Below are 230686 nucleotides of genomic sequence, written 5' to 3' on the forward strand. Positions count from 1 at the left end.
GTAACAATGCCGTTTAAAACCATTGAGGCGGAGAACGGCACACTTGGCGGCGGGGCTGCTTTGAATGAGGATGCTGCAGTGAAAGTCGTCTCCTCCAACAAGAGTTATGTCAACTTGAATACAACTGGGGAGTATGTGCAGTTAACGAGCCCAATGTCCGCGAATAGATTGTTGCTTAGATACAGTATACCGCAGAGCAGTAATGGAACAATCGGTCTTTATGTGAATGGAAGTCGGGTGCAGTCAATTAATTTATCTTCGCAATTTAATTACGATTCCCAAGCTAACTCCGATTACCCGGCTGCCTATGGGGTAAGGAGATACGATGAGAAAGATGTTGTCGTCACCATTAATGCAGGCGATACCATCAAAATACAGAAAGATTCAGGTGACACAGCTGCTTGGTATGCAATTGACTCAATCGATCTTGAAATGGCGCCTGCAGCACTAACTATGCCTGCCAATTACTTATCCGTATCCACTTACGGCGCAGTTGGCAACGGCATTGCGGATGACACTACGGCAATAATCAACACGGTCAATGCGGCTAACGCTCAAGGAAAAGGTGTTTGGTTCCCCGTAGGCACATTTAATCAGAGTGCTAAGATTACAATTCCTTCGGGGGTAAATGTATCTGGGGCCGGGATCTGGTACTCTCACTTACATTCCACAATTAATGATGGGACGTATGGCGGTAAAGTTGGCTTCTTGCTCAATAACAATTCAACGATTTCGGATTTGAGACTTAGCGGTGTGGTAACATGGCGTGACAACTCAAGTATTGCTATTCTTACAAATCCGGGAACAGGAAGTAATAACATTATACAGAACATTTGGGTGGAGCACGTTGGCGCTTTCATGGGATGGACAGATTGGAACAATTCAACCATTCAAAATTGCCGTGTTCGGGATATTTATTTTGACGGGATTCACTGGGGTGATGCGGGCAGTTCCAATAATATGGCGATTAACAATCATTTCCGAGGTATCGGAGATGATGCAATTGCTCAAGTAAATCGGGAAGATTATTCACTTGCACATAATAACACGGCACAATTCAACACAGTAATCGCCAGCTATTGGGGAAGAGGAATGTCGGATGTCGGCGGTGATAGTTTGGTATTGAAAGATAACATTATTGACAGTACTTACTTTGCGGGGATGATTATTACAACGGAATGCTGTCTTGGACCCGCAAATGCACGGGCAATTAATGGCTTGAAGTTCCAGCGGAATACGGTTAACAAAGCAGGCCATACAGGACATAATCATGCTGGGATTCATTTCTGGCTAAGTGTCAATCCAATGCAGAATGTACGTATCGAGTTGAACAATATCACAAATGGTGAAACACAAGGTATACAAATAGATCAGACCAGCTACGGAGATAGCCTTGGACGAACACAATTCAATTATAATACGGCATCTGGCAATGCTCTTGCGAATTACAATAACGACAGTACAATAATTGTTCCTGTTTTAACAGGAAATACGGGCTTCTAAACTAATAAGAAACCAGTCAGGTGGAAATGGTCTCCACCTGACTATTTTCAGCACTTGGAGGTAACACGATGTTTTATACAGAGTCAAAGTTGCAAGCACGAATAGCAGAATTATCCGAATATCGGTACAGAGATACGATTCCAATTCCGGAGCTTGATTTTATGCTGGATGAGACGGGGGAAATTGGCATGTATCCTCCTGCCGAACAAGCGGGTTCGGCGATTAAAGTCGGCGATGTATGGAAAGGCAGAGATCTATATGCGTGGTTGTCGGCGAATGTAACAGTACCCAGATCTTGGGAAGGCCGTAAAGTACTAGGGAGATTTGACTTCGGTTATACGGACGGGTGGAATAACTCCGGTTTTGAGTCGTTGTTGTTTTTGAATGGCAATCCCTATCAGGGAGTTGATGCCAATCATAAGGAAGTGTTTCTTCCCGATGATACGATAGGTCAGAATTTATATCTGGTGTTTCGGTTATGGTCTGGATTGGAAGGTGGCGGGAAGAGGAGAGACCAGGAGCATAAGATTAAACAGGCAGAAATCGTGTGGCTTGATGAAGAAACCGATGATCTGTTTTTTACAACTTGGGCGATGCTCGATACGGTTAAAGTGATGGATGCCAATCAGCCTGAACGGGCATTGCTGCTTCGAGCACTTGACAAAGTATTTATACAAATAGATTGGTCCCGTCCGGGTTCAGAAATCTTCTACGCGTCTATTCGTTCGGCAAGAGACTTGCTAACTAACGAGTTAGCCAAAATAGACAAACACTCTCCAGTGACCATTACATGCATCGGCCATACGCATATCGACGTAGCATGGCTATGGCAGCTTAAGCATACGCGTGAGAAATGTGCTCGTTCATTCTCTACGGTGCTCCGGTTGATGGAGATGTATCCCGAATACATTTTCATGCAAACACAACCGCAACTCTATGCCTATATGAAAGAAGATTACCCAGAAATATATGAGAAGATTTGTGAAAAAATTAAAGAGGGCAGATGGGAAGCAGCCGGTGGCATGTGGCTAGAAGCAGACTGCAATTTAACGTCTGGAGAATCGCTCGTTCGTCAGCTGCTCATAGGAACGCGTTTCCTGCGCAATGAATTTGGAGTCGAATGCAATTATCTTTGGCTACCTGATGTGTTTGGGTATAGTTGGGCGCTTCCGCAAATATTGCAAAAATCAGGAATATCCACTTTCATGACGACAAAGATCAGTTGGAATCAATATAACAGAATGCCGTATGATACGTTTCAATGGCGCGGTATTGACGGTACGGAAGTACTAACGCACTTTATTACGACACCAGAGCCAGGTTCCAAACCGGATACATGGTTTTACACCTATAATGGCAAACTTGTTGCTGAGACGGTCAAAGGCACATGGGATGCATATAGAAACAAATCCGTTAATCAAGAACTTCTGCTTTCATATGGTTATGGGGATGGTGGCGGAGGCGTCAATAGAGAAATGCTCGAACTCCGTCGCCGACTCGATCGTATGCCAGGGCTGCCGTCTGTGAAAATGGGTACGGCAGACGCATTTTTTGCGCGACTACAAAAAACGGTTTCAGAAACGACCGAATATGTACATACATGGGATGGCGAACTCTACCTGGAATACCACCGGGGTACCTATACAAGTCAAGCATACAACAAGCGAATGAATCGAAAGCTTGAGCTGCTATATCGTGAAACTGAATGGTTGTCAGTTTTGGCCAGTGTTAATGATAGCTGGTCCACCTATAAACAATCCGAGCTGAACGAAGGATGGAAAATTATTCTACGTAATCAATTTCATGATATCATTCCAGGGTCCTCGATTCGTGAAGTGTATGAAGATAGCTTGGTGGAATATACCGAGGCGGCGCATATCGGTACAAATGTTTGGCGTGATGCCGTGAACATTCTCATGGATTCAGACGATTCTTCATCAGCTGATAAGCAGGAAGCAGTCGAGAAGACTTTCACTGTTTTAAATTCCGGTACATGGCCAAGTAACGACCTTGTCGAAATTAAAGAGACATTCAATATGGAAAAGGGAATATGGAGGGACTCTAAGGGTGGACGCCTGAATGCTCAACATACCGGAAGTAGCTGGATCGTTGAGATGAACAAGGTACCGTCACTCGGTTATTCCACAATTACTTTTACTCCGGAAAGTAATGCATTATCAGAAGATGTGGGGTCTTTTAAAGTATATCCGAATGGGATAATAACGCCGTTCTATGAGATTCAGTGGAATGCACTAGGGCAGCTAATAAGTGTGTATGATCGGGAGCATAAGCGCGAGGTGCTTGCTAGCGGAGCACGAGGCAACGTATTCCAAGTGTTTGAAGACAAACCGCTTAATCATGAGGCATGGGATATCGATTTATTTTATCAGGAGAAAATGAAAGAGGTCATGGATCTTGTTTCTGTGTGTGTAGTGGAGAAAGGTGTCCTGCGAGCAGTCGTTCGGCTAGAGTGGGCATTTATGGATTCGGTTATTCGGCAAGATATGGTTGTATATGCAAATTGCAGACGTATTGATTTCCAGACCGAGATAGATTGGCATGAGAGGCAGCAATTGTTGAAAGTCGCTTTCCCTGTCGACATCAGAGCAACAGAAGCGACTTATGATATTCAGTTCGGAAACGTTAAACGTCCTACACATTGGAATACAAGCTGGGATTATGCGCGTTTTGAAACGGTTGGTCATCAATGGGCAGATCTTTCCGATAGGGGATATGGCGTTAGCTTGCTCAATGATTGCAAATACGGTTATGACATTAAGGATAATCTGATTCGACTGTCGCTCATCAAATCAGCGATTTATCCAGATACGGAAGCGGATCAAGGTCTTCATGTGTTTACTTATTCCTTGTTGCCACATCTCGGTGATTGGCTGCAGGGTGACACGGCTCGTGAAGCATGGTCACTGAATAATCCACTCAGTTACCGTAAGGGTAAAACTAGTAAACCGGAGCTTTCCCTGTTCCGTGTTTCCTCCAAGAATGTGATCGTAGATGCCGTCAAGAAAGCAGAAGACGATGACAAAATTATTGTCAGAGTTCACGATTATTCTGGAAGCCGCAGTCAGGTGGATCTGTCAAGCGATCTGCCCATCACTTCATGGCAAGAATGTGATCTGATGGAAAGACCAATTGGCGTAGCATTGTATGAAAGTATTGTCACATTTGTCACTCAGCCTTATGAAATCCGCACATTCATCATAGCTTTGGAGGGATAGAAAATGGATAGTTTTTTTCGGATGGAAGGAAATCGTCTAATTCGTGAATATGATGCTGAACAACTTTGGATTGAAGCTTGGGGAGAAAACAGCTTCCGTGTACGTGCAACCCAAATGTCATCCATGCAAAGTGAAGATTGGGCGCTGCTGCCGCAAGAAGCTTGCAGCGTTCAAATGTCAATCGATGGTCAAACTGCAACGATAATAAACGGTAAGATACGTGCTATTATTTCAGCGGGGGGAAAGATCACTTTTTATAATCAAAAAGGCGAAATCTTGTTGCAGGAATATGTGAGAAATCGGAATAATATTCATGACTTCTGTAGTGCACTTAATGTGGATGCTCGTCAATTTAAGCCCATTCTTGGTGGTGATTATGAGTTGACGTTACGGTTTGAATCTATGCCAGATGAGAAAATATTCGGTATGGGGCAATATCAACAGCCATATTTGAATATGAAAAATTGTACATTGGAGCTTGCGCATCGAAATTCACAAGCTAGTGTGCCATTTGCGTTGTCCAATTTGGGCTATGGCTTTCTTTGGAACAATCCAGCGATCGGACAAGTAACTTTTGGAAAAAATATAACTGAATGGACTTCGAAATCTACCAAGCAATTCGACTTTTGGATTACTGCAGGAGATACGCCAGCTGAGATTGAAGAAGCTTATGCTAAATCTACTGGTACTGTACCGATGATGCCAGAATATGGGATGGGGTTCTGGCAATGCAAATTGCGATACCAGACGCAGGAGGAGCTTCTTACTGTTGCACGAGAATATAAGCGTAGAGGACTTCCTATCTCTGTTATTGTTATCGACTTTTTTCACTGGCCCAAGCAGGGGGATTGGCGATTTGATCCCGATTATTGGCCAGATCCAGTCGGTATGACGCGTGAATTGAAGGAGATGGGCATCGAACTGATGGTTTCCATCTGGCCTACGGTTGACAAAACAAGTGAAAATTACACGGAGATGCTGCAGAAAGGTTATTTAGTAAGAACCGATCGCGGCATTCGCACTACCTTGGATTGTCTAGGGGATACGGTCTTTTACGATGCTACCAATCCGAAGGCACGAGAATACGTATGGCAGAAAGCAAAGGCGAATTATTATGACAAGGGAGTCCGAATATTCTGGTTGGACGAGGCTGAACCAGAATATTCCGTATACGATTTTGATAACTACCGTTACCACTTGGGACCTAATGTGCAAATTGGGAACATCTATCCTGTCATGTATGCCAAAACCTTCTATGATGGGATGACTGAAGCTGGGCAGGAAAACATTATTAATCTGCTTCGCTGTGCTTGGGCAGGGAGTCAGCGCTATGGCGCGCTTGTCTGGTCAGGAGATATTGATTCCAGCTTCGCTTCATTGCGAAATCAGTTTAAAGCGGGATTAAACATGGGCATAGCTGGGATCCCTTGGTTTACAACCGATATCGGCGGATTTCATGGAGGGAATCCAGATGATCCTGCTTTCCGTGAGTGTATTGTCCGCTGGTTCCAGTATGGTGCATTCTGCCCCGTTTTCCGACTTCATGGTGACCGTGAACCGCATTCTAAACCTTTGGGAACAAGCGGTGGAGGATTGTGCGCAAGTGGCGCTGATAATGAAGTATGGAGTTACGGTGAGGAAGCTTATGAAATTTTTAAGAAATATATGGAAATTCGGGAGTTGCTGCGCCCCTACTTAACGGAGCTAATGCAAGCAGCACATGAAAAGGGAACTCCTCCTATGCGTCCTTTGTTCTATGACTTCCCGGAGGATTCAACAGCATGGAATGTGGAGGAGGAGTTCATGTTTGGTCCTGATCTTCTAGTAGCTCCCATCTTATACGAAGGTGAGAGAGCTAGAAAGGTTTATTTACCCAAAGGGGCAGATTGGAAAGAAATTAGTACAGGTCATACGCATGAGGGCGGGCAGTGGATTGCGTGTGAAGCGCCGCTGGATGTTATCCCGTTGTTCTTGAGAGATGGTGCGGAATTACCTATTCAAATGTAAAGTAATAAATACTGATTTAAATTAAAAAATTCACAAATAGCGTCTACTTGAATGATGGAATTTAAGGGTGTTTACCCTTAGTATTCTTACATCATGCAGAGACGCTTTTTTTATGTTGCTTCGTGTTCACAACCTCAAAAAATTCGATAACACAGGGAAGATTTGGAAGATTTGATCTCAATCGGAACGATTGGCCTGATCAAAGCTATCGAATCTTTCTCGCCGAATAAGGGCACGAAGCTGGCGACTTTTGCAGCACGTTGCATTGAGAACGAGATCTTGATGCATCTGCGCTCCTTGAAGAAAACACGGAAAGACGTATCCTTGGATGATCCCATTGGAACAGATAAAGAGGGGAACGAGATTACGCTCATGGACATTCTCGGCAGCGAGGCGGACGATGTGGTGGATGCGGTACAGTTAAAGATCGAGAAGTCGAAGATATATAAGAATTTAGAGATTTTGGATGACCGCGAGAAGGAAGTTGTTGTAGGTCGGTTTGGATTGGAACTTGGCGGCGAGGAACGGACGCAGCGGGAGATCGCGAAGGAGCTGGGGATTTCGCGTTCGTATGTGTCGCGGATTGAGAAGCGGGCGCTCATGAAGCTATATCATAAGTTTTATAAGGCGAAGCGGTAAGAGAATTGAATTCATTTGAATTATTATCAAACATTGAAATTGAATCGCAATCTTCATTCATTTGGCATCAAATAATGGAGGCGAAGACAATGACAGCCTTAATCCAAATTGAGCACGTGAGCAAATTTTATCACATGGGCGGCGAGACGATTCGAGCGCTGGATGACATTTCGATGGATATCGCGCAAGGCGAATTTGTCGCTATTATGGGGCCTTCGGGCTCAGGAAAGTCCACGCTGATGAACATCATCGGCTGTTTGGACGTTTCGGACGAAGGTCTGTATGTGCTCGATGGGAAGCAGATTCACTCGCTTAAGGATTCACAATTGGCCGAGATTCGGAATCGGAAGATTGGGTTTGTTTTTCAGAATTTTAACCTGCTGCCTAGACTAAGTGCTTATGAGAATGTGGAGTTACCGTTGATCTATCGAGGATTATCAAGGAAGCAGCGGGAGCCGCTGGTACTCCAGGCGCTGGAAGCGGTTGATTTGCTCGATCGCCGGAAGCACTTTCCGTCGGAGCTTTCCGGTGGACAGCAGCAGCGCATCGCGATTGCGCGCACATTGGCTGGCGATCCGCCGATCATCTTGGCGGATGAGCCAACAGGAGCATTGGATTCGAAGACAGGCGTTGAGATTATGGACATTTTCCGGCGATTGAATGAGCAGGGGAGGACGATTATTGTAATTACCCATGATCGGCAGGTTGCGGAGCAGGCGAAGCGGGTTGTGCGGTTTCGGGATGGTAAATTAGGTTTTTAGTTCAGATGTAGATAAACAAATTAATGTAACCCTACGATAATCCGTAGGGTTTTTCTGTTTTAATATATGGCCTTACTTTGTTTTATAGAATTGACTCATAATTAAGAATAAGGAGACTTCCGAGCATATCTACTAGGACACATATTTTTTGAATCATGTATTGATTTGATGAACAAATGGAGTTAAAGTATAAATACAAACGGAAATGGTTTATCCTAAGCTAAGGATTGTCAAACAAATGACCGTGATATTGGAAATTATCTTAAGGATGTGATTCTTCACACTTAGGAAACCATAGATATCACTATTGTAAGCGGAAACAAAACTACTTCTAACAGTTAGTAAATCGGTGTTATTGTGATAGTTTAGAATTTCCGCTCCCTACCTTAGGAACAAACCAAGCATTCATTATTTTTGATGGCGCTGAAAAGAGTTGGCGCTTAGGCCCTCTACCTTTTGCATCTATACCTCAATTTTCTCCTTTTGCAGCTAATGCAATGTAACCTAATATCCCTCAGATATATCTTCTTACCCTATTTAAGCTAAATAGTTATAAACCCACTCCTTCCATTGCAGTGTAATATACCTTTTGTTACATGATCCCGCAGGATTCAGCTATGTTCTTCGTAGGAGATGGATAACATGAGAATTAAACAGTTGTCAAAAACTCTTCTTATCTATAATTCAATTTATGGCACTGAAAGGCTGGAGATTGTGTATGCGCATGTGGCAACCCTTTGCCACAGACTTTATTTCGAACTTTACTCAGGACTAGATGAAGACTACAACCCCCCCAGCATACTTCTAGTTTATGGACTTGGAAATAACTGCACGCGTGGGCCGCCTGAAAGTATTGCCTACAAACGAGTTTTAGTTCAGTAGACGATTGTATAGTGGGAGGATGAATTGATGAGAAGAAGTGTTATCAACAATCACTATCTATTAGTGTCCGTATTGGTTTTACTGGTGGCAATTACGTTTACCATCTCCCCCAAGACTTCTTTTGCAACTAGCACAACAATGGACGAAAAATATCGTAATCAATTTCATTTCAGTCCGCTTTCCGGTTGGTTGGGGGATGTGGACGGAACGATGTATTACCAAGGGAAGTATCATATGTTTTGGTGGGGAAAGGCAACCTCAACAGACTTGGTTCATTATGATCAAGTTACTTTTGGAGATTCCTTTGCCTTAATAGGTGATCCGGCAAATGGAGACTATTGGACGGGAGGTGCCGTGGTTGACGCGAACAATACAGCTGGCTTCGGCGCAAATAAGATGGTAGCCGTGTATACGATTCCTGGGTCACCGCAGAAACAGTCGATCTCGTATAGTGTTGATAGCTCTTATAATTCATTTCAATATTACAGCGGGAACCCGGTCCTGGATATTGGAAACAATGACTTTCGTGACCCCAATGTATTCTGGGATGCTCCGAGATCAAGATGGGTGATGGCTATTGCGAAGTCGGCGGAGAAAAAGGTAGCATTTTACTCCTCTACAAACTTGAAATCCTGGCAGTATTTAAGTGATTTCGGCCCCATGGGTGCGCGGGAAGGCGCTTGGGAGTGTCCGGATTTCTTTCAACTGCCGGTAGATGGAAACCAGGGGAATAAAAAGTGGGTTCTTGTCATAAGTGTAGGTCCCAATAAAGAGCAGTACTTTATGGGAGATTTTAATGGTACCACTTTTACGCCGGATTCTCAGACGACAAATTACTTAACACAGGGCACAGGTTTGGACGGAACCGTATTTATGGGGTTTGAAGGTGCCAACTACGGATCCTGGAGTACAACCGGCAATGCGTTTGGCAGTGGTCCATTGCTTGGGTCAGGGCAGGCGCACCTCGGTGCAGGAGTTGCAACTTCCAATATGTCCGGAGATGCGAATACAGGTACTTTGACTTCTAACTCCTTCACGATCACCAGTAAGGCCATTAATTTTCTGATTAGCGGTGGCAACTACCCTGGGCAAACAAGTATCAACTTAATCAAAAATGGAGTGGTTGTCAGATCAGCTACCGGTGATAATACGGGCAACTTTAAATGGAACGGATGGGATGTAAGCGACCTTGTGGGAAGTACGGCAACCATTCAAATTGTAGATAGCCATGCAGGAAACTGGGGTCATATTGATGTTGATCAGATTATGTTCTCGGATGTCTTACATGCAGAAAATCGCGAACATGCGTTGTGGGTCGATTACGGACCTGATTTCTATGCATCAAGAAGCTTCAGAGATTATGATGGCAGCCTAAACGGCGCAGTAAAATGGCTTGGATGGATGGGGAACTGGGATTACAGCGGTTCAAGTGTTCCAACGATCCCCGTAGCTGGTTTCAATTCCCAACAAGGTACATGGTCCGTTGCAAGAGATCTAAGCTTGGTTACCTATCCCGAGGGTGTACGATTAGTGCAGCAACCGGTTCAGCAACTGCAAACCCTGCGTCAAACACCTGCAACCATTACAGGAAGGAGCCTTGCAGCAGGGACAAATACAATTCCAGAGTTCATTCCAGGCAAAAATACGTATGAGATTAATGCTACTTTCACAACAACCAACCCCAATAAATTCGGGTTCAACTTGTTGGTCGGAGGAGGCAGGAAACTAGTCGTTGGCTATGATTCAAAGACTTCAAGGCTTTATATCGACAGGACGAACACAACGGATGCGACGATATCAAATTTCAATAAGTTATACAGTGCACCCGTTACCTCACAGAATAATCAGATTTCATTAAAAATCCTTGTCGACAAATCAAGTATCGAAGTGTTTGCCAATAACGGGAAGACGGTGTTAACGGCCCTAACCTATCCGAGTGAAACTCAGACAGGAGTTCAGGTCTTTTCTGATAACGCCAATGCAACGACAATGGATTTCTCAGCCTGGATGCTGGATTCCATATGGCCTGGACATACGCAAAATCTACCCATCAAGGTAAATGATAACGCGGTGGGTTCAGGACTGACTTATACAGGAAGCTGGACGTATTTCCAGAATGACAGTGTGTACTACGGCAATGACTGTCATGTAACAAATTCAGGAAATGTAGAGTTTACCTTTACCGGGACTTCGGTAGATTGGTATGGTTTAGTTAACAATGATCTCGGGCTTGCTAATGTATATATTGACGGGGTACTGGACCGATCTGGCATTGATACGTACAGTCCGAAAAGAGCTGTTCAGAAATTATACAGTAAAACCGGTCTGTCAAATGGTGTCCATACGATAAAAGTAGTGGCAACAAATACGAAAAATCCTGCATCCGCAGGAACAGCGATCGTGCATGATTACTTCAGTTATTTACCTATTGAAACGGTCAAGGTAAATGATAACGATGTGGGCACAGGTTTAACCTATACAGGAAGCTGGACGCATTTTCAAAATGACAATATCTACTATAACAATGATTGTCATGCAACAAATACGGGAAGTGTAGAATTGACCTTTGCTGGGACATCCGTAGATTGGTATGGTCTAGTCAACAATGATCTGGGTCGTGCCAATATATACATCGACGGGGTATTGGACCAAGCAGGGATTGATCTGTACAGTCCGACCAGAGTCGCGCAGAAATTGTACAGTAAAACGGGTCTGTCTACCGGCGTTCATACAATAAAGGTAGTGGCAACAAATACGAAGAATTCATCTTCTGCAGGGACTGCTGTCGTGCACGATTACTTTAGTTACTCGCATTAAACTTAGGTGTCATGAAAGGTATTAACTAACCTCGAATGGAAAATAATGGTTATTTGTATGGAAGACACTTCTTCTGCAGGGGAGTAAATGGCTCGTCCATTCCCAGACAAAGAAGTGTTTTTTCTCATTCCACGAATCCCATTATCATTAAATTAGGCATATAAATATTCATTGTGTATATTTATATTTAATTGTATAATTTCATTAAATCAATTAATTAAAATGATATATGATTTATGGGAGTGATTGAATTGACAACGGCAAAAGTTAAACAAGGAACGAATTTGGAAGATGTTATGGATATGAATCGCTCGCTAATTATAAAACTTATGCGCAAGAGAGGTATTTGCTCTAGAGCTGAATTAGCCCACGAATCAGGACTCAATCAATCAACCATTACAAATATTATTAATGAAATGATAGGTTGGGGACTTGTTGTTGAAACTGGGGTAATTGATGGAAAAAAAGGGCGACGCTCCATCGGCATTAAGTTGAATAGTGAACTCTATAAAGTAATCGGCATTCGATTAGCTCGTAAAATGATCTGTGTCGGTTTATATGATGTAGAAGGTAATGTTTTTGGTTTTAAACAATTGCCCATTAATCGAGGAGATGGCCCGGAAGCAGCGTTTAATAAAATGAAAGAATTGGTTGCTGAAACGATAAAAAATAATGCAATTGGCAAGGTAATTGCAATTGGGGTCGCTACGCCTGGACCGTTATTTCGTAATGAAGGAAGAATTGTTTTAATGAGTCATTTTCCTGGATGGGAAAAAATTAATATTCAAGAAGAATTAATGAGCATGTATGGCATTCCTGTCTATGTAGAACATGATGCCAAAGCAGGTGGGCTGGCAGAATGGTGGTTTGGAGAACGGAATAAAGATCAAGGCACCTTAATCTATGTTGCAGCAGGAGAAGGTGTAGGGGCTGGTATCGTCGTTGACGGTACGTTATTCAGAGGTTCCCTGGGTATGGCTGGTGAAATCGGTCATATGAGCATTAATTTTAATGGGCCGAAGTGCGAATGTGGCCATAAAGGCTGCCTCGAACTATACGGGTCAACTTCGGCGATTCTCAAAGAATTGAGTGGGCAACATTCTTCCTTGCCATCCATTTGGTCAGCTTTGAACGAAGGGAATCCTGCCGTTCAAGAAGTGGTCAAACAAGCGGCGTGGTATCTTGCCTTTGGTCTCGTTAATATTGTTAATTGTTTTAACCCAAATCGCATCATTTTGGGGGATGAATTTTCTGGCGCTGGAGAGCTATTGTTAGATACCGTTAGAAAAGTTATTGATGAATATGCCTTACCAGATGTTTCAAGTAAAATTATCATTGAACTGGAAGCTCAGAATGAGGACTTCATGTTAATGGGCGCTGCAGCTATCGCAATTGAAAACATCTTGATTAAACCATCCCTTTATTTATCATGTTCATAAGTAGGTACTCAAACCGAAGCTCTCCATACACAGGGCTTCGGTTTTTAGCATAATTTTGACTAGCATACATATATTTTTAAATATATGTATTGATTTGTTGAATTAATGGAGTTAAAATATAAATATAAACAAAGAATTAAATTAACTTGATTGAAAAGAGGTATCCAAATGACTGTGTTATTGGGAATTGATATTGGGACCTCAAGCATCAAATCCATGATTATGGATCCTCTGGGTTCAGTTCTTGGTTTCTCGCAAGTCGAATACAACATTGAGATCCCGCATACAGGTTATGCGGAACAACATCCTTATGTTTGGTGGGATCTCGTTTGTCGAACAATTGAAGAAGCTATGAAACAAGCGAATGTAAGCGGTAACAACATTGCTGGTGTTGGATTGTCTGGACAAATGCATGGTCTGGTAGCTTTGGATAAAGATGCAAATGTCTTACATCCTGCGATCATTTGGTGCGATCAACGCAGTATTCGGCAAAAAGAATGGCTCGAGACGCAGTTTTCGCAAGAGCAGCTCGGTAGACTGATTCAAAATTCAGTAGCGACTGGGTTTCAGCTATCATCTCTTCAGTGGTTAAAAGAGCACAAGATGGATATATACAATAAGATATCGAAGGTTATCTCACCCAAAGACTACATACGTTTTCGCTTAACTGGTGTGATAGAGGGGGATTCGACAGACGCTTCTGGCACATCGTTCTATCATGTAGCCGCGAAGCACTGGTCGGAGCAACTGCTTGCGCAAATCGGAATTGACATCTCGTTATTTCCAGCGATTGGCGAGCCGTGGGAAGTTAGCGGCGAAGTTAACGCCAAAGCCTCATTGGAAACCAAGTTGAAAAAAGGCACCCCGGTAGCGTATGGGGGGGGCGATCAAGCCATGCAAGCGATAGGAAACGGCATTATTCATCCCGGTTTGGTTTCATGTACGTTAGGAACCGGGGGGCAGTTACTCACTCCACTTACAAAACCGATATACGATCCGAAACTGCGAACGCATACCTTTGTTCACGCCGTCCCAGATCGGTGGTATTTAATGGGAGCCTCCATGAGCGCCGGATTATCGCTGAAATGGCTAGCGACCAAGATATTGAAAAAGCAAGATTATCACGAGTTAGATGAGATGGCGAGCAAGGTTAATCCCGGTAGTGATGGCATATTGTTTCTCCCATATTTGGCTGGAGATCGAACTCCACATATGGATCCGTCGGCCAAAGCCATGTTTTTTGGCTTAACGCTCCAGCATCAAGATGCTCATTTAATAAGAGCTGTACTTGAAGGAGTGGCCTTCTCTTTAAGAGACAGCCTCGAGATCTTTAAAGAATTAGGCGTTGAAACAAAGAAACTTATTCTTAGCGGCGGTGGGGCGAAAAGCAAGCTTTGGAATCAAATCATCACGGACATCTTGGGGCAAGACGCTTATAGCAGCATGATGCAGGAACAAGCTTGTGTTGGTGCGGCCTTGGTAGCGGGGGTAGCAGCGAATATTTATGAAAGCGTAGAACACGCCTGCACCAAGGTAGTAAAGATTTGCGAAACACCAATTACTCCTAATGATCAAAACAAAGATATCTATTCGCACTATTACGCGCTTTACAGAAAGCTTTATGAACATAATAAGGATTTATTTCCTGGAGCAAATTATCAAGACTAAGGGTGGATTGTTGGGAGGATTGCATCGTGACGGAAGAAAAACTGGCCAGACAGAAACTTTATCTTCACGAAGGCATACAGGGTGTAAATTGGGGTCCCGTAAAGGAAGCAACGCTATGCTTGAAGATTCCAGGGAAGCTTGAAGGCGACTTGTTCAGCGTTATAAACGACAGCGAGCAAACGATCATTCGAATCTCCTCGGGAAATCTTCTTGGTTCGCAGGATCAGACGCTGGCAGTAGAAATTCTTATGGATGCAAAAGAAATTCCTTTGGTTCTTTCCGTTGGCTGGGACATTCTAAAAAATATTGAACATCGGATGATTATTCGATATGACAGCGCTTGCATTGAGCTGTGGGTCGATGGTGCTCTCATTGATGAAGAGTGGCCGATGGGGAAATTACAAGTATCTCAAACGAAGGTTCATGTCAGGGGCGAAAGAACAGAAGCAATATTTTGGGATTATGCGGTCTCGGATACCGAAATGAAAGAAATATTCGAGCTTGAATACGATGTTGAGAAGAAGAAACATGAATTTTTAGGAAAAGCACCTTCTTCCATTCAATACTGGAAGCCACCAGGTCTCAATACAAGTGTCGGTGACTGTATGCCATACTATGACGGAGAACGTTTTCATATTTACTATTTATTTGATCGCAGAGGACATCGTAGCAAATGGGGGCTAGGGGCTCATCAGTGGGCGCATATCTCCACAAGAAACTTCAAAGAATGGGAGTTTCACCCGCTGGCCATTAAGATTACCGAGGATTGGGAAGGATCGATCTGTACAGGTTCAGTCATTCAGGCGAATCATCGCTATTATGCCTATTATGCCGTACGGGCGGTTGACGGTTCTCCGGCAAGGATGACCTGGTCCGAAAGTACGGACGGAATACACTTTGAAAAAACCGGAATGTATATTGAACTCTCAGATGCGTATCACCTTCCATCGGTTCGCGATCCGCATGTGTTCAGAGATCAAGACGGCCTATATCGCATGCTAATCACGACGAGCATCAAGTCCGGAACTACAATGCACGGATGCCTGGCACAGCTCGTTTCCCATGACCTCAAGAATTGGAGCGAAGAATCGCCTTTCATTGTTCCAGGCTATCACGACCAGCCGGAATGCGCTGATTATTTTGAATGGAACGGATGGTACTACCTGTTATTTAGTAACGATGGTAACGCTCGTTACCGGTATTCGCGAAGCCCGCAGGGACCATGGCTGCGTCCAGCAGCGGATTTGATCGACGGAATCCAGCTCAGGGTTCCCAAGTCGGCTGGTTATACAGACGGAAGGAGAATGGCTGTGGGATTCTTGTCGACTCCCGACCAATATGGCGGCGAATTAATTATTCGCGAACTCGTCCAGCATGCAGATGGACTGCTAGGCACGAAGTTTGTGGAGGAATTGACGGAACGAACCAATTCGTCTTTGCATCTTGCGTCTTCACGAACTGAGCAAACGGAGCAATCTTCTATTTCTCTGGAAAATGTAAACGGATTCAGTGAAGTTGTGATGGGCAATATTAAGGGGGAATACGAGCTTTCGTTTGAAGTGATTCCGCAAGATGCCACTATGTATTATGGCATTTCTGTCGCGGATTCGGAAGACTTTGAGAAAGGCTTTGACATCCGATTTGAACCATCGGCACACAAAGTGGGGATTCATGAGATTCAAGGCGTCAGTTTTAAAGAGGACGAGGTTACTTCTATATATCAGGTAACGGGGCTACATGACAACGTCGTTAGAGTTAAAGTGGTCATGAAGAAGGGGTTTGTTGATCTATGCATCAACGAGGAAAGAACCATGATCTCACGCTTGAATCATCATTCCTGGCTCCGTTTCTTTTGCCAATTTGGTGCTGCGACATTTAAAGGGATTTGCATTCGAGCTCTAACTGAATAGGTAAAAAGGAGGATCGAAGCCCCTATGGCAACGAAAGGTTTAGTCGGTAAGGCGTTGAAGGGTTGGCAGCTTTATGTACTTTTGACACCTGCTCTGTTGTATTTGATAATCTTCCAGTATGTACCCATGTATGGTGTATTAATTGCCTTCAAACAATTTAATCCGGTAAGTGGTATTTTAGGAAGTCCTTGGGTTGGACTGAAACACTTTCATACCTTTTTTGACTCCTACCTGTTTAAAAGTACGTTAACCAATACGTTGAAGCTCAGCATTTTTTCATTACTCATTGCCTTCCCAATTCCAATTATTTTTGCACTCCTTCTAAATCAAATCCGGCAACAATTTGTAAAACGATTTGTCCAGACCGTGACCTACGCTCCTTACTTTATTTCAACTGTTGTACTTGTCTCGATGTTAAATGTGTTTTTGGCCCCGAAGACGGGATTTGTAAATAACCTCATTACCATGTTTGGCGGAACGTCAGTTAACTTTATGGTGCGGCCGGAATGGTTTCGGACGGTTTATATCGTATCCGGTATCTGGCAAGGCATGGGCTTTAGCGCCATTATTTATCTGGCAGCATTAAGTGGTGTCAATCCAGAACTGCACGAGGCAGCAACCGTCGACGGCGCATCGAAGTTAAGAAGAATCTGGAGTATTGATGTTCCATCGATCATGCCTACGATTACGATAATGTTTATCTTGGGCATAGGCAGCATTATGTCCGTCGGTTGGGAAAAAGCCTTCCTAATGCAACAAGGAATGAATTTGACGGTTTCCGAAATTATATCAACTTATGTGTATAAGGTCGGGTTACTGAATGCCCAATTCAGTTTGGCAACCTCTATCGGTCTCTTTAACTCGGCAATCAATTTCTCCTTGCTGATTATCGCCAATTATTCAGCAAAAAAAATGTCCGGCAATAGTCTGTGGTGAGGTGAAGAGCGATGAATACGTTGACTTTAGGCGATCGAATATTCACGGCATTTAATTATTTGTTAATGGCCCTTATTTCAATCACAATCTTGTATCCGCTTTATTTTATAGTTGTAGCCTCTTTTTCCAATCCAGATACAGTAAATAGTGGTGGAATCCTACTTCTCCCTCATCAAGCATATTTGGACGGTTATAAAAAAATATTCGAGTACACCCCGATATGGGTCGGTTATCGCAATTCAATTATATATACAGTTTGCGGAACCCTTGTAAATTTAGCGGTTACAATCCCTTGTGCCTATGCGCTATCCAGGAAAGATTTAGTGGGGAGAAACCCCATCATGTTCCTATTCGTTTTTACCATGTTTTTTAGCGGCGGCCTGATTCCTACTTACTTGCTTGTTTCTAAACTCGGACTGCTGGACACGATGTGGGCACTGATTCTCCCTTCGGCCGCATCCGTTTGGAATATCATTATTACCCGCACTTACTTTCAAAGCACGATTCCGGATGAATTAATGGAAGCCGCCATTATGGACGGATGTTCGGATTTTCGATTTTTCTTTTCGGTTGCATTGCCCTTATCGAAGGTTATTATTACCGTTATGGCCCTGTTTTATGGGATTGCTCAGTGGAACTCTTTCTTTGATCCACTGATTTATTTGAAAACGGAAAGCAAGCTTCCCTTACAATTAATTCTTCGCAATTTATTGATTATGAACGAAACAGCAAACCGTATGGTCAATGATCCAGTTTCTTTAGCCCAAAAGCAGAGAATTGCGGAACAGATAAAATACGGAGTCATCATTGCTTCCTGTCTGCCGTTAATGATAGCGTATCCTTTTTTACAAAAGTATTTCACCAAAGGTGTCATGATCGGATCGATTAAGGGCTAATCTGCTTGATCGATTTGCATGAATATAAAAACAAATCAATGAGGGGTGAGTGGATTACACAAATGATGAGGTCTGAATCATGAAGTTACTTAGGAACACCAAATCTGTGAAAATCGAAGGGATGGTTGGTATGAAAAAATTAAAAACAATAAGTACTCTCTTAGTTGCTGGGTTAATGACCACTGTATTTGCCGGTTGTACAGACAGCGGAAATAAGGGTACTGAGCCAACTAAAGCAGCGAATGAATCGACAGAAGCTTCCAAGGATACAAAATCGAGCGGGCCTATCAAGATTGTACGATCCAAAGATCCCCGTAATCTACCAGTGAAAGATATGATCTGGTACAAGGAGTACACCAAGGTATCCGGCATTAATGTCGATTGGACGGAGATCCCAGGCGAAGGTGCTAATGAGAAAGTGAACTTGATGCTATCAACAGGGGATCTTCCTGATGCATTCTTAGGAACCTTGAATACCAGTATGGTCATGAACTATGTAGACAGCAAATTGTTCTTACCGATTGACGATTATATCAAAGACATGCCGAACTTTTCGAAAGTACTTGCACAAAGACCGGATTATAAATCAATGATTACTGCACCCGACGGCCACATTTATGGTCTCCCTTACATTGAAGAGATGAATGGTCTGGTTGCAAACCACGGAATCCTAACTATCTATAAGCCATGGCTTGATAAATTGGGGCTTCCTATCCCAAAAACGATTGACGAATATCGCGACGATTTAAAAAAATTCGTAACTAACGATATGAATGGAAACGGGAAAAAAGATGAGCTAGGTTTGGTACTGGCTAATAAGAACGCCAAATCGGGGATTGGGAGCTGGCGGAATGCGGATGACTTCGGTCAATTCTTCGGATTATGGGGCCAGGCGGATCGCAGTGATAGTATGGCGATTGATAAAAGCGGGAAAATTTTCAACTCGGCAGCAACAGATGCCTATAAACAAGGAATTCAATACTTGCACAGCATGTATCAAGACGGTCTGATTGATCCAGAGTTTTCTATCACAGATTCCCCTAAACTGCAGGCTAAACTGAGGAATTCAGATGTGATTGCGGGTTCTGTGATCAACTTCTCGATTGTTGACGTTGTCGGCAAGGATCGTGCGAAAGATTATGTGCCAATTCCTTATTTGAAAGGACCAGGCGGGGAGTATGGAGATCGAGATAATTTTACCGAAATGCATAACCCTGTTGCCTTTGTTGTAACAAAGAATGCCAAAGATCCGAAGACTGTTCTGAAATGGGCAGATGGACTCTATGCACCGGAATGGTCAGTACAGACGAACTGGGGACCGCTCGGATATCAATATAAAAAGAACGACAAAGGCGTAATGGTGTTTGATACGTTAAAGGATGGTCTCGAAACTTATAACGATATGCGCGCAAGAAACACCATACAGGGCAACTCGCCCATAGCCATTCTCAGGGAGTACTACGATAAAGTCGTGGAATATCCGCAAGATGCGCAAAATCTATACGATGCAATGAAAACGGTAGGTTTTGTTGATAAGCACCTGAACGATCCCTATATCTCGCAAAATCTTTTCTATGATACCAAGACTACTCAGCGCATGTCGCAGCTTTCTCCACAAATCTATGGCTTAATCGATAACAATAAGACCAAATGGATCATGGATGGCGGTGTTGAGAAAGATTGGGACGGCTACACGAAAGAGCTGGAAAAAGCAGGTATGAGCGAATTCATTGGCTATGTGCAAAAGGCTTATGATCGTTTTAAACAAAATGCGAAGTAAGCAACACTGATTGACTTCGATCGGCAATCCTTGTAATGGATGGTGGGTTGCCGATATTTCCTCAATAGATGATAAGAAGGAGAGATGGAGATGCCAACAGTAAGGCAGATTGTATCCGAAGAATTAGCGAGGAATAAAGGCGTGCTTCGTCTAGCACCAACTTGGGTGCCAAGACCTCTTCTTCAGCCTGGCGGCAGGATGAAGCTTAATCCAAAGGATTTATATGTACTCGGAGCTGAACGCGGGGGAATCGATGAACGATGGCTCGCTTCAACAACGAATGCAGACAATGGCCCATTAACGCCTATGGATGAAGGTTTAAGCTATATTGTTACAGGAGAAGATGGCCAAGGACAGAAAGTACTTTTAAAGGAAGCAATCGATAATCTAGGTAACGAAATGGTGGGGTCGGACGTCGTGGCCAAATTTGGCGGGTGGGCTGTACTTACCAAATTGTTTGATAACATGGGGCCAATTCCTTTTCATATGCATCAAATGGAAGAACATGCGCAAAAGGTGAACTGTCAGAGTAAACCTGAAGCTTATTATTTCCCAGTTCAATTAAATACGACCGTTAACAATTTTCCGTATACCTTTTTTGGACTGGAACCAGGAACAACAAAAGAAGATATCTATGGTTGCTTGAATAGATGGGAAGAAGGGGACAATGGCATCCTTGACCTTTCCAAAGCGTACCGCACAATCCCCGGAACTGGTTGGGATGTTCCGGCAGGAATCCTACATGCACCGGGTTCCTTAGTAACGTATGAACTTCAAGGGCCAAGTGATGTATCAGGTATGTTTCAATCCATCGTTGAAGGAAGAATTATACCTTGGGAGAATCTGGTGCGATTTGTTCCCGAAGAGCAACACCGCGATCTGGATTATATTGTTGGCATGCTGGATTGGGAAAAGAATGTGGAACCCAATTTCAAACAGGAACGTTTTCGTGAGCCCAAACCGGCCCACCCCAATCAGGATTCGGCTGAAGCGGGTTATTTTGAAAATTGGGTCGTGTATGGAAATGAGAAGTTTTCCTCCAAAGAATTGACCGTGCTTCCTGGTCGTAAAGTTGTGATTGGGGACGAAGCTGCTTATGGTCTTCTACTTCTCCAAGGTTACGGTTCCCTGCAAGGAAGCCAACTTGCAACACCGACCATGATTCGTTATGGCGAGCTGACGTATGATGAATATTTCGTAACCGTAAGCGCAGCACGCGAAGGTGTCGTTATTGAGAACCAGAGTCAAACCGAGCCATTGGTGATGCTGAAGCATTTCGGGCCTCTCGTATAAATTGATAAGTGGAAGGAACGGTTAGTCTATGTCCATACAAAGAAAAATATCTTTGAATCATACTTATCTGCATATCCCGGTTAGAAAAGATGCACAAGGTAATTATGTAAAGTTAATTGTGGGTGGCGAATGCCGTCACGAATTTAGGATCGAATTGGATGATCAGGCAAGTGACTTCTATGCGTTTATAGATGTAAGCAAATACAAAGGCAATGAGTTGGTCGTACGCGTTGAAAATCCTCAAGGAATCACCGAAGCGGCTTTGGACCGATTCATGGTTAGTGATGAAAATTGCAATAAAGACAATGAACTTTATCAAGGTTTGTATTCCGAAAAATTCCGGCCGCAATACCATTTTACATCCCGCAGGGGTTGGCTAAATGATCCGAATGGCTTGGTTTATCAAAATGGCCTATTCCATATGTTTTATCAACATAACCCGTTTGGCATCCGGCACGGCGGTGTGAATATCAGCTGGGGACACACGGTATCCGAAGATTTAATCCATTGGCGCGAACAGTCGGATGCCCTGCATCCAGTCTCCAAACAAGCGCATATTGCCTCAGGCGGCGCGGTTGTAGATCATGACAATACAGCGGGTTTCGGCAAGGAAGCAATGATTCTCTCCTATACGAGTCTAGCCTCAGCCAATTTCACTGAACCAGGAGCGTCCAAATTCCCAACTGAAGGACAGTTTCTGGCGTATAGCCTGGACAATGGGGTAACCTTTCAAACCTATGAAGGCAATCCGATTCTTCCAGGCGTCGAAGAATGGCGCGACCCCCGTATTGTCTGGTATGAACCACAGAAGAAATGGGTGCTGACCGTTTACGAGGAGCATTATCATGAGCACTGTGTTGCTTTTTATGAGTCTACGGATTTGAAACAATGGAAATTGCTCAGTATTCTAGCTGGACTATACGAGTGCCCCGACTTCTTTGAATTGAATGTCAAGAATGAACCGGGCCATTCAAAGTGGGTGCTTTATGGCGCGGAAGGTCGTTACATGATCGGGGACTTTGATGGAAAAGTGTTTAAAGCTATCGAAGAATCTGATGATTATCTAGATTATGGCGATATTTTTTACGCTGCGCAAACGTGGAGCAACACCGAAAATGCCATGGAGTATGCTCTGAATATCGCATGGATCCGAAGTGAGAATATCGGCCATGCTTCCGAAGTTTTCCCAGAGATGCCGTTCAATCAACAAATGACGATCACGACAAAACTGGACTTGGTTAACACAGAGAATGGTTATCGGATATTACGTTATCCGATTGAGGGAATCAAGACATTGAGAGACCAAGAAACGATTGAAACAACACCGCTAAATCCGGGAACAGCGTGGAAGCAGGCTCTTGGCGGATCAAGTGATATGGAAATATCGTTTGCCATTCAGAATGATACGATTATCGAATTTTCAATCGCGAATTCTAATCTAATTTACGATAGTTCGACCGGGCATTTAGACTTTGGCAATGGCAAAAAGGCTTATGTAACTCCATCACATCTTGAACTGCGTGTTCTTATGGATGTTGTATCGGTTGAATTGTTCTTTAATGAAGGCGAGGCATCATCCACCTACCATTTACTTGATAACCAAACTGATCTTGCGATTAGCATCCGCGAAGGATCGGCAGAAGTAACTGTCAAGAAATGGTTGATGAAATCGATTTGGTAGCCCTCCGGATGTTGCCCTTGAGATGTCCTTATAGATCTCAGGGGCTTTTTAATTTCCAACTTTGCATAAATGAAAGGGAGGATTTATATGATTCGGATTAAAGCCGTAGTATTTGACTTCGACGGAACAATCTCAACACTCCGCGCAGGATGGGAAGACATCATGATACCGCTCATGAAAGATTCCATCACAGGAGGCGTTCAGCTGAGCAAAGAGCAAGAGGCTCAATTACATCAACAAATTCTTACCTATATTGATCAATCAACCGGTATTCAGACCATTTATCAGATGAGATGGCTTGCGGAGACCGTTCAGAACGCCGGCTGGAATCAAGAGATTTTAGATGAATGGGAATATAAAGCGGAATACAACCGCAGATTGTTAGAACGAGTAAAAGAAAGAGTAGATCGGTTGGAAATAGGAGATCTTCGAGCCGAGAATTTCCTCATCCAAGGTGCTGCTGAATTTGTAAAGACGCTTCATGAAATAGGATTTGAATTATATATGGCTAGCGGTACCGACCACCCAGATGTTGTACGAGAGGCGGAAGTTCTTGGAGTTAAGCAGTATTTCAAAGAGATTGTTGGTGCTCCGGTAGGCAAGGCTGAATGTTCCAAGGAAAAAGTTTTACGTGATTTAATGGAAGAAAAGGGGCTCGCAGGGAATGAAGTCGCGGTAATTGGGGATGGCAAAGTCGAAATTCTATTAGGTAAAGAAGTCGGAGGTTTGGCCTTGGGGCTTGCCAGTGATGAGGAGAAGCGAACAGGAATTAATCCGGTTAAGGAACGGCGTTTGCAAGCAGCGGGGGCTGATTGGATTTCGGGAGATTTCTTAAACCTTAATGAATGGCTCGAAAAACTGGGCGTGTAGAGCACCTCTAAAAAAAAGATGGGGAGGGTCTCCAATGGAATCATCCAAGCAATTATCGTTTGATGCTATTAAAACCAATTCTGTTCACACGCGAACAAATTTGGTTACCATACGGAATATGGCTAGGCCCTATGACGAGCTGTCCGAGGATTGGCCGCATGCACCTCATGAACAAGAACATTTTCAGCAATTGGTAGACGAGATTGTGAAGACGAGAGCTGCAGGTAAACCGGTCATTTGGTCGATGGGAGCACACGTTATTAAAAACGGTTTGTCTCGCTACATTATAGAAATGGTTCGTCACGGTATTTTAACCCATGTTTCGGGTAATGGCGCCACAAGCATTCATGATTTTGAACTAGCGTTACTTGGAGAAACCTCAGAAGATGTTGCACGGTCGATTGAGGATGGGTCGTTTGGCATGTGGGAAGAGACAGGGCGTTATATGAACGAAGCGATTCAGCAGGGTTCATCTTCGGGCATTGGTTATGGCGAAAGTCTATTTCGTTACCTCGATCAGCATCCAGAGCGCTTCCCCCATTACGACGATTGCGTGTTCGTTCAATGTCAGCGTTCAGGCATCCCTTATACATGCCACATTTCCATCGGAACGGATATTATTCATCAACATCCTATTGTGGATTTTGAAGCTCTTGGCCGAACGAGCGGCAAAGACTTTGAGAAGATGACCCAGTCTATTGCTGAGATGAAAGATGGCGGTGTGTTTCTGAACTTCGGTTCGGCAATTTCGGGGCCTGAGATTTTTTTGAAAGCACTCAGTATCTGTCGGAACCAGGGACTGAAGATGTCGCCAATCGTTGCAGCGAATTTTGATATCGTACCCGTATTTGAAAATCCAGTTCCTCCAGTTACGGATCCAGAATATTACTATCGGCCACGCCGCAATTTCATAGAACGACTCACGCAAGTGGGGGGGCAAGGGTATCTGTTTCACGGATTGCATCAAATAACCATTCCCCAGCTTTTTGAGCAGGTATTAAGAAAGAAGCAAGAGTTGGGCATCGATTTTCCACCTTATGTTCATAAAGAAAATTTGTCGCAAGAGCAAGTGAATTTGTTCCCAGTTGCTTCGCGAAGCGCTTCATTCAGCGTTGAGCATCTCGTGTCTGACAAGTCGAAACCGAAGATGGATTGGCCTAAGGCAGTGGATTCGGACTTCTGCAATTTTGTGATTCGAATCAAAGAAGCTCGGAAAAACGGTCACGAGGTTCTGGTTAACCTTGGCGGGAATGTGATTGGCAGCGGTGTTTCTTTAGAAATTTGCGATTTAATCGAACAAGGGTTCATCACACACCTGGCTTTAAATGGAGCCGGCGCATTCCAAGATTTGGAGTTGGCAGCCTTCGGTCAAACGGAAGAGCGAGATGATCATTCGCTGAAAGATGGGAAACTTGGCATGTGGCGGGAGCCGGGTGAGTTGCTGCATACCGCGCTTCGCGAGGGTTATGCTACAGGTTTGGGTTATGGCCAAAGCTTGATGAACCATATGGAGGCCAACCCGGATCTTTATACGTATCGCCGGTACAGCTTGATTCACGCTTGCAGCCAAAAGGGTATTCCATGCACGGTGCATGTCACACTTGGAACCGATGCGATTCAGCAGCATCCGGATGTTGACTTCGCCATTCAAGGCGGAGCAAGCGGCAGAGACTTCAAGATTTACGCCAATACGGTTACCCGTTTGGATGGTGGCGTATTCATTAATTTCGGCTCGAGTGTTACGGGCCCTGAGGTATTCCTCAAAGCGTTATCCATCGCGAGAAATCTGGGGTTTGCCGTGCACCGCATCACGACGGCCAATTTTGACATCGTGCAACTCGGCGATTATCACCGCAAAGTCAGTTATGGAGATTGGGATTATTATTATCGTCCTCGGAAAAATATTGTTCACCGACCTACAAGCCTTGGTGGGGAAGGGTTTCACTTCGAAGGGCTTCACCAACAGACGATACCCGCTTTAAGCAACATACTATTGAATACCATGGAAGAGGGGAGTCGGGAAGAATGACAGTACAACGTTATGAGGGGCTCTCTAGAGAGAGAGTCGAAGAAATCCTTGCAAAAATCGGAACACTCCGGGCAGGAGTGATTGGGGACGCTTGCCTTGATGTTTACTGGGAAGCAGATATGACAAAAAGCGTATTGTCGCGCGAAACGCCTCACTACACACTTCCTATCGTCGTTGAACGATATTCACCTGGAGCAGCTGGCAATGTGGCGGCGAATTTGAAAGCTCTAGGATGTCGGGAAGTATTCATTTGCTCGGTCATCGGCCATGATTGGCGAGGGGAGTTATTAAAGCAGCAGTTCAGAAACCGGGAAATCGACACATCATTTATTCTAGAAGAGGACGCTTGGTGCACACCGGCTTATTGTAAACCTATCCGTGTTGGACTACAGCAATCAAGGCAGGAAGATCCCCGCCTTGACTTTCAAAACTTCCGTGAACTTCCGGAGAACATTGCTAGTAAGCTGGCCAATAGGTTAGATGACATGGCGGAACATTGCGATGTGATTGCAGTCACGGATCAATTAACAATTGGCGTGGTCGGTGCAATCATTCGCGACAGACTATCCTATTGGGCGGAAAAAGGGAAACTCATTCTTGTCGACAGCCGAGATCGCATCGGATTGTACCGCAACGTCATCGTAAAACCGAATGAAATTGAAGCAGCTCATTGGGTAAAATCCGACTTCATTGGGACGGAACGTACAATATCCGAGTGGTCGGATGTCGCTATACGTTTGTCACAGGAGGTCAAAGGGAATTGCTGCGTTACGCTAGGTTCGGAAGGCGCATTGTGGGTCGAATCTGGCATGTGCACGCTGGTTGCAACTCGTCCATTGGAGCCGCCGATTGATATCGTCGGTGCGGGAGACGGATTTGCCTCAGCTTTAGTATGCGCCTTAGGAGCGGGCAGTGAAGGACAAGAGGCAACGGCGTTTGCCCATCTGGCTGCTTCCATCGTCATTAAGAAAATCGGTACGACCGGCACAGCTTCTCCAGAAGAGATTCGGTCGAGCCAATTCTAATTTGAAAAGAAAGGACTGATTCTGTTGACCTCGGCAGAACATGTTCAGTTTGCGATAAAAGAGCTTCTTCATAAATATCCGGATTTATCGATATGCTGTGCAGATTTTGAAAAAGCGTTTTATAGGGTGGCAGATACTTACCGTTCCGGCGGAAAGTTGCTTGTCTGCGGCAATGGCGGCAGCGCTTCTGATAGCGAGCATATTGTCGGTGAATTAATGAAGGGGTTTATGTCTAGAAGGCCGCTGCCGGAAGAGCAACGGCATACATTCACCTCCCTCTTCCCAGAAGAGGGAGCTTATTTGGCCGATCAACTGCAAGGAGCCTTGCCAGCCATCTCCCTAGTCAGCCATTCTGCCTTGATGACGGCTTATGCTAACGATGTTGCCCCCGATATGATCTTTGCTCAACAAGTATTTGGTTTTGCAAAGCCAGGCGATGCGCTACTCGCAATAAGCACGTCCGGCAATTCGGGGAATGTAGTTCGAGCTGCGCAAGTAGCCAAAGCCTTGGGTGTTACGACGATTGGTTTGACTGGAGAAGGTGGAGGACGACTGGCGGAGCTATGTGATGTAACGATCTGCGTTCCATGGCGGCAGACACCGGATATTCAAGAGCGTCATCTCCCGATTTATCATACACTTTGTGTTTTATTGGAAAAGGAATTTTTTGCATAGTGGTCCCTTGTGTTTTTGTTCTCATTCAGGAGGTAAGCTAATATGTCGTTTCGTTTCGGTTTCCAGACCTATACGTGGCAAATAGCCTATGATAAATATGCAGATAAACTGCCGCATATCCTACACATTATTAAAGCAGCCGGCGGAAAAGGTGTAGAACCAGAAGTATGTATGATGGGGCCATACGTCACAGACCCTGCATTGCTACATGCAGATTTAGAACAAAAGCAATTGCAATTAGGGGCTATTTGTCTTGCTTTAGAATGGAAGCATGAGCAAGAAACACCGGAGGAACAAGCTGAAGCGGATCGTGTGATTGCTTATTTGCGTCACTTTCCTGGAACCCTATTAATTCTAGGTCAGCGACCAGGAATGAATCGTAGCCACTTGGCTGAGAGACAAGCGAACGCTTTACTGAATATTAATGCTGTTGCTAAGCGTTCTTATGAGCAAGGTGTAAGATGTGCCTTTCATCCGAATTCGCCTGCAGGCTCCATATTTCGAACAGAAAAAGATTATCAGATTTTGCTTGGAGGCTTAAATCCAGCTTATTGTGGTTATGCTCCGGATACAGGACATATTGCCAAAGGTGGCATGGATGTCATACAAACATTTCGGAAGTATCGGTCATTTATTGACCATGTCCATTTTAAAGATATGACATCTGAAGGCCAATGGTGCGCCATGGGGCAAGGAAGTATTGATCATTTAGAGATCGTTCGATTGCTACATGAAACTAATTACAACGGCTGGATTATGGTAGAGGAAGAATCGATAGAGGCTGAAGCATCACCCGATCAGGTTACATTAGCCAATGGGAAATATATACAGGAAATTTTAAGAGGCGATAGGATCTAAAGTAATGTTAACTAGCATACCAATTGTTCAAATTAACAAGAGCTGCCGCGAGGTGGCTCTTGTTTATGCATGCGTAAATTAAAATGAGAAATTTACGTTGCTTCGTGTTCACAACCTCAAAAAATTCGATAACACTGGAGAAGATTTGGAAGATTTGATCTCCATCGGAACGATTGGCCTGATCAAAGCTATCGAATCATTCTCGCCGAATAAGGGCACGAAGCTAGCGACTTTTGCAGCACGTTGCATTGAGAACGAGATCTTGATGCATCTGTGCTCCTTGAAGAAAACACGGAAAGACGTATCCTTGCATGACCCGATCGGAACGGACAAAGAGGGGAATGAGATTACGCTCATCGATATCCTCGGCAGCGAGGCGGACGATGTGGTGGATGCGGTGCAGTTAAAGATCGAGAAGTCGATGATATATAATAATTTAGAGATTTTGGATGACCGCGAGAAGGAAGTTGTTGTCGGTCGGTTTGGTTTAGAACTTGGCGGCGAGGAACGGACGCAGCGGGAAATCGCGAGGGAGCTGGGGATTTCGCGTTCATATGTGTCGCGAATTGAGAAGCGGGCGCTCATGAAGCTCTATCATGAATTTTATAAGGCGAAGAGGTAAAAGAGTGGAATTCATTTGATTGGCATCGCAATCTTCATTCATTTGGCATCAAATAATGGAGGCGAAGACAATGACAGCCTTAATTCAAATTGAGCACGTGAGCAAATTTTATCACATGGGCGGCGAGACCATTCGAGCGCTGGATGACATTTCGATGGATATCGTGCAAGGCGAATTTGTCACTAATATGGGGCCTTCGGGCTCAGGAAAGTCCACGCTGATGAACATCATCGGCTGTTTGGACGTTTCGGACGAAGGTCTGTATGTGCTCGATGGGAAGCAGATTCACTCGCTTAAGGATTCACAATTGGCCGAGATCCGGAATCGGAAGATCGGATTTGTTTTTCAGAACTTTAATTTGCTGCCGAGATTAAATGCTTACGAGAATGTGGAGTTACCGTTAATTTATCGCGGGCTGACGAGGAAACAGCGGGAGCCGCTGGTTTTGGAAGCGCTAGAAGCAGTCGATCTGCTGGATCGCCGGAAGCATTTTCCGTCAGAGCTGTCCGGTGGACAGCAGCAACGTGTGGCGATAGCTAGGACGCTGGCGGGAGATCCGCCGATCATCTTGACGGATGAGCCGACGGGGGCTTTGGATTCGAAGACCGGCGTTGAGATTATGGATATATTTAGGCGTTTGAATGAGCAGGGGCGGACGATTATTTTGATCACGCATGATCGGCAAGTAGCGGAGCAGGCGAAGCGGGTTGTGCGGTTTCGGGATGGGCGGTTGGTTCATTAGAATAAGATTAAGTAAAGAAAAAATGATACAGGGCCTTACGAGAAATCGTAGGGCTATTTGAGCTCTCAAACGGATTAGTATGAACCCGTGTTCAGCTATATTCAGAAGCAAATTTTCCGAGCAGCAGGAGGCGGTGAGGCATGACAATCAGCTCCAAGTTAAAACCGCTGTATTACATCGTTTTTGTGTGTATCACAGTCATTGTTCTCTTACCGTTATTCTTCGTCCTATTTGCATCTTTGAAGCCTGCTTCAGAGCTTGCAGCTACGTCTCCATTAGCTATTCCAAATAACTTCTAATTGAGAAAATTAAAGACTGCTTGTATTAAAGGCAATATTCTAAATGGGTTTAAAAATAGGTTCATCTTAATCTTTGTCAGTGTTGTTTTTAACATGATTTTAGGCACGATGACAGCTTATATAATTGAATCGATTCGATTTTCGATAAAAAAAAGTGATCTTCGTACTATTCACGGTTGTGATGGTTGTTCCATTTTACACCACAGAAGTAGCGAGGTTCCAAATACTTAAAGCGCCCAGCAAAGAAGTTACATACGTTGTATACGGCCCTTATGTCTTTCGTCGGGGAGCGCGCTTCCTACTGGAATGAATTCTCGGCAGCCATTCTCATCATCATGCACCCTACCGTACTCATCTACCTATTAGTTCAGCAATATGTATTTGCTGAACTAATAGACGGAGCAGTAAAATGATAAAAGGAATCTGCCAGTTCAATATTTCAAACAATTTCAATTAAGTCCTTAATAAGAATTAATCTTTTTTTGAGGTTATCCCAGTGTAAGAACTATGGGATAACCTTTTTGCCGTATAAGCGTAAATAAGTAATTAATTGTGCCTACCTATTTTGGAAAATGAGTATGCATTCAATAGTGTGAATCGCAATTACTATTAGAGAACACGTTAACTTGTATAGCCCAGTTGTTTATCAGTCCGGTGATATTCTGGATACCCTCTTATATAGAATTGGTCTGGTTGAAAATAATTACTCGGTTGCCGCTGCTGTTGGATTTATTAAGTCGGTTGTCTCTTTCGTATTAATTGGTACCGGATATTGGTTGGCATTTCGGTTTGCCAAATACCGCATTTTTTGCTTATGGGTTAAGTTACTTGGGGTGATGTATAAGCATAAGTTTTCAAAGGATTTCGTAACTTTAGCAACGATACAAGGTATATTATTCACTCTATAATGGATGAATAGTGATTTAGGAGGAAGACTCATATGTCAGACATTTGTTTGAAAGATCAACTGTATGAAGGCTATCTTTTTGTTTATTTCATAGGTGAGTCCGAAGAAGGAGAGCAAGTTTATTTCTCTTTAAGTCAAGATGGTTTGCACTGGAAGGACTTAAATAATGGTAAGCCGGTGCTAAAATCCAGCATTGGTGAAATGGGTGTACGTGACCCTTTTATCCTTCGATCTCCGTTGGACGGAAAGTTCAACATCATAGCAACAGATTTGCGCATTGCGAGCGACAAAGGTTGGGATGTCGCGCAATATAGCGGGAGCCGTTCGATCATCATTTGGGAATCGATAGATCTAGTTCACTGGTCGGAGGAGAGCAGCTTTGAGATCGACATCCCAGACGCAGGGTGTGTTTGGGCTCCTGAATCTATTTATGATGAGCAATCAGAGGAACATTTACTGTTCTGGGCTTCCATGACGAAAAGGGAGAGCACGGAGTCTAAACAAATCATTTACAGTTCCAGAACCAAGGATTTTAAGCACTTTTCGAAACCAGAGTGCTATATAGAACGGAAGAATCACGTCATTGATACTTCAATTATTAAGGAGGGCGATGTTTATTATCGCTTTTCTAAAGATGAAACGAAGAAGTGTATTATCCTTGAGCAAAGTCGTTCTTTGTCCAGCCAATCGTTCTACGATCTAGAATCTCCTGTTTTGGATAGCATGCTCGGGGTTGAAGGACCTATCGTATTCAAATTCAATGACCGCAACGAATGGTGTCTGATGGTTGATCAATTTGCTGCCAATAAGGGATATTTACCCTTGGTCACAGATGATTTATCAAGTGGTCATTTCCGTGTGTTGAATTCAGAGGAATATTTCCTTGGTGATACGAAAAAAAGGCACGGATCGATTTTGAATCTAACTAGAGCCGAATATGATACCTTACTGGGGACAATGGGATAGGAGGAGCTTTAGACAATGACTACATACACTATAGATGCACGCGATGATCGTAAGCGAATTTTTTCAGGACATATTCGACAAGGGGGCTCGAACCCGCAAGGGGAATTGCTTAGCTTTACAAATTATTATATGGAACGCGATGGCAAACCGTTTTTTGCGGTTTGTGGTGAGTTCCATTTTTCCCGATATGATGAGCGTTTGTGGGAAGATGAGATTGTTAAAATGAAAATGGGCGGCATTAATGTTATTGCGACCTACGTATTTTGGAATATGCATGAAGAAATTCAGGGCGTATTCGATTGGAGCGGTAATAAGAATGTACATCACTTCATAGAGCTGTGCGGTAAGCACGGGCTGTATGTTATCGTTAGAATTGGTCCATTTTGTCACGGAGAGGTACGAAATGGGGGTATGCCGGATTGGTTATTCGGCCGACCGTTCAATGTACGATCCAATGATGAAGGATATTTGGTATTCGTAAAAGCGCTTTATCAAGAGATTAGCGTTCAGTTGCAGGGCCTTCTCTACGCCCAAGGCGGACCCATCATTGGTACGCAAATTGAAAATGAGCATAATCATTCCGCAGCGCAATGGGCGCTCACGACGGGCATCAGTAATCTATGGCTAAGTCAAGGGAGTGATGGCAATGATCATATGATCAAGCTGAAGCAACTCGCCGTTGAAGCGGGGATTGTGACGCCTATCTATACCTGTACAGCTTGGGGCGGCGCTACGACGCCTACAGACGAGATGTTGCCATTATGGGGGGGCTATGCCTATTGGCCATGGATATATTATGAGCATGATCGCTTCGGTGATATCAAGGAGCATCCGCCTACACCTGAGTATGTGTTCCGAGATAAGCACAATAATGAGATACCGAAGAGCTATAATTTTGAACCGCTATACACGCCGGAAGATTACCCTTATATGTGTTGTGAGATGGGCGGGGGTATGACACCATTTTATAAATATCGGTTCCAATTCGACTATCCAAGCGTACCCGCAATGACAGGGATGAAAGTCGCTGAAGGTTGTAATATGATTGGCTACTATATGTATCACGGGGGTTCGAATCCGAAAGGGAAGCGGGATGTATACCTGAACGATTTAGCAACGCCGAAGATTTCGTATGATTTCAATGCAATGATTGGCGAGTTCGGTCAAGTTCGGGAGTCCTACCGAAGAACGAAGCTTCAGCATTATTTCTATACGCAATACGAGGAATGGCTGTGTCGGACGAAGACACTTCTTCCGATGGGTGCCTCCGAAATAGAACCAACTGACGTGAATACGCTTCGTTATGCAGTCCGAGCAGGTGAGGGTTCAGGATTGCTGTTCTTGAACAATTACCAGGATCATGTGGAGAACATAAATATGGTCGATTTTCAGGTAGCCATTGAACTGCAAAATGAGACCGTTCGGTTCCCGGCAGAAGGCAGCCTGCGGTTGAACAAAGACAGCTATTGCATGCTACCCTATCAATTCGATCTTAAAGGCATCAAGCTACATTATGCAACAGCACAGCTGATTACGCATCTCGAGGTAGATGGCGCGACCTACTACTTTTTCACCATTCCAGATGGTATGCGGGGTCAATTTGCTTTAAAGACTACCTCCATACAAGGTGAAATCAAGCTCGAACAAGGTACCGTACAAAATACGGATGACATAACCATTGTCACATTAGAAGAAGCGGATATGGCGATGTTCAGCATGCAAGCGGAAGTGTCAGCCGAGATCGTACATGTTGTTGCCATGTCAGATGCACTGAGCCTAGATTTCTGGAAAGCTGAGTTGCAGGGGCGTGAACGTGTATTCTTGACGCGTGCCAATTTACTCGTGATGGACGGTCAAATTAAGCTTGAATCGACAGATGAAACGGAGGTAACGCTCCGCGTATTCCCTGATTTAGATGCGTTTCACGTCATAAGCGGGGCAGAGCTTGTAGACCAAGGCACGCAAGAACTGTTCACAACATACAAGTTTCACATTCCACATAAAGAAATCACATTCGAATGCATCAAGGTGAACGCAGATAAAGTGGAGCTTCGATTCACACCAAATACCTTCGGACAGGTGAAGCAAGTGCTGTTAAGTATCGCTTATACAGGAGATATTGGCTATGCTTTCATTGATGGTGATCTCATTAATGACAACTTTAGCAATGGTTTACCATGGGAGATTGGCTTGAAGCAGCTAGAAGAGAGGCTAATTGACCAGGGGATGTATATCTATATTTCACCTATTCGAAAAGGATCATTTGTCAATAGTGCCACAACGATGGCAGGCTGGAGTGAACAGGCGATGGAACGTATCGCTGAAATACACTCGGTTCGTGCAGTGCCCGTATATGAAATTATATTCGGTGTTTGAAAGGGATTTTCTGTTATATAATAAGAAATAGTCATAAGAAGAACTAATGCAGCAGTCCGCACAAGCGGTCTGCTTTCTCTCTTTTATAACAAGGAGGACGCTACATGAGACTATTAATTATAGATGATGAGGAACGCACACGTGAGCTGCTTCGCAAACATATAGCTTGGGAAGAAATCGGTATCACGGAAGTGCAAACTGCACGCAATGGGCAGGATGCGCTGAACGTATTTGGGCAGTGGCGTGCAGATATTGTGCTATGTGATGTAAGAATGCCTAAGATGGATGGTATTGAATTTGCTAAAAGACTGCGTTGGACAGATGCGACGTGCAAAATCATTTTTCTAAGCGGTTATTCGGATAAAGAGTATTTGTTGTCTGCGATTCAATTAAAAGCAGCTAATTATATTGAGAAGCCTATTCATTTGGAAACTGTTCGATCTGCTGTCGAGAAGGCAGTCGTGCAGCGCCAAGAGGAAGAAGACCGAATCATGACCGAGAAGCGGCTCCATGCAGGCTACGAGCGCAGCTTACCATTCCTCAAGCAGGACATCGTCCGAAGATTGATCTCAGAAGGAACCTCAAGTGAAATCGCGATGTTGCTGAGTTCGCAGCATAGCTTGCCTTATCAGGCAGACGGCTGGTTTACGGTGATGGCGGTTTCCTTGTATTGGACTCCTGCGCAATTACCTGAAGATCCAGCATTTCTCCAAGAATCGTTATTGCATCAATTGAATGAGCTCCCGCTCATGATGTCGTTAGGTGCCTTATGTGGATTCGACGCCATTAATTGGTTAATCGTGGTTTTACCTGAATCGTATGGAAGCAGTTATCGCAATAGTCGTCAAGTATTGGATCAACTCTATTCGGAACTGAAACAAATGGTGAATAGTCAAATTAAGCTCTATGTCGGTGTCGGTGAGCCAGTGAAAGGGCTTCAGCACATTCATCGAGCTTATCGAACAGCCTATGAGGCCGGTAATTTGAATTTTTATAATGATAGCCAGAACATGATTTTTGTAGATGCCTTAGGACAGCATCAAGCATTTGAGAGTGATAGGGAACAGTTGAAGGGGTATCGGGAACTCCTAAGAAGAGGCGAGGTCGATGAAGCCTACACGGTCATTGAGGATTGGGCTTCACGTGCGCTTCTATGCAAAGATTTAGATATCATTCGAGTGAAAGATGTGTTCTTCCAATTATTGCTCGTTACGCTGGAAGTAGCCGCAATTGAAGGCATAGCGGAGCAAGCAGAGGATGAAGAGCGACGATATATATGGAAGGAAATTGATCGGATTCCGACGCTTCTTAGTTTAAAGAGGTATGTGGCATCGTTTCTGGAGTCATTCCGTAAGGTAGCTTCGCATGAAAATGGCCATGCCACAGGAAAAATGCGGGAAGTGATTCGCTATATTCACACGCATTTTCATGAAAAAGGCTTTACGATTGGCGCTATTGCGGAACACGTTACTTTAAGTGAGACCTATCTGTGCTTTTATTTTAAAAAGCAAAAAGGTCAAACGGTGAAAGAGTATATTTCTGAAGTTAGAGTGGAAAAGGCGAAGGAATTGCTGCGAGAGCAGGATCTGAAATTGTATGATATTGCAACTCGTCTTGGTTTAGCGGATGCTAACTATTTCACAACTTTCTTTAAGAAGTACACGGGCATAACCCCATCTGAATACCGGGAGAAGCATACCAAATGAGACAAATCAGCTTTCGCCGATTCTCGAATCTAAGTATTCGGAACAAGCTCTTCGCCACCTACTTATTAGTTGTTTCCGTACCGTTCATTCTCCTCTTCTTCATCCATTTGAACATTACGACGAAGGAGAGCGAGGACCAGACCTTATTTACGGCCAAGAAGGTATTAGAGGAAACCAGATCCTACTTGGAATATAAAGCGGCATCGATTGCAGAAGTCTTGAATTTCATTGCTTTGAACGATCAAGTGCAATCACTGGTTATTGCAGATCCTGAGCAGTACGAGGATGTGAATGTGTGGGGCTTCGATGCGAGTAAGCTGTCCAAGATCTTATATCAATCTCGCTATAATGAGGATATCAGCGCTATCCGTTTGTATATGAAAGAAGGATTAGCTGAGGCTACGGAAAATACGGATTACTTGCGACTTGGTAAGCTAGAGACCACGGAATGGTACAAGAAATTCAGTGCATCTAACGAGTCTTTTGCTTGGCTGCCTGCTTCAGAATTCCCATCCTCAAGCAGCTCCAACATGCTGTCAATTGTGAGGAAAATCCCCAATTCACACAATGTACGGCAATTTAATGGTATTGTAAGAGCGGATATTTCTCAAAAGGCCATGTACACGGTGTTAGACCATGCTTCGTTTACACCAGCGGCAGAAGCGGTTCTTTTTAATGATCGCGGGGATATATTAAGTGTCTCGAGTAATTTCCATGATAATCAATCTGTGCTGAATGTCATTAGTCAGAATGGTCTATCTTCCAATAAGAGCAATTATTGGAACGAAGATTTCATTATCGGTGGTAAAAGAATGCTGCTAGGTATCCAGGAAATCGCTTCTACGGATCTCCATGTGGCATTAGTCGTTCCTTATTCGGATATTCTAAACTCGAGTAACAAAGCAAGGAATCGATTGATCTCAATTTTCCTGATGATTATACCATTTATGTTACCGCTTTCTTTCTTTGTTGCGGGATCCGCAACGAAACGAATTCGTAATCTCATTTTACATACGCGTAAATTGAAGAATGGGGATTTTGAGGTTGCTCCTCTACCGGTTAATGCCGACGAAATTGGGGAACTCACGCATAATTTCAACAAAATGGTTCTCAACATTTCCGAATTAATGGATGAAACCTATTCGCTCGGAAGAGAGGTCAAGAACAAAGAGCTGAAGGCGCTTCAGGCTCAGATCAATCCTCATTTTTTATATAATACGCTTGATTTAATTAATATTATGGCCATTGAATCAGGTGCGAAGGAAATTTCGACCGTGGTGGATGAGCTTGCGGTTTTCTATAAACTCAGCCTATCCAATGGGAAAGAGATGGTCACCTTACATAACGAAATTAAACATGTGGAGGCTTATGTTCATATTCAGAATATGCGTTTCGGGAATGGGATTGGGTTCCATGTGGATATTCCTTCAGAACTTTATGAGATCCAAGTACCTAAGATCATCCTGCAGCCGCTGATTGAGAATGCGATACTTCATGGCATATTGGAGAAGGATTCAGAAGAAGGAAGCATCACGGTGCGAGCTGAAGTCGTGGATGAGGATGTCTATATCACCGTTGAAGATGACGGGATTGGATTGACCGAAATGCAGATCAAGAAGGTGATGGAAGGTCACAGTTCGAAGCGAACAGGCGGATTCGGTGTGCGCAATATTATGGAACGAATCCAGTTAACCTATGGGAATAGGTATGGCATTCGGTATGAAAGTGTACCTGGCAGCGGTACGAAAGCAATCCTGCATATCCCGAATCAACCGATTTAGAGGGAATGGAAGTAACACAATTTATCAAAGAGTTTCGTAACTTTACCCTGTATATGGCTTTCGCTAAATTCCTTAGAATAAGGAGAAGAGACAAGAAGGGGTGAAGACATTGCGTGCAAAAGCACCTACTGTAAGGCAAGTTCAGACAGAAGTAACGAGCAGAAAGAAAGTAACGGCCGGGCCGTTCTTGCAAGAGTTGAAGAAACATTGGGTTCTCTACACGATGTTCCTTCCTGTGGCGATTTATTTTATTATTTTTGCCTACTTACCGATGTCAGGAATTGTTATGGCATTTAAGGATTTCAATTACCGGCAAGGTATTTTTATGAGCCCGTGGAACGGATTGGCCAATTTTCATTATTTTTTCGTATCGGGTAAAGCATGGCTCGTCACAAGGAATACGATTATTTATAACACGATTTTTCTCAGTGCATATACGTTGTTTTCTATTCTTGCAGCTGTCTTCCTATCGGAGATTTATTCGAAATGGTTTAAACGTATCTCTCAAACGTTTATGTTCCTGCCGTATTTTATATCCTGGGTAACGGTGTCTGCCTTTGTTTATAACTTTCTGAACTATGAATATGGCATAGTGAATGTGATCTTGCGTCATTTGGGTTTTGAAGCACTCAATATTTACTCGAATCCTTCCTATTGGTATTTCCTTCTTCCATTCCTCTATGTATGGAAATGGGTCGGGTACGGTTGTGTTTTGTATTTAGCAGCTATTGTTGGGATCGATCAGGAAATCTATGAAGCAGCAACCATCGATGGGGCTTCGCGCGTCCAGCGCATTACTCGCATTACGCTTCCATTGCTGAAGCCAACGATGATCATTCTCTTGCTGCTCGGGCTTGGTCGCATTATGCGCGGCGAGTTTGATATGTTCTACCAATTAATTGGAAACAATGGTGCGCTTATGGATGCGACTGATATTATAGATACACTCGTGTTTCGATCGCTTGTTGGCACACAAGATTTCGGGATGGCATCTTCTGTGGGCTTATATCAATCTGTCCTAACCCTCGTCATTATTTTGCTTGCGAATTGGGCGGTTCGACGTTATGACAAAGAGCAAGCTTTGTTCTAAACTAAAATAATGAAGGAGGAGACGAACAAGCTATGCAACCCAATAAACTGAACGCCGCTCCTATGTTTCAGGCGCTATCTTTTCTAGCGATCACCGTGATCGCACTCGTGTGTGTAGTCCCATTTATTGTAATGATTTCGGGGTCCATTTCATCGGAAAGCGCGATCCTGAAGTCAGGTTATTCCCTTTTTCCGAGAGATATCTCTTTTGATGCCTATGCCTTTATATTCCGTTATCCGGGTGACATCCTTTCAGCCTATCGTGTGTCTATAACGGTGACGGTAATTGGGACGGTAGTGTCGTTGTTCTTATCGTCGATGGCAGCGTACGTGCTGTTTCGTAAAGAAGTGAAGTACCGCAACGCACTTTCATTCTTCCTCTTCTTTACAACGTTGTTTAATGGCGGACTTGCTCCTTATTACATTATGATTACGAAATATATGCATCTCAAAAATACAATGCTGGTACTCATCTTAGTGCCGCTCTTTAATGTTCTCTATATTTTAATCTTGCGAAGCTTTATTCGCAGTTCAATCCCTGAGGCTTTAATTGAGTCAGCCAAAATTGATGGCGCCGGTGATTTTCGAATTTTTATCGGTATGGTGCTGCCCCTGTGTAAACCAGCTTTGGCTTCGATCGGTCTGTTCACGGCACTTGGCTATTGGAACGACTGGTGGACAGCACTCATGTTCATTGATCAGGATCATTTAGTACCTTTGCAATTCCTGCTATACAAAATGTTATCCTCGATTAATCTCTCAGCTGCGATGTCAACGCACGTGGCGAATCTGGACCAGCCGAAAGAAACGTTCAAGTTAGCGCTGACTGTTATCGCTACAGGTCCTATTGTCATCTTGTTCCCGTTTGTCCAGAAATATTTCGTGAGCGGCGTGACGATTGGTGCTGTTAAGGGGTAAAGGATGGTTCCATGGTTTAAAAGGAAGATGGACAGAGCGAAGAAAACTGCCGCTTTGTCCTTTTTTTAAAGTAGATGAACATGTATGTTTCACGATATACAAAATGGCTAAGATCATGACTTTTCGAAGGAAATCGTAGGTTTACAGGCTAAGCATTGTAATGAAAGCGCTATATAATCGGGTTGTCATACATGCTCTAATTTTTCTGGGAAGGAGTGTATCATGCGTATCGCCATTAACCTGGAATAGTAGAAAACGAAAGGATGTTGTCCATGACAAATCGGATTAGAACTTTCACTGTGTTTCAATGCTTTCTATTGTTGCTAACAATTGCCTTCTCCTTCGGTATAACGAGCGCAAGTGCTTCAAGCCAAAAGCTAACGAATGATGTATTCTGGAAGGATACCTCGAACAATCCGATTTACTCCCAAGGAGGTGGCGTGCTGAAGGTCGGTAGTACCTATTACTGGTATGGGGTGAAGTATAATGGTGCGGTTACGTATTACAACAACCCTACCTCTAAGAATAGCGATACAAGCTTCGCTGCAGTGACCTGTTACTCTTCCACGGATCTTGTTAACTGGACATTCCAAGGCAATGTGATCACGGGGACAACGGACGGAACGACATGGGATGCAGACTGGTTAGGAAGACTAGGTGTTGTGTACAATAGCACCACGCATAAATACGTGCTGATCACGCAATATAGCGGGCCTGCTGGTAGTGGAATTGCATTTGCGACAAGCAGTACGCCAACAGGGACCTTTACCTTCGACCATGTACAGACCACAATTACGAATGTCGTCAATAATATGTCAGGAGATCAATCGATCTTCATCGATGATAATGGGACACCCTACTTGGTGTTTAGCAACACGAATGGACGCTCTCACCTCTATGTGTCTCCACTGCGTACCTCGGATTATTTGAACGTGGAGCCAGCTACGAACGTCTATAATAGCTCAGCAGGGGGCCGTGAAGGTAACGCGATGTTTAAATATAATGGCGTTTACTACCTAGCCTCCTCCGATTTGCATGGGTGGAACGCGTCACATTCGTATTATATTACCGCAACGAACATACTGGGACCTTATTCTACGGAGTCTATCATGGGCAATACGGATGCGGACTTCTCACATGTTACGCAGACTGGGTTGTTCGTTAATGTACAGGGTACATCGGGTACGACCATTTTGTTCGGCGGTGATCGTTGGAGTGATTTCGCTGGCAACGGTATCGGGTACAATCAATGGATGCCGATTTCTTTTAGTGGCACGACACCGACGCTCAATTCCTTGAGTGAGTTCAATCTGGATGCTGCAGCGGGGACTTGGACAGTAGGAAGTGGAAACAACTACGCGATGAATCCAAGCTATGAGGCGGATCGAGTTGCTCAGAATGATTTGGCAGGCTGGACAACGTGGAAGAATGTGACTACAGATCCGAATAGCAACGTAGCCGGTGGGCATTCGGGCAGATGGGCGGCTCAACAGAGTGGAACGGCAGCTTACAGTGCGAGCCGTTATCAGAATCTAACGGTGCCTAACGGCACCTACACTTTGAAAGCTTGGGTACAAAGCAGCGGCGGGCAGACGACAGCCCAAATATATGTGAAGAACTATGGCGGCACCGAGAAGGATTATACCATCAACACGGCTATTGGCAGCTGGACACAGATCTCGATTCCCAATATCGTAGTAACGAATGGCACTGCTCAGATTGGTATCTATTCCGTTGCGAACGCGAATAATTGGGTGAAGGTAGACGATTGGACGATGATTAAAAACTAGCGGAAGTAGTGTGAGATGAGCTTGTTTCTATGAACAGGTTCATCTCGTACTTAAAATCTTGACAAAACGCATTTTCTAAGATACTTGGTATACAAACTAAACTTTTCAAAGTAAAACGTAACTTTATCCGATATGACATTGCATGGAAACGATTTACAATAGGTAATATAATCGACACGACGTTGGATATAGGTTCCCTCGGGCCCTGGGGATGTATATATACAGATTTAAATAAGGTAATAGAAATTAACACATTTATGGGAGGGTTTGATTTGAAAATACGTACAAAGAGAATGCTGCCGATATTGAGTTCCATGCTATTAGCTTCAGTGATGTTGACAGCCTGTAGTACCAGCGATAATAAGGTGAGCAGTTCAAGCACACCTGCCGCAAGCGAGAGTGTCAAGACGACAGCAACACCCGTTGCAAATGATAAGCCAGACAATTCCAAAGAAGTGAAATTAGTAGGCTATTTACTAGGCCAAGAACCGAAAGGCATGCCTGAAGTTATGGATGCGCTTAACAAAAAATTGAAAGCTGATATTAACGCGACACTCAAAATTAACTATATTGGTTGGGGTGACGTTGCTTCCAAATATCCGTTAATTCTGGCTTCGGGTGAAGATGTTGATTTCGTATTCGCAGCGGATTGGAACTATTATGTATCCGAAGCAACGAAAGGTGCGTTCCTCCCGATCACATCTGCCATGATGAGCAAGTATATGCCGAAACACAACGGTAAACTTCCGCCAGAAGCGATGGCGGCCGCAATTGTTAATGGGAAATCGTATATGATTCCTACATCAACACCGGATCGCAAAGTGAACGTGGCGGTTGTCCGTAAAGATATTTTAGCCAAAGCTGGTATGTCTAAAGTGACGAAATTTTCGGAATTGGAGCCCTACTTCGCAGAAATCAAGAAAGATTATCCAGACATGATTCCGCTGAACTTGGATTCTACGTACGATTTGCCAACTCCTTTTGGCTATCTTCTCGGAGAGAAAATCGCCTACCCAGGTGCTCCGATCGATTCAGGTGACCCGAGTGCGGTTGGTGTAACGACAGATAACGAAGATGCATCGGGCAAAATCGTCAGCATGCTGGATGAACCGTTCCTTAGCGCTGAGAAATATGCAACAGGCATTATGAAGAAATGGTACGATGCTGGCTATGTGAATAAAAACCCATATGCGAATAAGGTTCGCTCAAAGGATAATTTCTGTGAAGGTCAATCCGGTGTGGCATTCGGAAACTCCGTTGACATTCAAGCTACACTTAGCGCTTGCGCAGCGAAAGGCATCGATGTTCAGTTGATCCCAGCATTGTCCCCAACAGGTCACGCTGCTGCAAATAGCTGGCTCAACAACGGAATTGCGATTTCTGCAAATTCCAAGAATCCAGAGCGGGCGATGCAAGCATTGGATCTGATTATGGAAGATCAAGCCTATGTGAACCTTGTCTACTTCGGTATCGAAGGCAAGAACTATGCATTTACAGCTGATGGAAAGCTAACACTTCCGAAAGGCACAACAGCAGACAACAACACATATCCGCCAGATGCAGCTGGTTTCTGGTTCGTGAATAAGGACTTCTTCAAACCATGGGATACATGGACAGAATCTTATATCGATTTGAATAGTAAAGTAAAAAGCTATCTTATGGCACCGAAATATCTTGGTTTTAGCTTCAATTCAGAAAATGTCAAAACACAAATTGCTAATATGAAAGATGTTTCATCCCAGTATGCAAAACCACTATTTATCGGGGTTGTGAAGGACGTCGATGCCGGATATGCAACACTTATTTCGAAAGTGAAAGCAGCTGGTATTGATAAAGTTCAGGCGGAAGTTGAGACGCAAGCAGCTGCGTTTTTGGCGGCTAAGGGGAAATAATTGTTGGTTTTAGGTAAGAATAAGCCGGAGATTTGTCTCGGGCTTATTTTTATTCCATTACTTGCTGTGTTGAAATACTAAGTGCATCCTAAAGAGGACACTCTAAGTGAAAATGAAAAGCTGTTCATGATGTTTTCGGATATCAATAGTTGCAAATATCAATTAATGTGGATTATAATATGTTCAGGTGATGTCAAATGTCTATTATTTCTCCATATATAAACACGCGGGAAACTTTTCAACGTCTAGTGAGGCTGTTCGGGCTATTGCAGAAAGATGGCGCCCAAGACTGCGGTATCTCGCTCATACAAAGTCATATTCTATACGAGCTAGGTAAGCGTCCGAACTTATCGCTTAACGATCTTGCACAACTGCTTGTTATGGACACAAGCTCGCTCAGTAGGCAAGTGCAACAGCTGGTAGAGCTTGATCTCGTCATAAGATTGCCCGATATGAATGATCGACGTTACGTAGTATTGTCGTTGACCTCGAATGGTGAACAGAAACGACTGCATATCGCGGAGTCAATGGAACTTTTCTTGAGCAACGTATTTGAGAACATTCCGAAAGAGAAACATGAACAAGTTTTCGACTCACTAGACCTCCTGAATACTGCTTTGAGCAAGACCCCGTTTACGAAATAGCCTTTTCATAGTGAAAAGGCTGCGTTTTTCTCTAATAGTTGCAAAAGTCAATTATGTCATTTATCAATATTTGCGAATAGTCGTAAATAATTAAATGGATTAGAAGGAGAGATATCATTGGAATCGAATCAAGCTTTTGTCGAAGTACTTGTTAAATCCTTAGTTGGAGAACGTGGACATATCCCTATTGCTCGAGCTCTAAAGGATATCTCTGTAGAGTTGGCGGGAAAACGTATAGAGGGAGTACCCTACTCCATCTATCAGCTCTTGAGTCATATGAGCTACTGGCAGAACTTTTTGTTGGCTTACCTGGAAGGCCGCAAGCCGCAAATGCCCTCAAGCGTTGCCGAGAGCTGGCCCGAAAGAGCTACACCGGAAAATGTTGACGAATGGCTAATGATGATCGAGCAATTCTTGCAAGGAATCGACAGATCTATTGAATATGCTCGTAGCGTGCAGCTAGATGATACCTTGGAGCATTTCCCAACAGAAACGAATGCTGGTATTTTGCGCAATATCGCTTCTCATAATTCATATCACCTTGGAGAAATTGTCGTGCTACGCCGATTGTTTGGCTCCTGGCCGCCTCCTGGTGGTGGCTATCCAGCCTGAAAAGCAGCATGGCATGAAACCGATACTAAGAATTAAATTAGGAGGATAACAATGGACAATCTAAATCAATATTTTGATTTATTCGATCAATCACGTACGGATGCAAACGCAATGGAGCGTTTGTTACAATTATTTACACCTGATGCTGAAATCGTTTTGAATGGTGCGACAAGATTTGGGTTTGACGATTTTATCAAAGCGTTCTATACGAATAATGCGGACGTCAAGCATATTTGGGAGAGCTGGGAACCTCGTCAAGATGGAAGTTATGTGTCAAATTGGGCTGTTTGTGGAAAAACGGTTGCAGGCAAGGTATATGCTTTGACGGGCATTGATATTGCGAAACTTGATGATGATGGGAAGATCAAATACCTCGAAAACGTTCCAAACGATAAGAATGCGTTGAAAAATTATGCATGATTAGAGTGGATTCATGTCAAAATATGAATCTGGTCATTCCCGATATTCCCCGCTTCAACCAGAAAATCAATTCGCCAGATAAAAGTCATGCATAGGAATAAAGAAAGAACAGGTCAAATGCAAGCAAGCATTCGATCTGTTCTTTCTTAGTTTTTGGTGATCGCTAGTTACTAGTAAATCTCTATTTCCGCTAACTGCATTCGATACGCATTATTGTCATTTGGATTTGATCTTAAATTTGTACCTGTTATTTTTACGTATCGAGCAGATTGTGAAGTAAAGCTAAAACTCTGCACACTATTGCCAGGTAAGGCATAAGCAGATCTTGTCACAACCGTTGTCCAATTTACATTGTCCGAAGAGACTTTGATTGTGAAGTCAATTGGGAATCCATATCCTAATTGGGTAGCACTGTCATTTCGAGGGTACAAGTCTACTTTGCTAATAGATTGAACAGCCCCAGTGTCAATAGCAATGGATTCAGTATGATTTGTAGTTAAACTACTGTTACTTGACCAACCTTTTGAACCGTAGACTGCGTTTTTTTGACCGTCATTGACTCTGTGCGTAAACCAGTCCGAACCTTCATAGGAGCTGCTAGCTGTAACAGGCTTAAGCACAGCCAAGTTACCTGAGTTCATACCAGAGGTTTCGATTTCAGCGAATTGCATGCGATAAGCATTTTGGTCATTCGGATTGGTTCTCAAATTAGTACCATTGATTTTAACATATCTAGCTGTAGTTGCTGAGAAATTATAGACCTGTGCTCCACTAGGTAGAGGAGTTGCTGTTTTTGTCGTGACAGTTGTCCAATTCGTACCATCTGTAGATAATTGAATGGTAAAGTCAATTGGGAATCCATAACCTTTATTTGCCCCATCAGTTCGAGGAAATAACTTCACTTGACTGAAGCTCTTGTTCGTACCCATGTCCAATTGTACCCACTCGGTGTGATTGGTCGTCAAACTGTTGCTGCTGCTCCAACCCATCGCACCGCTGACTGAGCTTTCTTGCCCATCATTGACAGTTGATTTGAGCCAACCGAAATTCTCGATGCTACTACTTACTGTTACAGTTCCACCAGTAATAGGTGTATAGATTGGTGCGCTGACATTAATCCAATCTGCCGCACCGGTTCTCGCAGAATTTCCAAAGAATAACGTTCGGACATTGAGTGTCTCACTACCAGCATTATTAGCATCATAGTAATGATAAGCTAACCGTTTGACTGAACCATCATCAAAAATATCAGCACCACCACCTGCAACTTCTGGACCAGCTCCTGTTAGTATGGTAGTCCCGCCACCGCTATTCAAATCAACACCATTTTCATCGAGGTAAGGTCCTGTAATGCTTGTGGAACGGCCAACAACTGTATAATATGTACTATTTACTCCTGAGCAACAATTCCCTCTAGAACCGAGTAAATAATAATAGCCATTGTTACTGGTAATCGTTGAATTTTCAAGACCATTTCCAATATGCCATAAATTATTGTCTGTTGTAGAGAGCTTGCCAGTTGCAGCATCGAGAACATGCATATTGATGCCATTACCAGTCCATGACCCCCAAGTAATATAAGGAATATTGTTAGGGCCCCATACGACATTAGGATCAATCGGGTAGTTAACATTGGTTACTTCCCCTTGATCTGTCCAAGGTCCTTCGATATTCGTTGCTGTTGCTAAACCCATCGTTGCTGTATTGGTTCCCCAAATCGAAGCTCCGTAGTAAAGATAATATTGACCATTAAAGTAATTGATATCAGGAGCCCAGATGTTAGGTGGTGTGCTTCCTAGTCGGGTCGTAATCCAAGCAGGAACTGAATTCCAAATCGTGCCAACATATGTCCATCCAGTCGTGATTGTTGTATCACATGTTTTTCGAATGGTAATGGATCCATTACCTGGACCGCCTTCAAATCCAGTAGAAAAGCCGTAATAGCAGCTGCCTACTTTAATAAGACTTGGATCGTGCATTCGAATTTCTCCCGAGAGAGCATGGGCAGGTGGGGTAGCATAACTTAATAGCCCAATACAAATAGCGATAATACTTAGAACCTGCAGGAGAATTGTGCGTTTACCCATGTGAACTGGTCTTTTGAAAAAATGCTGAAATCGATAATTACTCATAATTCAACTCCCATTCATTGTGGTTTGTTTGATGACCAATCCTTTGCAAAGTTGGCCACTGTTTTTAGTATATACGTGAAGGGATGACTTGTAAGCGCATTCGTTTTACAGTTTAGGTAGATATATTTTCTGATTGGGCTTGTATTTGTATGCCAGCTTGACTAAAATGAGTTTGCATAAGGGTCAATGAAAACTGTTAAGATGGCAGGGGTTCCTATGAATATATGGAAATCATGGAAATTACAAACCAAACTTGTATTTAGTTTTTCTTTTTTATTTGCTTGTTCGATCATTTTGAGTGGAATCTTTTACTATTACAGTAGTGTTGGTGAACTTAAGAAACAAAATTTACAGTTATTAGATACAAACAGCACCCAAATATCACGTTCGTTGGAGCTGTATATCGAGGATATGGAGAAGGTATCGCTTTCAGTATTTAACGATTCGCTTGTTCAGCGAATATTAAGTGAAAATGGGACAAATAGTGATGTAGAACAAGCTAATCTGAATCAACAAGTTACTTCCCATTTGTTAAACCTATCTATCTCGTGGCCTTCCGTACAAGGGATCTATTTGTACCCTAAAGAGAATCCAGAGATGACCTATTTCTGGTCAAAACGAAGCCCATACGTAGGCTATAATATTACTCAGGAGCCTTGGTTTCCAAATGTACAGAAGAATTTGAGCTCATCCTTTTTTCTATGGCCAACGGTAACTGAAAACACAATTACTAATTTTCTTGGGGAAAAAGTATTCTCTTTAATTAGGCCAATTAACCAAATTCCAACCGGTAAAAGAATTGGTTATATGAAGATGGATATGGAAGCAAACGTTATGAAGGAGCTCGTTTCCTACAAGGAATACGGAGGGAAGCAAGATTCAAGTTTATTCATTGTTACTGATGAAGGAAATGTCGTTTATGATAATCAGAATGTGTGGACGGGAAAAGTAATTGCCGATCTTCATGTAAACGAGATCATTAAGAATCGTTCAATTGGAATCCTTGAATGGCAAGGAAATTCTTATCTATATGGGGCATTTCGATCAGAGGAAACGAAGTGGACCACCTTAATATTAAAGCCAATGAATTCAATTACTCAGAAATTAAAAGTAATACGTAATACAGTTATGGGAATTGAGACTGGTATTTTAATTTTAGTTATTTTGATAGCGTGGTTTATTGCTACTGGAATTACACGCCCATTAAGAAAAATGGTTGTAACGATGCGCCATGTTGAAAGAGGAGATTTCTCCATACGTACGACGCAATCAGACAGTAGGAACGAGATTGGACAATTGGGTAAAGTCTTTAATCAGATGTTGGATAGCATGGAAGAAATGATCTCTCAGGTCTATGTAGCAGAGCTCCGTGAAAAAGATGCTCGTTTAATTGCTCTGCAAGCTCAAATTAACCCACATTTTTTATTTAACACACTCAATATTCTGAAGATTCTTGGAAGAAGAGGAGCAACAACTGATGTTGTTGAAGTTGCGGAGTCATTAGCTCATTTATTTCGGTACTCTCTCTATGATTGGGACCGAACGGTGATATTGGGAGAAGAGTTAAATCTAATACAGAGTTATATCAAAATTCAAACCTATCGATTCAGAGATAGGTTTGTTTATGAACAACATGTTCCTGAGGACCTTCTCGATGCACGTATTCTTCGATTAATGATTCAGCCACTAGTTGAAAACGCTGTCGTGCATGGCCTTGAACAATTGGATTCTGGGGGAATTATTTCTATTACTGTTCAAACCAATGGAGACAATCTGGAAATATTCGTGTCTGACAATGGTGTTGGCATGGATCGGCAAATACAAGATCGGTTGAATTTGAATTTATCAGAAGTTAATTTGCATCTAGAGCATGAGTCTGAACACATGGGGATTGCCTTAATAAATATTCAAAAACGGCTTCAACTCATCTATGGTCAGTCATATGGTTTATCTTTTAAGGAGAAACCAGACGGAGGAACAACAGTAGTGCTCGTTTTACCACTTCGTTTTGAATAGAAAGGAAGAAACGGATGATTATTTTTCTGATTGAAGATGAAATCCTCGCATTAGAAGAGCTTGAACACCTCTTAGTGCCATACTCGGAACATCATACAATCCGATGTTTTGCAAGTGGAGAAAAAGCCGTTTTACATACTCAGAAAGAAGTTCCAGACATCGTAATTTCGGATATTCGAATGCCAAGGTTAAGTGGACTAGAGACCTTGCAAAAACTCTTGGTAGTCAACCCTCAGCTGCAGGCCATTATGCTAAGTGGTTACACCGATTTCGAATATGCTCGAACAGCACTGAAACTTGGGGCTAAGGAATATTTATTAAAGCCGGTGAGTACAAAAGAATTATACAATCTTCTTGATCGACTAATTGAAACGGTAAAATTGGAAGAGCAGAAAAACCAGATGGCGATGGATTGGTCTTTTAACCGAATGATCCGAGGCATAAATAAGAAAGATAATAAGAATAATTTGGATAAATTGGATGGGGATTGGATCATGGTTGCTACTCTACTTGAAAATTGGAATAGTGACAGTACTTGGTCAGGGATAGGACTTTATGAGAGTGAAGTTATGGATTGGGTTCAATTGCGATTCCAACAGCAGTCTAAATGCTTTGATGTAGATGGTCATCTCCGAATTTTCCTACTGCCTATGTTGGCTATAGAGAAGGAAAGTATCACGCGGCAGAAAATACAGCAAATTCATGAGTATTTATTAGCTTCCAATAAGGTGATTCACACTGTTTACCACTTGAAAAAAGGAAATGAATCATTAGAGAGTGTGTATCATTCCAATATTCATCTTCTTGAAAAGCAGGTTAAAATCGGGATTCCTACCTTCATGACAGAGGAGCAAGCTTCCAATTTAACTTTAGTTTGGGATAGCGCTAGGTTAATTGAAAAACATATACTGGAATCCGAGTATGCCAAACTGAACATTGAGTTGCGCCGAATGCTTGATAATCTAAAAAGGACTGGGGTGCCAATGAAGCAATCTTCTATATTTCTTACTGATTTTGTTTATGCCATTAAATTTAATCTTTCTAAGAACAAATCAGACTTAGATCCTGTAAGTATGGAATCTGTGTATGATTTACTAAAAACGTGCGAAGATTATTCCAAACTTCATGATTGGTTACTAGCTAAATTGTCAGGAATGATGAAGGAAGTAGCGTCTGATTTGAATCAACCCAAGCAGGTGATTCCTTCTCTATTGGATTATGTGCAACAGCATTATAGTGATACGATTTATTTACAGGATTTTGCTGCTAAACATCATATGAGTGTGAGTCATTTATCCAAGATGTTTAAAGCGGAAACAGGTTCTAATTTCTCTGATTATATTTTGCAAGTAAGGATGATGAAGGCTCAAGAACTTTTAGATGGTGGGTACAAAAAGATATCAGAAATTAGTAAATTAGTGGGTTACGAGGATCCAAAATTTTTTAGTCAAATTTTTAAGCGGTGGTCGGGGGTAACGCCTAATGAATATAAAAAGAAAGATAATTAATTGTTGCTTGTTAATCGTCTTACTTCTTTCGGGCTGTGAACAAAGACCAAGTGTTTCAGAGACCCAATTGAATCCTGACGAAAAACCGATTGTTTTAACAATGTACCACTGGATGGGGACTGAAGCTGGAACTGCAGTCACGCGTATTAATGAACTCTTTCATAAAGAATATCCAAATATCAGTATTCAGTATGAGAATGCCCCTGTGGATCAATATCAAGGTGTGATAAAAACCCGATTTGTATCTGGGGATGCCCCCGATCTGATAGGTGTCTTTCCAGGCACGTGGAAAGATCCCTTTGTTAAATCAGGTTATTTAATGGACTTAACGGATAGTACATGGTCAGCGAAATTGGAAGATAAAGCCAGATCAACGATGATGACTGGTGGTAAATTGTATGCAATGCCTGTCGATCAAAATGCTATAGGCGTTATCTATAATAAAAAAGTGTTCAAGGATTTAAAGTTGACGATCCCGAAATCTTGGGATGAATTTCTAGAGATGTGTGAAGCGATAAAGGTTTCCGGTTTGACGCCGCTTGCATTAGGTACCAAAGACATGTGGGTAACACAAATTATTCCTTTAGCGATGGCGCCTTCTGCTATCTATCATGATCAACCTGATTTTGATAGAAGTATGTATCAGGGCAAAAGTTCTTTCTCTCGGTCGGCTTGGTCGAAAATGCTTAAAGATTATGGAGAACTTAATAAACGTGGTTTTTTTAACAAAGGCACATTGGGAGTTACCTATGATCAGATGATACATTTATTCGCAACGGAAAAAACGGCAATGATGATCATGGGCACCTGGGCATTAAAACCCATTCAGCTTGAGAATCCGGATCTTGAGGTCGGTATGTTTCCGCTTCCTTACACAGACAAAGGTAAAGATGCTTGGGTCTCCTCAGGCGTGAGCATTGGTATTGGTGCTTCAAGTACAACAAAGTATCCGGATGCTGTGAAGAAATATTTGGAATTTTGGGCTAAGCCTGAGATTAATGCTATGTTTCTAAAAGAAGCGAATGCCTTCACCACGTTTAAAGATGTGGATGTAGAATTAAATCCAGCTCAGAAAGAAATCGCCTCCTATCTAAGTAATGGAACTTATAGTTTCTTGGATCAAAAATGGCCCCCAGGTGTACAAGATACCCTGTTTCAAGGTATCCAAAATTTACTTATTAACAGTGAAAATTCACCAATTCAAGAGATTTTAAAGAACTTAGACGAAGTATTTAATAAGAATAAGTCCTCTATAGAGGTTATCCCAGAGTAAGAGTGATGGGGTAACCTTTTTTTTGCCTAACACCCCTAAATAAATAATATGAGCCTACCTGTTTTGGAAAATGTGTGTGCATTCAACAGTGTGAATCTCAATTACTATTAGAGATGTAAGAGATATAAACAAGGAGGTCATTATATGACAACAGCAAAAAAGATTGGGATTACAACTTTCGCTACGGTTGCCTCATTATCCATGGTGTTAGCTGGATGTGGGAACAATTCAACTTCCACGTCATCAACAACACCTAAAGCAACTGAGACGGCGACAAGCACTACGAAAGCTGTAAGCGATGCAAAACCGGTAACGCTGAAGATGCTTCATTTCTTGGAAGCAGAGGCGGGGCCAACGCTTAAGGATATCAATAAACGGTTTCATGAGAAATATCCAAATATTACAATTGAATATGAAAACGCTCCCGTTGATCAGTATCAAACACTTATCAGAACCCGTTTAGCATCAGGCGACGCTCCGGATATCATTGGGGTATTTCCTGGGACTTGGAAGGATCCATTTGTTAAAGCAGGTTATCTAATGGATCTCTCAGACAGACCTTGGGTATCCAGGTTGCAAGATGGTGCGAAGAATATGGAAAGTAAAGATGGCAAAGTGTATGGACTTCCTTTGGATCAGAATGCGATTGGGGTTATTTACAATAAAAAAATCTTCAAGGATCTAGGACTTTCGATTCCAAAGAATTGGGATGAGTTCTTGCAAGTAAGTGACAAAATTAAAGCAGCCAATATTATACCACTTGCACTAGGAAACAAAGATCTTTGGGTCACGCAATTAATACCATATGCAATGGCGCCATCTGCAATCTATCGTGATAATCCTAATTTCGACAAAGATATGTATGACGGTAAGTCCACTTTTGCAAATTCACCATGGAAGAAAATGATGGATGATTATGCCATGCTGGATCAGAAGGGGTATTTCAACAAAGGCTCATTGGGTACCAATTATGATCAAATGGTTCAGCTCATGGCGACTGGCAAAGCAGCGATGGAGGTTATGGGGAATTGGGGATTGCCTCCAATCTTGGCAGCAAATCCGCAGGCGGATCTAGGGATGTTCCCATTGCCTTATGCTGAAGCTGGTAAAAAGGTATATGTATCCTCAGCGATTGCACTTGGATTAGGAGGATCAGCCGCAACGAAGCATCCAGATGAGGTCAAGATGTATCTTGATTTCTGGGCTGAAGCGGGTAACAATGCTCAGCTTCTAACGCAAGCTAAATCATTCCCTGTATTTAAAGATGTAAATCCGGATCTGGATGCTACATTGAAAGAATTAGTTCCTTATCTGAATGTTGGCACCTATAACTTCCTTGATCAGAATTGGCCGCAAGGTGTGCAAGATACCATGTTCAAAGATATTCAGAACGTAATGGTTGATGGGGGTAAAACGTTCACCATTGATAGCATGTTAAAGGATATGGATAAAGTATTTACCGATAAAAAAGGACAATAATAAAATTAAAATGGAGGTCAGGGGAGGGAGTTCATTCCCCTGGCCTTCATCAAGATAAGAGGAGATCCGGATGGAGAAACGTTGGGTACAGATGCTGTTTATATTGCCGGCCTTCGTGATATTTAGTGTGTTTATTGTTATTCCTATGTTGAGCAGCTTTTATTATAGTTTAACGGATTGGAATGGGTTAGATCCTGATGTTCATATCGTTGGATTCAAAAATTATAAGACGTTGCTTCATGACTCGGAAGTATGGATCAGCTTAAAGAACACGCTTTACTTTGCTATTTTAGTAACGATATTTCAAAATGTCATTTCGCTAGTTTTGGCGATGTTAGTAGATGGTACCAACTGGATCTTTAGATTTTTAAGAGTGCTATATCTAATTCCTGCTCTACTGAGTGCGTTGGCAATCGGTTACATTTGGAGTTATTTATATAATCCGATTTTTGGTATTATTAATACGGTTCTTACGGATATGGGATTAAGTAACTTGACACAGGATTGGTTAGGTGATCCCAAATGGTCGATGTTTAGTGTTGTATTTACAAATATATGGCAATGGACGGGGTTGTCTTTGGTTATTTATTTAGCTGGTTTACAAGCCATTCCCGCTGATATGTATGAGGCCGCTGATATCGATGGAGCTAGCAAATGGAAGAGATTTGTCCATATTACTTTCCCATTAATTGCACCATCTTTTACGATTAACATTCTTATCTCCATTATTGGAAGCTTTAAAGTGTTTGACATTATTTACGTTATGACAAAAGGTGGACCAGGTACAACTACCGAATCGCTTGCCATTCTTTTGTATAAAAAAGCATTTAATTTTAATGAAATGGGTTACGGAACTGCAATTGCTGTCGTTATGTTTCTTATTATACTTGTCATCTCTATCATTCAATTGACAATCCTTCGAAGACGGGAGGTAGAAGCATAATGATAGTAGCATGGGCAAGCAAAATGTTAGGACGATTTTTACTGTTAGTGTGGGGACTTATCGTTATTATCCCCCTTGCGATTCTTGTTACAGTTACAGTGAAATCGCCTCAAGATTTATTGGAAACGACACTCGGGTTACCTAAAGTACTCATGTGGAGTAATTTCTCAGATGCTTGGAAGGCAGCAAACCTTGGTTTGGCTTTTGGAAATAGTTTGTTGATTACAGGAGTATCCATTGCAGGTGTGGTGTTTGTAAGTTCCTTTGCAGCTTATCCGTTGTCAAGAGTAAAGTCTAGGTTAACGAATTCATTTTACATGTATTTTATTGCAGGTATCATGATTCCGTTTCAATTAAGTATGATTCCATTGTACAAATTATTGAAGTTCCTACACTTAATTAATACACATCAAGGTGTCATTATGATTTTTATTGCAATGACAATTCCACTCTCGATTTTCTTATACACAGGTTTCTTAAAAGGTGTGCCTAAAGAACTGGAAGATGCAGCACTAATAGATGGATGTGGTCCTTTTGGAACGTTTATTAGGATTATTTTCCCACTAATGAAACCTGTGACCTCGTCGGTTATTATTACGAACAGTCTTTCGATATGGAATGACTTTTTAGTTCCGCTTCTCTTTTTGCAAGCAAGAACAAGTCGTACAATTCCGATGGCTATTTTCACCTTCACGGGACAATACAATAATAATTGGAACATGATTTTTGCAGCGATCTTACTGGGAACATTACCGTTAATTATTACTTTTTTAATCTTACAGAAGCATTTTATTAAAGGTATTGTGGGTGGCGCAGTTAAGGGATAGCTCAAAAGGTCGATTCATGATCGGTTAAATGACGCGATAACTGCACATTTAATATATTGTTGAGAGGTAGGCATCCACAAATGAATATTACGAATATGTTAGTGCAATATTTGGAAAATCCTTTAGGGATTGATACAAAAAATCCGCTATTAAGCTATACGCTTGAGTCAGCGGAGCAGAATCAGTGTCAAACTGCGTATTATATGTTGGTATCTTCTACGAAAGAATTATTGCACAAAAACATTGGCGATATGTGGGATTCCGGGAAAGTAACTCATGAAAATAACTTTGCTATAGCGTATGGGGGAGCTCGACTTTTATCAAGGCAGGAACTGTTTTGGAAGGTTAAAGTTTGGGATAAGAACGATATGGAGTCAGAATGGAGCCAGACGGCTTCCTGGGAGATGGGGCTCTTAGAGCAGGAAGATTGGAAAGCACGCTGGATCGGACAAGGGGATACCGCTGACTGTAATAAATCTGCAGCTCCTCAAGTAGCAAGTGATTTTCTGGTATCTAATCCGAGCAGTGTAGCCAAAGCTCGAGCTTATGTGAGCGGACTGGGCTTATTTCAGGCGAGCATAAATGGCATCCAATTAGATGATACTTTTTTTAATCCAGGAGAGAGCGATTATTCTAAAACTATCTATTATGTCACATATGATATAACCCAGCAGTTGAAGAGCGGCACGAATGCGTTCGGGATCATAATTGGAAATGGGCAGTATGTTAATTTTAGAATTAACCCTACGATGATGTTGGATGAAATAACGGAGTCTCCTGAACATCGCTACCAAAAAAATGATTCTAAATACGTAAGACAAGGACTTTACGGTGAGAAGAAAGTCCTCGCTCAAATCGAAGTTACCTATGAGGATGGAAGCGTAGAAATTGTTGCTGCAACAGATCAGGCTTGGCAATTAACGGACAGTCCGATCACCTTTAACAACTGGTACGGTGGAGAAGATTACGATGCGAGAGCGGAGATACGTGACTGGGACAAGCCTCTTGCAGATCGCACTAACTGGCAGCGGCCCGTCATTATGGAACCACCGATGGGAAATTTGAAAGCGAGAGAGTTTAAGGCCGTTCGAATCATAGAGAAATTACCTGCGGCTTCCGTCACAAGACTAGCGAATGGGAATTTACTTGTGGATATGGGTATAAATATCGCGGGATTCCCTGAAATCGTACTTAAAGGTATGACAGAGACGGATAGAGGAACAGTCATTGAGATGTATCCAGCGGAGATATTGAATGAGGAGAAATCGTCTGTCGATCAGTCCTCTTGTACACAAAGCTGGAGCAAGAAATATCATTGCAGCATCAAGAACAGTTACACGGTAAAAGGAGATGGAGATGAAAGATGGCATCCTTCATTTTGCTATCAGGGATTCCGGTATGTCGAAGTTTCCGGTTTTATATGGGAAGCAACTGTTGATCATTTTAATTGCTGTATCTTACGAGTTGCGAATGAGAAAACGGGGATGTTTGAAACCTCGGATCCAGTATTGAATCAAATTGATGAGATTACCAATCGTGCTATTGAAAGCAATATGTTTTTCTCATTTACGGATTGTCCACAAATTGAAAAAATAGGTTGGTTAGAAACCACTCACTTGATGTTTCGGTCCATATCAGCGGGATACGACATCCGTTCATGGATCCCCAAAATTGTTCAAGATATGATCGATGCGCAGACGAACGATACAGATATCGAGAATGGGGATACCGAAGGGCTCGGATATATGCCTGCCATTGCACCAGAATATTTTCGTATCGACGGTTTAAATCGTGATCCGAACTGGGGCGGAGCCTGCATCTTGACACCTTGGGAATATTATCAGATGTATGGGGACAGTTCCATATTACAAAAGGCATACTCAACGATGAACGGTTATATCTCATATTTAGAAAATCAAACCCAAAATGGTCTGTTAGCGGGCTACGCCCAAATGGGCGACTGGGGACAGTTACATGAAAATACCCCAGTAACACTGGTGGAAAATTGTGCTTACTATTACCTCTTGAGCACGATGGCTAAGATTGCAACATTGACAGGGCATTTTACAGATGAAACGAAATTCTCCCAAAAGGCTGAAGAAGTAAAGGGGCAATTTCATCTGAATGCGGTGTGCTACCAACCCGAAAACCGGACGTATGGAAACGGCAGCCAAGCAAGCTATGGATGTGTTCTATTCAGCGGTATTGTTTTAGAAGAAAATCATAAGCTTGCGGTTAATCGACTTGTAGAAGCCGTCCAAATCCGTGATTATCACCTTTCGTCAGGCGAAGTAGGTTTAAAACAAGTGTTTGCTTCGCTCGGGCAGTATGGGAAAAACGATGTTGTGTATAAAATGGTCATGAATGATACCCAGCCAAGCTATAAATTCTTTGTTGATAATCATTTAACAACATTGCCAGAATACTGGAACTATGAGGAGTTATGGATGGGGATGGAAAGATCCAGAAATCATGCCATGATGGGGCATGTGAAAGAATGGCTTACATCCTATGTATTAGGAATACGTATGGCAGCACCGGGGTATCGCAGAATCATTATCGAACCAACATTAACCCAGACAATTAACAAGGTAAAGGGTTGCGTAGTGAGCCAGTACGGTAAGATAAGTGCCGAGTATGACCGAAATGGTGAGGAAATCGTTTTAGAAGTAAAGATACCAATTGGAGCTACCGCAGATATTGGATTACCAAATATAGGTTCTGGGAAGTTAACTACGAATTGCACCAAATATATTACTCGAAAAATTGGGCAAACGTATTGGATTCACGCTGTGGGATCAGGGAGTTACACATTTTCATTGAAGTAAAAATAATAGAGAAGAAGAAATGCCTGTGTTCATTCCAAACAGGCATTTTTAATTGTATTCATATTCCTTAGTTAATGGAAACGCCTACAAAGTGCTTAGGTGTGATTAATTGTTCTTGTGAGAGGGAAGGACTGATTCTACATGATTTTTGCAAGGCTTGTTTCCATATTTCTCGCTGTCTTGTTTCCGCTTCTCGCCATAGGATACAGTGTTTATAATTGGGGGTTGCAAGCGGTCAAGAACGAAATTACCTCATCTTATCAAGCGCAAGTAGATTTTTATCGGGAAAATTTAGAACAAGAATTACAACGGATTAGACTGTTGCAATTCAATATGTTAAACGATTCAACTGTCAATATACTTGAGGTTGCAAACACACAACTAACTAATTATGAACAAGACATGGATTTAATCCATGTGCAAGAGCGGGTAGAATCCATTAAATATAGCAGCAGGTATATCAGTCATGTTACAGTGCTAATGCCTGCATTAAATAAAAGTGTGAGCGATCTGAACATTCATGAGATGAGGCCATCAGATAACACGCTTATTCATTCGGTTATGACCAATCCTAAAGATCAGATACACGAGATTGATGGTAGTTTGTGGTTATTAGTATCCTCTTTTCAGGACGTAGCAAAGGACAGTTCATCAAGATTTACAATCATTGGTGTCGAGTTATCTAAGGACTACTTGCAGCAGATGCTGCAAGAGCTTCAAATACAGCAAGGGAGCAATGCCTATCTCTTCAGCTGGAATCCACCCTTTTCCATAGTTGCAGATCAAGCCCACACGCAAGCTGATCAGATTGCCGCTATTCTTCAGTCCCACCCCTTAAAGAATTCCCCAGAAGGCTACGAATCTTTTTCCGTTGATAAAGAACCGTACGTCATGACCTATGCGTCCAGTAGCCAGCAGGGTCTGACCTTGGTGAAATCGGTTAAAACCAGCCAAATGTATAAGAAAATCAACCACTATCGTAATATGTTCGTGATCTATTCGATTACGGCCTTGTTTGTCATAAGTATTTTCACTTTACTACTGTACAGACTTATTCATAAGCCGTTAAAGAAACTAGTTAAGGCATTCCGCCAAGTTGAAAATGGCAATATGGAAGTCGAAATAAAGCATCATAGCAAAGATGAATTTCGCCATATATTCACCCGATTTAACGCCATGATCAGTAACCTTAGAGATTTAATCGATCAAGTGTATAAGCAGAATCTTTTGATTAAACAGGCTGAGTTGAAACAGTTGCAAACACAAATCAACCCGCATTTTTTATATAACAGCTTCTTTGTTCTTCATCGATGGATTAGGTATGGATTTATCGAGGAAGCGGAATTGTTCTCGAGACATTTAGGAAACTACTTTCAATTCGTGACACGCAGTTCGGCGGAAGAGATTCAATTAGAGCGAGAAGTTGAGCATGCCCGAACGTATACTGAAATCCAGTCTATGCGTTTCTCTCGAAGAATTCAAGTGCGGTTTGAAGAGCTTCCGAGCGGACTTGGCAACATTCTAGTACCCAGACTTATTCTGCAACCCATTATCGAGAACGCCTTTGAACATGGACTGGAAGATAAACGGCAAAACGGGTTGTTGGTTGTTCATTTTCTAAGTGAATCGAACCGATTGCACATGATATTCGAAGACAATGGGGACCAATTGGCCGATACTAAACTAGTAGTTATGAAGAGAGAGTTAATTGATTCGGAGACAATTACTGAAATTACCGGACTTACTAACATTCACAAAAGGTTGCAGATCCGATTCGGCGAGCATAGTGGAATAAGTCATGAACGCAGCGAGCTTGGGGGATTAAAGGTTACATTAACCATCCCAATTGAGACGTAGTGAGGGGGAATACATATGTACAAACTGTTGATTGTTGATGATGAAGAAATGATAGCAAGTATGCTTACTGACACGTTTCGAGAGATGATGGTTGGAGAAATTGAAGTATATAAGGCTTATTCCGTAGAAGAAGCGCAAGATTGGTTGGATCAGGTCAGAATGGACGTGGTTCTTTCAGACATCAAGATGCCTGGCGCTTCAGGATTAGAATTAATGGAACAAATTAAAGCGAATTGGCCATCATGTCGGATTATATTTCTCACAGGATATAAAGAATTTGATTATGTATATACCGCCATTCAGCATGAGGGAATTCGATTTTTACTGAAAACGGTGGATGATGAACAAATTGTTGAGACCGTGCGTGAAGTATTAAAAGAAATCAAGGATAGTCATCACAAGTTGAATTTGTTGGAGCAGGCCAAAACACAGGTGGAGAGCGCGCGGCCTTTGCTTCAGAATGAATTTTTACAAGGTTTCATTCATGGCCTTCAAGAAGTATCAGAAGATACGGACCTGTATTTGGAGAATCTTGAAATTCCACTTCGAATCGAAAATCCTACACTAATGGTCATCGGTCGAATTGATCCGTTGCCTCCTGGTAAAGTTACGGCTATCAGAAACGAACATATTTTTGCTGTTCGGGCTATACCCGAATCCAATTTCCCACAATTACTTACCTATTTCGGTTTTATTCTGGAACAATCGACGATAGTTTGGTTGTTTCAGGCGAATGCACGTATGGACAAGTCGGAATTGAAGAAGCAGGTCACATTAATTACCGGATCTTTGGAATATTCGCAGGCCGTTGTAAGAAATTCCATTGGGATTACCGTTTCTTTTGCCTTGCAAGGGAACTTTTTTCGATTTGAAGAAATTGCCGATGTGTACAGGTCATTAAAGCAAATATTAAATAACCGATTCGGTTTAGGCATTGAAATGATATTATCCGATCAGCCGCTTTACCTAACAGATAACAAACAATCCACAGTAAATAAAACCGTATTAAAGCAGTTAGCGAAATTCAAGATTCTCGAGGAACATCTGGAACTTCATAGGCAACAAGAATTTGTTGAGATATTTCAACCACTGGTGGATTGTTTGAGGGGTGCGGAGAGCCGTGATGATTTAATTGCATTGGAGATCTATTATCGTTCGGCGTCTTTACTTGCCGATTATATGAATCGTTTCGATCTCACTCAACAAATGGAACTAACCATTGACCTTCATCGATTATTTCGCTCGGATGAACATTCCGCTTGGGATGCAGCTGTAGATTATCTGTTGCGATTCGCAGATACATTGTTCTCTATTCAGACACAACAGATTAATAGTAATACGGAAAATACCATTACACGCTTAAAGTTGTATATCGAAACGCACCTGCACGAGGATTTGTCGTTGACCAGATTGGCTAATCTACTCTATCTGAATTCGACTTATCTATCAAAGCTCTTTAAACAAGTGACAGATCAGAATTTATCTGAATACATAACGGAAAAGAAAATTGATAAAGCCAAGGAACTTTTGCAAGGCAGCTCAAAAAAAATTAATGAAATTTCATTGCAAGTAGGATATGATTCGCAGCAATCGTTTACCCGATTTTTCAAAAAAACGGTCGGGCAATCCCCGAATGAATTCAGAGGATCGCTTTTATAAAGTATTCAATACATATAACAAGTTGAGAAATGTTAAAAAAGTTAAAACGTGCAAAAAGAAATGATTGCGTTTTCATTGTATGCTTAATTATGTAAAAAAAAATAAAGAAGGGTGATCACATGAAACGTAAACGATTAAATCAGTACATGATTGTTACATGTTGTCTAATGCTTTCCGTATTGAGCGCATGCAGCAGTAGCACATCATCAGAGAATTCCGCTTCGCCGTCAGCATCTTCGAAGGCGGAAAATACTACAACACCATCGAAACCCACAGCTATCGATCCATTAGGCAAGTACAGTACGCCAATTACGATTACGGCAGTTAGACGCACCGTACAAGGCCAAAAGTATGCAGATGGTCAATCCATGGACAACAATTCATGGATCAACTATTACAAAGACATGGGGGTTAATGTCAAATATTCTTGGTCAGTGGATGCCACGCAATTCGAGAATAAAATGAACGTGGCCGTTAGTACATCGGATCTTCCGGATCTAATGCCGCAAATCACAGGTTCTCAGGCTAGCAAATTGATCAAAGGCGATCAACTCATGGACATGAAACCGTACCTGGATAAGTACCTTTCTCCATTGGCAAAACAAATTTTGTATAGCGACGGTGGCTCTATCATGAACGCTACCGTGACTTCAGACGGCAAACAATATTTATTGCCCTTGACGGCTGCTGACATGAGGGCAGATATTAAATCATTGTGGATTCGTAAAGATTGGTTGGATAAGCTCAACCTACAGGTGCCGAAAACGACGCAAGATTTCGAAAATATCGCCAAAGCATTCACAGAAGGTGATCCGGATGGAGACGGTAAAGCAGATACATACGGGTTCGGCATTGCCGGCAAGAACAATCTGATTCTGGACTGGGGCGGCACTGACGGAGTATTTGAAATGTTCCATGCCCAACCCGGACCATGGTGGGATGAGTCCTTGTTCTATGAGAAGGACAGCTCAGGTAAAATCGATTGGTCTGGCAACAAGCCAGGTGTGAAACAAGCGTTGAGCTTGCTTCAGGATATGTATAAAAAAGGGTATTTGGCAAAAGACTTTGGCACCGCTGATTTACCGCAAGATTTTGCTGCAGGTAAAGTAGGCATGTACATTGGTCGTTGGTGGCAAGCCGGATGGCCGCTGCCAGATCTGAAAAAGAAGGATCCGAAATCCGACTGGATCGTAGTTGGCATGCCTTCGAGTGATGCACAACCAACAAAGCCTTATGGATACCGTCCAGGCAACGTTTACACCGCCGTGTCGAAGAATAGTAAAAATCCGGAAGCCATTGTAAAAATGATCAACTGGTATGTGGAGAAAGTATATGGTCCAAATGCGGATTTCCAGCATTTCAACAATAGCGATATTACCAACAATATGGGTGATACTGCGTTGGCTGCGCCGTTCCAGGTAATCGATCCTTATCAACAAGCGAAAGATTATGCGGCAGTTTCAGCAGCGGTAAAAAGCAAGGATCCTTCGAAGCTGAATCCATCGCAAAAACCACATTATGACGAAATTCAAAAGTATCAACAGGATCCAACTTATGTAGTAGGGTGGACAGATTGGATGAATTACAGCGGTGTTGATGGAACACCAGGTAAATATCATTTTGAGACTGTTCAGGAAAGTAACATATTGAAGAATGCCTTCTTTAATGTTCCAGATGACTTAATGGTTTCGAAAGTACCTGCTTATAAGAAAATGGCTGAGGAAATTATGACAAAAATCATTTATAACCAGGCGCCAGTGGATGATTGGGATAAAACAGTGAATAGCTGGAACCAGTTAGGTGGAGCCGAGATTCTTCAGGATGTCCAAAAGTATGTGAAGTAAGGGTTTTAAAAACAGGAAGTTGTAAATTTCGATGCAACTTCCTGTTTTAAATTGAAAGAGGTGGATTCATGAAGTGGCGTTCGCAGATGAAAAAAGAGTTTTCCCTATATGCCATGATTTTGATGCCAGCTTTAGTTGTGCTTGTCTTCGGTTATATCCCAATGCTCGGAATCGTGATGGCGTTTGAAGATTTCGTGCCAACCAGCCACGGATTCATCTATTCTCTTATCCATTCCAAGTTTGTAGGGCTTGATGTATTTCGTACAATATGGATATCTCCAGACGCAAAGAGTGTTATTGCCAACACGTTTTTCATTGCAGGTATGAAAATTATCGTTAAACTCGCTGTCCCGCTTGTTTTTGCGCTTCTATTGAACGAGGTCTCAAAGGGGTGGTTCAGAAAATTGGGAACGACAATCACCTACTTGCCTTTTTTTCTTTCTTGGGTAGTAGTGGGAGGCGTCCTGCTTGACTTTTTCTCGCCGCAAGATGGTGCATTCAATCATTTATTGGCCATGTTCGGTCTTCCGCATGACACATTTTTCTTTGGCACGGCGACGCAGTTCCCATTTGCCATCGTCATTTCGGACTTATGGAAAGAAGTTGGTTTTAATACAATCATTTTCCTGGCTGCTCTAACATCGGTAGACCTCACCATGTATGAAGCAGCCATGATTGATGGAGCGGGAAGATGGAAACAAACCATTTATTTAACGATTCCCACCATTACGCCCATGATTATTTTGGTCGGGATTCTAAGCCTAGGGAACATATTGAATGCGGGGCAAGATCAGATTCTGAATTTATATAGCCCAGGGGTTTATTCATCGGGAGATATTATTGATACCTATGCTTTCAGGCAAGGCATACAGCAAGGCGAATTTAGTATTGCAACAGCGGTTGGCTTATTTAAATCAGTCGTCTCATTCTTAATGATATCTACATCCTATTGGCTGGCAAATAAATTTACCGATTATCGTGTTTTCTAAGACCGAATCGACCGATTGCGAGGAAGAGTAGATGAGTTATCCAAACGGATTCCACAGTTTTGAGAACAAATCTGTTAGTCGAAAGCTTTTTGTGATCTGCAATTATTTCCTGTTGAGTTTAGGTATATTTGTTAGTTTTATTCCCTTATGGAACATATTTTGCATGTCCTTTAGTTCCAATAGCTATGTTTCGGCTGGAGAAGTTTTTCTGTGGCCCAAAGGTTTTACCATTCAACCCTACAGTTATATATTAAACAATCCCAATTTTTATCGGGCTTTATGGGTGTCCGTTGAAAGATCGGCACTTGGCATCCTAATCATGATGGCATTTACTATTCTTGCCGCATACCCCTTGTCTAGGGAAAGGAAAGATTTCAGAAGCCGAACTTTTTTTATCTGGTACTTTATCTTTACGATGTTGTTCAGCGGCGGGTTAATTCCGTGGTTTATGGTTGTGAAATGGGCAGGCATGTACAACAATCTGGGCTCGTTGGTGATCGTTCCGTCTGTTCAAGTATTTAATGTGCTAATCCTAATGAACTTTATTCGAAATCTCCCGAAGGAGATTGAGGAATCAGTCTTTATGGATGGCGCTGGCCATTTCCGGGCACTTGTCAGCATACATCTGCCGTTATGCAAGCCTGCTTTGGCTACACTAGTTCTGTTTTCTTTTGTATTTCATTGGAACAACTGGTTTGACGGATTTCTGTTCATGAGCCGGAGTGAGAACTATCCACTGCAAACATATCTCTATACGGTGCTCACTACGCCGGATACTTCAAATATGACAGCGGATCAACTGAGGTTATTCACGAATTTGAGTGCAAGATCGATTAAAGCAGCAGAAATATTTGTAAGCACGCTGCCCATTTTCATCATTTATCCATTCCTACAGAAGTCTTTTACAAAGGGAATGGTGCTTGGAAGCGTCAAATCGTAGCAAGGATTTCCTATCGCGCGAAATATCTATAAAAAGGAGCTGAATTAATTGATGATGAAACGATTTAAGGTTTTGAGCTTTTTCCTAAGCATCTTGATTTTATTACCAATGTTTTATGTGGCAGGCCCTGCAACCCACGCAAAAGCTGCAACAATGAGAAAAGTAGTGGACAGCAACCATCCGTTATTGGTATTGCAATTGAAAATCGGTCCGAACGTTAGCGTCAATGATCCTGATTTTGCACGGGATAATAATGCACATTGGTCGATTAAAAGAGCTTGGGCGTCGATCCCTGACGATATCAAACCTTATGTTGTTTTTGTTTTACACCCGGGACATGTGTCCCCAGTCACCACAGCGCAATCCCGAAAATGGATGGAAGATAATTTGGCAGAAGGCGTAGACGAGAACATTCCAATGATGATTCTGTATGGCGAGCAGCCAACTAGCGGTGCCGACGGGAATGCCTGGATCGAAAGCCTTTATCAAAATTACCCGAATATGATCGGTACAGCGGTTTCAGAATTGACGAACACTGTTAACAGCGTTCCTGCGCTATTGGCCCTTGCCAGCACGTATGGCGGATACCATATCCAATCTAATCAGGAACAGAACGATGTTTTTGAAAGTAAAATGGAGAACACCTCGTACTATAACTCGGTTAAACAAAATAGTGCTAATTTTATCTTTGCTCCCAAGACTGTCCATAATAACTTTCAATACAACAGTTCCGAAGCTTTGGGATCCTGGCTTGCCGGAGTAGCAGGCAATTGGGGAGCCTATTGGGATATTTTCGAATATTTCCAATCTGTCGGATCTCCTTTCGCCGAAGGACCTCCTGCATTTTTTAGTGCGCCAGAGAACCTTTGGGCAATGAACATGCTGGATACCTATATGCAAGGCGCAACTGTCTTTTGTCCGGAAAATGACATTTTTCCGACCATTCACGGGGATTTAACGCCAGTCTTCTATAATTCCATTCTCCCTGCCTTTCGGTATGTCATCCAACACCCCATCTCCAAATCTACGGTCATGAGCAAAATTAAGGTCGCTTACTCGGCATCCGAAGGAACCATGACCTCACTTCCGGATGCGGAAGGGACGAGAGTATCAGCATTTGACGGTTTGTATGCCAGCCAGCCTGACCCATTGGCCAGAAATACCTTGTACTTTCAGCCAAGAACAACTGGGAGATATTACGTCGTACCGCAAATCCCGATGCTAGCGGATCCATCGGTTGCGGCGCAATTTCCAAATGTATTGACTAAAAGTTCTTATACAAGTAATTTTAAAACCCGAAACGATAAATTGAATTACTTTAATAATTTGTATCCGCAGACTTATTCGGGCGATGCATTTGCGCAAAATGTGGGCAACCAATGGCTGGTCTACAATAGCAGTTATGCAGCGAATTTTAATCAGGATGCCTTCATACCATTAAGCGCCGGCAGCAATTTTAGCGAAATTGATTTACCTGAAATGCCGTTCGGAACGTTGGCGATGATTGATGATGGAGCAAATACCCTGAGTGTTATCTTAAATAACTACAAGACAGATCATACGCAGGATGGTTTATACCTTGGAGGGGCAACTGGGGCCGAGTTCCAGAACGCTTTCGATGAATATTCCCATAATTATAATCCTCAGGATGCAGGGCTTAAGACCACTACGATGAGAGTGACGTCATTAGTCAAGCCGTCACTGACCATATCAGGCTTTGACAAGCATTATAATTACTCGGAAAATTGGAATCCAGCAACTCACGTGTATACCCTTACCGTTAATCACAACGGAGCTGTGAATATCCGGCTTGATAAGTCCGATAATGATGCAAGTGTTTGGACGAGAGCCGATGATGCAAGCAGTAGCGTCATATATAGCGGAACGTGGAGTCACACGACCGGCTCGACCTACTCTAGCTCAGCCACCGCTGGTTCCTCCGTCAGCCTTGATTTTTTCGGAACATCAATTGAATGGATTGGCAACTTTGGGCCGAACGAAGGAACGGCGGATGTTTATATCGATAATGTATTGTGGGCCCCAGACTTGAGTACAATCAGCCCTACCGCGAGATTGGGTCAGGTCATTTTTAAGAAGACAGGATTAACAAACGCAAGCCATACCATTAAAGTGGTGAACAAAAGTGGTACGATCGGAATGGACCGCTTCTCTTATATACCGGCGCAAATTCAAGGACTTTCTGACATAACCTACAATGATTTTAGCTATGCAACAGCTGCTGCGGATCAAGGGTTGTTCAGTGGAACCGACAACTGGACCATAGCTAACGGAAATATGAAGCTTCTACCGCTTACAGGACCGTTCAATGGACCGATAACGGTCTATTATACCAATGCAAGTTATCAAGACTTTACCTATTCGGTGGATGTGAATTCAACGAAAGGAGATTCGGCTGCTATCCTGTTCCGCAGTGATCCGATAAACACGACAATACTCAACGGTTACAGTTTGGTGCTCGACCCCTTGCAGCTGAATAAAAATAATGATGCAACCAATGAAACAGTAAAGCTTTATAAAAATAATACACTAATCGGGAAATATGCACTTCCGCTATCAACAAACACCTGGTATACAGTGAAAATCGTTGCTACTGGCAGCACCATTCAGTGTTATATCAATGGCAGCTTGTATATAACCGCCACAGATTCATCCTATACGTCTGGTAAAGTGGCTGTTTCCACCGTTTCAGCATCGCAAATGGGCGGGGAGGTACTGGTCGACAATGTCTCCGTCTCAACAGGAGGAAATGTCGCCTATTCAACTACTTTCAGCAATTGGAGCCAAGCATCCGGATGGAAGACGGACGGTTCCATTACTTTGCCCAACTGGCCTGTTAAAACCAGCTTCAATTATCCGTACCAATGGACGACAAGCAATGGCACATGGTCGGTAGTCAATGACAATACCATTCTGACAACCGGCGTGAATGGCGTATATTCAGGGGTAGCCAATGCCAATCAGACCAGTATGGCATATGCCGGATCTGGAACCTGGAGCGATTTTATTTACAACGGACAGTTAAAATTTAAGACAGGAACTCATTATGACGCAGGCCTTGCTTTCCGAGTGCAGGATAACAATAATTACTTCTTGTTCTCGATGAATGGTAACGATAATAAAGTCTATTTAACGAAGGTAATTGGAGGTGTAAGCACCATACTGGCCTCGGCCAATTATGCCATAACGCCGAATAAATGGTACTCGGTTGGGGTGCAAGCTGTAGGACAATTCTTAACCGTTTCGGTGAATGGCCAGTCTGTTTTATCCTCGCAGAGCAGCGCGTTTACCCAAGGTAAGGTGGGATTCAGCGCAAACAATGGGACATCAGCGTTGTTTGACGATGCCTGGATCGCCCAGCCTCACGTTGATACGCCGTCACAGACGCCGGTCAGTTCCATAGCCGTAACGGGAGCTGGTGGAGCGACGACGATAATAACGAATAACGCTGCACTTCAAATGACTGCTGCTGTTCAACCAAGCGCAGCGGAACGCAAAGATGTGACCTGGTATGTTTATGAATCGGATGGAGTAACACCGACGACTAAGGCTACTATCGACGCAACAGGCGTGTTGAATGCTTTACAGAACGGCACGGTAAAAGTAACAGCAGTGGCTAATGATAGATCCTATGTATTGGGAAGTGTAGCCATCACCATTTCCGGTCAAACGTCTAATGCGGGGATAGCGGGGGTAGAGCCTATTTATGTAGACAACGAGAAAGATCATGTTGATTTGCCAAGTCAGGTTAAGGTGACGTTTACGAATGGCAGTACAGGAAACGCAAATGTCGTTTGGGATGCCGTAAGTACAGCCCAGTCCGGCACGGCAGTTACTCCTTTTATTGATGGTCAGACTCGGGGCAAATATATCGTAGGCGGAACCGTAACTGGAACAAGCTTGAGAGCCTACGCTCATGTGACGGTTGTTCCCAAAATAACCGGTGGCATTGCCATTTCTGCCAGCGTTCCTTATGGAACGAAGTATAACTACCCGTTATACATGGATCGCATTACGTTTGATGCGGGCGGAGGCACTACGTATAAGAAACAAAGCAATGTGTTATGGAATTCATATGTCGATACCTCTCAGATGGCACCTGGTAGTATGACAACCGTATATGGCACCATACAAGGTTATCCGTACCAACAAGCTTCCGTTGTCATCACGATCCAAGGCACCGGTACCAACGATGTGTCAGCTTGGTATAAATTCGACGAGTCGAGCGGCACAACGGCTTCGGATTCCTCCGGCAATGGGAAAAACGCGACGTTGAGCGGCACACCATCATTCATCGCGGGGAAGAGCGGCAACGCAGTCAATTTGAACGGAAGCACCGATTATGCGAGCTTGCCGACGGGAATAGTCAGTAATCTCAATGATTTTACCATTGCGGCGTGGGTAAAGCCTAACAGCGTTAGCAAATGGAGTAGGGTTTTCGACTTCGGCACAGGTACGAGTAAATATATGTTTCTGACCGTGAACGCTGGCTCTGCGCCTAGGTTTGCCATCACGACGAGCGGCAGCAGTGCCGAGCAACAGCTAAATGCTCCATCTGCCTTGCCAACAGGCACTTGGACACATCTTGCCATTACATGGTCCGGAAACACGGGAACACTATACGTCAACGGTGTCGCTGTCGCAACCAACACCAATATGACCTTTAAACCTTCTGACTTGGGAGCGACGAATCAGAATTATTTCGGAAAATCACAGTATAATGATCCGTATCTGAACGGACTTGTAGATCAATTCAAAATCTATAACAGGGCTTTGAGCGCTTCAGAAGTTAGTACGCTTGCAAGCTAGTAAATGAGTTTGTAGAATTGAGGAGTCATTTAACCTCCTCAATTCTTTTTTAATATCTTATGAAATGGGGAATCTAGATGCATGGAGCAGAGGCATTGTCAAAGGCTGGTTTATGGGGGGATCAAGGGAATGGTACTTATATCAATCCTATTCTGCCAGGAGATTATAGTGATCCTGATGTTATTGGTGTTGGTAGTGATTATTACTGCATTTCCTCTACCTTTCATTTATCGCCAGGGATGATTGTTATGCATTCCAAAGACCTTGTGAATTGGGCAAGTATCGGGCATGTTGTGGATGATATTACTCAGATTAGCCCTAAGCTGAATTATGATCGTATGAACCACCACGGCAGGGGGATTTGGGCAGGGGCAATTCGTTTCCACAATGGTAAGTTTTGGGTGTATTTCTGTACACCCGATGAGGTTTTTTTTATGAGTAGGGCATCTAATCCAGAAGGTCCATGGGAACCTTTACATCACATATGGGAAGTAGCTGGATGGGATGATTGTTGCCCATTCTGGGATGATGATGGACAAGGTTACTTAGTTGCCACTCATTTCGAAGATAACTATAAGATGCACCTATTTAAAATGAGTAACGATGGCAAAAATCTTCTGATGGACAGCGATGTGATCTTTCATCAATATAAAGGCAGTGAAGCGAGTAAACTTTATAAAATAGACGGGCTTTATTACTTTTTCCATAGTGAAGTTAGGGTGGAATCAGGTAATGAGGTGAGGGTTGTAATGATGCTGCGGGCTTCTAGCCTATATGGTCCCTATGAAGAAAAGGAGATTCTGCATACGCATGGAGTGGAAATGGATCGGGAGCCCAATCAAGGGGGATTGGTTCAAGCTCCAACAGGCGAATGGTTGTTTATTACCCACCACGGATCTTGCGGTTATTCGGAAGGAAGAACCTTGAGTTTATTACCGGTAAATTGGGTAGATGGTTGGCCTATTATTGGAGAAGACGTAGATGGAGATGGCATTGGGGAAATGGTTTGGGGGGGAACTAAACCGATTACAGGATACCCGATTGTACATCCTAATCAAAGTGATGACTTTAATCAACCGAAGCTGGAACATCACTGGGAGTGGAGCCATCAGCCAAGATCAAATAAATGGTCATTAACGGAAAGACCAGGCTTTTTGAGATTACATGCTTGTATTCCTCTTGAGATTGGGGATTTTTTTACGGTGTGTAATGTACTGACTCAAAGAGGAATGAAAACCGCTAATAGTCAAGTCATTGTCAAAATTGATATATCCGGCATGGAGGACGGACAGGAAGCTGGTATTTGCCATATGGGCACCCAATATTGCACGTTAGGAGTTATCCAAGAAGGGAACGTAAAGCGACTTAAATATAATGATACAGGAGAATTTACATTTGGACCATCAATAAAGGATTCTATCTTATGGTTAAAGTCTACTTGGAATCTTACTGGATGGAATAACTATTCGTATAGCTTGAATGGCGAGGATTTTCAAAATTTTGGCGGACAATATAAGCTGAATTGGGGTTTTTATAGAGGAGATAGAGTAGGCGTATATTGCTATAATGAAAGAATGGAAACAGGTTATATGGATGTAGATTGGTTTCAATATCATTATGCGGATAACCAAGAGTTGCAACAGTTATAAATAAAGTGATCGGTTGAAAAACGCTATTAAAACTAAAAAAACTTTTAAAAAAGCTAATAGACTGTTGATAAACTTAAATGTTAAGATTTTAATTGTCGGTTATCCTAAAGAAATTTAAGATCGTCCGCTTTAGTTTTTCAAGAGTCTTTTATTCATGTATACCAGACACTGTACTCCGTCCATTCTGCCGATTGTGTTTAAACAAGTCGGTAAAATGTACTGGAACAATGTTTTGAGCTTAACTAGGTATTAAATGAGCGAAAAATTCTAAGAGAATATCAGCAAAAATTTCCTGCTACATTTACATGAAATAATAATTTAATGAAGAAAGAGCTGCCGAGTAGCAGTTCTTTCTTCTGTTTGACGGCTTTATGTGAATTGATTTACGTTGCTTCGTGTTCACAACCTCAAAAAATTCGACAATACCGGAGAAGATTTGGAAGATTTGATCTCCATCGGAACGATTGGCCTGATCAAAGCTATCGAATCTTTTTCGCCGAATAAGGGCACGAAGCTAGCGACGTTTGCAGCACGTTGCATTGAGAACGAAATCTTGATGCATCTGCGCTCCTTGAAGAAAACACGGAAAGACGTATCTCTGCATGACCCGATTGGAACGGACAAAGAGGGGAACGAGATTACGCTCATCGACATCCTCGGCAGCGAGGCGGACGATGTGGTGGATGCGGTACAGTTAAAGATCGAGAAGTCGAAGATATATAAAAATTTAGAGATTTTGGACGACCGCGAGAAGGAAGTTGTTGTCGGTCGTGGGCGTCTAATCTAGACGAATAAAAAACAAGTCGGTATTTCCTTAGCGAAGGAATATCGACTTTTTTGAGTTGATAAGAAAACTTTCGGTTTCAATTACTATTAATTTAGGCATTAATTACGGAGATTCTATGCAGTGTAATGCTTCTGTATAATTAGTTAAAATGTAATAGATAATAGATTTATCTTTAATATGAATATATTAAATATTCATGGATTCTATATGTACTGTTTAATGAATGTCATATTTTCAATTATTAATTTCTGGAGAGGTTAGGATGAGAAAGATGAGATCTTTAAAAAGGTTTATTTCTTCTGTTTGCGTTGTAACCGTATTGCTATCGAGTAGTTTAAATGAATCAGGCAAAGGATGTTTCTTCAAGTCTCACTGATTATAATACACCGGCGCATCAAGAAGTTGTTCTACAAGCGGCTAGGGAATCAGTAGTCTTGCTGAAGAACAATGACGGAGCGCTACCGCTTTCCAAAAATAAGAAAGCAGCGATTGCAGGTGTTTATGCCGATTTGCGGATGAAAGCTCAGTTGAGGTATCAGTCTGCAAATGAGAAGGTAGATGAAAGATGGAAATTTAATTGTATCTTCCATATAGTTGATTTATGATGATGGCATAGCTTTTATTATACTCATCATCAGGAGGAGTTCATCGTGTATAAAGTATTGATCGTCGACGATGATATATTAATATGGAAACACATGATATCTGTATTGAATTGGGAATCCCTCGGATTTGAATTAGTTGGTGAGGCAAATAATGGTGCTGAGGCACTGTTGTTTTTGAATGAGATGAAGATTGATCTGGTCATAACGGACATTTCTATGCCGATTATGGACGGGGTAGAATTAATTAAATTAGGTAAAAGTAAATACCCTCAAATCGAATTCTTGGTACTTAGTAATTATAATGAATTTATTAGTGTGAAAAGTGCCATGAAGTATGGTGCATTAGATTATTTAATGAAATACGAAATGGATAAGGAATGTTTGGAGGCTGCTTTAGCTGCTGCCAAAACAACAATAGAAGAACAGAAAATGAATCGATCTCAGAATAGATTAGTTACGCTTGATACGAAATGGAGGGAACAGCTTGTACAACAATTTTGGAAAAGTATAGTTGTACAGCCACAAAATAAAGAAGCTTTGCAACTAGAAGCATTGAATTTGGAGATTGAACTTTCCAATGGTCTATACGTACTCTTAATGGTAGGCATTGAGGCTGATAACCGGGAAGATGTCAAATGGAATGGAAATGTTCAGCACATATGTGACATGGTTAAACGAGTAGCGGAGTTATGTAAATATAGTTATACATTTGCTCTCAGTGAGACAAGTTTATTAATCGTACTTAAATATAGAGAGAAAAGCAGTTTATTTATCAAAAATACGACCTATGAAATTGCTAGAAACCTAAAAAGAGAAGTAAGTGATTTCATGAACCAACCATTGACCATGGCAATAAGTGAAGCCATCTACAAGTTAGATGATTTTCCCGTCCAATTTGAGAAATTAGTAAATGGCATTCGTGGGAAATTTTATTGGAATATTGGAAAAATTATGGATGTTTCCTTTTTTAATGGATTCAACCAAAGCTTTAATCGACAACTGATGTACGATTTAGAGAAAAGGTTTGCAGATTACTTACAAAAGTCTGAAGCTCCTGATGCGATGGAAGTAATAGAAACCATATTTCAAGAAATCAACAAACAGAAGTATGAACCTGAGCTCGTTTACGATTACTTCACAGAAATGATCATATCGATTAGAGCTATTTTCGAGAAAAAGGGCCTTTCATTTTCAGAAAACGATGGAATCTCCTTCTTGTCTGGTAAAGATTTAAGAAATTTCCCTGATTTGGAGTCTCTTCAAGTAGGGTTCTCCCGTTTCGTGCAAACTTTGCAAAAAGTAATACGTAATTCCTCCACACCAGGCAATCGAAAAGATATCAAGAGTGTGATCAAGCTCGTCAAAGAGAATTATAAGAATAACATGACATTGGATTACGTGGCGGATTACGTTGGGATGAGTAAAAATTATTTCTGCACGGTGTTTAAAGACCAAACAGGATGTGGCTTTGTCGAATATTTAAACAAGATCCGTATTGAAAATGCTGAACATCTCATTGTGAATACGGAGAAAAGTATGAATGAGATTGCTGAAGAAGTTGGCATGACGTATGGGAATTTCTGTAAGGTATTTAAAGAGATGAAGGGTGTAAAGCCAAATCAATTGCGAAAATATATTGTGAATAGCGAAGGGTGATCGCATGCGTAGTAAATTCCTCGATAAGATTTTTACGACACCTAGTGCCATCTATCAGTCGATTAACATGAGCTTGAAATATAAATTGATTATGTATTTTATGCTCTTATCAGCGATTCCTATCATTATTACGATTATTATTGTTTATAATATGACTGCTGTAACATTTGAAAAGCGAGCCGTTCAAAGTTCGACAGACAAGATTGTGGACAAAATCAGTTATTTTGATAATTATATCAGAGAGATTAATAGTATCTTATCCGAGGAGACGTATTCGGCAGATACATTAAACTATTTGAGGCTTCTAAACTCTAATGATGCTTCCATTGAAGATCATTCAGAGATCTTAGATCGTATGGCTGCGCAGTTAGATTATATCATCAGTTTTAAAAGCAATCTCGTAAACTCGATCATGATTCTGCCTGCGGATCATAACAAATACCCCATCTCAAGGGGCAAATACAACTACATAACAGCATTTAGCGGTGACTATCGGGATTCACCTATGTATAAACAAACGATTGGCATTAAAGGTCATGAAGTATGGGATTTTTCTGTAAATGAGAATTCAAACAACTATTTTGCAACCGCTTCCTCGGTCTTAATTAATCAATCTGAGAATCAAGTGCTTGGCATTGCTGTTATTTTTCTAAATGTAGATATGATAAAGGAAATTTTTGATAATGCAAATTCTTCAAACGGTGGCGTATATGTTGTCATGGATCAGAAAAATCAAATTATATATGATTCAGATAATTCCCAAATCGGACAACGCTATTCGGACACGGCACTCCTTAATCGAATAGGAAACCTTTCTAGTGGAAGTTTTAAAGCTGATCTGGGTGGCGTGAAAAATGTAGTTACTGTCTACACATCAGCCAACAGTGGTTGGAAAATTATTAATGCTGTTCCCTATAAAAATATTGTAAAAGATGTGAATCAGATAGCAAAAATCACTTTATGGGTGGCAAGTCTATGTCTTTTAGTTGTTTTTCTTATTGCCATAAAGATTTATTTTAGCTTATATAATCCAATCAAGAAACTTAGCAGCTCAATGAATAAATTGGGTAAAACGAATTTAAATATCCAAGTACAGACGAATCGAACAGATGAAATTGGATTGCTTACAAATCGTTTTAATTACATGACGGATCGAATTACCATGCTTATTGATGATGTTGAGAAAGAGCAAATCCAGAAAAAAGAGAATGAGATCAAGGCACTGCAATCTCAAATCACACCTCATTTTATATATAACACGCTAAATGCCGTGAAGGCTGTAGTCCTTATGGGGCGCAATGATAACGCGAATGAGATGATTACGGATTTGATTAGTTTACTAAAGGCCGCAGCTAAAAACACGAGCGAATTTATCGAGCTGGAAGAGGAGTTAGATTACGTTAAAAGTTATATTTCAATTATGCAGTATAGATATGATAAGCAGTTTATCGTTTCGTATAACGTCGACTACAGTCTGCTTGACTCTAAGGTGCTGAAGTTTATTCTGCAACCCGTAGTTGAAAACTGTATGATACATGCATTTGAAAAGCTGGATTCAAATAATCAGATTGCACTTCAGGTTTATGGCAACAAAGATTATATCGAGATTGAGATTCAAGACAATGGTGTTGGCATGAGTCCGGAGCAAATTGAGGGATATATGGAAAATAACAAGCAAAATTCAGAGAATAAATTTAGCCGAATTGGTCTGAAAAATATTGATGAAAGGATTAAATTGAATTGCGGCGAGCAGTTCGGTATTACTTTGCATAGTAACCTTGGCGAAGGAACGATCGTCCGAATTAAATTGCCGTTACTTAAATAAACGCTTAGAGCAAAGGCGTCACTTTATGTGAGGTCTTTTTTTGTATCGTAATATTGGTTATAAAGTCATAATATTGTTTATATTTCATGCTGAAGATGATTGGTAATATGAATGTACAAGATAAATGTGCTGGAAGGAGAGCAATGAATGATTACTACTAGAAAAAAAGGAAGCGCTCGCTTTAATGATAAGCTTACACCGTATTTATTTGTAGCTCCACAACTTATCGGTTATATCGTCTTCATGATAATCCCAATTACCTTTTCGCTTTACTTGTGCTTCCACAGCTGGAATTTCACCTCAGCAGCACAATTCACGGGTTTCGATAATTTTAACTTTGTATTTCATGATTCCATATTTCTGAAAACAATCGGCAACACTTTCTTGATTGCAGCGCTAGTCACGCCTTTGACAATCGTTGTTGCACTCATACTAGCCTTATTATGCAGTGCACCCATGAAAGGATTAAGTTTCTACAAAAGTGCTTTCTTTCTTCCAATGGTCACATCTTCTGTATCCATAGCCATGGTGTTTTATTGGATTTACGCTCCTGACGTAGGCTTAATGCAATTTTTACTGAATGGCTTAAGCATGAGCAATCCCCATTGGTTTACAGATAGCTTGTGGGCAAGACTCGCTTTAACCATCATGTGCTCATGGCTTCAAATCGGTTATTATTTTATTATTTTTCTAGCAGGTATCAAATCGATTTCACCAAGCTACTACGAAGCGGCAAGCATCGATGGAGCTAACTCTTTTCAAAAGTTTTGGTATATTACCCGCTCAATGCTTTCACCGGTTATATTTTTCTCTTTCGTCACATTAATGATTTACTCATTTAATATGTTTAACGAGCCTTATATATTAACGAAGGGAGGTCCCGACTTCTCCACGTATACACTCAGTATGTATATTTACCAATATGCTTTTCAAAGTTTTAAACTAGGACCTGCCTCTGTGGCTAGTTGGGTACTGTTTATACTAATCGGAATAGTGACCTTAATTCAATTCAGCTTTCAAAGGAAGATGGTAAATTATGATACTTAAGAAAACAAGGGCAATTAGCAAACATACAATCATGCTTCTGTTTACCTTTATTACGATTGGTCCTTTTTATTGGATGATTTCAACCTCATTGAAACAAACAGATCACTTGATCAAAATGCCACCTGACCTTTTACCTATACCCATTAACTTTCATTATTATGTAGACGTTTTCACGATGGTACCGATGGCTAAAGCCATTGTAAATAGTTTCATGCTTACATTCGCTATCGTAATTGGAACGCTTTTCTTCTCATCTCTTGCAGCTTTTGCTTTCTCTAAATACAAATTTAAATATAGTGGCTTGCTATTTGCGATCATACTGAGTTCGCTCATTATACCTCAACAGGCTTCTCTCATACCGATGTATGTTGCTTTTAGTAAAATTCACTGGATAGATACGTACTGGCCGTTAATTGTGCCAGCAACATTATTAAATGGCTATGCTGTTTTTCTAATAAGGCAATTTATGATTGGAATCCCTGATGATTATATGGAAGCAGCTAAATTAGATGGAAGTTCGGCTTTCAAAATTTATTATTCCATTATGCTGCCACTGTGCAAACCCGTTCTTGCCTCTCTTGCACTATTTACGTTTATATTCCATTGGAATAATTACTTAAGCCAATTGATTTATATTAACTCTGAGAATAAATTTACAGTGCCATTATTAATTGCTACGTTCAGGGACTCTTATAAGCTGGATTGGGGACGCTTAATGGCAGGTGCCACCGTATCTATTCTGCCTTCGACACTGTTTTACTTTTTATCTCAGAAGTTTTTCCTAGAAGGAATTACGTTCTCTGGTGTAAAAGGTTAAGTGAAGAAGAATTGATATAGAAAAAAATATAACAATGGGGAGATAGTTAAATGAAACCTTTATCTAAGAAGATGACTAGTATTGCAATGATCATGGCGTTATTTGTAGCTGCAGGCTGCAGTAGTACAAAAGAAAGCAATTCAGCACAAAGTACAAACACAGCTTCAAGTCAACCAACGGCATCGGCAGCAGCAACCGCTAAACCGAAAGAAAAAGTAATTGTGAATTTCGCCTACCCATCGTTTGCATCAGCAGCTAGTGCTTGGGATAGTGCTGTTGGCATTGCCAATAAGCAATTGGAAAGCAAAAATATTGAAATCAAGATAAATAAAATTCCGCTGGATTCTTGGTCGGTCTATTATCAAAAAGTCATTAGTCAGATTGCAGCAGGGGACTCCCCGGATATTGGAAGAGTTGCAGAAGGCTTATTTCCAAAACTCATTGAAAATGGGCAGGTTGTTGATATCTCTGATGTTGTTGCCAAGTTGGACAAAACGAAATACTTTGAAAATGCTTTACACGGTTCAGCTGTGAAGGATGGAAAAACCTATGGAGTTCCATCAGGAATCTATAATACGTTTGTCTATATCAATAAAGATCTTTTTGATAAAGCAAAGATCGAATACCCTTCAATCGATTGGAACAACCCGATTACAATGACAAAGCTAGTTGAAGAAGCGAAAGCGTTAACAAGTGGTGATGGTGCTAACAAATCGTGGGGGTTCTGGACGAGTCTTGAATCAGGTCACCTTGATGAATTTCTAAAAGGGGGAGGAAAAGGATTATATGATGACAAAGGTATTAGTGAGCTGTCAGACCCCGCGAATAAAAAAGTATTGAGCTATTTCGATCAAATGATGCGGGTGGATAAATCAATGCCGCAAGCTACGGACACCAAAGTTATGGGCGCTACAGATTTATTTAAAGCTGGTAAACTAGCCATTCTGGTAAATGGATCTTGGTTCTTTAATGAAGCGAAGGCTGTTAAATTTAAAGTGGGTCTTGCTGCTATGCCAAGTGAAGCAGGAAAAGGATCAAGTATGGGATTCCTTGATGGATGGGCGGTTTTCAAAGGAGCGAAACATGAAGCAGAGGCCAAAGAAGCGATCCTTGCTTTATCAAGTAAAGAGGTGAATGACTTCTTATCAACAACTGGTGAGGCCGGAGGCCCAGTAGTTAAGTCTTCGCTAGAAGATAACAAAAGCAAAATATTGGGAGCTCCATTTATTGACTCGGATATAAGCACCTATTTAGGCTCATTAGGTAATCTAGTTAAATCGCCGTATACAACAAATCAGGACGACTGGACTCCTAAATATAATTCTGCAGTTGAACAATTTTCTTTAGGGAAGCTAAGTGTAGATCAATTTACCGCACAGGCAGATGATATTATCAATAAAGGAAATGCCGCAAAATAAACAATTTTAAGTAGATTCAGGCAAAAGCGTACACTTGCTTTTGCCTGTTCTGAGTTATTGCCGAATTTCGCTACGCAAAGTTTAAGTGCGATATCAAAATGATTGAGGAGAGAAAGCATCTATGAGAGAGAAGACAAGTTTACAGAGTTGGCAGAGCACCTCTTTTACGCAAGTCAGCATGGAGGATCACTTTTGGCAACCTCGTTTAGAAGTCTTGAAGCAAGTTACGCTGCCTGCCTGCCTTCATAAGTGTGAAGAAACAGGTCGTATTACGAACTTTGCCAAAGCTGCTGGTCTACAAGAGGGCAAGCATGAAGGGATATATTTTAATGACTCGGATGTCTACAAAGTGCTTGAAGGTGCTGCGTATTCGCTCATGAATCATCCTGATCCGGTGTTGGAGGCTGAAATAGATCGTATTATCGATTTCATCGCAGCAGCACAAGATGAAGATGGCTATCTCTCTACTTACTATACGTTGGAAGCACCTGAGAGCAAATGGTCCGACATGGAAAAACACGAAATGTACTGTGGTGGACATTTGATTGAAGCAGCTGTTGCCTATTATGAGGCGACTGGTAAGCGTAAGCTGCTGGATACGGCTTGCAAATTGGCAGATCATTATGACAGCCTGTTCGGTGTGGGCAAACGACACTGGGTAGAAGGTCACCAAGAAATCGAATTGGCATTAATGAAACTATACAAGGTAACGGCTGAACCGCGCTACTGGAAATTAGCCTTATGGTTGCTTGAAGAGCGTGGTCATGGGTATGGTATTGGCATGATCTGGGATAAAGAAGAATGGGGGCCGCCCTACTGTCAGGACGATGTTCCCGTTAAGGACATTCAAAAGGTAACAGGACATGCCGTTCGCGCCATGTACCTGTATTCGGCAATGGCGGATGCCGTTCACGTTTCTAGCGATCCCGATTATGTGGAGGCTTTGCATCGCGTTTGGAATCATACGGTTGATCGGAATATGTATATTACAGGCGGTATTGGTCCGTCGCAACATAATGAAGGATTTACGCATGATTACGATCTGCCCAATGAAACGGCCTATTGTGAAACATGTGCTGCTATCGCAATGGCGTTCTGGAATCATCGGATGAATTTGCTATTTGGTGATGCCAAATATGCCGATTTGGTGGAAAGAGAAATGTATAATGGCGCTTTAGCCGGTATCTCGCTGTCTGGCGACAAGTTTTTCTATGTGAATCCGTTGGCTTCTAAAGGTGATCATCACCGTGTGCCTTGGTATGATACCTCTTGTTGTCCGACCAGCTTAGTGCGCTTCCTGCCCTCGATTGGTCAGTATATGTATGCCACATCGGGTAATGGCATTGTCGTTAATCAATTCATTAACAGTGAGGGAACATTGGTAATGGCGGAGGGGTTGAAGGTTAACCTAAAGCAAACGACCGTTTATCCATGGCATGGTAGGATTGAGCTTTCGGTAAATCCAGATCGGGAGGCTAACTTTACCATTCGTGTGCGTATTCCTGATTGGTGCAGAAGCTACAAGCTATTGATCGGGGGCGAGAGTGTCCTTGATGCCAATAGGTTGATTGATCGTGGTTACATCGTTCTAGAGCGATCGTGGTCGCCAGGCGACTTGATCGTATTGGAGATGGATATGCCCGCCCAAGCCATGCGTGCAAGATCTGAGGTAGAAGCGAATCGTGGTCGGATTGCCATTCAGCGTGGACCTCTTGTTTATTGTGTGGAGCAAGCAGATAATCCGGGTTTAACCTATGACACCTTTACCATCTCTGACCGAGAGCCACTCCAAATTAGCCACCAACCGGAATTACTCGGGGGTGTAACGGTATTGAAGGGTCAAGCAACAAACGGGTTACCGATTGTAATGATTCCCTACTACGCTTGGGATAATCGAGAGGAAGGCTTTATGCAGATTTGGATAAAGGAGGTGAGAAATCAACGACTATATAGCTAGAAAAAACAACGCCAGAATCGACAGAAGCTTTAGTCTATTAAAAAATGGAGGGATGTATATGATTCTATCAAAAATCAAAATGGTCTTTAGTGTACTAATGATTATTTCTCTATTTGTAATGGCACTACCAGCTTACGCTTATAATGTAGTAGGAACATGGAGTTCCGCTACAACAGTGAAGAACGATTCTACGCATAACGTCGAATACGGCAGGATGCTAAAGTTAGCCAATGGTGATTGGTTATCCGTTTATTCTGTATATTTGACCAATGTTCAGCTTGAAATTGCGAAAAGCACAGATAATGGCCGAACTTGGACTCCGATCGGGAGTATCGCGGATGCGGGTCGCGATGTAGATAATGGCATGCTGATTCAAAAGGCTAATGGCGATGTGCTTGTAGCTTCGCGATCCGTAATTTGGAGTACATCCTACCAGCTTAAGGTTTTTAAAAGTACGGATATGGGCGTTAATTGGAGCTATTTAAGCACGATTGACCAGAACAACGGCACTTCCGGCAGTCTGGGCAATCCGGATAAAGGGATGTATGAACCCCATTTTTATTTCCTTAATAACGGAAATTTAGCTGTTATGTATGCGAATGAGAAGCATGTAACCGAAAGTCCATCGTATAGTCAAGTTATTTCGGAGCGAGTATCTACGGACAACGGAGCCACTTGGGGTAGTGAAATTTATGTGGCTTGGGACCCTTCTAATTCTGCATCTAGACCGGGAATGCCGGTATGGACCAAAATGAATAATGGACAGTATATGGTCGTTTTTGAATTGTGCGGCTCTAGCAACTGTAGCATTCATTATAAAACATCCGCGGATGGAACGACCTGGTCTAGCGGAATTGGTACGCTTATTCCTGATCAATTTGGGGCTCCTTTCTTGCTTTCGTTGCCTGACGGACAGCTTGCCGTTATAGCCAATAATGGGAACTTTTCCTTCAGTGATGACTATGGCACTTCTTGGTATTTAAACGGAACTGCACCTTTTGCGGATTTCGTTAAGGCTTGGAGAAGTATGTACGTGACAGGTTCGAACGAGATAGCTGTCATGGCGAGTGTGGATCAGGGAAGCAGTCGAAGCAATGTGCAGTTGAAATTTGGTACATTCGTCAATAAAGGTTTTGTGAAAAATGCCGGATTTGAAGACGGCACGAACGGTTGGACGGTTTCCGGTCCTAACCCTTCAGCTAACTTTGTTGAGACCTCTGGTGTGCCTGGTGGTAGTAAAAATGGTTCCTATCATGACGCAATGTGGGCTGCAACGGCCTATGATACATCGATTTGCCAAACCATCGATAATGTATCGAACGGTAGCTATAACGTTAGTGCTTGGACGGAATCAACGGGGGGATTGCTTACTGCCCAGATGGAAGTAAGCAACTATGGAAGTTCCACCAATGTAGCCATTCCAACAGGTACTTCGAGCTATCAGCAAATCAACTCAGGGAACATTAATGTAACAACCGGAACATTGAATGTCTGCTTTCACGCCAAATCGACAACAGGCAATCAGTGGATCCGAGTTGATGATGTGAGTCTGCAGAAAAATCCAGGTTTTGAATCGAACGACTACAGTGGCTGGTACGTGGCAGGTGCCAATCCTGCGTTTGTTTTCCCTGAATCGTATGGAGGCAGCCATAGCGGGTCTTACCACGTCGGCATATGGAACGGATCAGCTTATGAAACTTGGATTTACAAGGATTTTGATAATGTGCCAAATGGTACGCATACCCTAACGGCTTGGACGGAGTCTACGGGAGGCTTGGCGATTAACCAGATGGAAGTAAGCAACTACGGAAGTTCTGTTAATGTAGCCGTTCCAACAGGCGAGACCAGCTATCAGCAAATTAGCAGCGGGTCCATTAACGTAACAACAGGTAAGGTACGAGTTGCCTTCCATGTTAAATCTGCGACTGGAAATCAATGGACTAGGCTTGATGATGTTGTCTTGAATTGATAGAGGCTTCTTAATACAGTTGGATCATTTCGCAAGCCGCTCCATATACGCGTGTGAGGTTAGATAAAGAGGGTACGAAAAAAATTGCACAAAACGAGAACCGTTTACGCAGGAGCTTGCCTGAAGGCAGCTCTTCTTTTTCTTTGAATGAAGTAATTGATCAAGGAAAATAAAGATCGTTAGTGGATGTTTACTTTTGTGAACACCAACTTTTTTATTTTTTGAGGATATAATTAGTAGTTAATGATAAAGGCTGTTGCTGGTGGCGGGCATTAAGTTAAAGGGCAGATATCTTCAAGAAATTGTGTTTAAATATGGACTAAGGACTTGTTGACAGCGAAAAAATCGGACAGAAAAAACAAGACACATTCTCGGAAATGAGATTGTGTCTTGTTTTTATTTTCCCAAAATTGCTCTGCCAAGATTGTTTTGTGAATATCATTCCAACACAAGTGATTCTTTCGTATCGAGAATTGATAATTCAAGTCCACGTGTCATCGCGCTTGATTGAAGCCTATCAATTAAATCTGGTGTTTGGCGATAGATAGGAGGATAATGAATCGCTTTATAATGAATCGGTATGAGAGTCTTTGCTTCCAATACAAATGCTGCTGAAACGGCTTGTTCCGGACTTAGTGAAATGGGTTGACCACTTGGAGGATCGCCTCTAAACTCCACGATTGCTGCATTCACTGGCAGACATGCGATGTCAAATGGGCCGTAAGTACTTTTGATATTCCACCAATGACCATGCCATAATGTATCTCCGCAGTGAATGACTTGATGACCGTTGCCTCTAACGATCCAACTTACCTGTGGATCTCCAAAGCCATCCATTGAAAAAGCAGGGATGACCTCAGCACTTCCTATTTTGATGAGTTGTCCAAGCTCGACGCCATGTATTTGTTTTAGAGATGAGGAGTTTATGAATTTCAAAGATTCGGAAGGTAAATAAACAGGGATCTCTTCACCATAAAATTGGGCAATAGCTGGCTGATCGAAGTGATCCGGATGGTGATGAGTGATAAGAACGGCATCTATCCGTCCAAAATCGTTTAATGGGAAAAACTCCTCATGGGGTTGACCAAATTTCGAAGGGAAATGATAAAGTGGGTCAATGACAATGCTTGTGTCGTTAATTTCTATTCTGATGCCTGCCCAGGGTAGTTTGGTAACTTTCATTTTCCACAATCCTTTCTTTGTTTAATACTTGTATTGTATAGGGTCAGATTGGTTTTGTATAATTGAATTAACTGAATATAAAGTTTAATAAAATTGAACATAGGTCGTGGGGTAATTATGGACTTTAAAACCTTAAAATCATTTCAATTCATTGTGAAACATGGAAGTTTTGTTCAGGCTGCGGAAGAACTGAACTATGCGCAATCTACTGTGACCATCCAAATCCAAAAACTCGAAACGGAGTTAGGCGTTCAGTTGATTGAGCGAGGAAAAAAATGCAATCTAACGGAAGCAGGAAAGTTATTCTTCGAGCAAAGTACAGCTATTATTGAACGCGTAGAACAACTTCAGGCGGATTTTTTAGACTTGTATAAAGGTGAAGTGGGGACGATCCGTGTTGGATTGACGGAACCGACTGCAAGTTTTCGTTTTCCCCTGCTGTTGAAAAAATTCACGACTCAATATCCGAAGATTCGGGTTGCTCTGGAAATAGCAGGTACACCTGTTTTACTGGAGTCTTTATCGAAAGGGAGTATCGATATTGCAATATGTTCTTCGCCTAACGTAGGCTCAGAGCTTTACTTTCAACCGCTTTTTCACGAGAAGTTTGTAGCCTTATTACCCGAAGATCATCAACTAACCCATTATGAAGTCATTCACCCCGAGCAGCTAAAGGGTCAGAGATTATTGGTTACTTCCGAGAATTGTCCCTACCGAAAAAAACTTGAAATGATCCTTCGAGAAACGGGGAGTATTGAAGTAGAAACCATGGAGATTGGAAGTATGACAGCGATGAAACCTTATGTACAACACGGTTTCGGAATTGCTTTAGTACCGGAGATTGCATTGGACTCTTTGCCCTCGGGCCTAACAACGCGCCACATAACCGGTTCATCTATCGATATGCTTATTGGTCTGGTCTGTAAAACCTCTTCATTTCCATCTAATTCGGCCAGCGCGAAATTATTCAAATTTCTTAAGGAAGAGCTTATACGTTTATCGACGACCGTGGGTAATTAAGCTAGCGGATACTATAGCACAATCTAAACCAGGCTGCCGGCATGCTGGCAGCCTATTCAAGTAAGGGGCAGGTTACTGAGGTTTAATTTTTTCCCAATTAGTGAGATAATTATTTAGAGTGCATATAAATAAATTCATCTTTACAGGGAGTGACTTCAAAATGGATTGCTGTGTACCATCTAATCATATAGAAACTATAACAACGGAGTGCTCTTCCTGCGGTGAAAAGGGCAAAAACGTGCAACTCATAACGGTTAAATCCTTGCTTAAAGCATCAGCATTAGAAACCATTGAACCCGAGAATTCTTACGTGTTTTGCTCTAACCCTGCTTGCGCTATCGTCTACTTCAGTGGGAACCATTCGCAAAAGTTTGTGGAGAATGACCTAAAAGTCCCTGTATACCAAAAAAACCAGAGCGTAGATGTGCCTGTATGTTACTGCTTTGATTGGACGAGAGAACGTCTACTTGAAGCCGTTGGAACTGAGAACACACCTGCTGACCAAATTAAAGCTCATGTTCAAGCGGGGCGATGTGGGTGTGAGGTAAACAACCCTCAAGGGGCTTGCTGTTTAGGCAATGTTAACAATTTCATTCGGGATTTCAAAAAGGCATAAGCTATAACCCATAGAACATCATGATGTGATTCAACTAACGTAAGAACGATAGCACAAAAACAAACAGGGAGCAGCTTGATGTAGCAGCTTCCTGTTTTCGTTCAAAGAATAGTTCGAACAAAAAGGGTATTGTTAGAGTGAGTTTAATAGTTAAATAATAAAGAAGAAATGGTAATTTAATGATTCGGAGAACACGGCAGTATTATCAATAAGAGAAGTTGGTATTTAATAAAAATCCATTATTAGTTGTTCATTTTTGATTCCATATTGAAAAATCACACCGAATTTTAACAGGGTTTTAAGAAAGTTGTTCGATGGCGCTCCATGTCTTCGGCACCACGGATGCCACATAGACGTTTCCAGCCAAGGCATATTTCTGCGCTACCCGCAGTACCTCATCTGCAGTCACCGACTCTACTTTGGCTACGAAAGCATCAACATCAAACTCCAGTCCATACAGTGTGCTATAACTCAGAGAATCATTTTGAGCGAGCACATCATCCATACCGATTACCAGTTGTCCGGTCAAACAGGCAATGGCGCGGCGGAGCTCAGCAGCACTGACGAGACTTGTCTCCAGATCCCCCAGGTGCTTAAACAGAATTTCTCTTGCCCCGTTTACGTACGTTGCCGGCAGTCCCATATATCCCAAAAGGTAGCCGCGGTCATGAAAAGACTCGTAATCCACATCGACCGCATACGCGAGTCCCTTTTCTTCACGAATCTCATCATACAAACGAGAAGACGCATTTCCATGAGCTCCTAAAATCGTGGCAATAACTTCAAGCGCCGGCTCATCGCCGCTCCCGTAACCTGCTACCGGAATTGCCCATGATATATGCGCCTGTTTGACGCTGCGTTTGACAACCGCCTCTTTTTGCTGCAGATCATATTCACGTCTCTCCTGCTCGGCACGATCCTTCGGCTGATGAACTTTTAGGCGTTCCAAATAGGAGAGCACCGCAAATTCATCAAAATTGCCCGTCGCTACAAAGATCACAGCGCCTGTGTGATAGTGTGCATTATAAAACTGAAGGAGATGTGAGCGCTGGATCTTTCGCACGCTTTTCTTAGTACCCAGAAGCGAGCTTCGCTTCAACAGACCTTCGAGCACCTCGCCGGAAACCGAAGACGGCTGATCGGCATACATATGAATTTCTTCGATGATGACCTGTTTTTCTTTTTCGATTTCTTCTTCCGGGAGCGCCGGCTGCCAAAAAAAGTCCGATAGAAGGTCCAGCGCCTCCATGCCGTACTTGCTTTGCACCTGGATGTAGTACTTGGTTTCATCCTCTGCGGTATAGGCATTGGGAAGCGTGCCGAGGTCCGCTGCGTCCTGGTTAATCTTTTTTGCCGTTTTCGTGGCGCTGCCTTTAAAGAGCATATGTTCGAGAAAATGAGCAGTCCCGGCAGGGAAGCCTACTTCCATGTTGCATCCTGCTTTAATCGCGTAGGCAAAGACCGCACTGCGCGAAGACGAATCTGGCTTCAGCACGACTTGTAAATGATTTTTTAATGTCATGATCTCCATGCGCAGATCCCCCTTTACTTTTTGCATTATGAATTTTCAGGAGGGAACCTTCGTATCTGGCTTCCGTGCTAATATATATCTATATTACACTATTTTGGTTCATACCTGTAGGAGGGTTGGTATGTTATTCTCTGGGACAGGTAGCTTTGATGTTGATGATTTAATACTAAATTCTCTTGGGTCTTTACTTGGCGTAATTATTATAAATGTTATAACCAAGGTAGTTACTTTAGTAACTACGTTACGCTAACCGGGAACGTTAGTTGAATAGAGGAGCTGCGTCTTAATCCCGCTGATCATTTCTCTCTGGTTGTTTACCTGAAAACGAACAAAAAAAGACGCTTTGTTAACAGCGCCTTTTTTTGTTCAATATTTCTGTAAGGAATTTATAATTTCGACAAGAGTATTGAAACAAGTATTCCTAAAATTGATATCCATACGAAAACTGATTTAAATATACTTTTGATAATCGAGTCCTGACTTTTTAAATCATTTCCATGGTTTTCATGCATGGCCAAATCGATGTTTCCCAAAGAATTAGAAGAACCTTTAGATCCTACGCCTTTAAAAAGTAAGGTTAATATAAGCAGAATTATTGAACCTATGAAAAGATAATCAGAGATTTGTTGCATTTTATTAACCACCGCCTTATTAACAATATTAGCATATTTTAACAATTTTGTTAAGCAATTTGTAACTTTATTGGATATCAGCCGTAAAAATATCGATAAATCAGGAGATGCATTGAAGCAGTTCCCTTTTGGATTCATTGAAGTAACGGGCAGGATTGTTCCAATATTAATGGAGAAACCACCTCGGAAACCAGAGGCATACAAGCATTTAGGGAATTGGCAGAACAGTCGTCAACGATGTTCTCCAGCCGTCGCCAGATAATCACAGAGTACAATGTCATAAATGACAAAGTAGAGGTTGGAATAGATTATGAAGGTATTCTTGCCGTGGATTTTCCTAACGGATTGAAAATAGGGGGAAAGCTGCAACATCTACTGCAAATTTGCTATGATGGAAATCTTTAAATCATGGATGTAGGATGGTAATTATTCCTGTCCAACCATTTTTGTTATTAAAAGTAGGATATACGGTGATTACCTTGCTTCGTGTTCATAAATTCAAAAACCTTCTGCGGTTTTCTTATTCTCGATCAGCCCTATTCTCCATGTTCAAGAAGACGTTTGATCAGACCTCGATAGCCAGCATTTAAGCAGGGAGTTTGTGAATCAATTTCGAATCACGCAGCTTAGGGCGGGCAAGGATCAGCAAAGGAACCGTCAAGTTTAATGAATTTAATTAATATGTCTGACCCGGCCGCATCACAGGTCGGGTTTATTGCTTTTTTGCGACTATTTTATTAGAGAATACCGGACATCGGAGAATTCGATTAGGGCTCTATTAGGTGCTTACGCTTAATCTTAAGATATTAGAGGAACTCGTTAAAATATTGGAAGTGGGTAGTTAATTTCTACTTTATGATAATCATGTACCATTCAAAGTTTCCATTCTGAAATTCTAACTTATCTAAGGGAGCGCAAAATGAATGAAAAATACTGCCATTATATATGTTGAAGATTTCATAGAAGACAATTCGCCAGATGATGCTTCAGGAATTCGAGCCGCTATTCAAAAAGCCATTGACATACAAGCGAAAATTGTATTTTTTGAACCTCGCTCATATATTCTTCGTACCTCGGTAGATATACAGACTGAGGCGATTGCTCATGATGCAGGGAGTTCGGTTGAAACACATAAAGCATGCCATATTCCTATCCATGGAGCCCAAAACTTAACCTTGCAGGGAGCAACGAATGACAAGGGTGAGCCTGCAACGATATTTATTGGGTATAACGATCTTCAAATACATAATTACTTGCCAGCAATTCTTTGGTGTGAAGATTCGGACGATCTGCAAGTAAACAATATTGCTTTCACGAGAGGGCCAGAATTCACTTCAGCAGGTGTTGTAATAGCAAATGAAGACGACCAAATTACAGTTGAAGTATTCCCAGGGAATCCATGCTACGACGGGATGGGATCGTATTGTATGAACCGGTTTCACCCGATAACTGGGGCTCTCGTGGGGGAGAGCGTTACTTATGGTGATGGAGCAGGCGACGTATGGAGATTACAAGGAGAGCGCCTGGTCAGTCTTACTAGTTCAAGAGTCGCATCCAAGGTTCAGACTGGGGAACATGTATCATGGCACCAAGGAGCTCGTACAGACTTTCAAACCTATTTTGCCAATTGTAATCAGTTAACACTGAAAAATCTTAGAATTTATAACGCCAATGGATTCGCTATCTTGACGGAAAGCTGTCACGATATTACCGCAGATCACATTGTTTTTAAACCAGCTGGCAATCAGCTGTTCACGGCTCCGCGTGATGCGTGGAAAATTTTTAAATGCAGCGGCAACATCGAAGTGAGTCGGATGTATATAGAGGGAGTACGAATGGACGGTCAAAACATGCACAGCAATTGGCTAGTGCTTGTACAACATACTAGTGCTAACGAAGCACTTTTCTTCTGTAAATACACATTCGCTCCTCTCCAAACAGGCAGTTTAGTAGAGCTTTATCATGAAGATACAGCAATGGCCTTTCATATAACGGATTGGAGTCATGTCAGTAAAGGCGATAACGGGAATTATTACCGAATTTCCTTTGACCGTGAACTTCCCATTGAATTAAAGGAAGGAGCGCTAGGGTCAGCTTTCTGTTGGAAAGCTAGCCGCTATATATGTAAGGATTCAGAATTCGTCAATATCGCAGGTGCAGGTCACTTAGTTCGATATGATCATCTCTATATTTTGAATTGTACATATAGAAATACCATGAATCCAGGGATCTTGCTGGGGGCAGAGCTACCTGTTCATTCCGAAGGTGGTCATGCTAGTGATATTGTCATCAAGGGATGTGAATTTGATAATTGTGGATTTTTCCCTAGATACGGGGCAAGTGGCTGCATCGGGATCAAGTCATACGGCTTTAGCGGCAAATTTAATCGAAGTATTATTATTGCAAATAATCGGATGAAAAACGCTCCAATCGGTATCCATGCCGTAGATGTGGATGATGTTTACCTCATAGGCAATGTCTTTGAAGGTATCGAGGTGCCGATAAAGCAAGATGATCAAAGTTCGGGGAAAGTATGGACTTATGGAGATGACATATAATCTTTAAATATTGGAGGAATTCAATGAAATATTGGAGGTTGACGCTACTTGAATGATTTATGATACAAGTATGAACAAGACGACCCAGACGAATCCAAGGAATCAGGTGATGGCAAATGATGAAACAAACAGTCCCTAAAGGCATGGAGCTCACTACAAAATCCTCATTCAACAAATCAATGTTTTGGAGGCGTATACGGAATTATCGCATTTTATACTTATTGTTGCTGCCAGAATTAATCTACTTTGTCATATTTAAATATATACCGATGTTTGGGATATTGATTGCATTCAAAAACTACAATATTGGATTGGGCTTCTGGGATAGCCCGTGGGTGGGTTTTAGAAACTTCAGTAATTTTATTCATGGTGTCTACTTCTGGGACATTATGAGCAATACGATTTCAATCTCTTTATATAAGTTGTTTTTTGGATTTTGGGCTCCGATCATATTGGCGCTGCTTCTAAATGAAGTAACCGTAGGCTGGTTCAAGCGAAGTGTGCAAACCATCACTTATCTGCCACACTTTATCTCATGGGTGATCGTCTACGGATTATTGGTAGCCTTATTGGCTCCAGGAAATGGCTTTATTAATTTATTAATGAAGGAATACGGCAATAATCCAATCTCATTTTTAACAGAATCATCTTGGATTCGACCTATCATCGTTTCTTCTGATATATGGAAAGAGGTTGGCTTTGGAGCGATTCTTTATCTGGCGGCTTTAGCAGGTGTGGAACCAAGTTTATATGAGGCAGCGCGTATGGATGGGGCGGGGAAATGGCGGCAGCTCTGGCATATCACCTTACCTGGAATTAGAAATGTGATCATTATTTTGTTGATTATTCGATTGAGTACAGTCTTGGATGCGGGTTTTGATCAAATCTTCATTCTCTCTAATTCTTTTAATGCAGAAAAATCCGATATTATTGATACTTGGGTGTATCGTCAAGGGCTTGAACAAATGCAATTTGGCTTGGCTACGGCAGTTGGACTATTTAAATCAGTAATCGCTTTCATACTGGTTATATCCGCGAATCAAATTGCCAAAAAATTTGACGGACAAATCTTTTAGAAGGGGGACATGCAGCCGATGCATCAAATGTCATTTAGTGAAAAATTAGGTCAGGTCGTTATTTACCTTCTGCTCATCATGATTGCGGTGGTTACGTTATTCCCCTTCCTATATGTTATCAGTATTTCTATGACTACCGAAGCGGAAGTGATTCGTCGAGGTATTGTCATTATCCCTCAGCACATAACGATGAAAGCCTATCAAACGGTTTTCTCAGGTAATATGGGGATTGGGCATGCGTATGAAATTACTTTGTTTCGTACAATTGTTGGGGGCTTGCTCAATTTATTATTCACGGTCATTGCAGCATATGTACTTTCGAAGAAAGCACTCCCTGCTAGATCAGCCATCCTGCTTTTCATTATTTTCACAATGCTGTTCAGCGGTGGACTTATTCCTACCTATATAGTCATTCGCTCTCTGCACATTACGAATACGATTTGGGCTCTTATCGTTCCAGGGTTAATTAGTGTGTTTAATCTTGTAGTCATCAAAGGATTTTTCGAACAGCTCCCGATGGAATTGGAAGAGTCGGCTAAGGTAGACGGTGCTGGAGATTTAAAGATATTGTTTGGCATTATTATTCCGCTCTCTCTTCCAGCTATAGCGACAGTTGGATTATTTTATGCTGTAGGACATTGGAACAGCTATTTTGATGCTATTATTTACATAAATAACAATGCTTTAATGCCATTGCAGGTCGTATTACGGAATATTCTCTTAAGCTCTCAGAATCAACAAGCAAATGGTGAAGTCAGTGATGGTTCTGTCAGTACACTAGGCATTCAAATGGCTGCCGTTATTGTATCCACGGTTCCCATAGTCTGCGTATATCCGTTCATTCAGAAGTATTTTACACAAGGCGTTATGATTGGCGCAGTCAAAGGTTAGCAAATAGCTGTATCACACTAATTTTAACTCAGATTATTCCGGGTAGTCTGATTAAATAGATAGACCCATTATTATGCTTATAAGGAGAGGTCAAAAATAATATGAAAAAAACAACCGTTTCTATGCTAGCAGTTACGATGATGCTCAGTATTGTGCTTTCAGCTTGCTCCAAATCAAGTACGACAGATGGTACAGCGAATCCTACTAGCCCAGCTGCCTCTACAGGAACTAGTACTACTGCACCCGTGGATACCAATAAATTTGCTAAAAAAATGACAATTACAGCTTATAATGCAGGGGGATTTACGCCGACATTCCAACCACCTACAAATCGAGATGAAGATTATATCCGAGTGATGCTTGAAAAAGCTGTGAACATTGATCTTCAGATGACCGTACCTACGCCAGATCAAATCAAGCCCAAATTGAACACCATGATTGCGGGCGGGGATGTTCCAGACATGATATTCATGACGGATTATGCGACGGCTGTCCAGTATTATGATCAAGGAATTACCGCTGATCTGGATACAGCACTAAAAGACTTTCCCAATTATGTAAAAGCATTTTCCCAAGATAATTGGGATGCCAAGAAATATAAAGGTAAGACAATTGGTGTGCCAGGATACGAATTAGTCAATGGGATTAATGGCTGGTGGATTCGCAACGATTGGTTAACGAAGCTGAATCTTAAAGCACCAACGACACCGGATGAATTGCTTGAGGTGATGAAGGCATTTACCTTTAACGATCCAGATGGGAATGGCAAGCAAGATACGTATGGTTTTACGACGGGTATTCTGAAAGATGGCAATTTTAATTATCCAGGAAATTCAGGGTTTGGTTGGGACGCGATCATGATGATGTTCGGTGTGGTTCCCAATATGGTAGATAGTATTGATGGGAAAATTACGTTTGACAATACCGATCCACGGATGAAAGAAGCTTTGACTTTTATGAATAAAATGATTGAAGCTAAAGTTGTTGATCCAGATTGGGTCTCGCAAAATGATGCCACCGCTTTGCAAAATAAAATGTATAGCGGAAAAGTAGGGATTGTTTTTCAGGATTGGCGACAAATGGAGCTAAACATTCAAAAGAAAATGCAGGATGCTGGAGGTTCGGTACCTGATTGGAACGTGATACCAGCGATGAAAGGACCCCATGGTGATCAACTCATTGGATTTGCTCAATTTCAAGGGAATGCTTGGGCCATTTCTAAAAATGCAGCAAAAGACCCTGAAAAAGTGAAGCGCATCCTTTCGCTTTTACAATATTGGTACACAGATCCAGAAGCTTATAATGTTTCCACGTTAAAAGGTCCGAAGGGAATTACATGGGATTTGGTAGATGGTAAAGTTGTGATCAATAAAGAAAACTTGGCCAAAGATGATATTGTAAACAAATATAATTGGTCCAAGAACTACGCCTTGCCGCGTAAGGGCAATGATGCTAATTATTTTAACTATACGTTCCCTAAAACTGCGGATTTTCTTGCTGTGAATGCGGCGCATGTAAAATCTAATAAAGTGAATCCATTCGTTGTTCCAGATCCGAATGATACACTTTATAACGACCGCATTAAATTTGTGAATGAATCATTCTTAAAGTTCATACTGGGTAAAGATCCTATCAGCAACTGGGACAATTTTGTAAAAACGATGGATACAAAATTTGACTATGCCAATTATAAGAAAAATGTCATATCGAAATTAAAAGAAGCAGGCATTGAGTAGGATCATTGGAAGAAGAGCATGGAAGAGCTAACGCTCTTTCATGTTTTTTCATTCAGGCATACTTTCCTAAGCTGCAAGAAATACTCTGTGCTAGAATAGAATCAAGTTGGCATGGCAGGGGGACACACATGAGATTTCGGATTAGCAGTCTTACTTTTAAGTTGTTTATTATTTGCTTTGTGTTCGTGTTTGGCTCAGTACTATTGTTGAGTCAGCTTTCCTACCGATTTGTACAAAATGAAGTCAGAGCGAATAATGATTTCTTTATAAAACAAATGTTAACTAAAGTAGATCAATACATCAACTTAAGCTTCTCTTCGCTGCAAACGATCTTATTTGCCATCGATTCTTCCTATGAGCCTGGAGCAGAGCAGTTGGAATCGTTAAAGCCAGAGCTGCAGCAGCTTTTTGAATTGAATTTAAATTTGGTCAGGAATATCTACGTCATCAAACAGGATACTTCTATTATCGGGGGAAGTCCGCTAACACCGGCTTTCGATGAACCCAATGAACAACGAATTGGCCTTCAGCAGGAAGCGATATCGAATAAATTTAGTACCCTAACGAGCCAACCTTACTTTTCCAAGCAGTCTGGCTGGACAGTGACAATGGAAAAATATTTACATAACTCGAATCCCGCAGCGGTCATCGCACTGGATATGGATTTGAATTCAATTAATAATACACTGCTTCAAATCAATCGAGATGATTTAATTAATTTAGTGATTGTCGATGCCAAGGGTACTGTGATTGCAGGAAACTTAGGCGAAGCTGGGATTTTAAACAGGGTGGATCATACCTTTGAGCTGGGCGGAATTTCATCGAAAGAATTAGTGAGGTTAAATCGGACATTTCAGTTTAAATCGGCAGATAATGAAAATTGGACAGCAACCCAATTACTCGGATCAAAATTCGGTTGGACCATCCTGTCATTAAATAGTGAATCGTTTACACAGAGATCCCTGCATAATCTGGAGAAGTATTTTATCCTGTTAGTAGCGATTGGGCTGCTGTTAAGTGCTATTGTTGCCGCTTTTGTTACCCGTTTAGTCCGAAAACCACTAGGATATCTCATGACGAAAATGAATTTAATCAAGCAAGGTTATTTGGATGTTCCTATTATAATGAATCGCAAGGATGAATTCGGTGAACTGTCGCGGACGTTTGATATGATGATTAAGCAAATTAAAGAGCTACTTACAAATTTGCGCAGCAACAGGGAATTAAAACGAGAGTTGGAAATGCAGGTTCTGCAATCGCAGATAAATCCTCATTTTTTATACAATACATTAGGTTCTATAGGGAATGTTGTCAGGCTAGGGATGCATGATCAGGTGGATCCGATAATTGGCTCGCTAATTAAAATTCTTGAATATGGGATCGAGGATGTAACAGAGAAAGTAACGCTTCGCGAAGAATTATTGAATGTGCGTGATTATATTTTCATTCAGAACATTAGATATAACCATACGTTTGAAGTGAAAGAAGAAATCGAAGAGGGACTGCTCGAATTTCCAGTATTCCGCATGTTACTGCAGCCGATTGTGGAGAATAGTTTGTTTCATGGCTATAGCGGTGGTCGTCTGCAAGGAGAAATTTGGATAACAGCTTATAGGGAAGATGAACAAATTCGAATAGAAGTCAGAGATTACGGTCAAGGGATAGACAATGATCAACGAAGTCAGCTTCTTCAACCAGGTACCCAAAAACGGCCAAATAAACGTAAACGGATTGGTTTGTATAATATCCATCAAAGAATACAGCTGAATTATGGTGAGAAATATGGCTTGGACATAGAAAGTGAAATCGGTAAGGGGACACTTATTCGAGCAACCTTTCCAAGTAAACAACCAGAAGGTGGGATATTGGAATGAGTATATATCGCTGTATGATTGTGGATGATGAAGATTTAATTATTCGGAGTCTGGAGCAATTTTTTCAACCTCATGCGGATCGGTATGTGCTTGTTGGAAAGGCATATTCAGGCAAGGAGGGGGTTGAATTGGCTCTCCAACTTAAACCGGATATTATTCTTACGGATATTGTTATGCCGGGCATGGATGGTATTGCCATGATTGAGACATTAAAAGCACAATTGCCAGCAACGGTTTTTATTATTTTGACGGCTTACTCTGATTTTGATTATGCGAAGCAAGCGATTCGGATGAATGTGAAGGATTACATTGTAAAAGTCCCGTTGTCGGAGCATGATATTTTTCAGGCTATGGATCGTGCAGCAGAAACGATTTGTGAGCTAAGGATTAAGGATGCTGAACTGCGTAAACTGAACACGTCACGCTTGGAAAATATCCATCGCTTCCGCAGGCAAATCTTCAATGAGCTCTTTCAAGGGGAGCTGCAGCCATCTCAACTGCATCGTTATAGTGATGATCTAAATATTAAACCGGACTTAGAAGGCTATAGCTGTTTCGTGATGGTATTTAATGATTATCAAGGATTTAAGCGACAATATTCACAAGCGGATCAAGGAATAATTCGATATGGTATGCTGAATATTGCGGAAGAAACCATTAAGATGAAAGCTCAGGGGTTTGTTGTGGAAATGAAGGACAATCAGCTGTTAGGGGTTGTGAAAATCTCTTCAAAATTACATGCAAGCCAATTGGATTTACAATGCATGGAGCTAGGGCAGGAATTGATTGCGAATATCCAGAAATTTATGAAGCAAACCGTCAACGTTGGCGTGAGTGGCTTTTTCGAAGGATGGAGTACGTTGCAAAAGGCTTATTCAGATGCAACTGCCATGCTGCGGGATGTTTATTATTATGGTGGAGAGGGGTATGTGTTTACTGCGGCACAGCATTTGGCAAATAAACCTGGCAATGAAATTCAGGTGAGGGAATGGTTCAATGAAATTTTGCTTAAGCTTACCCCTGAAGCAAAGCTTGAAGATTTCCAAGGAGCATTTCGTCGCATCTCATCCTTTGCTTTTAATGGCCGTATACCCAAAGAAATCATGACCTTGTTGATGGACGAATTTCTAGATAATGTGAAACGAACGGTGCAGGTGTGGAAGGTCGCTATACCTCAAACTGCTACTCAACATGTAGAGTCAATGAAATTCAATGAGCAGTGGGAAGCTATGAAGCTGTATATTGAGACGTGTTTGCTGCAGCGCCATGCTTCTGCCAAGCCTGAGATCACCAAAGCGAAACAATATATAGAGAAACATATTGCAGAGAGACTGACGTTAGATGATGTTGCGGAATACGTGAATTTAGCACCCCATTACTTCAGTACCTTATTTAAAAAAGTAGAAAATGAAAACTTTATTGATTACGTCAATCGTCGCAAAATTGAAAAGGCAGTTGCCTTACTCAAGGAGAAAGACTACTCAAATCTACAGCTCAGTAGTTTGGTAGGAATTCAGAATGAAAGGTATTTTTGTACACTGTTCAAACATTACTTCGGATTGCCGCCGCAGAAGTTTCGCAAAACTTTTTTGTGAAATAGCGTGGGTTTACAATGCTGTTGTTTATATATTAGAGAAAGTCCTTAATATATTGAAATTTGGGTTCAAATATTCATGATACACTCTTTAAGGTAAGCGCTTGCAATTAAAATGAAGCAAAAGGGAGAGTGTATGATGAGATTGGGAAAAGTATTAGGATTCTTTGGGTTCGGTGCTTTGCTGGTTACTGCGTTGACACTGACTGCAGGAAACCGTGCAGATGCGTCAGCGCCAGCAGGCTATAGTCTGGTATGGCAGGAGGACTTTAATGGAAGCAGTTTAAATGAAGATGAGTGGAACTATAGGCAAAACTCATTAACCGACGAGGGAAATGTATCTGTATCTGGAGGTGTTTTACAGCTAGATATGACACGCACGGCCACTGGATTCAGAGGTGCCGGTATCACGTCTAAGCGGACTTTTGGCTATGGGTATTATGAGATCAATGCCAAATGGGATTTTGTCGAAGGTTTCCATCCCTCTGCATGGACACAGATCTGGGATGGTCAGCTGCCTAAGCCTAATAATGATGCCGATGCTACCGAAATAGATTTATTCGAGCAGCAGGCTGATGGTAACATTAACGCGGGCTATTTCAATTGGCATTCGAATGCCGGTGCAGACACGTTTTCATACGCTTCCCCGAGAGTAGGTTACACCGGAGATTACTCGCTGAATTATCATACATATGGAGTTGACTATACATCAACTTACATGGCTTTTTATAAAGATGGTGTGAAAGCCGGTCAAATCGATTATTCAGGTACCACTGCAAATAAAAATTCACCCATGGTATTCTATTTGTCTACGATCGTTTATGGTTCTCCTGATCCATCTCAACCAACAGGATATGTATACGGCAAATATTACGTAGATAATTTTAAATACTACAGTACAACTGGGACTGTGCCGGTAACTAGCCCGGCAGCACCTGCAGTACATAATCCGCTACGCAGTGATAACTTCGAGATCGGTGCATACAAATGGAATCTGCTTTCGGGCTCATGGAGTACAATTATAGACGGAAGCAAAGTATTGAATACGTCTACTACCAGCGGGGAGTCTGTCGCGCTCTATAGTGACTATCCAGTGTCATCGTCAACTTGGTCCGATAGTTCTGTGCAAGCTAAGTTAAAACTGTTAGGAACTACAGGGAGTGCTGGCGTTATTGGTCGTTACCAGAACGGGGATTATTATTACTTAAGACTCAATCCAACAAACAATAGCGTGGAGCTGCTGAAGGTGAAAAGCAGTGTAAGTACGATCTTATCCAGCGTTGCCTTCCCGGTTTCTACTGGAACGTATTATGGGTTGAAACTGTACATGAACGGCTCAACACTGAAAGGCTACGTGAATGGCGTGGAGCTGGTATCAGGATTCGACGAAGATTTTACCTTGGGTTCTTCTGGTGTCAAATCGTATAATGTAAGCTTCAGTGCGGATGACTTTCTAGCCACGAGGGTCATGTATAGTGATGATTTGAACGCTGGTAATGCGGACAAATGGTCACCCATCAACGGGTCTTGGTCAGTTATTAGCGATGGGACATCGGTGTTAAAGAATGCGGTTGCCACTGGGGAAGCGCTTGCTTACGCGAACAGTGCGAAATATGCGAACGCATGGGTATCGGCCAACATCAAGTTGCATACGACAGGTGGCTACGCGAGTGTGATAGGGCGGTATACAGACATTAATAATTTCTATATGTTGCGACTTGATAAAGCCGCGGGCAAACTGTTCATTAGTAAGAAAGGTGGCGGATCCGTAACGGATTTGGCATCTGTAACGTTGAGCATCAATACGAATCAATGGTATCGACTAGAGCTTTCGATGGTTGGTGGTGTGTTGAAGGGTTACCTGGATGGGGAAGAGAAATTAAGCTATTCGGATGCAAGCCCACTTCCAGCAGGACGGGTGGGTGTTCGAGGTTATGGGGAAAGCTTCTCTGTAGACAATCTGTATGTGGAAGCAAGATAATTGATTTCTTCTAATAGTGTATAAGAAGCCCTGCTGGAAAAAATCCGAGTAGGGCTTTTCCCTTATAGACAGTGTGATTACAATCCGTGACTATTCCACTTCGATTACTTTTACAGTCTCACCCTCAATTAATACGGGCTGGTAGTAGGTGTTGGTAGGCAAGTCTTTTTTGCCTTGCAAATTCTTAATGACCCAGTCCGCAGCGTCACGTCCCATTTGTTCTTGAGGGTGGGTTAGCGTCGTTAGTTTGATATTAGCGTTCTTGGCGATATAGGAATTGTCCTGGCCAATGATGGATAGCTCATCTGGAATGGAGATACCCAGTTTTCTGCAAACATGTACGACTTCTAACCCTACCTCGTCGTTATAACAGACAAGTGCAGTCAGGTCATCTCGGTTATCGTTCAAATACATTTCTAAGTTAGCGGACAAGTTAGACTTCGTCGCCGTATCGAAAGAAAGCACATGCTCTTGCTGGAACCGTAATTTAGCTTCCCCAAGTGCCTTAATAAATCCTTTCAGTCTGAACTTCCCTTGCAAATCATCCATTTTCGCGATGATACCGATATGAGTATGACCTTTGGAAATCAGTTCTCGAGTTGCTAGATAACTGGACTGTACGTCATCCAGACAGAAGAAGGGAACTTCCAATTCTTCATAATAGGCATTAATCATCGTGAAAGGAACCTCCTGCTCTTTAAAAGACAGGTAGTAAGCGATATTGGGGTTGTAAACATTGCTTCTGGTAGGTTCTATAATCAGTCCATCCACGCCATAGGAAAGCATCATTTCTAATGCTTTTTTTTCCTGCGAGATATCGTTATTTGTACTGGCTAACAGCAAGGAATAGTTATCTTCATTTAATCGGCTTTCAATACCCCGAATAATGGAGGGGAAAATGTAATCCGAGATATAGGTCGTGATGACGCCAATTGTTCTATTCGTGGTTTTCCCACTCGTTCTGGACCGGTATTGAGTGCTGACGTACGTGCCGGATCCTTTCTCGCTTCTTAGGAAACCCTCGTTCGATAAATCCAGAATAGCCTTCCTAATCGTCTGCCGGCTAACATTATACTCCTCCTGCAAAGCGAATTCCGAAGGGATTTTCTCTCCTGCTTTGTATGTTCCCGACAGGATATGGCTTTTGAGATCATCTAAGATGATTTGGTACTTTGGCTTCATGAAATCCACTTCTTTCATCATTTTTCATTAAGATGTACGTACATATTCTAACATAATTTGCTTGGAATGCAAATGAAGTCATAACTATTTATGATCTTAATGGTACAACTTCTATAAATAAAGTGATGAATGAGGAGTGACGTGGTGATAGGGAGTGGGATTGTAGATTATGTCAGTATAACTAACGGATATTATTGACAAATGTACGTACAGAAAATATACTGAGATTATCAATTTAAGTAAGCGCCTTCTTATGATCGACATCTTAAGCTTGTTCTTGAGTAACCGGTTCGATCGGAATTTGCAATTATAGGAACCAATATCGGTTGGGTTTAACAGAAAGGGGAAATTTGTGCTTATGAAGCAGTTAGACTTGAAAGAAGCAATTACCAAGGGTGAAACCTCGTTAGGTATTGAATTCGGATCTACGCGGATTAAAGCGGTGTTAATCGATCGTCGTTTCGAGACCATCGCATCAGGAAGCTATGAGTGGGAAAATCAGTTAAAAGACGGATATTGGACATACAACCAGGAAGATATTCTTAAAGGGCTCCAAGCCGCTTATCGTGAAATGAAACAAGAGGTGGAAAGGAATTACGGGGCAACCCTCAGGACCGTGGGTTCGATCGGGTTTTCCGCAATGATGCACGGTTATTTGGCATTCGACAGTACGGGTAAGCTGCTAGTGCCGTTTCGGACTTGGCGCAACGCAACAACCGGCGCGGCTGCTAGGGAATTAACGGATTTGTTCCAATTTAATATCCCCGAGCGCTGGAGTATCGCTCATTTGTACCAAGCGATATTAAATCAAGAGGAACATGTGCCGCACATTAATTTCGTAACGACGCTGGCTGGATATATTCATTGGCTGCTGACTGGCAAAAAAGTGATCGGCATCGGAGATGCTTCCGGCATCTTTCCTATTGATGAAGCAAGCCGTAATTACCATCCATCGATGGTTAAGCAGTTCAATGAACTTATCGCAACCAATGGCTATACATGGAAGTTAGAAGATATTCTTCCTAAGGTATTTCTCTCCGGTGACCAAGCGGGTGAACTAACGGAGTTGGGAGCTGGCATTCTAGACCTGGACGAGGATCTACAGCCAGGGATTCTATTATGTCCCCCAGAGGGTGATGCCGGCACTGGTATGGTTGCGACGAATAGCGTCAGGAAGCGTACGGGTAACATTTCCGTGGGCACTTCCATTTTTGCGATGATAGTACTTGAGAAAGAATTATCCAAGGTTTATCCAGAGATCGATATGGTCACGACACCGAACGGGAGTCCGGTCGGCATGGTACATGCCAACAACTGTTCCAGCGATCTCAATGCCTGGATGGGATTGTTCCGAGAATTCTCTGAAGCCATGGGTTACGGCGTAGATGCAGGCGAATTATTTAGCGTGTTGTTGAATAAGGCATTGCAAGCCGACCCAGACGGCGGAGGTTTGCTTAGCTATGGTTATCTCTCGGGCGAGAATATTACGGGAATCGACAAAGGCCGGCCGTTGTTCGTTCGATCGCCTGAAAGCAACTTTAATTTGGCTAATTTCATGCGAACGCACCTATTCACTGCTTTCGGAGCATTGAAGCTTGGAATGGACATTTTGACCGAAAGTGAACAAGTTGCTATTGATAGCATTTTGGCTCATGGCGGACTATTTAAGACTCCTATCGTCGGGCAAAAAATTCTAGCGGGTGCACTGAACGTACCGATCTCGGTTATGTCTACGGCCGGCGAAGGCGGAGCATGGGGCATGGCGCTTCTAGCTTCATATATGATCAATAAGGATCAAGAAGAGAGCTTGGATAACTTCCTTGAGCAGAAGGTCTTTAAAGAGGTCGAAGGACAGGAGATTGCACCGGATAGGGCGGATGTAAAAGGGTTCCAAGCTTTTATCCAACGATATCAAGCGGGGTTGGCCATCGAACAGGCCGCAGTAGACCATCTCGTAGAGAATGGGAGGGAATAACGTTGTTAGAACAATTTAAAGAAGAGGTATATCATGCGAATCTGGATTTGCCGAAGCACGGACTCGTGAAATTCACTTGGGGCAATGCTAGCGCCATCGATCGAGCAAGCGGCCTATTCGTAATCAAACCGAGCGGAGTTAGCTATGAAAAGATGAAACCGAGCGACATGGTTGTCGTGGATCTCGACGGTAATGTGGTCGAGGGCGAGATGAGACCCTCCTCCGATACCGCGACTCACGCCGTGTTGTATAAACACTATCGGCAAATCGGCGGTATCGTGCATACCCATTCAACCTGGGCAACCATTTGGGCGCAAGCGGGACTGGATGTACCCGTTATGGGAACGACGCATGCGGATACCTTCTACGGCGCCGTGCCATGTGCACGTTTCTTGAATCAAGCGGAGATTGACCGAGGGTACGAAGCGGAGACAGGCCGTGTCATCATCGAAACGTTCGAGGAGCGCGGTCTGGATGTCATGGCAATTCCGGGGGTCCTGCTTCAGGGACACGCACCATTCACTTGGGGGAAAGACGTGAAATCGGCAGTCGTGAACAGCGTCGTGCTGGAGGAGGTTTGCAAGATGAATTTATATGCAAGGCAATTAAATCATTTTGCAAAAGAACTACCTCAAGGCATTCTGGATAAACACTATCTTCGGAAACACGGGAAAGATGCCTACTACGGGCAGAAGTAATAGCCTGACTCAATATTAATGATAGAAAAGAGGATGATTTAGATGTCAACAATAGCAGCTAAACAATTTTGGTTCGTGGTAGGTTCGCAGCATCTGTATGGGGAAGAAGCGTTGGCAGAAGTAAAAGCTCACGCACAGACAATGACTGATGCCTTGAATAATAGCGGTGTGCTCCCATACCCGCTTGTCTTGCAGGAGTTGGCAGTAACCGCTGATAAAATTACAAACCTCATGAAGGAGGTCAACTATCGCGATGAAGTGGCTGGTGTCATCACATGGATGCATACCTTCTCGCCGGCAAAAATGTGGATTCGCGGTACAAAAATGCTGCAAAAGCCTCTGCTTCACTTAGCAACACAGTTCAATGAAAGCATTCCTTGGGCTACGATTGACATGGACTTCATGAACCTGAATCAAGCCGCTCACGGCGATCGTGAATACGGCTTTATTAATGCCCGTCTGAAGAAACAAAATAAAGTAGTTGTAGGCTACTGGGGACGTCCGGAAGTGAAGCAGCAGATTGCGGATTGGATGGACGTTGCCGTTGCTTATAATGAAAGCTTCAATATCAAAGTGGCTCGTTTTGGCGACAACATGCGTAATGTTGGTGTAACGGAAGGGGATAAAGTCGAAGCCCAAATTCAATTCGGATGGACCGTGGACTACTACGGCATCGGAGACCTGGTACAATATGTGAATGCCGTTACAGAGCAAGAAATTGATGATCTTCTTGGCCAGTATGCGGAACTTTACGAATTCGATTTCGGCACGAACAGTAAAGAAGCGTGGGAAGCGAGCGTCAGAATCCAAGCAAGCTATGAAATTGCTATCAAGCGTTTCTTGGATGAGAAAGGTTATAATGCCTTCACGACGAACTTCGAAGATTTGCATGGGATGAAGCAGCTTCCTGGTCTTGCTGTTCAACGTCTGATGGCGCAGGGCTACGGCTTTGCTGGCGAAGGCGACTGGAAGACGGCTGCGCTTGCTCGCTTGCTGAAAGTGATGAGCCACAATCAAACGACAGGCTTCATGGAGGATTACACGTACGAGATGGCGGCTGGTCAGGAAGCGATCCTGCAATCCCATATGCTCGAAGTAGATCCTACCTTTGCTAGCAACAAGCCTAAAATCATTGTTTCCCCACTTGGAATCGGCGGTAAAGAAGATCCGGCGCGTCTGGTATTCGATGGTAAAGCCGGAGACGGCGTCGTCGTATCCATGGTGGACTTCGGCACTCATTATAAATTGCTAATCAACGAAGTTTCCGCTTTCGAGCCGAAGGAACCGGCTCCTAAGCTTCCCGTAGCTCGTGTACTTTGGAGCGTGAAGCCGAACTTCCAGGATGGGGTGAGAGCCTGGATAGAGAATGGCGGCGGCCACCATACAGTTGCTTCCTTGAACTTAACGACAGATCAAATCGTAACTTACGCCAAGCTGGTTAACTTGGAATACGTCGTTATTAAATAGTCTGTAAGGCAGATGACGGCGAAAACACCTTGGCAATTTCGTGAGACTTTTGTATAGATCAATATATTAAATATGATCTCAAGTAGGAGACTGTTCAAAGAGTGGTCAACAAAATAAAGGCTGCATACACTGTTCCTTAAGTGATTGCAGTCTTTATTTTATATGGGACTTATGTCGAACATCAGTTTGTTCTAGTGGAGCTATGGCAGATATTAACTAGGAAGATATTACTAAAGTAATGAAGGACTATTTTAATCGGTAAATTATAAACAGGTAATGTAACCATGAAACGAAACCTTGTTAATTCAAGGTTTTTTTATTAGGGATTTTTTTTGTCGTTTTTTGCTGCAGGAATAACCTGCAAAACATACGAACGACATGAAAGTTACTCGAAAATGTACACCCCATTGACTCCAGAGATGGATGACCATACTTTATGTACTGAGAACCGGTATTCTTGGAGCAAGTATGTCCGCCAGAGGTATTCTTGCGCTGTATGCGATTCCATCCCGTGGGGAGTGAGTCAGAAGTCTTGAAAAGCTAGATGGTGGTTATTGATATTTAACGGTGGATGTCGTAAGTGAGCCGCGGTCCCATGTTGGAATTGTTTCAAAATGCCGAATGAAGGATCATGGATATCCTTCATTCTCCATGGTGTAGGTGGGCTGGAGACAGTTCTCGCCATTTCATTCGTATGTTAGGCATGTTGAACGGCATCCTATTTTTTGAGATCTGTTTCAGAAGATTAAGAAATGATGTTCATGATTTGCCCATCATAAGGAGCTGCTCTTTTCTATACCGCTTAGGTGGAATACCCTTCATGCGTTTGAATTGCTTAATGAAATAGCTGGAATGATTAAAGCCTGCTTCAAGCGTAATTTGCGTTATACTTTTCAAAGGGTCGAGCAGCAATTGCTCGGCTCTTCTTATTTTGATAATCATCACGTATTGCGTAAAGGATGTGTGCATAACACTTTTGAAAAAACGTGCGAATTGACTGTAGCTCATCATACATTTCATGGCCGCTTCCTCCGCTGATATGGTTTGGTGCACGTTCTCATTAATAGAAGCAAGAAGCTGACGAAACGAGGACATGCTAAGTGTCTCATCACCTTCCATCTTCAGCTGATCGGGAGACAGAAGCGCTCGTTGATCGCGAAACAACCAGAGAATAAGTTTGAAAATGGAAGAGGAAACAGCCAGTTCGAAGCCAAAATCTTTCTCATTATACTCGCGGTACATGTCTTCGACGAGGTCGTGAAGGGCAGGCATGTCTTTGACATCTGGTAGAATCCACTTGTTCAAACCGGCAAGAGGAGAGATATAAGGCAAATAGTATTGTAATTCAAAAGCCAGCTGAGGCATGGGTTTTAATAATTCCGGATCAAAACCAATCACATAATGCTTGGAAGGTTGATTTAATGCGATTGATACATTATGTACTTCACAAGGATGAATTAATACGAAAGTGCCTTCAGCTGCTTCAAACCGATGGCTTCCTACCGTAATTGTGGCATTTCCAGAAGCAATATAAATAATTTCCATATGATAATGCCAATGGGATCCAATCTGGTAACCCTCGTTCACTGTTGTTTGTACACCAACATAAAAAAGACGATCGACATCTGACTGGCGGCTTTGGTTTTTATTTTGCTCAAAATAGGGAGGGAGGATCTGATTCATAGAAATGACTCCTTGGTTCGAAAAAGTAGAATCGTTATATTTTTGGATAGTTTTATTATAGTGCAAGCGTATCTTTTTTTGTACGCTTAAAATACGTTATATTCAACCACAGGAGGCATAATCCATGAATAACTTATTAAATTTGCCTAGCACATTTTTTGTAGGCTGTAATTACTGGGCTTCACACGCTGGGACAGCAATGTGGTCAGATTGGCAACCGGAACAGGTTGATCTCGACTTGAGAAGATTATCAGAAGCAGGGATTGAAGTAATACGCGTATTCCCGCTATGGCCAGATTTTCAACCGATTGAGAATATGTATTCAAGTGAAGGTGAACATTTTGGCTATCGCTTCGGGGAAGAAAGATTGCCGAATACAGAGGCAGGCAAAGCTGGGATGTCCGTAGAAATGATGATGCGCTTCCAAGCTTTCACAGAAATCGCGGCTAAATACAACATAAAACTCATCGTTGGACTAATCACAGGATGGATGAGTGGACGGTTATTTGTACCTCCAGCACTCAGAGGGAAAGCCATATTGACAGACCCAGATGCGATTCGTTGGCAGGTTCGATTTGTACAATATTTTGTGAAACAGATGAAACATAACGATGCCATTATTGCATGGGATCTCGGGAACGAATGCAACGTCATGGGAAAAGTTACTTCCCAGCAAGAAGCTTATGTTTGGACAGCTTCTATAGCAAATGCGATAAAGGCACAGGATACGACACGGCCATTAATTTCGGGCATGCACAGTCTGTTTCCGACGGGCAATTGGACGATGCAGGATCAAGGGGAGCTAACGGATATTCTCACAACGCATCCGTATCCTTTTTGGACGAAATACATGGATTTTGATCCGTTAACATCGATTCGTCCTACGATTCATGCGACGATGGAAAGCTTATTATACGCACAAATTGGCGAGAAGCCTTGCTTTGCGGAAGAAATGGGAACGATGGGTCCGATGGTGTGCAGTGAGGAAGTGGCTGCAGCATTTGCACGCACTAGCATGCTTTCACAATGGTCCCATGGTTTTCCGGGCTTACTGTGGTGGTGCGCCAATGATCAAACGAAGCTGAATCATGCCCCCTACGATTGGGTAGCGTGCGAAGGTGAGCTGGGTCTCATGACGGAGGAAGGGCGTGTGAAGCCAGCGCTCCAAGAGATGGGGCGGCTCAAGAAAGTGATTCAAGAACTGCCATTTGGGAAGCTACCTAATCGCACTGTTGATGCCGTGTGCATTTTGAACAGCACGCAGGATCATTGGGCAACAGCCGTTGGAGCTTTTTTACTCGCGAAGCAGTCCGGGTTTGAAATTGAATTCCGCTTTGAAGATCAGCCGCTGCCTGACGCAAATTTCTATATGCTTCCTTGTGTTACTGGCGTGTATGGAGTTGCGAAGCAGCGCTGGGAACAGTTGCTCACTAAAGTACGCGAAGGCGCAACGTTATATTTGTCTTCGAACGACGGCTACATGTTGAATTTTGCTGAGCTGACTGGATTAACTGTACAGAATCGCAGCCGACGGGTAAACGATGCCATCGCGTTCTTACAAACGGAAGAGGGGGAAATACCATTAACGTTGCCCAGTGCATTTAAACTGGATTTACGTAACGATCGGGCAGAAGTATTGGCCGCAGAAGCGGATGGAAATCCCGTTCTGACCAAGGCATTCTACGGAAAAGGTGCTGTGTATTTCTGTGCTCTGCCAGTAGAGCTAGCCATGTCGCAGCAAGCTGGTGTCAGTTACATGCCGGAACAGTTCCCTTATTGGAAAATGTATGAATTGATTTCGCAAGAGGCACGAAGTACGCGTGTTGTACAAATCAGTGATCCTCAAATTGGAATTACTGAGCATATCACAGACACGCATTCACAGATTGCGGTGGTGATTAACTACTCGCCAGAGTTAAGAGAGGTTCCATTGATTTTGAAAGAGGGATGGCAGGTTGAAGCGAGCTTGTACGGAGGCAGACAGAAGGACTGTGAAGGGAGTACGTTCGTGAATGTAGGTGCGAACGATGCAGTTATTTTAACGTTGCGGAAAGTCAAAGCGTAATTATATTGTAAAGAACCTGCCGACTGGGCAGGTTCTTAGTTGTATTTATAATACTTAACTCATCGAATGTTTGCTTTAAACCTATTCAGCATCCAAGTATTGATCTCCCAAGTATCCGCGACCGGCATGTTCGTATAAGGCAGTGTATGTAGATAAGGAGGGGGACCAAATTCCGGAGTAAAAGTTATCTGCGGATGGCCTGCTTCACGGCGTTCTTGTGCAATCAGGGTCCACCAGTGCAGATGTTGTTTCACATAGGGCTCATAGTAGGGATCCCGCGGGTCTGGAACCTGCGGCCCTTCCGAGTAGCCAATTCTTCCGTGAATATGAATGGCTCGAGAGATCGCCAGGTTCATGTCTTCATTGGGTTCAAGAGGCATCCCTTCACATGCCACCATCCAATGGCTGAAGTCCGCGTTTATCCGTAATTCAGGGAATTTTCGCAGCAAGGCGGCAGTCGCCCAAGGCACAAACATGGCTCTTCCGCGGTGCGTTTCATGGGCTACAGGAATTTGAAGGGCCTGTTCAATCGCAAGCGCTTCCTCGAAAAAAACGCACTGTTGGTCAAACGACATCGAATCCTTCGCACTGTGAGAGACAATAAGGACGGGATTCAGGTCACGGAGCCGAGCTGTTTTTTCTCGAAAAGAGCCTGCATGGTCTGCTTCTTGCGTGCCGACTTGGCCGATAAATTTCAAGCCCAACCTTTGAAGCCTTTTAACAAATACGGTATCATCCTTGGGATTGTGAGGTGGGATGAATTCAATGCCGTCAAATCCGGCTTCCGCAATTTTCTCGATGATCGCTTCCGTTTCTTTATTCATTTGCCATTCAATGGGGAGCAGATCCCAGAATGACCGGAAACCAAGCACATTCATTCAATATGCCTCCAATTAGCGACTAGGTGTTGATACATTCACAAAGGAATTTCCGGCAATATCTTTACCGCGTGCCAGCCAAATTTTGTGACCAGGATTTTTTTCTGGAAGCACTTTCGCTTCGGTGGAAAAATAGCGCATGGTGTATCCGCAGCGGCGATATTCACTTTGGTTGGCTGCAGCGCCGTGCATGATACGTGAATCATGCAGGGAGCATTCGCCGGGTTCGAGTTCAAAATAAACGGCCTTGGATTCATCAACATTTTTAATTTGTGTGTTAAATGTATTAGAGGTACCATCGACATTCTCGTATTCGGAGAAACCGTTCTCATGCGTCCCAGGAATGACGCGCATACAGCCATTTTCTTTCCAGCTGCGATCAATAGCCAACCACACCGTCACAATACTGTCGAATCGATCCAGGCGTCCATTCCAGTACGCAGAATCTTCATGCCATGGCGTGGCGCGCCCTACGAACGGATCCTTACAAATAAAGTGCGAGGACCATAGGCCAATATTGGGTCCAATGATGGGCTCAACAAGATCCAAGACATCATCACTTAACAAAAACTCTAGCAATCTTTCGTCGCGGAAATGCGGAGTGTCCAATTCATCAGAAAGCTTACTGCCCTTTAGCGCCAACTGTTCTTCAAAAATCGCGGTTAATTCGGCTTGCTTCTCAGCGCTAAATAGCGGCTTTCTGTAGAGTGAGTAGCCTTGTTCCTGATAGAACTGTATTTCTTGGTCATTTAACTTTAATTGCCCCATGTGTTTCACCCTCCATAAATGTATTGCATTGATTTCTTCTTCTTCATAATATGATAATATACAGATATCATCTTGTTTCGAAATGATTCTTATTGTTCTGTATTGATATATATATATTAGAGAGAGGTAGATGTGGAGTGCGCATTTACGCCAAGAATGTATTTCAAGATGGGCTTGAATTTCATTATGCAGCTTACCGTTCGATTAAGGATATGACGGGGTTGCATGATCATGATTTCTACGAGGTCTTTCTAACCTTTGGAGGCGATGTTTACCATCTTGTGAACAATCAGAAGATCATGATGCCTAGTAACACGTTAGTATTCATACGACCGAATGATTACCATGCCTATGAACGAATTGAGCAAGGGGACTGTCAGATTATGAATGTTGCCTTCCCTGCACAACTCATGGCATCACTGCAAACGTACTTAGGCCATAGCCGGGTTATCGATCAATTATTGCACGCGCCATTACCTCCCAGCACAACGCTCACGCTTTCTGAGACCCATCAATTGTTGGATCGTTTTCAGCAGTTGACGTGGTCAGCTCTTATGAATGAACGTAGTCACGAAGCTGGAATCCTATTCAAAATGATGATTACGGAGGTGTTGCTAAAGTTCATCCCTTTTATGGAAGGGGGGAGAGAAGAGAATCTCCCAGCGTGGTTAGAACATTTAAAAAATCAAATGAGTAAGAAGGAACATTTTACAGTAGGCATAGCAGACATGTATCTCCTCACCGATAAAAGCCCGGAGCATATCAGCAGAAGCATTAAGAAATATTTTGGCTGCACGCCGACAGATTGGATCAATCATTTTCGGTTGCGTCATGGGGCGAACTTGTTGGTGTCAACGGATATGCAGATTATTGAAGTTGCGATGGAGTCCGGGTTTGAGAATTTAAGCCATTTCTATCATCGATTCAAAAAGATGTTCTATCTTTCACCTGCGCGTTACAGGAAAGCCAATCGACGTGATGTGATACCAAGTTTACCGGCAAAATAAAAAAAGCCAGCCTAGGGCTAGCTGGCTATTCAAGCAGCCTTAAAAAATCTTCATGTCTACCCGCATTTTCCCTATATGAACTAGGCGACATGCCCATCATTTTATGAAACACCTTACCGAAATAACCGACTTCGTGATAGCCACTGCGAGAAGCGATTTCCTTGATGGAGAGATGAGGATTTTGCAGCAACTCGGCCGCTTTCTCTATTCTTCGATTACGGAGATAATCCATGGTGCTGACATGATAATAGAGGGGAAACATTTTACATAAATAGTACTTGTTAAGTCCGGCAACTTCGGCCAAATGATCTAATGATAGGTCGGAAGCATAATGATGATCGATATGACTTGCAACTTTACGGTAAGAAGCCGGTATCTCGTGCTGAGAGACGGCTTCTTTGCTTTGAAGAAAACGCTGAAGAGCGAGCAACCATTCATAAATGCGCAGGGATAGATCAAAACGGTCACCTATCTGTTTATGATTTACATCTTCATAAAGTTTCCATAGCAGAGTAATCGGTAGCGCTTCGGGAGGCAAGGTGATGACGTTGCTGTGCAAACCTATTAGTTCTTTACGCAGACCTTCTCCCCGAATCCCCTCGAAACGAATCCAAATGAATTCCCATGGCTCCACGGCATCCGGAGGATACCAGTAGGCGTGATCGCTTGGAATTTGCACCCACAGAGCCTGATGCTTGCCCATCTCCATCTGTTCCTCTCCGATGCGGAGTCTGCCTGTTCCTTTCAGGGTAAATTGAAAAATAACGCCGGATCCCTCGCGTTTCATCCCGTCCCAGTGGTAGCGGGCATCACGCCTTATTTCATGGCCAATGGACACAAGTTTAAATAGGTGATGATCTTCGTTGGTATATCGGAATCCAAAGGAATTTACCACAATTTTTTACCACTCCGTTTCAAAATCTTCCTATTTTTCTTCCATTATAAAGAAGATATACTCAATTTATTGGATAATATATTACCACAAAGGAGTATGTTTCTCTATGCTAAAATCGAAATGGTTGAAGGATTGCTACGTCCAAATTGAGGGTTCGCAATTCAAGGTTGGCAACGCTGCAATTGAACGCACATGGACTTTGGAAGAAAGAGGACCGGTTAGCAGGTCGATCTATGATAAAAGGAATCAGGTTGAATGGTTATCTTCGTATGGCGAAATAACGATGTTTCAGTTTCCTTGGCTCTCACCGTCTGCAAAACTTATAAACGCTTCCGTTACTGCTAGTGAAGATGACGATTACGGCATTTCCAAACCGTATTTGAAAACGGATGTGGATATGACCTACGACCATGGCGGAGATCGATTAAGTATCCGTTTGACGCTGAAAGTGTATCCGGGATCTCCTTTTATCCGTCATGACTATTCGGTCTTGGCTGGAGACGTGGACGCTAGAAATGAAATTGAAGCAGCTTCGTCCTTTGTAGCATGGATTCAACCTGATCTCAAGCGAGAGATCTCTGATACTGAAGATAAGCTGCAATTGGATGATAATAATAGGGAACGCGGACATGTCGGAGGAGACTACTGCGATATGCTCTCCATCCAGCATTTACATTGCCGTTGGGCGTGTATCGGCTTTCGTGATCAGACAGACACGCATAATAATCTTATAACCGAAGAAAGCGGCTTATTGTACGTGAATGAGTTATTGCATCTGCGGGGCAACCTGCTTACGCTCAAATCGACGCTTGGCGCTGGTGGGCTTCTGGTTATGAAGGAGGGGCCGACCCCCCTTGGGGATTTGCAGCCAGGGAGTAAAGATTTTCATTTTCATGGGAAACGCCTTTCTGTTCAAGGCGCAGGGATCACGCAAGCGGATCTTGCTGCCGGGGAAACTATAACGTCTTACGGAACGATGGTTGGGGTTTATGATGGAGAAATCTTCAGCGAACATCGGCTGATCTATGACTACCACAGAAATCTGCGACACTACAAGCAGGACAGAGACAGCTTTCTGATGAGTAATACATGGGGTGACCGTTCCAAAGATGGTGCCCTGCATGAGGAATTCTTGCTGGATGAATTGCAGGCTGCTTTGAACTTAGGGCTGACCCTGCTGCAAATTGATGACGGATGGCAAAAAGGCGTTACTTGCAATTCTGTCAATGCCGCACCTGGAGGTGGGCTTTGGAGCCATTATTATAGTGGAGACGGTCAATTCTGGCATGTTCATCCAGAACGTTTTCCTAATGGCTTGTCTCCTATAGTGGAGTCAGCTGAGGTTAAGGGCATTCAGCTGGGACTGTGGTTTTCGCCGGATTCCTCTGATGACTATGTCAATTGGGAGAAGGACGTTGCCACGTTGCTCGAATTGCACGAGGAGCATCGTATCGTGGCTTTTAAACTAGATGGCATAGACATTCGATCCAAGCTTGGAGAAACTAGACTAATCATGATGATGCGTCAAGTTGTCAAAGCCACGCGAGGTAAAGTGGTATTCAATATTGATACGACGGCTCAGACACGGTTAGGGTATTTGGGCCAAACGCAATACGGTACGATTTTCTTGGAAAATCGCTATACAGATTGGGGGAATTATTATCCCCATTGGACTTTGCGTAACTTGTGGTTGCTGCTTCCTTATGTCCCCGCAGATAGATTGCAAATGGAATATTTGAATGTGGAGCGGAATCAAGCCAAGTATGCTGATGATCCTTTGGCGCCATTTCATAGTGGACAGGTATACGCGTTTGTGGTTGTCGCTTTTACAAATCCATTGGCATGGATGGAGACAACAGGGCTAACCGCATCGCAGTCGGTTGCTTTAAACAGAGTGATTGAAGCAATTAAACCTCATCATCCTGCCATACTTGGGGGACATGTATTGCCGCTTGGCGATGAACCTTCAGGGGCTTCCTGGACGGGGCTTCAAAGTATAGTCGATGAGCATAACGGTTATTTATTGATCATTCGGGAAAAGCATATGCAATCCGAGTATGCCATGCAGCTTTGGGGAGATGAACCTGCTTCCACGCTTAGTTTAACGGAAATTATTCGCATGGAGGAGAAGGATGTCGTGATTACGAACCATGGTCAAGAAAGGGTTCAGGTAGAACCGGATGCCCACGGCAATTTCACATTTAAGCTTGCGGCACCCTTCTCATTTGTGCTTTATCGGTATCAACATTCCTCAGATATGAAGTGGAAATAGGTGATGATATGATTTATATGCTTATATCATTTAGTAAGCATGAAAGAAGTTTCTCCGTCCAAGGACTGAGAAACTTCTTTCATGTTGCTACAAATAGATCTTTTTTAGGAAGCGGGGATTCAGGGCAGTGTGGTTACGCATAAAAGCATCTATTTCTCCTTCGGTCGGTACACTGCTTTGTGCCCCGAATCGAGTTACGGCAATGGCAGCAGCAGCAGATGCGAATTTTATGCCTTCAGGATAAGAAAGACCTCTTAACCATGCGGATGCAAACGCACCTATAAACGTATCGCCTGCTGCGGTCGTATCAACTGGAAGAACAGGATAAGCAGGAAAATGAAGGAGCTGTCCGGTCTCTTTACCATACAGCAACCCTTTGCTTCCCAGCGTTAAGATGACACGATGAGTGCCATTACGCAGAAGTTGTGAAGCTGCTAGTACCGCATCAGCTTCATTAGAAATCGATTGCATGGTCAATTGTTCGGCCTCGGTTTCATTCAGAATTAATGTGTGAATTGAAGCATATAACTCGGCTGGTAGGACAAGTGCAGGCGCTGGATTCATCCAGACGGGGATGCCGTGTTGGTTTGCAGATTGGATAATGGTCTCGGTCAGATCCCAGGGGATCTCGTTTTGAAGTAAAATTAAGGCAGCTTCTTGCCAGAGTTGAGAGGGGAGATCTTGAAGCGTCAATTGATTATTTGCTCCAGGGGAAAGGATGATGGTATTCTCACCCTCACGGTTTACAGTAATAAAGGCTAGTCCTGATCCGCACTCTTTTGGTAATACGTACGTAGTTCCTACCCCGTTATTCTGCAGAGAGGCAAGAAGAGGCGCCTTAAAAGCATCATAGCCGATAGCGCCTACCATGTGGACCTGTGAGCCAGCTTTAGCTGCAGCAACTGCTTGATTAGCTCCTTTTCCACCTGGCTGATAATGTGTCTGCAATCCCTCAACAGTCTGACCTGGGAGGGGAAACTGCTCTAACTCGTTTATAATATCCATATTAATACTACCGATCACATAAATTGATTTCATATGTATTCGTTCCTTTCTTGTATCCTCTTTGTAGTGATTATAAGGGGGTACCTTCTCTAGTGGTATGCCCGATTCTAAATTCGCAAGAAATGAGAATGAGTTGCATAATTTGGGAAGTACAGTGAGTGAAACTCGAGTAGACTTTGAATTGAAGAGTTTACTATGGTGGAGGTATGCAGATGGCTGGATGGGTTGGATTAAAGGATTTGTTGATTGCAGAAGTACAGCAGCGCAGAGATGAAGCATGCCTGGTGGAAGGATTTCTGGAACGAATTGAAGCATCAGGGGATGATCAAACGGCATTAATGGCGATTTATGCAGAGCTGAGTGCCTTGAAACCCAAGCAGCCGAATCTAAACGAACCGAATGAATTAGCGGACATTCGCCGCCTTCGCCCTCCAGGTCCGCGTAAGATGGACAAGGAACTGAGTCCTGAGCAATGGTCGGATAAGTTTTACGGCGCTTGGTTGGGGAGAGCCATTGGCTGCGCGTTAGGCAAACCGCTAGAATGGCCGAACTTTATGGCAGGTTCGCATGGACGAGCAGGTTGGGAGAATGTACGTCTCTGGTTTCAAGGTGCAAATGCTTGGCCCATCAATGACTACACACCTGGCCATTCTACCGCTAAGGAACAATATGGCATTGACTTGGCATCCTGGGGTACGGAAAGCACACGAGAACGTATTGCCTATATGCAAACCGATGACGATATCCGATATACGGTACTCGGGCTAATGATGCTTGAACGTAAAGGACAGGACTGGGATTCCTGGGATATCGGCAAGTTATGGCATGAGGTGCTCAGCTATCAACAAGTTTGTACGGCGGAAACGCAATCCTATTTGAATTTTTCACAAGTTACCTATCATTATGGCGAACAAACGCGTCCTGCGGATTGGGAGCAAAAGAAAGACTGGGTACGCACGCACTTGAACCCGTATCGTGAATTTATCGGTGCGCAAATTCGCGCAGACGGATTCGCTTACGGAGCGGCGGGCCAGCCGGAGTTGGCAGCCGATTTCGCATGGCGAGATGCTTCCTTCTCGCATGTTCGTAACGGCATTTATGGCGAGATGTTCGTCGCCGCCATGATCGCAGCTGCCTTCGTCGAGTCCGATCCACTTAAAATCGTGGAAATTGGACTTAGTGAAATTCCAGCAAACTGCCGCCTGGCACGAGACATCCATAAAGCGGTAGAAATTGCTACGCAGACAAATGACCAACTCACCTTAGTTGAGAACATTTGGGATGCCTTTAAACACTATGATCCTGTTCATACCAATAATAATGCCGCTTTAGTTGCGGCTTCTCTGGTATTTGCTAAAGGTGATTTTACGAAAGCGATCAGCACCTCCGTCCTAGGCGGATGGGATACGGATTGTAATGGAGCCACTGTAGGTTCCATCATGGGCGCTTCACTTGGAGCCAAATCTCTGCCGAGCCATTGGGTGGAACCGCTCCATGATACGTTATATTCGGCCGTTATCGGATTTCACCCTATCGCGATTTCCGAATGTGCACGGAGAAGCCATGACGTCTTTTTGAAACTGAAGCAGAAAAAGTAAGTTCATATTGCCAATGAGCCGCCCTCGGCGCTCGGTTCAGGATAATTTATTCCTTTACCGAGCGCTTGCTTGGTATAATGTTTAGTAAACTTAAACAAAGGAAGGACCATCTCGATGATTTTGCCTATCACGTATGATGATAAAGAGCTTCCAATTGATATCTTTAAATGGACCCCAAGCGCTAGTCTGGAATCTCAGCATCATCACCATAGTTTTGAGATGGGCTTATGTCTTTCAGGCCGAGGCAGCTTTTATTTTGGTCAGACCGTTTACACGGTTGCTCCTGGAGATATTTTCATCGTGAATGTCTTGGAAAGTCATATTGCTCAGTCGGATCCCGATGATCCGTGCGAGTTTGTGTTTCTTAACTTTGATTCGGAGTTGCTTGCGAAAGAAGAGCCGGAACTCATGGTCCCTTTTCGCTATTATCCGTTTCATTTTCGTAATCGATTGCAAGGTGATGCACGACTAATAGAGCAGTTGCGATGCAAGCTCGAATACATGTATGCAGAGAAATTAGAAAAGGCACCAAGCTATAAAACCGCGCTCAAAAGTTTGCTATTGTCAATTTGTGTTGACCTGTTTCGTATGTCCAAAGAAGAAGTTAGCCGTTCATCCTGGTTGGACGGTATGCGTAATTATGAACATATTCGTCCCATCTTACACTACATTGAGCAGCATTATCAGAGAGACCTTGACCTAACTCAGCTGGCTCAGTTATTTCATATTAGCCAGTCTCATCTATCCAGATTAATTTTAGAAGCTACGGGGCGTAAATTTAAAAGTCATCTCATTACACTTCGAATTCAGCATGCGAAGCGGTTATTAGCATTAACGGCCAGCAGTGTCACCGAAATTTCGTATGAGTGCGGTTTCCAAAGTATGGCAACCTTTTATCGGAATTTTAAGGAGTACGTTATGATGACACCTGAGAATTATCGACGCTTAGTGTTCGTTACATAACCATTCATATAGAACTCCCACTTCTTCTAATTAAACAAGAGTGGGAGTTTTGCTTTTTTAGAACCGTCTTCTTTGAATGGACTAGATCGTGGTTTTCTCATTTTCTTAAAATATTAAAAGGAATCTGAATTTTCTTTATTCCCATCCAAATATTAATAGGTAAAATATAACGGTGAGGGAGGTGCATTGACGAACTTGCAAGGTGAATAATGGCAGTGGTATTTTGTTGTCCTAAATTCGATAATTCAAGGAGGATGTAAATGTGATGATGAGAAGAATTGACCTCGCCTTGTTCAAATGGCTTTTACTTGCAGTCGGTGTGTGGGCTTTATGGATGTGTATACCTGTTAATGCGCATGCGGCAGCGCCTGTTACTTACTATGTAAGCGTTAACGGAAATGATGGAAATGATGGACTCGGCCCTGAGTCTACACATGCGCTTCGGTACATTCAAACAGCTGCCAACAAGACAAATCCCGGAGATACGGTTTATGTGATGAACGGTACCTATTGGGATAACGGAAATCCGATCTTAACGATTACACGCTCAGGAACAGCGAATGCTTATATTACGTATAAGGCCTATCCGGGACATACGCCAGTGCTTCGTGTCAGCCAGGGTGCATGGCACCATATTTTAGTCAAGGGTGCATCTTACATTAACATCGAAGGCTTTGAAATCTATGGATGGAGTCAAAATTTATCAAATACGGAAGCGCAGTCCTACGAAAATACGAATACCCTGGGCAACATCGGCAAATTCAATACAAATGGCATTAGCATCATAAAGAATACAGATGTAAGTCCTACCGTGTATGCGACGCATATCAATGTTAGTAAAAACAATGTGCATCATACACCAGGCCAAGGTATAGGGGCTGAAGAAGCAGATTATATTACCTATACAGGAAATACAGTCTATAACAATTGCTGGTTCACGGCATGGGCGCAAAGTGGACTGAACATCTTTCATTCACGAAATACGGACAGCGGTACGGGCTATAAAAATTTTGTGTCCGGCAATCTGGTCTATGGCAATCAGACGAATTATAAATGGCAGGGTCACGGTGTGTATTCCGATGGGAATGGCATCATTATCGATGATAATATAAACGATCAAATTGGTGGAACGCCTTATACGGGGAAGACGATCGTGGACAATAATATTTCCTATTCGAATGGGGGCGCAGGCATTAATATTTTCAGCTCGCAGAATGTGTATGTGAATAACAATACGACCTATGCGAATTCGCAGAGCCCGAATTTGAATTATGGTGAGATTATTGGCAACTATTCTAATAATGTTTATGTCATCAACAATATTATGTATGCAGGTGGCGAGACGGTAAGTAAAGCGGATGATGCCAGTGGCAATTCGATCCCATCGGTGTACTATAACTACAATATTTTCTACAACGGAACCATTTTGAAAACTGGAACAGGAAATTTAACGACAGATCCGTTATTTAGCAATCTTTCCCTTCGTGATTTTCATTTAAAGAGCACGTCACCAGCCATTAACAGTGGCGATAATTCGTTTACAGCTACGCTAGATTTTGACGGTATTAGCCGTCCTGTCGGTGGAACGGTAGATCGTGGCGCTTATGAATATCACTAAGAAGTAGATTTTGCCTATAAAAAGATAAAAGGATAAGGAAGAGGGAGAAACACATGCTGAATATATGGATACTGGAAGACCATCAGCTCGAAATCAAGTTCAATGCGCAGGAGAAGCGAATAACGGTTACGGATAAAAGGGTGAATAAAAGCTGGGAGCAGCTGCCGTTTGATCGTGACTGGTACATTACTGAGATATCGCAAAGCGGTAACACACTGCAAGTAGACCTGCAAGGCATAATTACCATGACGGTGACGATTGCTCTAACGGAGCAATCGGAAGTCACTTTCAAGCTATCGGCTGATTCGCATGCGGCACTTGAGAAAATCAGCTTTCCGCCTGCTTTTATGGCACCGAATCCCGATCATTACGTGCTTCAGACAGATAGTCAGGGCTTGCTGCTTCCCGTTACGGATAACGTGTATCCACTGGAGGAGCAGCCCCTCTACTTTTGCGGTGGTGGAGCGGCGATGGCATGGCTGGGGGTTACGGATTCAGCTTTTGAGACTGGTTATATGGCGATTGTTGAATCGCCGTTTGATGCAGGTTTCGATCTAAAGCGCGAGCAAGGGCTGATCACTTTTACACCGACGTGGTTCAATACGATGGGAACATTCGGTTATGAGCGCAAAGTACGTTATATTTTCTTCCATCAAGGCGGGTATGTAGCCCAATGTAAACGATACCGAGCTTATGCTTGGCCCCAAAATAAGGTGATCTCGTTAAAAGAAAATGAGAAGCGTTTCCCGGCTATTGCGAAAATTCTTGGAGCGGTACATATCTATACATGGGATAAGGCGCGTGAAGTTGACTTTGCCAGAAAGTTAAAGAGAGCCGGTATCGAGAAAGCAATGCTGCTGTGGGACGCCAATCACTTGCCTTACCCCGAGGAAGATTATGACACCCGATTGAAGGAGTTGGGCTATGCGACAGGTGCCTATGAGCTATTTACCGATATCCACCCCGAAGGCTATACAGGCAATGCTGAAATCGAGTGGATTCCTTTGAAGCGCAACGTATATCCTGGTTTGTTTGAGAAGATCACCTCCAGAAAATCGGATGGCTCGACCTATTCGAACCAATACGGCACATATGTATGCCCGGAAGCTGTACTTCCAGAAATGGTGAAGCGTGTGGAGAAGGAGCTGCAAATCTATCCGCACGAAACGTATTTTGTGGACGTTTACCAGGCAAATGGACTCTACGAATGTCATCACGAGGACCATCCATTAACTCGTCAACAGTATGCGGAAGCTATTGTGCGTAATTATAAGTACCTGGAAGATCACTACAACACATTTTTGGGTGCAGAATTTGGAGCAGACTTTGCAGGTTCACATGCTGTTTATGCGCATGGCATGATGACACTACAACGAACGTGGTTTAATTCAGACATCCAAAAGGAAGGATCCATTTATCATTTAGGGGATTGGAAAAACAATGAGCGCCCTTCCGTCATGCTGGGAACAAGAACGGCGACGGATACTTATTTGACCTATTCCATCAACGAATATACAAGAGTTCCGCTATATGAACTGGTGTATCACGATGCGATTGTGACTTCCTGGCGTTGGGAAGATGCCAATCATCATAGTCCTGAAATCTGGTGGAAGAAGGATCTATTTAATATCTTGTACGGCTCAGCGCCGTTATGGTCCATTGATCAAGATCGTTGGGAGAGCTTTGAATCTACCTTTGTGGAAAGCTATCAACGGGTCTGCCCTTGGCTGCAGCAAATCTGCTATGATGAGTTACTTTCACATCGCTTTGTAAGTGAGGATCGACACGTGCAGGAAACGCTTTTTTCTTCTGGCAAACGGGCAATCGTTAACTTTGGTGACAAGCATTATCGGTATGAAGAGGAGATCATCGAGCCACGTGGATTTGTAATTCACGAATGATCAGGTGGACTTCTTATGAGAGTTACGAATCTTCCCACATTTCTGATTGATCAACTTTTGTAATTCATGTATGCTTGGTCTGAGAAAAGTGATAAATGTTCGTTAAACGGGGGACGAGTTGAATGCGTTTAGGTCGCAGGTCGGGGCTGTATCTGCTTGTCATATTCATTCTTATTATTTGTGCATTTCTAATCAGGTTACCCAATAAAGCCAATAATGATAAACCATCTCCGATAAACCCATCTGAATTATCATCGAATAGCCATTCGGAAACGGTTATTACCTTTGCCTACCTTACATCTGGCAACGGAAGTGATATGCAACAGTTGGTCGACTCGTATAACAAAACCCATTCCGATGTACGCGTCGAAATGCTGTCCCTCTCTTCAGACAGATATAGTGAGATGGTGAATATGATGATGGCATCGGGTAAGGGACCAGATATCATGTCCATTCATCATGATTGGATTATTACTTATATGAACAAAAATTGGTTGCTTGATATGACTCCTTATATAGACTCCCAGTTTCTTGCGGAATATCCAGAATGGGCGAAGCAATATGGAAAAATCAACGGTAAATACTACACATTTCCAACTCGAATGGTTACAACTCGATTGATATACAATAAGGACATGTTCCTACAAGCGGGACTTGACCCCGATAAGCCACCAAAAACGTTGGAAGAATTGGTTTACGATTCAGATGTGATCACAAAGTCGCAGTTAGGTACAGCAAAGCGTGGATTTGCAATTGCAGGTGGTGAGGATTGGAAGGGGTTCGTCCAGTCGATGGAGATAGCGAATACCTACAGCGGCTCTTATTTATATAACTATTTAAAGGGTAATTACGACATCACCATTTATAAACCTTGGCTATCCAGTATGATTGCCATGAGAAAACAAGAATCTCTGTATCCAGGTGAAGTATCTTTAAAATACGATACAGCTTTTACCCAATTTACAGAGGGTAACATTGCTATGTTGATCGCTAACAGCGGCGATCTTTCAGTCCTTGCGCAAAGCGAGCCTTTATCCTTCGAATGGGGAGTAAGTTTTCCTCCGGCGACCGATGTGGCGCATAGTGGTCAAGGAGCACTTATGATGTTTCCTGAGCCAACCATTGGGATTAACAGCTCAACACCATATAAGAAGGAAGTAACAGAATTTTGGGAGTATCTGCATGATAAGCAGCAATTGAGTGAGTTATTCCATAGAAGCTGTATTCCTTCCATTGTGAAGGGAATTAACGATAATGACATCTACAAACCTTCTATTCCCAACTGCGACAAGTTTATGCCTAGTTCCCTTGATTCCTTCTATCCGAGAGAACCAATCTGGTTAGAGGATTATGGTACGGTCCGTGCTTATGATGATCCCAATGCGGGTTGGACACCTAGGATGCAAGTGTATCGGGATATCCTGTCAGGCAAGGTAGACATTGATATTGCTTTGCAAAACGAGACTGCGAGACTGAACAATCAACTTCAGCGAGCTATCACGGAATCAAGACTAAATCTTGCTCCCTATGTCATACTGAATTTTAATCCTCTGAAGCCATTAGAGAATCAATCGGGTAGTTTGAAATAAAATAAATAAAAGCCGCTCTACAGCTTATACAAGCGAGAGCGGCTTTTATTGCGGTTTATTCGATTGAATTTTCAATAAGTGCTCGGTATTTTCCTGGATGCATGCCGGTATATTTTTTAAATAAAGTGCTAAAGTATTGTGGATTCTCGATTCCAACCATTTCTGAAACCTCAAGAACCTTTAAGTCGGGGGATTTGAGCAATTCCTTGGCTACTTCAATCCGATGCTTGTTAATGTATTCCGTTATCGTATCTCCGGTTTCCTGTTTAAAAATTTGGCTGATATAATTGGGAGTTAGAAAAACTTCCTCAGATAAGATTTTTGTATTGATATCCTCCATATAACGTCGGTTAATAACCTCCTTGATTTTCTGGGTGACACGGCTATTCTTGCTTGTATGTCTCTTCTCGAAGTGTATCGTAGCTTTCAGGAAAATATTTTCCAAAAGCACTTGCATCTCATCGATATTCCTAGCTTGTTCTATGCTCTTCAACACCTCTAGCTTGCTGCTAATGAGTTCGTCGAAGACTTCCTCCATCTCGTACATCATGCGAGACAAGCTGAATAACAGCTCTGCAGCAATATGTCGCACATAATCAACCGAATATTGGGTTTGCTGTTTGAAAGGGGCAAAAAGTTGTTCTAAAGCCACAGTAATCCCTTCAGCGAATCCTAGCTTCACATTAGATAGAAGTTTGTATTCGAAAGTATAGATGTGATTAGGCGGTGAATCACTACCCTCTGCGGCTAGATCCTGAATGCTTAGAATGGAGTTCTTTCCTGTGTAGAAGGTATATTGCAGGGCATATTTGGCTTCCATATAAGAAGATTGGAGGGACACGAGTTCCTTGACTGGGTTTCCGATTCCGATGGAGACAGGAATTTTGAGAAATTTATTTATACAGTTGACGATTTCTTCACAATATTCAATGATTGCCCCATTGGCTTCTTCTGGAAAGTGAAGCAACATAATAAACTCATTATCGTTGATGTTGGTAAAGCAAAGACCAGATTTATGCGAGTTGATGAGCTCTTCCACGACATTATGAATGGCGAAGAACAGTAGCTGCTTATTTTCTTCCGTGAATTTTTCCACAGCTAGCTTATAGTCGTCCATCTGAATAACCGCTATACAGATGGAGTCATCCCTCTTAAAGGGGATTTGGTAATACGTGGCTTTATCCCATAAACTTTGCTCATTATCCGAGAAGCCAGCAATGACTTGGTTAAGGAATTTTTCACGTAGCGCTGGCAGGCTTTGGGCCAATTGAAGCTTTAACTTTTCCTCAGTCATCAGTCTTTTTCGTTCCGACTGGATACTATCCACCACCTTACTTACTACGGCCTGAAGCTCCTCCAGCTTGACGGGCTTCAACACATAACCATCCGCATTTAACTGCAGGGCGGACTTTACATAATCGAAATCCTGAATTCCACTTATGAATATGACCCGTGCCCTGCAACCTTCCTCTTTCAACTTAGAGGTGAGCTGTAAACCGTCAATAAAGGGCATCCGAATATCGGACAGTAAGATCTCTGGCTGGTACTGCCTGCACATCTCCAATGCCTCTTCGCCATCCTCCGCTTCACCAACGATTTCTATCCCCAAGGATTCCCAGGATAGAACCTTGGCGAGACCTCTCCGAACGTTGTATTCGTCATCCGCTATGATCATCTTGAGCATGGTTAATCTCCTCCATTTGGTGAACAATTGGGAGTTCTATCACAGCCAGAACACCAGGACCTTCGTGTTTTATATAGTACAAGCCATAAGCATCACCGAACCACATTTGTATCCTTTCCTTCACATTACGGGTTCCAAAGGAATGTGCTGGCTCACTTTCGCCTTGTTTAACAGCGATCTGTTCGTTCAGCTTGTCTGCATCAGCTCCTGCCCCGTTATCGAGGACCTGGAATTGGAGCTTCCCAGGCTCAAGCGACGTTACCTTAATGTTGATCATGCCAGGACCACGCCGCTTTTCGATTCCATGATGGATCGCGTTTTCAATTAATGGTTGAAGGATGAGCTTAACTGTCAGACAGGGGAGAAGCTCCTCTTCGACCTCTATCTGGTATTGAATACGGTTATTGGAGCGAACTTGTTGGATGATCAAGTAGCTTTCCGCTTGTTTGAGTTCTTCTTGCAAAGTGATAATATTCTTCCCCTTACTTAAGGAATGTCGGAAAAAATCGGATAAAGCCGTAACCATCTTGACGATATCAGGGGCTTGATGATCGATGGCAAGCCAGTTGATGGAATCAAGTGTGTTGTATAGGAAATGGGGGTTGATTTGGGCTTGGAGGGCATCCAACTCCGCTTTTTTCTTCCGGTTTTCCGTTACATACAGTTTTTGGATCATTTCGTCTAATTGTAGGATCATCGCGTTGTAAGAATTGAACATTATCGAAAATTCGTCTTTTCGTTTATACATGATAGGCATCGTAAGATTCCCTGTTTTGGTGTAGGACATGGATTTTACAAATTGGCGAATTGGCGATGAAATGTCATTAGTCATTAAGAAAGAAAGTATTACAGCAATTAGGAGACATAATCCCAGTACGAAGAGAATGATTTTACGAAAGGCCATCAATTTGCCATTCAGATCTTGCATGGGAGAAACGGAAATGACTTTCCAGCCTGTTAAGGGAATCGTACGGTAAGAAACCAAATGCGCTGTGCCGCCGATGCTGGAGGAAAAACTCAACTGACTCTTCCATTCGGGAGCCTTCTGCTGGATATAACTCCATATTTTCCGTGTTTGGTCAGTATCCTTCGTAGGACCTGAAAGGATACGGTTGTTGTCATCGAGCAGATAAATGGTGCTGTTGACAGAGGGTTTTAGAGAGTTCAGATTGCGAGCTATGTCATCTAGATCCAGATCAATCGTTAACAATGCCGAAAATGGAATTTGGATATGCCGGAGAGCATACACGCGTTTGATAAACCGAAGTGAAGACACTCTGGTTAATGGATCCTTGTCCTTGTAAATCCCTATGACCGTATAGTCGCTTCGAAATGGAATCGTTTGAAACCACTCGGTTGTCTCAATGCTTTCCATGTTGGCAATGTTGTCCGTAAAGTTCTTCTGAAAATATTCGGGCCTATCTTGCATGTAGAGCTTCGGTTGAATCCTAGGACTTGAAGTATTTGGAACATAGTAGTCCTGCAAGATTTTGTCCAGATTGGATAATTCATTGATGACGGCAGCTTCGTTGGCAGGCCGACCAGATGACAGAATGTTCTGGAGTTTTGGATTCAAGTAGATAAAGGAAGCGATGGTGTTTATATCCCCTATCTTTTGATCGATGCTGCCAACAACTAGAGACAGATTATTTTGAATAGATGTGGTGATATTTTCGGAAATCGTCTCGGCTGATCGATTATAAATAATGTAGGTCAAGAGGAAAATAGGAAGAATGACCAGGATCAGAAAGTACATCATTAAGCGGTATCGTATGCTATACCTAAAGAATGAAAGGGTATTTAGAATTTTGTTCCACGTCATACTATTCGAAAACATTCTCCACATCCTCATTAGAAGCATCATTTATTCTCAATTATAGTATATCAAGATTGCCATAGAAATCACACGGTACTAGACTTCAAGTTTGTTGAATTTCAAACGAAATTGGAATTTAGTTTATTTCAACATCAAAGAATTAAGGATAACATTGAACTATAAAGAAAAAGAAATACTCGGAAGGAGTGAGAGACTTGGCTCAATCGAATACCATCGAAAGCGTCCAAGTAATGAAAGTGCGAAAGATTGGATTCTGGAGGGATTTCATCAAGTACCGTGTTTTCTTAACCTTGATGCTTCCCGCCCTGCTTATTGTAATTTTTAATAATTACATCCCTATGTTCGGAGTCATCGTAGCATTCAAGAACTACAACTACATTGGCGGAATCCTGCATAGTCCATGGTCGGGATGGGAGAATTTTAAGTATCTGGTCCAAACGGACGAAGCATGGCTGGCAACCAGAAATACCCTCACGTACAACAGCTTATTCATTGTAATCAATACGGCAACAGCGGTAACGGTAGCAATTGCGTTGAATGAAATTCGAAATCGCAAGCTCGCTAAGTTTTTCCAGAGTGCCATGTTGTTTCCTTATTTCTTATCTTTCGTAGCCATCAGCTATTTGGCTTATGCCCTACTAGGAGAGAATGGATTTATTAACACGGGGATTTTGAAAATGTTTGGCGTAGATGCTATCAGTTGGTATTCCAATCCATTTTATTGGAAATTCATCTTGCCGATGACTAACTTATGGAAAAATATAGGATACATTGTCGTCGTATATCTCGCCTCGATCACAAGTATTGATGGTGAGTATTATGAATCGGCCGTTATTGACGGCGCATCGAAGTGGAAGCAAATCCGATTCATTACGATCCCGTTAATGAGACCGGTCATCATTACAATGGTATTGTTGCAAGTTAGCCGGATATTCAATGCCGATTTCGGTCTTTTCTATCAGCTTCCTTTGAACACGGGGACTCTGCACAATTCAACTGAGGTTATTGATACCTTTGTTTTCCGAAATTTCTTGGTAAGCGGTAACGTCGGGATGTCAGCTGCAGCAGGCTTGTATCAAGCTGTGGTGGGGTTTGTAGTTATCCTTATTACGAATTCTGTTGTACGCAAGGTCAATAAAGAGGAAGCGCTATTCTAGTGAGGTGATACGAGATGGATGATCATAACCAAGCACAATCCAAATTTAATAATATATCCTTGTCAGCAAACTTTCTGTTGACTTTGGGCTTCTGGTTGATTGCGATAGCCAGTCTAGTTCCCATGTTGCTGGTGCTCTCCGTATCCTTGTCGGATGAGAATGCTGTGGTTCAACATGGATACAGCCTGTGGCCAAGAGAATTCACTACTTATGCTTATGAATACTTATTCAAAGATTACGCCAAGATTTTCAAAGGATATGGGGTCTCCATATTAGTAACCATAGTTGGAACGATGCTTAGTTTACTTTTTACAGCCATGGTAGCCTATCCTTTATCGAGAAAAGATTTTAAATGGAGAAATACCTTTTCCTTCTTCATCTTCTTTACCATGTTGTTTAACGGTGGATTAGTGCCCTTCTACATGACGTATTCCGCAGCAGGGTTGAAAAATACATTATTAGCGCTTATACTGCCGCTTTTAATTGCACCATTCAACGTCATTGTTATGAGAGTGTTTTTTACGAACACAATACCACCGGCTTTGATTGAATCGTCGATTATTGATGGGGCAGGCGAATTCCGGATATTTAGAAGCATAATCCTGCCGTTATCACTTCCTGTATTGGCTACTATTGGACTCTTTCAAACTTTTGCCTACTGGAATGATTGGTTTTTGAGCCTCATCTTTATCAGTAATGACAATCTAGTCAATCTTCAGTATCTGATGTACAAGGTCATGCGGGAAGTGGAATATCTCAACTCCGGCGTGGTGGATGCAAGTCGTCTTGGAGAACTTCAGAAAAATTTGCCCTCCCAGACAGTTCGGATGGCCATGGCTATTGTAGGAATTGGTCCAATCATCTTCGTTTACCCGTTTCTGCAAAAATACTTTATCAAAGGACTTACAGTTGGATCTGTAAAGGGCTAGTCCCGGTTAGCCGGTTAACATAGCAATCATTATCAAACATTCTTGAGGAGGATTTGTAAATGAAAAAGGGGATTACATTAGTAAAAAGTGCGTTTCTTATGCCGCTTGCGTTGTCGCTTGTTCTGGCAGGTTGCAGTAGCAACAAATCAACGGATACAGGATCATCTGCATCACCGAAGAACACTGACGCTGTATCTACCCAAGCGCCTAAATTGAAACCAGCTGAAGTGTCAATTTATTATCCAGGATCTCCGCAGAAAGATGTTGCGCTTGTTGAAGGGGAAATGAACAAAATCCTGAAAGAGAAAATAAACGCTACCGTTAAGATCAATGCTGTGGACTGGTCGAACTGGACGCAGAAGATCAACCTGATGTCTGCCTCTAATGAACCATTCGATCTCGTGTTTACAGCTTCCTGGGATAACTTCAGCGGCAACATTGCCAAAGGCGCATTCGTTGACATGCTTCCGCTAATGGATAAATATGGACAAGATATTAAGAAGAGTATAAATCCGCTGTTTATTTCTGGGAATACGCTGAACGGTAAGCTATATGCCCTTCCAACCCAGAAAGAATTCGCAAGCCAACAAGGCATGTTTCTGCTCAAAGATCTAGTAGACAAATACAATATTGACATCAAGTCCATCAATAAGCTGTCTGATCTGGAGCCCATTCTTCAAACAATTAAAGATAAAGAGCCAGATGTCATCCCGATGTGGGGAACCAGCAACTGGAAACAGGTGCTTCCTTATGAAAGCATCGGCAATGCAAAGGTGCCAGGAGCTCTAGTAAAGGGCGGCGATCTAAAGGTTGTCAATCAATATGAGCAAGCGGACATTAAGCAATACTACGAATTGATGTACAGCTGGAACAAAAAGGGCTTTTTCCAGAAGGATGCTGCTACAAATACCGACGGGACCCCTTCTGCTAAAGCAGGTAAAGTATTCGCACAATGGAGTCAATTGAAGCCTGGAGCCGACGGAGAATATAATACCACACATGACCGCAAAGTGGTTCAGGTTGAACTGGAGAAGACACCTTTTACGACAACTGGTGACTTGAATAACTCGATGCTTGCGATTTCCAGAACCTCCAATGATCCAGAGCGTGCCATGATGGTGCTCAATCTGCTTCATAGTGATGCCAAGCTTCTGAACCTGTTGGTTAACGGTGTGGAAGGTAAGCAATATGTGAAAGTAGCTGGTAAAGATAATGTGATCAAGCTGCCAGATGGAGTCAAAGCAGGTGATACGGGTTATACGCCAGGAGCAAACTGGATGTTTGGTAATCAATTCTTGAATTACCTATGGGATAATGAAGATCCGCAAAAATGGCAAAAGTATGATACTTTCAATAAAGCTGCTACAGCGACGAAAGCCCTAGGTTTCACTTTCGACAGCTCCAATACGAAAAATGAAGAAGCTGCCATTGTTTCAATCTACGATTCTTATAGAGAGGGTTTAGGTGCTGGTGTGCTTGATCCAGCCAAAGCTCTGCCTGAAATGAATGATAAGCTGAAAAAGGCAGGCGTGGATAAAGTAATCGCAGAGATGCAGAAGCAATTGGATGAGTTCATGAAGAACAAAAAATAAGATTTGAATTGAATATAAGACTGCCATTAGCGGCAGTCTTATATTTAAAAAAATATGTAAACGAATACAATTCTTGCAGAGCTGGAGCAATCCTCGCATGTTATCATTTGAGAATTCCAAACGAAATCATAGCTTAGTTCATGCTCAAAAAAAAGGAGGAATTACAGTAATGAGGAGATATATGAAAGCGATATCAGGTTTAATGGTTTGTGTAATGATGCTAAGCCTGTTCTCTGCCATCGGATTCGATTGGCCGAAGGCTTATGCGACAGGTGAAACGAGTTATTTGAAGATGACGTACGAAACAAATGATCCGAATTTCGGGAGTTTATCGGTCGGTGCTTCAACAACTGTCAGCCTGATTGATGCAAATACGTCTAAATCATCCATGACACTTGCACAAGTCACCAATGGTGTTACAGTAGGCACCAACGGAATTACAAGTGTCACCGGTGTCACGTACGGAATTACAGGAGTCACGACAGGTGAAAGATGGTTAAGTGTTGCAACGCCATCTGGACAGAAAGGCTCTATGACCATCCCGTTTAACTGGAGCAAGGGGGCTGTTACTGACAAGAACAATATTAATCTTGATACCAGTTTCATCTTTGCAGATACAAATCGGGAATATCAGATATTGGCTAGACCTGCTGATTGGAGCGGCTCCAATGTTATTGTGAAGTTTCAAACCGATGGCCATATTGTTTCCAAAGATGCAGGAAGCAGCTATGCAGATCGTGGAACATGGAACATAAATAATAAGATGTCCCTTAAGCTGTCCATGTACAAGGATTCTGGCACATATGATCTATTTTTAACGCAAAACGGCGTTACGACAAAGATTGCTGATCAAGCTCCACTAAGCGCAAGTCAATTTAACGGTGGCGGACTTGTCATATTCACGCTGGAAGCACCGACAGCTGCCACAACTTCAACTGTGTGGGTTGATAATGTTGAGACTAGCGGTTCAGACAACAGTGCGCCTGTGGCATCACCATCTCCAAGTCCAACACCATCACCATCTCCAACACCATCACCATCACCATCACCAATACCAAGTACAACACCATCACCATCAGCTTCACCAAGTCCAAGTCCAAGCGCGACACCTTCGCCGACAGGGGATGTGGTCTTCAGAACGACCACCTTTGAAACGAACGATGCGGACGCAACCATTGCAAATACTGCAACGGATTCAGTCATTAAATACTCGTTACTGGACGACAAATCACCTTCGACAATGAAGATTGTTAATTCTAACAGCAGTCGCATGCTAGAGGTGACCAATCTCAAAGATAATTTAGGAGATTTAGGCATTCCTTTCTCTGCTGCTTGGGCAACCCCTTCCAGTAAGAAGAGTTACACCTTAGAAGCCACCTTTGTGATGAAAGATCACAATGGAGATGCGAGAATACAATGGATCAATGGTAACTGGTCCTTCAAATCGTATTTATTGTATATTGCAAAAGATGGAAAAATATATGCTAGATCCAATACCTCCGCAGACGGCGGCATGGCCGCTAGAGGAAATTGGCAGGTCGATGTTCCTTTCACTATTAAGTTGGTTACGCACTTGGATACCAAGAGCTATGAGCTGTATTTGGATGGCAACAAGGTTGTAGACAACGAACCTATGGAAGTGCCGACATGGGATGCTTATACGCCAGGAATGGCTGCATTCATGGTCAACACGCCTGGGGGAATACATGACCAGTCGGTATATCTGGTTGATAACATTAAACTCTCCGGTTCCGATACAGCAGGCACACCGTATACGGTGAACTCTAATCCTGGACCAATCTATGCCGAACAAGTGGAAATCAAAGCACCTGTTACTTATTATGTGAGTCCAAGTGGATCTGACGCAAGCGATGGCAAATCCATCAACACGCCATTTCTGACACCACAGCATGCTGCTGATCTATCTGCGCCTGGGGATACGATATATTTTAGGGGCGGGGAATACACGTATAATGGAACAGGTCGGTATTTAATGATTAAACGTCCAGGGGCCAAGGATCCGGTAACTGGTCAAGAACACTATATTACTTACCAAGCATACCCTGGCGAAAAGCCGGTCTTTAAAGTAACGAATGGCTGGGGAGCTATCGACATTTATGCCAGCTATATCAAGGTAGATGGATTTACGGTCATCGGCAATAACGATAACCTAACAGTGGCAGATGGCGAAGCAACTTATGATTACGTGGCCAGTTTGACGGATGCGGGGCAAGACAGCCAGATCGATTGGGCTCAAGTGTCCAGAACGAATACCAATGGGATTAGCATAGACGGCAGGACTGCAATGAAGGATGGAATGCCAGAGCCTACTCATATTATTATCTCCAATAATGATGTAAGCAAAATGAGTGCAGGCGGTATTAGCGGTATGCAAGCCGACTATGTGACCATCGAGAATAACATTGCGCACAGTAATAGCTGGTTCACAATTTACGCAACAAGCGGATTCAGTATGCTTAACCCCATTGACTCCGACACAAACAGGGGCTATAAAATTATTTTCCGGAATAACATTTCTTATGACAATCAAACTAAAGTCAAATGGTTAGAACCCCGCAGATATTCGGACGGAAACGGGATCATTATAGACACTACTAAAAATACGGATATTGGCAAACCTCCCTTTGCCGGTAAAACACTGGTAGAGAACAATATTTCGTATAATAACGGAGGTTCCGGTATTCATGCGTTCGCCAGTGCGAATATAGACATCATCAACAACACGGTCTTCAACAACGGGCAAAGTCCGCATATCAATTATGCCCAATTGTTCGCCTCCGATTCCGAAAATGTAAACATATTCAACAATATCGTATATGGAAATGGCAAGGTACTTAACTCGAATACTGGCAGTGACAAGATTATCTTTGCAAATAATATGTACTACAATGGTACGGCAACCGTACAAGGTCCCAATGACGTGATTGCTGATCCTAAATTTGTGTCCCTTGATCCTAACAATTTGGATTTCCATCTGCGGTCAGATTCACCTGCCGTTGACCACGGTACACAGACGTTGGCGCCTACCTTTGACAATTCGGGAGCTAGTCGTCCGCAGGGGGCCAAGTATGACATCGGTGCTTACGAATCCAGCTATACCAGTGCGAATCCGATTGGGAATGACGTTATCGATATTGCGGCTATCTATGCGGCAACGGCATTTAAACCGAAACAAGCCCAAGCTATGAAGGGAACGCCTACGATTGATGGAAACATCGACCAGATCTGGAATTCAGCGATGCAAATTAGCGCTAACAATTTCCAAGGAGGCGTAGCGGGGGCAACGGCGACGGTACGTACACTATGGGATAATAACAACCTTTATGTATTAGCAGAAGTAACAGATCCGCTCTTGAGTAAAGCAGCCGTAAATCCTTGGGAGGAAGATTCAGTAGAATTTTTCCTGGATGAGAATAACGGCAAAACAACCAGTTATGAAGAGGACGATGGTCAATATCGAATCAACTTTGATAATGAACAGTCCAAAGGCGGAAGGAATAAGACTATTACAAGTGCAACAAAGCGCACAAGTACAGGCTATATTGTTGAGGCGAAGCTGCCGATCGAGACGGTTACCGTTGCGGAAGGCATGAAAGTAGGCTTTGATGTCCAGGTGAACGACGATCAAACGGGTACAGGTACCCGTGCATCAACAGCGATTTGGAGCGATCCGGCCTTCAAAGGATATAATAACACGAGTCAGTTCGGAGAAGTGAAGCTGGTCACGACACTGGAGCAGGCTTTGAGCCCGGCAATCATTACACCGACAACCGCGACCTTTAACAAAAATGCACCGGCGGATATCGCGTTCCAGGTGGACTCAAACGGTAATATTTTGGCTGCGCTCAAGAACGGCAATAATGTTCTTGTCCAAGGTCAGGATTACACAGTTTCAGGCAGTGTCTACAGTATCACTACATCGTATCTCAACAGCTTATCGAATGGTGTGGCGGAAATTACTTTCCATTATTCGAATACTGTTGATCAGAAAGTGACGATTTCCATAACTGGTGATACTGAAAGGCCAACAGCGCCAACTGGTTTGGGTGTAAGCAACATAACGGCCAATTCCCTTGATCTGACATGGACAGCGTCCACAGACAATGTGGAAGTGATTGGCTACGATGTCTATAAGGGTACGGATAAAGTTGCAACCGTGACGGCTGCGACGTACAGCTTCACTGGACTAACAGCAGATACCACATACAGCTTCAAGGTAGTTGCCGTAGATGCAGCGGGCAACCGTACGGAAAGTGTAGTTTACACGGCTAAAACGGCAACGGCTTCAACAGGTAGCGGTTCAATTACACCGACACCAACAACTGGACCTTTGACTACGGTAGTAGGGTCCCGAATTGTAGCTCAGCCCTCGTTAATCAACGGGCGTGCAGATGTAGTTTTGAGTATAGACAATTTGAACCAAGCCATTGCAAATGCAACTCAAGCGAAAGATAAATCTTTAACGATCGACCTGTCTTCTGCTAAAGGTGCAACTTCAGTGGGAGTAGAACTCCCGGCTGATTCCTTACTGAAAGCGAAGCAAGAAGGCATCAAATCGGTAGAAATCAAATCTTCTCTGGTCACACTCAATGTAGCGACAGATGCGATTAAGGATGTGAAAGCAGGCGATAAAGTAGCCATCACGGTTGAAACCGTAGATCCTGCAACTTTGCCTGACTCGGTGACAAATCAACTCAAAGGAATGCCGGTATTTGATTTCAACTTAAGCGTTAATGGTCAGAAGGTTAGTACCTTTAAAGACGGCAATTCCGTTGAAGTCCAAATCCCGTATACGATGCAAGCAGGTGACATAGCAAATGCTCTTATAGCAGCATATGTGAATGACAAGGGTGAACTGGAAATCATCAAGAACGCAAAATACGATGAAAAGACAGGATTCTTGGTATTCAATGTTAAGCACTTTAGTAAATATGCCGTCGTATCTTTCAAATCGTCTTTTGCGGATATGGGCTCCTACCAGTGGGCACAGTCTAGCGTAACTGCCCTTGCAGCACGTCAGATCCTAGGTGGTCTAGGCGATGATCAGTTCGCACCGCAACAAGCAGTGACCCGTGCCGAGTTTTTGAAGATCCTGATGGAAGGTTATGATCTGGTTAAAACCGGGAATAAGTCGACCTTTACGGATGTGAAAGCAGGCGAGTGGTACTATGATGTGGTAGCAACTGCTCAAGCCATGAACATTGTTTCAGGGTATGAGGACGGAAGCTTTGGATCGGACAACAAGATTACTCGTGAGGAAATGGCTGTTATTACCGAGCGTGTCTTGAAGGCCGCTGGAATGGAGATCGTCAAGATGAGATCAGCCGTACCTTTCACAGATGAAGCCAACATTTCAAATTATGCTACACAAGCAGTAACAGTCATGAATGAAGCAGGTTGGTTCGAAGGGCAAGAGGAAGGGCGATTCGCTCCTCAAGCACAGGCAACTCGTGCTGAAGCAGCTGTTCTACTTGCAAGAATGTTAGGAGTTAACTAAATATACACTATTGGAAAAGCTGCATCTTTTGAATGAAGAGGCAGCTTTTCTATGTTCATTTAATAAATATGGGATTTATTGTGATTCGTTAATTGTTTCCTAGATTCGAAGAATACGTTATTATCAAATTATCACCCGTTGAGCTTTATTTTCAACCAGAATAAGGAGGGTTATGATTTGTATTCACAGCTTAGAACTTTCAAGGGTTACGTGTTCCTTGCGCTCATTTTATTAGTATGTATGACAGGTTGTAATGGAGATAAGAACGGAAATGAAAGCGCTTCAAAAACGCCAGCTATAAGCAATCAACCGAACGCTATATCCCAAGTCCAGAAGCTGGATCCGCGTGAAGTATCGATTTATTATCCAGGACCTCCGCAAAGGGATGTAGCAATTGTTGAAGACGAAATGAATAAAATCCTAAAGGAGAAGATCAATGCCACGATCAAGATCAATGCGGTAGACTGGGCCAACTGGACGCAGAAAATGAATCTGATGCTCTCCTCTAATGAACCCTTCGATCTTGTGTTTACCGCAGCGTGGGACAATCTGAACGGTAATGTGGCAAAGAAAGCATTTATAGATTTACTGCCTCTAATGAACGTATATGGGCAAGATATAAAGAAAAATATGGATGACATATTTATTTCAGGTAATACTGCAAACGGCAAGCTATATGCGCTTCCAACCCAGAAGGAATATGCTAGTCAGCAAGGGATGTTCTTGAGCAAAGAAATGGTGGACAAATACAAGATCGACATCAAATCAATAAAGAAATTGGCCGATCTAGAACCGATTTTGCAAATAATAAAAGACAATGAACCGGATATGATCCCGATGTGGGCAAATCGAAACTGGCTAAATGTGCTGCCTTATGAGTACTTAGGTACCTTGAAGATCGTGGGTGCCCTTGTGAAAGATGGAGATTTGCAGGTTGTCAATCCATTTGAAAGAGCAGACACGAAGCAATTTTTCGAATTGATGTATAACTGGAACCGGAAGGGCTTCTTCCAGAAGGATCCTGGATTGAATACCGATCCTTCCGTCCCTATTAAAGCCGGTAAAGTATTCGCTCAATGGAGTCAACTAAAGCCTGGAGCGGACGGGGAGAAGAATTTTGTACTCAATCATAAAGTTGTACAGGTTGAATTAGAGCAAACGCCGTATACAACAACCAATGACTTAAATAATTCTATGCTGGCGATTTCCAGAACCTCCAGAGATCCGGAGCGGGCAATGATGGTGATGAATTTACTGCATAGCGATGCCAAGCTTCTGAACCTGTTGGTTAACGGAGTGGAAGGCAAACATTATGTGAAAGTGGATGGTAATGATCATGTAATTAAACTACCTGATGGAGCTACAGCAGGCGAAACCGGCTATTCCCCAGGGAACAATTGGATGTTTGGCAATCAATTTTTGAACTATCTTTGGGATAATGAGGATCAGCAGAAATGGCAGAAATATGATGCTTTCAATAAAGCAGCTAAATCGACAAAAGCTTTGGGATTCTTCTTCGATAGCACCAATACGAGGAATGAGGAAGCGGCCATTATTAGTATTTGGGATAGCTATATGGATGGTCTAACAACTGGTGTTCTTGACCCGAAGCAAAATCTTCCTGAATTTATCCTAAAGCTGAAAAAAGTGGGTTCAGGTAAAGTCATTGCAGAAATGCAGAAGCAACTGGATGAGTTTTTGAAGAACAAGCCTTGAGTCGATGTATCGCTTGGCTCACCTTTACTTAGCGGAATTTTCTTACGCTCGCCGCATCGTTTTCCCCAGCCTCGCTGACGTTGTTTCGTGTTCACAACCTCAATAAAATCTGCGGTCCGTCTTTCAACTTCGAAATACAACCGATCGTTCCGATTACTATGTCGACCATTGCATCATGTCTCGCATATAGAGCTTTTATAAAGCCATTTTGGAGGGGATTCCGATCTCTACCAAGATGGCTTTTTCGTTCAGGAGGACATTTGACTGATAGGGGTACGAAAATAGACTGAATGCTTCCAAGCTGACCTGCTGTATGGATGCTATTTAGGTACCAAGTGCGTGTAATTCTCTCTCTCGGGCTTGGATGGGAATGGCATACAATCAATACGTATCTAGGTGAAAGGGGAATTGCTATTCCCTTCTTTCATGTAAGCGTATGCAAAAATATTCTCAAGGGAGGCAATCATGGGGAGAATGCATGTGAGGCGAATGGCTATATTTCTCGCGTTGGCTTTAGTAATGACGTCATTATTAACCGCCAGTCCTGTTGTGCGAGCGGATTCAGATGAGGGTAATTTATTGCTGAATGGAGGATTTGAGCAAGATGTAGACAATTGGCAAGCTTGGGGCAGCGGGTTTCAGGTGGTAACGGATGCCGTCTATACGCATAGCGGAAATAAAGCGGTGGAAGTTGCGAATGCGAATGGCGGGGGGCAATTCATTCACCTCAAAGCCGCAACGACCTACAAGCTAAGCGGGTACGGCAAAACAACAGGCGGTACAGGTGGTGGCATTACGGTCTGGTATACACTACCGGGGGATTCCGACATGCAAGATCGGCAGATTGGCCTTCGTTTTGATGGAAACGATACGAATTACACGTACAAAGAAACCACCTTCACGACATCGGATGATCTGGTTGAAGAGGACTACAAGTCTCGCATAGGGATTTGGAATGATGGTTCCCCGTTGCTGTATCTCGATGATTTCTCACTGGTTGAGGTAACGAGTCCTGCTGCGGATTCACTTATCACGAATGCCAGCTTTGAAAGCGATCTCGCGAGCTGGAACAAATGGGCAGGGACCTTCGCTGTGACATCCGATGCCGTACATAGCGGGAATCATGCGTTGCAAATTGATCAAAATAGTGGAGGCAACCAGTGGTTGCAGCTCATGCCCGGTAAAACGTACAAGTTAGGCGTATATGGCAAAACGACGGGAAGCGGTTCGACCGGATCGGTGGTGGTGAAGTACATGCAGCCGGGAGATACCGAACCGACGGATAAGAACGTAGTGATCCCGTTTGATCTCTCGAATAGTTCCTTTACTTATAAAGAACTGACGTTTACGACGCCACTAGATATGGTAACTGGTGATTATAAGACTTATGTGGGAATTTGGAATGAAGGCGTGACCACACTGTATCTTGATGATTTCTCACTTAGAGAGGTGGGCAGCTCAACTGGTGGTTCAAGCGGCGGCTCCAATGGCGGATCGAGCAGCACACGGCTTCCGAAGTTGACCTCCCTGCAAGTTGGGGGATCCACGGTGGCTGGCTTTGACCCGAACCTTAACAGTTACGATGTCAATCTGCCCTACGGAACGACGGTTGTACCGCAAGTTTCTGCTTCAGCATCGACTGAGCAAGTTGTCATCACGCAGGCAGAACAAGTGCCAGGCACAGCGGTGGTACAGGTCATAGAAAACGGGCAAACGAACCGTTATTTTGTTCGATTTGTATGGACGGCCTCAGCAGCATTGGATGAGAATTTCAATGGGGCTCCGATGGGCACACTCCCTGCCGGCTTCGAAGTTAGGCAGAATGGAGCGGGAACCTATCAGACCGTGGCATTGGACGGTGATCAGGTTCTTAAGCTGAAGCATACGACAGATCAATCGACCAATGGCGTGACGCACAGCTTTGATCCACAGACGGGGAGCTTTACTTTCGAGTACCGCATGAAAAATACAGATCAAGGTACAGTTCCAATTATACGTCTTGGCAATAAGGCTGCAGGAACCACGGCACTTTCACTTGTGGAAGGCTGGGGGCCGAAGTTCAATATCATTGGGCAGGATTTTTCTTCGGCTGACAAGCCAGAGAACAAGATTGTAGATGCAAATCTGGATTTGAATGCATGGCGTCATTACAAGCTGATCGTGAATGTACCTAAGCAGACCTTCGATATTTATCTCGACGATGTATTGCGTGTGCAAGGAGCCCATTTTCTCGCAAACATCTCTTCCATAGATACACTCTCTATTGAACATATCGCATGGGCGCAAAGCGGAGAAACATATGTGGATGATATGAAAATAAATCAACTTCGGACGACACCTAGCTATGCGTTTAATGGTGATTTCTCACAGGGATTGACCCATTGGTCACTTGCTGGCGACCAAGCTACCTTGGAAGATGATCACGGCAGAGGGAAGCTGTCGCTCCCAGGTAACAGCGGTGATGTCAACGTAACCTTATCGAAAGCCTATTTGGCTCAAGGTCAGTCATATGCACTGTCCTTCTCTGTAAGAGGCTCGTTCGAGCAATCCGTGACAGTCAGTGTCTACAGCAATGGTGAATCCGATAGCCAATTACTTCATTCCGAAACGATACAAGCCGGGACTGCACCTCACCTGTCTACCCTATATTTTCAGACAAATGAGACGGATCTGAATTTGCAGAATGTGAAGCTGGTATTCACCTTCCATCAAGCAAGCGCTCAGGCATGGACCGGATATCTCGATAACATCCAATTGCTGCCCTCGGACGCGGTGCTTCCGCTACTGAAGTCAGTGGAATATTTCACGATTGATACGATTCAGGCAGCAGATGTCGTTACAGCTGAGGGAACGCCGTATGCAGGTGTTCCAGTTAAACGAGTAACAGCGACGTTCATGAACGAGTCTCTGGCGGGCCAGCATGCGCAATTCTTCCTTGCTGTGGTGGATGCCAGTGGAGCCTTTGTATCTAGCAGCGCATGGGAAAGTGATGTGGATGCCAATGGAGAGACATCGCTCACGGCCTCATTCCTACTGCCAGGGGATGCGACCGGTTACCGTATTCAAGCCTATGTAAGAAATCCGGAACAGAAGCAAGCATATTCGCCTATCGCCGAGAGGGCGCTTGAACGATGACAATGAGAGGCTGTGAATAAATGTTGGGGATGAAACGTTGGTTAATGAGCTTCATGGTGTGCACGCTTGCTTTACTTCCTGCTGCTGTGCTCCCAGTTTCCCATTCTGCTGTTGCCGAGCAAGCCGTCACGGGGCAACAACCATGGGAATGGCATAATGTGAATTTGCAGGGGATGGGCTGGGTCACTGGTTTAGTCACTCAGAAGACAGCACCTTACCTGATGTATGCGAAGACAGATGTCGGCGGGGCTTATCGCTATGACCGGGATAAGGACGAATGGATCCCTCTCACAGATGGATTTGGGTTAGATCAACGATATGCCTATTCGGTAGAAAGTATCAACATTGATCCAGGGCATCCGGATGATGTGTATATGGCTTCCAATGGGGCTGCGGAGGTAGGTGGGGAGATTTATAAATCCACGGATCGAGGGGCAACTTGGACCCCAACAGGGATGGCTTCGCATCACGTATACATGGGTGGCAATGATGATTTTCGTACGGAAACAGGTGAGCGGCTAGTCATTGATCCGCTGCAATCTGAGCATATGTATTTCGCTTCACGTGGAGACGGTTTATGGGAAAAAATAGGGAGTCTAGATTGGAAACAAGTCGAAGGCGGGCTGCCAACCGTTTCTAGCTGCGTGGTCAAAGCAGGGTGTGCTGGTGCAACCTTCGTAGCTTTCGACGCGGCTTCAGGTACTTCTCCGACAGGCGGAACGAAGATATTCTATGTCGGGGTGTATGGCACTGGTATTTATAAAACGATGGATGGTGGACAAAGCTTTGCCCTGATGGGTTACCCAAGCGGAGGCGAAAAGAAGTTTAATCGTGCTGTCGTGAATGAAAACGGTAATCTCTTCGTCAGCGATGGCAATACCGTGTTGCGAGCAGGTCGCTCCGATAGTTCGGCATCAAAAGTACTGGATTCGGCCAATTTCTCTAATGTGAATTTCAAAGGTATTGTCGGTATTGATGTGAAACCAGATGAGCCTGCTACACTTTATGCACAAGCAAGTGATTCTGATGCTGGTAACGCTTGGATGTATGAGAGCGTAGATGAAGGTGCCACATGGCAGGCTAAGCAGCAAATGAAAGTACAAGAACCGGCTTATTATCCGAGTTGGTGGTCCAACCACGAGCGGGCTGGGCTAGTTGTGGATCCGATTGATCCGACTGTCGGATGGACGACAACAGGCTTTGGTATTTTGAAGCTAACAGGCATTAACACGAATACGCCTAAGGCCGCAGCGAATATGAAAGGTGTTGAGGAGCTGGTAGGGTATAATGCCAAGGTTCCCCCGCTTGCTGGAGGATTTGACGTACATGTTGGGGCAGCAGATTCCGCAGGCTTCTCCGTACGTGATCGGGATACCGTGCCGGCTACGCGCCTCATGAGTCAACGGTATGACGGCCCGCCAATGTATGGCATCAATCTAACACAGATGTCAGGGTTGGATTACAGCTATCAGAAGCCGAATTACATGGCTTACACGGGCTATCATCAGTTCTCCTTATGGAACGGCGAACCGTATCATTTCTTCGGCACGACATCCGATGGTGGACGAACGTGGAACGAAACGGCTAAGAAAGCAACGCTGGACACAATTGGCGGAATGATCGCGATGTCATCAACGAATCCTGCGAATCTTGTATGGTCGCCGTATAACGGTTATCTCAAATATAGTACCGATAGCGGTCAAACTTGGCAGGATGCCAGCGGCTCCTATTCGGAAAATAACACGCATGGTCATTTGTATGAGCGATCAAGCACATGGTGGAGTGCTACGCAGAATGTTGTTTCTGACAAAGTGAATGGGCAGAAGTTCTATATGTTCACAGAACGCAATGCGCTTACAGCGGAGTTCTATATGAGCACGGATGGAGGCAAAACGTGGAACTTAACGTACACAGGCTTCCAAGCCAAAGAAGGGGAGGATTTCAGTTCACCGAATCCCCAGCATCTAGTGAATTTTGCAGCACTTCCGTTTACAAATGTGAAAGTCAATCCTACCAAGGAAGGCGATGTTTTTCTAGTCTCCAAACCAGGTGATTTCCCTGATGACCGGGCTACAGTCTATCCGAAGCTGTATCGTTCCACGGACGTGAGTGTTTCACAATTTGTTGAGGTGCCGAACGTACAAGGAGCTGTGGATGTAGCCTTCGGGAAAGGGGATTTGCCGGACCAACCCTATATTTATTTATATGGCAAAGCGAATGGAGACACGGAATCTGGTGTGTATGTGTCCAAGGATAATGGAGCCACGTGGACGTGTATCACGAATCCACAACAGACGTTTGGTCGCATTAATCAACTAGAAGCGGATATGCGCTATCCCAATCGTGTGTATATGGCGCTTTCTGGACGCGGATTCGTGTATGGGCAGTTAGCTGACCAACCAGATGTGAACGTAACTAGTGTAACTGGTGATCAAGCGTTAGTGAACCCGATTCAAGATGCTCGTGTTTATCATGCGGGCACGAACGTTACGATTCAAGCAGCAGCAACAGCTAAGCAAGGGGCGACAATTCGCAAAGTAGAGTTTTTCGCTGGAGATCGTAAGCTGGGCGAAGATACGACAGCTCCTTATTCCCTGACGTTGAATCAGTTGGCTGTTGGCAACTACAATATCGTAGCCAAAGCGACGGATAGCAACGGTTTGGAGCAGTTTTCCTCTCCTCAGGATTTCTATGTGCGTCAATATTCAGAGCTAGGTGAAATCACGTATAAGAATGAATTGGGCGAACGTGTGTCTGATTTACAAGCAGGCCAAACCGTTGAAGTTAACGCGTCACTAAGCAGTACATCCAAGGACGACCATGGGGTTCGTTTGATTGCAGGGCTGGAAGATCGGAGTGGCCAGTTGGTTCAGTTGGCACAGACGGAAGCCAAGCTGCAAGGCAGCGGTAAAGCCGTGTATTCCGTAAAAATCAAGCTGCCTGCGCAGATTGATGGTCTGCAGTTAAAGGTTTATGTTTCGGACGATGGGTATCATGGTGCGGTCACACCTGTCTCGACATTGCCTGATACAATGGCTCCTACATGGCCGGATACGGCGAAGCTCTATTATTCAGAACGAACATCCCATAGCGTAAAGCTATATTGGCCAGATGCTGAAGATGGTTTCGGAGTGGCGAGCTATGCCGTTTATCAGGAAGGGCGTGTTGAGCCTGTTGCCGTGCTAACTGAACCAGCGCAAGCGCATCAAGTGATTATTAACGGTTTATTACCAGCTACATCGTATCATTTCAAGGTAGTGGCACAAGATGCAGCAGGCAATGCTTCTGCTCCTTTGGCGGCCGCAGATCTGACAACCAAGGCAAGTGCTTCAGGTGGGGATAGCACAGTTCCGAATCAAGGAAATCCAACAGGCAATGCTGCGAATAATTCAGGACCATCGGTTGTTGTGAAACAGAAGCCAGCGCTCTCGAATGGTCAAGCTCAGGTTGAGTTTACCTTGCAAGCGATTCAGGATTCGCTCAACAATCGCAAAGATGCACAGCTAATCCTTGAAGCGTCGCAAGTGGATGGAGCGAAAGACATCGAGGTTACATTCCCGAGTGAGTTGTTCCTTCCAGCTAACGGTCATGAGAAAGCGATTATCATTCAGACACAGTTTGCAAGCTTTACGCTGCCTACAAGCTTCTTAGGGGATAAGCTGGCGAATGGTCAGAAGATCGAACTGACGATTCGCCCATCGGATCTCACACAATGGTCTGGGCAGATAGCGAATAAAGTAGACGGTAGACCGATGGTTGATTTGAGTCTAAGGGTAAATGGCGACGACGTTAGTCACTTCCAGCTGCCGATTCAAATTGCTATTCCTTACTCGCTAAGAGCGAATGAGCATGCAAACACGGTCGTTGGGAACTATTTGACACAAGATGGTAAAGACGAAATCATAAAGGACTCTTATTACAATGAGGCTGCTGGTCAGCTCATCATCCATGTGAATCATTTCAGCTCCTATGCGGTCGTCGTGCCAGAGGTGACATTCGCGGATGTGAAGGATGTCCCTTGGGCGACTGAAGCGATAGATGGATTAGCCGTGCGAGGAATCATAGAAGGTATAGGTGATCACCAGTTTGATCCTGACCGAAATGTGACACGAGCCGAGTACGTGCAAATGCTCGTACATGCACTTGATTTCAGGACAGACACGACCGTAAAATCTTCATTCCTAGATACTCAGCCAGAGGATTGGTATTATCAGGCTGTCGCTGCCGCTGAGAAGTTAGGCATCCTGACAGGGTATGAAGATGGAAGCTTTGGTGCTAACCAAGTGGTGACGAGAGAGGACATGGCGGTCATGACAGCAAGAGCCTTACGAGTAGCCAAGTTAGAGCCTCCTATGTCCAAGGACAACGTTGAGTTCAAAGATCAGAATCAAGTGGCCGATTACGCGAAGTCAGATGTGGTATGGCTGGCAGCCGCAGGCCTCATTCATGGTATTGGGGAGAATTCATATGCCCCAAGGTACAACACAACAAGAGCACAAGCAGCAGTGCTTATGTATGAAGTATGGAAGAACAAAGTTAGAGATTCATCCGTAAGTAAATAAAGGGTTAGACAGACCAAGCAGATGAACCGAGTGGTTCTTATGCTTGGTCTGACATGATTTGAGGAGGATACGATGGAGCGATTGGTGGTACGTCACACGAGAAGAGATTTAGCAGAAATCGGTGGAAAGCCGTTCTTCTGGATGGGGGACACGGCGTGGGAGCTATTTCAACGGTTAACGTTGGAAGAGGTGGAGTACTATTTCAGACGACGCAGTGAGCAAGGGTTTAACGTCATTCAAGCCGTACTATTAGCTGAAATGGATGGTCTGCGTGCAGGGAATGTTTATGGCGAAATCCCCCTGCATAATCTTGATTCGGATAGCCCGAATGAAGCCTATTTCAGACATATCGACCATGTAATTGCATTAGCTGAGCAATATGGCTTATACATGGCGATTCTTCCCTGTTGGGGGGATAAGCTCATGGAACCAGGTGTAGGTCCTCGGATCTTTGATCCCGGTTATCAGGATCAAGGCGTGGAGTCGGCCAAAGCAAAGGCTTTCCGATATGGGAAATATGTAGGAGAGCGTTATCGCGACCGTCCCAATCTGATTTGGGTATTGGGCGGAGATCGCGATTACACGGAACAAAATGACCCGCAGAGTCATCTAAAGGATGTTATTCGAGCGATGTCTAGCGGGCTTGCGGCTGGTGACAACCGAACGCATTTACAAACCTATCATGTGTGCAGAAGTTCTTCACTCTATTTTCCAAATGAGGATTGGCTGGATTTCAATATGACGGGCAGCTACCATTTCGCGGTGGATTTACTTGATTCCTATATGTTTACAGACAGAGATTACAAGTTGGAACCCGTTAAGCCTACATTGGACGCTGAACCGCGATATGAGAATCACCCGATCAATTGGGAGCCTGTGAACGGGGTATTTGAAGCTTACGACAGCCGCCAAGCCGCTTACTGGTCTGTGTTTGCCGGCGCTTGTGGACATACGTATGGTTGCCACGATGTGTGGCAATTTCACTCGGAGAGATTCGAAGGGGTGTGGTATCCTACGCTTCATTGGAAAGATGCGCTTGAGCTTCCGGGAGCTTCGCAAATGGGTTGGCTTCGTTCTCTGATGGAACGCGGACAAATGGGAAGTTGGGTACCGGATCAGGCGATATTGGTCGATCCCCTTGAAGGCGGAGATCATACCTGTGTACTTAGAGGCTCAGAGGAGACGCTCATTTATAGCCCTAAAGGGCGTGAGTTTACTATCCAATTAAACAAGCTTCCCGCACAGATTCATCATCTATGCTGGTTTGATCCAAGGCATGGAACCTACACGCCAGTGAAAGTCTGGAAACAGGCGTATGCAGAGAAAATGACATTTCAGCCTCCAACTTCAGGCAGAGGTTGTGATTGGATACTTGTTCTAACCTATTCATAAGGAGAAGGCGATTCCAAAATAGGAATCGCCTTCCGTATAAATAAGGCTATTGCTGAATAATTTGGATATCGTCCGCGTAAAATTCAGCGGAAGCATCGCCTTTCCATATGAACACTGTACCATCTGAGAAATCCGATGGTGTCGTGAAGGTAATTTCATTCCAAGACCAGTAGGAACCACCTGTGTACGAAAGGATCTGCTGTGTCACCGAACCAGATAGCGTTGTATACTTAACGCCTAGATCGGCTTTGCCATATCCCCAAGCCATGAGCTTATAGGTTGTATTCGGTCTTAGGCCGATATTTTGCCCGGCACCGCCCGCTGCACCTGCACTAATCTTGATGGCTTTCGCTCCGTTCTTAACAATCGACGTGCTCACAGACGCTTGCCCCCAATTGTTCCAGAAAGACAAATTGTCTTCGAAAAAACCATTATTCATGATGGGGAAATTATGTTGGGGTACTGGCGTGCTTAGTGAGCTTCGATTATCATCCCAGATCAAGCTGCCCATCCAGGTCAGGTTGGAAGGTTTGACGCCATCCGTACGATTGATTTCGTAACCGCCACCGCTAGTTGAACCCGTGGTCAAATTGAAATTATCATCGCCCTCACTTACCCAATGCCAGGCAACTCTGCCGATATGATTCGGAATGGCTACATTAAGCACAGCCTCCATGGCTAGGGCTGTAGAAGCGTTTGATCCGCCATATTCACCAATAATGACAGCCAAATTCTGATTATGTGCTTGTGTCATATAATTGCTCAATCGTGTTGCGCCGTTACTCCAATTATCGTAGGGATGCAGGGAGAAAATAATATTTGCGTATTTGTTCTTCAGATAGGCGCCTTGTGAAATAATGGCACTATCTGAATTCCCGCCTAGATAGCCGTTTGCTTGTCCCCAATTGTGTTCATCGACAACGATAATATTTTGAGCACCAGTAGCACGAATGGCTCCAATGATGTCATCGTGGAAGTTTTTCCATTTGGTGATCGAATCGGCATTTGAATAACTACCTAGTCCGGGTTCATTGGCAATATTAAACCAAACATAGGGATTATTTTTGTACGTATTCGCAATATTGACCCACCAATCTTTCATTTCCTGTACAGAAGGGATTCGATTTCCACTCCCATCATAGGTCACGCTGCTCTCGGCCCAAGTCCCGTAGATATCGTGGTTTTCAATCATGGAAACGACGCCTTTGGCTGTAAATGCATTAACAATCGCATTCATATCCAAATTGTTGGCTACACCATGTTGAGCCATCCGTGGAAATGTGTTGATACGCACCGTATTGAACTGCCATACATTGGAGATTAACGTAGCATCTTGTGTTGTTTCACGCGAATAGGGCCAACGAGGACCGTTTACATTCACGCCTTTGACGATAAATTCATTACCGTTGGGATCGTTGATCGTGGTGCCATTTACTTCAAATTTGCCAGTGCCCGCTGCATGGGCTGGCGTACTTGAAATCGGCGTGAACGGTACAATCAATAGGGCAGCCATGGTCACCAGGATCGTTTTTGCATACGCTTTCAAACCTAAGTTCAATTGAATTGCCTCCTTTAAAATGAAGTTCAAATACCAATAAGTTGACGGTAACAGGTACCTCCTTCCGTTGAGTTGATAACCAGCAACAGTAGATATGAAGGTTATACCTTTAAAGTAACATAATGGAAGTTATTTCGTGGTGAGACAATGTGATGTCACTGGTAGGGGAAATGTCTACATTTGAAGTTTGGTTTTGAAGATGAGGGAATCGTGGCTTATCGCTCATAGCTGACTTCCACTCGAATGTCTTACCTTCAGCAATCTGATGTCTCTCTCGGACATGCGAAGCCTCCACCTATAATGGTTGTCAGATCATCTTGTGAAAAGAGGGAATACCATGAGTAAAATGTTCGTCAATGTGATTCATCGCGCCGATCGGGGTGCTGCGATGTTGGAAGGGCTTCGTTTTCAACAGGATGAAGCTCATCGTGCTGGAATCCGAACTACGATTCTGATGTCTTACGAAGGTCTATGTGATCCAGACATGATCGCTTATGTACAGTCCCAACATGCCTTAGGGGATGAGGTGGGCATACATTTTCATAATATGATGTGTGAGGAAATGCTTCCTTATGCGGAGAGTGATGAACAAGCCATCTACTTACATGCGACCAGCTCGAAACAAAAAATCATTGATCGTATCTTCGAGGTGTTTCAAGATCAGTTCGGTTTCGTTCCAACTGCGGTTGGCGGATACATTTTAGATACGGAAATTGTGCTGTATATCAAAGAGAAATACCCGCAGGTAAAGACAGCGATCACGAATTGCTTCGAGGAAGGCGTCAAGATGTTCGAAGGAAATAACGGTTCCTGGTATTTATTCAGTGACGGCGGTCCTTGGGGAGCTTTCCAACCTTCGAAATATCATCACCTAGCACCAGGTCGTAACGAGCAGCATGCTATTGATTTGGTCGCATTGCCACATTTAAATCGGGATATGGTTCTCGCCTTAACGAGTCGTGATGATTACTTTGCTTCGCATCCTGCGAATGTGATGAGAGCCAAGGCCAACGATGGACCGAATAGTCCGTATATGCGCCGCTTTATTGATCAATGGATTGAACAGAAGAACTACAATGGCTTCGCCTACTACAGTGTTTTTGTTAGCACGCCGTGGGTCGTGCCTGGCAATATCTTCGTCGATGATGTGAATCACTCGCGTGCGCTGTATATCGATTCCTTGCAATATTTAAAAGAAAAGAAAGAACGGGGTGAAGTCGACTTCGTGACGATGACCGAGTTTGCTGAAGTCTACAAGGAGCTAGTTCCCGTAGGGACGCCGGAAGTAAACCTGTGGAAAGATATTCTATGCGGAACGAAACGGCAGACCTACTGGTATGTGGATGCGTATTTTCGCGCAGCCATTGATTTGAATATTGGTGGTGTCATCTGTGACTTCCGACCGTATGTAGGGGAAGTTGCGGGTGATATGGGCCCTGATACCGACATTCTGTGGGACGGTAATTATCCCTATGTCATTGCGAGAGAGCACCGTGGGCATTCCGGTCACCGTTGTCGGATCCAGTATGGTGAGCTATCAGCCAGTATTGAAGGTGTGCGTGCCAAAGGCCGCGTTGCGAAGTCGCCTGAAGGGAAGCAGCAATTGATCGTGGAGCCGATTCGCGTGCAGGTCGGCGAACTTGAGGTGACGCTGGAATCGATTTTCACCTTCGTTGGGGAAGGCCGGATTGGGATTGAACGACGTGTACTGGAACTCTCTGTTCCTAATGCGTCTATAACAATTTCTGAAGTGTTCGATGGATGTTACGGCACGACGGACTATCCAGAAAATATGCGTGGAATTGAATTAACAGCAGCATCTAGCGTGACGGATGAAGTAAGCACATTGCCTTATACGTACCGCTCCAAAGAAGTGAGTGTAGAGGCACCAAGCTTCGTTGCAGCGACGATTCCGCAAATTTCCACGCGCATCTCCCTCATCCCTTTCGATTCAGCCGATCGTGGTTCTATCAAAGAAGGCGTGTTATTTAAGCCATATTTCAAGCTAATGCTGGAACAACAAGTCCAACAAGGAGGTGCCATGCGCACATGGTTGACGGTGGAAAAACAATGAAGTTACTGTTATGTCCTTCATGTTTCGCTAGGGAAATAGACTATTTGCTGGCGTATGATCAAGAGGATGATGAGTATTATTGCCAGAGATGCTGCTACGCGGGTAAGGAAGAGAACGTTCAAGCTTTCTATATCGCATTCCGAAATGAAAAGTACAAGCTCTACAATAAATAAAACGAAGAGGGGTGGCAACGTTGATTTATCACAATATGGCATTTCATAATGTGGCTGAACTTACCCCGATCGGTGAAGGTACGGCGGTGCAGTTGTGCCGGATCCCGACGGAATTGCGTCTGCAACTACATGCATTCGCACATGACTCGGGTCTGAAGACCGGAGGTATGGAAATTCGGTTTCATATGATAACCGATCGCGTGACCTTATTTCTGGAAGTAGTAAATGCCGCTCAATTGACAAGCGGGCATACGGTTGCTCAGGTGTATCATGGTATCTTTCAGGAAACATCGCCGCGAATTCTTGGTACACATGTGACAGAAATCGTGATTGAACGCCCAAGTGAACTCGCTTTGATGAAGCAAATCGCGGACAAGGAAGGACTTGCGTTTGCGCCGGATCTGGTTCGTGTCATTCTGCCCTATGAAAGTCAGATAGCCTTCGTGCGCGTTGAGGGGGAAACTGAGCCGCCAAGAGCAGACAGTTTTCCAGACAAGCGATTGCTAGTCTATGGTTCTTCCATCTCTAATGGTGCTTCGGCGGTTCGTCCGACCGGCTCATATGCGATGCGAACGGCTGCTGGCATGGGAATGGATTTGTTGAATGTATCGTTTGCGGGGGGCGCGATGGTAGATAGGGTCATGGCTGATTATTTGGCTGCACTATCCAATTGGGATACGGCTTTCATAGAGCTTGGGATTAATATGATTTGGGATGTTCAAAAGGGAAGACCAGGCTCTCCGGATGAATTCCGGGAGCGGGTAGATTATTTCATATCACGGATTGCTGACGCTCATCCAGACCAATGGATTTTCTGCACCGATATGTTCACCTTCAAAGGAGATGTGAGTCAAGGGGAAGATCGACTAGCATTTCGTTCGGCCGTAGCCGATAAAGTGAAGCAAATGAATAAACCCAAGCTTGTCTATATTCCGGGAACTGACCTATTAACCAGTGCGTCGCTGCTGACATCCGATCTCATCCATCCTTCGGAAGAGGGTTTAATGGAGATTTCTAATCGATTAGTGGACATCATTCAGTCCTATTGGTCCGGTAAGTAAGCTTGCGTTCCGGGAGACATTGCACACACTGGGAGGGAGAGTAAGAGCATGGTAATGAACGAGCTTCAGATCATTCTTCGTGGGGATGATTTCGGAGGAAGTCAGTCAGCGAATGAGGCGATTCGAGAAGCCTGTGATGGGGGTCTTCTGAAGAATGTAAGCGTGATGGCCGTAGGCCCGTTTGTTGAACAAGCAGCTGAATTGCTCGCTCACCGAGCGGATATTTGCTTTGGCCTTCATATCACTATGAATGCCGAGTGGGATGATGTGAAATGGGGGCCTGAACTCCCAATTGCACAGGTTCCTAGTCTGGTGGATGCGAATGGTCATTTCTGGCCACATCCGATGCAAATGAAGGAACATGGGGTTGAACTCGCGCACGCCATTCAAGAAACGATCGCCCAATACGAGAAACTCTGCAGGCTCGGATTCTGTATCGCTTATGTAGATGAGCATATGTTCTTTCATTATGCGATTGAAGGCTACCGTGAATGGTTGGATGCGTGGTGTAAGCAGGAAGGTCTTATTAACTTTCATCATAGCTTTAGGGGGCTGCCAGAAGTTGAAATTACACCTAAGCAGATGATCTATCAAGCAGAAACTTTAGCCCAACGCTATTTAAATAAGCATATTTGCGCGTTGGAAACAGCACAGAGTGGGATCTATACCGTGATTGTGCACCCTGGAATGAACAGCGATGAGATGAGGCAATTTGGGAACGCTGAGCTCAGCGGCGAGCGGATCGCTATCGAACGGGATGCGGAGCGCCTGTTGGTAATCGATCCAAGGCTAAAAGCTTTTTATAAGCAATCAGGGATTTGCTCGATTCGGTATGATGAATTGTCTTTACAAGAAAGGAAGAATGTTACATGAGTTTCAACCAAGCTTACCCCAAATCAGTACCTAAATCACAAGAAGTGACCGTAAAGGTCAATGGTGAACAACTGGACGTTCTTCAGACAGCGGTTGCTTATTATACGTCAGCAGCTTATTCCGGTGAGATCGAGGTGGAAATTCAAACGGTCCGCGATATTCGCTCCGTTGTTATCAGTCCGTTAAACCTAAATATCACGTCCGAAATGACTGGTAATACACTCACATTTAAGTTAACGCAACCTACTTATCTGCATATCAAAATGGATGGTATCGCGCTGCCGCTGTTTTTCTACGGGAACGCAGAGTCCCCGTATGATGGCGCGGCGACCTATTATTACCCAGGCGGGCAAATCTACGAAGTGGGCGAAATCGAACTCCACGATGGGGAGTCGCTCTATATTGAGGCAGGGGCTGTAGTTAAAGGCAGCATTCGTGCACATGGCGCCTCCGGTATTAAAATTTACGGAAATGGTGTTCTGGATGGGTCGTATTTTCACGGTGTGCGAGATTATCGGACGATACTTCTCTATGATTGTACGGATGTCACCATCCAAGACATCATTATGGTAGAGCCTCCCTGCTGGATGATTATGCTTGCGAATTGCAGACAAGTTCATATTCATCACTTGAAACAGATTGGTGAAGTAGTGAGCTCGGATGGTATTGATCTTGTAGGGTGTCAAGATGTCCTTATTGAGCACTGTATTTTACGAAATAATGATGATTGTGTGGTTATTAAAGGCTTTGATTGGGCTGAGAATGAGCAGAAGCCGATGCTCTATGCAGCCAAGGATGTGCACGGGATTGCAGTGCGTTCGTGTGTCTTTGTGAATGGGCCATCAGGAAATGCAATTGAGATCGGACATGAGTTAATGATGGACGAGGTTCGACATGTCATTTTCCATGATATCGATATCGTATCCGTTCAGGGCTATGGCGCCGCTTTAAGCATTCATGTTGGGGATCATGCGACGGTTCGTGATATTGTATTTGAGCAGATTCGAATCGAGCATTATTACGATAAATTAATTGATTTTCGCATCATGCGCTCCATGTATAATCAGGACCCCGAACGAGGGCATATCCAAGATATTTTATTAAAAGATATCAGCGTCCGCAAATCACAATATAACGCCGGCTATTCAATTTCACTTATTGGCGGCTACGATGCGACGCATCGCGTTCAGCGGGTAACCTTCGATAACTTCCAGCTCGGTGGATCCAAAGTGATGAGTGGGAACGAACTCGATCTCTTCGTCAAAGAAGCGGATGAGATCATTTTTAAATAAAACACAGCGAATTTCCTGCACGAAGTACGAAAATCGAACGATTTTCCACTAAATTCGTTCGATTTTGCTACGTTTCAGATGAGGGTTCCTTCTATACTAAATGTAACTATGTCATGCACGTTCAGAATTGATAAAAGAAGGAGGCATCACCATGAAAGTGGATGTGTCCAGAATCGCGTGGAGTTATCCGGGTTCTTACTATACGTTATCGCAAATGACCGCCTATCAGGACGAGCCTGAGGGCCTATATATAAGAACGCTTCATAAAGATGTGCATCGTTCACGTATTGCCAGATTGGTTGTGCTTCATGAAGGACAGGCGATTCCCTATCGCGAGGAAGCTACAGCGACGAGTTTATCCCTGATCTCTGATTTCGGAAGCGTGAAGCTGATTTTCGAAGGTACGAATACGATTCAGTTTTACGGCGAGAATGTAGGGCTGGGTATTGAATTTATTCGGGCTTCACATGCTGTTCCTGTTAGAGAGGGTCAGTGTGATGTGAACTGTGACGGGCAGCGTGAGCGCGTGAGAATGACCATGCTGCACGGAAAGATGGCTATCGAATCACCTTGGAACGGAGATAATGCCGACTATGTGCATGTTCGATGCGAGGCACAGCCGACCGATTCCAGCTTTGAAGGTGTGTTCGAACTGTATCGTGACAGCATGGTTTGGCCGGAGAGAACGTATGCATCTTTTGCCGAGAGTCTAGCTAACGTGGAAGCGTCATTCGCGCATTATCTTGACGCGGCGCCGAAGCTGCCAGCGCACTATAGCGAAACCAGAGAATTAGCGGCCTATGTCAATTGGATGAGTCTGGTGAAGCCTTATGGACATATGCTAAGACCAACGATGTATGCTTCTAAAAATGGGATGAGCGGGATATGGAGCTGGGATCACTGCTTTCATGCGATGGCTGTAGCGGAGCAAGATCCTGATCTGGCATGGCATCAATGGATGACATTATTCGATCATCAAGATGCATTTGGCACGCTGCCGGATACGATTTCAGACGGATATATCATTCGAAGCTATGTGAAACCGCCGATCCATGGGTTTGCCTTACAATGGATGATGACCCACACGGATGGGATTACGAAGGACATGCTGGCAGAAGCCTATTCGCCTCTAAGCAAATGGACGAATTTCTGGTTGAAGCATCGTGACAGTGATGGCGATGGTATTCCGGAATATCACAATGGCAATGATAGCGGCTGGGATAACAGTACGATTTTCTACGAAGGCATTCCACTCGAAAGTCCGGATTTAGCGACCTATTTAATTATCCAAATGGAGACTTTAGCGACTATAGCCCATAAGCTAGGAAAAGTTGAAGATGCCAGGCAATGGACGAAACAAGCCGATTACTTACTCGCTAACATGTTAGAACACTTCATCGTCGACGATGTGCTTTGTGCCAAACGTTCAGGTAGTCATGAGATCGTCGACAGCAAATCACTTATCATGTTCATTCCGCTCCTGTTAGGAGAACGATTGCCGAAATCAGTTCGGGATCGTATGATAGAAGAATTGAAAATAGAAGGCGCATTCCTAACGAAATACGGTCTATCTAGCGAACGATTGGATAGTGACAAATACGAGGAAGATGGGTACTGGCGAGGGCCGATTTGGGCACCGCCGATGTTCATCCTCTCGCATGCGCTTCGCGAGCTCGGCGAGATCTCTTTTTCGCAAGAGCTGGCCCGAAGATTCTGCGATCTTGTGGCGCTAAGCGGGATGGCGGAGAATTTCCATGCAGAGACAGGGAAGCCTCTTCGTGATCCAGGCATCGTATGGACGTCGAGCGTATTTTTATTACTTGGCAGTAAATACTTGTGAGATAAGTAGGGAAATCATTTAGGGGATGTCATCTGGATATGTGAACCTTGTTAAGGGGTTCATGTAGCTGTGAGGCGTCCTTTTGATATTAGGCATGGATTCCGATTTATGCGAGAGACTGGGGAAGATAGCGATGATAACGAAGTTAGGCAAATTGGTTCATACGAATACCCTGCGGTTCAAATTAGTGGTTATTATGATAGCCAATGTTTTGATTCCTATCTTGCTCCTTGGGAGTATTTCTTTCTATTCGATCTATTCAATCCTACAGAACAATATTGAGAAAGGTGTTCAAAGTCGAATGAAGGAGATTGTGCATACCATGCAATCTTCCTTGGATAATTTGGGGTATGCTTCCCGCCAGCTTACGCTAGATGGGGATATTGGTGGACGATTGGAGCAGTACATGAATCCTACCATTCCGAACAATTTGAAATCGGACATCCAGAGTGATATCGAATCGCGACTTACGCTGATCAGTTATGCGAATCAAGGGCTTGGCGCGATGTACTATTTCATTCCCGAACAGAAGCTGAATCTCTTCGAGACGATGCTGATCAAAAAAAACGTGAATCCGATGGATTTTCCTGTGCTGCGCTCGGAACCCGTTACCTTATATCAAGGGCCACATCCTAGTATTTATTTATACAGTGATAATATGGTTTTCTCCATTATTCAAGAAATGACAGGCAATAAAAATTTGCCGAAAACGTATGTCTATATTGAAACGAATTTTAAAGTGTTTCGTGACTTATTCCCGAAGGATGCCTTCGGGTTTCATGTGAATTACTTAATCACGGATGGTTCACAACATATTCTTTATAGCGATTTGGCAAAGACCTATCCGGTAAATTCGCAGTTGACACTAGCCGATAATAAAGCAAGCCAAATTGTTTCCAAACACGGTCAAAAGCTTTTCGCCGAGCGTGGAGAAGGGGATTGGTCCATTGTAGCGGTTGTGGATAAAAATGATTTATCCAATGAAATCATTTCATGGTCAACCAGGTATACGTTGATTGCCATAGGCTCACTAGCCATCAGCTTATTATTAGCTTGGATGACGTGGCGCATTATACATCAGAAGCTTCATCTATTGAAAAATGAAATTAAAATGACGGCGGATTTACAATTTGATCGCCCCTATGTGCCTATGAACATTGTGGAATTCGACGAAGTCATCGATCGATTCTACCTGATGCGAACCAAAATTCGAGATCTCATCATTGAAGTTGAAGAGAAAGAGAAAAATAAACGCAAGCTGGAAGTTCAGAAGCTCAAATATCAAATTAACCCGCATTTCATTCACAATACATTAAATACGATTCAGTGGATTGCTAGAATGCATAAGCAGGAGGAGATCGTCAATCTAGTATCCGTATTCTCTCGTATTTTGCACTATAATCTAGGCAAAGAGGGCGAAATGGTACAAATTCGCGAAGAGATTAATGCTTTAAAGGATTATGTTACCTTACAGAAGATTCGATATAACCACCACTTTCAAGTCGACTTTCATATTGATCCGCTAGCAGAAGAACTAATTATTGTACGCTTCTTGATTCAGCCGCTAGTGGAGAACGCGATGTATCATGGGTTTGCGGATGATGATGGGCAGATTCATGTTCGTGTCTTCAAAGAATCGGCAACCTTCTTCATCATAGAAGTGGAAGATAACGGGCAAGGTATGACATTAGAGACCAAAGAGAAGTTATTGTATGCAGAAAACGACGCCCGAAAGAGCGGCTTAGGAATAGGCTTTAATTTTGTGAATCAAACGATTCGCGAATATTTTGGCGAGCAGCATACCATCGATATTCATAGTGAAATTGGTAAGGGGACGCTAATTCGGATTCGATTGCCAATTCTTAGCGGGGGGATGACAGAATGAAAACATTAATCGTAGATGATGAACATTTTGTTCGAAAAGGGTTAATATTAACCGTTCCATGGCAAGATTACGGGTTCGAAATTGTAGGCGAAGCGGAGAACGGGCAGCGAGCGCTGCAGCAGCTAGAAGCGCAGCTAATTGATGTCTTGATTACCGACTTAACGATGCCGAAGATGTCTGGATTTGAGCTCATGAAAGAAGTTCAACAACGGTATCCTCAGATTAAGATCGTGGTGTTAACGTGCCATCAAGATTTCCAATATGCGATTGAAGCGATGCAGTATGGTGCGATCGACTACTTGGTGAAAACGCAAATTGAAGAAGGCAAAATGGAAGAAGCGTTGGCAAGAATCGAGAAACGGATACGTGAGGATAAGCAGCGTGAGCCCCACGCTGGTCACAGCAAAGAGGAAATGCCGCTAGACATGTTTCTGTTCTCCCTAGTTCCTGGTGCATCGCCAGCCGAAATAACCTGGGAAATGAAACCGACAATTATCCCCATGGAGCAGGAATGTTATCGCATAACTGAGCATGCTTTCAAGTCCTGGCAGGAGATTCATCGCATGTGGGAAGCCAATGAATTATACGAAACCTGGATACCCATCATCTCTGAATCTGTAGATACGGAAAGCTATTACGCAAGCAAGGATTGGGTGAAAGGCATGATCGAATCGATCTTTTATACCTATCGCGAGGATCATCCTACACCGCTTGTTTGTAACGTACAGCAGTTAATTTCTCCGAAGAAGAAGTCTAAGGAACAGGGAGAGGCGGAGAAGATTAGTCGACTCTTTCAATCGCTTCACTGGATTTATGATACAAGCTTGTTTCAAACTTGGCAGCAGTTAGTTGAAGAACACCAACCCCCCTCCCAGGAATTTCGTAGAATGGTCGTTGATTTCTTGAAAGCGATCTCTCATCTGACTTGGATTCCTCAGGAGTTATGGCGAAGAAATGTGCGGTTCGAGGTAATGTGTTGGCATGAATTAAGTACGATGCTGTCCCAATTAAGGAACGTTCTACAGACAAGTTCCTTCTCGGAAGAGGCCGCAATCGGCATCTATAAAGCGATTCTCGTCATGCAGAAAGATATCGCAGAGAACTTAAATCAGGAGAACGTTGCTCAGCGAGTGGCCTTAAGTCGAAGTTACTTTGGACAATGCTTCCGCCCCATCGTTGGGATGTCATTTCATGAGCTTTTGACTGAGCTTCGGATTCGCAAAGCGGAAGATTTATTGGTAACTACGCATAATTTTATCTATGCGATCGCGGAGCAATCCGGTTTTAAAGATGAGAAATATTTCAGCAAAGTGTTCAAGCATCACCGGCATGTGCTCCCGACGGAATATCGTGACATGCATCGCCAATCGACGATGAGATAGACAAATGAGTGATTCGAGTAGGAAAAGTGAATGTGGTGTGTGCATATGGTGTTGGAATGTCGATCTTTTATCTACCAGAGTACGCCCACTACTCTGATAGGGAATTCGCCAAAATTAAGTACAATAAAGGTGTAAGAGAAAGATTAATTGACTAGGGGGCAAACAAAACATGAATCGTAGCAAGAAGTTACTTTCTATCATTTTTGCAAGCAGTATGTTGGTAACCACGGTAGCGTGCTCAACAGATACGAAGGACAAGTCAACAGAAAAGCCAAAGGAATCACCGTCACAGACTGCTGCTGCAAGCAATAGTGATCCAATGGCGCCTTATAAAGAAACGGTTGAATATTCTGTTGTTCGCAGTATTAATCAGGATCCTAAATTCCCTGCAGGTGAAAGCTACGAGAAGAACAGCTACCAAGATTATGTGGAGAAAACGTTGAATGTGAAGGGCAAGCTGTTATGGACAGCACCCTCGGACGGCGATCAATACGCTAAGAAATTATCTTTGGATATTGCAAGTAACAAGATTCCTGACATGTTCTCCCTAGAAGGTCAGAATATCGTAAGCATGTTGAATACGCTTGAACAATGGGATATGATCGAAGATTTGACACCTTATTTTGATAAATATGCTTCGAAAAAAGTAAAAGAGCGCTATGCTGCGAATCCCTATGCTTTCGATACCGTTAAAAACGGTGGGAAAATGATGGCCATCCCATACGGTATGGAAAAAGAACAACCGATGCTCGTTTGGGTTCGTGAAGACTGGCGTAAAAAGTTGAATCTCCCAGAACCGAAGACGATCGATGATATTAGACAATTGTCGAAAGCGTTTACGACCCAGGATCCGGATGGCAATGGTAAAAATGATACATTAGGTTTGGTTGCACAAACGAACAGCATGTACAGCCCTGCTTTTGATTTGCATACCTTAGATGCCATTTACTGGGCGGACAATGCGTTCCCTGGTACATGGATGAAAGACAAAGATGGCAAAGTGAAATATGGCGGTATTCAGCCAGAAGCGAAGCAAGCGCTTGCTACGTTGCGTGATATGTTCAAAGAAGGATCTCTCGACAAGGAATACGGTTTGAAGGATGGCGGTAAAACGACTGAAGACGTGAGTTCTGGTCGTGCAGGCATTGTATTTGAAGCTTGGTATGCGCCGTACTATCCGCTAGGGAACACCATTTATAACAATCCGAACGCGGATTGGAAAGCCTATCCGTTGCTCAGCACAAGCGGCAAATTGAATGTGGGTTCTAACCCGAACCCAGGTGGGTATATGGTTGTGAAAAAAGGCTTTAAGCACCCAGAGCTTGCTATTCAGCTGCTCAATCTTTCAACGGAGTTCCAAGATAAAACGATTCCTGAATTGAATGATACCAATGCGAAATACGAAGCAGCAGGCACAGTCGCTGTTGCAAAACATCCGCAATTTTTGGATTTGGCTGTGAATGATCCTGCACTTATTTATAACCAACAGAAGAAATATAATGATATTCTTGCTGGCAAGGCAGATAAGAGCATCCTAGGACCAACAGAAGTACAGGGTCTAGCTAACATTGAAGCTGAAATGAAAAATCCGCTGGAAAATGTACTGAAAACGAACCCATCCAAAGATGTGTTGAATGCGGCTATTGCCAATCGTGTAGGTTACTTAGCATACAATAATGCGATGAAGGTTGTAACGGACAATGAAAGCAATATCGTCGTGACTCCGAACGTATTTGGCGGTCAAACCGAAACGATGGTTAAATCGTGGACGGATCTTCAAACACTTCAGAAGCAAACGTATCTCAAAATTATTCTAGGCTCCCAGCCATTGGATTCCTTTGATTCATTCGTGACACAGTGGAACTCACAAGGCGGCGATAAAATCACGAAAGAAGTTCAAACCGAAGTTGATAAACGTAACAAATAAGCAGTTAGTGGCATCATGGGGGGCGCAAACACTGGTTTGCGCCCTTTCTAAACAAATGAACGAAGATGAATCGAGGTGTCAACATGAAATTGAAAAACGCTTCAGCAACCTATCATTACCTATTAATGTTGATCCCAGGCATTGCCTTACTTGCTGTATTTAACATTGCTCCATTAGGTGGTATTGTTATGGCGTTTCAGCACTTCAATCCTGGGAAAGGCATGTGGCACTCCCCTTTTGTAGGCTTGGCCAACTTTAAAGTTATGTTCCACAACACAGCAAGTTGGGAAGTATTGCGTAACACGCTTATTATTTCAATTTCCAAAATTGTTGCAGGATTACTTGTACCTGTTGCTTTTGCGCTCTTTTTGAATGAAGTTAAGCTGACATTTTTCAAACGATTTGTTCAAACGATTGTCTATTTGCCCCATTTCTTGTCCTGGGTCATCATCGCAGGGATCATTAAAGATATTCTAGCAGCCAATGGCTTACTGAATGTGCTACTTATGCACTTGGGCGTACAAGATCCAATCCTATTCTTGGGAAGCAATTTCTGGTTCCGTCCTATCCTTGTCCTTTCTGATGTATGGAAAGAGTTCGGCTTTGCTGCGATTGTGTATTTAGCCGCGCTGACGAATATTAATCCATCGCTGTATGAGGCTGCTGACATGGATGGCGCTTCACGGATGCAGAAAATCAAATATATTAGTCTTCCAGGTATTCAAACAACCGTTGTACTTCTTGCAACATTAAGTCTGCAAAGCGTGATGAATGCTGGGTTTGACCAAGTATTTAATTTGTATAATCCCGTGGTTCAACCAACAGGAGATATTATCGATACGTATGTCTATCGGGTGAGCTTCGAACAAGTCAACTATGAAATTGGTACCGCGGTTGGGCTATTCAAATCGGTAATTAGCTTATTCCTTATCGTTACGGCTTATAAATTAGCATCTAAATTTGCGGGATATCGCATCTTTTAGAGGGAGGGACATCCAATGACTGCCTCAATAAGAAAGAAACATACGACATTTGACTATGTGGTCATACTGGGCATGCTGATCATTATGCTGCTGTCCATCTCACCTTTACTTCATACACTCTCGGTTTCCTTGAGTTCTTCGGCCAAAGCCGAGGGAGGACTGGTCTCCCTATTTCCAAGAGATATGACGATCCATTCCTATATCAGTATTCTGAAGGATAAGCAGTTTTTTAAATCAGCCTGGATTTCCATCCAGCGCGTTGTATATACAACCGGGTTAAGCTTCATTATTACCTTATTGCTTGCGTTCCCGCTTTCCCGAACTTCGAAGCAGTTTGCACTGCGAAATCCATTCATGTGGCTGCTCATTTTATGTATGTTATTTAACGGGGGACTCGTTCCTTTCTATATGGTGGTCAATAAGCTTGGCTTATTCGATAGTATGGGTGCACTCGTTCTTCCTTCTATCGTTAACGTATTTAATACGATTCTCGTGATCAACTTCTTTCGCAGTATTCCGAAAGAGCTGGAAGAATCGGCGGATATGGATGGAGCAAATCCTTGGCAGCTCCTGTTCAAAATTTTATTGCCCTTGTCGATGCCGGTACTAGCAACGGTTTCCTTATTCACCATCGTCACAACATGGAATGAGTATTTAAATGGGCTCCTATTCATTCATGATCCGAGCCGGATGCCATTACAGACCTATTTACAATCTATTTTCATTCAAATTGATCCGAGCCGGATGTCTAGCCAAGAAATGATTGAAGCCAGCCTTGTGTCCAATAAAACATTAAACGCAGCTAAAATTGTGGTTTCGTTAGTTCCAATTATTGCGATCTATCCCTTCATGCAAAGATACTTTATTCACGGTATTATGATGGGATCTGTGAAAGAGTAGGTTTGGAACTTGTGAATAAGAGCGGCTGTGTTTGTAAAAAGACATTCTACAAGGTTTAAATGGTAAGCTTTCTTTAGCAAAAAGGAACATAAGTTACTATTGGAGCTTTATACGGAAAAAAGGCCGACTTTCACGGCCTTTTTTTCTTTTGGCATGAAGAGTTACTGGGAATCGGAATGGGTAGTTAAGTTGCTTAACCTCAAAAAATCGGCGTCCACGAATAAAACTTTGAAAACCCCCATCTATACTTTTAATGAATACAAAGCTACGAATCGTCTACAGCTATACAAAAAGACAATTTCACAGGATATTGTAAACCGAGCTATAGTGAATTTACGCAACATAGGTTGCGAGAGTTGAGCTCATTTACAGCATAGAAAGGAGAACAATATGGAACAAAAACTTGCACGCTCCGTTTCTGTTATTGGTACGAGTACGCTTCCTCAGAGGTACTTTGATGATCCTATGTATGAAGGCCTTTCCATTTATGAACTTTGGGCTTGCGCCTGTCATCAGGCTATGGAGGACGCAGGTGTCAAACCTCGCGATGTTGATAAAATCGTATATTCGCAGATGGCCAATTACGTAACTGCTGGAAATGTGCTGGCTATGGTCGGTACCCTAGAAGAGTGGATCGGTATGGCTGGAAAGCCTATTATACACATTGAACAGGCTTGTGCAAGCGGCTACATTGCTTTTATGGAGGCATGCAACGCTGTGGCTTCGGGCAAATGTGACATTGTTTTGTGTGCGGGGATTGAAACTCCAAAACACTTCAATGCAAGAAATCAACCAGCACATATGTTGCGTTCGATTGCAGAATATGATGAATGGTGGTCGCCAGGTCGAGCGTTGTTTGATACAACGTATTACCGCTTTGATGGCGTTAGCGATAATTTGCTTACCGATGAGCAAGGCAGATATTACATGAAGAATTATGGGATTTCCGAGGAAACGCTGGATGACACCTATAACGCTATGGCGGTCAATTTACGCCGTAATGCTTCGCGGAATCCTCGAGCCGCTGAGAGACGTGAATTTACAGATATCGCCAAAGAGCTTGGATATGACGATGTTTTAGAATACATGAGATCAGAGGAACACAATCGCAAGATCACTCGCTTTATTCGTAAAAGAGGCAGTGTTCTCCACAATGTAGCTGCTGGAGCGATCGTTGTTTGTGCGACGGATATCGCCAAGAAATTTAGCCAGAAGCCGATTGAGGTTATTGACTATGCGAGCTCGTCGAATACACAGAGATTCCCTTACTGTTTCCACCAAATGAATGTCGATGTTCGTGATGCCCTCTATACAGATGATGTGGATCCGAATGAGTTGGATTTAATGATTACGACTGTTATGACCTCTGGTGAGCAATTGGATAGCGCTGAAGTGTTTGGTTATCTGCCCGAAGGAAAGGGTTACCAGTATGAATTGGACGGTAGAACCTGTTTCGATGGGGACAAGCCGATTAACCCACATGGTGGCGATCTTAGCTTTGGACATGCATTCGCTGTTTCTGGGATTAATATGATTAGCGAAGCTATTCTCCAAATGCGCGGCGAGGCCGGAGACTGTCAGGTTAATAAGGATGTACGCAAGTGCTTGGTGCGCGGTATGGGGGGCGGTCACACGACTGTTGGTATTCTCCTTGAGGATAAGGGGTAAGAAGGAGGGATTAGATATGTTTAAACTACGGCCAATCTTGAAGACCTATTATGATGCACTAGAGGAAAATAAGGTTCTGGGCATGAAGTGCGAAGAGTGTGGAGATGTTGTATGGCGTCCCCTGCCCACCTGCCAGAAGTGCGGCAGCACGGACCTAGAATGGTTTGATATGGGCGATGAAGCGATGATGGATGAGATCATCTATGAAAATAGCAACTTGGTAGGCGATTATACCTTCACCAAAGCGAATCAGTATTTCGTAAATAAGGAACCATACTGCATAGCGATTGGACATTTTAAAGACGGAAACCAGTTTCATGCTGCCCTGTATGGTGTAAACGAAGAGAATGTAAATGAATTGATCAGCAAGCTGCCTTTTTCGGCCAAAGTAGAGTTTATTGAGATGGATGGCGGCTTTAAATCTGTTGGATTCAGGATCAAAGAATAAGCGTAGAGTGACTAGGGCTTGGATGCTTTCCTACTTCCAAGCCCCCTATATGATCTTACCCGGGACTAGCTAGTTTAGTTGTTCGGTTCATTGAAACTCATTAATTCAGAAACAAATATCGGAATGATTGGATTTGTGTGGTCTCTTTTAAATGCCAATACGAAATCCAAGTTATTATCAATTCCTTCTATGCTTAACACCTTTATGTCATAGGTTTCATCAGGTCTATTAATGTTGTTTGCAGAATGCAGAAAGGTGATGCCTTTACCTGAACCAACTAAAAGCAATGCTTTTTCAGCATCATCAACGTAATAGGAAGCATTTGGCGAAAAGCCATTTTTCATACAAAGGCTGGTAGCGTAATCTACGGTAAATGGAGAGATCTTGCGTTCAAGCATGATAAAATCTTCATTGGCCAATTCCTTCATATCAATCGAATCGTACTTCGATAATCGATGATTGCGAGGAACTGCAATTTGCAATTCATTCGCTTGGAGTTTGATACACGCTATATTTGGAATATTAGCAACACACGAATTTAATGCAAAAACCACATCGCATTTGTTAATTAAAAGATGGTGTCTTAGTTCGGGAGGGCTCCCTCCTGAAAGCGAAAAGTCAATGCGCGGATGCTTTTTGGCTACTGACTTCAGCGTATGATGCATGAGCTTAGTATCAAGAAATCCTTGATATCCTATACTTAGCAAGCCGATTATGCTGCCATCATCATCATCTTCCTTCCGCACGATCTCCCGAATATTATCGCATTTTCTTATGATTTCCGTTGCTTCAGGTAAAAAGCGTACACCATACTTAGTCAAACTTAGTGAGTGTCTGCCGCGTACGAAAAGTTGTACGCCTAGCTCTTCTTCCAGGTCTAATATTTGTCGGCTTAAAGTTGGTTGTGTAATAAATAGGTGCGCTGATGCTTTCGTAAAACTCAAATATTCTGCGATCACTATAAAATATCTCAAACTGAGCAAATTCATGCGTTATCCCCTCTTCATTTGAAAAACAATCATTGGATACTTCAATTATATCTAATTTTCGAATGTTATCTAGCGTCGGACCCGATTGGAAATAATATGGATAGAATCTGTAACAATTTAGCATCTTAGTAAAACTGCTGTTTAAATTATTGGAGTTTTATTGGTTCATCAATTATTAGATGAAGGGGAGTAATGTTAAATGAACAAATTCATGGGTCGGCCCGATTTGAAACCAACACTTCCAACGGATACTACATCAGGTTTGAATAAAATAGTCATGACGACTGCGAATTATGGAAATCAACAAATGATCATGGAAAAGGATGTTCCCATTACAATGCGGGATGGGATTACAATTTACGTTAATGTATTTCGTCCAGATAAGCCTGGGAAGTTTCCTGCGGTAATGAGTTTGGATCCCTATAATAAAGATGGACTACCCCCCTATGAGATTTTTCGTACAGTATGGCCGACGTTAGGAAGTATCGTCACATCGCAGTTTACGCCATTTGAGTCACCTGATCCCGGTTTTTGGGTGCCAAACGACTATGTTATGGTCAAAATCGCTACACGAGGGAGTTCAAATTCAGAAGGTGAACTCTATCCTTGGACGAAAGATGAGACCCAAGATTATTATGAAATCATTGAATGGGCCGGCGTCCAAGATTGGTGCGACGGTAATGTGGGATTAAATGGCGTGTCGTATTTGGCCATGACCCAATGGCGGGTGGCCGCTTTGAATCCGCCTCATCTGAAGGCGATAATCCCCTGGGAAGGTACTTCGGATCTGTACCGCGAATGGTACTTTCACGGCGGCATACCGGAAACAGCTTTCACATCATCATTCCAGGAGTTATTAAAAGGCCGGTGGCCAAATAATAAAATAGAAGATATGATTGCTGCGCAAAACGAGCACCCATTACTCGATGATTATTGGGAGGAAAGAAAGGTTACTTTGTCCGATATCAAGGTGCCCATGTTTGTATGCGCAAGCTGGTCGACCCAAGGCTTGCATTGTCGTGGTACGTTCGAAGGTTTCAATGAGGCATCATCCAAAGATAAGTGGCTGTTGGTCCATGGCCGTAAAGAGTGGGAAACCTATTATTTGCGTGAATCGCTGGAACAGCAGAAAGAGTTTTTCGATTATTTCCTGAAAGGCATTGAGAATGATTGGATGGAAACACCGCGGGTACGTTACGAGGTCAGAGAAAAATTCTATAAGGGGCATATTCGCACCGCGAATGAATGGCCGCTAGCCCATACAACCTATGCTGAATATTACTTGAATGGCGAAGAAATGTCCCTGCAACCACTTGCTGTTCAGAATGAAACCAGACTTACCTATAATGCCGAGCCTGGGCAGATAGATAATAGTGATGTGAGGTTTAAATTTACTGCTAACGAAGACATCGAGCTTACTGGAAATATGAAGCTTAAGCTCTGGGTTTCTGCCGACGATGCGGATGATATGGATCTATTTATCGGCATTAAGAAGTTCGACAGACACGATAATGAAGTGTTGCTTCCAGGCTTTAACCATATTGAAAACGGCCAGGTGGCCCAAGGATGGCTGAGGGTTTCCCATAGAGAGTTGGATACGGAGAAATCCACGCCATATCAGCCGGTACTTAAGCACAAGAGATTATTGAAGCTTGATCAAGGTGAGATTGTGCCAGTGGAAATTGAAATATTACCTTCAAGTATCCTCTTGAAAAGTGGAGAAAGCTTGGTGCTGGTCATAAAAGGCAGCGAGGTCATTGACGAAAAAACCTCTGTTGGTGGTTCAAGAGGCTATGGGCACAAGGAAACGGTGAACAAAGGAACTCACTCTATTTATGTCGGCGGGAAGTATGATTCACTCCTCTTGCTTCCGATTGTTAAAAATAATTAATAGTACGTAAAGAGGAACTCTTCCTAACGAAAGGCCATTTCCGCTTTTAAGTGGAATGGTCTTTTCGTATAATAGTGAGACCTCTTATACCTACAAAGGAGTGCTGCTTCCATGCAAAAAAAGTATTTATGGCTGAACTCCTTGCGGACAAAGCTTTTCTCTGGGTTGTTATTCACGATAGTTCCTCTGATCATCGTTCTGTTGGTTATTAATCACTACTCGGCCCAAGTGGTTCGTAATCAAGTGGCTCAGTCCAATAAAAACTTAATGAGCTTGTATATGGGTCAGATTGACCGAAGTTTGCAGGAAGTGGACAATTATTTGATCAATTTATCACAAACTAACCTAGATTTGCTTGATTTCGATACGGATAAACTTGCAAATGAAAATAACTATACGAAAGCGAAGCTTCGGTTATTTCAATTGATTAAGGATGATGTCAGCTATTACAAGGGAATCGATTCTTTTTTTATATATTCGGGTCGAAATAAAGAGCTGCTTATGACGCAAGGTTTTGGAAATGGGTTTGGGGAGCGCGAGCAGGTTGCAAATGAAATTAATCGGATGCTGCAGGATCGTTCGGTGACTCCAAATGTGTATCGATGGTATACGTGGCAATCGGAAGGAAATCATTATTTATACCACGTTATTAAATCCGGAAATGTATATGTTGGGGCATGGGTTGATGCAAAGAAGCTTATGATTCCTCTTCAACTCATTAATCTCGGATCAAACGGTGCTGCGCTTTTAACCTCGGATCAACTAGCGCCCATGAGTCATGAGGATTTAATCACTCAAAAAGGTATTCGATTAGCCCTAACCCCAAAAACGTACACGATATCTGGCACGAAAGAGGATTATTTAGTTATGGGGGAACCGTCACAGAAAGGAAACTTTTACTTATTCACATTAATCCCCGAGGTAGTTGCATTGGAGAACTTACCTTACCTTCAACGTATTTCTTCCATTGTATCGATTGGTGCTATCGTTTTTTTGCTATTGTTCGTTATTTACATGCGAAAAGTGTTTTTACTTCCGATCAATCGAATCATTTTAGCTATGAGAAAATTAGGGGAAGGTCGTTGGAATTCGCAAATCGAGCATTACCCGACATCGACCGAGTTTGGTATCATGAATGAAACCTATAACCGAATGATAACTGAGATTCAATATCTGAAAATTAATGTTTATGAAGAGAAATTAATGCATCAGCATGCTGAACTTAAACAGCTACAGTTACAAATCAATCCTCACTTTTTTCTGAATTCGCTGAATATCATCTACAACTTAGCAACGGTCAAGGATTTTAAATTAATACATGAGATGACCAAATGTCTTGTTACTTACTTTCGGTTTATGTTCCGCAGTAATTCCTACGTGGTCACACTCAAGGAGGAGCTGCTCCACACTCAAAATTATCTGCGGATTCAAGAACTGCGATTTCCAGGAGTTTTAACGTATCAAATCGAAGCACCTGATGCCGTTCTTTCATTACAGATTCCTCCTCTGGTTATTCAGACGATGGTGGAGAATACCATTAAACATGCTGTTAATTTGGATGAACGGATTCAAATCGATATCCGAGTGCATACGGACGAAGATGAACAACAGGAGTGGGTTGTTATTCATATCGAGGATACAGGTCCAGGCTTTCCGGAGCCAATTCTTGAATTATTGAAGGGGAATATGGATTTGGCAAGTGAAGAAGGAGAGCACATTGGTATCTGGAACGTCAAACGCAGACTACACTTGTTGTATGCCAATAAAGCGACTATTGATTTTTATAATGAAACTGATAAAGGCGCGTGTGTGCGAATCCGTATTCCGGCAGATACGCCACTAACAGGAGGTGTGTAAAATGATTCATGTGTTAATCGTCGACGACGAAGTACACGCTGTGAGGGGATTACAGGCCGGCGTTGAATGGGACAAGCTTAATATCTCTACCGTTTATACAGCACACAGTATGAAGCAGGCGCAGGAGATTTATGCAAACAACCCGGTTCATGTGATGATCTGTGATATTGAAATGCCGCATGGCTCCGGCATAGATTTACTGGGCTGGGTAAGAGAACATTACTCTAGCACAGAGACGATATTTTTAACGTGTCACTCGGATTTTTCGTATGCGAAGCGAGCGATCCAGTTGGACAGCTTCGAGTACTTATTGAAGCCTGTGGATTACGAGGAACTTGAAGATGTGATTCTGAAGGTTATGGTCAAAATAAAAAAAGACAAGGAGCTTCTTTCTTTCGAAGAAACTTATAAGCATTACTACCAGCTATGGGAATCTCATCAGCCATTGATGAAAGAACGTTTTTGGCAGGATTTGATCCAACAATCGATTCCTTCTACCCCGGAGAAAATATCGGAGTATTTACAAAAGTATCAGTTATTGTCTATGGATACCATGCGCTTTGTACTGATATTGATTCGTGTTAGGCGTTGGTATAAGAATCTAAATCAGCGAGATGAGCGAATTATGGAATATGCTTTGAAGAATGCTGCGGAAGAGAAGATTACACGAAATAATCCGCATACAGCGATCATCTCTCCGGATAATGGAAGTTTACTCATCATGGTTCCCTACGAGCGCCAACATCACATGCAGGAGCTTCGGCGAGTAAGCGAAGAATACATTCAATCGTGTAATCAATACTTTTACTGTGATCTGTGCTGTTACATCAGTGAACCGGCCTCTCTTCATGAAGTCGTACCCATGCTGAAAAGGCTGAACGATTTGGACAGAAATAATGTCTCTGTGTTTAATGAAACCATTTTGCTCTGGAATATGAAAAAATCGGAGTCCGTGGTTGAGCTTCCGTCACTGAATGATTGGGCAGAGTGGATGAAGCAAGGGTCTAAGGATAGGATATTAACGGAAGTTAAGTTATTATTCCAGTCGTTAAGAGAGAGCAAAGAAGGGATAAACGCGCCGTATTTGCACAGCTTCTATCAGAATTTTCTCCAAATGCTTTTCTTTGTTCTTCAGATAAAGGGATTACCTGCGAATAAGGTGTTTGCAGCTAATCTACTCACGGAAAAGCCTGAATTAGTATTGCGATCGATAACAGCATTGGAAGACTGGGTGCAATACGTAATCGAAGTGGCTATGAACCAGATCCATTCAACAGAAGGGAGCATGTCAGTTGTAGAAAAGGTGAAACAATACGTTACGGCTCATATCTCTGTATCGGAATTGTCAAGGGAAGTTATCGCTGCGCACGTATTTTTAAACCCTGATTATTTGACAAGGGTGTTCAAAAAGGAAACGGGCATATCCATTTCCGACTATTTGCAGCAGCAGCGGATTCAGTATGCCAAAAATTTGCTTGTGAGTTCGGATAAATCCGTTTTAGATGTAGCGCTATTAGCGGGTTATTCGAATGTTTCTTACTTTTCAACGCACTTCAAAAAAGCTGTCAATATGAATCCCAATGAATATAGAAAGCAGTTTGATAAAAAATAGAAAGACTCCACCAACAAGTGTAACTAGTGTGGAGTCTTTTTTTTGGATAATGTCGGAAAAACTAAAGTATAAAGTCGTATTCGTGGAGAGAAGCCTGGTTAAACTTCTTCTATACTAAAGCTATCAAGAGAAGGAGTTGACATAGGGATGGACACCAAAGCAGAAGTTTTATACGAAAGCGCAAAGGCTATAAGTAAGCCAGGTACACTGCGTAAGTCAGTGAAAACGTTTAAACGCTACCGCGCGCTATTTCTAATGATCTTGCCGGGCATGCTTTATTTGATCATTAACAATTATCTCCCAATGTTCGGGGTCATCATCGCATTTAAAAATATCAATTACCGCAAGGGGATATTGGGAAGTGATTGGGCAGGTCTCAAAAATTTCGAATATTTGTTTAAAACGTCGGATGCCTGGGTCATTACTCGAAATACGGTGTTATACAATGGTTTTTTCATTGTCATCAATCTGGCGTTGGCTGTCGCAGTCGCCATTATGCTTAATGAAGTGAGAAACCGCTTTATGTCCCGTTTCTACCAGAGTGTTATTCTATTACCTTATCTAATCTCTATGGTTATTGTCGGATATTTGGCGCTTGCCATGTTGAATGTGGAGAATGGATTCATTAATCATCATATTTTACCGCTGTTTGGCGTAGATCCCATCTCATGGTATTCGGAATCGAAGTACTGGCCTTTTATTCTAACACTAATTAATATTTGGAAAAATGTGGGCTACTTATGCATTATTTTCTTAGCGGCCATCGTCGGAATCGATCACGAGTATTATGAAGCAGCTACGTTGGACGGTGCGAACAAATGGCAGCAAATTCGCACGATTACACTGCCGCTCTTAGCCCCGGCAATTACTATCATGGCCTTGTTGAGCATCGGTCGTATCTTTTATTCAGATTTCGGTTTGTTCTATCAGGTACCGCTTAATTCTGGTCCGTTACAGTCAACAACGGATGTTATCGATACCTACGTATACCGTGGGCTAATGACGCTTGGGGACATAGGAATGTCTTCAGCCGCGGGATTATACCAGTCTGTCGTGGGATTCATACTCGTTCTTATATCTAACTTTATCATTCGCCGCAAAAGCCCGGATCAAGCTTTATTCTAAAAGAACTGAGGGTGTTTTTATGAAATCGAATCACATGAATCAATATGTGGTCAATCTGATTTTTATTCTTTTGGCTTTGGCCTGCATCTTTCCGTTTGCTCTGCTTATTATGGGTTCTTTCACAGATCAGAAAGCCATTATCCATGACGGATATTCGCTCTTTCCAAGTGCGTTAAGTTTGGATGCATACAGATTTATGATGGCAAGCTCAGGAACATTGTTCCGGGCGTACGGAATAACCGTATTTATCACCATTGTCGGAACAGCAGCAGGTCTCGCAATCGCGACAATGCTTGCTTATCCTTTGTCACGCAGTGATATGCCGCTTCGCAAAGTGTTGTCGTTTCTTGTATTTTTCACAATGCTTTTTAACGGCGGACTTGTCTCGACCTATCTGATTTACACCGAAGTTTTTCATATTAAAAATACGATCTGGGCACTCATTATTCCTGGATTGCTCACGAATGGATTTTATATTTTGCTGATCCGTACATTTTTCAGCACATCGATTCCTCCAGCAATCATTGAATCCGCTTATATTGACGGTGCTTCCGAATTTAAAATCTTTTACAGGATTGTGCTGCCGCTTTCTTTACCGATCTTGGCTACAATTGGACTGATGCTGGGCATTTCGTATTGGAACGACTGGTTTAATGGGTTAATTTACGTGACCGACAGTAAGCTCTTCAGTATTCAAAATATGCTGAACCGAATGCTGAGCGATCTTCAATTCCTTCAGCAGAGCAGCATGAACAATGCTTCACAAGCTGCTACGAATGTCCCAACCGACTCAGTTCGTTTAGCAATAGCCGTTATAGGTATCATACCAATCTTCTGTGCATACCCTTTCTTTCAGAAATTTTTTGTTAAAGGTCTCACGCTTGGTGCTGTAAAAGGATAAGGCATGTGGCTATTCTTGAATCTTTGGATTCGATTAGTATAGATTAGACATCATATTTGCATAATTAGGGGGATAACAAGCTATGGAAAAGAAATGGAAAAAGTTAAGCGGAGTACTTAGTATTGTGCTAGTATCGACGACTCTTCTGTCTGCTTGTGGGAGCAGTGGTAGCGATGATGGCAAGAAGACAGCAGCAGCGACAGACAGTAACAAGCCGGCCAATTCCAAGCCTTATGCGCTGACAATGGCGTATCTACAGTTGAACGATATGCCTGATACCGATCAGGTGGCAGACGCCATCAGCAAAATTACGAAAGAAAAAATCAATGCGACCGTTAAACTAGTGCCCATCAACGCTTCCGCTTGGGCACAGCAAACGAATCTCATGTTGGCAGGAAATGAGAAGCTTGATCTGATGGTTTCTTCCTCCGTCTTTAACTATGGTAGCCAAGTCGCTAAAGGGCAATTGGAGCCATTAGATGATTTACTGAAGAAATATGGAAAAGGTATTGTTGATACAGTTGGGATGGACGTGATCAATGGCACCAAAATCGATGGTAAGCCATATGCAGTTCCGAGCATGAAGGATCTTGCCGCCGATTATGGATTGATTATGCGGAAGGATCTAGTTGACAAATACAAGATTGATCTGAGCAAAATCAAAACTTGGGCAGATTTGGAACCCGTTTTCCAAACGATTAAAGATAACGAGCCAGGAATGGCACCATTGGTTCAGCAAACGAACAGCAATTTGCCTGGAACCAATATGTACAATGGTATTGTGGATACGTTAGGAGACAGGCTGGGTGTACTTGCCGATCCGGGGAACAGCACCAAAATCGTGAACCTGTTCGAAACGAAGGAGTTTACAGATGCTATTGCCTTAGCTCGTAAATGGTATCAAGCAGGTTATATTATGAAGGATATTGCAACTTCGCAAGAAACGGGCGCTAGTTTGGTGAAAGCAGGTAAGGCTTTCTCTTACACATCGAACATGAAGCCTGGCTTTGAGGCACAGGAATCGAATTTGACGGGGAAAGAAATGGTTGCTGTTCGTTTGACAAAACCGTTGAAGACGACAAGTTATCTTACATCCTTTATGATGTCGATCACCAAAAATAGTGAAGATCCTGAAAGAGCAATGCAATTCATGAATCTCATGTACACGGATAAGGACATTGCCAACTTAATCTCACTAGGTATCGAAGGCAAGCACTATGTGAAAAAGTCAGATAACATTATTACGCTTCCGAGCGGGGTCACAAAAAGCGGTTACCAATTTAACCAGTGGGAACTCGGCAACAACTTCCTTACCTACATATGGGAAGGCACGGATCCAAAAACTTGGGAATTGATGAAGAAACATAATGATAGTGCGGTTGCATCGAAAGCAGTTGGCTTTACATTTAACGTAGAACCTGTGAAAACAGAAATCGCTGCCGCAACTAACGTCATCAATCAATATAGAGTTGGACTGGAAAGTGGTACGTTGGATCCTGCTTTGACTGCAGAATTCAATACGAAGCTTAAAAGTGCTGGCCTTGATAAGATTCTTACTGAGAAACAAAAGCAATTTGATACTTGGTCCAAAGCTGCAGGCAAATAAGAGTAATCTTGAGCCGTACCCTACAATAAAGTAGCGTACGGTTCATTAATTCTTTAACTTCTTGTGGTTGAGCAGGGCAACATAAAAATTCGGAGGTGCAAGATGTTGAAAATAAAGAATGCTCCATTCCAAAATCCTAATCTAACTATCGAAACACGTATTGAGGACTTGATGTCAAGAATGACACTCGAACAGAAAATAGCCCAACTAGGCGGTGTGATGTCCATTGGAGGGACTTTGGATCATCTGGAAGATCAACTTACAAATGGCATAGGTGAAGTAGCTGTGCTAGTCGGCGGAAAGTCGGTGGCAGAAAATGCGAGTTTAGTCGAAAAAATTCAAAAGTATCTAGTAGAAGAAACAGATTTAGGAATACCAGCCCTTATTCATGCCGAAGCGTTATCAGGGGGTATTTTCGCAGAAGCAACGAACTATCCGATCGCCATTGGACTCGGTGCTACTTGGGATCCGGAAAAAGTGCAGCTGATGGGCGACGTTATTCGCAAGCAGATGACATCAATTGGAATTCGGCAAGCGCTTTCTCCGGTTATGGATGTTGCACGCGACCTTCGGTGGGGTCGAATTGGAGAAACGTACGGAGAAGATCCAACTTTGATTTCTAGTTTAAGTGTTGCTTTTGTTAAGGGCATCCAGGGCGATGATTTAAAAGAAGGTGTTGCCGCGACTGCGAAGCATTTCCTTGGATATAGTATGTCCGAAGGCGCGCTTAATATGGCAAGTCAACATATAACGCGTAGAGAAATACGTGAAGTACATGCCAAACCATTTGAAGCTACGATTCGCATGGCTGATCTTGCTTCCGTGATGAACTCGTATGGTTCCCTTGATGGTGAGCCTATTATTTCTTCCAAAGAGATTCTAACCGATTTATTGCGAGGCGAAATGGGTTTTACGGGGCTCACGGTTTCTGACTATATGGCGATCGGAAGATTGGAAGAATCGTTTCATACCGCTGAGGATATCACAGATGCAGGTATACAAGCCCTGCAAGCGGGGATGGATGTAGAGTTACCTAGGGTAAAGTACTATGGCTCTTCTCTGTGCGAAGCTGTTAAGCAAAATCGCTTGCCAATTTCAGATGTAGATCAATCGGTACGAAGGATGTTGGAATTGAAGTTCCGCCTAGGTTTATTTGAGAAACCGTATCCAGATTATGAAGCTATCCAAGCAAGCTACCACCAACCGGAAGATAATGATTTATCAGCTAAACTTGCTAATGAATCTATCGTCTTATTAAAAAATGAGAACCAGATGCTGCCTCTTTCCAAAGAAATTAAAAAGGTGGCGGTCATCGGGCCAAATGGTGATTTGTATCGGAGTAATTATGGGGCGTATACGTTCCCTGCAATGGTGGAAATGGGTATGAATATGATGGCGAATAACGATACTAGCGGGATGGCTGGTGTTGATTTAGCCGAAACGAACATTAATGGCGGTTCAATGAAAAGACCATCACTTGAACCGATGCTAGTAGGCATGTATCCGATGTCCTCAACAGTGAAGAAAGCGATAGAAGCTAAGATTCCTGCTGCTAAGGTCACTTATACCCAAGGTTGCGGTATCATGGATGAAGATCGTTCAGGCTTTGAGGAAGCCATTCAGCAAGCTGCGGAAGCGGAACTAGTCATCATGGTGATGGGGGCTAAAAGTGGTTGGGGACAAGGTTGTTCCATTGGTGAAGGGATTGATAGTTCAGATATTGGCCTTCCTGGTGTGCAAGAAGAGCTAATCAAAGCGGTTTATGCGACCCAAACGCCTATGATTGTTGTTCATATGAGTCCGCGTCCACTTTGCAGTGCTTGGGTTACGGAAAACATTCCAGCACTCATCGAAGCTTGGCACCCGGGGCAGAGCGGTTCACAAGCCATTGCTAACGTTCTATTTGGTGATTATAACCCAGGTGGTAAACTTCCATTTACAAGTATTCGCAGCGCAGGTCAAGGATCATCTTACTATAGCTACCAAAAAGGCAGCGGTTATGCTAGCAGAGGCTTTGCGATGATGAACAACCAAGATGGATATGTAAATGAATCAGGTAAACCTCTATTTAACTTTGGACACGGCTTGTCCTATACGGATTTCTGCTATTCAGATTTTACAACTTCTTCCAAACAAGTGGCGGGTAACGGATACGTTGAAATCTCTTGCAAGGTTACAAATGTCGGTAAGCACTCAGGTGACGAGGTCGTACAGCTTTATTTCACAGACAAGCTTGCATCAATGGTACGTCCGAACAAGGAGCTTGCTGGCTTTAAGCGAATTTCCCTGCAGCCTGGGGAAAGCAAGAATATTACGTTCACTTTACAAATGAGCCAACTCGCATTTCTTGATAAGAAGATGAATTGGATCGTTGAAGCAGGTGAGATTGAAGTGATGATCGGTTCCGCTTCCGATGATATTCGTTTACATGGTCAATTCACCATTGTTGATGGGATTACATTAGCGAGTAGTAATCGAGCGTTTTTCGCCGAGTCGGTAGTCGTATAGAACTTTAATAGCAGGATGAAAAATAAAGAAGAGCAGTCGATTTGAAAACAAATCGTACTGCTTTTTACTATGTTTAGCGAGAGTTTAACGAACATTCAAACGAAGATATTACATAAAAGAGACGGAGTGAGTACATTTTTCTGGATGGACTTATGCGATATAGTAATCGTACTAATTTGCTATAAGAGGTGTATCATATTGATTTTACATGCCAAAGAAACAGTGGAAATCAGGATTGACGCTCAGGAACATCAGGGAATTGGGTTAGCTTTGCAAGATTTAATCCGTGATATGAGCCATGTTATGAACATTCAGGCCGATTGCCGAAAGTACCTTTCGGATGTAGAGGGCTTTTCCATTCTAGTAGGAAGTTTAAGCAACTCTGCTTTTTCAGATTTTTTAAAGAAGAAAGGGATAGATTTCAGCGATATCGATGGGAAAACGGAGCACTACTTCGTCAAGAGTTTAGTGGAAAAAGGGCATCAACATCTCGTTATTGCTGGCAGTGATACTAGAGGAGCGATCTATGGGATTTACGAATTTAGTCGAGTCGTACTCGGGGTAAATCCCTTGTATCTGTGGACAGGCCAAACACCTGAACGCAAGGAAAGCCTTGATTTGGGCAAGATTTCGTTGACGGATGGACCTGCAACGTTCCGTTATCGAGGCTGGTTCATCAATGATGAGGATCTATTACTGGGTTGGACGGGGAAATTTGATAAGGATTTTCAAAATAATGCTTTCACCAAGCATGCGGGTTATTGGAATGCTTTGGAACCGATTATGGAGACTGCACTTCGACTCAAACAGAATCTTTTGATCCCTTGCTCCTTATTGGATATCCTCGATCCATCTGATGAAGATTTGGTTAGGCGGGTGTCGGAGCGTGGACTCCTTATTTCCCAGCATCACATTGAGCCTTTAGGCGTATTCCCCAAAAGGGTCCGACGCTATTGGCAAGAACGGGGAGATGCCCAGCCTCTATCCTATACGAAGAATCCTGAAAAATATGAGGAAGTCTGGCGGCTTTATGCAAGTCGTTGGGCACGGTATGACAATGTGGTGTGGCAACTTGGCCTTCGTGGCATGGGCGACAAGCCCGTGTGGGCAGATGATCCTTATGCACCGGAAACAGCGAGTGGAAGAGGTCAGTTAATCGCTGGTGCGATTGCCAAGCAACATGAGATTATTGCCGAAGCACTAGGGCACAATGACTTTGCCTCTACAGCCACATTGTGGATGGAAGGTATGGAGCTTCTGAAGGGAGGATATTTATCTTTTCCGAAAGAAACGATCATTATCCATGCGGATTTCGGCCCGACTCAGATGCTGGGTGAGAGCTTCTATGAAGTGAAACGGGAACCGGATAGGCAGTATGGCATTTATTATCATGTTGCTTTCTGGAGCTGCGGACCTCATCAGGTTCAAGGGACTTCACCGCAGAAAATTTATTACAATCTACAAGCAGCTGTTCAACAAGGAAATACAGACTACCTTGTTGTCAATGTAACGAACCTTAGGGAAATGCTGCTTGGAACTCAATACACGTCTGTTTTAGGTTGGGATTTTGGGAATTACCAACCAGAGGCGTTTTGGCAAGATTGGTCTGTCGAACATTACGGTCAGCAAGGTGGAGGGGCAGCTGCGCTCGCTTATCAAGCTTATTTCAACGCATTCCACGCCTTGGATAACCGGGGATACGCGGGTCGCATGCTCCTGATGGACGGCATGTGCCGCAGACTGACAATCAAGCTGGTGGCCATCCTGAATGGTCAACCGTTTACCAAAGATGAGATCCAGAACAAAACCCTATTGGCTTTCGACGAAGCTGAGGATTTCATAAGCTATTATAAAAATGCCACTGGGGAAGCTCTTCCGAAGTGGGACCATGCTTTGAACTTGGCTCATCAAGCTTTGCAGGGATTAAATCATGAGCACAGAGAGTTCTTTACTTCCAACCTGTTGGTACAGCTATCACTCATCCGCGCGCTATATCGGAGCGTTCATTATCTATCTGTTGCGGCGGAGATTGTATATACCGGAGCTACAAATGAAAAGAACCAGGTGCGTGGTCGCATCTTGGAGGCTGTAGCAGAGCTTCAGCAGGCATCTATTATCCGTATGCATGCGGAGAAAGGGAAGTGGAAAGGTTGGTACGAAGGTGATGTATTGCTAAACCTTCCTGACCTCATTCACAAGGTGAGAGAATGTGCAGGGAATTAACAACAAGCTCGGAATTTCAATTGCAAGTAGACCAGAATGCTGTCATTGTTGAACATTTTTTAGATTACCACTATGCTCATTTTTCCTACTCAGGCACATCTACACTAACTGTCACAGCCAGCCAACCAATCACAAGTTATGATATAAGCCCACATAGCATGGAGATCGCCGGGGTAGTAAGTGGGAATCAACTGACTTTTACGATCGACAGCAACTCGGCCAAACCATCCTATTTGATCATACAGATCAATGACTTGGAGAAGCTGGTTGTTCTGGGTGACCCAATGGAAACCAACGCTCCCCCATCTTCGGGGACAGGTATTTATAATATCAGCCATGCGCCTTATCAGGCAGACGACACGTGGACCAGCGATGTGACCCATCTTATACAGATAGCTATTGATGATGCATCTGCTGCAGGTGGAGGAATCGTTTATGTTCCAGTTGGTGTGTACAAAGTAAAGGATATTCTCTATATGAAGAGCAATGTCACCTTGTATATTCAGGGCGGGGCCGTGATCAAGTCAAATCCGGACAGAACCCTTTATGATTTTACGAAGAGTAGGGAAGGTAAAATATTTATTGATCCGATGATCAAGATCGACCATGCACCTCATGCCAAAATAATAGGACGAGGCACGCTGGACGCCAGCGGCATCGCGATTATGGATAAGGATCGTACATCATCGACCTATCTCGGATACAGAAGAAACGTTATCGTAGGTAACCATTCCGATCATGTAACGATAGAGGGTATCATCATCAAGGACTCCACAACGTGGACGATTAACGGTATCCAAGGTGGTGAAGGATTTACAGTTAGACATGTTAAGATTATTAATCACAAAAATGCCGACCAATATAAAATCATGAATGATGGAATCGATTTATGTGGAACTAGGAACGCAATAGCGGAAAAGAACTTTGTCATGACCGTGGATGATGCTCTGTGTGCAAAATCAACGATAACGGACTATGCCATGTATCATATTCGTTTCAAACACAATATTGTATTCTCGTCCTGTGCGGGTCTCAAAGCGGGTTTGCAATCCCACAGCCCCATGTATGATGTCTGGTTTGAAGATAACGACGTCGTTCAGGCACGACGAGGAATTGTGGTAGAAGCAACTTCAGGGAATCAACCCATGAGTGATATCCATTTTGTAAATACGAGGGTGGAAAACTACGTGTTTACTTCCATGGGGAAAAGTATTCCTGTAGAAATAGAAGCGGGTACAGCACCCGTAAAGAATGTTTATATTGATAGCGCTTATTTCGAAAAACAGGCTTTTAACCCCATACATATGTATGGCTCAAGTGATACGAATGATGTGACAAATGTTACATTTAACAATCTGAACTTGTGTGGAGATGTCATTTCGAATAGCTTGGACACACGAATCATTGTGGGCAGCAAGGCATCAGATCTAACGGTGAAGGGACACATGCGATGAGAAGAATGGGAATTGGCTTGCAGTTGTTTACTGTGAGAGAGGACTTATCGAAAGATTTTACCGGTACACTTCGCCGGGTTGCTGAACTGGGCTATGAAGGGGTGGAATTTGCAGGTTACGGTGGTATGTCTGCGGAAGCGTTGAAGGATCTGCTGCAAGAATTGAATTTAAAAGCAATCGGTGCTCATGTTAGCCTTGCCAAAATGAAAGCTGATTTGAACAAAGAAATCGAATATTTGCTTGCAATTGATGCTCCCTATCTCATTTGTCCGCATATTGCTGCTGAGGATCGTCAAACACCTGAAGCATGGCAAAGCCTGTTCGCTTATTTGGCCGAAGCAGGCAGGCATATGAAGGAGAAAGGCCTTCAATTCGCTTATCATAACCATGCATTTGAATTTGAGATGAAAATAAATGATCAATATGTATTTGACGCGCTGTATGCATCTGCTAGTCCAGAGACGCTGCAAGTAGAACTGGATGCAGGTTGGGTTCAATTCGCAGGGCTGGATGCACTGCAATACATTGCGAATTATGCAGGCCGCCTTCCGTTGCTGCATCTGAAAGATTTTAAAGGGGAAGTGAACGGACAAATCAATACAGTTGAGTTGGGTAAAGGGGAAATCGATCTGCCCTCTGTCATCCAAGCGGGCTCTGACGCTGGTGTTTCATGGATGATCGTTGAGCAGGATCGATGTTCGAACCCGCCACTCGAAAGTGTTGCTACCAGCTACAACTGGCTGAAACAAAACTATTTATCCAAATTTCAAACTGAATACCAACACAAAAAGGAGTCGAATCTGACATGAGAAAAATCAAAGTAGCGATTGTGGGCTGCGGGTCCATTTCCAAGAAGAGACATATTCCAGAATATGCAGCGAATCCAAACGTTGAATTGGTAGGTTTTTGCGATCTTATTCTGGGGAGAGCCGAAGGCTATGCGCAAGAGCACGGCGGTAGAGCCTACACTAGTTATGAAGAAATGCTGAAGGCAGAGAAGCCGGATGCGGTTAGTGTATGTACGCCGAACGTGTTGCACGCTCCCTATGCAATTGCAGCAGCAAATGCAGGCGCTCATGTGCTTGTGGAGAAGCCGATGGCAACGAACGAAGAGGATGCTTTGGCGATGATCGAAGCGGCAAGAAAGAACGGTGTGTTCTTAATGGTGGGTCAAAACCAACGACTGATGCCGCCTCACTTAAAGGCGAAAGAAATTTTGCAATCAGGTAAAATGGGGAAAGTTCTTTCCTTCCGAACGTCCTTCGGTCATGGGGGACCTGAAGGTTGGAGTATTGATGGTCGAGACAGCTGGTTCTTCCGCAAAGAAGATGCCATCATGGGCGCGATGGGCGACCTCGGCGTACACAAATCAGATTTAATCCGTTGGATGCTCGACGACGAAGTAGCAGAAGTTGCTGCTTTCGTGAGCACGCTGCATAAAGCAGGAACCGATGTGGACGATAACGCGACCTGCGTTTTGCGTATGAAGAGCGGAATCATCGGCACGTTGGTTGCCAGCTGGACGTATTATAAAGGCGGCGATAATAGCACCATCTTGTGGTGTGAGAATGGCGCTATGCATATCGGAACGCATCCGGTTGATCAAGTGATTGTGCAGCTTCGTGACGGTACTGTTGAGAAGTATCAAGTCGGCGCGATGGCAACGAATGAGAAGCAAGTATCTAGCGGCATCATGGACGCTTTCGTGGAAAGCATTATTACGAATACACCACCGAGCATCTCCGGGGAAGAAGGTCTGAAATCGCTGGCAGTTATTTTAGCTGCGTTCGAATCACAGGATTCGAAAAAGGTTGTTTCTTTGTCCTAATATTTACATCAGAGCCACGCATATATGGCGGGCTCTTTTTTTTTACAGGGCGTACGATCAACGAATTTTGTGCATAAAAGAAACGATATATTTCCATTTTTATTGTTAAAAATTTGCCATAGAATGAAGTTGTTTGCAAGCGCTTACTTGAGTGAGGGGGTGGTTCCTGTTAACCATCATGAATGACAGATTCGTAGCCTAGCGTGTACGTAATGAATGAAACGCAATTACAAGTAAACTGGAGGCGAAATAAGAATGCAATTGAGAAAAATCAAGGATTTGCGAATGGGTACTCTGCTCGCGAAAATGCTGGTTGCTGCTGCCCTCATGTTCAGTTTCTCTATTCACATGGCCCAGCCTGCATACGCAGCGACCGTAGTGACTTATCCAACTCCGTCGTACTTCGCTACAAGTACGGCTTACACGCTGCAAGTAGATTCTACGACGGTGAAAGTTGTTAAGCATTTTGATTATTCTTTTGCTCAGTTATCGTATAACGGTACGGCGACATTCAAAGTAACTGCCAAAGATAATATTACCTCTTATAACATTAGTCCTCATAGTTATGGCATTACCGCTAGCGTCAGTGGCAAGGATCTAACTTTCACGCTTCCCCAAGCTGGATCGCGCTACCTAGTGATCCAGATCAATAACCTGGAGAACCTAGTCATTATGGCTGACCCTTTGGAGACAGATGCCCCTGTGCCCAATGGCGACAGTGTGAAAAACTTGATGGATTATTCGGGTGTGGACAATACGGGCGGCAGTCTCATGACGTCCAAGATCCAACAAGCCATTAATGATGCTAACGCTCGTTCTGGCGGAGGTACCGTGTATGTTCCTGCTGGTATCTATAAATTCTCTCAGATTGAGCTCAAAAGTAATGTCACACTCTATTTAGCTGCTGGTGCGACACTTCGCGGGTCAACGACGTTAAGTGATTACGATTTCACGGATAGCAGCTTCAAACAGGCGAACATCCGTATCGTAGGGGCATCGAATGTAGCCATCAAAGGCAGAGGGATGATCGACTCTAATGGGACTTCGCTTACAACGGGCGATAGTGGGCCAAACCGTGAGAATATCATCCGTTCTTATAAGGATTCGTCGGGAACAAAGCCCAGTGGTCTGACGTTCGAGGGTATCACTCTGCGGGATGGAACAACCTGGAACATGAATATTGAGGAATCGATGAACGTCACTATCAAGAATGTAAAGATATTGAATAATGTTCACTGGATCCATGGAGACGGCTTTGATCTCGTCAATACATCTCACGCTGTTGTTGATCAATGCTTCGCCTACACGGGAGATGACGTTTTCGATGCGAAGTCATCGACGGAAGAACCAATGACTGATGTTACTTACAGTAATTCGGTTGCGTATACCGAATCGGCGGGTACCAAGGCTGGGGTTGCGGGAAACGCCTCGCTGACGGATCTTTGGTTTATCAATATTGACGTGATCTTGGGCTATAGGGGCATTAGTTTGAGCCATGACGAAGGAAATGGCGTCTGGGATGATATTCATTTTATCGATATTCGGACGGAAAAGATCTTTAATAATGGGACTTCAGGCCAATACAGGACGGCTCCGCTTCTCATCTGGACGGCTAAGTATAAAACGGAGGTTGGTCCTATTAGCAATGTAGAATTAACTCGCATTACCTATGAGAATCTCGGAAATTTCCACTCTTTCATCCAAGGTTATGACAGTTCGAGCAAGGTTTCCAATGTCAAAATTACGAATTTGAAGATGAACGGGTCTATGATCACAGATCCATCCACGGGATTAATTGATATGGGTGCGAACACATCCAATATTACGTTTAACACGGCGGCCACCAATTACATGATTAGCAATGCTAACTCAGGTAAAACGGTTGAAGTTTTCGGTGGCGGTACGTCGGATGGCACTAAAATTGTTCAATGGAATTATCATGCTGGAACGAATCAACGGTGGGAGCTTATCGATGCTGGCGGCGGTTACTATAAGATTAAAAACGTCAAAAGCGGAAAGTTATTGGAAGTAACTGGCGGTTCTACAGCTAATGGAGCCCTAGTCGAACAATGGACAGATAACGGCGGAACCAATCAACAATGGCAGATCGTTGATGTTGGAAATGGATACTCTAAACTCATTAATCGCAAGAGTGGTAAAGCATTAGATAGCAGTGGGTCGACGGCGGACGGAGCTCAGCTTACGCAGTGGACAGATAATGGCGGAGACAATCAGAAATTTCGGTTATTTGCGCAGTAAGCTATTTGTATTGAATCACTCTTCGTGGGCGAAGAACGGAATGTCTATTCTTCGCCAACACGATATACGAAAATAGGACATCAAAGTAACGAGTTAAATATTTAAATTATGAGCAATTACCATTCATCTGGAGGCGAAATAATAATGGGTTTTAGTAAAATGAAAAGCCGAATCGGATTTTTGTTGGGGAAAGTACTCGTGGTTGCAGCTCTAATATTCAGTTTTACGGTTAGCATGGCTCAGCCTGCATCGGCGGCTACCGTCGTGACGTATCCTTCTCACTTCGGTACAAGCTCGGCCTACACACTGAAAGTTGATTCAACTACGATTAGGGTTGCCAGGCAGTTTGATTATTCCTTTGCACAGTTGTCTTATTCCGGAACAGGAACATTTAAAGTAACGGCTTCGGAAAATATCACTTCCTATAATATCAGTCCTCATAGCTACGGCATCGAGGCAACAGTAAGCGGAAAGGATCTAACTTTCACCCTTCCCCAAGCTGGATCACGGTACTTAGTTATCAAGATTAATAACCTGGAGAATCTTGTCATCATGGCTGATCCTGTGGAAACAGATGCGCCAATGCCTAATGGGGGAAGCGTGAAAAGTATTATGGATTATTCAGGCGTGGATAACACAGGCGGCGATTTGATGACGTCCAAAATCCAACAAGCCATCAATGATGCGAATGCTCGTACCGGCGGCGGAACTGTTTACTTCCCTGCTGGCATTTACAAGTTTTCTCAAATCGAGCTTAAAAGTAATGTCACACTCTATCTAGCTGCTGGCTCCATACTTCGCGGGTCATCGGATGTAAATGATTATGATTTCACGAATACCATTTTTACCAATGCGAACATCCGTATTGTAGGAGCATCGAATGTGGCGATCAAAGGAAGAGGTATGATTGATTCCAATGGGACTACACTTACAACAGGCGATAGCGGTCCAAACCGAGAATATATCATCCATTCTTACAAAGACGCAGCGGGTACGAAGCCGAATAACCTAACCTTCGAGGGTATCACACTTAGAGATGGAACAACTTGGAACTTCAGACTTCAAGACGCTACTAACGTTAACATCAAAAACGTAAAGATTATCAATAACGTTAACTGGATTCATGGCGATGGCTTTGATCTCGTCAATACGTCCCACGCAGTTGTGGATCAATGCTTCGCCTATACCGGTGATGATGTCTATGATGCAAAAGCATCAACGGAAGAACCGATGACAGATGTTGTATACAAAAATTCGGTTGCCTATACGGAGTCTGCGGGTACCAAGGTAGGTATGCAAGGGAATGCATCGATTAGCGATGTTTGGTTTATCAATATTGACGTGATTCAGGGCTATCGTGGCGTCAGTGTGGATCATGACCAAGGGAATGGTGTATGGGACGATATTCATTTTATCGATATCCGTACGGAAAAGATAGTTAATAATGGAACCAGTGGCCAATTTAGAACATCTCCGCTCCTAATCTGGACGGCCAAATATAGTGGTAGCGAAGTTGGTCCCGTCAGCAATATTGAAATGACGCGTGTTAGCTTTGAAAACATCAACAATTATCATTCCTTCATTCAAGGTTATGACAGCTCAAGCAAAGTTTCTAATGTGAACATTACCGATTTAAAGATGAACGGCAACTTAATCACCAGCGCTTCGCAGGGGTTAATTGATATCGGCGCGAACACATCCAATATTACGTTTAACACGAATCCTACGACTAAAAAGATGATGAACGCAAACTCAAGTAAAGCTGTCGAAGTTTTCGGTGGTTCTACGACGGATGGCGGAAAGATTTCTCAATGGGATTATAGTGGTGGAAAGAATCAAAGGTGGCAGCTTGTTGATGCTGGCGGAGGGTATTACAAGATCAAAAATCTCAAGAGTGGAAAACTCCTAGAAGTGACTGGCGGTTCTACAGCCAATGGAGCCCTAGTCGAACAATGGGGGGATAATGGCGGAGACAATCAACAATGGCAAATCGTTGACGTTGGTAATGGATACTCGAAACTCATTAATCGCAAAAGCGGTAAAGCATTAGACAGTGGTGGAACGACGGAAGATGGAGCTCAACTCACTCAGTGGACAGATAATGGCGGAGACAATCAAAAATGGCAGTTAATGGAGTAAAGGAGACATCAGCTTATATTGAGGTTTCCAGCTGGTGTAAGTAGGCAAATAACGAATTTATGACATAAAAGATACGAGATTATTACATTTTTATTGATGAATGTATACCATAGAATGAAGTTGGCTTATAAGCTGTTGTCGGAATTGTCGAAAAAAATGGAAAAGGGAACTCTTTGTCCTTTGACAAGGGGTTCTCTTCCTATAAGGAGGCTAGTTTATGCGTTATGCACCTAAAAACGAACGATATTCCAACATGAGGTATACAAGGTGCGGTAACTCAGGCCTCAAACTGCCTGCTATTTCCCTCGGACTTTGGCAAAATTATGGGAGTGCAAATGCCTTAGAAACCCAACGTGACATGCTGCGCCGTGCATTCGACCTTGGCATTACCCACTTTGACTTAGCTAACAATTATGGGCCGCCTCCAGGAACTGCCGAAGAGAATTTCGGCAGCTTATTTAAAGCTGACTTCAAACCTTACCGCGATGAGTTGATCCTATCAACCAAAGCAGGCAATCCGATGTGGAATGGTCCATATGGAGACGGTGGCTCAAAGAAACATATGATAACCAGTCTTGACCAAAGCCTTAAGCGCATGGGACTAGATTATGTTGATATTTTCTACTCTCACAGATGTGATCCAGAGACCCCTATGGAAGAAACGATGCGAGCACTTGATTTGGCAGTAAAACAAGGCAAAGCCTTGTTTGTAGGCGTCTCTAATTACAGTGCTGAGCAGACCAAACAGGCTGCTGGCATTTTGAAGAAACTGGGTACCCCTTGTCTGATTCACCAACCTAAGTACAATATGTTTGATCGATGGATAGAGAACGAGCTGCAGGATGTACTGAAAGAGGAAGGAATGGGCTCCATAGCCTTTTCACCATTAGCAAAGGGATTGCTGACAAGCCGGTATCTCACTGGAATTCCAGCCGATTCAAGGGCTGCAAGTGCAAGTCGAGCCTTGAGTGTCAATGCCATCACGGATGAGCTCATGTCCAAGATCATTCGTTTGAACGCTATTGCACTAGAGCGCGATCAAAGCCTTTCTCAAATGGTCATTGCTTGGGTACTTAGAGTGGGGAAGGTTACTTCGGCTCTCATAGGAGCAAGTAAAGTAAGTCAGATTGAAGATAATGTTGCAGCATTGAAAAACCTAGATTTTAGTCAGGAAGAGTTACTTCGTATAGATGAAATATTGAGTTCCTAAAGATGGGAGTGTTGGAAATGAGGAACGACTGGGAGAATCACAAACTGTTAGAGCGAAATCGGCTGCCAGCAAGAGCCGCATTCATACCGTTCGCTGATGATGAGAGTGCTTTATGCAATGAAAGAAAGTTATCTCCGTACTATGTGCCGTTAAATGGAACTTGGAAATTTAATTATGCTCCGACACCTGCACACGCACCAACGAATTTTCATATAGAAAATTTCGATGTAAGTGACTGGGATGACCTTACTGTACCATCCTGTTGGCAGATGCATGGCTATGGCAAACCGCATTATACGAACGTTGTCTACCCGTTTCCTGTTGTCCCGCCGCTAGTGCCGACCGAAAATCCGACAGGCTCCTACCGTCGAGAGTTTGAGGTTCCGGTTGGCTGGAGCGGGCAGCGGATTACGCTGCATTTTGAAGGTGTAGACAGCGCGTTCTTCGTTTGGGTAAACGGCAAGGAAGTCGGCTTCAGTAAAGGGAGTCGCATGCCTTCGCAGTTCGATATCACGGACCACATTCACGAGGGGATGAACGTTCTTGCGGTTCGTGTCATGCAGTGGTCGGACGGTTCTTATATCGAGGATCAGGATATGTGGTGGCTGAGCGGTATTTTCCGCGACGTGTATATGACAGCTACACCGCAAACTCACTTATATGACTATTCAGTTCGAACGCTGCTCGATAGCGAATACCACGATGCCACTCTCGAAGTCAGATTAAACTTGCGAAGCAGACACGAAGTAAAGGAAACTGTTCGTGTCGAGCTGCAATTACTTGATGCAAATGGAAAAGCAGTCGAAGGAGGACATGCGGAAGGAGTCCTAACAGGCGGTGTGTTGACGCAAGAGCAAGAGATTGTATTTAAGCTGTCTATTGTTAACCCTAGGAAATGGTCTGCGGAAGATCCGTACTTATACAAGCTGTTGATCCGTGTCATTGGCGAAACTACGCAGGTTACGTCTGCTCGCGTTGGATTCAGGTGTGTTGAATTAAGTGGCGGCTTACTGTTAGTCAATGGGAAGCCAATTAAATTCAAGGGAGTCAACCGTCATGATCATCATCCCGATCTTGGGCGAACCATACCGCTTGATTCCATGCTGCAGGATGTGCTTCTGATGAAGCAACACAATATTAATGCGGTTCGTACTTCCCATTATCCAAACGATCCTCGTTTCTATGACCTGTGTGACGAATACGGACTGTATGTCATTGACGAAGCTGATTTGGAGTGCCACGGTTTCCATCGAACAGACAACTCGAATCAAATAAGTGATGACCCTGAATGGGAACCAGCGTATGTAGATCGGATCGAAAGGATGATTGAGCGGGACAAGAATCATCCTTCCATCATCCTCTGGTCCCTAGGCAATGAATCCTACTACGGTTGTAATCATGTAGCGATGTACAACTGGGCTAAGGAGCACGATCCCACACGTTTGGTACACTACGCGGAAGATCGTGAAGCCGTGAGTGCCGACGTATACAGCTCGATGTACAACAGGATTTGGCAGCTTCACGAGCTTGGCGCATGTGTAGACCTGGATAAGCCCCATATTGTATGCGAATATGCGCATGCCATGGGTAACGGGCCAGGCGGCTTGAAAGAATATTGGGATGTCTTCTATACCTACAAACGGTTGCAAGGTGGCTTCGTGTGGGAATGGGTTGATCAAGGCATCCGACAGCAGACAGCTGATGGTAAGGAATTTTTCGCCTACGGCGGGGATTTTGAAGAAACCCCGAACGATATGAATTTCGTTATCGATGGTCTTGTTAACCCAGACCGTGTGCCATCGGCAGGTCTGCTGGAACTCAAGAAAGTGATGGAACCCGTTATCGTCGAAGCCGTGGATAGGCAGGCTAGGGTGTTAAAGCTGACGAATCGATACGATTTCGTGAATTTGTCGCATTTACAATTGGTCTGGGATGTCGTTGCGGACGGCAAAATCTTATCTTCGGGCAAGGGAGAGCTGCCCGAGATCGCACCGGGATGTACGGGCAATTTGAACATCAACTATACGCTGCCGGAGCAATTGCAACCAGCAACTGATTATTGGTTGAATGTTAGCGTTCTGCTTGCTGCTGATACAACCTGGGCTAAAGCTGGCTTTGAGGTTGCGTGGGCGCAATTTGAGCTTCCGAACAAAGCGGAGCAGCAACCTACGGTTGATTTGTCTGATTATGCACCATTATCTGTTACGAAGAATGGTGTGATGTTGGACGTACAAGGTAGTGATTTTGAACTTCAGTTTGACTGTGTTTACGGTGTTATTGCTAGCTGGAGACATGCAGGAGTCCGCCTGCTGGAGGAAGGACCGAGGCTTGATCTGTGGCGTTCCCCGACGGACAATGACATGCGACCGATTGGCGACTGGAGGACATCCCTCGCGGATGATCAACGAGCAACGGTCCTATGGAAACTAAAAGGACTGCACTGGTTGCAACATCGCGTTATGAGCGTGGATTGGAGTTGTAACAACAGTGAGTCGATCGTAACGATTACATGCAGGGTACGGGTAGCGCCGCCAATTCTAAAATGGTCGGTTGACACTTTATACACGTATACGATCTATGCCAACGGGGACATAGTGATCGCGGTAGACGGATCGATCGAGGGCAGCGGCGCGCCAGAGACGCTTCCACGAGTCGGACTTCGCCTTGCACTGCCGAACGATTGTGAGCGGGCGGAGTGGTATGGGCGCGGCCCCGGTGAAACGTATGCGGATTCGAAGCAAGCCGCGAAGTTCGGCGTTTACCGGCAAACGGTACGCGAGCTGTTCACCGAATACATCGTACCGCAGGAAAACGGCAACCGCTCGGATACACGTTGGCTCGCAATGACGAATGAGCAAGGAGCAGGCCTGTTGGCAACAGGTTTGCCGCAGTTCGGGTTCACAGCTCGTCGCTATACGAGCGAAGACCTAGAAAAGGCGAAGCACACCTATGATTTAAAGGAACGTGACCGTATCTACTTGCATCTTGATCTTGCGCAGAACGGCATTGGTAGTGCCAGCTGTGGTCCTGGTGTACTTCCACAGTATGTGTTGAAGGCGGAGGATTTCCACTTCCAAGTCCGCCTCACACCGATGAACTCCGGACCGAATTCGCCTACGGAGCGATAGTAAAGTGGAGTGAATTGACTAAAATTAGAGCCTCGCGGGCTCTTTTTTTTGTCAGCAAGAATATCAGCGAAATAAGACCCATTTGGGTCTTATTATCGTGCCGTTATTCCTACCATTTACGAACATATTACATAAAAGAGACGATATTATTACATTTTTCTTGATGCATTTATGCCATACAATAAAAACATCAAATGACATTACGATGTAACATCAATAAAACGTTTTCAACCAGAAAGGAAGTTGAAATAGCCTCAAACAACCTAAGTTAGAACTTATCGCTTCAGGAGGAACCCGAAATGATCAATAATGAGAAACTACACAGAAGAATCAGAATCAAAGAAAACATACCTTTGTATACGATGTTAACATTGCCACTTTTATTTTTTATTATTTTTAATTATGTGCCCATGTTTGGTGCGGTGATTGCCTTTAAGGATTATCGATTTATAGATGGCATTATGGGAAGCGATTGGGTAGGACTTCGAAATTTCAAAATGATATTTGCACAGCCACACACGGTAGAAATTATCAGAAATACGTTAGTGATAAGCTTACTATCGGTCCTAGTTTCATTCCCATTTCCAATTATTTTAGCGATTCTACTCAATGAAATAAGAATGAAATGGTTCAAAAAAGCCTCACAAACGGTTCTATATTTACCTCACTTTTTCTCTTGGGTGATCGTTGGTGGTATTATTATTAACGTTTTCTCTGTTAAAAATGGCCCAATTAATTTTATCATTGAATATTTTGGCGGGGAACCCATCCAGTTTTTGTTTAATCACACCGCATGGATGAGTATTTTCTTGGGAAGTGGGATTTGGAAGGATGCAGGATTTAATGCCATCATCTACCTAGCAGCGCTTTCGAGCATAGATCCTACGTATTACGAAGCGGCGGTTGTTGATGGCGCTAACAAGTGGAAGCAGATTACGAAAGTTACTCTTCCTAGTTTGTACCCAACCATTGTCCTAACGTTTATCTTAGCGACTGGAAAAATTATGGAAGTTGGATTTGATCGCATATTCGTACTACAGAATCCAGTTGTCAAGAATATGACAGATGTCGTGCCCACCTTTATTTATGAAATGGGTATACAACAAGGCGAATTTAGTATAACGACGGCCATGGGATTGTTCGATTCTGTGATTAGCTTAATCCTTGTGCTTGTGGCAAATCGATTAGCCAAAATGTCAGGGAACGCACTATTCTAACCAACTAACAAATTAGACATACGAAGGAGGGGCAGGACATTGAAGATTTCGACGGGAGAAAAAGCCTTTTATAAAATTAACAACATTGTGCTTTTTATCATATCGCTGTCGTGTTTACTTCCACTCATCTATATTATTGCTACTTCATTCAGCAGCGGTGCAGCGATTGAATCAGGCAAAGTATTTTTGTGGCCGGTTGATTTTACGCCAGCAGCCTATAAAGTATTAATTGTATCCACAGATCTATTTAAATATTTTAAGAATAGTATCGTTGTTACCGTAGTTGGTACTGCACTTAGCATGATTTTCACAATCCTCTGTGCGTATCCATTATCGAAAAGGAAATTATTTGCTAGAAGGAAAGTAACCTTTCTCATCGTTTTCACCATGTTGTTTAGCGGTGGATTGATTCCAACTTATCTATTGGTGAAATCGCTTGGATTAATGAACTCGTATTGGTCTATTTGGTTAACAACACTGATTAGCCCCTACAATATGTTGATCATGAAGTCATTCTTTGAAAATATATCCGAAGAGTTGGAAGAAGCAGCTAGAATTGATGGTTGCTCCGAATGGCGAATTTTACTTCAGATGTATCTGCCACTTTCCAAAGCTGTGATAGCCACATTGTGCCTTTTTTACGGGGTTGCGTACTGGAATAGTTTCTTGAAAGTACTGATGTATATTAGTGATTCGAAGGGTTATACATTACCGGTACTCATTCAACAAATGGTATTTCAGCTCGAACAAATAAAATTAGGTACAAATTCAGATATTGGTGCCATATCAGGTTCAGGTGATGTTATTTCCGAGTCTGTTAAGTCAGCAGGCGTTGTCGTGTTAATATTGCCTATGCTAGCCGTATACCCATTTCTGCAAAAATATTTTGTTAAAGGTGTTATGTTAGGTTCGGTTAAAGGCTAAATTAAGCTTATCTTCTCAATTTGTAAGGAAATGTTGGTGATTGTAAAGGATACGATAAGTTCTCGTATTCTTCACATAGATCGAAAGCGATTTCATTATTTCGATTATCATTTTTATAAAAAAAGGGAGGCAACATGAGTATGAAGAAAAAGTTTCGAAGTGTCGCTGCATTATCACTTGTGATGGCTATATCTGTTGGTTTAGCTGCATGTAGCTCTACGAAAGATGAGCCAACCAAGAGTAACGGTAGCGGTGGTACTGCTAGCAACACAGCAAGCGTTACCCCTAGCGGTCAAGTGAAAAAAGGTAAAGTTTCCGTTATGGTTTATGATCGAGGACTCATTCCTGCTTCCGAAGGTACGTATGATAATAACCGTTGGACGAAATGGATTCAAGAAAATGCGCCATTTGAAGAAGTGAAATTCATCGTGGTACCTCGAACAGAAGCTCCTCAGAAAATGAACATGCTGTTCGCTGCTGGGGAAGGTCCAGATGTCGTAGCCAACTATGAAGATATGACGCCGTTTATTTCTAAAGGACAAGCTTTAGAAATCACAGATGATTTACTGGCCAAAATGCCAAACTATAAAAAGACGTTAGATAAATATCCAGCACTACAAAAGCTTACGACAGTCAATGGGAAACGGTACACCATTGGAACCGTATCGCCTGTTTCACCTAATCATGCTGCAATTATTCGAGCAGATTGGTTAGAAAAGTTAAATCTGCCTATGCCAAAGACACCAGAAGACTTGCTTGCAGTAGCAAAAGCGTTTACAGAGAAAGACCCGGATGGGAATGGCAAAAATGATACGTATGGATTGACATTAAACGCGGATTCCCAGAGAGTACTTTCTCACATGTTTGGCTTTGGTAATCCGGAGAAGTATGCTGTCGTTGATGGCAAGCTGACATTTGTATGGGATAGAATCCAAGATTGGTTGAAGTTTACGAAACAAATTGTTGATGCGAAGGTTGTTGATCCGGACTTCTTACTTGACAAAGGCGACAAAGCATTAACGGATTTCACCAACGGAAAAATCGGTATCTTCCTGACAGGGAAATTTAGTCAACTGAATTCACCAACATTTGCGAATTTCAAAAAGGCTAATCCGACAGCTAAACTCGATACATTTGATTTGCCTGCAACAAAGTATGGAAATTTTGAAGGCTATATCAATGGAGGCCCTTCCGTTGTAGGTTTTATTAATGCAGCAACCAAAGATCCTGATGCTGCCGCTAGGTACATTAACTGGTTAAATGATCCGAAAGTTTCCGACTATTTAGTGAATGGACCTGATGGCGTTTACAAGAAAAGGGATGCTGAAGGAACTGTTGTAGCTGTAGATCCGGCGAAGAATAAAATTGAGTACGATTATGCAACAGATTACAGTATCATTCGAACTTTCGATTTCAACTTAGGTTCTGGCATTAGTCCGCTAGCCAATGAATATTACAATTCCTATCTCAAATCGAGCGACCCTGTCTTACAAGAGTTTGGAGATTTGTACTATAAGATGGCGCAAGTTGCTAATAAGCCAGGTGCCATTGATCCAAGAAAATGGCAGCAAACGCTTCCAGCACTTGCATCTGATACGCTTTTGAAGAAAACGAATGGGACCAAAGCTGTAGACGATTTCCTTCTAAAATCACTTGCACAACCCAATGTGACGGCTGAGAAAGCAGTAGCAGACGCGAAAGAGCTTTGGAAAAAAGCTGGCGGCGAGGATGTAGATGCCTTCTACAATGATTATTACCAAAAAAATAAAGATAAGATGCTATCCCCTGAAGATTTTGAAAAACTAAAAATGGCACCTGAATTGTTACCTTCTGCGAAGAAAAATTCTAAAATCAAATAAAAGTGGTTATGTTATAGTGTAAGTAGTCATGAAAAAGGGAACTCTTTGTCCACGGATAAAGAGTTCCCTTTGCAGATATTAAAGGCAGAAATGTGGTGAATCCTGTATGTATCGTGTGGTCATTGTTGATGATGAACCTTGGGCTTTGATCGGCATTCGTAAATTAATCGAGCGTAATGGGAACCGATTTAAAATTATTTGTGAAACAACAGAACCATCGAAAGCTTTAGAAGTGATTTGTGAAGAACGTCCAGATGTCGTCTTTACGGATATTCGAATGCCTGAGATGACAGGAATTGAACTGATGCAAAAGACGAGAGCACAAGGGATAGATACTGATTTTATCGTCATTAGCGGGTTTGCAGAGTTCTCCTATGTCCAGCACGCTTTGCAAGAAGGCGCGATGGATTATCAATTAAAACCGTTGGATATGGACAAGGCAGAGGAAATGCTGGATAAGCTTTATAGAAAGTTGGAGAATAAACGCAGTACAAATGATTTGAGCTTTTATATGTCATTGTTGGAAGAGTTTAAGGATAATCAGTCTCTTTTGAATATGCGCTTGCGGCATAAACCTTATAAGCGATATCAAGTGGTAACGGTTTATTTTAAACATGCGGAATATGATGATGTGGTTTTATTGGAATTGGGAAATCGAGCACAACAAACTACCTTAAAATTAGGTCCTAAAAAATGTGTGTTCATTATAAATAGTGATGAAGATCAGAGTGAATTGATTTATCGTAGTCTTACTTCCAATGAACATGTCGTGGATAAGGCAGGGATTAGTTTATCCAGTGATGGAGCTGATCAAGTACCCGTGCTTTTAAAAACGTCAGATATCGCGAGTAATGATTGTTTTGTCGATCTTTCAAAGCGAGTTTCACAATATAATAAAAGCAAAAAAAGTCTGGTCAAACAATTTGCTGAAAATATCATTGAAGGCCTTGAACGCGTTCAATATAAGAATATGAAGGAACTCTCATCTGTGATTATGTCTTATTTTAGTGAACACAGCCTAGGCATTGAAGATGCAGTGTTTCTATGGAATGAATTTGTAATGCATACGCTAAAAGACAGTGATAACAGCAGTCAATTACTAGATTTTGAGTTTTTGGATTATAGTGAAATGAAAGAAAAGTTCATGAACTTAGAATCGCTAAGTGAATACGTGTTTGAACAGCTTTCCGATCCAGAACGAGAGCAGCTCGGGGATGCTAATAATAAATTTAAAGAACTGCTGCAATACACCAATAAAAACTTTCATGAGGAACTGTTTTTAAAGGATTTGTCCACGAAATTTTTCATCAATGTAAGCTATTGTTGTGAGTTGTTTAAAAAGGTTACGGGCATGACATTCTCCCAGTATATGACCGATTTAAGGATGAAAAAGGCTTCGGAGCTGCTTCAGAATAGTAACTTGTCTATTGCTGATGTCTGTAAAAGTGTCGGTTATAGTGATTACTTCTATTTTAATAAAGTGTTTAAACGGAATTTAGGGTGTACACCTGCCAAATATCGTAAAACGAGTGGGGACTTGAATGCGCTTAATTCGTAATCTGAAGCTAAAACACCAAATATCGCTGTTAATTCTGATTGCACTAATTATGATGATCTTGATGCAGAGCATGTATAATGTTTTCTTCAATTCGCTTACTCGGGAACGCGCGGCTAAGTACGCGGGGAATCTGATGGAACAGGTCGTGTTAAATGTAGATACGATTGCTAAAAGTGTGGAGAGAGATTCCATTACGGTTAGTTATAGTAAGTATGTACAGGAATTGATGGTGTCGACGAATAGCATTCGGAGTGCAGAATTAAATGACTATGTCTCTGAAATTTTTACGCACACAAGGAATTCCAATCAAAATATTTATAGCATTGTTCTGCTAAATAATAATAACAGGCTGATCTCAGACAATATGCATTACAACAATGATATTTTGAAAACTTTGGGGAAAATGTACAATTTTCAAAGCAAAGAATTTATAAAACCTGTGTTTTCTTCGATTGTGAGAGATAGTAGTGATGCGTTCTATTATTATTCGTATATTTCACCTATCTTTTCTTCTTTTGACGCAACAGGGGATTATTCAAAAATTGGGAACTGTATTTTTCTTCTTGATACAAGGGAATTAGAGAAATTAGTGAATACAACGGAATTAACGAAGAATTCACTCTTTCTAATTCTTGATTCCGACAATCGGGTGATCGCAAGCAATAAAGGGCTTAAAGCAGGTGATTATTACGAGAATGTTTTTTGGCAGGACGGTATCAGCAGTACAGTGAAAGATGAGATTGTGTATGAAGGTAAAAAATCGCTCGTGCAATATAAGAAAATGGAGAATGTAGACTGGAAAGTCATCAGTGTTCTTCCGATTGCAGAGCTTACCAGCGATATGAAGCCGATCGTTTCTTTAGGAATCTGGATGGGGATTATTATGATTGTCCTGTTGACATTAATCGGCAGCATATTTATGTATAATACCACACGTCCGGTCATGTTAATTGTGAGATTTCTATCCCATGTGGGTGAGCGGAATTTGAAGCATAGATTGAAAATCCCATCAACCAACGAAGTAGGGATTATTGCTACCCATATCAATCAAATGCTAGATAACGTAGAGACGATGACGCGAGATATTGTTGACAATCAAACTTCTCTCTATGAAGCGGAGTTATCGAAAAAACAAGCAAAATTGTCGGCATTGCAAAGCCAAATTAATCCTCATTTTCTTTATAATACGTTGAACTGCTTGAGCAGCATTGGCTTAGCTTATGATGTGAGTGAGGTCGTTAGTATATCTTCTGCCATGTCGCGCATTTTCAGGTATAGCATTAAGGGCCAAGAGATTGTGAGTATCAAGGACGAAATGAGCTGTATCAAGGATTATCTGTTAATTATGGATATCAGGTACAAGGGCAAATTTGAGATCGTCATCGAGATGGATGAGTCTTTCTTAGACATGAAATCGTTGAAAATGATTCTTCAACCGATTGTAGAGAATGCGATGTACCATGGCCTTGAGATGAAAACAGGGGTAGGACGTCTATTTATTCGCGGTTGTATTTCTGAGCAGGGCTATATGCAAATTGAAATCGAAGATAACGGGGTAGGGATGACGGACATCCAGTTGTCCGCATTACGTAAAGGGATTCGAGATGACGAGAATTTAGAACTGTCTGGCACGGAGAAACAAAGCATAGGGCTGGGCAATATTAATAAGCGGCTAAAGCTACAATTTGGATCGCCATATGGTCTGGATGTGGAGAGTGAAGCAGGTATAGGAACCAAAGTTACCGTCAGGCTGCCTATTATTGAACCTACTGGCAAAATAACCTTGATAACTTGAAGATAGCTGTGAATGGGAGGACAACCGGGGAGATGGATGTTTACGTTACAAAAAACGGAGAATGTCAGGTTAGTATTGAGATTGGCTACGATAGTGGCATCATAACGAACAATGCTGTTAGGTTGTTGATGGAGGAATGGAGAGATGAATATCAGGTTGAAAACCTTCGCGTCCATACGGAGCCTGGTGAAGGCAACCGAATTCGCATTCTGGAACCTCAAGTGATGGAAGGCTATTGTGAGCAGACTTTTACTATGTGTATGGTCATCAAAGATGGCTATTATCATATCAATCTATCTGGTGCAAGTGAACAGGCTATCCTATATGGCATATGTGAAATTCTAGATCGAACGTATGTTCTTGATGGAGAAGTGCGGTTACCTTTACTAGATATGACCTCATCACCTGATATAAAAAAGAGAGGCGTCGAGCGGCATTGGGGTCCTTCGATGACGTCGATGGAAAACCTGGAAGAGAATCTTAATCTAATCAAGCTGTTAGCTAGAAAACGAGTTAATCATCTGATGTGGATCGATAGTTGGATCAGCATGAGCTGGTATCAATTTCTTGATTTTAGATACTTTCCGATTCTGAAAAGAGAGGACCGGCTGGGCAAGATCAAGCTTGCCAAGGAGTGCCTAAACAAAATCATCGTGGAAGCGAAAAATTGGGGAATGGACTTCTACCTGTCCTGCACCGAGTTCAATATCCCTGAAGATCTGCTTAAAAAACACCCAGACATGTTCTATCGCAATCCAGATACGGGATTATGTGTGCTGCGATTAGATAGTGAGGATACTTGGCTATTCTATAAATCCAAAATAAAAGAGGTCATGGTGGATTTCCCAGCCCTGTCAGGTATTGAACTTTGGACTGGAGAGGCCATGGAAATATGGCAATGTTACCGTCCTGAGACAGATACAAGATCGATTGGGGAGCTTTTCCTCGAGATGTACGATAAAGCCCTTGAGGCCATGGATGAAGTAGGCAGGAGTGATGCGCGGATCATTTGTTCCAGCTTTACTCACCATCCTGATTGTGAAAAAGTATATGAAGATATTCTGGGGAGATTAACTGAACGCTGTTATTCTCGAAGTAAAATGCAGGTTGAGGATTTTTATCGGTTCCATTCACCAGCAACACTTCCAGGCAGACTATCTCCGGGCAGGGAGTGGGTAGAGTTCGATCTCGGAGGCGAGTACAGAGGGGATTGGGCTGGATGGATTACATGTGCGCTGCAATTCATACCGGATCGAATGAGGCATTATTACGATAAGGGAATTAGTGGCTTTATGTGTAGGATACGCGGTTATGCCCTAGGTCCGAATACGAAGTTTGTTGGCGATTATGCCGTATTAAAGGGTGTACAGTCAATTAAATATGATGTCTATTTCAAAACCTGCTGGGATATGAATATTGGGCTCACCGATGTATGGCAAATGTGTAAGAGAGGGGGATACCCTGATCAGATGTTGGAATTTTTCCAATTGTCGGAGAAGGTCGCGGAGCAAGCACAGTATGCCAATGAATCTGTTGTGAATAATTTTCATTCTTCTTTTATTGGTTCTATAGAAAGATATGAATGGCAATTGGAATACTTGGATCATCCCTATAATAAAGCGGGGCAAGAACGGAAATGGATTTTAGAGCCTACGGAAGAAAATTTATCAATTATTCTTGCTGAGAAAGAACAGGCAGTTATTCATATCTTGAAAATGAGTGAAATCTTGGAGCGATGTAAATGTGAGCTCGTAGAAGAGGACTACGCGGCATTGAGAAAATGTCTGGACTACCAGATCCAAGTGGTCAAAGTGTTCAAAGTACACACAGAAATGTTCTTCAGGTATCGCATGCTCATGATGACGAAATTGGAAAATAGACATGCTCTTCTAATGGATTGTATGAAACGATGTGAGAATGAAGTCACGCTGCTTCAGGCTATTGATCAGGTACAGGCTAAACAGGCATATGCGTTAATTAGTGACATCAAATGGCGACTAAGCAGTGATATGAATGGAGCATATTATCATCAGCTAGCTTACCATGGGGTATGTAAGGTGACTTAGTCGAGATGATTAGAAACGGGCGCTGATGAAGCTGTATCATGAGTTTTATAAGGCGAAGCGGTAAAAAAATAATCAAGAGCCATATGTGCATCTGCGTTTGACAAACATGGTATACTCGTGCGTGTAAATCGGTAGGGGAACTCGCAGATTAGCCACGCTAGATGCAACTTACTTTTATACTCCTAATATTTATCGATATATATCTAACGACTTTCCATACCATTAATGGGGAAAGTCGTTTATTTTTTATGTAAGATAAAGCGCTATCAAACCAAACAAATAGGGATGCATCAAGGGAGGAAATCGTATGTACAGTCTTGATCAAATGAATGAATTTGTTGAGCATAAGATTCGTGAAGAGGAATGGGACGTCAGAAAAGCCGTGTTTGTTTCTCCATCGATGAATTTGCCAACAAACTATATGCCAGATTCTCCTCTTCTGGGTAATGGTGATGTAGGCGTCACTATTGGAGGTAATCCAGAAGAACAGATATTTTATATGGGTAAAAATGATTTCTGGGCTCAGCCGAGCCTTGGTGAAACGGAAGAACAGCGTCGTGATCGCCTATTGAACGAGGATGGACGTAGAACCGGAGCCCATATTATGACGGTAGGCCAGATTACGCTTCAAATTCCGAAGTTGGCTGGAGCCGAGTATTTGCAGGAACAAGACATTCTTAATGCCGAGGTTCGCGGGACTTTTAAGAAAGATGGATTAACACTTCGGATGAGATCTTGGGTATGCGCAGAGAAAAATGTACTGGTTACTGAATTGTTCAGTGATGGATATGCCATTGACCTTAGAGTAATTCTACACGCGGGAGCCAAAGGTGAATATGAAGTCTACAATTACAAAAATGGTTCAGATGAAGATTTAATCTGGTTTAAGTATGCAGCTAACTCAGCGAATCTTCCCGAAACGAGACGAGTTGCAGCAGTGACCCGTATTGTTGGGGGGGAAGAAGTTCGTTACAAGTGGTGTTTTGATAATGCGGAAGCTTATTGCACGGTTTCGCCAGGAACTAACGTATATGTTGTCACAGCACTAACCAGTAATTTAGATGATTTGGATTATCTCGAGGCAGCAAAGGAGACAGCGAGACTGTCCGATAGAGACATGATCATACAATTACAAGAAGTGCATAAGGGCTGGTGGAGTGATTATTGGAAGAAATCTTATGTTGAAATCAATGATCCTCTTCTCGATAAGTTTTATTACGCTTCCTATTACATCATTGGATCCTGTACGAGATCAGGTAAAGTTCAGCCCGGGATCTTAGGAAGTTGGGTAACCAATGACCGACCGCTTTATTCAGGCGGATATACGATGAATTATAATTATGAAGCCCCATATTGGGGACTATACTCGGGGAATCGCATTGCTATCGCGGAATCTTACTGCGATCCGCTGCTGGATATCCTGCCGCTTGGCAAGTGGTACGCCCAGCAAAAGCTGAATTGTCGCGGAATCTATTTGCCCGTGCAGCTTGGACCTTGGGGGATGACATGCACAACCTATTTTCATGGCCAAAAGTCGAATGCTGCATACGGAGCAGTCAACCTAATCATGCACTTTTATCATACGTATGATCTTGACTATGGCAGAAAAATATACCCCTATTTGTTGGAGACAGGCAACTTTTGGGAAGATTATCTCCAGTTTGAAGAGGGACGTTACGTCATTTACGATGATTCTATTCATGAACTCTCCAATGATCGCATGAATCCGATACTTTCACTCGGTTTCGTGAGGATGATTTTCAAAAGCCTATTGGAACTAAGCCAAGAACTCGGTATCGACTCGGATCGTCATGCGAAATGGCATCATATCCTCGAGCATCTAAGCCCATACCCTGTTTTTCAAAAAAATGACAAGACCCTGTTCCGCTTAACAGAAGAAGGAATGGCGTGGAACAATCGTGGTGCTCTAGCTATTCAACATATTTATCCGGCTGGTGTGCTTGGTCTGGACAGCACGCCTGAATTATTGAATATTGCCCTGGATACTTTGGAGGAATTGAATCGCTGGAGCGATTATAATGCCTTTACGACATATTATCCGGCAGCTGTAAGGGTAGGTTATAATCCGAGAATTATTCTGCATCATCTGCGCCAAGCATGTGAGGAAAAGTCCCTTCCAAATCTTGTTATCCAACATGGTGGTGGGGGGATTGAGGATGCTAGCACAGTTCCAAATACGATTCATGAAATGTTCATGCAAAGCCATGAAGGTGTATTGCGGCTATTCCCAGTCTGGCCCAAAGAGGAGCCAGCCAAATTCGGGAGATTAAGGGCTGTGGGAGCCTTCTTGGTATCGAGTGAATACAAAGATGGTGAAGTACAGTATGTGATCATCGAAAGTGAGAAAGGACGTGATTGTCAGATTCAGAATCCGTGGCCGGGTCAAGCTGTGTCCGTCTATCGAAATGGCATATTAACAGAAGAGCATAATGGAACAAGGTTTAATTTAAATACGAAAGTGAATGAGAAAATTATGCTTGTACCAGCAAATCGATAACGGGGTGTATCTATGAAGTTGTTGATGAATTATCCGGCCTCCTGGTGGAAATCGATGTGGCGAGAAGCGCTTCCATCTGGGAATGGCGTCGTAGGTGCTGCGGTATACGGAGCTGTACATGAAGAAACGGTGATGTTGACTCACGCTGATTTATGGAGGGGAGGACAATCTCCGGAGATGCCGAATGTCAGTGATTGGGTATCAGAAGTACGCAGTCTACTCCTTGCTGGCGAAGCAGATAAGGCAGACCGTGTCTTGGCGAATGCACTTCTAGAAAAAGGTTACCAGCCTCGAATGGCATGGCCATTGCCGCTTGGCGATTTGAAGCTAACGATGGCAACCCGCCAAGCGTTCAAAAATTATCGCCGGACATTAGATATGGCTACGGGCGAAGTTGCGGTCTCCTGGATCGATGGGGGGACGACTTTTGAGCGGAAGTTGTTCGTATCGCGGACGCGTGACATGGTTGTATGTGAGATTCGGGCTGAAGGAACGGATTTACTTGAAGCGGAGCTTACCTTCGATTTGCATCATCGAGGGGATGTCCGAAGACCTAATGTGGTTTTTCCAGAGGGGGTAGAAGTTCGCACGGAGGGAAGATTTCTGTTTTATGCCGCCAAAAATGATGATGGAACAGACTTTGGAGCTGTGCTGTGCGTAACTTTACAGGATGGCACAATCGAGAGCCTAGGCGGTGCGAAAATAGGAATATCTCAAGCATCACAGGCGATGATTCGTATCATCCCTTTTGTTAAAGAAGAGCGGACTGCTGCCTGGGCGCGGATCAAGCAGGAGCTGGAAGGCATTCCTTCACAATATGCTGTTTTGCTGGACGAGCATGTGAAGGTACATAAGGAACTTTTTCAATCTATGCGGCTAGATTTACATGCAGATACAGAGAACACGAGCAATGAAGAGCTGCTGCTGCAGGCTTACCAAGGGGAGGCGCCTTTGGAGTTGATCGAGAAAATGTGGGCTTACGGCCGATATCTCCTGATCTCGAGCTCAAGGCCAGCCAGCAATCCTTGTCATTTATACGGACTGTGGTGCGGTGAGTATGAAGGCTTGTGGGCGTTCCACATGGTGAATGAAAACCTGCAAATGATCTATTGGCAAGCTCTCTCAGGGAACATGCCTGAGCTTCTGCTTTCTGTATTTCACTACGTTGAGAGTCAAATGGATGATTACCGTGAGAATGCCCGACGATTGTATGGCTGTCGAGGAATTTATATACCTGCCCCAACCGCGCCGGGATCTGGATTGTTAAAGCACGTATACCCCCATATTATTCATTGGACGGGCGGAGCCGGATGGGTTGCTCAGCATTATTACAACTATTTCCTTCATACGCAAGACGAACATTTTTTACGTCAGAAGGCACTTCCTTTTCTGCGAGAGGTTGCTTTATTTTATGAAGACTTTTTTACTTTGGGAGAGGATGGCTATTATGTTAGTAGTCCCTCAAACTCCCCAGAGAACACCCCCGGCAACTACTGGGAAGGTCAGGGAACAGGGGCGGAAATGCAAACGACGATGAACGCCACATTGGATTTTGCCATAGCCAAAGAAGTGATAAATAATCTCATAAAGGGAGCAAGCCTGACAGGTACATATGCCGAGGAGATACTAGAATGGCAAATCATGTTGGATCGGATCCCACCGTACCAGATCAATGAGGATGGTGCAGTACGGGAGTGGATGCATCCATTTTACGAAGATAACTACCATCATCGACACCAGTCCCACTTGTATCCGGTATTTCCTGGAACTGAAGTAACTCCAGAGAGCGATCCTGCTTTATTCGAGGCTTTTGTTATGGCAGTCCGCAAACGGCTGGTTGTTGGACTCAATGAGCAAACCGGCTGGTCACTCGCACATATGGCCAACATATACGCTAGGTTAAGAATGGGGGATTCCGCCTTAGAATGTCTGGATATTTTGAGTCGTTCCAGCATTATGAATAATTTGTTCACAACTTGCAACGATTGGCGGGGGATGGGAATTGGCATCGGTATGGAACATGCGCCATTCCAAATTGACGCGAATATGGGGTGGACAGCTGCCATTCAAGAGATGCTGATGTTTTCTCAGCCTGGTCGTATTGATCTACTGCCTGCGCTGCCGCAAAAGTGGCGGAAAGGTGCAGTTGGCCCGATGCTGGCTCAAGGCGCCGTCGAAGTTACCTGCGAATGGGATCAGGACAGCCATACGGTGAACGTCAGCCTACGATCTCGACATCAAGATCAATCCGTTGAACTCGTGCTTCCGCATCCGATAAGGTTCATCAACAACCATGAGCGTAAGGAGAGCAAGCGTATAGATTTACAATTGGATGCTGGACGTAAGGTTGACTTGAAAGTTCAGATGTAGAAAGTTAAATAGGAGGTGTTCACTCAATTAGGTGAACACCTCTTTAGGCATCAGATGGGCAGTCTTATTGATGAATTCTTACTGACACGTAAACGATGTGATATCCCTTAAATCAACGGAGTATACATTCCATCTTCCTCCGAAAAACCGGTATCCCAATACATTGCTACCTCCGATATAAGACAAATAGAACCAGAAGTTGTCTCCATTTCTAAGCCAAAGGTATGTGTAATGTTCCACACAATTACAGAGGCCTCTAGGATCTACAGCGTAGGTGGACTGTTGCGGCACATAGTTGGGCGGAGGCGATGAGGGAGGGCTTGGCATATAGGCCATTATCAAGTTCACTCCTTATTTTTCTTTGAACTTCTCCCTCAATATATGCCTAGAATCAGCAGTTGGGTTGGATGTTTGCCTATGGTGATCATCTACGTAAACTATAATCTACGTTCGATCACGGACATGTTTTCGCCACTCACTTGGCGAGCTTCCTATTAACTTCTTGAAAACGGTCGTGAAATGCTGACTCGTCTTAAAACCAAGTTCCATGGCGATGTCGGTAATCAACCTATCGGTCTTTAGTAATGTGCAAGCATGCTCCATTCGGATGCGCTCCATATAGGCGACGGGGGCTTGTCCATAGAGCTCGTAAAACAATTTATAGAAATGCGAGACGCTCACTCCGACGGAGTGGGCCATTTTTTCAATGGAATACCTCGCTTCAGGGTTGCGCTCGAATTCTTTGACTTGGGATGCAATAGATTGCTTGAGATCCGGGTCAATCGGTTTGGCTGCTGGCTGTTGCAGCATGCCGAGCAAGATGTCTAGTACTTGATGACGAGCGAAAAGTTGTTTGTTCAGCATATCGCTCTCTATGGTCGTCTTTAGGCGCGTGAACTGCTCCGAGACGCTCGATCTGGCAGGGAAAATTCGCGGCAACTGCTGCAAGCGGTCAGCCACAAAGGCAACATCATCTTGGTCCAAACGAAGCCAAGCGGATCCCTTTGAAGGGGCCTTCAGGACGAACCACCAAATTCGACTTGGTTCCAAATGGTCAAACCGTGCTCGATGCAGCTCTCCTGGTCGCGTGTAAAACCATTGTCCAGCGTTAACGGGGTAGTATTCGCCGCCAATTTCCCAAGTGATGTTCCCGTTGACAACATAAACGAACTCGTAACTTTGGTCGTGGCTATGAAGGGGGATGGGGTGGGCTTCTGCGAGCTTCTGATATCCAAGCTGTAGAAGCTCGGGAACTCCAGCTATAAGGCCGCTCTCATCCTCTGCCAGATATACCCAACGCATTGAAGCTGATCCGAATCTCTTCATTGTTAGTGCCACATCTCCTCTTGTTTTCATTATTCCTATGTGTCTGATTTTATTTAATGAAATCCTGGAAGTCAAACAAATATGAATTATCTTACAATGAAGTCATAACAATTCGACAAACAAGACTTGGAGTGATGATCGTGAGCGTACCGAGAGAAAGAGATTACAGCATACTAGGCCCTGAGCGGGAGAAAGCCATTCAGAAGGGTCTTGTATCCGCCGAGTGGTATCAATGCCCGATTCCGAGGAAGCGTCTAAAGGAACTGATGACTAGACGAGATGCTCCTGCCTTAAGAGATACGCTGATCTGGATCTTGATTCAGATCGCGACAGGTTATGCCGCTTATTTGGCATGGGGAACATGGTGGAGCATTCCGGCCTTCGCAATATATGGCGCGATTTATTGTACGGCAGCAGTTTCCAAATGGCATGAATTCAGCCACGGAACTCCGTTCCGAACGGCCTGGCTGAACGAGGCAATGTACCAGGTGTGCTCCTTCCTTACGTTGGAGCAGGCAACGAACTTTCGTTGGACGCATACCCGCCATCATACGGATACAATTGTCGTCGGAAGCGACCCGGAAATATTCGCACCGCGTCCACCAAAATGGCGGCGACTGCTGCAATGGGTTATTCGGGACAATGTGCTGATTCCTACGATTGTAAGATTGGTTACCCACTCTTGCGGCCTACTTAACGCTGTTGAAAGAGAGCTTATTCCGCAGATTCAGCACAACAAGCTGTTTTGGGAAGCGCGAATTTTCCTAATTGGCTATGGCGGATTGATTGCTTCTTGCTTCTATTTGCATAGCATTCTGCCACTCATGTTCATCGGATTGCCTGCCATTTACGGCTTCTACCTGAATGCATTTCTGATTGCCACGCAGCATGTTGGACTGTACGAGGATAAGCTGGATCATCGAATTTGCGCACGGACATTTTATACGAATCCGATCTTGAGGTTCTTCTATACGAACATGAACTATCATATGGAGCATCATATGTTTCCGCTGGTTCCTTACTACAATTTGCCTGCGCTGCATGAGGAGATTAAGCATGACTGTCCCGCTGCGGCGTCAAGCTTTCCAAGTGCCGTTCGTGAAGTGCTAATTGCTGTCAAACGGTTGAAAAAGGATGTTACGTACGTCGTTCCGCGCTATGGCGAATTTGCTGGGAAAATGGATAGCAGCGAATACTCGGGAGATGTACCTCGTATTGTCGTCTAAGAGACTGGGCGAGGTACGCTACGAATAAAGGAGAGTAAAGTCCATGAATCTTATTGGGAATTGGATTGAAGTATGCGAAATGGATGATATTGACGAAGAAGACGTTATCCGATTCGATTATGGAGACCGGACATTCGCCGTATATCGCTCGGCTGATAGCGAATATTACGCGACTGACGGTTACTGCACACACGGGAAATTTCATTTAGCGAATGGACTTGTAATGGGCAATATGATTGAATGCCCGAAGCATAATGGACGATTCGATTATACGAGCGGTGCTGCGAAGCGAGCTCCAGTGTGCGTTGCGCTCAAGACCTATCAAGTAAAGATTGAAAACGATAAAGTATACATTCAGATTGAGTAGGTGAGTCACTGTTTGAAGATCAAGCAGTCGAAAACCCATAAAGGAGCATATACATGGAAATAGCAAAAATCAAGATTGCATTAATTGGTGCCGGCATGCGTGGATTGAATTATATCAATTATGTTCACAAACATCGGATGGAGGCGGAGCTTGTTGCCGTCGCCGATCCGAATCAAGCACGCAGGAACAAAGTGCGGGAAATGTTTGAACTAGATGAAACAGTATGCTTTGAAAGCTGGGAGGAATTGCTTGCAGGACCCAAGCGTGCTGATGCCGTTTTTATCTGCACACAGGACCAGCTGCATGTTGCTCCGACACTTCGCGCACTGGAAGCGGGCTACCATGTCATGCTGGAAAAACCGATGGCTACCGATCCTGGTGATTGTGTACAAGTGGTACAAGCTGCTGACAAGTATGAACGGATGCTGGTGATTTGTCATGTGCTCCGGTACACGCCATTTTTCCAGACGCTTAAACGTCTATTAGATGAAAATGCAATCGGAGAACTCGTCACGGTTCAGCATAACGAGAATGTTGGTTTCTTACACCAAGCGCATAGTTACGTAAGAGGTAATTGGAGTGTGACAGCGAATTCGAGCCCTATGATTCTATCCAAGTCTTCTCACGATCTTGATATTATTTCCTGGCTTATTGGGGCAGAATGCGTAAATCTATCATCCTTTGGTTCATTGTCGTATTTTAAAGCGAAGAACGCACCGGCGGGGGCAACTGAACGCTGCTTGGATGGGTGTCCAGCGGCAGACGAATGTGAATATTATGCACCTAATCAGTATTTAACAGAAAACTTAAAATGGTGGTCCTATGCGATCTCGGATGATTGGAGCTACGAGGGAAGATTGAAGGCTTTGCAGGAGGGGCCATACGGCCGATGTGTGTTCCACTGCGATAATGATGTAGTCGACCACCAAGTCGTGAACATGGAATTTGCGAATGATGTAACGGCTTCCTTCATAATGAGCGCCTTTACGAATGAGATTAGTCGAACGATCAAGCTGATGGGCACCAAGGGTGAGATACGGGCGGCGATGGAAAAAGATGAAATTGAAATTCACCGGTTCGATACCGGATTCAAAGAAACGATTACGCTCAATAAATCAGACGGCCATATCGGGCATGGCGGCGGCGACGGAGGGATTGTCAAAGACTTTCTTAAGCTGCTGAGAACGGATGCTAGCAGCAGTCTCACCTCAGCAGAGGTTTCCTTGCAAAGTCATTTGATGGCGTTCGCCGCCGAGAATTCACGTTTGACGAAGCAAGTCGTTAATTTGCGGGATTATCGTCGGCAGATTGAAGATAAGCTTTCGGAATAATACCTTGCCATCCAACAATGAATAAGAGGACATCTTCCCTAACAGGTTGATGTCTTTTTTGAATGGATAAGTTAGTAGGGCTATCTGCCTAAACATCTAATTTCTCTCCATATTTCATCTGTTTCTATGCCATACAGCGAATTAATCTGATCTCTTATAATCAAATTAAAGATAAAGAGATGGAGAGATGCCGATATGAAAGCGATATCAGTGGAGGTTCCGAAGGAAGAAGCTGTGGTTAGGAAGGCTTCGAGCGGATTGCGGAAGCGATTGTGGGATGCTAGGTATTTGTATATCCTTGTGCTCCCAGCCATGTTGTATTTTATACTAGTTCAATATGTTCCCATGTACGGGGTCATATTGGCTTTTAAGCATTATAGCTTTAAGGGCGGAATAACCGGGAGCCCATGGACTGGACTAGATAACTTTCAAGAAATGTTCCGGTTGCCTGAGTTTATGAAAGTTTTAAAAAACACATTTATAATCGCTTTCGGAAGATTGATTTTCGAATTTCCAGTACCCATCATCATGGCACTGTTGATTAATGAAGTGGTATCGAAGAAGCTGAAACGATTCTACCAAACCGTCTACACATTCCCTCATTTCCTGTCATGGGTTATTATTTCAGGCATCATGATGAATTTCTTAAGCGATATGGGGGTATTGAACCAGATTTTCCAAGCCATCGGGCTGGATAAGCAGCAATGGTTACTAGATGTAGGTAAATTCAAAGGATTCCTATTCGGATCGAACATATGGAAGGAAATGGGCTGGGGGACGATTCTATATCTCGCTACAATGGCTGGAATAAATCCTGAATTGTATGAAGCAGCAAGTATAGACGGCGCGAATCGCTGGCATCGTATGAAGGCGATTACATGGCCGGCGCTGCAAGGTACGGTGCTTATCCTTCTCATTCTGGCGCTTGGTAATATTATGGGCGGAGCAGGCTTTGATCAAATTTACAATATGGATAATGCAGCTGTACGGGAAAGTTCGGAAGTGCTTGATACTTATATTTACCGTGCGACATTCTTCCTAGGACTTGATTTTGGGTTTACCACTGCAGTTGGGGTATTTAAGTCGGGAGTCAATGCTGCAATGCTGTTAATTGCCCACTATATTGTGAAATCTAGAGGACACGGGGGGTTATTCTAATGCGGCACAAACTTAATGTAGTTGATTATGGGATTCATGCCATATTGATTGTGGCAGCGCTGATTATGATTGTTCCCTTCTATAATGTGGTGCTGCAGTCGCTTGCCACGCCGGCGGCGATTGCAAAGCAACCGATCTATCTAATTCCAACAACAATTAACTTTACTTCATTCAAGGTCATATTTGAAAATAAAGCAATTTGGTCGGCCATTCGCATTTCTTCCTTTGTTACGATTGTGGGTATGCTAATTAATATGATCATTACAACTTGCGGTGCCTATGCCTTAACGAAGAAGCATATGCCCGGTCAAAAGCTGTTCATAGGTTTGGTTATATTCCAAATGCTTTTTCACGGCGGGCTTATTCCGACATACTTGACGATGAAGAATTACGGTCTCTTGAACAGTTTACTCGCTATGATCATACCAATTGCGGTGAATACGTATTATCTCATCATCATGATGAGTTATTTTAGAACGATTCCGGATGCTCTCGAGGAATCAGCCAAAATTGATGGCGCAAATGATATTCAGATATTATCTCGTATTGTGCTTCCGATCTCCATGCCTACGCTTGCTACAATATGTTTATTTTACTCGGTCGAGCGCTGGAATGAATGGTATAATGCCATGATTTATTTAAAGGATTCATCCAAGTTTCCACTGCAACTGTACTTAAGAGAAATGCTTGCAAGTGCTAGTGTACTCGCTAACTCTGACCTAGCTGCTACGGAAATTTCCGATCATGCAGCCATTTATACCAATGGCTTAAAAATGGCAATGGTGGTTGTAACGACCTTACCGATTTTACTCGTATATCCGTGGCTTCAGAAGTATTTTACTGCCGGCGTTATGATTGGCTCCGTTAAGGAGTAAACACTTTTGTTTTTGAGACGTATGTCTTAAAATATAATATGAGAAATGGAAGGGGATTTTCAAATGAAAGAGACACAAAAGAAATCACTCCTTAAGATTGTAACGACCGCATCTGTCATGACGTTATCAGCTTCCCTATTAGCTGCTTGTGGGAACGGAAGCGATAAAGATGCTGCATCATCGCCAAGTGCAACAGCTTCAGTAAGCGCTTCACCAGCAACTAATGCTTCAACGGCAGCACCAACCCTTTCATCAGATAAGCACTATGACATCACGTTTGGTTCGATCGATGTTGACAAAGCCTTGGCGGAAGCAGATAAAGATGCGATGCTTCAGCAGGTTCAAAAAGCAGTAAACATTACATTAAAGCCACAGGGCTTTAGCGCTGATAGTGTTAACGAAAAGGTTAAGCTTTGGGCGGCTTCTGGACAATTGCCAGATTTGTTGACCTATGAACTAACTAATGGGCCTACTGCATCCCAATGGATTCAGCAAGGGCTAGTCAGAGAAATTCCTGAGAAACTGTATAGCAAATATCCGAACTTAAACAAACTTATGAATTCACCTGAAGTTCAGGCAACGAAAGTGAATGGGAAATTTTACGGACTTCCTCGTCTTTCGAAGTTTTCGCCGGATGAGTGGGCGCTTGATCGCGGATATGTGGTTCGTAAGGATTGGATGGATAAGTTAGGGATCAAGACACCTAAAACGTTTGATGAATATCTGGCTATGTTCAAGGCATTTGCCGAGAAAGACCCGGACGGCAACGCCAAGAATGATACGATTGGACTCACGACAAACTTTCTTGATGTTCTGACGACAACGATAAAATTAGGCAGTGCCGTTCCGAACCTTGGTGGATGGATGCAAGAAGATGGTAAATGGATGTACTCGTGGGCTTCCAAAGGCATGGGCGATTATGTGACGAAATACCGTAAGCTGTATGCGGAAGGCGCACTGGATAAAGACTTTGCTCTTCTCAAAGTCGGTGAAGGCGGCGATAAGTTCGCTCAAGGAATGGTAGGTGCTCTAAATATACAAATCTCCGAAGGCTCTCTAAAAGGACTTAAAGATAAATGGGATAAATTCCCGCATGATAAACCGATGGAAGATTCAATCGCAATCCTGCCTGGTTGGACTGCTCCGGACAACAATCTCTACCGCTTCTACGGAGGTTCTTTCTTTAATATCAATTATGTAAACACGAGTGTCGATGACGCTAAGTTGGATGCTATCTTGAGACTAAATGAGTATAACTTGTCTGAGAAAGGGAAAGAATTGTTCAACTATGGCATTGAAGGTACGGATTTCAAGAAAGAGAACAATCAAATTGTTCCACTGCAAAAAATTGCATACAAAAGTACTGGTGCGTTCTTTTACTTGAACGGAGTAAGCCTGGGAATTAATGGTTCGAAAGATGTAAGGAAATTAAACATTCCTGCGAAGTTTGTCGATATGTCATCCCAAATGTACGACGATTTACTTAAAAATGCAAAACCGATTCCAATCAACTTTGCCGTGGAAGGTATTAATTCACCTTTAAAAGCTAAAGTAGGAACACTTAAATGGGGAGAAGCACTGATCAAAGTTGTACTTGGCAAAGATGATCCTGTAAAAATGTGGCAAGAACAGATCGCTCAGTTTGATCAGAAAGTGATTAATGACGCAATTACAGAAGTCAACGATATTGCTGCAAAACAAGGTATTAAATAATTCAGTTAACCTATGCCCATCAAGCGATGGGCATAGGTTTATTCGTTTCTTGAATCTTGGTATACTTGGTCTGGGGGTGGAAGTATGTACCGGGCATTTAAGAAGTGGGGAATTAAGACGCAATTGATGATCTTAATCCTAGTTTCGACTGTATTTATTATGTTGACGCAAGCATTTAGCTACTGGCAGATGTCGGAAACGATTTCGGCAAGAAATGACGAATATTTAAACGAACTATTGGTTAATGTCAGCAAAACCATAGAAAATAATTTTAATGCTGTAAACCGAATTATGACTTCGACAGCGTATAATGACTTGGTACAACGATACTTGATGGAAGAAGATCCTACGAATCGATTTCTGCTGAATCAGAGTATGGTGTCCACATTAGAAAATGTGAAACCATTAAATCGAAGTATTGTTGACTTTGTGCTTATCGGGAAATTTGGAAACGATTACAACGTGGGGTATGATCCTTCTACACGCGCAGCTTTTCAAGCTATCATCAATCGCGTTTCCGATAAGCCCAATCAAGTTGCATTTCGTGGCATCAACAACCTTTATTTTAAGCAGAGTACGGCTAATTATGTGGTTGCAGAACTTCCAATTCGAGGCGTCAATTCCGGTTTGGGATATGGTCTGGAGATCGGACATCTATTTATTCTGTTGGATACTCAAACGATTATACCGCAGATTGAGTCGAATAGAACGGCTGGTATGTACTATGTGCTTGATACGGACGATGTTGTCATTTCTAGCAATAATCAATTGGGTATCGGCAAGAAATGGGAAGATATATCGGTACATAATTCGGTCGTTCGTACGAAAGATATTCCTGATTTTGGATTCAAACTAGTAAGCGTAATTCCGAATTCAGAACTGTATAGAGGGATGGGGCAGCTACGTCTTATTACCGCCGTGCTTGTCGGAATTATGATTATTCTCATGTATGGCACGTATTTGGCGATCGGAAACAATATTATGCAGCCTATTAAAACATTTGTGAAGTATGTAAATAATATCAAAAGTAAAAATGAAGATATACTGAAGGATCAGGAAAATCTGCAACTGGAAGGTTACGCCGAAATTGGTCTAATGGCGACTAAATTCAATCAATTAATGAATGAAAAGAATGAACTGACCCAGCATGTGCTTCAAACCAATTCACGCATCTATGAGTTAGAACTTTTGAAAAAGCAGGCGGAGCTTGCCTATTTAAATAGCCAGATCAACCCGCACTTTCTATATAATACGTTAGAATGCATACAAGGTATTGCCTCAGTTAAAGGTGTTCATGAAATACAACGGATGACAGCGGCTTTAAGCCAAATTTTCCGGTACAGCATTAAAGGGGAAGAGACGGTAAGTTTAAGCGAAGAATTACGGATTGTGAAGCATTACATCTCCATACAACTTGTTCGTTTTCAAAATCGATTTGACGTTCACTATGATATTCCGGAACAATTGCTTTCATTTCCTGTGAAAAAAATGATTTTGCAGCCGATCGTCGAGAATGCGATCTTTCATGGCATTGAGATGAAATCGACGAAGGGTAATTTATGGATTGAGGCTAAACGAAACCCATATGGCGACGTAGAAATTCTTATTAAAGACGATGGCGTAGGCATTCGTACAGAACGATTGCACGAGCTGAAACAACGATTAAACATTGGATCGGATGAGGAATTAAGCGGGATGTTGGTGGGCAACAAGCAACGAATTGGGATTTCGAATGTTAATCAACGACTAAAGGTTGAGTACGGCTTTGAGTACGGTATAACGATACACAGTACGGAGCACGAAGGCACCAAAGTTCTACTAACATTGCCTCAGGAGAGTGTGAGAGATGAACGTATTTTTAGTTGACGACGAGTATTGGACGCTGCAGAGTATTAAGGCTAAAATTGACTGGTCGCACTATGGCATGACTGTGATTGGTGAAGCTTACAATGGCAACGATGGATTGCGTGAAATCATAGAAAAAAAACCTGATCTTGTTTTCACCGATATACGCATGCCTGGTATGGATGGGTTGGAGTTGATCGAGAAAGTCCGCAAAGCTGGCCTGGAAAACCAATTCATTATTATTAGCGGACATTCCGAATTTGCCTACGCTCAGAAAGCTCTGCACCTTGGGGCTGAAGGATATATTCTCAAATCATTTGATGAAGAAGAGATAAGCCCTGTATTGGTAGCGGCGATTAAACGGTGGAAAAATAGAAAAGAAGCGGATGCATCGCAGTTGATGGGATTGGTTCTCAGCCGAACATCCGAAGCGAATGAAGAAATCGTCCGAATTTTAAGCAGATCTGGGTTAATGATGAACGAAGACACTAAACTTTGCGTTGTGATCATTCGCAGTGAAGATAAACGACTGACGTCGGGAGCACATCATACGAACGTTGTTCAGATCCGCACAGGCAAATTTACTTCTGCTTATGTCATGTCAGTGGATTCGTTGGATCATTTCGTATCTCAATTGCCAAATGGTTCGAAGGGGATAGGGGTTTCCAAACCTTTCACGAATGTGAATGACTTGGCTGATGCAATTCAAACTGCAACGGAGCAATCCTGCGACCCCTTCCTAACTGGGCGAAATGGGGAGATGCTGCCATCAGCCAACTCCGATGCTTCTTTACAAGAGCTGATTATGAAGCTGTATGAGGCGATCCGATTAAAGAATATGCCGGAGATTTCCATTTGTTTGGATGACATACAGCATAAGGCGGCGCTACGGAAGCTTACGATTAGAGATGCTTATCGATTCTATAACGCGATGATGTCGTTTGTCTATCAGTATGATGAGGATGAAGAGCCATATCTGCACTCTTATGAAGCGCTTATGGAGATGTATCCAACTGTTGAAGCCATGCTTGCATCGATTAAATCGTTGATTGTGCAAAAGCTGGAATGGGAAAGCTCTTCCCGTCCTGACACAGTGGATTCCCGTGAGACTACCTCCAAATTTGTGAACTGGATCAAGGAACGATACTATGAAAATTTAACGATTCACCATCTTGCAGAGCAGTTTAGTTTTAATCCTAACTATGTGAGTCAACTGTTTCAGAAGCAACTGCAAACGACTTTCACGAAATATTTGCTGCAAATAAGGCTAGATCGGGCATGTCTGCTCTTGAAAGAAACGGAGCTCACTGTCAGTGAAGTGGCGGAGAAGGTGGGATATAGTGATTATTTTTACTTTGCCAAAATATTTAAAAAGTCATTTAATCTGACGCCGACACAGTTCCGTTCCAATCATTATCAATGATGAAAAGTATCAGACCTAACGGTTATCCATATCTGAACCTAACGACTATCCATACCTAAAAATGGAGAAGTCGTTTATTTTTTATATATAATAAAACGCTTTCAACTATTAAGAAGGAGTACCAATATGACACATTTATTAAAAATGCCGACAAAGCAACATGATTTGTTGATTACTGGGGAGATCGGTCGCTGGGACGAAGCGCTGCCTCTCGGAAACGGATTGACAGGCTGTTTGATGTGGGGCAATGGTCATCCGCTCAAGCTGAGTTTGGACCGCGGAGATTTGTGGGATAACAGACTTGCGCCAGAGGCGTTAGCTGAAGATTATACGTACGCTAATTTAATCGAGCTGGTGAAGCGGAAAGATATGGATGCGATCCGGAAGAGATACCAGTTCAATCGGTTTACGGTAACGCCGACGAAAATTCCTGCCGGCAGAATTGAGCTCACCTGGGGTAGGAAAGCAGATCGGATGGATTTTCGTTTAAATCTATCGACTGCCATTGGCGAATCCAAGCTTCAATTTGGTGATTCAGAATGCCTCGTTAGGGCTATCCTGCATGCAAAAGATGGGATTGGCTATGTACGGGTATCGGGAAATGCCGAATTGCCGTTTGTATCTATTGTTCCGCCATCCTACTCGGCTCCGGATGGAGAAGAGAATGTGGCGTGGGACAGTTTGGCATTATTGCAATATCCGGACCCAAAGGTACTCGAAGAAGACGGATGGATCATTTATCGTCAAAAAACGTGTGAATTACTTGAGTTCGCCATCGTTGTGGGTAGCAAAATGGTGAACAGCGATCAGTTGGAACTCGCATATAAAATCGTGACCAATAAAGATGGAGCAGATTGGTTGATTCAAGCGAAGCAAGACATATCTCGAGCGTTACGGACCGGATGGGAAGCGATTGTAGAGAGTCACAGTAAGTGGTGGGAATCATTCTGGGCGAAGAGCTCTATCACGCTTCCTGATCAGGAAACGGAAAATCAATGGTATTTGACGAATTACTTCTTGGGGTCATGCTCGCGCAAAGGGTCTCCACCTATGCCTCTCCAAGGAGTTTGGACTGCCGATGAGGGGCGTCTCCCGCCATGGAAAGGCGATTATCATAACGATTTGAATACGCAGCTCAGCTACTGGCATTACTTAAAAGCGAACCATCTGGAGGAAGGTGAAAGCTTTCTGGATTTCCTGTGGGAGCTTCGGCCTGCTGCTAAGCAATTTGCCGAGTCATTTTTCGATGCGCCAGGTATTTGTTTACCTTCCGTCATGAGTATGGAAGGCAAATCCATCGGCGGATGGGCGATGTACTGCACAAATTTGATCAATCAGGTTTGGCTATGTCAAGCTTTTGACCACTATTGGAAATACACGGGTGACCATATATTCCTGGAGCAGAGGGCTTATGTTTATTTCAGTGAAACCGCTGCATGTCTCCTTCGCTGGCTAACGCCAGGAACAGACGGTAAATTGCGCCTTCCCCTGTCAAGCTCACCGGAAATTCACGATGATACGCTGGAAGCTTGGCTGACTCCGAACAGTAACAACGATTTGGCGTTGTTGCACTATTTCTTTGAAACCTTGCATACAATGGCGTTGTTATTGGACAAGGAGGGAGAGGCGGAGCGTTGGTGCCGTATTCGCGGGCAGCTGCCTGACCTGGCAGTGAACGAAAACAATGTCCTGATGTTGAGCCCAGATGAATCGTTGAAAGAAAGCCATCGTCATTTGTCACATGCCATGGCGATTTATCCGCTTAATCTACTGAGCTACCACCGATCAGAAAGAGAGAAACTGATCATCGACAGTACGATTAGAAATCTTGAAGAGTTAGGCAAGGGACTCTGGGTCGGTTTTTCTTTTGCTTGGATGGCGAATCTATATGCGCGTCAAGGCAATGGCGAGGCTGCGTTGTACCAATTGAAGCTGCTATGGGAAAATCTCTGCTCGGTAAACGGATTTCACTTGAATGGTGATTATCGCAAACGTGGTATTACCGCATGGCACTATCGTCCATTTACGCTCGAATCCAATATGGCTGCTGCGGACGCTTTACAGGAAATGCTGCTGCAGAATTATGATGGAGTCATTCGGGTTTTCCCTGCTGTTCCTGCGGAGTGGAAGAGGGAGAACATCAAGTTTGAGCGGTTAAGAGGGGGACTAGGGAGCTTGGTATCAGCAGAATGGGGCAAGGGCAAGCTGCAATTCATTCGACTGGAAGCTGAGAAGGATGCTGTTGTGCGTGTACAGAACGTGTTTGGAACCGAGTGGTTGATCTTGGAAAAAGAAAACAAACAAATGCCGATAACGGTGTCAGCAGACGGTACTTATCAGATTCAGTTGCTGAAGGGCGAATCGGTCACAATCTTGCCGGAAGCGGCTCAAGGGGAGTAAAGCATTAATAGAATATTTTTACGAATAGAGGAGACTTATCTTATGAAAAATGTTAAAAGACTACATGTGATATTCAAAACACATTTGGATATTGGTTTCACTGACTTAGCTGCTAACGTAGTTGATAAATATATGAATGTGTTTATTCCGCAGGCGCTGGAATTATCGGAGAAGATGGTCATAGAAGGCGGTCGTTCCAAATTTATATGGACGGTGGGCTCCTGGTTAATTGAGGAATACTTGCAAACGGCTTCTGAAGAAAAAAGGGTTCGCATGGAGCAGGCCATTGTAAGAGGAGATATCGCTTGGCATGGCCTGCCATTTACGACACATACAGAGCTAATGGATAAAAATTTGTTGGAGTACGGCTTATCGATTTCCAAAAAGCTGGATCAAAAGTTTGAAAAGCATACCATAGCTGCGAAAATGACAGATGTCCCTGGACATACGATCGCTATGGTGCCTATTTTAGCTAAATATGGTATTCGTTATTTACATATAGGTGTTAATCCTTCAAGCAAACCACCTTGTGTGCCGGAAGTATTTGTTTGGAGAGCAAGTGACGGCTCCGAATTGATCGTAAACTACGCCTCAGATTATGGTCAAACATTAAAAGTGGAAGGTCTGGAAGACGCGCTCTATTTTGCCCATACCGGTGATAATTGCGGCCCTTCTTCTCTGGAAGAAATAGAGAAGCTCTACATCCAATTGCAATCTGAATACCCAGAAGCGGAAATTGCAGCATCGACACTTGATCATTTTGCTGAGAGACTAATGCCATTCAAAGATTCGCTTCCTGTTGTCTGTGAAGAAATCGGAGATAGTTGGATTCAAGGCACTGCATCAGATCCGATGAAAGTAGCGCATTATCGGGAGCTGCTTCGATTAAGAGATCAGTGGGTAGCTTCGGGTTCGCTGGATCCGCAAAGTGAAAGCTACGGAAGGTTTTGCAATCGTTTGATGTTGATTCCAGAGCATACCTGGGGCTTGGATGAGAAAAAGTATTTAGGCGATTACGACAACTACGCTTCAGCGAATTTCAAGGCGGCAAGAGCTGCCGATCAGGTTATGTCTAGGGTAGAGAAATCAAATCGTCAATTGGCGTTCGCAAAAGGACAGGCTCACAATGAACGCAGCTATACGTACTTTGAAAGTTCATGGCAGGAACAGCGCGAGTACCTGGATCAAGCGATATCAGCACTAAGGTTGGATTTGCAAATCGAAGCGAGAAAAGCGTTAGACAGCATGCATCCAGATAACTGGTCACATTTTGATGCGGTGGAGAATATTAAGCACCTAAAAGCGAATCGTTGCTATGAAGTAGGACAATTTCGTGTAAGCTTCGCTACGGATGGTTCGATTAATCAACTCGTTGATACGAATAAGAAGGTATGGGCCAATGATGAATATAGACTCGGTGTCTTCCGCTATGAAACGTTCGGAAAAGAAAATTACGATCGCTATATGAATGAATATACCATTAACATGAAAGAACATTATTTTTGGGCATATCCTGACCACGGCAAGCCTGGATTTGAATTTGCAGAGCCTCAACCAGCGCATAAGCTGTATAAGCCAATACTAAGAAGTCTGCGTATAGGGAGATTGCCTACTGCCGATAAAGTATACGCGCAATTAGAGATGCAACCCGAGGCTTGCAGTCATTATGGAGCTCCTCAACAGCTCGCGATTGTATATACATTTCATCGCAATGATGCTACGATCGATGCAGAATTGACTTGGATGGATAAAACGGCCTGCCGCTTGCCAGAAGCAAGTTGGTTCTCATTCATACCTGCTGTAAATAATCCCAACAGGTGGACGATGGATAAGCTGGGGACCCAGATTTCGCCGTTACATGTTGTGAAAAACGGTAACAGGAATATGCATGCTGTAGGCAAAGGGGTCTTCTATGAAGGCGCCGATGGAAGTTTCTCGATTGAGTCGATGGATGCGCCTGTTGTATGTCCAGGTGAAAGAAGGCTACTGCAATTCGACAATTCCTTTGCGCCTCTCGATGGTGGGTTTCACTTCAATTTACATAATAACGTGTGGGGAACTAATTTCCGAATGTGGTTTGAAGAGGACATGAAATTCCGGTTTCGATTAGTTATCAGATCTAGTCACTAATGCCAGCTTATCTACTTAATATTCTCCATAGATATATCTAACAATTGTCCATACTTCGTTATGGGCAATTTTGGTTTACTTAAAAGGTAAGCGGTTTCATAATCTATGACAGGAGGGATTATTTATGAGATTAAGGAAATACGTAATGCTATTTATTGCTTCGTTGCTAATGTTTGCAACAGTTGTGCCTATTGCTGGTACAGCTTCGGCAGCAGGGGGCAGACCACCTGTAACTGTATCTGGCAATTATACTAATGTTGATTTTAACGTGACTACGCCAACGGTTACTAATGGCACTTATACGGTGGAAGCGAAGCTTTTGGGAACAGTAACACCCACATCAGGTCAAAATGCAGCAGGACTTGTGACGGATGCAAATGGTTTAAGATCCTTTTATTTAGAAGCGGATACCATTGACATTAGTACATTTAAAAGCGCCATCCAAAAAACGGATCGCTTCGGTATCCAAACCCGCGTGAAATTTAATAATACGAATTCGAAGCGAAGCCTTTTCGAAATGAAAAGCATGAACCCGCCGACAGGATCACCTTCATGGCTCAATTTGCTCATTTTTGATAGCGATGGGAAAATAAAGGATTATAAATTAAACGTGCTTGGCACTTATGCAGCGGATCAATGGTATGACATCATTTACGATGTCGATACGCCTAACCATCGGTACAGCGTTTGGATCAACGGTTCGATCGTCATTGACAATCTCGACCTGAATAGTGCGACGACCTCTTGGGTCGGTGTAACGCAAAGTAAAATTATCCAGTATAAGAATACGGCACAAACGCCTAGCATGGTAACGGTCGCAAGCTTTAAAGCTGGTACAATTACCGATCCTGTGCCATTGGCATCGCTCGCAATTCAACCGTTAAGCGGAGAGTTCTATGCGAATCAAACGAAAGCTTTGACACTTGTTAAGAATCCATCTAATACAACGGAAACCAATATCAATTGGAGCTCCAGCAATACGAGTGTTGCAACGGTGGACAGTCAGGGAGTCGTTACAGGGGTAGCGGCAGGAATGACGACGATTACTGTAACGTCCGCTGACAATCCTTCAGTTACCGCTACACTTGACTTGACCTTGAGCCCTGCACTTCAACCGATAAATTTCAACGCTAACTACCTGGATCTTGATTTTAACACCTTCTTACCGCCAGTAAGTAACAACGTAACAACGTTTGATTCCAAGTTTCTGGGTACGGTTACAACAACGTCTGGAGCAACTAGTGCTGGAATTATCAATACAAATAACACGAATGTGTTCCAATTCGAAGCAGTTACGGCAGATTTAGGCTCATTTAAAAGTGGTCTTAACAAAACGGATCATACGGGCATCCGTACTCGCTTGCAATTCAATAATACGAATTCCAAACGGAGTATTTTTGAAATGAAGAGTGTGACGCCACCGACAGGCACTGCCGCATGGGATACGCTCCTTTTTTTCGATGCAGATGGCAAAATTAAGGATTATCAAGGTAACGTGCTTGACAATTATGCTGCGGATCAATGGTATGATATTGATATTGACTTAGACAGTCCCAAGCATCGTTATAGTGTATGGATTAACGGGAAATTGAAAGTATATAATCTGGATCTGGGCAACTGGATTGGTATTACCCAAAATAGAATCATTCAATACAAAAATAGTAGCAACACTTCCAACAAAACTTATGTTGCCTATATGAAGGTGGGCACAATTATCGATCCGGTCCCTTTGACATCACTATCGATTCAGCCGTTAAGCGGAAACTTCTATGCGAATCAAACGAAGGCTTTGACGCTTGTCAAAAATCCATCCAATACCTCACAGACCAACTTCAACTGGAGTTCCAGCAATACGAGTGTTGCAACGGTGGACAATCAGGGAGTCATAACAGGGGTGGCGGCAGGAACGACGACGATTACTGTAGCGTCTGTCGACAATCCTTCAGTTACCGCTACACTTGACATAACCTTGAGCGCTGCAATTCAGCCGGTAAATGCTAGTCGCAACTATCTGGATCTTGATTTTAACACCTTCGTACCGCCGGTAAGCAGTAACGTAACAACGATCGATTCCCTATTTTTAGGCACGGTTGCAACAACATCTGGAGCGACAAGCGCTGGAATTATCAATGATGGTGATTCAAATGTATTTCAATTGGAAGCGATCACAGGGGATTTAGGCACATTTAAAAGCGGTCTTAACAAAACGGATCATTTTAGCATTCGCACTCGCATGAAATTCAATAATACGAATTCTAAACGAAGTATTTTTGAAATGAAGAGTGTGACGCCGCCGACAGGCACTGCCGCTTGGGATACGCTTCTTTTTTTCGATGCGGACGGCAAAATTAAGGATTATCAAGGTAACGTGCTTGACAATTATGCAGCGAATCAATGGTACGATATTGTTGTTGACTTAGACAGTCCCAAGCATCGTTACAGTGTCTGGATTAACGGGAAACTGTACGTAAACAATTTGGATTTGGGCAACTGGGTAGGGATTACCCAAAACAGATTAATTCAATATAAGAATAGTAGTAACACTTCCAACAAAACTTATGTTGCCTACATGAAGGTGGGCATAATCAGTCCCCTAAGCTCACCTGTCGTTACAGGACAAACGGTGCAAGGATGGGCGGCATGGACTTATACTGGTCTGCCTGTATTTGCTGAGGACGCATCCGAGAGCGTCGATTCAATCGCTTCCATGACGATCAGCGGACCTACCGGAACCCTGGGATCGTACGCGAAAGAATTCCCAGTCACGCCTGGCAAACGCTACTCTTTTAGCTCATTCATGAGAGGAGAAGGATTAAGCAGCTCCACTTCCGTTATTAAAGCAGTACTTACTTCTATGAAAAACGGCGAAAAGCTGCAGGTGGACAATTTAGATGTCGAGGAAGAGACACCTGCATTGGTGTCCGACAAAAATGCTTTTGGAGGGAGGATTTTATATCATTTCACGGCACCGGCCGACGCTGACAGTGTAAGGGTTCAGTTGGTATTCTCAGGTCCAGGAACCGCTTGGTTCAACGATCCGCGATTTGAGGAGAAACAGAATTGGCAAGATGTCATGGGGCATTATAGCAGCGCGGACGTACAACATCCAATTACCAATCCTGGTAATATGTACGGATTTGGTGGAGTTCCCAATGAGTCGGATGCGACACTTCTGCAGCAAGTAGCCCCAATCATGGCTATGTCCGACACTGAGCTGCAAGCTGCGGCGAAGGCGGATGCCCATACGCGGACGGCTCTGGATGTTCGCGGAAGTTATGAGGCCATGGCAAGAAGGCTTGCAATACTTTACACAAAAACAGGAACTGCGACCTATGCACATAAAGCGATTATTATTTTGACAGAGGAAGCCAAATGGTATCCAGATGTTCCGTTAACAGGCGGAGAGAATTTTTTCTTTAAGTCAGCGTGCGTTCCCGTGGATGCCGTATATGCTTACGATATTTTATACGCGTCACCTGAATGGAATAATGTCCAGGAGTCTCTATACGTGGGAACGGATGTGCGAGCTTTCGTTGAAGGGTGGTTCCGCACAGCCGTAATGAATATGTTTAACTATTACAGCCCAGGTATTGGCGGCTATGATAACATTGCCCCCTATGGCGTTCGTGCCGTATTTGGAACGGCAGCTGTGTTGAATGACCCTGATATGATCAGACTTTTCATGCCATGGGTGGATTCGCTTCTATCCAACCGAGAGGTTTACGCCGATGGCTTTTGGAACGAGGCGACGGTCTCCTACAACGATCAAGTGATACAGTTGTTTACAGGTGCATTTGATATGTTGCAACAGAACTTTAAGGATCCTGCTGGTTATGTGGACAACAAGTATCAACTACAGTTCGAACCAGCTTTTAATTTAGGTTCACGTTATCCTTTGTATACGAAAGGGTTGACGATCAATCAGCAAATGAAGCTTCCCGACGGTTCTCCTGTAGCGATTAATGATACATGGAACCAGGATCCGGCGCTGAAGTCGGTTGAAGATCCCATATTGCCGGAAAACATTAAGAATATTGAGCTTTACAATTATGGTCAGTTCTCACTCGTGCAAGGCGATACGAATGATGCCACATACGCAGGATTGACATTTCCGCAGAATGGGCTAGGCGGACCGTATACGACAGGTGGACATCAACATGCCGACTATTTGAATCTAAATCTTTTTGGCAGTGGAATGGAAGTCATTCCGGATACTGGTTATCCGCATGATGCAGTCGCTAATCGTTATCTTCAAATGACAGCTCCTATGCATAACGTGCCTTGGGCGTGGTCCAGCACTGCCAATTACATTGCTTCCTCCGGGATGAGTACACGCGCTTCTATGCTCGCTTACGATCCTGGCGACCAAAATGGCAAAGCCATTCAGTTGGTAGAGGCTTCTGAGCTTGGCCCTGTGACGGACAATGTAGACACGAAACGCAGAATGATCATGATGGTCAATATGGATGGCAACCGTTCTTATACGCTTGACTTGAGCCGATTAAAGGGTGGAGAAGCACATCAGATCTTTATGAGAGCTGCAGAAGATGAAGACACGGATATGACAACTTCACTGAATCTGACTGCTCAACCTGATGCGGATGTGAATACGTATATGACAAGAATGGGTCATACCGAAGGTTTACCGGATGGTAGGGCCACTATGAAATCCCCGCAGACGGCCGATGGCAATAACGACTTCAACTTCACCTGGAAAGGTAAAACAAGTGGAACTTCGTTACGTGCTTACATGAATGGAATTAGTGGCGATGAGCTCATCTTCTCCCGAATTCCAACGTTGCGGTGGACGTATAATAAAGCTGCGTTGAAGGATTCATTCCCAGGCTGGCATTTCCAACGCAGACAGCTTGTGAATCCGAACGACACGACGGAATTCGGTGCGGTATACGAAACATGGAGAAGTAATCAGCAGCCGCTCATCAACAATGTGACTTGGAAGAAAACTGCGGATCAGGATCCGATGACCCAGGTTGCTGTCGTTGATGTTGGCAGTTATATCGACACGATCTACCTGAGTAACGACACAACGGTTCGTGAGGTGGATGGGGTACAATTTGCGGGTCGGGTAGCCATGATTCGTAAAGACAAGATGAGCGGCGCCATTCTGAAAGGGTACGTTTATGGCGCAGGCAGTATTCAAGCGCCGGGCTTTGCATTGCAAGGGAAGCCAGATGTGAATGTGAAGGTTACAGGTACAACGAGCACGTATAACGGAGCTCTTGCTAATGGAACAGTGGCAAACGGAGCGCCCGCCAACACATTGACGATTGATGGCAATTTGCCAAACGACAATTCTTTGAATGGACTTTGGCTGCAAACAAAATTGGGGGATCAATCTGGCTACGGCATGCGGATCAACAGTGTACAGGGCAGTACCATCAACGTACATGATTATCCTCCGTTTACAATCACACCTGCCGGAGCGAAACAAGGTTTTTTCCAATATGTAGATAAAGTCATTCCAGGAGATGTAATCGCGGAAATACATCAGCCTACGTTTGTCTCAGCGATTCCTTCTGGGCAATCCATACAGTCGGCAATTGATAGCGCGCAGAATGGAGATACGATCGTGCTTTCTGGCGGCGTGTATACGGAGCAGTTGAACATTACTAAGAGCCTGACGATTATAGGTAATGGAGCCACGATTCAAGCGCCAGATACGGCAATTCATGGATTTACAGGGTTCGTTAATCAGTATGATGCTCCTATTCGTCCAATCGTGTATGTTTCACCAGGTGTGAATGTGAAACTGCAAGACATGACAATTGATGGACGTAATAAAGGAGATATGAATTATCCTGATGGCATCTCTGGAATTGGTATCGATCGCGCAAGTGCAACCATCGACCATGTGACGGTAAAAGGTGTTAATGACACTTTAAATCCGGGCATGCAATACGGATACGGAATTTTTGCCAATAACACGGGGACAACCGCAGTAACGGTTGTCGTAACGAATTCCACCATTACGGATTATCAGAAGAACGGTATTTTCGTACTGGGTAACATTACAGGTACAGTTACAAGCAATACTGTAACAGGACATGGCCCAACTTCGGACATTGCGCAGAATGGCATTGTGTTTTTAAATGTTGCAGGTGCAGGAACCATCAGCAACAATACCGTATCGCAGAACTATTACAACGGCAGCGATGAAGCATGTGGCATACTCCTTTTTTCCTCACCTTCAGTCACTCTTAGTGGTAATCAAGTAAGCGACAATCAAGCTCCAACGTACGTACAGTAATCCTGATGTAATTAACAAAGCCTTTCAGCTGATGTTCGCTGAAGGGCTTTGTTTACGTCTAGTATCTGGATCTAACAATTCACCATATCTCCGCCTAATCATTGTTCATACGACCGAGGGACATGTTGGTTTATATTGAAACTAGGATAGATAGTCGCCATAATTTAATCATTTCGTGGAAAAGGGGATTTCTAAGATGGTATGGAGTAAAGCAATTGAAGATGCAGTAGGTAAAATACGTGCTAATATTGAAAACAATGGGATGAAATTCCCACATATTACGAATGAGAAGCGGTATGAATGGTCGGAAAATATAGATTGGATAGAAGGATTTTACACGGGGATGGTTTGGCTTAGCTTTGAATATACGGGAGATGCTTATTTCAAAGAGCAAGCTAAGTTACAAATCGATAATTTCCGTCAGAGGTTGGAGCAGCGCAATTGTCTGGAGCATCATGATATAGGGTTTCTATATGGCTTGTCAGCATTAGCTGGTTGGATTGTGGATGGTGATAAGGACGCATGTCAACTAGCCCTTCAGGCAGCTGACCTTCTACTAGCCAGATGGCGCTCTAAAGGTCATTATTTGCAAGCATGGGGTCCTGAAGGCGATGAGCAAAACGGAGGGCGTATCATTATTGATTGCTTAATGAATTTACCATTATTGTATTGGGCTACGCAGCATACTGGTGACCCTATATATAGTGAAATCGCGTATAAGCAAGCAGAATTATCGCGGCGTTATTTGGTGCGCGGAGATGACTCATCGTACCATACGTTCTATTTCAATCAGGAAACGGGCATTCCGCTCGGCGGAGGAACACATCAGGGATATCATGACGGATCAACATGGACGCGCGGACAAGCCTGGGGTATTTATGGTTTCGCTTTATCGTACCGTTATACAGGTGATCCCAAGTTTCTCGAGACTTCGAAACGGCTGTTGCGCTATTTTATAGATCATTTGCCTGAAGATTCAATCGCTTATTGGGATTTTAATGTGCCGATCGAGGCAGGAACGAGCCGTGATAGTTCGGCATCGGCCATCACAGCATGTGGCATGCATGAGCTTCTAGAATTGATGCCGCAAGATGATCCAGACCGTTTATGGATTGCGGTGGCACTGGAGCAGGTCATGAAATCGCTCGTGGAACGTTATGCCACGATCGGTGAAGAAGCGGAAGGGCTCCTAAAGCATGGATCCTACCATGTAAGAGGTAATTCT

At 43.2% G+C, this 230686-nt stretch carries 145 protein-coding genes and 3 pseudogenes (2 of these 148 running past the window's edge); 134 read left to right on the forward strand and 14 right to left on the reverse strand.

Annotated elements, in window-relative coordinates; all coding sequences use genetic code 11:
* The 36 genes and pseudogenes from A8709_RS35425 to A8709_RS08795 form a co-directional block, all read left to right on the forward strand.
* Positions 1-1503 carry the final stretch of a carbohydrate-binding protein gene (locus A8709_RS35425; protein WP_065851962.1) on the forward strand. 1548 nt of this gene lie to the left of the window's left edge, so the window shows 1503 of its 3051 coding nt (coding positions 1549-3051); its start codon lies off the left edge, out of view; its stop codon occupies positions 1501-1503.
* 68 nt (positions 1504-1571) lie between these two features.
* Positions 1572-4739: an alpha-mannosidase gene (locus A8709_RS08635; RefSeq protein ID WP_065851963.1), complete on the forward strand. Its 3168-nt coding sequence runs from the start codon at positions 1572-1574 to the stop codon at positions 4737-4739.
* Between the two features lie 3 nt (positions 4740-4742).
* Positions 4743-6746 carry a glycoside hydrolase family 31 protein gene (locus tag A8709_RS08640; protein WP_065851964.1) on the forward strand — a complete coding sequence of 668 codons (2004 nt, stop codon included), beginning with the start codon at positions 4743-4745 and terminating at the stop codon, positions 6744-6746.
* Positions 6747-6864: 118 nt separating this feature from the next.
* Positions 6865-7385, forward strand: a pseudogene (gene sigK, locus A8709_RS08645) (RNA polymerase sporulation sigma factor SigK); the annotation flags it as partial.
* 89 nt (positions 7386-7474) lie between these two features.
* The gene (locus A8709_RS08650; RefSeq protein ID WP_065851965.1) at positions 7475-8146 is read left to right on the forward strand and encodes an ABC transporter ATP-binding protein; all 672 of its coding nucleotides are present in this window, start codon (positions 7475-7477) and stop codon (positions 8144-8146) included.
* Positions 8147-8788: 642 nt separating this feature from the next.
* Positions 8789-9028, forward strand: coding sequence for a hypothetical protein (locus A8709_RS08655; protein WP_065851966.1), 240 nt, complete (start codon positions 8789-8791; stop codon positions 9026-9028).
* A 27-nt stretch (positions 9029-9055) separates the two neighbouring features.
* Entirely contained in the window at positions 9056-11845 is a 2790-nt protein-coding gene (locus A8709_RS08660; RefSeq protein WP_065851967.1) for a glycoside hydrolase family 32 protein, read from the forward strand.
* 242 nt (positions 11846-12087) lie between these two features.
* On the forward strand, positions 12088-13284 hold the full coding sequence (locus tag A8709_RS08665) for an ROK family transcriptional regulator (RefSeq protein ID WP_425262318.1): 1197 nt from the start codon (positions 12088-12090) through the stop codon (positions 13282-13284).
* A gap of 168 nt (positions 13285-13452) precedes the next feature.
* A complete protein-coding gene (xylB, locus tag A8709_RS08670; RefSeq protein ID WP_065851969.1) occupies positions 13453-14952 on the forward strand; it encodes a xylulokinase in 1500 nt (499 codons plus the stop codon).
* A 26-nt stretch (positions 14953-14978) separates the two neighbouring features.
* A complete protein-coding gene (locus A8709_RS08675) occupies positions 14979-16862 on the forward strand; it encodes a glycoside hydrolase family protein (RefSeq protein WP_065851970.1) in 1884 nt (627 codons plus the stop codon).
* 24 nt (positions 16863-16886) lie between these two features.
* Positions 16887-17798, forward strand: coding sequence for an ABC transporter permease (locus A8709_RS08680; protein WP_065851971.1), 912 nt, complete (start codon positions 16887-16889; stop codon positions 17796-17798).
* A gap of 11 nt (positions 17799-17809) precedes the next feature.
* A complete protein-coding gene (locus tag A8709_RS08685; RefSeq protein WP_065851972.1) occupies positions 17810-18694 on the forward strand; it encodes a carbohydrate ABC transporter permease in 885 nt (294 codons plus the stop codon).
* A gap of 130 nt (positions 18695-18824) precedes the next feature.
* Positions 18825-20474: an extracellular solute-binding protein gene (locus A8709_RS08690; protein ID WP_208607661.1), complete on the forward strand. Its 1650-nt coding sequence runs from the start codon at positions 18825-18827 to the stop codon at positions 20472-20474.
* 90 nt (positions 20475-20564) lie between these two features.
* A complete protein-coding gene (locus A8709_RS08695; RefSeq protein WP_065851974.1) occupies positions 20565-21767 on the forward strand; it encodes a cupin domain-containing protein in 1203 nt (400 codons plus the stop codon).
* Between the two features lie 28 nt (positions 21768-21795).
* Entirely contained in the window at positions 21796-23448 is a 1653-nt protein-coding gene (locus tag A8709_RS08700) for a glycoside hydrolase family 32 protein (protein ID WP_065851975.1), read from the forward strand.
* 87 nt (positions 23449-23535) lie between these two features.
* Positions 23536-24318 (forward strand): HAD family hydrolase, encoded by a 783-nt coding sequence (locus tag A8709_RS08705; RefSeq protein WP_065851976.1) that lies wholly within the window; start codon positions 23536-23538, stop codon positions 24316-24318.
* Positions 24319-24352: 34 nt separating this feature from the next.
* The gene (locus A8709_RS34885) at positions 24353-26347 is read left to right on the forward strand and encodes a GSU2086 family protein (RefSeq protein WP_208607663.1); all 1995 of its coding nucleotides are present in this window, start codon (positions 24353-24355) and stop codon (positions 26345-26347) included.
* Positions 26344-27372 carry a bifunctional heptose 7-phosphate kinase/heptose 1-phosphate adenyltransferase gene (locus tag A8709_RS08715; RefSeq protein ID WP_065851977.1) on the forward strand — a complete coding sequence of 343 codons (1029 nt, stop codon included), beginning with the start codon at positions 26344-26346 and terminating at the stop codon, positions 27370-27372. Before A8709_RS34885 ends, A8709_RS08715 begins: the two co-directional genes overlap by 4 nt.
* A 24-nt stretch (positions 27373-27396) precedes the next feature.
* Positions 27397-28047, forward strand: coding sequence for a D-sedoheptulose-7-phosphate isomerase (locus tag A8709_RS08720; protein WP_208607664.1), 651 nt, complete (start codon positions 27397-27399; stop codon positions 28045-28047).
* A 42-nt stretch (positions 28048-28089) separates the two neighbouring features.
* Entirely contained in the window at positions 28090-28905 is an 816-nt protein-coding gene (locus A8709_RS08725; protein ID WP_065851978.1) for a sugar phosphate isomerase/epimerase family protein, read from the forward strand.
* A gap of 97 nt (positions 28906-29002) precedes the next feature.
* A complete protein-coding gene (sigK, locus tag A8709_RS08730) occupies positions 29003-29527 on the forward strand; it encodes an RNA polymerase sporulation sigma factor SigK (protein WP_084224765.1) in 525 nt (174 codons plus the stop codon).
* Positions 29528-29597: 70 nt separating this feature from the next.
* Positions 29598-30269 (forward strand): ABC transporter ATP-binding protein, encoded by a 672-nt coding sequence (locus A8709_RS08735; protein WP_065851979.1) that lies wholly within the window; start codon positions 29598-29600, stop codon positions 30267-30269.
* Positions 30270-30409: 140 nt separating this feature from the next.
* Positions 30410-30568, forward strand: a complete 159-nt coding sequence (locus A8709_RS34465; protein WP_167357035.1) for a hypothetical protein — start codon at positions 30410-30412, stop codon at positions 30566-30568.
* Positions 30569-30840: 272 nt separating this feature from the next.
* Complete coding sequence (locus tag A8709_RS34470) at positions 30841-30981, forward strand: hypothetical protein (protein ID WP_167357036.1); 141 nt, start codon at positions 30841-30843, stop codon at positions 30979-30981.
* A 210-nt stretch (positions 30982-31191) separates the two neighbouring features.
* Positions 31192-31377 (forward strand): annotated as a pseudogene (locus tag A8709_RS35105) (sugar ABC transporter permease); the annotation flags it as partial.
* A gap of 131 nt (positions 31378-31508) precedes the next feature.
* The gene (locus tag A8709_RS08745) at positions 31509-32441 is read left to right on the forward strand and encodes a glycoside hydrolase family 43 protein (protein ID WP_065851981.1); all 933 of its coding nucleotides are present in this window, start codon (positions 31509-31511) and stop codon (positions 32439-32441) included.
* 15 nt (positions 32442-32456) lie between these two features.
* The gene (locus A8709_RS08750) at positions 32457-34817 is read left to right on the forward strand and encodes a beta-galactosidase (RefSeq protein WP_065851982.1); all 2361 of its coding nucleotides are present in this window, start codon (positions 32457-32459) and stop codon (positions 34815-34817) included.
* Between the two features lie 104 nt (positions 34818-34921).
* Positions 34922-36523 (forward strand): response regulator, encoded by a 1602-nt coding sequence (locus tag A8709_RS08755; RefSeq protein ID WP_065851983.1) that lies wholly within the window; start codon positions 34922-34924, stop codon positions 36521-36523.
* The gene (locus A8709_RS08760) at positions 36520-38304 is read left to right on the forward strand and encodes a cache domain-containing sensor histidine kinase (RefSeq protein ID WP_065851984.1); all 1785 of its coding nucleotides are present in this window, start codon (positions 36520-36522) and stop codon (positions 38302-38304) included. The genes A8709_RS08755 and A8709_RS08760 overlap by 4 nt, the downstream gene beginning before the upstream one ends.
* A 223-nt stretch (positions 38305-38527) precedes the next feature.
* Positions 38528-39394: an ABC transporter permease gene (locus A8709_RS08765; protein ID WP_084224859.1), complete on the forward strand. Its 867-nt coding sequence runs from the start codon at positions 38528-38530 to the stop codon at positions 39392-39394.
* Between the two features lie 32 nt (positions 39395-39426).
* Positions 39427-40311: a carbohydrate ABC transporter permease gene (locus A8709_RS08770; RefSeq protein ID WP_065851985.1), complete on the forward strand. Its 885-nt coding sequence runs from the start codon at positions 39427-39429 to the stop codon at positions 40309-40311.
* Positions 40312-40583: 272 nt separating this feature from the next.
* Complete coding sequence (locus A8709_RS08775; protein WP_065851986.1) at positions 40584-42101, forward strand: family 43 glycosylhydrolase; 1518 nt, start codon at positions 40584-40586, stop codon at positions 42099-42101.
* Positions 42102-42373: 272 nt separating this feature from the next.
* Complete coding sequence (locus A8709_RS08780) at positions 42374-43993, forward strand: ABC transporter substrate-binding protein (protein ID WP_141692466.1); 1620 nt, start codon at positions 42374-42376, stop codon at positions 43991-43993.
* 197 nt (positions 43994-44190) lie between these two features.
* The gene (locus tag A8709_RS08785) at positions 44191-44637 is read left to right on the forward strand and encodes a MarR family winged helix-turn-helix transcriptional regulator (protein ID WP_065851988.1); all 447 of its coding nucleotides are present in this window, start codon (positions 44191-44193) and stop codon (positions 44635-44637) included.
* Positions 44638-44754: 117 nt separating this feature from the next.
* A complete protein-coding gene (locus tag A8709_RS08790) occupies positions 44755-45249 on the forward strand; it encodes a DinB family protein (RefSeq protein WP_065851989.1) in 495 nt (164 codons plus the stop codon).
* A 51-nt stretch (positions 45250-45300) separates the two neighbouring features.
* Entirely contained in the window at positions 45301-45669 is a 369-nt protein-coding gene (locus A8709_RS08795; RefSeq protein ID WP_065851990.1) for a nuclear transport factor 2-like protein, read from the forward strand.
* Between the two features lie 170 nt (positions 45670-45839).
* On the opposite strand, the gene A8709_RS08800 is transcribed toward A8709_RS08795, so the two are convergent.
* Positions 45840-47648 (reverse strand): family 43 glycosylhydrolase, encoded by a 1809-nt coding sequence (locus A8709_RS08800; protein ID WP_065851991.1) that lies wholly within the window; start codon positions 47646-47648, stop codon positions 45840-45842.
* A gap of 369 nt (positions 47649-48017) precedes the next feature.
* Here A8709_RS08800 and A8709_RS08805 point away from each other — a divergent pair, with 369 nt between their 5' ends.
* From A8709_RS08805 to A8709_RS08915, 23 genes and pseudogenes are all read left to right on the forward strand, one after another.
* The gene (locus A8709_RS08805; protein ID WP_167357037.1) at positions 48018-49817 is read left to right on the forward strand and encodes a sensor histidine kinase; all 1800 of its coding nucleotides are present in this window, start codon (positions 48018-48020) and stop codon (positions 49815-49817) included.
* A 14-nt stretch (positions 49818-49831) separates the two neighbouring features.
* The gene (locus tag A8709_RS08810; RefSeq protein ID WP_065851993.1) at positions 49832-51325 is read left to right on the forward strand and encodes a response regulator transcription factor; all 1494 of its coding nucleotides are present in this window, start codon (positions 49832-49834) and stop codon (positions 51323-51325) included.
* A complete protein-coding gene (locus A8709_RS08815) occupies positions 51300-52598 on the forward strand; it encodes an ABC transporter substrate-binding protein (RefSeq protein ID WP_065851994.1) in 1299 nt (432 codons plus the stop codon). The genes A8709_RS08810 and A8709_RS08815 overlap by 26 nt, the downstream gene beginning before the upstream one ends.
* Before the next feature lie 144 nt (positions 52599-52742).
* Positions 52743-54077 carry an ABC transporter substrate-binding protein gene (locus tag A8709_RS08820; protein ID WP_065851995.1) on the forward strand — a complete coding sequence of 445 codons (1335 nt, stop codon included), beginning with the start codon at positions 52743-52745 and terminating at the stop codon, positions 54075-54077.
* Between the two features lie 70 nt (positions 54078-54147).
* A complete protein-coding gene (locus A8709_RS08825) occupies positions 54148-55020 on the forward strand; it encodes a carbohydrate ABC transporter permease (protein WP_065851996.1) in 873 nt (290 codons plus the stop codon).
* A complete protein-coding gene (locus A8709_RS08830) occupies positions 55020-55847 on the forward strand; it encodes a carbohydrate ABC transporter permease (RefSeq protein WP_065851997.1) in 828 nt (275 codons plus the stop codon). The genes A8709_RS08825 and A8709_RS08830 overlap by 1 nt, the downstream gene beginning before the upstream one ends.
* 80 nt (positions 55848-55927) lie before the next feature.
* On the forward strand, positions 55928-58675 hold the full coding sequence (locus A8709_RS08835; RefSeq protein ID WP_065851998.1) for a family 78 glycoside hydrolase catalytic domain: 2748 nt from the start codon (positions 55928-55930) through the stop codon (positions 58673-58675).
* A gap of 141 nt (positions 58676-58816) precedes the next feature.
* Positions 58817-60532, forward strand: coding sequence for a sensor histidine kinase (locus A8709_RS08840; RefSeq protein ID WP_065851999.1), 1716 nt, complete (start codon positions 58817-58819; stop codon positions 60530-60532).
* A gap of 15 nt (positions 60533-60547) precedes the next feature.
* Positions 60548-62191 (forward strand): response regulator, encoded by a 1644-nt coding sequence (locus tag A8709_RS08845; RefSeq protein WP_065852000.1) that lies wholly within the window; start codon positions 60548-60550, stop codon positions 62189-62191.
* Positions 62192-62310: 119 nt separating this feature from the next.
* Positions 62311-64035: a type 2 periplasmic-binding domain-containing protein gene (locus A8709_RS08850; RefSeq protein WP_065852001.1), complete on the forward strand. Its 1725-nt coding sequence runs from the start codon at positions 62311-62313 to the stop codon at positions 64033-64035.
* 68 nt (positions 64036-64103) lie between these two features.
* Positions 64104-65024 (forward strand): ABC transporter permease, encoded by a 921-nt coding sequence (locus A8709_RS08855; protein WP_065852002.1) that lies wholly within the window; start codon positions 64104-64106, stop codon positions 65022-65024.
* Positions 65025-65346: 322 nt separating this feature from the next.
* Positions 65347-65964 (forward strand): carbohydrate ABC transporter permease, encoded by a 618-nt coding sequence (locus A8709_RS08860; RefSeq protein WP_244163137.1) that lies wholly within the window; start codon positions 65347-65349, stop codon positions 65962-65964.
* Positions 65965-66117: 153 nt separating this feature from the next.
* Complete coding sequence (locus tag A8709_RS08865) at positions 66118-70791, forward strand: LamG-like jellyroll fold domain-containing protein (protein ID WP_167357038.1); 4674 nt, start codon at positions 66118-66120, stop codon at positions 70789-70791.
* Between the two features lie 77 nt (positions 70792-70868).
* Positions 70869-72440 carry a glycoside hydrolase family 43 protein gene (locus tag A8709_RS08870; RefSeq protein ID WP_084224767.1) on the forward strand — a complete coding sequence of 524 codons (1572 nt, stop codon included), beginning with the start codon at positions 70869-70871 and terminating at the stop codon, positions 72438-72440.
* 391 nt (positions 72441-72831) lie between these two features.
* Positions 72832-73212: pseudogene (locus A8709_RS08875) on the forward strand (sigma-70 family RNA polymerase sigma factor); the annotation flags it as partial.
* A gap of 353 nt (positions 73213-73565) precedes the next feature.
* Positions 73566-73832 (forward strand): hypothetical protein, encoded by a 267-nt coding sequence (locus A8709_RS08880; RefSeq protein WP_065852005.1) that lies wholly within the window; start codon positions 73566-73568, stop codon positions 73830-73832.
* A gap of 45 nt (positions 73833-73877) precedes the next feature.
* Positions 73878-75488 (forward strand): response regulator transcription factor, encoded by a 1611-nt coding sequence (locus A8709_RS08885; RefSeq protein WP_065852006.1) that lies wholly within the window; start codon positions 73878-73880, stop codon positions 75486-75488.
* A gap of 4 nt (positions 75489-75492) precedes the next feature.
* Entirely contained in the window at positions 75493-77313 is a 1821-nt protein-coding gene (locus A8709_RS08890; protein WP_065852007.1) for a sensor histidine kinase, read from the forward strand.
* A 147-nt stretch (positions 77314-77460) separates the two neighbouring features.
* Positions 77461-78360: a carbohydrate ABC transporter permease gene (locus A8709_RS08895; protein WP_065852008.1), complete on the forward strand. Its 900-nt coding sequence runs from the start codon at positions 77461-77463 to the stop codon at positions 78358-78360.
* Positions 78361-78391: 31 nt separating this feature from the next.
* Positions 78392-79177: a carbohydrate ABC transporter permease gene (locus A8709_RS08900; RefSeq protein WP_208607665.1), complete on the forward strand. Its 786-nt coding sequence runs from the start codon at positions 78392-78394 to the stop codon at positions 79175-79177.
* A 50-nt stretch (positions 79178-79227) separates the two neighbouring features.
* On the forward strand, positions 79228-80595 hold the full coding sequence (locus A8709_RS08905; protein WP_065852010.1) for an ABC transporter substrate-binding protein: 1368 nt from the start codon (positions 79228-79230) through the stop codon (positions 80593-80595).
* Positions 80596-80716: 121 nt separating this feature from the next.
* A complete protein-coding gene (locus tag A8709_RS08910; RefSeq protein ID WP_065852011.1) occupies positions 80717-82552 on the forward strand; it encodes a glycoside hydrolase family 127 protein in 1836 nt (611 codons plus the stop codon).
* 58 nt (positions 82553-82610) lie between these two features.
* The gene (locus A8709_RS08915) at positions 82611-84521 is read left to right on the forward strand and encodes a sialidase family protein (protein ID WP_065852012.1); all 1911 of its coding nucleotides are present in this window, start codon (positions 82611-82613) and stop codon (positions 84519-84521) included.
* Positions 84522-84959: 438 nt separating this feature from the next.
* On the opposite strand, the gene A8709_RS08920 is transcribed toward A8709_RS08915, so the two are convergent.
* Positions 84960-85703, reverse strand: a complete 744-nt coding sequence (locus A8709_RS08920) for an MBL fold metallo-hydrolase (RefSeq protein WP_065852013.1) — start codon at positions 85701-85703, stop codon at positions 84960-84962.
* A 117-nt stretch (positions 85704-85820) separates the two neighbouring features.
* Here A8709_RS08920 and A8709_RS08925 point away from each other — a divergent pair, with 117 nt between their 5' ends.
* Positions 85821-86723 (forward strand): LysR family transcriptional regulator, encoded by a 903-nt coding sequence (locus A8709_RS08925; RefSeq protein ID WP_065852014.1) that lies wholly within the window; start codon positions 85821-85823, stop codon positions 86721-86723.
* Between the two features lie 160 nt (positions 86724-86883).
* A complete protein-coding gene (locus tag A8709_RS08930; RefSeq protein ID WP_065852015.1) occupies positions 86884-87339 on the forward strand; it encodes a putative iron-sulfur cluster-binding metallochaperone in 456 nt (151 codons plus the stop codon).
* Positions 87340-87637: 298 nt separating this feature from the next.
* On the opposite strand, the gene A8709_RS08935 is transcribed toward A8709_RS08930, so the two are convergent.
* Positions 87638-88870: a M16 family metallopeptidase gene (locus A8709_RS08935; protein WP_065852016.1), complete on the reverse strand. Its 1233-nt coding sequence runs from the start codon at positions 88868-88870 to the stop codon at positions 87638-87640.
* 1555 nt (positions 88871-90425) lie between these two features.
* Here A8709_RS08935 and A8709_RS08945 point away from each other — a divergent pair.
* The 7 genes from A8709_RS08945 (at position 90426) to A8709_RS08975 (ending at position 101212) form a co-directional block, all read left to right on the forward strand.
* Positions 90426-92060, forward strand: a complete 1635-nt coding sequence (locus A8709_RS08945) for a hypothetical protein (protein WP_065852018.1) — start codon at positions 90426-90428, stop codon at positions 92058-92060.
* A gap of 119 nt (positions 92061-92179) precedes the next feature.
* Complete coding sequence (locus A8709_RS08950; RefSeq protein WP_084224860.1) at positions 92180-93136, forward strand: ABC transporter permease; 957 nt, start codon at positions 92180-92182, stop codon at positions 93134-93136.
* Between the two features lie 18 nt (positions 93137-93154).
* Positions 93155-94027 (forward strand): carbohydrate ABC transporter permease, encoded by an 873-nt coding sequence (locus A8709_RS08955; RefSeq protein ID WP_065852019.1) that lies wholly within the window; start codon positions 93155-93157, stop codon positions 94025-94027.
* A 101-nt stretch (positions 94028-94128) separates the two neighbouring features.
* Positions 94129-95763, forward strand: coding sequence for an extracellular solute-binding protein (locus tag A8709_RS08960; protein ID WP_065852020.1), 1635 nt, complete (start codon positions 94129-94131; stop codon positions 95761-95763).
* Between the two features lie 128 nt (positions 95764-95891).
* Positions 95892-97637 (forward strand): cache domain-containing sensor histidine kinase, encoded by a 1746-nt coding sequence (locus A8709_RS08965; RefSeq protein ID WP_065852021.1) that lies wholly within the window; start codon positions 95892-95894, stop codon positions 97635-97637.
* Positions 97634-99232 carry a response regulator transcription factor gene (locus A8709_RS08970; RefSeq protein ID WP_065852022.1) on the forward strand — a complete coding sequence of 533 codons (1599 nt, stop codon included), beginning with the start codon at positions 97634-97636 and terminating at the stop codon, positions 99230-99232. Before A8709_RS08965 ends, A8709_RS08970 begins: the two co-directional genes overlap by 4 nt.
* Positions 99233-99370: 138 nt before the next feature.
* Complete coding sequence (locus A8709_RS08975; protein WP_065852023.1) at positions 99371-101212, forward strand: family 16 glycosylhydrolase; 1842 nt, start codon at positions 99371-99373, stop codon at positions 101210-101212.
* Positions 101213-101302: 90 nt separating this feature from the next.
* Here the strand turns inward: A8709_RS08975 and A8709_RS08980 are convergent, their stop codons facing one another.
* Entirely contained in the window at positions 101303-102394 is a 1092-nt protein-coding gene (locus tag A8709_RS08980; protein ID WP_065852024.1) for a GntR family transcriptional regulator, read from the reverse strand.
* A gap of 358 nt (positions 102395-102752) precedes the next feature.
* Here A8709_RS08980 and A8709_RS08985 point away from each other — a divergent pair, with 358 nt between their 5' ends.
* From A8709_RS08985 to araA, 3 genes are read left to right on the forward strand one after another with little or no spacing between them, the layout of a single operon-like run.
* Positions 102753-104369 (forward strand): xylulokinase, encoded by a 1617-nt coding sequence (locus A8709_RS08985; protein WP_065852025.1) that lies wholly within the window; start codon positions 102753-102755, stop codon positions 104367-104369.
* Between the two features lie 2 nt (positions 104370-104371).
* Positions 104372-105067 carry an L-ribulose-5-phosphate 4-epimerase gene (locus A8709_RS08990; protein ID WP_065852026.1) on the forward strand — a complete coding sequence of 232 codons (696 nt, stop codon included), beginning with the start codon at positions 104372-104374 and terminating at the stop codon, positions 105065-105067.
* A 42-nt stretch (positions 105068-105109) separates the two neighbouring features.
* Complete coding sequence (araA, locus tag A8709_RS08995; RefSeq protein ID WP_065852027.1) at positions 105110-106534, forward strand: L-arabinose isomerase; 1425 nt, start codon at positions 105110-105112, stop codon at positions 106532-106534.
* Between the two features lie 759 nt (positions 106535-107293).
* Here araA and A8709_RS09000 read toward each other — a convergent pair.
* Positions 107294-108217 carry an AraC family transcriptional regulator gene (locus tag A8709_RS09000; protein WP_065852028.1) on the reverse strand — a complete coding sequence of 308 codons (924 nt, stop codon included), beginning with the start codon at positions 108215-108217 and terminating at the stop codon, positions 107294-107296.
* 124 nt (positions 108218-108341) lie between these two features.
* Here A8709_RS09000 and A8709_RS09005 point away from each other — a divergent pair, with 124 nt between their 5' ends.
* On the forward strand, positions 108342-110282 hold the full coding sequence (locus A8709_RS09005) for a glycoside hydrolase 5 family protein (protein ID WP_065852029.1): 1941 nt from the start codon (positions 108342-108344) through the stop codon (positions 110280-110282).
* Between the two features lie 59 nt (positions 110283-110341).
* Here the strand turns inward: A8709_RS09005 and A8709_RS09010 are convergent, their stop codons facing one another.
* Positions 110342-111160: a sugar phosphate isomerase/epimerase family protein gene (locus tag A8709_RS09010; RefSeq protein WP_065852030.1), complete on the reverse strand. Its 819-nt coding sequence runs from the start codon at positions 111158-111160 to the stop codon at positions 110342-110344.
* Positions 111161-111175: 15 nt separating this feature from the next.
* Positions 111176-111928, reverse strand: a complete 753-nt coding sequence (locus A8709_RS09015; RefSeq protein ID WP_065852031.1) for a phytanoyl-CoA dioxygenase family protein — start codon at positions 111926-111928, stop codon at positions 111176-111178.
* A 137-nt stretch (positions 111929-112065) separates the two neighbouring features.
* Between A8709_RS09015 and A8709_RS09020 the strand changes: the two genes are divergently transcribed.
* Positions 112066-112935, forward strand: a complete 870-nt coding sequence (locus tag A8709_RS09020) for a helix-turn-helix domain-containing protein (protein ID WP_065852032.1) — start codon at positions 112066-112068, stop codon at positions 112933-112935.
* Between the two features lie 25 nt (positions 112936-112960).
* Here the strand turns inward: A8709_RS09020 and A8709_RS09025 are convergent, their stop codons facing one another.
* Positions 112961-113830 (reverse strand): helix-turn-helix transcriptional regulator, encoded by an 870-nt coding sequence (locus A8709_RS09025; protein WP_065852033.1) that lies wholly within the window; start codon positions 113828-113830, stop codon positions 112961-112963.
* 106 nt (positions 113831-113936) lie between these two features.
* Here A8709_RS09025 and A8709_RS09030 point away from each other — a divergent pair, with 106 nt between their 5' ends.
* Positions 113937-116102: an alpha-galactosidase gene (locus A8709_RS09030; RefSeq protein ID WP_065852034.1), complete on the forward strand. Its 2166-nt coding sequence runs from the start codon at positions 113937-113939 to the stop codon at positions 116100-116102.
* A gap of 87 nt (positions 116103-116189) precedes the next feature.
* On the opposite strand, the gene rbsK is transcribed toward A8709_RS09030, so the two are convergent.
* Entirely contained in the window at positions 116190-117140 is a 951-nt protein-coding gene (rbsK, locus tag A8709_RS09035) for a ribokinase (protein WP_065852035.1), read from the reverse strand.
* Positions 117141-117319: 179 nt separating this feature from the next.
* On the opposite strand from rbsK, the gene A8709_RS09040 reads away from it, so the two are divergent.
* From A8709_RS09040 to A8709_RS09060, 5 genes are all read left to right on the forward strand, one after another.
* The gene (locus A8709_RS09040) at positions 117320-118705 is read left to right on the forward strand and encodes an ADP-ribosylglycohydrolase family protein (RefSeq protein WP_065852036.1); all 1386 of its coding nucleotides are present in this window, start codon (positions 117320-117322) and stop codon (positions 118703-118705) included.
* Positions 118706-118819: 114 nt separating this feature from the next.
* The gene (locus tag A8709_RS09045; protein ID WP_065852037.1) at positions 118820-119668 is read left to right on the forward strand and encodes an AraC family transcriptional regulator; all 849 of its coding nucleotides are present in this window, start codon (positions 118820-118822) and stop codon (positions 119666-119668) included.
* A 265-nt stretch (positions 119669-119933) separates the two neighbouring features.
* Positions 119934-121286 carry a choice-of-anchor Q domain-containing protein gene (locus A8709_RS09050; RefSeq protein WP_084224770.1) on the forward strand — a complete coding sequence of 451 codons (1353 nt, stop codon included), beginning with the start codon at positions 119934-119936 and terminating at the stop codon, positions 121284-121286.
* Between the two features lie 53 nt (positions 121287-121339).
* Entirely contained in the window at positions 121340-123187 is a 1848-nt protein-coding gene (locus tag A8709_RS09055) for a glycoside hydrolase (protein ID WP_065852039.1), read from the forward strand.
* A gap of 122 nt (positions 123188-123309) precedes the next feature.
* A complete protein-coding gene (locus A8709_RS09060) occupies positions 123310-124776 on the forward strand; it encodes an ABC transporter substrate-binding protein (protein ID WP_065852040.1) in 1467 nt (488 codons plus the stop codon).
* A gap of 55 nt (positions 124777-124831) precedes the next feature.
* Here the strand turns inward: A8709_RS09060 and A8709_RS09065 are convergent, their stop codons facing one another.
* Positions 124832-126460, reverse strand: a complete 1629-nt coding sequence (locus tag A8709_RS09065; RefSeq protein ID WP_065852041.1) for a response regulator transcription factor — start codon at positions 126458-126460, stop codon at positions 124832-124834.
* On the reverse strand, positions 126435-128216 hold the full coding sequence (locus tag A8709_RS09070; RefSeq protein WP_167357039.1) for a sensor histidine kinase: 1782 nt from the start codon (positions 128214-128216) through the stop codon (positions 126435-126437). The genes A8709_RS09065 and A8709_RS09070 overlap by 26 nt, the downstream gene beginning before the upstream one ends.
* 275 nt (positions 128217-128491) lie before the next feature.
* Between A8709_RS09070 and A8709_RS09075 the strand changes: the two genes are divergently transcribed.
* The 8 genes from A8709_RS09075 to A8709_RS09110 all read left to right on the forward strand — a co-directional run bounded on the left by A8709_RS09075 (position 128492) and on the right by A8709_RS09110 (position 148298).
* Entirely contained in the window at positions 128492-129454 is a 963-nt protein-coding gene (locus A8709_RS09075; protein ID WP_244163138.1) for an ABC transporter permease, read from the forward strand.
* A 14-nt stretch (positions 129455-129468) separates the two neighbouring features.
* Complete coding sequence (locus tag A8709_RS09080; protein WP_065852043.1) at positions 129469-130383, forward strand: carbohydrate ABC transporter permease; 915 nt, start codon at positions 129469-129471, stop codon at positions 130381-130383.
* 59 nt (positions 130384-130442) lie between these two features.
* Entirely contained in the window at positions 130443-131975 is a 1533-nt protein-coding gene (locus A8709_RS09085) for an ABC transporter substrate-binding protein (protein ID WP_065852044.1), read from the forward strand.
* A 169-nt stretch (positions 131976-132144) separates the two neighbouring features.
* The gene (locus tag A8709_RS09090) at positions 132145-137493 is read left to right on the forward strand and encodes a sugar-binding protein (protein WP_065852045.1); all 5349 of its coding nucleotides are present in this window, start codon (positions 132145-132147) and stop codon (positions 137491-137493) included.
* A 177-nt stretch (positions 137494-137670) separates the two neighbouring features.
* Positions 137671-139209 carry an ABC transporter substrate-binding protein gene (locus A8709_RS09095; protein WP_084224774.1) on the forward strand — a complete coding sequence of 513 codons (1539 nt, stop codon included), beginning with the start codon at positions 137671-137673 and terminating at the stop codon, positions 139207-139209.
* 465 nt (positions 139210-139674) lie between these two features.
* On the forward strand, positions 139675-142344 hold the full coding sequence (locus tag A8709_RS09100) for a carbohydrate binding domain-containing protein (protein WP_065852046.1): 2670 nt from the start codon (positions 139675-139677) through the stop codon (positions 142342-142344).
* Between the two features lie 29 nt (positions 142345-142373).
* A complete protein-coding gene (locus A8709_RS09105; RefSeq protein ID WP_167357041.1) occupies positions 142374-146906 on the forward strand; it encodes an S-layer homology domain-containing protein in 4533 nt (1510 codons plus the stop codon).
* A gap of 72 nt (positions 146907-146978) precedes the next feature.
* Complete coding sequence (locus tag A8709_RS09110) at positions 146979-148298, forward strand: glycoside hydrolase family 140 protein (protein WP_065852048.1); 1320 nt, start codon at positions 146979-146981, stop codon at positions 148296-148298.
* Positions 148299-148344: 46 nt separating this feature from the next.
* On the opposite strand, the gene A8709_RS09115 is transcribed toward A8709_RS09110, so the two are convergent.
* Positions 148345-149856, reverse strand: coding sequence for a cellulase family glycosylhydrolase (locus A8709_RS09115; protein WP_065852049.1), 1512 nt, complete (start codon positions 149854-149856; stop codon positions 148345-148347).
* A 337-nt stretch (positions 149857-150193) separates the two neighbouring features.
* Between A8709_RS09115 and A8709_RS09120 the strand changes: the two genes are divergently transcribed.
* From A8709_RS09120 to A8709_RS09185, 12 genes are all read left to right on the forward strand, one after another.
* Entirely contained in the window at positions 150194-151930 is a 1737-nt protein-coding gene (locus A8709_RS09120) for a polysaccharide deacetylase family protein (protein ID WP_065852050.1), read from the forward strand.
* Between the two features lie 208 nt (positions 151931-152138).
* Positions 152139-153164, forward strand: coding sequence for an SGNH/GDSL hydrolase family protein (locus A8709_RS09130; RefSeq protein ID WP_065852620.1), 1026 nt, complete (start codon positions 152139-152141; stop codon positions 153162-153164).
* A gap of 48 nt (positions 153165-153212) precedes the next feature.
* Positions 153213-154037 carry a ChbG/HpnK family deacetylase gene (locus tag A8709_RS09135; protein WP_084224776.1) on the forward strand — a complete coding sequence of 275 codons (825 nt, stop codon included), beginning with the start codon at positions 153213-153215 and terminating at the stop codon, positions 154035-154037.
* Positions 154034-155329, forward strand: coding sequence for a glycosyl hydrolase family 28 protein (locus tag A8709_RS09140; protein ID WP_065852052.1), 1296 nt, complete (start codon positions 154034-154036; stop codon positions 155327-155329). The genes A8709_RS09135 and A8709_RS09140 overlap by 4 nt, the downstream gene beginning before the upstream one ends.
* A gap of 151 nt (positions 155330-155480) precedes the next feature.
* Positions 155481-157169, forward strand: coding sequence for an amylo-alpha-1,6-glucosidase (locus A8709_RS09145; RefSeq protein ID WP_065852053.1), 1689 nt, complete (start codon positions 155481-155483; stop codon positions 157167-157169).
* A gap of 133 nt (positions 157170-157302) precedes the next feature.
* Positions 157303-159054 (forward strand): sensor histidine kinase, encoded by a 1752-nt coding sequence (locus tag A8709_RS09150; protein WP_065852054.1) that lies wholly within the window; start codon positions 157303-157305, stop codon positions 159052-159054.
* The gene (locus A8709_RS09155) at positions 159051-160436 is read left to right on the forward strand and encodes a response regulator transcription factor (RefSeq protein WP_065852055.1); all 1386 of its coding nucleotides are present in this window, start codon (positions 159051-159053) and stop codon (positions 160434-160436) included. Before A8709_RS09150 ends, A8709_RS09155 begins: the two co-directional genes overlap by 4 nt.
* Before the next feature lie 169 nt (positions 160437-160605).
* Positions 160606-162363 (forward strand): type 2 periplasmic-binding domain-containing protein, encoded by a 1758-nt coding sequence (locus A8709_RS09160; RefSeq protein ID WP_065852056.1) that lies wholly within the window; start codon positions 160606-160608, stop codon positions 162361-162363.
* An 83-nt stretch (positions 162364-162446) separates the two neighbouring features.
* A complete protein-coding gene (locus A8709_RS09165; protein ID WP_065852057.1) occupies positions 162447-163346 on the forward strand; it encodes an ABC transporter permease in 900 nt (299 codons plus the stop codon).
* Positions 163347-163361: 15 nt separating this feature from the next.
* Positions 163362-164246 carry a carbohydrate ABC transporter permease gene (locus A8709_RS09170; RefSeq protein WP_065852058.1) on the forward strand — a complete coding sequence of 295 codons (885 nt, stop codon included), beginning with the start codon at positions 163362-163364 and terminating at the stop codon, positions 164244-164246.
* A 390-nt stretch (positions 164247-164636) separates the two neighbouring features.
* Positions 164637-165914, forward strand: coding sequence for a thiolase family protein (locus tag A8709_RS09180; RefSeq protein WP_065852060.1), 1278 nt, complete (start codon positions 164637-164639; stop codon positions 165912-165914).
* 16 nt (positions 165915-165930) lie between these two features.
* Positions 165931-166362, forward strand: a complete 432-nt coding sequence (locus A8709_RS09185; RefSeq protein ID WP_065852061.1) for a Zn-ribbon domain-containing OB-fold protein — start codon at positions 165931-165933, stop codon at positions 166360-166362.
* Between the two features lie 74 nt (positions 166363-166436).
* Here the strand turns inward: A8709_RS09185 and A8709_RS09190 are convergent, their stop codons facing one another.
* Positions 166437-167351, reverse strand: a complete 915-nt coding sequence (locus A8709_RS09190) for a LysR family transcriptional regulator (protein ID WP_065852062.1) — start codon at positions 167349-167351, stop codon at positions 166437-166439.
* Positions 167352-167550: 199 nt separating this feature from the next.
* On the opposite strand from A8709_RS09190, the gene A8709_RS09195 reads away from it, so the two are divergent.
* From A8709_RS09195 to A8709_RS09305, 23 genes are all read left to right on the forward strand, one after another.
* Positions 167551-169242, forward strand: a complete 1692-nt coding sequence (locus A8709_RS09195) for a CocE/NonD family hydrolase (RefSeq protein WP_065852063.1) — start codon at positions 167551-167553, stop codon at positions 169240-169242.
* 111 nt (positions 169243-169353) lie between these two features.
* Positions 169354-171099: a sensor histidine kinase gene (locus tag A8709_RS09200; protein WP_065852064.1), complete on the forward strand. Its 1746-nt coding sequence runs from the start codon at positions 169354-169356 to the stop codon at positions 171097-171099.
* A gap of 1 nt (position 171100) precedes the next feature.
* A complete protein-coding gene (locus tag A8709_RS09205) occupies positions 171101-172711 on the forward strand; it encodes a response regulator transcription factor (protein ID WP_065852065.1) in 1611 nt (536 codons plus the stop codon).
* A gap of 147 nt (positions 172712-172858) precedes the next feature.
* Complete coding sequence (locus tag A8709_RS09210) at positions 172859-173836, forward strand: ABC transporter permease (RefSeq protein ID WP_065852066.1); 978 nt, start codon at positions 172859-172861, stop codon at positions 173834-173836.
* A 19-nt stretch (positions 173837-173855) separates the two neighbouring features.
* Entirely contained in the window at positions 173856-174737 is an 882-nt protein-coding gene (locus tag A8709_RS09215) for a carbohydrate ABC transporter permease (RefSeq protein WP_141692470.1), read from the forward strand.
* Positions 174738-174819: 82 nt separating this feature from the next.
* Positions 174820-176343 (forward strand): ABC transporter substrate-binding protein, encoded by a 1524-nt coding sequence (locus A8709_RS09220; RefSeq protein WP_065852067.1) that lies wholly within the window; start codon positions 174820-174822, stop codon positions 176341-176343.
* A 102-nt stretch (positions 176344-176445) separates the two neighbouring features.
* Positions 176446-178851 (forward strand): glycoside hydrolase family 3 N-terminal domain-containing protein, encoded by a 2406-nt coding sequence (locus A8709_RS09225; RefSeq protein WP_065852068.1) that lies wholly within the window; start codon positions 176446-176448, stop codon positions 178849-178851.
* 198 nt (positions 178852-179049) lie between these two features.
* Entirely contained in the window at positions 179050-181074 is a 2025-nt protein-coding gene (locus A8709_RS09230; protein WP_065852069.1) for a glycosyl hydrolase 115 family protein, read from the forward strand.
* On the forward strand, positions 181059-182528 hold the full coding sequence (locus A8709_RS09235) for a glycoside hydrolase family protein (RefSeq protein WP_065852070.1): 1470 nt from the start codon (positions 181059-181061) through the stop codon (positions 182526-182528). The genes A8709_RS09230 and A8709_RS09235 overlap by 16 nt, the downstream gene beginning before the upstream one ends.
* Positions 182525-183337, forward strand: coding sequence for a sugar phosphate isomerase/epimerase family protein (locus A8709_RS09240; RefSeq protein ID WP_065852071.1), 813 nt, complete (start codon positions 182525-182527; stop codon positions 183335-183337). Before A8709_RS09235 ends, A8709_RS09240 begins: the two co-directional genes overlap by 4 nt.
* Entirely contained in the window at positions 183334-184356 is a 1023-nt protein-coding gene (locus tag A8709_RS09245; protein ID WP_065852072.1) for a Gfo/Idh/MocA family protein, read from the forward strand. The genes A8709_RS09240 and A8709_RS09245 overlap by 4 nt, the downstream gene beginning before the upstream one ends.
* Positions 184357-184611: 255 nt before the next feature.
* Positions 184612-186615 (forward strand): RICIN domain-containing protein, encoded by a 2004-nt coding sequence (locus A8709_RS09250; RefSeq protein WP_065852073.1) that lies wholly within the window; start codon positions 184612-184614, stop codon positions 186613-186615.
* A gap of 144 nt (positions 186616-186759) precedes the next feature.
* Positions 186760-188754 carry an RICIN domain-containing protein gene (locus tag A8709_RS09255; protein WP_065852074.1) on the forward strand — a complete coding sequence of 665 codons (1995 nt, stop codon included), beginning with the start codon at positions 186760-186762 and terminating at the stop codon, positions 188752-188754.
* Between the two features lie 217 nt (positions 188755-188971).
* A complete protein-coding gene (gene mgrA, locus A8709_RS09260; protein ID WP_065852075.1) occupies positions 188972-189964 on the forward strand; it encodes an L-glyceraldehyde 3-phosphate reductase in 993 nt (330 codons plus the stop codon).
* Positions 189965-189981: 17 nt separating this feature from the next.
* Positions 189982-193092, forward strand: a complete 3111-nt coding sequence (gene lacZ / locus A8709_RS09265) for a beta-galactosidase, LacZ type (RefSeq protein ID WP_065852076.1) — start codon at positions 189982-189984, stop codon at positions 193090-193092.
* A 299-nt stretch (positions 193093-193391) separates the two neighbouring features.
* A complete protein-coding gene (locus A8709_RS09270) occupies positions 193392-194309 on the forward strand; it encodes an ABC transporter permease (RefSeq protein WP_065852077.1) in 918 nt (305 codons plus the stop codon).
* Between the two features lie 39 nt (positions 194310-194348).
* Positions 194349-195233, forward strand: a complete 885-nt coding sequence (locus tag A8709_RS09275; RefSeq protein WP_065852078.1) for a carbohydrate ABC transporter permease — start codon at positions 194349-194351, stop codon at positions 195231-195233.
* A 140-nt stretch (positions 195234-195373) separates the two neighbouring features.
* Positions 195374-197092: a type 2 periplasmic-binding domain-containing protein gene (locus A8709_RS09280; protein ID WP_065852079.1), complete on the forward strand. Its 1719-nt coding sequence runs from the start codon at positions 195374-195376 to the stop codon at positions 197090-197092.
* A 106-nt stretch (positions 197093-197198) separates the two neighbouring features.
* Positions 197199-198650: a response regulator transcription factor gene (locus tag A8709_RS09285; protein WP_065852080.1), complete on the forward strand. Its 1452-nt coding sequence runs from the start codon at positions 197199-197201 to the stop codon at positions 198648-198650.
* A complete protein-coding gene (locus A8709_RS09290) occupies positions 198634-200445 on the forward strand; it encodes a sensor histidine kinase (RefSeq protein ID WP_084224780.1) in 1812 nt (603 codons plus the stop codon). Before A8709_RS09285 ends, A8709_RS09290 begins: the two co-directional genes overlap by 17 nt.
* Positions 200446-200477: 32 nt before the next feature.
* Complete coding sequence (locus tag A8709_RS09295; protein ID WP_065852081.1) at positions 200478-202511, forward strand: hypothetical protein; 2034 nt, start codon at positions 200478-200480, stop codon at positions 202509-202511.
* Positions 202512-202818: 307 nt separating this feature from the next.
* Complete coding sequence (locus A8709_RS09300) at positions 202819-205029, forward strand: glycosyl hydrolase family 95 catalytic domain-containing protein (RefSeq protein WP_065852082.1); 2211 nt, start codon at positions 202819-202821, stop codon at positions 205027-205029.
* Positions 205030-205041: 12 nt separating this feature from the next.
* Positions 205042-207399 (forward strand): glycosyl hydrolase family 95 catalytic domain-containing protein, encoded by a 2358-nt coding sequence (locus tag A8709_RS09305; RefSeq protein WP_065852083.1) that lies wholly within the window; start codon positions 205042-205044, stop codon positions 207397-207399.
* Positions 207400-207843: 444 nt separating this feature from the next.
* On the opposite strand, the gene A8709_RS09310 is transcribed toward A8709_RS09305, so the two are convergent.
* The gene (locus tag A8709_RS09310; RefSeq protein WP_065852084.1) at positions 207844-208725 is read right to left on the reverse strand and encodes an AraC family transcriptional regulator; all 882 of its coding nucleotides are present in this window, start codon (positions 208723-208725) and stop codon (positions 207844-207846) included.
* Between the two features lie 140 nt (positions 208726-208865).
* Between A8709_RS09310 and A8709_RS09315 the strand changes: the two genes are divergently transcribed.
* The 12 genes from A8709_RS09315 to A8709_RS09370 form a co-directional block, all read left to right on the forward strand.
* Complete coding sequence (locus tag A8709_RS09315) at positions 208866-209951, forward strand: fatty acid desaturase (protein ID WP_065852085.1); 1086 nt, start codon at positions 208866-208868, stop codon at positions 209949-209951.
* Positions 209952-209994: 43 nt separating this feature from the next.
* The gene (locus A8709_RS09320) at positions 209995-210318 is read left to right on the forward strand and encodes a MocE family 2Fe-2S type ferredoxin (RefSeq protein WP_065852086.1); all 324 of its coding nucleotides are present in this window, start codon (positions 209995-209997) and stop codon (positions 210316-210318) included.
* A 53-nt stretch (positions 210319-210371) separates the two neighbouring features.
* Positions 210372-211649: a Gfo/Idh/MocA family protein gene (locus A8709_RS09325; protein ID WP_341833418.1), complete on the forward strand. Its 1278-nt coding sequence runs from the start codon at positions 210372-210374 to the stop codon at positions 211647-211649.
* A gap of 195 nt (positions 211650-211844) precedes the next feature.
* Positions 211845-212807 (forward strand): ABC transporter permease, encoded by a 963-nt coding sequence (locus tag A8709_RS09330; RefSeq protein ID WP_065852087.1) that lies wholly within the window; start codon positions 211845-211847, stop codon positions 212805-212807.
* On the forward strand, positions 212807-213682 hold the full coding sequence (locus A8709_RS09335) for a carbohydrate ABC transporter permease (RefSeq protein ID WP_065852088.1): 876 nt from the start codon (positions 212807-212809) through the stop codon (positions 213680-213682). Before A8709_RS09330 ends, A8709_RS09335 begins: the two co-directional genes overlap by 1 nt.
* Positions 213683-213745: 63 nt before the next feature.
* The gene (locus A8709_RS09340; RefSeq protein WP_065852089.1) at positions 213746-215395 is read left to right on the forward strand and encodes an extracellular solute-binding protein; all 1650 of its coding nucleotides are present in this window, start codon (positions 213746-213748) and stop codon (positions 215393-215395) included.
* 84 nt (positions 215396-215479) lie between these two features.
* The gene (locus A8709_RS09345; RefSeq protein WP_065852090.1) at positions 215480-217261 is read left to right on the forward strand and encodes a sensor histidine kinase; all 1782 of its coding nucleotides are present in this window, start codon (positions 215480-215482) and stop codon (positions 217259-217261) included.
* On the forward strand, positions 217242-218663 hold the full coding sequence (locus A8709_RS09350; RefSeq protein ID WP_065852091.1) for a response regulator transcription factor: 1422 nt from the start codon (positions 217242-217244) through the stop codon (positions 218661-218663). Before A8709_RS09345 ends, A8709_RS09350 begins: the two co-directional genes overlap by 20 nt.
* Before the next feature lie 126 nt (positions 218664-218789).
* A complete protein-coding gene (locus tag A8709_RS09355) occupies positions 218790-221063 on the forward strand; it encodes a glycosyl hydrolase family 95 catalytic domain-containing protein (protein WP_065852092.1) in 2274 nt (757 codons plus the stop codon).
* A gap of 42 nt (positions 221064-221105) precedes the next feature.
* On the forward strand, positions 221106-223193 hold the full coding sequence (locus A8709_RS09360) for a DUF5054 domain-containing protein (RefSeq protein WP_065852093.1): 2088 nt from the start codon (positions 221106-221108) through the stop codon (positions 223191-223193).
* A 124-nt stretch (positions 223194-223317) separates the two neighbouring features.
* On the forward strand, positions 223318-229461 hold the full coding sequence (locus A8709_RS09365; protein ID WP_065852094.1) for an Ig-like domain-containing protein: 6144 nt from the start codon (positions 223318-223320) through the stop codon (positions 229459-229461).
* A 196-nt stretch (positions 229462-229657) separates the two neighbouring features.
* On the forward strand, positions 229658-230686 hold the 5' portion of the coding sequence (locus tag A8709_RS09370) for a glycoside hydrolase family 88 protein (protein ID WP_065852095.1). Its footprint extends 135 nt past the window's final position; only the first 1029 of its 1164 coding nucleotides appear in the window; the start codon lies at positions 229658-229660; the stop codon falls past the right edge of the window.

It is taken from the genome of Paenibacillus pectinilyticus, assembly GCF_001700435.1.
In the GTDB taxonomy this organism is placed as follows: Bacteria; Bacillota; Bacilli; order Paenibacillales; family NBRC-103111; genus Paenibacillus_E; species Paenibacillus_E pectinilyticus.

Coding starts and splice junctions, on each gene's coding strand:
- A8709_RS08925 (WP_065852014.1), top strand. CDS start 85,821: ATGGACTTTAAAACCTTAAAATCATTTCAATTCATTGTGAAACATGGA.
- A8709_RS09100 (WP_065852046.1), top strand. CDS start 139,675: ATGGGGAGAATGCATGTGAGGCGAATGGCTATATTTCTCGCGTTGGCT.
- A8709_RS08680 (WP_065851971.1), top strand. CDS start 16,887: ATGGCAACGAAAGGTTTAGTCGGTAAGGCGTTGAAGGGTTGGCAGCTT.
- araA (WP_065852027.1), top strand. CDS start 105,110: ATGTCAACAATAGCAGCTAAACAATTTTGGTTCGTGGTAGGTTCGCAG.
- A8709_RS08915 (WP_065852012.1), top strand. CDS start 82,611: ATGATTCTATCAAAAATCAAAATGGTCTTTAGTGTACTAATGATTATT.
- A8709_RS08835 (WP_065851998.1), top strand. CDS start 55,928: ATGAATATTACGAATATGTTAGTGCAATATTTGGAAAATCCTTTAGGG.
- A8709_RS08840 (WP_065851999.1), top strand. CDS start 58,817: ATGATTTTTGCAAGGCTTGTTTCCATATTTCTCGCTGTCTTGTTTCCG.
- A8709_RS09150 (WP_065852054.1), top strand. CDS start 157,303: ATGATAACGAAGTTAGGCAAATTGGTTCATACGAATACCCTGCGGTTC.
- A8709_RS08945 (WP_065852018.1), top strand. CDS start 90,426: ATGAAAAATACTGCCATTATATATGTTGAAGATTTCATAGAAGACAAT.
- A8709_RS09200 (WP_065852064.1), top strand. CDS start 169,354: ATGCAAAAAAAGTATTTATGGCTGAACTCCTTGCGGACAAAGCTTTTC.
- A8709_RS09140 (WP_065852052.1), top strand. CDS start 154,034: ATGAGTTTCAACCAAGCTTACCCCAAATCAGTACCTAAATCACAAGAA.
- A8709_RS08745 (WP_065851981.1), top strand. CDS start 31,509: ATGTCAGACATTTGTTTGAAAGATCAACTGTATGAAGGCTATCTTTTT.
- A8709_RS09135 (WP_084224776.1), top strand. CDS start 153,213: ATGGTAATGAACGAGCTTCAGATCATTCTTCGTGGGGATGATTTCGGA.
- A8709_RS09080 (WP_065852043.1), top strand. CDS start 129,469: ATGGATGATCATAACCAAGCACAATCCAAATTTAATAATATATCCTTG.
- A8709_RS09190 (WP_065852062.1), bottom strand. CDS start 167,351: ATGAATTTGCTCAGTTTGAGATATTTTATAGTGATCGCAGAATATTTG.
- A8709_RS08935 (WP_065852016.1), bottom strand. CDS start 88,870: ATGGAGATCATGACATTAAAAAATCATTTACAAGTCGTGCTGAAGCCA.
- A8709_RS09015 (WP_065852031.1), bottom strand. CDS start 111,928: ATGGGGCAATTAAAGTTAAATGACCAAGAAATACAGTTCTATCAGGAA.
- A8709_RS09090 (WP_065852045.1), top strand. CDS start 132,145: ATGAGGAGATATATGAAAGCGATATCAGGTTTAATGGTTTGTGTAATG.
- A8709_RS08865 (WP_167357038.1), top strand. CDS start 66,118: ATGAGAAAAGTAGTGGACAGCAACCATCCGTTATTGGTATTGCAATTG.
- A8709_RS08880 (WP_065852005.1), top strand. CDS start 73,566: ATGAATCAGGCAAAGGATGTTTCTTCAAGTCTCACTGATTATAATACA.
- A8709_RS09285 (WP_065852080.1), top strand. CDS start 197,199: ATGTATCGTGTGGTCATTGTTGATGATGAACCTTGGGCTTTGATCGGC.
- A8709_RS09180 (WP_065852060.1), top strand. CDS start 164,637: ATGGAACAAAAACTTGCACGCTCCGTTTCTGTTATTGGTACGAGTACG.
- A8709_RS08760 (WP_065851984.1), top strand. CDS start 36,520: ATGAGACAAATCAGCTTTCGCCGATTCTCGAATCTAAGTATTCGGAAC.
- A8709_RS08725 (WP_065851978.1), top strand. CDS start 28,090: ATGTCGTTTCGTTTCGGTTTCCAGACCTATACGTGGCAAATAGCCTAT.
- A8709_RS08960 (WP_065852020.1), top strand. CDS start 94,129: ATGAAAAAAACAACCGTTTCTATGCTAGCAGTTACGATGATGCTCAGT.
- lacZ (WP_065852076.1), top strand. CDS start 189,982: ATGAGGAACGACTGGGAGAATCACAAACTGTTAGAGCGAAATCGGCTG.
- A8709_RS09235 (WP_065852070.1), top strand. CDS start 181,059: ATGTGCAGGGAATTAACAACAAGCTCGGAATTTCAATTGCAAGTAGAC.
- A8709_RS08890 (WP_065852007.1), top strand. CDS start 75,493: ATGCGTAGTAAATTCCTCGATAAGATTTTTACGACACCTAGTGCCATC.
- A8709_RS09310 (WP_065852084.1), bottom strand. CDS start 208,725: ATGAAGAGATTCGGATCAGCTTCAATGCGTTGGGTATATCTGGCAGAG.
- A8709_RS09225 (WP_065852068.1), top strand. CDS start 176,446: ATGTTGAAAATAAAGAATGCTCCATTCCAAAATCCTAATCTAACTATC.
- A8709_RS08635 (WP_065851963.1), top strand. CDS start 1,572: ATGTTTTATACAGAGTCAAAGTTGCAAGCACGAATAGCAGAATTATCC.
- A8709_RS08650 (WP_065851965.1), top strand. CDS start 7,475: ATGACAGCCTTAATCCAAATTGAGCACGTGAGCAAATTTTATCACATG.
- A8709_RS09155 (WP_065852055.1), top strand. CDS start 159,051: ATGAAAACATTAATCGTAGATGATGAACATTTTGTTCGAAAAGGGTTA.
- A8709_RS08765 (WP_084224859.1), top strand. CDS start 38,528: ATGTTCCTTCCTGTGGCGATTTATTTTATTATTTTTGCCTACTTACCG.
- A8709_RS08860 (WP_244163137.1), top strand. CDS start 65,347: ATGGCATTTACTATTCTTGCCGCATACCCCTTGTCTAGGGAAAGGAAA.
- A8709_RS09110 (WP_065852048.1), top strand. CDS start 146,979: ATGGAGCGATTGGTGGTACGTCACACGAGAAGAGATTTAGCAGAAATC.
- A8709_RS09280 (WP_065852079.1), top strand. CDS start 195,374: ATGAAGAAAAAGTTTCGAAGTGTCGCTGCATTATCACTTGTGATGGCT.
- A8709_RS09305 (WP_065852083.1), top strand. CDS start 205,042: ATGAAGTTGTTGATGAATTATCCGGCCTCCTGGTGGAAATCGATGTGG.
- A8709_RS09000 (WP_065852028.1), bottom strand. CDS start 108,217: ATGAATCAGATCCTCCCTCCCTATTTTGAGCAAAATAAAAACCAAAGC.
- A8709_RS08715 (WP_065851977.1), top strand. CDS start 26,344: ATGACAGTACAACGTTATGAGGGGCTCTCTAGAGAGAGAGTCGAAGAA.
- A8709_RS09170 (WP_065852058.1), top strand. CDS start 163,362: ATGACTGCCTCAATAAGAAAGAAACATACGACATTTGACTATGTGGTC.
- A8709_RS09365 (WP_065852094.1), top strand. CDS start 223,318: ATGAGATTAAGGAAATACGTAATGCTATTTATTGCTTCGTTGCTAATG.
- A8709_RS08640 (WP_065851964.1), top strand. CDS start 4,743: ATGGATAGTTTTTTTCGGATGGAAGGAAATCGTCTAATTCGTGAATAT.
- A8709_RS08930 (WP_065852015.1), top strand. CDS start 86,884: ATGGATTGCTGTGTACCATCTAATCATATAGAAACTATAACAACGGAG.
- A8709_RS08820 (WP_065851995.1), top strand. CDS start 52,743: ATGACAACAGCAAAAAAGATTGGGATTACAACTTTCGCTACGGTTGCC.
- A8709_RS09055 (WP_065852039.1), top strand. CDS start 121,340: ATGCTGAATATATGGATACTGGAAGACCATCAGCTCGAAATCAAGTTC.
- A8709_RS09255 (WP_065852074.1), top strand. CDS start 186,760: ATGGGTTTTAGTAAAATGAAAAGCCGAATCGGATTTTTGTTGGGGAAA.
- A8709_RS08970 (WP_065852022.1), top strand. CDS start 97,634: ATGAGTATATATCGCTGTATGATTGTGGATGATGAAGATTTAATTATT.
- A8709_RS09210 (WP_065852066.1), top strand. CDS start 172,859: ATGGACACCAAAGCAGAAGTTTTATACGAAAGCGCAAAGGCTATAAGT.
- A8709_RS08685 (WP_065851972.1), top strand. CDS start 17,810: ATGAATACGTTGACTTTAGGCGATCGAATATTCACGGCATTTAATTAT.
- A8709_RS09245 (WP_065852072.1), top strand. CDS start 183,334: ATGAGAAAAATCAAAGTAGCGATTGTGGGCTGCGGGTCCATTTCCAAG.
- A8709_RS09040 (WP_065852036.1), top strand. CDS start 117,320: ATGGCTGGATGGGTTGGATTAAAGGATTTGTTGATTGCAGAAGTACAG.
- A8709_RS09290 (WP_084224780.1), top strand. CDS start 198,634: ATGCGCTTAATTCGTAATCTGAAGCTAAAACACCAAATATCGCTGTTA.
- A8709_RS09120 (WP_065852050.1), top strand. CDS start 150,194: ATGAGTAAAATGTTCGTCAATGTGATTCATCGCGCCGATCGGGGTGCT.
- A8709_RS09335 (WP_065852088.1), top strand. CDS start 212,807: ATGCGGCACAAACTTAATGTAGTTGATTATGGGATTCATGCCATATTG.
- A8709_RS08975 (WP_065852023.1), top strand. CDS start 99,371: ATGAGATTGGGAAAAGTATTAGGATTCTTTGGGTTCGGTGCTTTGCTG.
- A8709_RS09220 (WP_065852067.1), top strand. CDS start 174,820: ATGGAAAAGAAATGGAAAAAGTTAAGCGGAGTACTTAGTATTGTGCTA.
- A8709_RS08770 (WP_065851985.1), top strand. CDS start 39,427: ATGCAACCCAATAAACTGAACGCCGCTCCTATGTTTCAGGCGCTATCT.
- A8709_RS08655 (WP_065851966.1), top strand. CDS start 8,789: ATGAGAATTAAACAGTTGTCAAAAACTCTTCTTATCTATAATTCAATT.
- A8709_RS08660 (WP_065851967.1), top strand. CDS start 9,056: ATGAGAAGAAGTGTTATCAACAATCACTATCTATTAGTGTCCGTATTG.
- rbsK (WP_065852035.1), bottom strand. CDS start 117,140: ATGAAATCAATTTATGTGATCGGTAGTATTAATATGGATATTATAAAC.
- A8709_RS08870 (WP_084224767.1), top strand. CDS start 70,869: ATGCATGGAGCAGAGGCATTGTCAAAGGCTGGTTTATGGGGGGATCAA.
- A8709_RS08695 (WP_065851974.1), top strand. CDS start 20,565: ATGCCAACAGTAAGGCAGATTGTATCCGAAGAATTAGCGAGGAATAAA.
- A8709_RS08950 (WP_084224860.1), top strand. CDS start 92,180: ATGAAACAAACAGTCCCTAAAGGCATGGAGCTCACTACAAAATCCTCA.
- A8709_RS09340 (WP_065852089.1), top strand. CDS start 213,746: ATGAAAGAGACACAAAAGAAATCACTCCTTAAGATTGTAACGACCGCA.
- A8709_RS08690 (WP_208607661.1), top strand. CDS start 18,825: ATGAAAAAATTAAAAACAATAAGTACTCTCTTAGTTGCTGGGTTAATG.
- A8709_RS08895 (WP_065852008.1), top strand. CDS start 77,461: ATGATTACTACTAGAAAAAAAGGAAGCGCTCGCTTTAATGATAAGCTT.
- A8709_RS09320 (WP_065852086.1), top strand. CDS start 209,995: ATGAATCTTATTGGGAATTGGATTGAAGTATGCGAAATGGATGATATT.
- A8709_RS09270 (WP_065852077.1), top strand. CDS start 193,392: ATGATCAATAATGAGAAACTACACAGAAGAATCAGAATCAAAGAAAAC.
- A8709_RS08735 (WP_065851979.1), top strand. CDS start 29,598: ATGACAGCCTTAATTCAAATTGAGCACGTGAGCAAATTTTATCACATG.
- A8709_RS08795 (WP_065851990.1), top strand. CDS start 45,301: ATGGACAATCTAAATCAATATTTTGATTTATTCGATCAATCACGTACG.
- A8709_RS08810 (WP_065851993.1), top strand. CDS start 49,832: ATGATTATTTTTCTGATTGAAGATGAAATCCTCGCATTAGAAGAGCTT.
- A8709_RS08805 (WP_167357037.1), top strand. CDS start 48,018: ATGAATATATGGAAATCATGGAAATTACAAACCAAACTTGTATTTAGT.
- A8709_RS08700 (WP_065851975.1), top strand. CDS start 21,796: ATGTCCATACAAAGAAAAATATCTTTGAATCATACTTATCTGCATATC.
- A8709_RS09005 (WP_065852029.1), top strand. CDS start 108,342: ATGAATAACTTATTAAATTTGCCTAGCACATTTTTTGTAGGCTGTAAT.
- A8709_RS09325 (WP_341833418.1), top strand. CDS start 210,372: ATGGAAATAGCAAAAATCAAGATTGCATTAATTGGTGCCGGCATGCGT.
- A8709_RS09205 (WP_065852065.1), top strand. CDS start 171,101: ATGATTCATGTGTTAATCGTCGACGACGAAGTACACGCTGTGAGGGGA.
- mgrA (WP_065852075.1), top strand. CDS start 188,972: ATGCGTTATGCACCTAAAAACGAACGATATTCCAACATGAGGTATACA.
- A8709_RS08850 (WP_065852001.1), top strand. CDS start 62,311: ATGAAACGTAAACGATTAAATCAGTACATGATTGTTACATGTTGTCTA.
- A8709_RS09355 (WP_065852092.1), top strand. CDS start 218,790: ATGACACATTTATTAAAAATGCCGACAAAGCAACATGATTTGTTGATT.
- A8709_RS34465 (WP_167357035.1), top strand. CDS start 30,410: ATGACAATCAGCTCCAAGTTAAAACCGCTGTATTACATCGTTTTTGTG.
- xylB (WP_065851969.1), top strand. CDS start 13,453: ATGACTGTGTTATTGGGAATTGATATTGGGACCTCAAGCATCAAATCC.
- A8709_RS08910 (WP_065852011.1), top strand. CDS start 80,717: ATGAGAGAGAAGACAAGTTTACAGAGTTGGCAGAGCACCTCTTTTACG.
- A8709_RS08980 (WP_065852024.1), bottom strand. CDS start 102,394: ATGAAGCCAAAGTACCAAATCATCTTAGATGATCTCAAAAGCCATATC.
- A8709_RS09010 (WP_065852030.1), bottom strand. CDS start 111,160: ATGAATGTGCTTGGTTTCCGGTCATTCTGGGATCTGCTCCCCATTGAA.
- A8709_RS34885 (WP_208607663.1), top strand. CDS start 24,353: ATGGAATCATCCAAGCAATTATCGTTTGATGCTATTAAAACCAATTCT.
- A8709_RS08985 (WP_065852025.1), top strand. CDS start 102,753: ATGAAGCAGTTAGACTTGAAAGAAGCAATTACCAAGGGTGAAACCTCG.
- A8709_RS08965 (WP_065852021.1), top strand. CDS start 95,892: ATGAGATTTCGGATTAGCAGTCTTACTTTTAAGTTGTTTATTATTTGC.
- A8709_RS08905 (WP_065852010.1), top strand. CDS start 79,228: ATGAAACCTTTATCTAAGAAGATGACTAGTATTGCAATGATCATGGCG.
- A8709_RS09300 (WP_065852082.1), top strand. CDS start 202,819: ATGTACAGTCTTGATCAAATGAATGAATTTGTTGAGCATAAGATTCGT.
- A8709_RS09085 (WP_065852044.1), top strand. CDS start 130,443: ATGAAAAAGGGGATTACATTAGTAAAAAGTGCGTTTCTTATGCCGCTT.
- A8709_RS08845 (WP_065852000.1), top strand. CDS start 60,548: ATGTACAAACTGTTGATTGTTGATGATGAAGAAATGATAGCAAGTATG.
- A8709_RS09345 (WP_065852090.1), top strand. CDS start 215,480: ATGTACCGGGCATTTAAGAAGTGGGGAATTAAGACGCAATTGATGATC.
- A8709_RS09065 (WP_065852041.1), bottom strand. CDS start 126,460: ATGCTCAAGATGATCATAGCGGATGACGAATACAACGTTCGGAGAGGT.
- A8709_RS09060 (WP_065852040.1), top strand. CDS start 123,310: ATGCGTTTAGGTCGCAGGTCGGGGCTGTATCTGCTTGTCATATTCATT.
- A8709_RS09295 (WP_065852081.1), top strand. CDS start 200,478: ATGGATGTTTACGTTACAAAAAACGGAGAATGTCAGGTTAGTATTGAG.
- A8709_RS09050 (WP_084224770.1), top strand. CDS start 119,934: ATGATGAGAAGAATTGACCTCGCCTTGTTCAAATGGCTTTTACTTGCA.
- A8709_RS08920 (WP_065852013.1), bottom strand. CDS start 85,703: ATGAAAGTTACCAAACTACCCTGGGCAGGCATCAGAATAGAAATTAAC.
- A8709_RS09030 (WP_065852034.1), top strand. CDS start 113,937: ATGCTAAAATCGAAATGGTTGAAGGATTGCTACGTCCAAATTGAGGGT.
- A8709_RS34470 (WP_167357036.1), top strand. CDS start 30,841: ATGTCTTTCGTCGGGGAGCGCGCTTCCTACTGGAATGAATTCTCGGCA.
- A8709_RS09330 (WP_065852087.1), top strand. CDS start 211,845: ATGAAAGCGATATCAGTGGAGGTTCCGAAGGAAGAAGCTGTGGTTAGG.
- A8709_RS09185 (WP_065852061.1), top strand. CDS start 165,931: ATGTTTAAACTACGGCCAATCTTGAAGACCTATTATGATGCACTAGAG.
- A8709_RS08855 (WP_065852002.1), top strand. CDS start 64,104: ATGAAGTGGCGTTCGCAGATGAAAAAAGAGTTTTCCCTATATGCCATG.
- A8709_RS09195 (WP_065852063.1), top strand. CDS start 167,551: ATGAACAAATTCATGGGTCGGCCCGATTTGAAACCAACACTTCCAACG.
- A8709_RS08955 (WP_065852019.1), top strand. CDS start 93,155: ATGCATCAAATGTCATTTAGTGAAAAATTAGGTCAGGTCGTTATTTAC.
- A8709_RS08825 (WP_065851996.1), top strand. CDS start 54,148: ATGGAGAAACGTTGGGTACAGATGCTGTTTATATTGCCGGCCTTCGTG.
- A8709_RS08705 (WP_065851976.1), top strand. CDS start 23,536: ATGATTCGGATTAAAGCCGTAGTATTTGACTTCGACGGAACAATCTCA.
- A8709_RS08750 (WP_065851982.1), top strand. CDS start 32,457: ATGACTACATACACTATAGATGCACGCGATGATCGTAAGCGAATTTTT.
- A8709_RS09045 (WP_065852037.1), top strand. CDS start 118,820: ATGATTTTGCCTATCACGTATGATGATAAAGAGCTTCCAATTGATATC.
- A8709_RS09160 (WP_065852056.1), top strand. CDS start 160,606: ATGAATCGTAGCAAGAAGTTACTTTCTATCATTTTTGCAAGCAGTATG.
- A8709_RS09130 (WP_065852620.1), top strand. CDS start 152,139: ATGGCATTTCATAATGTGGCTGAACTTACCCCGATCGGTGAAGGTACG.
- A8709_RS08755 (WP_065851983.1), top strand. CDS start 34,922: ATGAGACTATTAATTATAGATGATGAGGAACGCACACGTGAGCTGCTT.
- A8709_RS09240 (WP_065852071.1), top strand. CDS start 182,525: ATGAGAAGAATGGGAATTGGCTTGCAGTTGTTTACTGTGAGAGAGGAC.
- A8709_RS09215 (WP_141692470.1), top strand. CDS start 173,856: ATGAAATCGAATCACATGAATCAATATGTGGTCAATCTGATTTTTATT.
- A8709_RS09360 (WP_065852093.1), top strand. CDS start 221,106: ATGAAAAATGTTAAAAGACTACATGTGATATTCAAAACACATTTGGAT.
- A8709_RS09145 (WP_065852053.1), top strand. CDS start 155,481: ATGAAAGTGGATGTGTCCAGAATCGCGTGGAGTTATCCGGGTTCTTAC.
- A8709_RS09250 (WP_065852073.1), top strand. CDS start 184,612: ATGCAATTGAGAAAAATCAAGGATTTGCGAATGGGTACTCTGCTCGCG.
- A8709_RS08785 (WP_065851988.1), top strand. CDS start 44,191: ATGTCTATTATTTCTCCATATATAAACACGCGGGAAACTTTTCAACGT.
- A8709_RS09070 (WP_167357039.1), bottom strand. CDS start 128,216: ATGTACTTTCTGATCCTGGTCATTCTTCCTATTTTCCTCTTGACCTAC.
- A8709_RS08900 (WP_208607665.1), top strand. CDS start 78,392: ATGCTTCTGTTTACCTTTATTACGATTGGTCCTTTTTATTGGATGATT.
- A8709_RS08775 (WP_065851986.1), top strand. CDS start 40,584: ATGACAAATCGGATTAGAACTTTCACTGTGTTTCAATGCTTTCTATTG.
- A8709_RS09165 (WP_065852057.1), top strand. CDS start 162,447: ATGAAATTGAAAAACGCTTCAGCAACCTATCATTACCTATTAATGTTG.
- A8709_RS08800 (WP_065851991.1), bottom strand. CDS start 47,648: ATGCACGATCCAAGTCTTATTAAAGTAGGCAGCTGCTATTACGGCTTT.
- A8709_RS09350 (WP_065852091.1), top strand. CDS start 217,242: ATGAACGTATTTTTAGTTGACGACGAGTATTGGACGCTGCAGAGTATT.
- A8709_RS09105 (WP_167357041.1), top strand. CDS start 142,374: ATGAAACGTTGGTTAATGAGCTTCATGGTGTGCACGCTTGCTTTACTT.
- A8709_RS08830 (WP_065851997.1), top strand. CDS start 55,020: ATGATAGTAGCATGGGCAAGCAAAATGTTAGGACGATTTTTACTGTTA.
- A8709_RS08815 (WP_065851994.1), top strand. CDS start 51,300: ATGAATATAAAAAGAAAGATAATTAATTGTTGCTTGTTAATCGTCTTA.